Consider the following 230,686-nt stretch of genomic DNA (forward strand, 5'->3'; position numbering starts at 1 on the left):
GGTTGGCATACGCCAGCTCCGCCGTGTCGAGGCCGTAGTGGGCATACTCGCGGGCCAAACTGGCCAGGCTGTCGCCGGCCTTCACCACCACGGCCGCGTTGCGGAAATCGTCTTCCGCGTACTGCACCAGCTGCTTCGCCAGCAAGGCAAAGTAGTCGGTAAACATGAACGTGGCCAGCGTTTGCTGGTCCTCGTTAAGCGCTGTGGCGCCCGTGTCCGGCTGTTCGGCCTCGTTCTCAAACTGCACGGCCAGCTCCCGGAAATACGCCCGAATGCCTTCGAGGTAGGCCTGGTCGGCCAGTAAGGGACCGGTGCCGAAATCCACGCTGTAGTCGTCGGAAACCAGCTTCAGCAGCGGAATCATGGGGAACACCGTGACCAGGCCCTCCTCCGCGGCGCCCGCGCCGGGCGGGGGGCTCAGCACCAGCGGGGCGTAGGTTTTCAGGAAGTACTGCACGTCGGCGTAGCCGAAGGGAGCTTCCGGGGCCCCGCTGGCGCTGGTTTGGGCGAAATAATTGCCGATTTCCTGCAGGTTTTCCAGCGTCACCAGCTGCTGAAGGATGTCGGGGTCGTGGCCGGGCTTTTCGCTGAAGTAGGCTTGGAACACCCACGTCAGCACGCCGCGCGCGAGCTTGGTGAACGACGTTTTGGCGCCGCCCGGGTCGGCCGGGCCCAAGTAGTTTTTCACAAACAGCATGGCCACGCACTGCGGGTGCTTGGTGGTGTAGCCCTCGCTTTCGAGGCCCGCCACGGTGTATTGGGGCACGAAAAACAGGTCGAGCTGTTCGGCGGGCAGGGTGGAGGGCGCCTGCCAGTTCATGATGGGAATTGGCAAGGTGTAGTCGTGCGAAGGCGCGTCGAGGCGCGTGAGCAGCGTGGTCTTGGGCCGCAGCGCGCCAAAGCGGCTGCTGGACTTGCCCCAGAACGGGTTCGGATTGTCCGACCCGATGCGGAACGACTCGCTGATGGTGGTTTTGAAAGAGAAACTGATTTTGATGCTGAAAAACCCGAGGTTGATGCTCACTTCCAGCGCCACCGACACGCCGGCGTAAAACGTGACCAGCAGGGCCTTGGCCGTTTCCACCACCAGCCGCACTCCGATGGTGACGGTGATGTTGAGCGAGGCCGAGATGATGGCAAAATCGATGGAGCCGTACACCGTGCCCACGATGGCCACGTTGCCGGTCACGTAGTAATACAGCTCGTTGGGCTGGGCCGCGGGGCAGGCGCCAGCGGTGAGCAGCGCCGGGTTCACCGACGAATACGGGTTGTAGAACGCCAGCGTGCCTTCCAGAATGCCCTGCACCGTGAGGCTGAGGCCGGCTTTCAGAATGCCCTTGTCGATGCTCTTGCCGATGCCCAGGCGCAGGCCCAGCCCGAAAATGATGACCGGGCTGAACGTGCCGCAGCTGCTCACGGGCACGTGCTGGCCCGATTCGCTCTGCAGCACCCCGAAGTAGAAGCCGCCCGCCCCCGTAAACGGCAGCGCCTGAATGGCAAACGACTGCGAAAAGTCGTTGTCGGCCGGAAAGCCGAGGTCGACCTTGAAGCCACCATCGGTGTAAATCCAGAGCTTGAGTCCGGGCAGCGTGACCGACACGTACCCAAAATCGAGGTTGCGGATGAAATCGGGCAGCACCAGGTTTATCTGGTACACGCCCACCGTGTCGCTCACCTTTTTGTAGAGCACCTCAAACTTGAGGTTTTTGAAGTTGCCGCCCGTCACGCTCAGCAGCAGCCCGTACAGCTGCGGGTCGTAGAACACGATGCTGAGGTCCACCATCTGCACCACCGTGAACTGCGTGCCAATGAGCCAGTTGGTGCCCGCGCTGAATTCGAGCGTGGTGGGCAGCGGCGGCACTTTCTGCCCGTCGGGCTTGAAGGCGGCCCGCAGCTGCGCAATGGCATCGGCCACCGACTTGGTATTGGGGCCGCCCACCGGCAGCACGTGCTGCCCCATGCCCAGAAACTGCAGGTCGAACACCTTGCTGCCCTGGCCCGGCACGGCCGGCGCCTGGCTGGGGTCGGCGGCGTTCCAGGGCTTGGGCAGCGGCGCCGCACCGCCCAAAAACGAGCCCTTGCTGATGCCAAACGACACTTCCTTGGTGGTCAGGCTGTAGGTGAGGGCCACTTCTTGGATGGCCACAAAGCCCAGGTTCACGTCGAGGCCCAGCGTGGCGCTCACCGTCTTGTTGGTGAAGTCAATCTTAAAGCCGAAGCTGCCCAGCTTAATCTGGTTGAGCACGCTCCAGGGGTCGGGCAGGGTGATGTCTTCGCCCGGCCGCACCGCGTTGATGAGGAAGGTGAGCAGCTGGCCCAGCGACAGGTTGGCCGGAATGGTCACCGTCAGCACGTAGGGCGTTTTCAGCTTCATGCTGCCCGTGCCGCCCCACAGCTTGAAGGTGAGCACGCCGTCGTTGGGGTCCTTGGGGTCGCCGAAGGTGTACTCGGCATCAATGTCGAGCCCAAACACATTGGCCCGCCCGCCGATGGCGCCACTGGTCAGGGTCGGGGTTTTGAGCAGCGACAGGCGGGCTTCGTCGATGGAAAAGTTCAGTTCCGGAATTTCCAGCACCTTGCTCAGCACCATGCGGAAGGCAAAGGTTTTCAGGCTGGTTGCGCTGTCGATGCTCACCGTCAGGTTCAGTTCCTGCACCGTCAGGTCCCAGCCCTGGGGCACGCCCAGGCCCAGAAACTCAATGAGGTCGACGATTTTTACGGGCATGTCGGGGGCCACGCCGCCACTCAGCACCCAGGCGTCGTCCGTTTTCTCGGCCGAGAGCAGAAACCACACCGGCCCTATTATCACGCTGCCGTGAATGCTGCCCACGGTGCCTTCCGGCTCCTTATTGATGAACACGGCCGGGTTGGCCAGCCCAATCTTGTCGTCCCAGAGCCACCAGGTAAAGTCTACATCCACGTCCAGCGTCAGCGACTGCAGCTTGGCGGCCTTGGGGTCGAACAGAATGCGGAAGGTGTTGAGCTCGATGACGGCCGTCGGAGAATCGAAATCGGCCGGCAAGGCCAGGGATTTTACGTCGATACCACCCGGCAGCTTCGCCACCGACGACAGCCCCGTGAGCTCGAAGTTGGCGTTGAGCAGGATTTCCCAGTACGGCCCCTGGGGCGCGAGCAGCACGCTGAGGTAGTTCACGCCCGTGTCGTCGAACGCGAACCGGCCCATGATGGCCGGCGACACCACCCGGTCGGTGCTGCCGAAGGGGTTGATGACCACCAATTGCACCGCCACCCGCTCGATGGTGAAGCCGCTGGTAATCTGCCACTGCGTCACGCCCACTTCCACCGTCAGCCAGGTGATGGTTTTCAGCTTGGCGTCGAAAATCAGCCCCAGGCGCAACAGCCCAAAATTGGCCAGCCCCGCCAGCGAGGCGGGCAGCATGCTGGCCAGGTTCATGCCGGCCGGCAGAAACGGAATGTTGCCGATGGAAATGGCCGGCGCCTTATCGGGGTCCGAAGTGAAGTTGAGGTACCACTGGTTGGCCACCGCCGCCCCGTCCACCGGCAACTGGATACTCAGGCGCGTGTTGATGGTGGCAAACAGGCCCGACACCACCAGCTTCAGTTCGGGCTCGTCCACGGCGCTGCCCGTCACCTTGCGCTGAAAGGCAAAGCCCAGCTCCGTTAGCTCAATGTTGAGTGCCGACAGAATGCTCAGCGCGTTTTCCGAGGTGGTGGTGCCCAGGTCGAGCGTGTTGGCGAGGCTGCTGGCGGCCAGGGCCACGCCCCCAAACTCCAGGGCGCCCAGCAGGTCCAGGCCCGTGCCATCGGCCGGCACCAGGCCGTAGTCGGTCAGGTCGCTCAGCTTGAAGCCCGCCAGCGTGGCCGTGAGCGTGGCGCGGTCGGCGTTGCCGGTGGCACCTTCAAACACGAGCTGCGCCGGCTGGCCATCCTGGCTGCCGTAGAGGCCCTGGCCGGTAGCCGTGGTGCCGCTCACGGTGAGCTTGTTGGGGCCATCGAGCACGATGTCGGCGGCGGTCAGGGCCAGGCGCAGCGCGGCCTGGGCCGCGTCGGGGTAGAGGAGGCTAAGCATCGCGCCCAACGCGGCCACTGGCTGGGCGGCCTGAAACGCCACCAGGTCCAGTTCGCCGTTGCTGATGGCGGCCTTCAGGGCGTTGGCAAGTGTGGTATTGGTCATCGGGTGGGCCGGTTGCAACGTGATTAATGGTGACACATGTAGGCGCCTACCTGATGTCCGGTATCAGCATAGCTTTCTTTTTGCACGACTTTGAAATAGCTCGCGTCCTGCACGGTGCGCACCTGGCCCTGGTAGCGAAACCGCAGCGGCACCACAATCATGTAGCTGGAGGGGTCGCCGTTTTCCATGTCGCCGTATTCCAAATCCATGCTCACGTTGGCCCCGGCGGTGTTCTGGCGCGCCGGGGCGCCGAGGCCAAACAGCGCTTCGGCCACGGCCCGGCTGTTGTTGGCCCCGCCGTAGTCGTAGAGGTTGGTGAAGAAGAAGCCCTGGTCGGTGCCCAGCGGAATGGCGTCGGCCGCAAACCGCTGCAGGCAGGGCACCGAGGGGAGTTTCCAGGCGCGGTTAGACCCCGCGCTGGTGACAATGGCCGAGGGGCTGGTGGTGTTCAGAAAGGTGCTGTTGTTGCTGCACTTGCTGCCGTGGTGGCTGGCCTTGATGGCGCAGATGTGGCCCGCCTTGTTTGGCCCGCCGCTCCACGACTGCGAAGTGGGGAACATGTTCTGAAACGCCTGCGCCAGGCCCGTTTCCTGGTCGATGTAGCTGCCGCAGGGCGCGCCGCTGTAGCCGCCAATGTCGCCGCCGGTGTAGTAGCGGAACTTGCCAAACGTGAGCACAAAAGCCAGCGAGAAATTATTCGCATTCAGGCTGCCAAAAGGGAGGCGGCCGGCCGGAGCCGGCGCCACCCCCGTATTGGTGACGTTGAACGCATTGGCCGCAACGCACGTCAATTGAACGGGAAAATCCACGTTATTGTAGCGCAGCGTGGCAATGGTGTAAGTGACCCCTAGCTGCGAAGGGTACAGGTTCGGCGTGCCGCGCGACGTGATGAAGGGCCCGGGCGCATTGGCCATCACGCCTTCCTTCAGGGCCTGCAGGTAAGACAGCGAAGGCGCCTTGGGCGGCGTAATGTTGTTGACGGTGGCCGGGTTAAGGCCTATCGGCGCAAAGCCTGGCTGCGGCGCCACGTTGGTCAGGCTGTAGCCCCCGGCATCCACGTAGCCCGTGGTGCGCAGCTCGCCGTTGCGCATGCCTTCCAGGCCTTCGTAGTGGTCCTTGTGGAAGTGCGACAGGGCCACGGTGTTCATCACGTTGGCCGTTTGCAGGTAGGGCACCACAAAGCGGGAGGCGTCGGAGTTGCCGCCGTCGAGCAGCACCCGGCCCACCACCGCGTTGTTTTCGTTGATGACTTCGATGAGGGTGCAGTCGCCGTTGTTGATGTTTATCTGGTGGATGCAAAGCCGGGGGTAGCTCATGGGTAGCGCGGTAAACAGGTGATAAGCAAAGACAAAGAGCGGTAGCGCCCACGGCTACCCCGTGGGCTTGGCCTTGGCGTAGGCGCCGTACCAGCCCAGGCTGCCGGCGCCCGCGCCGGCGGTGGGGTTGCCCAGCAGCACCAGGTCGGTGTTGCCGCCCGGCGGAAACTTCAGGCTCAGGAACTTCAGGGCGATGTTGCTGAAGGTGAGGGTGTACTGCGCCGGCTTCAGCACGTCGCTCTCGGCCGTGAAGCGGAAGGCGCCGATGCTCAGGTTCAGCACGCTTTGCAGGCCCAACTGTTTTTTGCCGCCGCCCACGCCCGGCAGCTTCAGCAGGGCCGCCGCCGAGGCCCGGCTTGATTTGGGGCTCCAGCCGGCCAGCAATTGGGCCGTGAAGCCGGCATTGGCCGCCAGCGCGCCCATGCTGCCCAGGTTGAGGTTGAACACCAGCCCCTGCCATTTCTTGCCCAGCGGCGCCGCCTGAAACGCCGCGGGCGCGCTCACCGGCAGGTAGCCCAGGTCTTTCACCGGCCGGTCTTCGTCGCCGGCCAGGTAGCCGCTCACCGAGAGGGGGAAGTTCCGGAACAGGCTGCGGGGCCGCAGCTTGCTCAGGCTGATGTCGAACGCCATCTGCTCGGGGGCGAAGCCGAAGGTGCGCTTTTCGGTGCGGTAGCTGTCGCCGTCCTGTATCAGGTCGAACGCCATGTTCACGTTCAGGTTGCTGAAATACAGGCCTTCGCGGTTGCCGGCCTGCGTGGGGTTGTCCGAGCCGAAGGAAAACATGTCGAAGCCCGGCAGCTGATAAAAGTTGAGCCAGCCCCAAAACGTGAAAACCGATGAAATGCGCTCCGTGGTGCTGGCGGCCAGGCCGTTGCCGTCGTAGGCCTGGGCTTTCAGGGTGTTGAACTGGGCCTTGGCAAACTCCACCGAGTGCAGCACTTGGCTGTCGAGCACGAAGGTGTAGCTGTCGTCCTTCAGCGTCACGAACGTGTAGGTGTTGTGTCCTTCGTGGTTTTCATAAAAGCCGTTCAGCAGAATGTTGTAGGGTGCAAACGGGCCCTTGTCGTTGCTCACCTCCTTGTGGGCGCTGTCGCCGAACCACTGATTGGTGGTGAGCTGAATTTTGCTGGTAAAATCCTTGATGCGGGAGTTCTGGAACAGCACTTCCAGCGTGAGCACCGTGAAGTCGTAGCGGTAGGCCGTCTCGTCGTCGGCCTCGGCCGCCTCCACGCGGTTGAACACGCTGAAGATGCCCGGCACGTGCCGGTTGCGGTGCGCGTAGGCGCTGGCCGCGGGCCGGTAGTCCTTGTCGAGGTAGCTGATGAGGGCAAACAGAGAGCTTTTGGGCATCTGGAGCACCCCGTTCAGCGGCTCCACGTAGTTGATTTCAATGCCCAGGTGGTGGGCGTAGAAGTGGCTGAGGTCGATGCCGCCCAGCAGGCCGCGCAGGTCCTCCGGAAACTGCGACAGGCCCACGTCCGTCTTCAGGGCCAGAATGCCGGTCCAGGCCGGGTTGTTCACAATCTGGTTGAAGTAGTCGTAGTAGGAATTGGTCTGCCCCAGAGTGGCCGCTTCGGTCAGGTAGTTGGCCAGCCAGGTTTGTACCCCGGCCACGTCGGTGTTGAAGATGGCGGCATCGGTCCACGCGCTGGTGTCATTCACCAAATCGGTGATTTTGCCGGGCCGGAACTTGAGCAGCAGCACGTTGCTGAAGCTGCCTTGCACCCGCCGCCCCACGTTGAGCTTGAAGGGCCAGCCCGACAGCGTCACCGTATTCAGAAAGGTGCCCAGTTTACCCGGGTCGGGGTTCGAAACGACCAGGAAGAGCTGCGTGTTTTGCAGGGCGTTTTTCAGCGGCGCGGGCAGCGGCGTGCCGGCGGCGCCAAACTGCAGGTTGGCGTCGCCTTCCTCATTTTTGGCCAGCAGCACGGTTTCCCACACCAGGTCGTTCACGGCGGTGAGCAGGCCCTGCGGAGTGGTGGTCACGGCCGGGCTCGCTCCGGGCTCGCGCAGGTCGATGTTGGCTAGGCTGGCAAGCGTTTGCTTGCGCACCGGGTTCAGAATCTGTTCCTCAAACTGCCGTCGGGTTGCCGCGTCCCAGGCCTCAGGCGCCAGGCCCAGCTGGTAGCTCACCATCGGAAAACAGCTCGCCGCCGCGTCGAATGCGCCATCAAAGCGCGCCGACGGCGCATCAAACACGCTGAGCAGGCTCACGTCCGTCGGCGTGCCGCGGCGGGCTGTATCGGCTTGGTTGTAAAGCGCGGCGCCCTGGGGCTGCGAGCAATAAATGGGTGCTTCGGCCGTGGCTGCGGGGCCGGGCCGCACAAAAGCCCATGCCGTGGTGTAAGCCGGCGTGAGCAGGGCGCCGGCTGCGGCCTCCGCCGCCCCATAATCGGCCAGCGAGTGCTGCGTGACCGGAAACACCGGCGCGTATGCCGGCTGCCCGGCCACAAACAACAGCCGGTCGCCGGGCGCCTGCTGGGTGCGCGGCCGAAACCGGATGTACTCCGTTCCCGCCAGCCCGCACAGCAGGTTGTCCACGGCCACTTCGTCGGCGCCGGCCTCGCTGCGCAGGCTCAGCTCAAATTCGCCGTGCGGCACGAGGTAGTAAGCTGCTTCGCCGCCTTCCGCCGAGGGCAGCTGCTGGAATACGAAACGCGGAAAATCAGCCGATTGCACACAAGGCGACAAGTTGACCTGGCGCCCGCCCAGGCTCCGGAACGTCGACGGCAACCCCGTCGCCAGGTCGACGCGCTCAATGGTGTTCGCTCCTTTGGCAGCGGGCACCAGCCGGAAACCTTCTCCGGTGATGGCCATGTAGGTGCGGGCGGCATCCAGGGGCCGCAGCGGGTGCCAGCTTTGGTGCAGCAGCAGCAGGGTGCCGGGCGGCAGGGCCAGCACCGGAAAGCGCTGCGACACCACGTTTTCTCCCTGTGCCAGCTGGTTGGGGGAAGGGTAGAAGTACCGCAGCCCCACGTTCCAGCCCGTGGCCGGGGCTTCTGACAAGTCTGACAGCAGCGTTTGGGCCAGCAGGCAGCCCGAGAGGTCGGTGAGCAGCGGCAAATGCACGTCTTTCGACGGGTCGGGCTTCGGCAGCCCGTCCAGCGGCGGGTAACCGATGATGAAGCCGTCCATGGCCGGGTCGGTGGGCGCGCAGGGCTGGCGCCCGGCCGCACCCAGCACAAAGCCCCCGGTAAAAAACGGCATTCGGTACCGCCCAAACCCGATGCTGGCGTCCTGGGCCAGGGACACGTTGCCGTTCGTATCGGCGCTGGTATTTAGCAGAATGAGCTTGCCTAGCTTCTGTGTCGTGCTGTCCCAGCTCGCCCAGCTGAAGCCAGTGTGCGCCGGTGCTATCCCCGCGAATGCCTGCTCCACCGCCGCCAAAAAAGCCGCGTCGACGGTGGGGGCAGCGTCTGTGAACAGGTAGTAGCCAACCGTCGCGGTCCAGGTGTCGCTCAGCGACAACTGCGCCGCCAGGGTCTTGCCCAGGTCGTAAAAAAACAGCGTGGCCGAACCGGCCGGGGCGCAGTACAGGGCAGAAGTCGGGTACTGGTTGAATGTTATCACGGCTGGCAGAACAGCCCCCGGCAAGAGGCGATGACGAGTGAGAGAAGCCTACATCATCGCCCGGGCCCGCGCCGCACCTGCCACTCGCATCCGAAAACACGGGCTCGGCGCGGCAGAAGGACAAGGCGTCAGGGTAGATGACGGGCAAACTTATCGAATCTTCCAAGCCCAAAACCAAGTAGAAGTACCTGAATTTCATAGCAGGTATTTTTACTTTGTGCAATGGTAAGCATCAAGTTTTTAGATGGTTAACCGAATGGTTGGCTTTGTAGCCGATGTTACTTTTTCATGCAGTGGGCAGTGGGGCCACCCGCTGCCCGCCACGACCACCCAAAGCCTGTAGCTACCGGCTACCTTTGCCGGCCTTTCACCCCGCTAATCAAGGCGGGGCCGTAGAAGCCCCAAGAAGCCGCACCCGGCCGCCCGTACCCGGTGGCAACTGAGCCGGGTACCCCGCTGCTGCTCCCTTCCGAACCGAACCCCGTAAAATGGCCAAAGACGATAAACCTGTCATCATCAACATCAAGAACCGCCGCGCCAGCCACGAATACACCTTCTTGGCCAAGTACGACGCGGGCGTGATGCTGCAAGGCACCGAGATAAAAAGCATCCGCGAAGGCAACGTGAACCTGACCGACGGCTACTGCACCTTCGACCACAAAGGAGACCTTTGGATTCACAGCATTCGCATCGCGCCATATTCCTTAGGTACTTACAACAACCACGACGCCATGCGCGCCCGCAAACTGCTGCTCAACAAGCGCGAGCTGAAGCAGCTGGCCGGCAAGAAAACCGACCAGGGCCTGACCATCATTCCCCTGCGCCTGTTCGTGACGGACCGCGGCTTTGCCAAAATCGAAATTGCCCTCGCCCAGGGCAAAAAGCTATTTGATAAGCGCAACGACCTCAAAGAGAAAGCCCAAAAGCGCGACATGGAACGCATGTAATCAATGGGTGAATGGGTGAATGAGCGAATGAGTGAATGCTTTGCTGCCGTTCTTTGCATTCACCCATTCACCCATTCACCCATTCACCCATTGAATCCCGGCATCTGCGCCTTGAGCGCCGTCCCCGTCCGCGCCGAGCCCAACGACCGGGCCGAACTCGTTACCCAGCTGCTGTTTGGCGAGTGCTACCAGATTTTGGTCACGCAGGGAAGCTGGCTGCAAATCCAGCTGGCAGCCGACGATTATGTGGGCTGGATGGATTTCAAGCAGCACACACCCGTGTCGCCCGAGTACTACGCCGCCTGGTGCGCCCAGGACCACCCCCGCGCCCTCGACGTGGTGCAGGCCGTGAGCGACGCCACCACCAAGATTCCGCTCACGCTGGGCTGCCGGCTGCCGTTTTTCGACGGCATGAACGTGCGCATTGGCGAGCGCAACTATTTCTTCAACGGCACGGCCACCAACCCCACCGCCGCGCCCGACCCAGCCCGCCAAGCCGCCCTGTTGCGCAAAACGGCCCTCATGTACCTGAAAGCGCCCTACGTGTGGGGCGGCAAAAGCGTCTTCGGCCTCGACTGCTCCGGCCTGTGCCAGCAGCTCTACGGCCTGGTGGGCATCCAGCTCCCGCGCGACGCCCGCCAGCAGATTGACCACGGTCGCCAGGTGCACTTCGTGACGCAGGCCCGCCCCGGCGACCTCGCCTTTTTCGACAACGCCGAAGGCCGCATCGTGCACGTGGGCATGGTGCTCGACGAAGGCCAGATTCTGCACGCGCACGGCGAAGTCCGCATCGACCCGCTCGACCACAACGGCATCTTTAACCGCGACCGGCAGAAGTATTCGCACAAGCTGCGCCTCATCAAGCGCCTGCTGCCGGAGTAGGGGAGGAGACTAAAAAAGACCGAAAGGAACGTCATGCCGAGCGTAGCTGAGGCATCTCGCGTGCAGCCGTAATCCATATGTACAGGATTTCCTGCCCCGCGCGAGGTGCCTCGGCTGCGCTCGGCATGACGTTCTCCGTAAGCTTTATGCGGCACTGAACTTAACCCTTTCACGCTTGTTTATCTGCTTGGAAACCGCTAGCTTTCGGCGGGTTATCCGAGCCCCAAGCGTGTATGGACCAAAAAGTGTTAGTGCTGAATGGCGACTATACCGCCATTACCCTGTGCAGCGTACAGAAAGCGTTTGTGCTCCTGTTTCTCGACAAGGCGGAGATGGTGGCCAAGTCGGACCACGGCACCCTGCGCACCATTTCGCAGTCGTTCCCCAAGCCCAGCATCATTCGCTTGCAGCGCTACGTGCGCGTGCCCTACAAAGGCATTGCCCTCAGCCGCCACAACATCTTCAAGCGCGACCATTTTGAGTGCCAGTACTGCGGCTCGACCAAAAACCTGACGCTCGACCACGTGGTGCCGCGCTCCCGCGGCGGCGAATCGTCGTGGACCAACCTGCTCACGGCCTGCGCCCGCTGCAACCACGCCAAAGGCCACCACACGCCCAACGAGGCCGGTTTGACCATCCGGCAGCAGCCCAAAAAGCCCACGCTGGCCGGCTTTCTCAAGCTCTCGGCGGGCACCATCGACCAAACTTGGCACGCGTACCTGAATTAAGTTTGGCCGTATAGGGTTAGGAAAGGGTACCTTTGAGTGTATCCCACCCCTAACCCTGCCTATGGCCCTCCCTCGCTTCGCCGCCACCCGCTCGTTTCATACCGAGCTTAAAACCCGCATAAATCACTATTTCGAGGAATCGGGGCAGCGAATGACCGGGGACTTTAGTCTGCTTTTCAAAGGGGTGCTGCTGGTAAGCCTGATGGTTGGCCTCTACGTGCATTTGGTGTTTTTCACGCCGGCCTGGGGCTGGGCCCTGCTCGAATGCGCGCTGCTGGGCTGCGTCATTGCCGCCATCGGTTTCAACGTGATGCACGACGGCGCCCACGGCAGTTTCTCGCGCTTTCCCTGGGTGAACAAGCTGGCGGCCTACACGCTGGGCGTGCTCGGCGGGAGTCCCTACATGTGGAATTCCAAGCACAACCTCATCCACCACACCTACACCAACATTGAGGGCCACGACGACGACATCAACATCCAACCCTGGATGCGCATGGCCGCCGAGCAGCCCAAGCACGCCCTGCACCGCTACCAGCACTTCTATTTCTGGGCGCTGTACTGCATGCTCTACATCTCCTGGATTTTCGTGATGGATTACCAGAAGTATTTCACCCGTCAAATCGGCGCCATCGGCCTCAAGCCCATGAATGCCGGCGAGCACGTGAGCTTCTGGGCTTCAAAGCGGTGAACCTGGTGCTGTACGTAGGGCTGCCCATTTACCTGGTGGGTTTCCTGCCCTGGCTCACCGGTTTCCTGGTGAGTACGGCCGTGGCCGGTTTCGTGCTGAGCATGGTGTTCCAGCTGGCCCACACCGTGGAGGATGCCGCCTTCCCCGTGCCCTGCGCCATCACGAGCAAGCTCGAAGACGAGTGGGCCATTCACCAGGTGCGCACCACCGCCAACTTTGCCACCGACAACAAGCTGGTGAGCTGGCTGGTAGGCGGCCTCAATTTTCAGATTGAGCACCACCTCTTCCCGAAGATTTCGCACGTGCACTACCCCGCCATCAGCAAGATTGTGCAGCAGGTGTGCGCCGAATTCGACATCACCTACAACAACTACAAGCACACCCGCTCGGCCATTGCTTCCCACGTCGGCTTTCTCCGGCAGATGGGCCGCACAGCTTAGTTCGTGGTTTGGAAAACCAAAAAGCCCCGGCGCGTTAGCGCCGGGGCTTTTTTATTGTCAGCAGGTGGTGACTACCGCCCCACAAACGACAGCAAGTCCGTCGTGAGCTGGTCCTTATCGGTGAAGAATAAGCCGTGCGGCGCACCCTTGTACACCTTCAGCTCGGCCTGCGGAATCATCTTGGCCGTGCGCTCGCCGCTGGCCTCGAAGGGCACCGTGGCGTCGGCGTCGCCGTGAATCACCAGCGTCGGCACTTTGATTTCGGCCAGGTCGGCTCGGAAGTCGGTGCTGGAGAAAGCGACGGCGCAGTCGCGCGTGGCATTCGGTGCCGCCAGCGAGGCCACCGTGAAATTCCAGTCCAGCACGGCCTGGCTCACCGGATGGCTAATCATGCCCACGCCGTAGAAGCTCTTGGCGAACGTTTGCAGGAAATCGAACCGGTCCTTCTTCATGCCGTCCATCATACCATCGAACACCTTTTGGGGCACGCCCTCGGGGTTGTTATCGGTTTTGAGCATGAACGGCGTCACGGCCCCCACAAACGCCACGCGGGCAATGCGGGCGTCGCCGTAAGTGCCGATGTAACGGGCAATTTCGCCGCCGCCCATCGAAAATCCCACCAGCGTTACCTGGTTCAGGTCCAGTTCTTCGAGCAGGGCGTTGAGGTCGGCCGCGAGGGTGTCGTAGTCGTAGCCCGTCCAGGGGCGCGAGGAGCGGCCGAACCCGCGCCGGTCGTAGGCAATGACGCGCATGCCGGCTTTGGCCAGCGCAATGGCCTGGTGCTCCCACATGGTGTGGTCGAGCGGCCAGCCGTGGATGAGCACCACCGGGGCGCCCTGCCCCCAGTCTTCGTAGAAAATATTAACCGGATGCCCGGTCGTGTCGTTGCCTGCTTTGATATAAGCCATGCGTGAAAGAGGTTTTGAGTGCGTTGATACTCTTTCCTTACGGGCGTGGCGTTGTGCGGGGTTTGGCGGCGTAGTGTTAAGATTGTGACAATTGACCATAGTGAACTTCCCCGAACATTAGCTGCTCAGATTAACTTGCAGTCTATGAAGATACTACTCATTGTCGCCGCGCTTCTTTGCAGCACTGCACCGGCCTTTTGCCAAGCCAGTTGGACTTACCACGTTGGCTTTGTGCTGAATGATAAGAATGGTCAACCGTTACGCGATGATGATTTAAAATCAGGGGCGTACAATGTTTTTGTTTGTGGGGGTGGTTCTGATTCAGGCGCTCGCACGCTGGATTATGCTGCTTCACTAGGAATATTCTATGCAACGGGTGGCGCTATAGCAACAGTCGTATCTATAGGTTTAATTAATGGCAGGGATACAACAATTGTCTCGTTGCCTGTTGGTTCCGAGCGTTTCATTTTGACTACTTGGCCCACCACGACCGGCAAATATGTAATCAATCGAACAGGCATTTATGAAGTGGAAATGTCAAAAGCTCGAATGATGTATCCTACTTGGTTGGACGGAAATGATACCGCCCTCTACTCTTTGGCCATTTTAGATTGGGGTAAATACCGTTTTAATCAAGCCGACGCTATTCGATATTCTTGGAAGCAATTTTTTAAACATAGCAAGCCCTTGAAACCGCTTGTTCATTAACAAAACTACTTAACCTACCAAACTAGCAAAACTGTCTGAAAACCCGTACCTTTGCGGCCCCGCCAGGGTGGCGGGCCTTGCCAAATCATCGGCGAGTGCATCAAACCAATTGCGCGGAGGCCCGGGCTTCGGCCGCCGCGTGTAGCAACAGAAGCCCACAAGCTATTATGGCAGAATTAGTTGACGATTTCGATTGGGACAATGTTGGAGCCACCGGCTTCGGCGGTAACTATTCGGCAGACCAGCGTGCTGAGATGGAGAAAATGTACGGCGACACGCTGACGACCGTACAGGAAGAAGAAGTAGTGAAGGGCACCGTGGTAGGCATCACCGACCGCGACGTTATCCTGAACATCGGCTTCAAATCGGACGGCCTGGTGTCCATCACTGAATTCCGCGACCTGCCCGACCTGAAAATCGGTGACGAGGTAGAGGTGTTCATCGAAGACCAGGAAGATGCCAACGGCCAGCTCATCCTGAGCCGCAAGAAAGCAAAAATCAAGCAGGCCTGGAAGGCCATTTACGATGCCCTCGAGCTGGATACCATCCTCGAAGGCGTGGTGAAGCGCCGCACCAAAGGCGGCCTCATCATGGAGCTCGACGGCGTGGAAGCCTTCCTGCCCGGCTCGCAAATCGATGTGAAGCCCATCCGCGACTTCGACATCTACGTGGGCCGTCGCATGGAAGTGAAAGTGGTGAAAATCAACTCCGCTTTCGACAACGTCGTGGTTTCGCACAAAGTACTCATCGAGAAAGACCTCGAGAAGCAGCGTGAGGCCATCCTGAACAACCTTGAGAAAGGTCAGATTCTGGAAGGCAACATCAAGAACATGACCAACTTCGGCGTGTTCATCGACCTCGGCGGTGTCGACGGTCTGCTGCACATCACGGACATCTCGTGGGGCCGCATCGCTCACCCGAGCGAAGTACTGACCCTGGACCAGAAACTGAACATCGTGGTGCTGGACTTCGACGAAGCCAAGAAGCGCATCAGCCTCGGTCTGAAGCAGCTGACGCCCCACCCGTGGGATTCGCTGCCGGCCGACCTGCAGCCGGGTTCGAAAGTATCGGGCCGCATCGTGAACGTGGCCGACTACGGCGCTTTCATGGAAGTGGTACCAGGCGTAGAAGGCCTCATCCACGTGTCGGAAATGAGCTGGAGCCAGCACCTGCGCAACCCGCAGGACTTCATCAAGCAGGGCGACACGGTAGAAGCGCAGATTCTGACGCTCGACCGCGAAGACCGCAAGATGAGCCTCGGCATCAAGCAACTGACCGAAGACCCGTGGACCCGTGGCGACTTCGCCTCGACCTACGCCGTGGGCACCAAGCACAGCGGCACCGTGCGCAACCTGACCAACTTCGGCCTGTTCGTTGAACTGGAAGAGGGTGTGGACGGCCTCGTACACGTGTCGGACCTGAGCTGGACCAAGAAAATCAAGCACCCCTCCGAAATGGTGAAGGTGGGCGACAAGCTCGACGTAGTGGTACTGGAGCTGGACCTGGGCGCCCGTCGCCTGGCCCTGGGCCACAAGCAGCTGGAAGAAAACCCCTGGGATACTTTCCAGACGGTGTTCACCCCCGGCTCGGTGCACAAGGCTACCATCACCGAGAAGTCGGAGCGTGGCGCGGTACTCGAACTGCCGTACGGCATCGAGGGCTTCGCTTACCCCAAGTCTTTGGTGAAAGAGGATGGCTCGAACGCTGAGAACGGCGAGTCGCTCGACTTCCGCGTAACGGAGTTCTCGAAGGACGACCGCCGTATTGTGCTCTCGCACACGGCTGTGTTCAACAAGGAAGCCGCCGCTGAGGACGACAGCCGCAACGCCAAGTTCAAGAAGAAGACCAACACCAAGGCTGGCGACACCCAGGGTGAAGGCAAAATCAGCGACCTGAAGAAGACCGAAGAGAAGTCGACCCTCGGCGACCTTGACGCGCTGAGCGCCCTGCGCGACCAGATGATGGGCAACGAGCGCAAGGCTGGTGAGCAGAAGCTCGCCGCCGCTGCCAAGGCTCCGAAAGCTGCCAAGGCTGAGGAAGCTCCCGCCGCTGAGGCTCCTGCCGCTGAAGAAGGTGGCCTGCTGGCCGGCATCGCCGGTGCTGCTTCGGCTGCCCTCGACACGGTGAAGCACGCCGCTTCGGACGCTGTGGACGCCGTGACGCACTCGGATGCCTTCGCTAAGGCTTCGGAAGTGGCTGGCGACCTGGCCGACAAAGCCAAAGACCTCCTTGCTGGCGACGCCGACAAGAAGGAAGACGAGACCAACGCTTAGTGCTTGATTTCGAGTGACGAAAAAGCCCCGGCCGCAACGCCGGGGCTTTTTTTATGCGTTGGCCTTGCCCACGCCAACCCGGCTGCCTACCTTTGCGCTCCCAAAAGCCCACAACGGTGACGTGACCGAGTGGCTAGGTAGAGGTCTGCAAAACCTCCTACAGCGGTTCGAATCCGCTCGTCACCTCCAATCATTTGTGAAAAAGCCCCGTTTGCCCCCAGGCATCCGGGGCTTTTTCGTTGGGGCTGCCCAAACTTCGAATTTTAGGGCGCCTTGTGCCTACATTACACAGCCAAGCGGCCTTTTGGGCCGTATTCGTGGCAAAACTGTTCTTTTCCCACCCCACCACCTTTATGAAAATTATTGACATTCGTACCATGCGCGGGCCCAGCTACTGGTCCGTGAAGCACACCAAACTCATCGTGATGAAGGTGGATTTGGAGGAGTTTGCGGGCACGTGGTCGAACGCCATTCCGGAGCTGCCGGCTACGTTTATGCAGCTGTTTCCCAAAATCGGGCAGCCGCAGCCGGGGGGCATCAGCGGCCGGCCAACGCCGAAGCACCCGCCGCTGAACGAAGACCAATTGAACGACGGTGAGCCGCTGGGCCACGTCATCCAGCACGTGGCGCTGGAACTGCAGCGCATGGCCGGCATGCCCGTATACTGGGGCAAGAGCTACCCCGCCCGCGATGAGGGCGTGGAGTACGTGGTGTTTGCCTACCAGGAGGAGCGCGCCGGCCGCCGCGCCGCCGAATCGGCCGTGGCCATCGTGGAGGCCCTCTGCAAGCAGGAAGAGGTTAACCTGAAGCCCATCATCGACGAGCTGCACGAAATCCGGGAGGATGAGTTTATCGGGCCCAGCACCTATAGCATTGTAGCCGAAGCCGCTTCGCGCAACATTCCCTACATCGCCCTCAAAAACAGCAACATCATTCAGCTGGGCTACGGCGTGAACCAGAAGCGCATCTGGGCCACCACCACCAGCTATACCTCGCACGCCGGGGTGGAAGTGGCCGGCAATAAGAACCGCACCAAGGCCATGCTCAACGACGCGGGCGTGCCCGTACCGCGCGGCACCACCGTGTATTCGGAAAATGGCCTGCGCGACGCCATCGACGAGTTGGGCTTTCCCATCGTGACCAAGCCGCTCGACGGCAACCACGGCAAGGGCGCCACCATCCGCATCATGAACTGGGAGGATGCCGCCGCCGGCCTCAAGGCCGCGCAGGAATACTCGCGGGCCGTGATTGTGGAGCAGTTTATTGAGGGCTTCGACTTCCGCCTGCTGGTGGTGAACGGCAAGCTGATTGCGGCCGCCAAGCGCACGCCCGCTGCCGTGACTGGCGACGGCGCCAGCACCATTCAGCAACTCATTGATAAGGTGAACGAGGACCCGCGCCGCGGCATCGGCCATGAAAAGGTGCTTACCTCCATCAAAGCCGACAAGCACACGCTCGACATTCTGGCCGGCAAGGATTTGACGTTGGAATCGGTGCTGCCGGCCGGCGAGACGCTGTACCTGAAGAGCACAGCCAACATCAGCACCGGCGGCACGGCATCAGACGTGACCGACCAGATGCACCCCTACAACGTGCTGCTGGCCGAGCGTGTGGCTGGCATCGTGGGCCTCGACATTTGCGGCATCGACCTGATGGCCACCGATATTGCGGTGCCGCTCAACGAGAGCCGCGGCGCCGTGATTGAGGTGAACGCCGCGCCGGGCTTCCGCATGCACATTGCGCCGGCCGACGGCCTGCCCCGCAACGTGGCCGCCCCGGTGGTCGACATGCTGTTTCCACCCGGCAGCACGGCCCGCATTCCCATCATTGCCATCACGGGCACCAACGGCAAAACGACCACCACGCGCCTCATCGCGCACATGGTGGCCAGCAAAGGCTACAAAGTGGGCTTCACGACGACGGACGGCATCTATATTCAGGGCGTGCAGCTGCAAAAGGGCGACTGCACCGGTGGCCAGAGCGCCGAGTTCGTGCTGAAAGACCCCACCGTGAACTACGCCGTGCTCGAAACCGCGCGCGGCGGCATGCTGCGCTCGGGCCTGGGCTTTCATACTTGCGACATTGCGGTGGTGACCAACGTGGCGGCCGACCATCTGGGCCTGCGTGACATCTACACCGTGGAGGAAATGGCGGCCGTGAAGGGCGTGCTGCCCCGCACGGTGCGCAAAAACGGCTGGGCCGTGCTCAACGCCGACGACGACCTGGTGTACGCCATGGCCCGCACCGTGGACTGCCGCGTGGCCCTGTTCAGCATGCGCGACGATAATCCGCGCATTCAGGAGCATGTGGAAGCAGGCGGCGTGGCGGCTGTGTACGAAGAAGGCTACGTCACCATTTACCGCAACAGCTACAAGCTGCGCATCGACCGGGCCGCCGAGTTCCCCATCACCTTTGGCGGGCGTGCGGGCTTCAACATCGAGAACAGCCTGGCCGCCGCGCTGGCCGGCTACCTGGCCGGGTTCGATAAGGACGAAATCAAAACCGCGCTGCGCACCTTCATCCCTTCGGCCACCAAGACGCCGGGCCGGATGAACATTTACAAATTTCCGGACTACGAAGTTATTGTGGACTACGCCCACAACACGGCCGGCATCAGCAAATTTGCCGAGTTCATGGAAGCCACGCCGGCCACGCGCAAAATCGGCGTAGTGTCAGGCCTCGGCGACCGCCGCGACGAAGATACCATCGGCTTTGCGCGCATTGCCGGCCGCATCTTCGACGAAGTGGTGCTCCGGCAGGACCGCGACCTGCGCGGCCAGACCGCCGAGCAAATCAAGGCCATCATGGAGCGTGGCCTGCGCATGGACAAGCCCGACCTGCCCATCACCTACATCGAACACGAGCCCGAAGCCATCGAGCACGTGCTGAGCACCGCGCCCAAAGGAGCCGTCATCACGCTGTTTACCGAGAACATCTCGGCCGTGCTGGCCAAATTGGATGAATTTGAGGCAAAATTTGCATAATTGAATACGTGTGCTATATTTTTCAACTATGAAAAATATAGCACACGTAATTCTGGCGAGTTTGCTGCAATTGCTGGCCTACTCTGCCTTTGCCCAAGCGCCTAATTGGAGCGCTGCCCGTATAGTAGTTGCCTTTCCTAATAGAGCTTCCGCTACATATGACCCAACGGTGTCGGCCACCGCTGCGGATGCATTCGGCAATGTGTACATGGCGGGTCAGTTCGCAGGCACCGTCACTATCGGCTCTACAACAATAACCAGCGTAGGCATAATCGATGCGTTCGTTGCCAAGTTCAACCCTGCTACCAATCAGTTCGTCTGGATTAAAACAGCCGGTGAAGCAGGAGGGACGACATTCCCTTCCGCGCTGGCGGTGAGCGGAACGAATGTATATGTGGCGGGCGATTTTGGTACGACAACCAGTTTTGACGGCATAAACCTAATAAGCGCTGGATACGATGATGTCTTCGTTGCGAAGCTGGTTGATGCAGGTAGCACGGCCAGTTTTGTGTGGGTGCAGCGCGCCGGCGGCACGGGCAGAGACTACGCTAATAGCTTATCTGTGGCAGGAATGGGGGTGTACATTGCTGGCAGTTTCGCCGATAATTCCAACTTCACGGCCAGCTTTGGTTCTTTCACGCTAAATAGTGCCGGACAAAACGACGCGTACGTGGCCAAATTAGTGGATGCGGGTGCTTCGGCTAGCTTTGCTTGGGCAAAGCAAATGGGGGGCGCGAACGGTGACGCCGCCAGTTCAGTATGGGTGAGCGGGACCAATGTTTACGTTGCCGGGTCTTTCAGCAGCATCTCAGTTGGGTTTGGCAGTACAACATTAGTGAATGCCGGAGCAAACGACGTCTTCGTGGCCAAACTCACCGACGCAGGCAATGTCGGTAATTTCCTTTGGGCCCAACGGGCAGGGGACGCAAGTAATGATTACGCATATGCCATGGTTGTGAACGGGACATCTGTTTACGTAGCTGGGTCATTCAGCGGCCTGCAGTCCCGCTTCGGAAGCACGTCTTTGACTGCCCGAGGGGGGCCTAACGTGTTTGTAACGAAGCTCATCGATGCAGGCAGCAGCGGTGCTTTTGCATGGGCTCAGTCTTGTGGAAGCAATTCCTGGGCAGAAGGCTTTGCCCTAGCCGTGAGCGGGGCTAATGTTTACGTGGCGGGCACCTTTGACAGCAACTTTCCCGGTGCCACTTTTGGCAACTCTACGTTGGTTTCGACCAGCACCGATGCTTTCGTGGCGAAGCTCGTCGATGCCGGCAGCACCGGCAGCTTCGTTTGGGGCCAACGTGCGGGTGGAGCAAGTGTTGATAGAGCTAACGCCGTGACCTTGTCCGGACCAAACGTGTACGTTGCCGGCGATTTTGTCAGCAACACCATCAGCTTCGGCTCCATCACCCTGACCAACCCGGTTACTAATTATTACGCCGGATTTTTAGCCTCCCTCACCGACCCCACCCTGACGGCCACCATGGCCGCCATTCCCCGCGAACCGGCCAGCCTCTTCCCCAACCCCGCCCGGCGCACGGCTACGTTGCGCCTGCCCGCCGGCACAGCCCCGGCGCCCCTCACGCTCACCGACGGGGTGGGTCGCACGGTGCGTAGTTTCCCCGCCCCGACCGGCGTTGAGGCCACGCTCGACCTGCGCGGCCTTTCCGCCGGGCTCTACCTGCTGCGCGGCGCCGGCCCCGCCCGGCGCTTGGTCATAGAATAATCGGGCACAAAAAAGCCGCTTCAGCACCTGAAGCGGCTTTTTTGTGCCCGAGCGGCAGCGAATGCTACTTGAGCGTGAAGGTGGTCTTGCCCATCAGCTGGCCGCTTTCGTACAGCTCAACCGTGTGCTGGCCTTTCTTGTATTCGGAACCCTTGGCGTACACAAACTCCAGCTTTTGCTTGGTATTGTCGTACACCACGTCCTGCTTTTGGGTATAGAAAGCCTCCTGGCCGTCGACAGTGAAGGTGCCGCCGCCGGTGCTCAGGTTGTAAAGCGCGGCGCCGTCGGGCTCCAGAATGCGCATGTAGATGGACTTGGTTTCCTTTGGCGACACGTCGTTGCGGGCCAGGTTGAAGGTCACTTTCACCTTCTCCACCTTTTTAGCCTTGAATTCCTCTTTGTCGTCCTCTTTCTCCTTGTTCTTGGAAGTGATGATGGCGACTTTGATGTTTTCGGACTGCAGGCGCGACGCAATGCCTACTTTTTCGCTCAGCTCGCGGTTGCTGCGCACCACGGTGCTGATAGTGTCCGTCAGGCGGTTTTGCTTCTCTTTAAGCGTGGTGGTTTCGGTGTAGAGGGTCTCGTTGTCCTTCTTCAGGTCGGCAATGTCCTGGTCGCGCTTGCGGAGCTGGCTCTCCAGGTTCTGGGCGCGCTGTTTGAACAGGTTTTGCTGGGCAATGGAGAAGCTGCCGGCCCGGAAGGAGCGCAGCTTCAGCAGGTCGGCGTTGACGCTGGCAATCTTGGCCACCAGCGAGTCGTTGCTCAGGCCCAGGGACTGCAGCTCCTGGCTTTGGCGCTCAAAATCTGCCTTCAATGCCTCGTATTGCTTGATTTGCTCCTGCAGCTTGCTGTCTTTGGCCTGTACTTCGGTGGTCAGTTGCTCGTTTTTCTGGCCTTTCTGCTGGTTGAGATAGAACAGGACGCCGTTGATGCCCAGGAGCACGAGCACGAGGGCTGCCCAGAGCAGGACGCGGCTGTTGTTGGAGCGGGGTTCGGGGGTTTCGTTCGGGTCCATGCGGGAATTGTTAAGCGGAAAAAGCGTAAGAAAAGCAAAGCGCCCGCCGCAATGCGGCACGTACCTTTGGGCGTAAAAATAGGGGACTTCCGTGCCCTGGCAAGTTACAAGTATACTTCAACGGTATGGAAACGGTTTTTCCGGCGTTCGACGCCGCCTACTGGCAAGGCCGTTACGATTCGGGCCGCGACGGCTGGGACGCCCACGCCATCACGCCCCCGTTGCGGGCCTATTTCGACCAGCTCGACGTGGCCCGGCAGCCGCGCATTCTCATCCCCGGCGCCGGCCGTGCCTATGAGGCCGAGTACCTGCACCAGCGCGGTTTTCGTCAGGTTTTCGTGGCCGACATTGCCCCCGAAGCCCTGCGCGCCCTGGCCGCCCGCGTGCCCGATTTTCCGGCCGGCCACCTCTTGCTGGCCGATTTCTTCACGCTGCCCAACGACCCGCCTTTCGATTTAATTGTGGAGCAGACGTTTTTCTGTGCCCTCAACCCGGCCCTGCGCCCGGCCTATGCCCGGCAAGTGGCCCACTTGCTGCGGCCCGGCGGCACGCTCATGGGCCTTCTTTTCGACACCGATTTCGGCCCGGTGCAGGAGCCGCCCTTTGGCGGCAGCAAGGAAGAATACCGCCAGTATTTTGCGCCGTACTTTGATTTCCGGCATTTCGAAACGGCCACCAATTCGCTCAAACCCCGGCAGGGGCGCGAGCTGTTTATCTGTTTGAAGAAGAAATAACCTCCCCATGCTCCAAGCCCTCGCCAACACGCTCCCGCATTTCCGCCACACCAATTCCGGCCAGTTTTTCCTCATGGCCGGGCCCTGCGTCATCGAAGGCGAAGACATGGCCCTGCGCATCGCCGAGCGCATCAAGCACATCACCGACAAGCTGCAGATTCCCTTCATTTTCAAAGGCTCGTACCGCAAGGCCAACCGCTCGCGCCTCGATTCCTTCACCGGCATCGGCGACGAAACGGCCCTGCGCATCCTGCAAAAAGTAGGGCGCGAAATCGGCGTGCCGACGGTTACTGACATTCACGAATCGAGCGAAGCGGCGCTGGCGGCCGAGTACGTCGACGTGCTGCAAATCCCGGCCTTCCTGTGCCGGCAGACCGATTTGCTCATCGCCGCCGCCCAAACCGGCAAGGTGGTGAACGTGAAAAAAGGCCAGTTCCTGAGCGGCGAGGCCATGAAATGGGCCGTGGATAAAATCCGCCAGTCGGGCAACCCGCACGTCATCCTCACCGAGCGCGGCAATTCCTTCGGCTATTCCGACTTGGTGGTGGACTTCCGCAACTTGCCGGCCATGCGCGAGTTCGAGGTGCCCGTGGTAATGGACGTGACGCACTCGCTGCAGCGCCCCAACCAGAGCAGCGGCGTGACCGGCGGCCAGCCCGCCCTCATCGAAACCATTGCCAAAGCCGCCATCGCCGTGGGCGCCGACGGCCTATTCATCGAAACCCACCCCACGCCCGCCACGGCCCTCTCCGACGGCGCCAACATGCTGCCGCTCGACCAGCTCGAAGCCCTTCTGGTGAAGCTCACGCGGGTGCGCGACGCCCTGCGGCCGGTGCCCGGCATCGACACGCAAGGATTGCAGGCGTAATCTGGAAAACGCTGCGATGCAGGAGTTTCGGCTGTATAAGTCGCCTGGGAAAGCCCTGAAGCTGCTGGTGGGCTGCGCGGCCTTCGTGGCCATCGGCTGCCTGATGCTGGGCCGGCCCGACGCGCCGCGGTGGGTGGCGTGGGCGAGTATTGGTTTTTTCGGAATTGGGCTGCTCGTCAGTCTGTTTCAACTACTCGACCGGCGGCCACAGATAATTGTCAACGACGTCGGGGTGTTTGACCGGATGATGCACCACGAATTCATCAACTGGGCCCTCATTCAAGACGTGTACCTGGCCGAAGTGAACAAGCAGGCCTTCATTTGCCTCGTGGTTGACGAGGCGTTTGAGCCGTCGCGCCGCCAAGGCAAATTCAAACAGGGCATGGCCAGCCTAAACAAGGGAATGGGTTTTCAGGAACTGAATATTTCCCTGGGCTTCGTCAGCATCGACGCCTTTCGATTCGCCGAGTTCATTCTGGCCATGCGCAGTGCCGAGGCGCCCCAACGAGAGGCGCTGGTCAGAAAGGCCATTGCCAACCTATGACCGGCAATCAGGTGCGCAGCCAGAAATGCTGCTTGGGCTGGTTCTTTCGGAAGAACACCAGCCCGATGTAGAACAAGTCCACCGTCAGCATCACCTCCGGGTGCGCTTTGATGGCTTCCCAGGCCCGCTCCATTTCTTCCGACCAGTGAATGTCGTCGAAGACGAAGACTGAGTGCTCGGTGCGATGGGCCAGGCACTGCTCAAAGTAGCGCAGCGTGGGCTCGTAGCGGTGGTTGCCGTCGAAAAAGGCGAAGTCGATGGGGCGTTTGAGCGCCGCCAGGGCGGGGGCGAGGGTATTGTCGATATTGCCCTCGATGATGTCGATGTTGCGCAGCTGCAATTCCTCGAAGGTTTCGCGGGCCACGGCGGCCACGTTGGCACAGCCCTCGAAGGTGACGACGCGGCTGCGCGAGTCGGCCGAGGCCAAGTAGGCCGTGGTGAGGCCCAGGGAAGTGCCCAGCTCCAGAATGGTAGCCGGCCGGAAGTAATTGACCAGCCGAAACAGCAGCTGCGCTAGGGGCCGGGGCTTGGCCGCCGTGCGGGCGATGTCGGCCACGCGGCGCTGCCGGCCCGCGCCGGTGTGCGAGCCCGCCCCAAAATCGGTGACGCTGATGCTGGCCGGGCTGCCAAGCAGCTGCCGGCGCCGGGCTTCTATGGCATCATACGCCGTATAAACGCCCGTGTGGCGCACCACCGAGGTATAGAGGCCAAACACGAAAGGCGAATGCAGCCCGTGGGCATTGCCCGAACGAAGCCAGAAGCGGAGGTAAGCGAGAAGCTGAAACAAGAAGCGGGCGGACAATGCGAACCGCAAAGGTCGCACTGTCCGCCCGCTCATCGGCAACACGAAAACTTAGTTGAGGCGGTACGGCACCATGAGCGTAAACTCCGGAATCTCCACGTTGAATTCCTGGCCGTTGGCCAGCCGCTCCATGAGGTAGGTGCCGCGCATCTTGCCCACGCCCGATTTCAGGTTGCAGCCGCTCACGTACTGATGGGCCTCGCCGGGCTCCAGCACGGGCTGGCGGCCCACCACGCCTTCGCCCTCCACCTCGCGCACCACGCCGTTGGCGTCGTGAATGTGCCAGTGGCGCCGCAACAGCTTCACGGTGAACTCGCTGTTGTTGCGGATTTCAATTTTATAGGCAAACACGAAGTGTTCCTGGCCGGGGCTGGAATAGTCGGGCAAGTAGTTGGTCGTAACCGAAACGGTGACGCCTTGCGTAGTGGTGGTGGGCATAGGTGTCGGGCTATTAGGTAGCTGCGGGCTTAACAGCAGCCCGCGGAAATTGGTTTTACGCAAAAGCGGCCTTTCAACGCCGCAAACACCCGTTTATTTTCCTCCATATTTCAATGGTAAAGATAGCCGAAAGCTGGCGGCCGGTGTTAGCCGACGAGTTTGAAAAACCCTATTTCCAGCGCTTAATTGCCTTTGTGAAAGGGGAGTACGCCACGGCTACCGTGTACCCGGCCGGCCCCCAGATTTTCCACGCCTTCGACGCCACGCCGTTTGAAAAAGTGAAGGTCGTCATCCTGGGCCAGGACCCCTACCACGGCCGCAATCAGGCGCACGGCCTGTCGTTTTCGGTGCAGGAAGGGCAGCGCACGCCGCCCTCGCTCCAGAATATTTTCAAAGAGCTGCAGGACGACATTCCCGGTACGCCGCCCGCCCCCAACGGCAACCTCGACCGCTGGGCCCAGCAGGGCGTACTGCTGCTCAACGCCACCCTCACCGTGCGGGCCAGCGAGCCGGCCTCGCACCAGAAAAAAGGCTGGGAGGAGTTTACCGACGCGGTGATTCGCAAGGTTTCGCAGGGCAAGGAGCACGTGGTGTTCATCCTGTGGGGCGCCTATGCTGGCAAAAAGTCTGAGCTGATTGACGAGAAGAAGCACCTGGTAATCAAATCGGTGCACCCCTCGCCCTTTGCTGCCGACAAGGGTTTCTTCGGCAGCAAGCCCTTCAGCAAAACCAACGCGTGGCTGAAAAGCAAAGGCCTGGAACCGATAGTGTGGTAAGATAATGGCCGCGCCGGTCATTGCGAGCGTAGCGCGGCCGCCCTTTTCTCGCAGCTACCAGCTTGATGACTGAAACGACGTAGGGGCTTGCCCCCGCCCAGACATTCGCACCGATGCAACGATTCCGTTCTATGACGGGCGGGGGCAAGCCCCGTCCCTAGGTAGTTGCTTATTTAAGAGAAAAGCCCCGACTCTACGCAGAGCCGGGGCTTTTTACATTTGAAGATTAGCCGCTGAGAACAGGACGGATTGCCGCGCTGCGTTCGCCATGACCGGCGCTTAGTGAATGATGTTGAACAGGCGGCTCCAGCGGATTTTGTGCCAGAAGTCGGCGTTGGGGTCGACGGACAGCCAGATGAGAACGGCTTTGCCCACAATGTGGTCTTCGGGCACGAAGCCCCAAAAGCGCGAGTCTTCGGAATTGTGGCGGTTGTCGCCCATCATCATGTAGTAATTCTGCTTCACGGTATAGCTCGTGAGCTGCTTGCCATTCTGGTAAATCATGCCGTCGGCATTGTTCCAGGTAATGCCTTCGTTGTGCTCGTAGCGAGCCACGATTTTGTAGTAAATGGCGGCATTGCCGGGGCTGAGCGTGATGGTCTGGCCTTTTTTGGGCACCGGCAGCGGGCCGTAGTTATCCAGCGTCCACTTGCGCGGGGTGGCGCTGGTGGCGTCGGAGTTGGTGAAATCAGCTTTGTCGGGGAAGAGCGACGGCAGCGGGGGCTCGTACACGTCGAGGCGCTTCACGTAGGGCTGCTTGCGGAAAAAATCGGCCGCGGCTTGCGTGCAGCTGATTTTGTACACGAAGGTGCCGGGCACCTCGCCGCCCATGGCCTGGGGCATGCCGCCGGGCTGGGTGTAGTCCACCACGCCTTGCGAGCGCAGGGCGGCCAGCACCTCGTCGTTGGGGTTGTCCACCTGCATCACGTAGTCGGTTTGCAGGCCGGGCACGGGGGCTTCGGGCTGGCCGTTGAGGTACACCTGGCCGTTTTTGATTTGCAGGGTGTCGCCGGCAATGGCCACGCAACGCTTGATGTAGTTGGTGCGCAGGTCGGCGGGGTACTGGGTTTCGTGGGGCACGTGAAACACCACCACGTCGTTGCGCTTCACTTCCGAGAAGCCCGGCAGCCGGTAGGTAGGCAGCTGAATGAGCTCGGAGTAACTTTTGATGCCCGTGCCCCACACGGTTTGGTGGGTGAGGGGTACCTGCAACGGCGTTTGGGGCGTGATGGGCCCGTAGTGCAGCTTGCTGACGAAGAGGTAGTCGCCCACCAGCAGGGAGTTTTCCATGCTGGGCGAGGGAATGGTGTATGCCTCAAACGTGGCCCAGCGGATGAGCGTGGCCGCTACAATGGCAAAAATCAGCGAATCGGCCCATTCGCGGGTTTTCGTTTTGGGCGGCTTGGGGGCAGCGGTGGGGGTGGTTTTGAGCAATGACATGGGCAAGCTTGGGCTTGGCAGTGAATATCAGGCAAAGAAAGGCAGCAACGGGGCAGATTGCCCCGCCGCCGCCGACAAACGGTGTGGCAACTACAAATCCAGCAGCTCTTTCATTCCGAACACGCCCTGGCGGCCGGGCAGCCACTCGGCCGCCAGCAGAGCACCCAGGGCAAAGCCTTCGCGGCTGTGGGCCTCGTGCTTGAGCTCCAGCGTGTCGACGTCCGACGTGTAGGTGACGATGTGCGTGCCCACCGCCTCGCCGGCGCGCTCGCTGATGACGGCCAGCTCGGCTGGCGCTTCGGCGGGGGCGTTGCGCCAGGTGGTTTTGGCCGGAAAGTGGCGCATGATGCCCTCGGCCGTGGTGAGGGCCGTGCCGCTGGGCTGGTCGATTTTGTGGGTGTGGTGGATTTCGCGCACCGCCACGTCGTAGCCGCCAAACTGGTTCATTTTGGCTGCGATGTACTCGTTGAAGTGGAAAAACAGGTTCACGCCCACGCTGTAGTTGGAGGCGTAGAACAGGCTGCCCTGCACTTCTTCGGTCAGCGCTTTGGCCTCCTCGAAGTGATGCAGCCAGCCCGTGGAGCCGCACACCACCGGCAAGCCTTGGCGCAGGCAGGCCTGCACGTTGGCAAAAGCCGAATCGGGGTGGGTGAACTCAATGGCCACGTCGGCGGTGGCAGGTGTGAAGTCGGTGATGCTGGCCTGGCTGGCGTGGAGGTCCACAATGCCGGCAATTTCGTGGCCGCGTTGCTGAGCCAGCGCGCCAATGGTCTGGCCCATTTTGCCGTAGCCGATAAGGAGAATTTTCATGGTGGTTGTCCGTTGTTGGTTGTCAGCTGTTAGTCTGAACTGTCGGTTGAATAACCCAACAATTGACAACCAACACCCAACAACTAAAAAGCTATTTCACGCGCAGCGCTACTTGCAGGCCGGGCGTGAAGGGCAGGAGTACGCCATGGCCGGGCACCTGCAGCAAGGTGGGCTGCCAATGCACGGCCAGGTCGTCGCTCACGTCAAAATCCTTGAGGTGGGCATCGACCAGCGCGTCCACGATTTGCAGGCCATAAGCCAGGCCGATGTAGAGATAGTAGATGTCGCGGTTGCCGCGGTAGTACACCAGCGCCGATTTAATGCCGTCGGGCCTGGTGTATAGCCGCGCCCGGGGCGAAAGACTTTGGCTGCCTATCAGCTTGGGGTTGGCCGTCACCAGGTCGTAGGCATCGGAAAACTCCGTGAAGCGGCGCTGCCAGAAAATTTCGGCGCCTACCACCGTGCCCAGGGCCCCGTACACCAGCGGCAGCTTCCACCAGCGGCGGTTGTATATCTGGCCTGCGCCGGGCAGGATGGTGGCCAGCAGGGCCGCTTTGCCGGGCCGCGTGAGGCGAATGCCCTTGTAGCCAAAAGCCCGAAACATGTGCTCCGTGCGTTTGGCCGAGTCGGCCGCGGCCTTGCTCCGCTTGGCTTCGGGCGTCACCACGGCCTCACGGCGCTCGGTGGTGTCGGCCAGAATAGCGGCGGGCGTGCGCCCCGTGGGGTCGTTGGGGTTGGCCGGATTGTTCGGGTTAAATACCTGCGCCCAGCCGCTGTGGCTGGCAAGCAACGAGCCGGCCAGAACCAGCAAGGCCGCGAGGTGGTGATGCAACTTCTTCATAGCAACTCCGCTAACGGAAAACGCCCGGGTTTAGCATGTTGGCCAGCGCCTTGCAGTACGAGAACCGGCCTTCCGCCGGGCGTTGGCGGTTTTACGATGGGTGCAGGATGTGCAGGATGCGCTGCATGTCCTCAATCGAGTCGAAGGCGATTTTGATTTCGCCGTTGCCTTTGGGGCCGGGGCGCACCTGCACCCGCGAGCCAAACCGGTCGGTGAGGTGGCGCTCGGTGCGCCGCAGCTCGGCGGCGGGCACCGCGGGTTGGGCGGGGGCAGCATTGGCCGCGCCGTTCTCGCTGGCCGGCGCAGGGCGTCCGAAGCCGTTGCGCACCAGCTCCTCCACGCGGCGCACAGACAGCTCCTCGGCCACAATCTTGCGGTAGAGCTCCACTTGGGCTTTGGGGTCGTCGAGGCCGATGAGGGCGCGGGCGTGGCCCATGCTGATGGCGGCGTCGCGCAGGCCAATCTGCACGTCGGGCGGCAGCTTGAGCAGGCGGAGGTAGTTCGTTACGGTCGAGCGGTTTTTGCCCACCCGGTCGCCCAGCTCTTCCTGGCGCAGGTTGCACTCGCTCAGCAGGCGCTGGTAGCTGAGGGCGATTTCGATGGCATTCAGGTTTTCGCGCTGAATGTTTTCAATCAAGGCCATTTCCAGCATCTGCTGGTCGTCGGCCTTGCGGATGTAGGCGGGAATGGTTTCCAGGCCGGCCAGCTTGGAGGCCTGCAAGCGGCGCTCGCCCGAGATGAGCTGGTAGGAGTTGGTGCCGAGCTGGCGCAGGGTCACGGGCTGGATGATGCCCTGGATTTTGATGCTGTCGGCCAGTTCCTGGAGGGCTTGCTGGTCGAAGTGGGTGCGGGGCTGGTAGGGGTTGGCCTCGATGTGCTCCACCGAGATGAAGCCCACCGAATTGACGGGGTGCGACACCAACCGGTCGCCAGAGCCGGGCCGGTCGCCCTTTTTCTCGTAGCTGCCTTCAATGAGGGCATTGAGGCCGCGGCCCAGGCCGCTTTTGCGTTTCACCGCGGCGGCGGCGGCCAAAGCAGCTTGCAACTTCTCTTCGTTTCTCTCTTGAGCCATAGTACATCGGCCGGGCCCATAAAAGGCACTCGGCAACCGAACGTCAAAAATACGGATAGTTCAGCGAAGGGCAAGCCGGAAGTTTGGGGCGGTTGAGGTTATCAGAACGGTGTTTTAAAGTAGAATGTCATGCTGAGCGCAGCCGAAGCATCTCTACCGCTTCGTTAAGCGCAGATTACCGATTGATTTAAACTAGCGCGGATGAGACAAAGCCCTTTCCATTACTAGCTCTTGTGTTTTGCAAGAAATGCAATAGCCAACTTCTGTACTTCAGGCACTTCATGACCGAGAGCAGCAAGCCTATCCAATGCTTGTTGTGAGATTTTGCAAACTCGCTGCAAATGCTCAGGATGAGCAAACCAATATGCGTCGGGCAGTTTCAGCACGGAATACAATACCTCGCCCGGGAAATGATAATCTGATACCAGCGGAGTTTGCTCAAGCATGCCCAACGCCCGGGGCATCAGGTATTGCGTCCCGATATTTTGGCCAATCATGAAGCGCAAGTCTTCAACGCCAAACTCATCAATTGGCTTTTTACGCAAGCCGTGACTGGTGACAACGACGTGACTAGGATACGTTGGGTCGCCCCAAAAATCGTTTTCTAGCTGTTCTATTGTCTTAGCCACAATTCTCTAAATCCGCTCGTCCTCAGCCGTTTCTTCGGTGGCTTCCACGCTGTTTTTCTCCACAATTTCGCGGGCCAGGTTGAGGTAGCTGATGGAGCCTTTGCTTTCGGCGTCGTGCAGAATGACGGGGATGCCGAAGCTGGGCGACTCGCTCAGCTTCACGTTGCGCGGGATGATGGTGTCGAATGCCAGCTGCTGAAAGTGCATGCGTACTTCTTCCACCACCTGGTTGCTCAGGCGCAGGCGCACGTCGTACATCGTGAGCAGAATGCCTTCGATTTCCAGGTCGGTGTTGAGGCGGCTCTGAATGATTTTGATGGTATTCAGGAGCTTGCCCAGGCCTTCGAGGGCGAAATATTCACACTGCACCGGGATGATGACCGAGTGCGCGGCGGTAAGGGCGTTGACCGTGATGAGGCCCAGCGAGGGCGAGCAGTCGATGATGATGTAGTCGTACTGCTCGGCGAGGGGGCGCAGGGCCTCCTTCATTTTTTCTTCGCGGTTGGGCAGGTTTATCATCTCCACCTCGGCGCCCACCAGGTCGATGTGGGAGGGCATGAGGTCGAGGTGGGGCAGGATGTTGGTGGGCAGGATGATGTCCTGGGCGTTGATGCCGTCCACCATGCATTCGTAGATGCTGTTCTGGATGTCCTTGGGGTCGTAGCCCACGCCGGAAGTGGCGTTGGCCTGGGGGTCGGCGTCGACGAGCAGGGTCCGGTAGTCCAGGGCGGCCAGGGACGCCGCGAGGTTAATGGAGGTGGTGGTTTTGCCCACCCCGCCTTTTTGATTGGCTACCGCAATGATTTTTCCCATTTCTCTTAGTATCTGGTTTTTGGTTTTCGGTTTTTGGTTTTCAGGAATCGGATTTGGGCATTTGCTGAATCAGGAGCAAGCCAAAAACCAAAAACCAAAAACGGCCAACCAAAAACATTCCTGCCGTAGCATTGCACAAAGATACATTCTTTCCCTGTTCGCATGGCCCCTTTTTTGGCTCGTTGGGCTGGCTTTTCGGCTAACTGGTTTGGACTTTCCGCGGGCTTGCTAACGCTGGCCGGCTGCCACGACGCGGCCCGCCCGGCCGCCGACGAGCGCCGCGTGTTCCGCTACAACCAGCCCGAAGCCCTGTCTTCGCTCGACCCCGCTTTTGCCCGCAACCAGGCCAACTGGTGGGCGGTAAACCAACTCTACAGCGGGCTGGTGGAGTTGGATTCGACCCTGCTGCCGGCCCCGGCGCTAGCCCGGCGCTACAGCATCTCGCCTGATGGGCGGCTTTACACCTTCGTCCTCCGCCGCGGCGTGCGCTTTCACGACAGCGACGTTTTCCCCGGCGGCAAAGGCCGCGAAGTGAAAGCTGCCGACTTCGTCTACTCCTTCAAACGCATCCTGGACGCGGCTACGGCCAGCACCGGCGGCTGGATTTTTCGAGGCAAAATTCTGGAGAAGCCCGATGGCTCGCCCAGCGACACGGCCTTTGTGGCGGCGAATGATTCCACGCTACGCATTCACCTCAAGGAGCCGTTTGTGCCGTTTCTGGGCATTCTGACGATGCCGTATGCCTACGTAGTGCCGCACGAAGCCGTGGAAAAGTATGGCAAGGACTTCCGCGAGCACCCGGTGGGCACGGGCCCGTTCCGCTTCAAACTCTGGGACGAAGGCAACATCCTGCTCTACGAGCGCAACCCGAGCTACTGGCGGCGCGACCAGCAGGGCAAGGCGCTGCCGTATCTGGACGCCGTGGCCATCAGCTTTCTGCCCGACCGTAAGACCGAGTTTCTGACCTTCATGCAGGGCAAGCTCGATTTCCTGTCGGGCATCCGGGCCGGTTCGCGCGACCTGATAATGCACCCGGACGGCAGCATTCGGGAAGATTTCAAGGGCAAGTTCACGGTGCAGAAAGTGCCGTATCTGAACACGGAGTACCTCGGCATTCAGCTCGATTCGGCCAACCTGACCGGCGAACAGGCTGTGCAAGGCCGCGCCCTGCGCGACAAGCGCGTGCGCCAGGCGCTGAACTACGCCCTCAATAAGCCCGAAATGCTGAAATACCTGCTCAACGGTGTGGGCGATGCCGGCACTTCGGGGTTCGTGCCCGCGGCGCTGCCCTCATTCTCGGAGAAGGAGGTGCCCGGCTACAGCTACCAGCCGCAAAAGGCCCGGCAGCTGCTGCGTGCCGCGGGCTACGGCCCCCAGCGGCCCCTGCGCCTGCGCCTCAGCACGGTGCTGGAACGCAAGGAGATAGGCGAGTATTTGCAAAAGCAGTGGGCCGACGTGGGCGTGCAAGTGCAGATTGACATCAACCAGTCGGCCGCGCAGCAGGACCTGGTGGACAACGGCCGGGTGGCCTTCTTCGCCAAAAGCTGGCTGGGCGACTACCCCGACGCCGAAAACTACCTGGCCCTGTTCTACAGCCCCAATTTCAGCCCCGCCGGCCCCGACAAAACCCACTTCAAAAACGCGCAGTACGACCAGCTCTACGACGAAGCCCGCCGCACCCAGGACGTGGCCCGGCGCACGGCGCTCTACCAGGCCATGGACCGCATTGTGGTGGAAGAGTCGCCCGTCATCAGTCTCTATTACGACGAAGTGGTGCGCCTCACGCAGAACAACGTGCGCGGCCTCACGCCCAACCCCATGAACACGCTGCTGCTGGAACGAGTACACAAGGACTGATTCCGCATTGCCGCCCCTAACCCGAACTGCCATGAGCTTTTTCCGCCCGTCGATACTATTGTTGCTGCTGGCCCTGCCGCTGCCGGAAGTGGTGCGCGCCCAGGCCGCCAGCGCTGCTTCCGAAGCCGCGCCGCTGGTGATGGGGCAGACGTTTACCATCGCCTCCAAAGCACTGGGGGAAACGCGCCGCATCAACGTGTATTTGCCGGCGGGCTACGCCGAAACACCGGCCATGCGCCTGCCCGTGCTATACATGCCCGATGGCGGCATGCAGGAAGATTTCCTGCACGTAGCTGGCCTGGTGCAGGTGTCGGTGGGCAACGGGACCATGCGGCCATTCATATTGGTGGGCATCGAAAACACCGAGCGGCGCCGCGACCTGACGGGCCCAACCACCAACGAGAAGGATAAGAAAATTGCGCCCCGCGTGGGCGGCTCGGCCGCTTACCGCCGGTTTTTGCGCGAGGAGTTGATGCCGGCCGTGAAGCAGCGCTACCGCACCACGGCCGAAACGGCCATCGTGGGCGAGTCGCTGGCCGGCCTGTTCGTGGTCGAGACGCTGCTCCTGGAGCCGGATTTGTTTGATTCTTATTTAGCCTTCGACCCCAGCCTGTGGTGGAACAACGGCCTGATGGCGAAAGAAGCCAGCAAGCTGCCTTGGTTCAAGGCCAAGGTCAGCCAGCCCAAAGCCGTGTTTCTGGCCACCAGCCGCGACGGCGACCCGGACGTGGTGAGCCAGCTGGCCAAGCTCCTAACCAGCAAACCGGGAGGCAGCATCACCGCCTACGCCGAGGCCATGCCGCAGGAGTCGCACGCCACCATTTACCACCCGGCGGCGCTGAAAGCGTTTCGCACGGTGTTCAAGCCCGCGCCTTCGGAAGGAAAATGAGCCAGCCCACGACTGGGGCGCGCCCTATCTATCAGCCGCGGTGGTCTGCACCAGCGGGTCGAGCTGATGGCCGAAGTAGGTGACGAGCTGCCGCACGTTTTCGGGTTCGCCTTCTTCCACGCGCACCACTTTCAGCTGGCCGTTGGCCTGCTTCACGCCGATGACGGTGCTGGGCAGGTCGGTGGTGTGCTGGGTGTACTGTGCCGCAAACTGGTCGAAATGCGATTCCTTGGCCTGGCGCAGCAGGTCGGTTACGGCCGCGGGAGAGATTTTCAGCTCTTTTTTGCCCACGAACGGCACGCCGTGACGCCCTTCATACAGCACGCGCCCATCGGCAAAAACCTGCATGGTAAAGGCCGGGCAGGTGCCAAAGCAGGGCGTCCGCTCGAAGGTGATGACCGGAGTTTCCTCCGCGGCGGGCTTGGTGGCGGCAACGGGTTTTTGGCTGCTTTTGCCTTTTTTAATTTTCACCTTTTGGGTTTTGGTAGTGGCCTTTTGGGCACAGGCGGGCAGCGTGAGGCCGAACGCAAACAGCAGGAGCAACAGGGCGAAATGGCGCATGGCAGGAGGGGATAAACGGAATTGCCGCGTGAATGTAGGCAAACAAAAAACCGGCAGAACGAAAACCGTGCCCATGGTTTTTGTTCTGCCGGTTTGGGCCCGTCACCCATGCAGGATGACGTGACAAAGATTACGACTTGCGCTTGGCCTGGGCTTCGCGCTCCTGCGCGGCTTTCATGGCTTCGGCAATGCGGCCCTGCAGGCCGCTGGGCTTCTTGTCCTTGTTCTTGATTTTGTTGGCTTCGAGCTGGGCGCGAATCTTGGTGTCATCGACCAAGCCGCGGGTGATGGCTTGCTGGGCGAAGGTGATGACGTTCGACACGAAATAGTACCAGGTGAGGCCGGCCGCAAAGCTGTTCAGCACGAACAGAAAGATGATGGGCATCAGGTAGCTGTACGTCTTCATCGGGCCCTGCATGGCCGTGTTCATCTGGTTGCTCTGCCAGGTCATCACCAGCGTAGAGGCCGTCATGAGCAGCGTGAACATCGACACGTGGTCGCCGTACCACTTCACGTAGAAGGGCAGCTTCACAAACACGTCGTAGCTGCTCAGGTCCTTGGCCCACAAGAAGGTTTGCTGGCGCAGCTCGATGGCGTTGGGGAAGAACTGGAACATGGCGAACAGGATGGGCAGCGTGAGCAGCGTGGGCACGCAGCCGCTCAGCGGGCTCACGCCGAAGGTCTGATACAGCTTCATGGTCTCCTGCTGCACCTTGGTTTGGTCGTCGCCGTACTTGGCTTTCAGCTCGTCGAGCTCAGGCTTCAGCACTTTCATGCGGGCCTGACTTTCGTAGGTTTTGTAGGTCAGGGGCCACGTCACCAGCTTAATGAGCACCACCAGTAGCAGAATGATGATGCCGTAGGAGCTGATGTACTGCTCCAGGAAGTGGAACACGGGCAGCACCACAAAGCGGTTTACCCAGCGGAACAAGCCCCAGCCCAGGTACACGTTGCGGTCAAACTCCGGCGCCACTTCTTTCAACGTGTTGAAGGCGTTCGGGCCGAAGTAGAAGCGGTACTGGCCACGGCCCTGCTCCACCTCAGCCACCGGAATGGTGAGGGTGCTGCTCAGGGTTTTGATGGTGCTGGAATCGGCCAGGTCCACGTTCGAATTGAACGCGCCGCCCGCAAAGGGCTGCTGGTCGGCGATGAGGCCGGCCACGAAGAAGTCGTGCTTGTGCGCCGCCCATTTCACCGGGCCGCTGGCCTTGAACTCCTCGGGCTTCTCGCTGGCTTCGGCCAGGGCGCCCTGGTCGCCGGCGGCCAGGTAGTGGTTGATGGTGGTGTGGTTGCGGTTCTGCTTCAGGTCCTGCTCGGTCTGACGCACCTGGTCCACAAACGAGAAGGTGAGCGGCTCCTGGGCCACGGTGCGCTCCAGGCCCACCAGGCGCAGGTCGTACTTCACTTCAAAGCTGTTGGCGGGCAGCGAGTAGGTCTGCACAATCTGCCCCCCGGCCACGGGCGCCGTGAACGTGAGCACCGAGGCGCCGTTGGCCTGCGAGGGCGTGCCCTGGAAATTCAGGTCCGAAAACTTGATGGTTTTGCCGTCCACGGTGCGGAAGCGGGTGTCCATGCGGGCGCTTTTCGCGTCGAACAGGTCGAGCGGCTGGCCAAAGAAGGTCTTGTACTTCAGCAGGCGCACGGCCGTCACGCGGCCGCCGCGCGTCGAGAGCGTCACGTCGAGGTTGGCGTTGGTCAGGTGCAGGTCCTGGGCCGGGCCGGCGGTGGTGTCGAGGGCCGCTTCCGGGGCCAAAGCGGCCGTGGTGGGAGCAGCGGCAGGAGCCTGCGCGGCGGCAGTAGTGGCCGGCGGCGTCTTGCCAGCGGCTTTCTCGTCCTTCTTCGGGCTGAAGAAGAACAGGTACACGAGGAGCAAGGCCGAAATCAGGAAAAGGCCGGTTGCTGAATTTCTATCCATTAGTAAAAAAGGTTGCGAAGGGGCAAAGGTACCGCTTGCGTTGCGCTTAATGAAGAATAAGGAAGGAGGAATGAAGAATTGAAGACGCCTGTCATTCTGAGCGTAGCGGAGGACCTTATCGCGCTTGGGTAAAAAGAATTACTCCAAACTGTTTCTGACGTGATAAGGTCCTTCGCAGAATGCTCAGGATGACAGGCGCTCGAAAATCTTCACGAAGCCGCAGACGTCCTACCCCTTGCGATGTTGGATGGCCGCCCGCACAAACCGCACAAACAGCGGGTGGGGCTGCTCCACGGTGCTTTTCAGCTCGGGGTGAAACTGGCCGGCCACAAACCACGGGTGGTTGGGCAGCTCAATTACCTCCACCAGGCCCGTTTCGGGGTTGGTGCCGCTGGCTTGCAGGCCAGACTCCTCAAACTGGCTGAGGTACTGGTTGTTGAACTCGTAGCGGTGGCGGTGCCGCTCGCTGATGTGGTTGCGGCCGTAGGCTTTGGCCGCTTTGGAGCCGCGGCGCAGGTCGCAGGCGTAGGCACCCAGGCGCATGGTGCCGCCTTTTTGGGTGATGTTTTTCTGCTCCTCCATCATGGCAATGACGGGGTTGGGCGTGAGGGCGTCCATCTCCGTGGAGTTGGCGTCGAGCAGGCCCAGCACGTGGCGGGCGTATTCCACCACGGCCACCTGCATGCCCAGGCAGATGCCGAAGAACGGAATGTTGTTTTCCCGCACGTAGCGCACGGCGGCAATCTTGCCCTCGAAGCCGCGCTCGCCGAAGCCGGGGGCCACCAGCACGCCGTCGCAGCCGTGCAGCAGGCCGGCAATGTTTTCGGGCGTTACGTGGTCGGATTGGATGCTGCGCACCGTCACCTTGCACTCGTTTTGGGCGCCGGCGTGCACAAAGGCCTCGTTGATGGACTTGTAGGCGTCGGGCAGCTCTACGTACTTGCCCACCAGGGCAATGGTCACCTCCTCGGTCGGGTTTTTCAGCTTGCCGAGGAAGTCTTTCCAGGCTTCCAAATCGGGCTGCTGCGCGCCCCCGGTCAGTTTCAGGCGCTTAATCACCCGCTCGTCCAAGCCTTCCTTGCGCATGAGCAGCGGCACGGAGTAGATGCTGTCGGCATCGAGGCTTTCGATGACCGAGTTGATTTTGACGTTGCAGAACAGCGCGATTTTGCGCCGCATCTCCATCGGAATCGGGTGCTCGGAGCGGCACACCAGGATGTCGGGCTGCAGGCCGGCTTCGCGCAGGTCGCGCACCGAGTGCTGGGTGGGCTTGGTTTTGAGCTCGCCGGCCGCCTTCAGGAAGGGCAGCAGCGTGAGGTGAATGACCAGCGAATCGTTCTCGGGCAGTTCCCAGCGGAGCTGGCGCACGGCCTCCACAAAGGGCAGGCTCTCGATGTCGCCGATGCAGCCGCCGATTTCCGTAATCACCACGTCGAACTGGCCGTTTTGGCCCAGCAGCAGCATGCGCCGCTTGATTTCGTCGGTGATGTGGGGCACCACCTGCACGGTTTTGCCGAGGAAGGCGCCTTCGCGCTCGCGCCGGATGACGTGGTCGTAGATGCGGCCCGTAGTCACGTTGTTGGCCTGCGAGGTGGGCGTGTTCAGGAACCGCTCGTAGTGGCCGAGGTCGAGGTCGGTTTCGGCGCCGTCGTCGGTCACGTAGCACTCACCGTGCTCGTACGGGTTCAGCGTACCGGGGTCGATGTTGATGTAAGGGTCGAACTTCTGGATGGTGACTCGGAACCCGCGGGCCTGCAAAAGCTTGGCCAGCGAGGCGGAAATGATTCCTTTGCCGAGTGAAGAAGTGACGCCGCCGGTAACGAAAATGTATTTCGCCGCCGACGCGCTGGGGGAGGGGTTGGAGCGTTCGGGCATGACGGGAGTCAAAAGTACGGCGCCCAAAGTTGGGATGGCGGAAAAAATGCGCGGCCGGGCCACCAATACTGCCGCGGCCAGCCCGTGACAGCCCGCAAAAATGAGGCGGGTATTTCCGCAAACGATTGCAAAAGTCGCTGGGAATTAGTACATTTATTTATGGCACATTTCATCAATCACCTCGTCCAGAGCTGGGGCCTGAGCCCGGTTCACTACTGGCACCTGCGCCTGCTCACGGCCTTGCTGCTCACGCCGTTGCTGGGCGTGCTCTACGTGGTGCTTTTCGACCGGCCCAAGCGGCCCACGTCGGGACGCCAGCTGTGGCACCGGTAGAAGCGCACCCAGGCATTTCGCCGTCGTACCGGGCCGCGCCCGCTGAAGCGTAGCGCGGCCGGGTGTTTCTTTGGGGCTGGTAAATACATCCCGGCCCCATGCTGCACGAAACCCTGCTCCTCGTTCTCGGCCTGCTGTTCATCGTGTTTCTGCTGGTGATGCTGGCGCAGCGGCTGCGCATTTCCTACCCCATCTTTCTGGTGTTGGGCGGGCTGGCGCTCAGCTTTGTGCCCGGCCTGCCGCGCGTGGCCATTGCGCCCGATTTAATATTCCTGATTTTCCTGCCGCCGCTGCTCTATGAGGCGGCCTGGACCACCTCCTGGAACGACTTTTGGCGTTGGCGCCGGGCCATTGGGCTGCTCGCGTTTGGGCTGGTGGCCTTCACTTCGGCCATTGTGGCCTACGCGGCGCGGGCCGTCATTCCGGGGTTCACGCTGGGGCTGGGCTTTCTGCTCGGGGGCATCATCTCGCCGCCCGATGCGGTGGCGGCCACCTCGGTGCTGCGCGGCATCAAGGTGCCGCGGCGCGTCACGGCCATTCTGGAGGGCGAGAGCCTGATTAACGATGCCAGCAGCCTCATTGTGTTCCGGTTTGCGCTGCTGGCGGTGCTCTCGGGCACGTTTGTGTGGCAGCAAGCGGCCACCAGTTTCCTGCTCACCAGCGGCATGGGGCTGGTGGTGGGACTGAGCGTGGCCTGCGGGTTTTTCCTGATTCATAAGTACCTGCCCACCACGCCCAGCATCAACACGGTGCTCACCTTCATGGCGCCTTATGTGATGTATTTGCTGGCCGAGGAATTTCACTTTTCGGGCGTGCTGGCGGTGGTGAGCGGCGGGCTGCTGCTCTCGCACCTTTCGCACCGGGTGTTCGACGCCAATACGCGCCTGCAGGCCAACAGCGTGTGGGCCAGCGTGAGCTTCGTGCTCAACGGCTTGGTGTTCATTCTCATTGGCCTGCAGCTGCCCATTGCGGTGGAAGGACTGGGCGAATATTCCCTGCAGCAAGGCATTGCCTACGGGCTGCTGATGAGCGGGCTGGTCATCGTCATTCGGCTGCTGTGGATGTACCCGGCGGCGTTCATCCCGCGCTACTTGAGCAAGAGCGTGCGCAACGCCGAGCCCAGCCCGGGCTGGCAGGGCACGCTGGTGCTGGGCTGGGCGGGCATGCGCGGGGTGGTGTCGCTGGCCTCGGCGCTGTCGGTGCCGCTGCTGACCAACGACGGCCTGCCGTTTCCGCAGCGCAACCTCATTCTGTTCATCACTTTCGTGGTCATTCTGGTCACGCTGGTGCTGCAGGGGCTCACGCTGCCGGCCATCATCCGCTTCACCCGGATTGCCGAGCACGACGACCGCATGCCCCTCGAAGAGCAGGAGGCCGGCGTGCGCCTGCACCTGCGCACCGCGGCTGTGAAGCACCTGCAGCGCCAGTACGCCGCCGAATCCGAAGCCAACGAGCTGATTGCGCGCCTGCAGCAGCGCATGCAAACCGAAATCAACCTCACCACCCGCACCCTCAACTCGTTGGAAACCGACCAGGCCGGCCGCGACGCCCTGCGCCAGTACCACCTCGTGCTGCTCGACGTGCTGAACGTGGAGCGCGAGGCCCTGGCCCACCTGCGCCACCACGACAGCTTCGACGACGAGGTGCTGCGCCAGCAAGAGGCCCAACTCGACCTCGACGAGGCCAAGGTGAAGCACATCGAACGGTAAAAACGCTGATTTGCGGCCCGAAAATAGCCGCAGAGCTGTCTGCTGCGTAAGTTGCGGCCACTGCCACGTTTGCTTTTGTTAATGCTCCGGTCTCTTTGTTTTTTGTTGTTGCTCGCCCTGGGTACCTCGCAGCTGACGGCCTGCGCGCAGAATCCCGACACCCGGGTGGCCGTGGTGCCACCCACCGCTGGGCAGCCGTTGCCCTGGCTCGATTCGTTGCTGAACAGTTCGGCCATTCTGCGCCAGCACCAGGTGGGCATGAGCTTGGCCTACGCCGACAGCACGAAGCCGTTTTACGGCTATCAGGAAACCAAATACTTCACCCCGGCCAGCAACATGAAGCTGTTCAGCTTCTACACCGGGCTGCACCTGCTCGGCGACTCGCTGCCCAGCCTGCGCTACTTCAGCCGCCGCGACACGCTGTTTTTCCAGGGCACCGGCGACCCCACGCTGCTGCACGGCGACGTGCCCAGCCGCCGTGCCTACAGCTTCCTGCTGAACCGGCCCGAAAAAATCCTGGCCTATTGCGACATCAAGTGCGTGACGCCCTTCGGCCCCGGCTGGACCTGGGACGACTACGGCTACTACTTCCAGCCCGAGCGGGGGCATTTCCTATCTACGGCCACACCGTGCGCTTCTACGCCGCGGCGCCCGCGCCCATCAGGCCGCGCGCTGGCGTCCGGGCCGCGGCCCCGACCACGTCCCGCGTGCGGGTGCTGCCGCGCTACTTCGCGCCGCTGGTGGGGCCGGCCACGCCCAACCTGCTCACGCCCGGGCTCGACGAGGACACGCACGTACTGCGCGACCCCTTGGAGAACCGGTTCTACGTGCTGCCTTCCACCAAAAAATGGGTCGATGAAACGCCCTTCATCACCAGCCGCGGGCTAATGCTGCGGCTGCTGGGCGACACCCTGCGCCGGGCCACCGCCAATGCCCCGTGGCGCCCCCGGGCGGGCCAGGATTCCATTCGCACGCTGCACGGGCTGCGCGTCGACTCGCTCTACCGCCGCATGTTGCGCGTGAGCGACAACTTCCTGGCCGAGCAGCTGCTGCTGATGTGCAGCACCAAAATCGGCAGCCATGACTCGCTCAGCACCGGCCGCGTCATTCGCTACGCCCGCAAAAACTTCCTCAACGGCCTGCCCGACCCGGTGGTGTGGGTGGACGGCTCTGGCCTGTCGCGGCTCAACCTCGTCACGCCGCGCACCCTCACCGGCCTGCTGCTCCGGCTGCACCAGGAAGTGCCCGAGCGCCGCCTGCTGAGCCTGCTGGCGGCCGGCGGCGGCCAGGGCACCCTGCGCAAGCGCTACCACGACGCCGCCGGCCCCTGGGTATGGGGCAAAACCGGCACCCTCACCAACAACCTGAACATGTGCGGCTACCTGCGCACCAAAAGCGGCTGGCTGGTGGCTTTCAGCTTCATGAACAACAACCACGTGGCCGAAAGCGGCGCCATGCGCAACGAGGTGGAGCGGGTGCTGCGCCAAGTGCGCGACCGGCTGTAGAGGCGACGGAAGCTACCGCGTCACCACCACCTTTTGCGACGCGGTAGTGCCCGCGCCCTCTACCCGAAGAATGTAGACGCCGGGCGCCAGCGACGACAAATCGAACGCACTTTCCACCGACGGGTGCAGCTCGGCGGTGGGCGTGACGGGCTGGCCCATGGCGTTGAAGAGAGTGGCGCGCAGGTCGTTGGCCACGCCGCCTTCGGGCTTCACGGTGAGGGTGCTGCTGGCCGGGTTGGGGTAGGTTTGCAGCTGCACCCCGGCGGCGGCGAAGGTGGCCGTCACCACGTAGGTGGTCACGGGCTCGTTCACCACGGCGTGGCCCGACTGCGGGCCCGTGGCGCCGGCCGGAATCACGCCATAGTAGGTAGGGCCGGGCGTGTAAGGGTAGGCACCGGCGTATTGGCTGTTGATGGTGACGAAGTAGGCATAAGTGCCCTGCGGGTACTCCGGCGTCACGCAGAAGCGGCCGTTGTGGCTATCCAGGTCGCCGCGGCCGGCTACGTATTCGAAGTCTTCGATGTAATAGCCCAGCGGTTTGGCCGCGTTGATGGCCGGGCCGGCCGAGGAGGCTGTCGTGCCATCGGGCAGGGTGGTGCGGGCCGTGATGTTGCGGAAGCGGTAGGACGTGCGCATGCTCCGGATGGCGCCCGTGCCATTGGCATTGGCGTAGCCGTAGGCCCCGTAGATGGGGTAGCCATCAAAGGCGAAGCCGATGATGGGGGAGTGGCGGCTGCTGTCGCGGTCGTTGTAGAGGCAGCGCGGGTTGAGGTGGTGGTGGTACTCGCCGTTGCCGGCCGGGTGGCCCAGGCAGGAATCGAAGCTGGGGCCTTCCACCACGATGGCGTTCTGGTTCCACACGCCCGCGTTGTTGTAGCTCATGGCGTCCTTGGCGTTGAAGATGCTCACGCCGTTGCTCCAGATGCCGGTGTGGCCCAGGGGCGTGGCGGTGGCCGTGCCGGTGTTGGGCGTGGGCGTGCGGGTGATTTTGAACACGAAATTCTGGTTGGTGGCCGTGTTGGGGTTCATGGGCCAGGGGCCGATGGTATAGCTCGGCACGCCGGTGCAGGTGATGTACACGTTGCCGGCGGAGTACTGCACCCGCTGCACGTTGCTCAGGATGCCGCCGAAGCCGGTGGCGCCCGTGGTGTTCACCACCCAGGAGCTGACGATGGGCGTGATTTGGGCCTGAGCCAGCCCGGGAAGTGCCAGCAGGAAAAACAACAGGAAGTAGCAGTGTCGTTGCATAGAAATCGGTGGGGAGTGAGGGCCCGGTTGCCGCCCGCCTTAGTGGCTGAGCGTGCCTAAATGTAGGGCCGGCCCCAGTCGAAAATTCTATATAGTCTGCGAATGGGCCTTTCTGCCCGATGAGCTGCTGGTTTCGGCTGGAAGCGAGGCTCTGGCGGTTTAGTGAGGAAGGTTTTGGGGCTTGTGGAAGCAGTTGGCTGACGAAAAGCGCCACCCGGCGCCGCCACGCTTTCGCTGGGAATTGACCGGGGTTGGACGAGGAATGGCCGAGGTTAAACGATGCGCAAAAAAAGATAGTCGGCACGCCTAACAATTTTGCAACGCCAACCCGAAACAGCCCTGGCCGCCTATTCAACCGCCTTTTTCAACCCAAGACATGTTCGCTTTCACCTTCTCTTCCGCTTTCCTGCCTTCCCTGCGCCGCACCTTGCTGGCCAGCCTTGGCCTGCTGACGCCCGCCTTGGTGTCGGCCCAAACCATTGCGTCGTTTGCGCCCACCACGGCCGCGGCCGGCGCCACGGTCGTCATCACCGGCCTCAACCTCGGCACCACGACGTCGGTGCAGCTCAACGGCCAGAAGATGCGCGTGGTGGGCACGCCCACGGCCACTTCGGTGTCGGTGATTGTGCCGCCGGCTGCCGCCACGGGCCGCATGCGCCTCACCACCACCACCGGCACGGTGCTGAGCGCCAAGCTGGGCATTACCCGCAAGTCGTCGTCGGTGAGCTACGGGCAGCAGAGCACGGCCTTTACCGGCACCACGGCCAGCGGCAACTATTCCACGCCCACGGCCGGCGACCTCGACAACGACGGCCTGGTGGAGTTGCTGGTGGGCCAGGGCGACGGCACCATCATGCTCTACGAGCAGGCCGCGGCCAACTCGTTCACCCTGAACACCGGCGTACTCCTGAAAAACGCCGACGGCACTGCCCTCGACGTGGGCCTCTACGCCAAACCCACCGTGGCCGACCTCGACGGCGACGGCCTGCTGGAGCTGCTGGTGGGCGAAGACACCGGCAACGTGCTGCGCTACGAGCAGCTGGCCACTTCTGGTGCCAACGCCCTGCTGTTCAGCAAAACCACGCTCTTCACCAACCCCTTTGGTACCGCCACCAGCAGCGCGCCCAACGGCGGCTCCTACGCCCGCCCCACCGTGGCCGACCTCGACAACAACGGCCTGCTCGACATTCTGGTGGGCAGCAACGACGGCACGCTGCGCCGCTATGAGCAGGCCCTGCCTAACGGTAGCACCACCGCCGACTTCACCGCCTGGGGCCAGTTGAAGCTGGCCAACGGCACGGTCATCGACGCCGGCGACGTGGACAAGCCCCTGCTCACCGACTACAACGGCGACGGCTACCTCGACATGCTGGTGGGCACCAAGGCCGGCACCGTGATGCTCTACACCCAATCGGGCCTGAACGCGGTGACCTTCAACGCGGGCACCAACCTGACCACCGACGGCACCTCGGCCGGCCTCATCAACCTGGGCGCCACGGGCACCAACCCCAGCAACGTGGGCGGCTACGCGGCCCCGGCCGTGACGGACATGGACGGTGACGGCCTGCTCGACCTTTTCCTGGGCAACGGCAACGGCACCATTTTCCGCTACGAGCAGACGCAGTCGGCCACCACGCCTTCGCTGGTGGCGCCACTGCCCGTGCAGCTCATTTCCTTCGAAGGCGCGGCCGTGCCCGCCGGCAACCGCCTCAACTGGGCCACGGCGCAGGAAATCAACAGCAAGGTGTTTGTGGTAGAGACTTCGACCGATGGCAAAACCTTCGCCACTGTGGCCGAACTGCCCGCCGCTGGCCGCAGCGTTTCGCCCCGGGCCTACGAGTACTTCGACGCTTCGGCGGCAGCCCAGGCCACGGCCGTGCGCTACTACCGCCTGCGCCAGGTCGACCTCGACGGTGCCACCGCTTATTCGCCGGTGGTGGTGCTGCGCCGCTCGGTGGCCAGCGCTCCGGCCACTGCCGACGCCTACCCCAACCCCTTCGTCCAAACCCTGAGCGTGGCCCTGCCCGGCAGCGCCGAGCCCCAGGCCGTGGCCGTGTCGCTCACCACGCTGGCCGGCCGCCCGGTGTATGCCGCCAAGCTCGACCTGAGCGCCACCCCGCAGGCCCTGGCCGCCCTGCCCGAGCTGGCCGCCGGCGTCTACGTGCTGCGCCTCACCACCGCCACGGGCACCCTCACGCAGAAAGTGACGCGGCAGTAAATCTTGATGTAACCCTCCAAACGGCCCCGGTTTCCAGATGTGGAAGCCGGGGCCGTTTGGCGTTTCGGGTGGGTTGATTAGGGCTGGGGCAGCAAGCGGGCCAGGGTGGCGCGCAGCTCCTCGCCGTGCAGGTTGGTGGCTACGATGGTGCCGCTCGGGTCGATGAGAAAGTTCTGGGGCACCGCGCTGACACTGTAGAGCACTGCCGCCGCATTGCCGCGGCGCAGGTCCGAAACCTGGGTCCAGGCCAGGCGGTCGTCGGCAATGGCTTTCTGCCACTGGGCGCGGTATTGTTCCACGTCGATGCTCACGCCCAGAATGTCGAAGTTGCGGGCTTTGAATTGGTGGTAGAGCTTCACCGCGTTCGGGTTTTCGCGGCGGCAGGGCCCGCACCAACTGGCCCAAAAGTCGACCAGCACGTACTTGCCGCGGTAGTCGGCCAGGGTCACGCGTTTGCCATCGGCCGTGGGCTGCTCAAAGTTTGGCGCCTGCGCCCCCACGGCCACCCGCTGCAAGCGCGACAAGGCCAGGGCGTAAAGCGAAGCCTCGGGCAGGCGTTGCACCTCGGGCCCGAGCATGGCAAAAAGCGGGGCCGCCGTGGCGTAGGTCGGGATGGGGCCGGCCAGTTCTTTCACCGCTCCCAGGCTGATTAGGGAGTTGGGGTGAGCCTGCACAAAACCCGTAAGGATGCTCGCCGACTGTTTTTGCAGCGCAGCGTAGCGCGCGTTGTAGGGCCGGCTGAAGGCGGCCGTGGCGCGCGTTTCGGGTGTGGCAAGCCGGTAGGCGGTGTAGAGCGAATCCTGCTGCCGCCTCACTACGTCGAGCGGCCGGGTCAGCTCTCGGTATTCGGTGGAAAGCACCGAGCCGCTGACCTCGGCATGCGCCAGCGAATCGGGCGAAGTAAATACCGTATTGCCTTTTTCGAGGTAGAAAACGATGTTGTCGGCTTGCCCGGTGTAGAGGCGGCGCTGCTGTCCGCGCGGCACCAGCACCAGTCGGGACTTGGTGGGCGCCGCCACGGTGCCCCGCAGCACAAACTCGCCTTTCTTCACCGCCGCCGAGTCGGCAATGGCGTTTCCCGCGAACGTCTCGCAAATCAAAAAGACTTTCGCCGGGCCCTGCACCGTGGGCAGCGTGCCGCGCATCACAAAAGGAGTCGGGGCCTGCGCCTGGGCCAGCCAGAAAATGCCGCATAACGCAGCCGTCAAAATCAACTTTTTCTGCATGGGTAGATGCGTGGTTTTGCCAGTGGAATGGGCCGCAAGCTACTGCCCTGGCAGCAAATTCCGATGGCCACGCATAGTCCTCCAAATTGTCGGCCGGCGGCTCGAAAAACGCCCGCTGAGGGGCATTCAATTTTGGCCGAGTGTCGCCGGTCTGACGTCTTCTATGCTCGTCGTTACCCGCACATCGATAAGCAGACGGCGAGCAGTCGGTACCTACTCCGCCTTGGCGCGGGCATAAGTGGCGGGGTGCGGCACAAGTTCCGAAGCCATGCGACACACCTGCGCTTCGGTGCGCAGCTGCCCTCGCTTCAGTTGGCGCTGCAGCTCTTCGTAAACGGGCTTTTCGATGAGGCCCAGCGCAAATAAGTCGCGCGCCGTGCGGGTACGGGTTTTGCCAAACACGCTCCGCCGCTCGCTCACCCAATGAGTGAGTTCGGGCTCAGACGCCGACAGGGGAGGATAAATGGTCCAGCCCATCTCGCTCGCGGAATCCTCGGCCGGTACGGCGTATTCGATGCGCAGCCGGGCCGGCAGCTGCTGCAGGTACCAGCGCGTGAGGGCGGCGGTGTCGTTGTGGAAGCGTTTCAGCGCGGCGGCGTATTTGCTCACCACGCGCACCCGGGATTTGTTGGTGGGCAAGTCAGCGGCTTTGTCGGCTTCCATCAGCTCGTACAGCATCTCCTGATTGGAGGTCCGGTACTGGAACTCCATCTCAAACGCCTCGCCACAAAACGCGAGGATGGCGGCCGGGCCACTGCCCGCAACCTCGGTTACCTGGTCATTCGCAAGGTCGGTTTCCGTTACCTTCAGCGTGCCGGCCCGTATTCGGCGCAGCAGCTCGTCGCGGCCGGTTGCATTCAGCACGCCTTTCTGGTAAAGCTTTTCGGCGAAAGCGGCGTCGGGTGTCGCGTTGCGCTTGCCGGTCCACCACACGCCGGCTGCCAGCAGCAAGGCCAGTCCCAGAATAAGCAGTGCTTTCATCAGGAAACGGTGCTGAGTAAAGTCTTTCAGTTTGATTGCCAATCGGTTTAATATAGCACCCGGAACTTGATGGTGTGCTCCACCGCGCGCAGGGCCTGAATCACCTCCTGGTCATACTGCCGGTCGATGTCGGTAATCACATAGCCGATATGCTCGTTGGTTTTCAGGTACTGGCCCAGAATGTTGACGTGGTGCTGAGCCAGCACGTTGTTGATGTTGGCCAGCACGCCGGGCACGTTGGCGTGGATGTGGATGAGGCGGTGGGCCTGCTGCGTGGGCAGCTGAATGTTGGGGAAATTGACCGACTGCTGCGTATTGCCCGTGTTGATGTACTGCATGATGCGCTCCGGCACAAACTCGGCGATGTTGCGCTGGGCCTCGGCCGTGCTGCCGCCGATGTGGGGCGTGAGCAGCACGTTGGGCAGGCCGCGCAGTTCGTTTTCGAAGGTTTCGTGGTTGGTTTTGGGCTCGTAGGGAAACACGTCGACGGCCGCGCCGCCGAGGTGGCCGCTGCGCAGGGCGTCGGCCAGGGCCGGCACGTCCACCACGTGGCCGCGGGCATTGTTGAGGAACAGGGCGCCCTTTTTCATCAGCGCAAACTCCTGGGCGCCGATGTAGTTGGTGTTTTCGGGGCGGCCGTCGATGTGCAGCGTCACCACGTCGGCCTGCGCGAGCAGCTCTTCCAGCGTGCGGCACTTCACGGCGTTGCCGAGCTGCAGCTTTTCGGCCACGTCGAAGTACACCACTTTCATGCCCACGGCCTCGGCCACCACGCTCAGTTGCGCCCCGATGTTGCCGTAACCCACGATGCCGAGCGTCTTGCCGCGAATCTCAAACGAGCCGCTGGCCGACTTGTCCCACTCGCCGGCGTGCATTTTAGGGTTCTTTTCAGGAATGCGGCGGGCCAGCACGATGATTTCGCCCAGGGCCAACTCCACCACCGAGCGGGTGTTCGAAAACGGGGCATTGAACACCGCCACGCCCTTTTTCATGGCCCCCACGAGGTCAATCTGGTTGGTGCCGATGCAGAACGCGCCGATGCCGATGAGGCGATTGGCGGCATCGAGCACGCGTTGCGTCACCTGGGTTTTGGAACGGATGCCGAGCAGGCTCACGCCCTCAATGCGTTGAATGAGCTCGTCCTCGTCGAGTCCGCCTTTCACTTCCTCCACCTGGTAGCCTTCCTGGCGGAAAAGCTCGGCGGCGCGGGCGTCCGGATTCTCGAGCAGGAGCACCTTGATGCGGTTTTTGGGGTACGAAAGAGTCATGGGCAGTCTTAGTTGGTACAAAAACTCGTCGAAGGTGGGGAGCACCTCGTCGGCTTGGGCCACCACCGAAGGGCGGCTAACATTCTCGGTATAAGCGTAAAATCGGTGTGCGAGACCGGCTTCCCGAATTTGGTAGTCGGTGTAGCCGTCGCCGAGCACGTACACCGGCCCGTCCAAATCGAGCAGCACCAGTTGGCGGATTTTGCCGCCGTCGCGGCTCAGCACGTTTTGCGGGTCGCAGCCGGTGATGTTGCCGGCGGCATCGAAGGTGAAGGTGTTGGCCAGCACGTGGTCGGGCGCGATGCCGAACTCGGCGACCACCGGCTCAATGAACTCGCGGAAGCCGCTGCTCACCACGTAAATCCGGTCAGCAAACTGCCGGAAGAAGGCCCCGTTGCGCCGGATGCTCTCGCTCACCTTGGTTTGGAGGCGGGCAATGAGCGGCGCCAGGTGGCGCTCGTTGGCGCCCAGCAGCGCCAACCGCTTGCTCAACGACTCCTGGAAGCCGATTTCGCCGGCCATGCCCTGGTCGGTAAGGGCCTTAATCTGGCCAACGACTTTGGCCTGGTCGGGGTGGCCTTGCAGGGCGATGTCGGCCAATTCGTCCAGCCCTTCCACTTGGGTGAAGGTGCTGTCGAAATCGAAAACCAGGTAGGGCAGGGGAGCAGCGGGAGCGGACATGTCCGCAAAGATGGGCGCGGCAGTAGCTTGCAGCCCTATTCTCCGCCGAAGTTTTTATGAAACCAGTGCTGCTCTAGCTGCTGATTTTCCTGTAAGAACCCAGCAGTACCTATGCCAAGCTGACCATTCAGTAGCCAGTCATGCCCCAACGCCTCGTTTTTGTGTACAACGCCGACGCGGGCTTGCTGGCGGGCCTGAAGGACACGTTTCACAAAATCCTATCGCCGAGTACCTACCCGTGCTCGCTGTGCGCCATCACCTACGGCGCTACCAGCATGCTGCCGGAGTGGCGGGAGTTCATTGCGGGCCTGCCCGTGCCGGTTGATTTCCTGCACCGCGACGAGTTCATCGGCGGCTACCCGGCGTGGGCCCGGCACCCGCTGCCGGCCGCGTTTGCCGTGGCCGAATCGGGCGCGCTAACGCCGTTTATCGACGCGGAGGAAATGGACGCGGCCGACCTGAACGGGTTGATGGAACGAGTGCGCCAAGTGCTGGCGTAGCGGCAAGGCGATACCGTTACCTTTGGCAGGAAAACAGACTTTTTCGGGCTTTCCTCAATCAATTCCTCTCATTTATTTATGAAATTCACTTTCCTGCTGGGTGCGGCGCTGCTGGCGGCTGGCACGGCGGCGGCGCAGTTTCAGGCTCCCGTCCCTACCGGCCCGGCCTACGACGCGCGCACGCTGTTCAACCCTTCGTTTATTGAGCAGATGGCCACGCCCACGCGCTCGGCCGGTGGCCAGCCCGGCGCCCAGTACTGGCAAAACGCGGCCGACTACAAAATCAACGCCCGCCTCGACGACAAAACGGCCCGCGTGACGGCCTCCGTCGACATCACCTACACCAACAACAGCCCCGACGCCTTGCCCTTCGTGTGGCTCTACGTGGACCAGAACCTGTACCGGGCCGACTCGCGCGGGGCGGCCACCACGCCCGTGGGCGGCGGCCGGTTTGGCAACTCCGCTCGCGGCTTTCAGGGCGGCGACTCGCTGCAAACCGTGAGCATTGAGCTGCACGGCAAGAAGCTGAAGGCCAACTACCGCGTGCAGGACACCCGCCTGCAAATCATCTTGCCCGAGGCCATGAAGCCCAAGGGCGACAAGCTGAAAATCAGCATCGACTACGGCTTCAACGTGCCCGAATACGGCTCCGACCGCCTGGGTCGCCTCAAAACCAAAAACGGCGAAATCTTCGAAATCGCGCAGTGGTACCCGCGCATGGCCGTGTACGACGACGTGGAGGGCTGGAACACGCTGCCTTACCTCACGGCCGAGTTCTACCTTGAATACGGCAACTTCGACTACACCGTGAACGTGCCGGCCAACTTCCTGGTGGGCGGCTCGGGCGAGCTGGTGAACCCCGCCGAAGTGCTGACCAGCGCCCAGCAAAACCGCCTGGCCAAGGCCGCCGGCTCCGACCAGACGGTCATCGTGCGCTCGGTGGACGAGGTAACGCAGCCCGGCTCGCGCCCCGGCGGCAAGGGCGGGCGCCTGAGCTGGCACTTCCGCTGCCAGCGGGCCCGCGACGTAGCCTGGGCCGCCTCGGCCGCCTTTGTGTGGGATGCGGCCAAGATGAACCTGCCCAGCGGGCGCAAATCGCTGGCCATGTCGCTCTACCCGGTGGAGTCGGCCCAGGACACGGCCTGGAACCGCTCGACGGAGTACGTGAAAAAGAGCATCGAATTCAACTCGAAGCAGTGGTACGAATACACCTACCCCGTGGCCACCAACGTGGCCGGCGTGGTGGGCGGCATGGAGTACCCAGGCATTGTGTTTTGCGGCGCCCGGGCCCGCAAAGCCAGCCTGTGGGGCGTGACAGACCACGAATTCGGCCACAACTGGTTCCCGATGATTGTGGGCTCGAACGAGCGCAAGTACCCGTGGATGGACGAGGGCTTCAACACCTTCATCAACATCCTCTCGTCGCAGGCTTTCAACAACGGCGAGTATGCCAAGCTGCTGAACGACACCACGCGCTTGGTGGGCGGGCTGGTGCGCGGCATCCTCGACCCCGCCACCGACCCGCCCTACACCGTGCCCGACGTGACGCAGTCGCGCAACCTGGGCTTTGCCGCTTACAGCAAGATGGGCTACGGCCTGTTTTTGCTGCGCGAAGAAATCCTGGGCGAGGAGCGGTTCGATTACGCTTTCCGCACCTACATCAAGCGCTGGGCCTTTAAGCACCCGCAGCCGAAGGACTTTTTCCGGACCATGAACGAGGCCAGCGGCGAAGACTTAAGCTGGTTCTGGCGCGAGTGGGTATACAATAACTGGATTCTGGACCAGGCCGTGACCACCGTCAGCTACGTGAACCAGGACCCCGCCCAGGGCGCCCTCATTACCCTCGAAAACCGCGGCCAGGCCGCCATGCCCGTGACGGCCGACGTGACCGAAACCAACGGCAAAACCACCCGCGTGAAGCTGCCCGTCGAAATCTGGCAGCGCGGCGGCACCTGGACCTTCCGCTACAACTCCACCACGCCCCTCGCCCAGGTGCGCCTCAACGCCACCAAGCTGCTGCCCGACGTAAACCCCGGCAACAACGTGTGGCGCGCGCAGGTGCTGCGGTAGGGCAGGTAGGCCCCGAAACGCAAAGCCCCGGCTGCTGCTGAAGCGGCCGGGGCTTTTTGCTGTTTGAACGGGGTGGAGACGCAATATTTTGCGTCTCGGCGTTGAACGGCCGGGACCGCACCGTTCACGCGCAATCGTGCAACGACGAGACGCAAAATATTGCGTCTCTACCGCCGCCCCCATTTTCTGTCATACTGCACGCCGCCAAACAGGTACAGCATCAGCGCGCGCGAGTAGCGCAGAATGAGCGGGGTGAACAGCACCGTAAAGCCGGTAATGATGGCCACGTACACCCAGGTGTCGGGGTTGCCGAGCAGGTAGTAAATCAGCACGCCCAGCACCAGAAACGTGCCCACGTTGAAGGCGAAGGTGATGTACATGGAGCCAAAGTAGAAGCCGGGCTCGGGCTCGAAGCTCTGGCCGCACACCGGGCACTGGACGGGCATTTGGGCAAACTGGGTCACGTTCAGGGCCGACGTGCTGAATAGCTTGCCTTGGTGGCAGCGCGGGCAGCGCAGCTTGGCAAGTGCCAGGGCCGTCGAGTCGATGAGCTCGTAGGAATCGGTGGGTTCGGTCATGGCCGGAGCGGAGGAAGACATGGGGCAACGAAAGCTATACGGGAGAAAGCGGCCTGCGCTCATGGGCGCGGGGCCGGCGCGGCACCCGCCGCATTGGTACCCCAAAATTACCGGGCCATCGGGCGGGCATCGCCGCCCAATTTCAGGCCTTTACAGGACAAATCAACGCTGCTGCCGGAAGGCCTCCGGCGTGGTGCCGGCGTACTTGCGGAAGTAGCGCACGAAGTACGACGCGTCTTCAAACCCCAACTCGTAGGCCACCTGCGCCACGCTCAGCGCCGAGTGGCTGAGCAGCCGCTGCGCCTCCGTGACGACCCGCTCGTGGATGAGGGCGCTGGCCGTTTTGTTGAGTACGCGGCGGCACAGGGCGTTGAGGTGGTTGGCCGAAAGGTGCAGCAGGTCGGCGTAGTCGCTCACGCTGCGCCGGGTGCGGTAGTGCTCGTTGAGCAGGGCGCCAAACTGCCGGATTTGCTGGGCCGGCAGGCCGGCTTCGGCCTCGGCGGCGTGGGCGGGGTAGTGGCGGGCAGCCAGCTCCAGCACCAGATGCAGGTAGCTCCGAAACACCTCGGCTTGGTTGGCGCGGGACTCAAAGTATTCGTCGAACAAGCGCTGAAACAAGGGCTGGATTTCGGTTTCGGCCGGTGGCAGGTAGCGCACCGGCGGGTGCGCGCTGCCGAAAAACGGGTAGGCGTAGAGGCCGGGGCCGGGGTAGCGAAACAGGTAGAAGTCGGCCGAAAAAAACACCACGTAGCCGCGCACCTCCGGCGCCAGCTGCCAGTGGTGCACCTGCCCCGGCGCCAGAAAAAATACGCTGCCCGGCCGCAGCTCATACGTCACCAGGTCGACGGTGTGCGTACCCGTGCCCGCCGTGATGTAGAGCAGCAGGTAGAAATCGTGGGCGTGTGCCACGTTCACGTGCGGAAACCGGACGACGTGCGTTTCCAGCCGGTCGCAGTAGTAAGGCTGCGCCGAAGGCGACTGCGGAAACGAGGCGAGGGCCAGAACCGGCGGGGCGGTGGCTTTCATGGGCGGCGGTTTGGGCGTGAAAATAGCCACCGCGCCGTGGGTCGTACCTTTGGGATACTGCTGGGGTCTGGTTGGCCCTGACTGGCGAATGCCGCACGGCATTGCGTCAACGGGCATCGGCTGCTGGCCTTGGCCGTTGAGTAGAAGCACCTTTCCGCTTCCATCCAGCTTGACCGACGCCCGCCAGCAGCGACTTGTTGCCCCGTTCTCGTGAACCTTTCCTTGTTGAACCGCTCGGCCGTTTGGGCCGGGCTGCTGGGTGTTGGCGCCGTGCTGTCTGGCTTTGGCGCCGCCGAAGGCCCCGCTGGCGCTACTCCGCCAAAAAGCCGCACGTTTGTGCTCACCAGCACCGCCACCGTGCCCGTGCCGCCCGCCGGCACCCAAACCCTCGACCTGTGGCTGCCCGTGCCGCACACCGACGCCAACCAGGACGTGCGCGACCTCAACATTGAGTCGCCGGTGCCTTACAAAATCGAAAAGGGCACCTACGGCAACCAGATGGTGCATTTGCAGCCGGCCACCGTGCCCACCGCGCCGCTGGTGGTGAAGCTCACCGCCCACATTACCCGCCGCGAGCACCTCAACCTGCGCGCCGGCTCGTCCACGGCCAAACCCAGCAAGGAAAAGGCCGACCCCAACATGGCCCGTTGGCTCGGGCCCGACCGCTTGGTGCCGCTCGATGCCAAAATCAAGCAGCAGGCCCAGGAAGTGGTGGCCAAGGCCGGCGCCAAAACCGACCTCGAAAAAGCCCGCGCCATCTACGAGCACGTGGTGAGCACCGTGACCTACGACAAAACCGGCCAGGGCTGGGGCCGCGGCGACATCTACTACGCCTGCGACGCCCGCCGCGGCAACTGCACCGATTTTCACGCCATCGTCATCGGTTACTGCCGCTCGCTGGGCATTCCAGCGCGCTTCAGCATCGGCCTGCCGCTGCCCGCCGACCGCGGCAAGGGCGAAGTGAAAGGCTACCACTGCTGGGCCGAGTTCTACACCGCAGAAACCGGCTGGGTGCCCGTCGACGCCTCCGAAGCCGCCAAGAACCCCGCCAAGCGCAACTACTTCTTCGGGGCCCACGACGAAAACCGCGTCGAATTCACCCGCGGCCGCGACGTGGAGTTGGCCCCCAAGCAGGCCGGCCCGCCGCTCAACTACTTCGTGTACCCCTACGCCGAAGCCGACGGCAAGCCCCTGGACGTGGCCCGCACGTACGAGTTTGCCGACGTAGTGAAGTAACGCGGACTTTTAGTCCGCGGATACCCGGCTGGCACACTCGCGGACTAAAAGTCTGCGCTACGGCGCCAGCACCAGCTTGCCGAAGTTCTCGCCCGAAAACAGCTTCAGCAGCGCGGGCAGAAAGTTTTCGATGCCGTGCTCGACCTGCACTTTGGGCATGTGCAGCTTGCCTTCTTGGAGCCAGCCGGCCATTTCGCGGGCGGCGCTGGCGTAGTTGGCGGCGTTGTCGAACACCACGATGCCCTCCATGCGGGCCCGGTTCACGAGCAGGGCCAGGTAGTTGCTGGGGCCCTTCACGGGCGTGGTGTTGTTGTACTGCGAAATGGCCCCGCAAATGACGATGCGCGCCTTGAAGCGAATTTGCTCCAGCACAAAATCGAGGATTTCGCCGCCCACGTTGTCGAAATACACGTCGATGCCCTGGGGCAGGCCGCGCGCAGGCCGGAGCGTACGTTTTCGGTTTTGTAGTTCACGCAGGCGTCGAAGCCCAGCACGTTCAGGCAGTAGTCGGCCTTGGCCTGGTCGCCCACAATGCCCACCACGCGGCAGCCTTTGAGCTTGGCAATCTGGCCCACCACGCTGCCCACGGCGCCGGCCGCGCCGCTCACCACCACGGTGTCGCCGGGCTGGGGCTGGCCGGTGTCGAGCAGGCCGAAATAGGCCGTGAGGCCGGGCATGCCCAGCGTGGCCAGGTAGGCTTCGAGCGGCGCCAGGCTGGTGTCCACTTTCACCAGGTATTCGGGGCTGCCGGGGTCCGTGGCGCCGGTGCCCACCACGGCGTATTGCTGCACGCCGAGGTTGCCGGTCACGTAGTCGCCCACGGCAAACGCGGGGTTCTTCGACTCCACCACCTGGCCCGCGGTGCCCGCCCGAAACACGTCGCCAACCTCGATGGGCCTAATGTAGGAACGGCCTGCGTTCATCCAGCCGCGCATGGCGGGGTCGAGGGAGATGAAGTCGATTTTGACCAGCACCTGGCCGTCGGCGAGGGCCGGCACTTCCACTTCATCGAGTTCTAAATTGGCCGGCTGCGGCAGCCCGACGGGGCGCGAAGCCAGCTTCACGCGCTTGTTGGTATAGGTCATGAGTTGAGGTAATCAGGATAAGGAGCGGCGGAAAAAAGAACGTCATGCAGAGCGCAGCGAAGCATCTCGCTTGCGGCAGTAACTCAATCGTGGTAACTACTTCAGCACGCGAGATGCTTCGCTGCGCTCTGCATGACGTTCAACTATGCCCATGAAACGGTTACTCCGCCTTCACCGGCTGCGCCTGCTCCAGTGTTTCCAAATCCTCGGCCGTGAGGCGGAGCTCAGTGGCTTCGAGCAGCTCCGTGACCTGGCCCACGCTGGTGGCGCTGGCAATGGGGCGGCCACGCTGGGCGCCTGCATCAGCCAGGCCAGGGCCACCTGGGCCGGCGTGGCCGACTGCCGGTCGGCCACGGAGTCGAGGGCGGTGAGGATGCCCAGGCCCTTTTCGTTGAGGTATTTCTGGCCCACGCCGCCGCCACGGGGGCTTTTCTGCAGGTCGGCTTCGGAGCGGTACTTGCCCGTGAGGAAGCCGGCGGCCAGGCCGTAGTACGGAATGGCGCTGATGCTTTCTTCGAGCAGGAGCGGGACCAGGTTCTTCTCGAAGTCCTCGCGGTCGTAGAGGTTGTAGAGGTTTTGCAGGGTTTCGTAGCGCGGGAAGCCGTGCTGCTGGCTGGCGGCCAGAGACTCGCGCAGGCGCTCGTTGGTGAAGTTGGAGGCGCCGATGGCGCGCACTTTGCCTTCCTTCACCAGTTGGGCGTAGGCTTCCAGGGTTTCCTCCACGGGCGTGGTGGGGTCGTCTTTGTGCGACTGGTAGAGGTCGATGTAGTCGGTGCCCAAGCGCTTGAGTGAGCCTTCCACGGCGCGCAGGATGTAGTCCTTTTTCAGGCCTTTGTGGTCGGCGTTCACTTCCCAGCCCACTTTGGTGGCGATAATGACGTCGTCGCGGCGGCCGCGGCGCTGCAGCCACTTGCCGATGATGGTTTCGGACTCGCCGCCCACGTGGCCCGGCACCCACACCGAGTAGCCGTCGGCGGTGTCGATGGCGTTGCCGCCGTTGGCCACGAAGGCATCGAGCACGGCGAAGGAAGTGGCCTCGTCAATGGTCCAGCCGAAGACGTTGCCGCCCAGCATGAGCGGCGCAATGGACAGGCCGGAGCGGCCCAGTTCACGGGTTTGCATAGCGAAAATGTGGTGTTAGGAATGAGGTGCACTAACCGGAAAGCAGGCCCGAAGGTTGGGTTTTGGGCACCGGGGCCGGCTTTGTGAAATTGAGTAAGTCAGCTGCAAGGGGGCTGCAGAGCCAACCCCTACGCCACGCGCCGGGCCGTGCTGGCGGGCAGCCACCAGCCGCGGCGGCACACCGCGCAGGCGTGGCAGGGGCAGGGCGGCAGCGTTGCCACGGTGCCGCATTCGGTGCAGGCGTAGTCGCCGGGCTGGGCAATGGTTTCCAGCGGGGCGGCCAACTGCTCGGGAATGATGGGCAGGCCGGGGCGCACCTCGTCGTCGGGGTAGAAGTAGGCGCTCACCTGGCCCGTGGCTTCGATGTAAGCCAGCCGCACTTGGCCCAGGTGCTCCACCTGCAGTTGGCGCAGCTCGCCGAATAGCTCCTTGTGGGTCAGGTTCTGGTTGCGCAGGGCGCGGTCCACAATGGCGCCGTCGGCGATGAGGCGGACGGGCTTGCCCTCCAGCCAGTCGCTGAAGCGTGGGAAGTGCTCAGTGAGGCGATTGAAGAGGATGTAGAGCAGCATCACCGCCCCGAACACCACCGCAATGTGCGCCAGGGCCACGTCGTGGTAAAACATGGCGTCGCCCGCCGCCGAACCCAGGGCCAGAATGATGCTCAGCTCGAACAGCGACAGCTGCCGCACCCCGCGCCGCCCCGTGATGCGCAGGGCCGCCAGCGTAAGCAGGTAGGTGAACACGCAGCGAAAGGCGATTTCAAACAGAAAAGCCGGCGGCGCCTCCGTCGACCACAGCAGGCGCTGCCAGTCGAAGGGCGTGATGGTTTCGGCAAGCAAGGACATAGCAGCAGGAAGGGAAAGGCTTACAGCAGCTTACTCACTTCGGGGCGATTTGTTCCCACACCTGGTAGCCGTGGGGCGGCAGCGTGATGGGCAAGCCGGCGTTTCGGGGCCGGGGCGACGGCGGGCCGGAGAACAGCGGCGCGTAGTAGTGGCCGGGCGCAGCGGGCAGGGCCGGCAGGCGAAACGCCTGGGGCTGGCTGCTCAGGTTCACGGCCACCACCACGGCGGCGTCGCCCTTGCGGCGCTCAAAAGCCACGGTGTGGGCCGGGCCGGGCAGCAGCCGGAAGGCAGAAGTCGCGTCGAAATTGCGCAGCGCCGGATGCCGTTTCTTGAGCTGCAGCAGCGTGGTGTAGAAGCCCTGCAGCGGGTAGCCGTTCCACGGAATGGTGTCCTTATCGAAGAAACGCAGGCGCTTTTTCATGGCCGCTTCCTGGCCGTTGTACAGCATCGGAATGCCGGGCCAGAGCATGGCGAGCACGGCTTCGGGCAGGGCGTTGGCCCCGAGGCGCTCGTACTCGCTGCCGTCCCAGGCGTTGATGTCGTGGGTGCTGGTGAAGGTCATCAGGTTCACGCCGGGCGGGTACATCCGGCGCTCGGCGGCCCAGTAGCGGGCCAGCTCGGCGGTGGGTTTCTGGCCGCGGTCCACGCTGTCGAGCAGGCCGTGCAGGCTGAGGGCGTAGGTGGCGTCGAAGGCCTTCTCAAGCAGGCGGGTATTGGGGTCAAACTCTTTGCGCGAAATGAAGGTGGGCGGAAACAGCTCGTCCCACTCGGCCAGCATAAACACCGGTTTCACCTTCTCCAATTCGCGCCGCGTGTCGTTCCAGAAATCCGTCGGCACCAGCCCGGCCACGTCGCAGCGGAAGCCGTCGAGGCCGGCGGTTTTCACCCAATACACCGTGCTTTCGGTCATGTAGCGGCGCAGGGCGGGCTGGCGGTAGTCGAGGTCGATGACGTCCTGCCAGTCGGCCACCGGCGGGCGGAAATTGCCCTTGGCGTCGCGGGTGTACCAGTCGGGGTGCTCGGTGGTGAGGTTGCTGTCCCAAGCCGTGTGGTTGGCCACCCAATCCAGGATGACGCGCAGACCCAGCCGGTGCGCCGTGCCCACAAAATGCTGCAGGTCGGCCAGCGTGCCCAGGTCGGGGTTCACGGCGCGGTAGTCGCGCACGGAGTAGGCGCTGCCCAGCGCGCCCTTGCGGTGGCTCCGGCCAATGGGATTGATGGGCATGAGCCACACAATGCCCACCCCCATGCGTTGCAGGCGCGGCAGGTGCGCCTCGGCCGCCCGAAAGGTGCCTTCTGGGGTGAACTGGCGCACATTTATCTGGTAGATGCTGGCGGTGGTGGCCCAGGCCGGGTGCCGCACGCGGAACGCCGCTGCGTCGGGCACGGCCGCGGCCGGCGGGGCGGCGGCTTGTTGTTCGGTGCCCGCGCCGGGGCCCGACTGGCAGGCCCCGAGCGCAACCAGCAGCCCCGCCAGGGCGCCCCCGGCGCGGAAAGCAATGGGAATTCTCATGCCGCAAAGTAAGCCAAACCGGGAAAGCCCACCAGGCTGCATCTTTGCGGCAGCCGGTTGGCGCTGAGGCCTATGCAAGTCCCGATTTCTTTCATGACGGTGGCGCTGTTTGCCGTCATTGCACAAGCGTGCTTTGCGGCCGGGTTGCTGGCCGCGTCGCCCTTCAATCGGGTGTCGAACCGCTTTCTGGCTTTGCTCATGGCAGCCATTGCGCTGTGGGTGCTCGACGGGTTCTTTCGGGCTTCGGGGCTGTACGGGCAAAATGCCAACCTGTATTTCTCGCCCATCTACTATTCGCTGGCGTTTGGGCCGCTGCTGTATTTCTACGTGCGCAGCCTCGTCAACCACGGCTTTCGCTGGCGGGCCGGCTATTGGCTGCACTTTGGGCCGGTGCTGTTGCAAGCGGCGCTGTATTGGTGGCTGCGCTTCCAGCCCTACGCCGTGCGCAACGACTTTTGGCAGCACGTGCACCGCCCCGTCACCTACCGGCTCGAATTCATCGGCACCTGGGTTTCGCTCATGGTGTACCTGTTCCTGAGCCTGCGCCTGCTGCGGCAGTACAGCCGCTGGCTGGAAGACAACTTCTCCGAAGTGTCGCGCCTGCGCCTGCGCTGGCTGCGCTGGCTGCTGGTGCTGCTGGCCGTGGTGAGCGGGCAGTGGCTGGTGGAGCTGGTGCTGCGCGAGTTTTTCGGCCTGTATTACCGCTACGATTACTCCACCGAGCTGCTGGGCGTGGTGGTGTTTGTGATTGGAATCGTGGGCCTGCGGCAGGCCGATATGCGCGCCGTGCACTTCGCGCCCGAGGAGCAGCCAGGGCAAGTACCTGCCGAAACCGGCCCGGTCGAGCCGCTGCCAGTGGCAGCCGAACCCGCCGAACCAACCGTTGTAGAAGCAGCCGCAACCGGCCCCGCGCAACCCATCCAACCGGCAAGCCCGCCTTCGGCGCCCGGCCCCGACCCGCGCATCATGGAGCGCATTCGCCGGGCGCTGGTCGACGACAAGCTCTACCAGAATCCCACGCTCACCCTGGCCGAGCTTTCGGCGCACACCGGCCTGCCGGCGCGCCTCATCTCCTTCACCGTGAACGCCGGCTTCGGTCGCTCCTTCAACGACCTGGTGAACGGCTACCGCGTGGCCGAAGTGCAGCGCCGCCTGGCCGCGCCCGATGCCCGGCGCTTCACCCTGCTCGGCATCGCCTTCGAGAGCGGCTTTAATTCGAAGACCACCTTCAACCGCATCTTCAAGCAGATGACCGGCCGGGCCCCGCGCGAGTACCAAGCCGAGGCCTGAGGGGTTAGACAGCGGTAAAAGGGCCCACATCCGGTAATGGCACGTCCCATATCCGGTTTCGGGGCGATGGGCGGCGGGGGAGCGGGCCACCTTTGGGTCGTACTTCAAACGTCCCGCTCATGTCCCGTTTCCTGCTGCTGGTCCTCAGCGCGCTGGCCCTGTGCCCTGCTCCGGCTTCAGCCCAAACCGCCCCGCCTTCGGCCTGGACCGACCGCACCCGCGCCCTGCCCGATGAGCTGCGCCGCCTGCCCGTGGCCCTCGCGCTGTGGCACACGCCCAACCCCGTTTACCCCGAGCCCAACCCGGCCGTACCCGGCGGCTACGTCTGGAAACACAGCACCAGCGTGCGCGCCGAAGCCGCCGACCTGGAAATCGTGGCTTGTGGCAGCTACATCTGGTACAGCGCCGCCGGCTGGCAAACCAACCTGCGCGAAACCCCGGCTGAGTTTGCCGAACTGTTCAACTGCCCCGGCGGCAAGCTGAAAAAGGGCGTCACCTACACCTTCGGCCGCAACTACCGCTACGCCGCCAGCGCCGGGCAGCTCTACGGCGGCGATGCGCTGTGGTTCATCATCGCCAAGGACGCGCAAGGGCACCTCTACAAAGGCTACGGGCTCATCGAAACCGAGGCCGACCCGCGCCCTGCGAAATAGCACCGGGGCGGCCCTCGTCTGCTGCCGAAAGTCGACACAACTCACTCTGCATTAACGTTTATCCAACTCGTATTTTCCATGAAAAGCCTGTTCATTCTCGCCGTTTTTCTTTTTCTGGGTGCCGCGCGTCCGGCCAGCACTGCTTATCGCCTCGACCCGGGTACCCTCACCTGGACGGGCCAGGCCGAGGCCGGCAGCTGGGCGCCGCAGGGCACCGTGCGGGTGCGCGAGGGCCGCGTGGTGGCCGATGGCCAAACCGTGCGCGCCGCCCGTGTGGTGATTGACATGACGACCATCGTCCACGAACAAGCCCAGCTAGCCGAGCACCTGCGCGGCGCCGACTTCTTTGACGCGGCCAGGTTTCCCACGGCTGTATTTGAGCTCACGAGCTTTAAGGAGAGCCGGGCCAGCGGCACGCTCACGCTGAAAGGCATCACCAAGCCGGTGGCGTTTCCCGTGACGGTGGAGCCCGCGCCGGGCGGCCTGCGCCTGCGCGGCACGGCCACGCTCGACCGCACCGAGTTTGGAGTGAATTATAACTCCAGCTCCTTCTTCCAAAACCTGGGCAGCTACGCCATTCGCAACGATTTTCAGGTTACGTTCGACCTGCTGGCCCGCTAATTGGCCACCTGCCGCCAAACGGCCGGCCGCGCTGCCCGTACACGCCAGCGCGGCCCATCCACGGGGCTGTTTCAAGCGCCTACCCATGACCAACGCTTCGTATTGGATGCCGGCGAACCGGCGCTGGCGCGGGCACATCCGCTGGGTGCTAATTGGAGCGCTGCTGGCCTGGGCCATCTTTGGCGCCCTGGCGTGGGTCGTGCTCACTGCTGGAGAAGTCAACTTTGATGAGCCGCTGCTCTGGTTCTGGCACCGCCACGCAACGGCCGCGCTCGATGCCCTGGCCGTGTTTCTGACCATTGTGGGTAACACCGGGCCCATGGTGGCGGCCGGGGTGCTGGGCCTGGGCTGGCTGCTCCGGCGCCGCCGCTGGCGCGCGGCGGGCGAGTGGGCGCTCGCGGTGGGCGGCTCCATGCTGCTCACCCAGGTCATCAAGGCGCTGGTGGCGCGGCCCCGGCCCGCGCTGTGGGCCAGCATTCGGCCCGAAACCACGCTCAGCTTTCCCAGTGGGCACGCCATGGACACGGCCGCGCTGGCCACGGCGCTGGGCGTGCTGCTGTGGCAGGCCCGGGCCCGCTGGTGGGTGCAGGGGCTGGCGCCGCTGTTTGCGCTGGCCGTGGGCTGGGCGCGTATGTACTTAGGCGTGCATCATCCCTCCGACGTGCTGGCCGGCTGGAGCAGCGCCGTGGGCTGGGTGCTGCTGGTGCACCTGCTGCTGCGCCGCCAGCCCTCGCCGCGCCCTATCTTGGGGCCATGAAGTCCTTCCTGTTCTTGCTGCTGCTCACGCTGGCCGCCTGTTCCAAAGACACGCCCAAGCCGCCGGCTGTGCCGGCCACGTCCGTCACTTACACCGACGCCACGGGCAAAACCGCTACCCTGACCAGCTACAACGTGTCGCTCGTCACGCCGCCGCCGTCCTCCTCGGGGCAGGAGCGGCGCATTTTGGTGCTGCGCGCCGGCTTGCCCGATGGCTCAATCCTGGAATTGCTGTACTACTACGTGGGCAAGGGATTTCCCAGCAGCACCGGGCCGGTGCTGCTCGATAGTCCCGTGCTGGCCTGCAACTACCCCGCCGGCGGCACCTCCAGCGGCGGACCGTTCTACACCGGCCCCACCACCACGGGCGCACTCACCGTCGACAATCTGATGCCCGGGTTCTGCAGCGGCAGCTTTGCCGGGCCCACGACGATGGGCGGGGCCAGCGTGCGGCTGGTATTTCAACGGCTGCCGTTCTAGCGCCGGCTCTGAGGCAGGATTACGTGGGCGTGGCCGGATTGCGGGCCTCGTACCACACGCAGCGCACGCCGTCTTCCGTGAACTCATTGCCTTTGCGCAAGCCTATTTTGGCCAGAATGCGACGCGAAGCCAGGTTTTCGGCGTCGGCGTAGCCGCAGATTCGGGGCAAATTCATCGCGCCGAAGCCGTGGTCGAGCCAGGCCTGCGCAGCCTCGTAGCCGTAGCCCTGCCCCCAGAACTGCGGCCGGAAACGGTAGCCCAGGTCATGGAAGTCGTGTTGCCCGTTGATGGGGCCGGCCACCAGCTTCAGCCCGGCCCAGCCCATGAATTCGCCGGTTTCGCGCAGCAGCACGGCCCAGCGCCCAATGCCGTTGGCGGCGTATTGGGCCTGAATGAAGCGTATCATGTCCAGGCTTCCGGCCGGGGTGGTGAGCAGCCGACCGCCGATGCCGCCGAGGTAGCGGTGCACGGCCGGGTCAGAATCGAGCGCAAACATGCCGGCCGTGTCGGTGTCGGTGAGCGGGCGCAGGTGCAGGCGGGCGGTGTCGAAGGGCTGCATGGGCTTGGCAGTAGATGAAATGGTTAAGGCGCTGGTGAAATGGTTAAGGCGCTGGTTTGTGCCCGAACCGGGCTTTGAGTAACGCTTCCAGCGCGGCCGGGGCGGCCGGGTTGCTGGGGTGCGGCGCATTTGCATCAATGATAAGGCCGTCGGGGCCGATGAGCCAGCATTGGGGTACGCCCCGTTGCTCCCATAGGTGGCGCAGGGCGGGGTCGGCCAGCCGGCCCAGCACCTGCAACTGGTTGGGCGCTTCGGCCAGGTGGTCGGCGGCCACGGCCCGGCGCCAGGCGGCAGCATTGGTGTCGATGGAAAGGCTGACGAAGACGAGCTGGCTGGCGTGCGGGGCAAACTGCAGTTGCAACGCTCGCAGGGCCGGCGCATCGGCCCGGCAAGGCTTGCACCAGCTGGCCCACACGTCCACGTACACCAACTTGCCCTGCAGGTCGGTCCAGCGCACAGGGCGGCCGTTCGGGTCCGTCATGCCGAAGGTGGGCGCGGGCTGCTGCGGGCGGGTGCCGGCCAGTTCGCCGGCCCGTTGGCGCAGGGCCGCGCGCAGCTCGGGCGTGGCTCCCAGGGCTTCAAAATCGGCCAGCCGGGCGTCGAAGTCGCCCGCGATGCCGTGCCGCAGCAGGTCGTTCAGCACCTGGGCCAGCAGATACTGGCGGGTGGCGCCAGCGGGCAGCACCTGCCGCACCGTGTCGTAGGCCCACGAAAACTGGGGGGCCACAAACGCGGCAAACGGCATCCGCTGGCGCCGCTCGCGCAGCAGGTAGCTGGCGTGGGAGTGCACAAACAGCCGGTAGGCCGGGTGCGCCAGCAGCGAATCCTGGGGCAGCGGCAGCTCGCTCAGGAAGCGGTAATAAGCTTCGGGCATGCGCCGGAGCAGGCGGTTTTGCGGCCACCTGCCGTACTCGTAGCGGTGGGTGGAGGTGAGCAGGGCGTGGCCCCAGTCGTAGCGGATGGCTGCTGCTTCCTGGCGCCGGAGCGGCGGGGGCAACGGGTGGGTGTGGTCGGCGGCGCGTAGCACGGCTTCGGCCCGTTGGCGGTAGTGGTCGGCCAGGGCGCGCACCCGGGCCGGGTTGCGGGGCTCGGGCCGGCCTTCGGGGGCGTTGTAGAAATTATCGGTATGCGCCCGGCGCTGGGCGGCGCGGTAGTAGTTCACGGCCGCGCCGGGCCCGGCAAAACGCAGGGTGTGGGTGAAGCGTCGGGCATCCACCGTCAGCGTGAGGGTGTCGCCGGGCGTCAGCCAGAGGTCGGTGTAGTGCCGCATCCGGTCGGGGCGGCCCAGGCCCCACTGGGCCGCCAGCGGCCGGGGCAGGCTGTCGAGCACCACCTGAAACTCGCCCTGCGGATTTACCCGCACCGGTTCGAACACGGGCGTGAGGTCGAGCAGATTGCGCGGCCGCGCCAGAAACACCACCGAATCGGTGGGGTGCAGCACGCGGCCTCGCAGCACGGCCGGGGCCGCGGGTTGAGCCGCCACCGGCCCGCCGCCCAGCGCCGACAACCCCCAAAACAGCTTTTGCAGAAAATTCATTGGCCTGCTCCGTTCTGCAATCAGCGCGTCACAATCAACCGCTGATGCTGGCCGGCCACTGCGGCCGTGTACACGCCGGGCGCGGCTCCGCGAGCGTCCCAGCGCAACGCGTGCGGGCCGGGCTCATCCGATAGCGTTTCGGTAAAAACCTGATGCCCGAGGCTGTCGAAGATGGTCAGCACGTTGCTGGCAGGGCCGTTGCGTAGGTGGCGCGTGTAGTGCAGCGTAGTGCCGCCCGCCCCGAAGCTGCGGGCATCGGGCGCCTCCAGGGTCAGGGTCTCGGGCGCGGCGTTGGGGGCGGTATCGGTCAGGATTTTCAGGCCGCGCAGGCTTACGGCCACGCCGGCGTTCATCAAGAAGTGTACTTCCAGCTCGTGCTTCACCGGGTCGTAGGAGTAGCCTTCGGCTGGCACGGGCTTCTCATCGAAGAAAATGGCCGTGGGCGGCGCCGCCACCCGCTGCACCAGCAGCCGCAAAAACCGGAACACCGGCTGGCCCGGGTACCCGCCGTTGCTGCTCAAAATCACGTCGGTTTGCTCCGGTGTGCAGAAACCGCGCATGGTCAGCGTCTCGTACTGCCGCCGCGCCAAGGCCCGGGCCGAATGCCCATCATCGTCATACATCGTGAACTCCGACTCTGACGCGCTGGGGTCAGGGTAGTAGCGCAGCAGTAGGGTATCGGGGCGGTAGAACGCGGTGCTGGGCCGGTAGGCCGTCATGGGCAGGAAGGCACCGCCGCGTACCAGCAGGGGCGTGTGGGCCAGCGGGGCGGGCACGCCCACCACGCTATTGCCAGCATAGGTCTGGTTGGAATGGAAATCAATCCAGTTTCCGCTGGGCAGCAGCACGTTGCGCCGCCGCTGGCTGGGGTGGAGCGCCGGGGCTACCAATAGGTCGGGCCCGAGCAGGTATTGGTCATTGACCGTTTCCAATGCTTTGGTGACCGGCGAATCGGATGGGGCACTGGTAACCACATCTGGGTAGAAACGCTCTCTTCTCGGCGTCGTTTCCCAATCCGGAGCCGCCGCTATCTGCGCTAACAATTCGGTTCTGGACGGTGGCGGCACCGGGGTCTTCGGATAGCCATTGTTGAAATTCATGGCCCGCACCAGCGGCAGGCCGCGCGCCGTATTCTGCCAGGCCAGCGTGTAGAGGTAGGGCAGCAACTGATACCGCAGCTGCACGGCGGCGCGCACGCTGCTTTTGTACGGGTCGGGGTAGTAGTAAGGCTCCGGCGGCACGCCCGAGCCGTGGGGCCGCAGGATGGGGCAGAGGCTGGCCATCTGCAGCCAGCGCGTGTACAGTTCCGGGTCGATGCCGCCCACGCAAAAGCCGCCGGCGTCGGAGTGCATATAGCCCACGCCCCCCTGACCCATGCCGAGCATCACCGGAATCTGGGCTTGGAAGCCGCTCCACGAGCGGTTGATGTCGCCCGACCACGGAAACACGCTGTTGCGCTGCATGCCCGCCCAGCCCGAGCGCGCCAGGTTGAACACCCGCTCGTCGGGAAAGTCTTTCGCATAGCCTTCGGTGAAAACGCCGGCCCAGCTTTGGCCGAAGGCGTTGTGCACGGCGCGGGCCGGGCCGGGCGCGTGCCGCATGGCCTCGGGGTGGTTTTCGGGCTCGCCCAGGTCGCTCCACCAGCCGGCGGCGCCTTCCTGGTGCAGCTGTTTGTAGTAGCCCCACAGCCAGTCACGGGTTTTGAGCTTGAAGACGTCAAGCAAGCTGGCCGGCCCGGCCCAGAATGAGCCCACCGTAAACGGCCGGCCCGCCGCCGTGGTGCCCATCAGCCCCTGCGTGCGCACCGTGGAGTCGTTGCGCGAAGTGCGCATCACGTAAGGCTCCGAAATCAGCACGGTCTTCACGCCCTGCTTATTCAGGCGGCTCATCATCCCAGCCGGGTCGGGGAAGCGGCTGCGGTCCCAGGCCAGGTCGCCCTGCCGGGTGGTGCCGCCAAACCAGTACAAGTCCAGGACCAGCGCGTCGAGCGGGAAGTTTTCGCGGCGCATGCGGTCGGCCACGCTCTGCATCTCCGCGTCGGTCTGGTAGCCAAAACGGCTCTGAATAAGCCCAAATGCCCAGCGCGGCGGCAGCGGCTGGCGGCCGGTCAGGGCCGTGTAGCGCTCCAGGATTTCGGTCTGGTTGCGGCCGGTTATCACGAAGTAGGAGAGGGCAGTGAGGTTTTCGCCGCCGTATTCCAGCACGTTTTTATCGGCCTTGCCCAGGTCGAGGTAGCCCGGCGCATGGTTGTCGAAAAACAGCATGTAGCCGCGGCTGCTGAGCACCGTGGGCAGCGCGATGTTCAGGTTGGGCTCGTTGTTCTGGGAGCCGTAGTGGGCCTGGTTGTAGAGCTCCAGGCGGTAGCCGCGCCGGTCCACGGGCAGGGCGCGGGAGCCGGTGCCGTACAGCCGCTCGCCCGGCGCGAGGCGGAAGCGCACGGCCACGCCGCCGGGTTCGGGCGAGGTGGCCGGGGTAGGAGGGGCGGCCTGTTGGCGGAAAGGGGCGGCGGCTTCGCTATAAAGCGTATTGGCGCCATTGCGCCAGGTAATATGCAGCGTGCCCTTATCAACAACGACTGTCCCATGGTTGGTGCGCAGGTTCACAGCGCCGGCCGTAGCCGAGGATGGGTCAGCCAGCAGCATCTTATGCTTGCCAGCCGGGGCATTCACAACCACTCCGTCGGGGCTGAACTCACGCGAATTCTTCGCGACCCCGATGGAAGGCTCCGTTGCCAGGGCCTGGCCGGGCGCGAAGTAGCTGATTTTTATGACCCCGTAGTTCCATTCTTGTATCTGCCGAGTGCTGCCATCTGTGGCGCGAATGGTGAGGACGCCGAGGTCACCATCATACACGTGCGACTTGTACCGCCCGCCCGGCACTGCCCGCGCCGGCACCACGCGCCGCCCAAACGGGTCCGTGGCCGGTGGGCCGCCCCCGGCGCGCTGGGCCTGCGCCGCCGGGCAAAGGGAAAACTGCAGCGCCAGCCACGCCGCCGCAGTAGAAGCCAGGTGTCGTACCTTCATGCGGTCAAATAACGCACAAGCTGGCAAACCCGCCACCATTGACAACCCGTTGTCCCTGCTTTCCAAGGGTTCACGGGGCGGCTGCTTGCCGGCGGGGTGCGTGTTGCAAAATGTTCTGGTCTGCCCACAGAGCTGTTTCTCCGTGATAGGATTCATTCTTTTTGCCTCATGTCGTCCAAGTCCCCTGCTTCCCCGTACGCCGCGGTATTCATTGATTTTGAGAATGTTTATTATTTTCTCAAGAATCATTTCCACGACCCGCCCGACCTCAACGACTACGTTCTCGATATCGTCCGGAGCCTGCGCGAGCAGCTAGCCGCCAAGGGCCTCGACTCGCTCATCAGCTACGCCTACGCCGACTTCGAGCGCCTGGCCACGGCCCCGCAAGGCGCCCTCTACCTCATGGGCGTGAGTACCCGCAACGTGCTGGGCACCGACCACAAAAACGCCGCCGACATGCAGCTCTGCATCGACGCGCTGGAGGTGATGTACACTCGGCCCGACATCGGCACCTTCGTGCTCGTGGCCGGCGACCGGGACTACATCCCCGTGCTGCAGCACCTGCGCCGGCAGGCCCGGCAGGTGCTGGTGGCCGGCTTCCGCGAGTCGGTGTCGGGCGACTTGCTCCAGAACATCGGCTCCGCATCCTTCATTGATGCCCGCGACCTGCTGGGCGCCGAGCGCATCGAGCAACTCGAAAAGCGCCGCACCGACCGCCTGCGCCTCCAGGAGGAAAGCCGCCGCCTGCGCGAGCAAGGCCTGGCGGGCGTGCCCACTGCCGCCGCTCTGGCCGCCCGCGAAACCGCCAAAGGGCCCCAGGTGGGCTCTATTCCCTCGGCCATAGCTCCCCGGCCGGTGGTGCCCGCGGTGCCCCGGCCGGCACCGCGCACCAGCGAGGACGTACCCGACTTTGCGCCGGTGCGGCCCCTGGCGCGCGACATCGAGCGCCGCACGCTGGCCTTCATTCTCAACGAGTTTCAGAAGCTGGAAGCCAAGCAGCAGCGCCGCGTGCCCGAGCTGTGGCTGGGCCCGTTCATGCGCCTGCTCACCGACGAGCTGCCCGAACTGCCCGACTACGAGCGCCGCGACCTGCTCAACCACCTGCGCGATGCCGGCACCATCCGCATCGAGAAGCGGGAGGGCGAGCCGCACCCGTTCTCCGTCATCGTGGTGAACTACAACCACCCCGACGTGCAAGCCCTGCACCCCGGCGGGGACTAGGGGCACTGCGGGGGCGGCCGGGCGCAGCGGAGGCCAAAATGTTGTGGCAGCCGCTGCCAACAAGGTCAGGCGTCGCGGGTTGCTTAGGCATCTTTCACCTGCCTTCCACTCCACGCGCATGAACACTCCCCAGTCGCAAAGCAGCCTCGGCAACAGCCAACTCGACACCACGCTCGGCGCCCTGCGCGGCGGCCTGCCCAACGCCGCCGGCATCGCCGGCGAAAACATCGCCGGCTGGATTAAAGCCCTGCAGGGCAACGCGCCGCTGGCCGACATCGCCGCCGAGCTGCAAAACCTCCATCAGGTGCTGCGCAGCGGCACGGCCGATGCCACCACGCTGGCCCAAAGCCTCGGCACGTTGGGTAAGCTCACCACCAAAGCGGCGGCATCGGCCACGCCCGATGCCCAGGACAAGCTGCGTGAGCTGGGCGAAGTGCTCAGTACCGCCGCCGGTCAGCTGCGCGGCTAGCCCGCGGGCATATCTGCCGATGGGTTGGCTTTTTGGCAGCTTGGCGCCGTACCTTCGTGGTCCCAAGCCAGGGTTTGGCGGCGTGCCGTGCCGGCTGGGTTCATTTTCCATTTCCCTCTTCTTCCCATGAGCTTTATTTCCGAAGTAGAATCCGGCATCAAATCCCTGTTCACCGCCACCGGCAACGGCTTCCAGATGGACCCCAGCGCCGGCTACAGCCACATCGACCACTGGATTCAGCAGCTGCGCTCCATCGACCAGCCCGTGCTGCGCCCCATCGTGGCGGAGCTGGAGACCCTGCGTCGCCACATCGACGGCAACAACCCCGCCGGCATGTCCCAGGCTTTCCAGAACCTCGGCGAGCTCACCGCCCAGGCGGCCCTCACCACCCACAACTTCAGCGGCGAAGGCGACAAAGCCCGCGAACTCAGCCAGAAGCTCATCGCCGCCGCCGGCAACCTGCGCCACCTGGCCAGCACGGCCGTTGCGCGCTAGCACGAGGTAGGGACGTATACATGCGTCCCTACCTCGTTCACCAAACTTAATAAGCACTAAAAAAGCCCACTGGATGATTCCAGTGGGCTTTTTTAGTGCTCAATTGCCTAGTACCCCACGGCGGTGTCGTCGCCGCGCGGGTCGGCGCCGCCCTCCAGGGTGCCGTCGGGCAGCACGTGGATGATGTCGAGGCGGCCCCAGGGCAGGCGGGGATTGGGATGATAGCCGCGGGCGCGCAGGGTGTCCTGGGCGGCGGGCAGCAGGGCACCGGCTTCCACGTCGAGCAGGTCGGGCAGCCACTGGTGGTGCAGGCGCGGCCCGGTCACTACCTGCTGGGCGTTCAAACCGTAGTCGACAATGCCCAAAATGGATTGCAACACGCTGGTGATGATGGTGCTGCCGCCAGGCGAGCCCGTGACGAGGGCCACGCGGCCGTTGTGGGTAAGGATGGTGGGTGTCATGCTGCTGAGCATGCGCTTGCCGGGGGCAATGGCGTTGGCCGTGCCACCCACCAAGCCATAGGAGTTGGGCACGCCGGCTTTGGCCGAGAAGTCGTCCATCTCGTTGTTCAGCAGAAAGCCAGCGCCGGGCACCACCACTTTGCTGCCGTAAGCGCCGTTGAGGGTGGTGGTGCAGCTCACGGCGTTGCCTAGCGCGTCCACAATGCTGTAGTGCGTGGTTTGGTCGCTTTCGTAGCCGGGCAGGCTGGTGCCGGCCGTCACCTCCGCGCTGGCCGAAGCCCGGCCGCGCGAGCGCATGGAACCGGCCCGCTGGTGGTTGTAGTCCACGTCGAGCAGCTTTTGGGTGGGCACTAGGCCAAAGTCCGGGTCGCCGAGGTAGGTGGCGCGGTCGGCGTAGGCGCGGCGTTCGGCCTCGGTGATGTAGTGCACGGCCAGGGGTGTGTGGTAGCCGGCCTGGGCCAGGTCCACGGGCTCCAGCATTTGCAGCATTTGCAGCAGGGCCACGCCGCCAGAGCTGGGCGGCGGCATCGTAATCACGTCGTAGTCGCGGTAGCGGCCGCGCAGGGGCTCGCGCCACTTGGCGCGGTAGCCGTCGAGGTCGGTTTGGCTCACCAGTCCGCCGCCGCGTTTCATCTCGGCCAGCAGCAGGCGGGCGGTTTCGCCGCGGTAGAAGCCGGCGCGGCCCTGGTCGCGGATGCGGGTGAGGGTGCGGGCCAGCTCGGGTAGGCGCAAGGTGTCGCCGGGCTGCCAGTCGCCGCCACCGGGCCGCACGTAGGCCGGCACGTTGCCGGGGTTGTACTTCTGGAATTCAGCCTTGGTGCGGTTGAGGCCGGCGGCTTCCTTGGTGGTGAGCACGAAGCCCCGGGTGGCCAGCGCCACGGCCGGCTGCAGCAGCGTGGGCCACGACAGCTTGCCCAGCTGCTTATGCAGCGTCACCATGCCGGCCACGGTGCCGGGCGTGCCCACGGCCAGCGGGCCGGCGGTGCTCAGGCCGGGCACTACGTTGCCGGCTTTGTCGAGGTACATGTCGCGCGAGGCGGCGGAGGGAGCGGTTTCGCGGAAGTCGAGCGAGCCGGCCGAGCCGTTGCGGTCGCGGTAGAGCAGGAAGCCGCCGCCGCCGATGTTGCCGGCCACGGGCAGCACCACGGCCAGGGCAAACTGTACGGCCACGGCCGCGTCGTAGGCGTTGCCGCCGCGCTGCAGGATTTGGGTACCAATCTTAGAAGCTTCGGGGTGAGCCGAGACCACCATGGCGTAGCGGGCCAGCTTGGGTGCGGCAGCTTTGGGCAACGGCGTGCCCAGCGAGCCCTCGAAGGCGCGCGAAGTAGACGTAACCGGCCGCTCGGCTGAGCAGGCCATCAGCAGGGCCAGGGAAATAGTGAGTACACGTTTCAGCATTGGGCAAAATAACGGGAATAATGCCGCTGGGCAATACAATAGACGATGAACAAGACGCAATTCGCGCCGGCCGTCGTTCTGGGCGCCGCGAAGGAGCTTCTTCAGTCAAAGCGGCTTTTCGGGCGCAGTGAGAAGGCCCTTTGCAGGGCGGCAGCTGGATGAGGAGGGCCGGCGATTTCCCGATTCAATTACAGACGGCGCTACATTTGGGCAAAACCACTTCCACACCATGGCTAAGTCGAAACCCACTGCGCCGGCAGCTTCCCCCGTCGCTGCGGCCGCTACCAAGGCGGCGCCCCGTGCCCGCCGCCCCGCGCCGCTGTCCCTCGTGAAGCAGGATGCCTGGCTGGCGCCCTTCGAGCCCGTGCTGCGCCAGCGCCAGGAGCGCCTGCGGGCCCGCCTGGCCGAAATTGAGCACTACCACGGCTCGCTGCTAAACTACGCCACCGCCCACCAGCAGCTGGGCCTGAACCACGACGCCGGCCGCGGCGGCTGGGTGTACCGCGAGTGGGCGCCCGGCGCCGAGGCCCTGTTCCTGATTGGCGACTTCAACCACTGGGACCGCCAGGCCAACCCGCTGCAAAAGCTGGATTTTGGGGTGTGGGAAGTGTTTTTGCCCGATGCGGAGTACGACCAGCGCCTCGCGCACGGCAGCCGCTTCAAGGTGCATGTGGTGGCCAACGGCCAGGGCAAGGACCGCCTGCCAGCCACCCTGCGCCGCGCCGTGCAGGACGACGAAACCAAGGACTTCGCTGGCCAGGTGTGGCGCCCCGAAACTGAGTTCCGCTGGACCGACCAGAAGTTTCGGCCCGCTACTGCCGCCAAAGAGCCGCTCATTTACGAGGCCCACGTGGGCATGGCCACCGAGGAAGGCCGGGTGGGCACCTATTGCGAATTCGCCGAAAACGTGCTGCCCCGCATCGAAGCCGGCGGCTACAACACCATCCAGCTGATGGCCGTGCAGGAACACCCGTACTACGGCTCCTTCGGCTACCACGTGGCCAATTTGTTTGCGGCCAGCTCGCGCTTCGGCACGCCCGAAGACCTGAAGTTTCTCATCAACGAAGCCCACCGGCGCGGCATTGCCGTGCTGCTCGACGTGGTGCATTCGCACGCCGTGAAAAACGAGGCCGAGGGCCTGGCCGATTTCGACGGCTCCGGCAACCTCTACTTTCACAAAGGCGAGCGCGGCAACCACCCCGGCTGGGACAGCAAGCTGTTCGACTACGGCCGGCCCGAGGTGCAGCAGTTCTTGCTGAGCAACGTGCGCTACTGGCTGGAAGAGTACCACTTCGACGGCTTCCGCTTCGATGGCGTGACGAGCATGCTCTACCATCACCACGGCGAGGGCGTGGCCTTTGTGGGCTACGACAACTACTTCGGCCCGGCTGCCGACGAGGACGCCATTCTCTACCTGCAGCTGGCCACCACGCTGGCCCACGAGTTCAAGAAAGGCAGCCTGCTGGTGGCCGAGGACATGAGCGGCCTGCCCGGCCTGTGCCGGCCCATCAAGGAAGGCGGCGTGGGCTTCGACTACCGCCTGGCCATGGGCATTCCCGACTACTGGATTAAGCTGCTCAAGCACACCCCCGACGAGCACTGGCCCCTGGGCGAGCTGTGGTACACCCTCACCAACCGCCGGGCCGGCGAAAAAACCATTGCCTACGCCGAAAGCCACGACCAAGCTTTGGTGGGCGACAAAACCTTGTCGCACTGGTTGTTCGATGCCGGCATCTACGCCCACATGCACAACATGGACGGCGACCCCGGCGCGGCACGGGCCCTGGCCCTGCACAAAATCATTCGGCTGCTCACGCTGGCGGCCGGCGGCGAGGGCTACCTTACCTTCATCGGCAACGAGTTTGGGCACCCCGAGTGGGTCGACTTCCCGCGCGAGGGCAACGGCTGGAGCTACCAGTTTGCCCGCCGCCAGTGGAGCCTGGGCGACAACCCCGAGCTGAAGTTCTACCAGATGGGCGCCTTCGACAAGGCCCTGATTCACCTGGCCAAAGCCCGCCACCTGCTGGCTGCCGGCCCGGCCACGCTGCTCAAGCACGACGAGGAAAACCAGGTGCTGGCTTTTGAGCGCGACGGCCTGGTGTTCATTGTGAACCTGCACGTGGAGCGCAGCCTCACCGACTACCGCTTCTGGGTGACGCAGGAGGGCAAATACCGCGTGGTGCTCTCGACAGACAATAGCCGCTTCGGCGGTTTCAATCGGGCTGATGAGGCCTTTGAGTACGAGACGTACGAGCACCAGCTCAGCCTGTACCTGCCCAGCCGGGTGGCGCTGGTGCTGGCGCGGGAGTAGGGCTTAGGCCTTTGCGTGCCTTCTTGCCTTCGCCAGCTGCGTTCCAGCGGCAGGATGTGTTGCGGAGTAAGAAGGTAGTTAACAGAATGCGGTTGAAACGGCGTATTCGCGTCTCATCGTTAAACTGCTTGCGCCTGCTGGGCGCAAACGAAGCCTGACGGAACCCGGACAGCACGGCCGCCACAGCTGGCCCGCGGCCGGGACCGCCCCGCCTTTCCCCTCTTTCCACCCGCGCATGTTTGTTTTTCGATTGCTAACCCTGAGCTGGCTGCTGGCTGCCGGTGCGGCCGCTGCCCAAACCGTTCCGCAGGAGTGGGAGCGGCCCGAGGTGGTGGACCAGCACAAGGAGAAGGCCCACGCCAGCTTCATGGTGTATGAGCGACCCGCCGACGTGGCCGCCAACGACTACGCCCGCTCGCCCTGGTACCAGTCGCTGAACGGCGCCTGGAAGTTCAGCTACGTGGCCCGGCCCGACCTGCGCCCGGCCGGCTTTGAGCGGCCCGGCTACGACGACGCGGCCTGGTCCACCCTGGCCGTGCCCTCCAATTGGGAGCTGCAGGGCTTCGGGCTGCCCATCTACACCAACCTCGTGTACCCGTTTCCGCGCAACGCCCCGTTCATCGACGGGCGCGACAACCCCGTGGGCAGCTACCGGCGCCGCTTCACGGTGCCGGCCGCCTGGGCGGGCCGCGAGGTGCTGCTCACCTTCGGCTCCATCTCGGGCTACGCCGTGGTGTATGTGAACGGGCAGCGCGTGGGCATGAGCAAAGTGGCCAAGTCGCCGGCCGAGTTCGACATCACGAAGTACCTGCAACCCGGCGAAAACACCCTGGCCGTGCAGGTAACGCGCTGGCATGACGGCAGCTACCTCGAAGACCAGGACTTCTGGCGCGTGTCGGGCCTCGACCGCGACGTGTACCTCTACAGCCTGCCGCAGCACACCATCTGGGACTTTTTCGCCCACGCCGACCTCGACCCCAGCTACCGAAACGGCCGGTTCAGCGTCGACGTCACGCTGCGCAACTTCGCCGCCGCGGCCCCGGCGCCGGCCCGCCTCACCGTGGAAGTGCTGGACGCCAATGGCAAAACCGTGCTGCGCCAGCAGCAGCCCGTGCCCAGCGGGGTAGGCAACGCGGGCACCGCCGCCACCCAAACCGTGCAACTGGCCGGCACCGTGAAGAACGTGCGCCCCTGGAGCGCCGAAATCCCCACGCTCTACCAGTGCCGCCTCACCCTGGCCGACGCCCAGGGCAAGCCGCTGGCCATCACGGGCTGCCGCATCGGCTTCCGCAAAGTCGAAATCAAGAATGCCCAGCTGCTGCTCAACGGCGTGCCGCTGGAAGTGCACGGCGTGAACCGCCACGAGTGGGAGCCCACCACCGGCCGCGCCGTGACCGAGGCCGGCATGCGCCGCGACCTGCAGCTGATGAAGCAGTTCAACATCAACGCGGTGCGCACCAGCCACTACCCCAACGACGAGCGGTGGTACCGCCTCTGCGATGAGCTGGGCTTTTACCTGGTGGACGAGGCCAACATCGAAACCCACGGCTATGGCGCCGAGCTGCAGGGCCGCTTCGACAAAAGCAAGCACCCGGCCTACCGCCCCGAGTGGGCACCTGCGCACCGCGACCGCATCGACCGGTTGGTGGAGCGCGACAAAAACCACCCCTCGGTCATCATCTGGAGCATGGGCAACGAGTGCGGCAACGGCCCGGTCTTCCACGACGCCTACACTTGGCTGAAGCAGCGCGACCCCAGCCGGCCGGTGTCGTTTGAGCAGGCCGGCGAAGACGTGGACACCGACATCGTGGCGCCCATGTACCCCGGCATGGGCTCGATGAAAAAATACGCCGACGCCACCGACAAAACGCGCCCCTACATCATGTGCGAGTACTCGCACGCCATGGGCAACAGCAACGGCAACTTTCAGGAATACTGGGACTTGATTCGGAGCAAGCCGCACCTGCAGGGCGGTTTCATCTGGGATTGGGTCGACCAGGGCCTGCGCGCCGAGCACTACGGCTTGCCCTACTTTGCCTACGGCGGCGACCTGGGCGGCTACAACCGCCAAAACGACGAAAACTTCTGCGCCAACGGCCTCGTGGCCGCCGACCGCACGCCCCACCCCGGCCTGTGGGAGGTGAAAAAAGTGTACCAGGACATCCGGTTCAGCGCCGCCCAGCCGGCCACGGGCCGTATTACGGTCTTCAACGGTTTCGCCTTCCGCCCCCTCGACAACTACGACTTCCGGTGGGAACTGCTGAAAAACGGCGCCGTGGCCAAAACCGGCACCTTCGGCTTGAAGCTGGCGGCTGGCCGGCAGCAGGAAATGAAGCTGCCGCTGCCCGCCCTGGCCGCCGCGCCGGGCACCGAGTACGTGCTCAACGTGGTGGCGCTCACCAAAAGCGCCGCCCCGCTGGTGCCGGCCGGCCACGAGGTGGCCCGCGAGCAGTTTCGCCTCACGCCCGAGGCCGCCTATTTCGAGCACCCGGCGGATACTGCCGGTGAGCTGCAAATCAAGCGTGAAGGCAACAAGCTAACCTTCAGTGCTGGTGGCGTTAGCGGCGAATTCGACACGGCGCTGGGCCGGCTGAGTAACTACCGCCGCGGCGAAACTCTGGTCATTGCCCAATACCCGGAGCCGTATTTCTGGCGCGCGCCCACCGACAACGACTTCGGTTCCGGCATGCCTCAGCGGCTGGGCGTGTGGCGCACGGCGCACGCGGCCCGCAAGGTGCAGCGCGTGACGGTGGGCGAGCAGTCGGCCGCCGGCCTGCCCATCCAGGTCGACTATCTGCTCACCGACATTGCCGTGTACTACTCTGTGGCCTACCTCATCAGGCCCGACGGCGCGGTGCAAGTCACGGCCGGCATCGACCTGACCGGGCGCGACCTACCCGAGCTGCCCCGCTTCGGCATGCGCCTGGAGCTGCTTGGCCAGTACCAGGCGCTGGCCTACTACGGCCGCGGCCCCTGGGAAAACTACCAGGACCGCAACACAGCCAGCTTTCTGGGCGTGTACCGCGACTCAGTGGCCCGCCAGTACGCCAACACCTACATCCGCCCCCAGGAGGGCGGCTACCACACCGACACCCGCTGGCTCACGCTCACCAACGCCGCCGGCCAGGGCCTGCGCATTGAGGGCGCCCAGCCGCTGAGTTTCAGTGCCCTCGACGTGCGCGCCGAGGAGCTGGACCCCGGCCTCAGCAAAAAGCAGCAGCACACCACCGACGTGAAGCGCCACGACCGGGTGTTCCTGAGCGTGGACCTGAAACAGCGCGGCGTGGGCGGCGACAACAGCTGGGGCGCCCAGCCCCACGACGCCTACCGCCTGCTCGACAAGCAGTACCGCTACACATACACCCTGCGCCTGATTGACGAAAAAGCGCCGTAGCGCGGCCGTGCCCGGCCTGTGGCGGTGGTAGAAGCGCAGTTTTTTGCGTACTATCGTGGATATGAAACACTTCTTTCTCCTGCTCAGCGGTTGGGCGCTGGTTGCCGGCTGCGGCGCCGACTCAGTGCAGAACCTGCCAACGCCCGCGACGGGGGACGACAAGAGCACCATTCATTACATCGTCAACGGGCGCACCATCACTCAGGAAGCCCGGTTGAGCTACCAGCCCGCCACCCCGCCGACCCGAAATTTTGATGTGCTCAACATCGAGGCGGGGGACACGGCCCGGAGTTCGGGCGGCCCGTACGTGCAGGTGGTCTTCCTCAAGGGCGCGGGCCGGCCGGAGAGCGAATACGGCGTGGTGGCCATTCGTTATTTCGACCCAACCACCAGCCTCACGTGGGGCATTGGCCCGCGGGGCACCCTGGGCCGGTGGAACGGCGGCTGGCGCGGCTCCTTTTCCGGCGTGGCGGACGACCGGCTCGGGCCTGCCCGGGCACTCATCGAAGGGGAGTTCATCAACGTGCGCTGAGGCGCCGCGCGCCCAGCAAGCAGTGGCCGCCGTGCTGCGCGGCGGCCCGCAAGGTCAGGACGCGTCCATACACGGGCGCCGGCAGTTGGCGAGTGGAGCGTATGGGCACAGCGGTTACCAGCTGTTTCGAAGGGCTATTTGCCCAGCTCCAGCACCACGGCGGTTTTGGCGGGCAGCTGCAGCGTGGCGAGGCTGCTCAGGCTCTCGCCCGTCAGCACGTTGCGGGCTTTGCTAAAGCCGGCCATGCGCTCCGAGAAGCGGGCCGTGGGCAGACTGGCGGGCTTGTCGGTGGTATTCGAGGCTACCATCACGGTACCGGTGGCGTCGTAGCGGAAGTACACGTAAAGGCCGTTTTCGGGCAGGTACTGCATCAGCTGGCCGGTGTGCAGCACCTTATGGTCGCGGCGGTAGGTGGCCAGCTTGCGCACGAAGTCGAAGGCTTCGTTTTCGCGGGCCGAGCGGCCGGCGGCGGTGAACTTGTCTTCCTTGTCGCCGGGCCAGCCGCCGGGGAAATCCTTGCGCACCTCGGCATCGGTGGGGTCCTTGAAATTTTTCATCAGGATTTCGGTGCCGTAGTACAGGCTCGGGATGCCGCGGGTGGTGAGCAGCCAGGTCAGGCCCAGCTTGTACTTGTCAAGGTCGTCGCCGATTTCGGACAGGAAGCGGTTATGGTCGTGGTTGTCGAGGAAGGTCACGAGGCGGGTCGGGTCCTGGTACACCACGTCCTGGGCCAGGGCCTGGTACACGCGCTGGGCACCACCGTCCCAGCCGGAAACAGCCGGCGTGCCGGTGTCCTTCAGTGCGCCCAGCAGGGCCCCTTCGAGCACGAAGTCGAGTGCGCCGGGCTGGTTCGACTTGAAGGGAAAGTCAATCTTGCTGCGGGTGTAGTAGGCCTGGTCGATGGCATTCGTCACCGCCGACTCGCCAAAAATGTGAATGCGCGGGTACTCGGCCAGCAGCGCCGCGTTGCAGCGGTTCATAAACGGCTGGTCGTTATACAAATAGGTGTCGACCCGCCAGGCATCGATGCCGAAGTTCTCGACGCACCAGATGGCGTTTTCAATCAGGTAGTTGGCCACGTAGGGGTTCTGCTGATTGAGGTCCGGCAGGAAGGGCACAAACCAGCCGTCGAGCGTGATTTTGCGGTCAATCCGGGCCGCGTGCGGGTCGGTGATGGGCGTGTAGCGGTAGGTGGTGTTGGTGTAGCTGGGCCACTGGTGCAGCCAGCTTTTCATGGGCAGGTCCTGCAGTATCCAGTGGGTGTTGCCCACGTGGTTGTACACGGCGTCCTGCACCACTTTCAGGCCGGCGGCGTGGGCCTGCTGCACGTAGCTTTTGTAGGCCGCGTTGCCGCCCAGGCGCCGGTCCACGTTGTATTGGTCCGTGAAGCCGTAGCCGTGGTAGGAGGCGCGCATGGTGCCAGCCTCGTTGGTGAGCGGCTGGTTGTTTTCGAGCACTGGCGTAAACCACACGGCCGTCACGCCCAGGTCTTTGAGGTAGGGGATGCGCTGGGCCGCGCCCTGCAGGTCGCCGCCGTGGCGGAAGAAGGGGTTGGCGCGGTCGTGGTTGGGGTCGCGCAGGTCGGCGAACTTGTCGTTGGCCGGGTCGCCGTTGGCAAACCGGTCGGGCATGGCCAGGTAGATGAAGTCGGCGGCCGTTACGCCCTGGGCTTTAGGAGCGTTGTCGCGGGCTTTCAGCACCCAGGTCTGCGTCACGGTCTGGCTGCCTTTTTTGCCCACCAGCCGCACCGTGCCAGGCTTGGCCGCGGGCGAGATGCTGAGGTCGAGAAAGGCGTAATTGGGATTCTCGACGGTGTTGGTTTTCACCAGCTTCACCCCGGGGTAGCTCACGGTGTAGGCGAGGGTGCCCGCGCCGGGCCCGTGCACCAGCAGCTGCACGTTGGGGTTTTTCATGCCCACCCACCAGTTGGTGGGGTTCACGCGGTCGATGCTGGCGTTCTGGGCGTTGGCCAGCAGCGGGAGCAGCAACAGGAGCAGCAGGTGGCTTTTTTTCATGGGGGTTGGCTGGTGGGAAACCAAGCAGTGCGAGAAGAACCAATAATCAGAACGTCATGTCGAGCGCAGCCGAGACATCTCGCGTGCAATAGTAAATCCTGCCGATTGGATTACTTCCCCACGCGAGATGCCTCGGCTGCGCTCGGCATGACGTTTTATGCAAAAGCTGAGACTGCTACCCGCGCTTGCGGCCCTGCGTGAGCATGGCCACGGCCTCGCCAAGGCGCTTGGTGCGGGTTTCGGGCTTTTTGGCGCCTTCCAGCCAGCGCACGTACTCGCGCTGGTGGGTGTAGGCCAGCTTGTTGAAGTAGGCGGCGGCTTTGTGGTTGGCGGCCAGTTCGGCGGCCAGGTCGGCTGGGGCTTCCATCTTGCGCTCGGCCGTGTCGCGCGCCAGCGTCACGCGCACCGTGTCGCCCACGGTTTTGTCGATGGCTTTGCGGATTTGCTTGAGCAGGAGCAGGGCGTGGTGGCCGTCGCCGAGGGGCACGGCGCTGCCCTGGTAGGGGTAGCCGTCGAAGGTAGCCTGCACGGGAATGCGGCCGCGCGTGCCGTACACTTCCTGCACCGAAAAGGGCAGCACCACAAACACGCCGGCGTGGTCTTCGCCGGCTTCCAATACGGCTTCAAATTCGTGTTCGGGCTGCATGCAGGGTCTTTGTTGAAGTGGCTATAATGAGGTCAGGCCACAAAGGAAACCAATTCGAGCCAAGCCGGCCGCCGGCCCTAGCCGGCTGCCACCTCGCGCAGCACGGCCCGCACGGCCTCCTCATCATGAGCCGCCACCACGCGCACGTCGGCTACATCGGGTCCGTATTGCTGCAGGAGCTGGCGGCGCACCGCCTCGCTGGGCACCAGCACCAGGCGCGCCCGGCGCAGGGCCATGCGCTCCACTTCCAGCAGCCAGCCACCCTCGGCCGAGGCCAGGTCGCTGGTCAGGCCGGCCGCGTACAGCACCAGCGGCAGCCGCGAGCGGTTGCGGATTTCCAGCGCCGCCAGCCAGGCCGGCCAGTTGGGGGCGTATATCACCTCGAAATCGGTGCGGCCGTGCACCAGCTGCGCCGCTTGCCGGGCGTACTGAATCATGCGAAAATTCAGGCCGTCGAGCGCGGGCACGCGCGGCGCCGGCTCGGCCGGCTGCTCCGGCGCGGGCACAGCACCCGTTTCCGTCTCCATAGCTGCGCCGCTCAGTGCCGGCGCATCAGGAGTGAGGTTGTCTTCCGGGGCATTCAGCGCCTGCGCTTCGGCCGCGCCAATTTCTTCGGTGGGCTCGTCGAAAGCTTCGGAGAAGAGCGAAGCCGCCGGGGCTTCATTGTCCATTTCGGCATTATCGGCCGGGTTCTCTTCGGTCGATGACGCTGCTTCGGCTTCCGGGGCGGCGGGCCCGGCCAGCGGGCTGAAGCCGGCGGGCCAGCTCAGGGCTGCCTGGGCCAGGTCGGCCGCTTCGCGCACGCTGGAAGCGGGCACGAGCGGCGCCACCGGCACCACTACCGCCGAGGACGCTGGCGCCGCAGATTCGGCGCTGGCGCCGAGGTAGGGGGCCGCCGGCGCAACCCAGCGGACGCGCTGCGGCGCATGGGCACCAGTGGGCCACTGGCTGCGCGCCGATGCTGCCGCAGGTGTAGCAACGGTGCTGGGGGCCGGCAGCGCGGCCTGGGTTTCAGCCGGAGTGGTGGCGGGCGGCAGCTCTGCCAGGCCAATCAGGAGCGAGGCGATGGCGCCTGCAGTTTCCGTGGCCGCCGTATCCACGCGCCGGATGCCGGGCGTTGCCGGAGCTGCGGCACTTTCGGCGGTGCTGTCAGTATCAGCTTCAGAAGTGTCTTCGGCGTCTTGGAATGCAGCCGTTTCATGGGCTGCGAAGGCGTTTTCAGCAGTAGAAGGGGCGGTGGGGGCGTTGCCTGACGTGGTAGATGCGTCGGGCGCTGCTTCGGCTGGCAAGTGGGGGTAGAGGGCCAGCACGGGCTGCTGGGCGGCGAGGTGGTAGACCAGCGGCAGGGTGGGGGCAGGGCCGCCCCGCCGAGCACGGCCACCAGCGGGTCGGCATCGTCCCAGGCCAGCAGCAGAACGGAGAAATCGGACGGGGTCATGGGCAGCAAAAAGGGGCAAAACGGGCCGGCGCAGGCCGGGAAGTGGGCGCGGTGCGCTATCAGTCGTCAATGCTACGCAAGCCAACCCACATATCGGCGAAAAATCTGCGCCGGCCGAAAATTTCGGCCGCAGCCAGCCCGGAAAAAGTAACTTGCGTACTTAACCCTCGCTCAACCGGCTCGGCCGGTGTTTTCGCGCCCGGCTCGGCCGCGGCGCTTGCTTTTGCCCCGAACTAACATTTATGGATACCTCGATTCAGGAAAATAACTACATGGTGAACGACCTGGCGGCCAAAAGCCACCAGGAACATTACCCCGGCGAAGTCATTCGCTTCGACCAACTCGACGACCACCGCTTCCTTTTCAACTGCCAGAACGGCGTGCGCCTGCTGCTGCACGTGCTGAGCGACAAAATCCTGCGCTTCCGCTACCTCACCGACGGCCCCCTCAACCCCGATTTCTCCTACGCCGTGCCCGCCGATGCCACCACGCGCATGGCCCCGGCCCTGGTGGAATTCCGCGAAAAGCCCGACCACTACCGCCTCACCACGGCCCGCCTCATCTGCATCATTCAGAAGGAAACGCTGAAAACCCGCGTGCTGGACCGCTCGGGCACCGTGCTGAGCGACGACGAAAAAGGCTTCCACTGGGAGTACGACTACGACACCGGCAACGACATCGTGAAGATGAGCAAGCAGGTGCCGCCCGGCGTGCACTACTACGGCCTCGGCGACAAGCCCGACAACATGAACCTGCGCGGCAAGCGCTTCACCAACTGGGGCTCCGATACCTACGGCTACGTGAAGGGCTCTGACCCGCTCTACAAGAACATCCCGTTCTACCACGTGCTGCACCAGAAAATTGCCCACGGCATTTTCTTCGATAACACCTTCAAAGCCAGCTTCGACTTCGCCGCCGAGCGCGCCGACGTGACCAGCTTCTGGGCCCAGGGCGGCGAGCTGAACTACTACTTCATCTACGGCCCCACGCTGCTGGAGGTGACGCAAGAGTACACCCTGCTCACCTGCCCGCCCGAGCTGCCGCCGCTCTGGACGCTGGGCTACCACCAGTGCAAGTGGAGCTATTTCCCGGAGAGCAACGTGAAGGAAATCACGAGCGGCCTGCGCGACCGCAAAATTCCCTGCGACGCCATCTACCTCGACATCGACTACATGGAGGGCTACCGCTGCTTCACCTGGAGCAAGCAGCACTTCCCCGAGCCCAAACGCTTGGTGCAGGAGCTGGCCGAGGACGGCTTCAAAATGGTGGTCATCATCGACCCCGGCATCAAGATTGACCCGGAGTATTCGGTGTACCAGGAAGGCATTGCCAACGACTTCTTCTGCCGCCGCGCCGACGGTCCCCTGATGAAGGGCTCGGTGTGGCCCGGCCTCTGCAACTTCCCCGATTTCACGGCGCCGCGGGTGCGCGAGTGGTGGGCGGGTTTGTTTAAGGAGCTCATCCAAGACATTGGTGTGAAGGGCGTGTGGAACGACATGAACGAGCCGGCCGTATTCGAGAAAGGCACTTTCCCGCCCGACGTCCGCTTCGAGTACGACGGCCACCACGCCTCGCACCAGAAGGCCCACAACATCTACGGCATGCAGATGGCCCGCGCCACCAACGACGGCGTGAAGCAGTTCTGCTACCCCAACCGGCCCTTCACCATCACGCGCAGCACCTACTCGGGCGGCCAGCGCTACTCTTCCGGCTGGACCGGCGACAACATTGCCAGCTGGGACCACCTCTGGCTGGCCAACATCCAGTGCCAGCGCCTGAGCATCTCGGGCTTCAGCTTCATTGGCTCCGACATCGGCGGCTTCGTCGACTCGCCTACGCCCGAACTCTACGCCCGTTGGATTGCGCTGGGGGCCTTCCATCCGTTCTTCCGCACCCACAGCTCCGGCGACCACGGCGACCAGGAGCCCTGGAGCTTCGGCGAGGAGGTGACCGACCTGGCCCGCCACTTCATCGAGCTGCGCTACCGCCTGCTGCCCTACATGTACACCACGTTCTGGCAGTACGCCACGGCGGGCACGCCCATGCTGCGCCCGCTCACCTTCCTCGACCAGAACGACACCGAAACCTACCTGCGCATGGCCGAATTCGGCCTCGGCGACAACCTGCTGGTGTGCCCCATCACCCAGCCCGGCGCCGAGGGCCGCTGGATGTACCTGCCCCGCGGCGACTGGTTCTACTACTGGACCGACGCCCCCACGGCCGGCGGCGCCGAAGTCTGGGCCACCGCCGACCTCACCCGCATCCCGCTCTTCGTGAAGGCCGGCGCCGTACTGCCCATGCAGCCCGTGCTGCAATACGTGGGCGAGAAGGTGATTGAGGAGCTCACCCTGCATGTGTACTACAAAAACGGCACCGCCGAAAGCGTGCACTACGACGACGGCGGCGAGGGCTACGGCTACACTGAAGGCCAGCGCACCGTGCGCCGCTTCACCGTCACGGGCTCGCCGCAGGAATTGGTGCTCACCCAGGCCATCGAGGGCGACTACGCGCCCAGCTACGCCACCTACCGCGTGGTGCTGCACGGCGTGCCCGGCGCTTTGGAGGCCACGGCCGATGGCCAAGTAGCTGGAGTGGCGGAAGTAACTTTGGAAACGGGCTTGGTGTTGCCCAGCCTCGTGGTGCCGGTGGGCTTTGGCGAGGTGCGGATGAGCGTGGCGGGAGCGGTGGGAGAAGGAAAAGTATAAAACTGAAACCACAATTGCGGTGCTATTAATGAAAACGAGCTTTTGTTTCCTAGCAAACACCGCCTGCATTATTACCTCAATCTTGCTCGTCAGTTGCACCGGCAGCAATGACGATTTTTTTGAAAAGATGTCTCAGAGAATGAAGCCCGTGCGTACGATGACCGAAGGTTATCGGGTGCTGGATTTGAATAGTCTGACTGACTTTGAATGGGATACTGTTTATTTCTTTAAAGGGGGTTCTTTAGCAGATATGGATATTAAGGATATAAACATGACCATAGGATTCGAATGGAATGGGCCACCTATCGGTTCCGAAGTTCGAAGACTGTTGTTCGTTCGTGGTCGGGAGGTAGTGTCTTACACTGATTTTATGCCTGATGGCGGCGGTGTTGGCCAGCCAATGCCTATTTGGATGTTTGGCTGTAAAGGGGACAAGGGCTCGGGCATAAGCCGAAAAGATGCACGCTTCGCTGTTTTCCGTAACTGCGCTGCTAGTGGAGATTTTCAAATGGTCCCACTAAAATGCGTAGAGGATTCTCGCATTGTTATCGAACAAGGATGTACCGAGAAAACGCTCGAACTATTGAAACATCCATTTCTGTACGATTCAACAGGTAGAATAATACCTGTTATGGAAGATTCAACGGGTATGCTCGTACCTATAAAAAACTGAACCCCATGCTGGCGCACCTCTGCGACGCGCTGCCGACTGGCGTTGAGCCTGCGGCTCGTGTACCGCGCAGTGCCAGCCTGATGTGCAACACCCGAGCCTCGCCGGCCCAGCCGCCGAAGTGGCGGCAGTGACCTGGGAAACGGGCCGGGCGCGGGAGAGGAATCGCCACGCAGGCAGCGGGCGGGTGTCGGTGGTAGCTAGTTTGCTCCTACAAATGGCTTGAATGCATGTACAATTAAGTTATTCGTACATACAAACGGCTTGAATGGAGGTGCAAATAGCCTGTTTGCTTACCCATTCAGGCCTTCTGTACATGCGTTTGGGCTTTGGTCGCGGCCCGCTGGTACATGGGCGGAGCCATCATGCCCATCGTCCGCCTACTGCTGGGCGTCGGTGGGGGCCTACCGGGCAGAAACTGAAATATTCACCAGAACCCCGGTCCGGTGCCGACTGGGTCCGAGCCTGCGGCTCGGGTTGGGGGATATGGTACCTGCGGGCACGGCTTTTCTTTCGAATGGAGGGCCTGCCAGGGTGGCCCGGCAACGATGCCGGCAACGTTTGCATAAATATACTCAGGTGTTTGGGCCTGTTATGCAGGGGTTTCGGATGCGCATCTGATAGGTTTGTGTAAGCCACTCCCTCGGTGGTTCACCCTTTTCCCACCCAAACAGCCTCCGGCTATGAAGAAACTGCTTACCATATTCTTGTTGCTGCTGACGCCGGCCCTGCTGCGCGCCCAGGCCCCTGTCCTGGTCGAATCGAGCGGCTGGCTGGAAACGGCCTACGTGCGCTGGCAGCCCGTGGCCAACGCGCAGAGCTACAACGTGTACTACACCGGCGGCGGCCTCGTCAACCAGAAGCTCGACGACCAGCTGATTCGCAACTACGGCACCTTTTACCGGGCCGACGCCCTGGGCCTGCAGCCGGGCGCCTACACGCTCAAGGTGGTGCCGGTGGTGGGCGGGGTAGAGGGCACGGCCACCACCACGCCTTCGCTCACGGTGCTGGCCCAGGACCGCACCGGCTTTGCCTTCAGCAACGGCCGGGTGCCGGGCGCCTACAACGCCAACGGCACGGTGAAAGCCAACGCCGTCGTCCTCTACATCACCCAGAATAGCAAAAACACGGTGTCGCTGAACGTGACCGGGGCCACCACCAACCCCTGCGTGGGCCTGCAAACCATCCTCGACGGCTTCAAGAAAGGCCGCGACGCGCGCCCGCTGCTGGTGCGCCTGGTGGGCAACATCACCGACCTGAGCTACATGCTCAACGGCGACCTTGTTATCGAGAACAACAACTTCGCCTCCGGCTACATCACCCTCGAAGGCGTGGGCAACGACGCCGTGGCCAACGGCTGGGGCATCCGCATCAAAGGCGCTTCCAACGTGGAAATCCGCAACATCGGCACCATGAACTGCGACAGCGATGAGGGCGACAACATCGGCCTGCAGCAGGACAACGACTACATCTGGGTGCACAACTCTGATTTCTTCTACGGCCACGCCGGCAGTGCTGCCGACCAGGTGAAGGGCGACGGCGCCCTCGACTGCAAAAAATCGACCTACGTCACCTTCTCCTACAACCACTTCTGGGATTCGGGCAAGAGCAACCTGCTTGGCCTGAGCGAAGGCACCACGCAGGGCCTCTACATCACCTACCACCACAACTGGTACGACCATTCGGACTCGCGCCACCCCCGCGTGCGGTTCTACTCGGCGCACGTCTACAACAACTACTACGACGGCAACGCCAAGTACGGCGCCGGCTCCACGGAAGGCTCCTCGGTGTTTATGGAGGGCAACTACTTCCGCAACTGCAAGTACCCGATGCTGACCTCCATGCAGGGCACCGATGTGTACAACCCCGCCACCGGGCGCAACGACTACACCAACATGCCCATTTTCTCGAACGAGGACGGCGGCACCATCAAAGCCTTCGACAACTTCATGAGCGGGCAGACGCGCTTCGTGCCCTACGGCGCCACCGGCTTTCCCAATTCCACCGTCGACTTTGATGCCTACGTGGTGAGCGCCCGGACCCAGACCGTGCCGGGCACCGTGCTGTCGGCCTACGGCCGCAATGCCTACAACAACTTCGACACCAACCCGGCCGTGATGTACACTTACACGCCCGATGCCCCGGCGGCGGCCATGAGCAACGTGACGCTGTATGCGGGCCGCGTGAAGGGCGGCGATTTTCAGTGGACGTTCAACAACGCCGTTGACGACGCTTCTTCAGCGGTGAATGTGCCCTTGCAGATGGCGCTGGTGAGCTACGCCACCGGCCTGGTTGCGGTGCAGGGCGACGCCCCCGGCCCGGGCCCCGGTCCTGGCCCGGGAACCGGCACCTCCGGCATGGAGCACAACTTCACGGCGGCGGGCACCACCAGCACGTTCTACACCATCACCGGCAACCTTTCCACCTCGCAGGGCACGGTGGTGTACAACGGCCTGAACCTGACGCAGTGCCTGAAGATTGAGTCCGTGACGAACATTGCCTTCACCACCACCGCTGCCGCCACGCTGACGCTGGTATTCAACACCGGCTTTAGCGGCAACATTAAGGTCGACGGGGTCACCCAAACCATCAGCGGGGGGCTGCTGACGATGCCTCTCCCCGTGGGCCCGCACCAGATTATCAAGGGCACCACCGCCAACCTGTACTTCATGAGCACGGTGTACAACGGGACGCTGGCCGCCCGCAGCCAGGCCGGGGCGCTGGCCGTCAACGTGTACCCCAACCCGGCGGAAAACGAAGTGCTGGTGAACTGGAAGAGCAACCGGGCGTTTTCGCTCCTGAGCGCCACGGGCAGCCTGGTGAAAACGGGCATGACCAACCAGCCGGTGGACCTGTCCGACGTCAAGCCCGGGCTGTACCTGGTGCAGATTCGCGACGAAGACGGCTACCTGCGCACCGGCCGCTTGCTGAAACAATAAGGCTTCGGCCTCCGGCACACCACCTGGCAAAGGGCGCCCCATCGGGCGCCCTTTGTTGCGTTGAAGAAAGCCGGGTTGGGCGCTTCGAAGTCCCGCGTGCGCTACTTTGGGGCGGTTATTCGCTTTTTGTCTTTTGCCCATGCCCGGCACCGCCATCCAGTCCATCAGCCTCTACAAGCTGCTCGTGCCGCTGAAAGAGCCCTTTGTTATCTCGCTGGGCCCGCTCACGGCGGTGCAAAACGTGGTGGTCGTCATTCGCACCCGGGGCGGCCTCGTGGGCTACGGCGAGTGCAGCCCCTTCCTCACCATCAACGGCGAGAGCGTGGACACCTGCTTCGTGGTGGGCCAGTACTTCGCGCCGGCCCTGCAAGGCCGCGACGCGCTGGACCTGGCCGGCAACGTGGCCGAGCTGGACCGCATCATCTACGGCAACAGCAGCATCAAGAGCGCCTTCGACATTGCCCTGCACGACATCGCGGCCCGGCACGCCGGCCTGCCGCTGTATGAGTTTCTGGGCGGCCGCCTTGGCAAGCCGCTGCACACCGACATGACCGTGAGCCTGGGTGCGCCTGAGAAAATGCAGGCCGACGCCGTGCGCTTTCAGCAGGAAGGCTTTCCGGCCATCAAGGTGAAGCTGGGCGGGGCGCCGGACGAGGACGTGGCCCGCATTCGCGCCATTCGGGCGGGCATTGGCATGGCGCACCCGCTGCGCATCGATGCCAACCAGGGCTGGCAAACCGCCGACCGCGCCATTGCCGTGCTGCAGGCCCTGGGCGAGTTCAACATCGAGCACTGCGAAGAGCCCATCCTGCGCCAGCACTTCATGGAGCTGAGCCGGGTGCGGGCCGCCTCGCCCATCCCCATCATGGCCGACGAAAGCTGCGGCGACGAGCACGACGCGGCCCGCCTCATCGGGCTGCAGGCCTGCCAGATGCTCAACATCAAGCTGGGCAAGTCGTCGGGCTTTCACCGGGCCCAAAAGATTGCCAGGTTGGGCGAAGCCGCCGGCCTCACGCTGCAGGTGGGCGGCTTCCTCGAATCGCGCCTGGGCATGACGGCCGCCGCCCACCTGGCCCTGAGCAACCCCGCCATTCAGCACTGCGATTTCGACACCCCGCTCATGTTCACCGCCGACCCCGTGGAAGGCGGCTTCCGCTACGGGCCGGGCGGGCGCATCGACATGCCCGCCGGCCCCGGCCTGGGCGCCACCATTGCCGAGGCGTGGCTGCGCCGGGCCGAACAAGTTCATTTCTGAGGCGCGGCCGTCAGCGCACCAGCTTGTGCGTGAGCAGCCCGTAGGGGGTATCGAGCCGTACGGAGTAGATGCCCGCCGGCAGCCCGCTCAGGTCGAGGGTGCGCTCGGGGGCGCCGGGCCAGGGCGCGAGGGCTTCGCGGCGCACGAGGCGCCCCGTGCCGTCGAACACGCTGAGCGGGGCCGCCAGCAGGGCCGCGTCGGGGCTGCTGAGGCGGTAGCGGCCGTCGGGGCTGGGGTTGGGCGCGATGCTGAGTTGGGCGGCCAGGGCGGCGTCGCGGGTGGCGGTGGCCGTGCCGGTAAAGGAAATGTCGTCGATGCGCAGCACCGAGCCCGCCGTCACGGTGCGCGCTTGGCCGGAGTAAAATACCATGAACACGGAGTCGGGGGCCAGGCCCGAGGAATATTGCAGGGGCACCGTGGCCAGGGTGTAGCTGCTGGCCAGCGTCTGAAAATCGTAGGCGCCGCCCGCTACCACCGTCGTGGTGCCGTTCAGGCGGCGGGTGAGCAGCACCACCATCGCAGCCGAGTCGGCCACGGCCCGGCTGCCCTGCAGTTGGTAGTAGAACTGCAGGTTGCGCGGCCGCGCCGTGAACGGCACCCCGCCCGGCAGGCCCGCACTCGTGCGCAGGGTGCTGCCCAGAATCAGCAGGCCCGGGAAAGTCGCCCCGCCCGGCAGGCTCACGGTCTGGAGCTGGGCGGCGTAGGGCGCGCTGTAGGCCGTCGGGGTTTTCGTGACGGCCCCCGTGCTGAAGAGCCCGCCCAGCAGGTCGTCGGTGGTGAGCCAGCCGGTGGGCGTTTCTACCCCGTTGCGCGTGGCCCAGGTGCTGAAATTGCCGTTGGGAACGGTTTGGGCCAGGGCCGGAGTGGCCAGGGCCAGCCCGATGCCGGCCAGCACGGCGCGCAGTGCGATAAGTAACGTTTTCATCGTGATGGTGGTGGAAAGAAGGTGGGTGAGGAAGCTGGCGGCCGGCCCGAAGCAGGTAGGAAGCCGGCCCGCGCCCCGCATAGCTAATATAGTAAAATATAATTTTATGATTTAAAAAAGTGGTTTTTGCCCGCTGCCGCGCGGCTATCTTTACGCCATGGCGTTTTGGCAGCAACTCGTGCGGGGCCTATGGCTGGGCGGAAGCTTGTTGGCGAGCGCCGGGCCGGTGGCCGCACAGCTTCGTCCCAACCCGTTGCGGCAGGTGCTGCGGCGCGATACCGCGGGGCTCGGCCGGGTGCTGGCCCATCCTGGTGCCTACCGGCTGCAAATTCTCTACACGCAAATCCGGCGCGACGCCGACGGGACGCCGCATTTCCGTCGCTACGGCTACCGGGTGCAGCCCCGTCAGTACTTCTACCCCGCCAGCACCGTGAAGCTGGCCGCGGCTGCCCTGGCCCTGGAAAAGCTGCGTCGGCTGGCTGCTGAACATCCCGGCCTCGGCCCCGAAACCGTGATGCTGACGGATTCGGCCTTTGCCGGCCAGACGCGGGTGCGGCGCGACAGCAGCAGCGCCAACGGCCGCCCCACGCTGGCCAACTACGTGCGCAAGGCTTTGCTGGTGAGCGACAACGACGCGTTCAATCGGCTGTATGAGTTTGTGGGGCCCGCCGAGCTGAACGCCGGGCTGGCCCGGCTGGGGCTGCGCCACAGCCGCCTGCTGCACCGCCTTTCGGTGGGAGACAAGGAGCCCGGCAGCCGCCACACCAACCCCGTGGCATTTTACGTCGATACGGCCGCAACGCAGTTGCTCTACCGGCAGCCGGCCGGCTTTTACGAGGGCGCTTGGCCAGCCCTGCATCTGCGGGGCGAAGGCATCGGGCAGGGCTACGTGCAGGGCGCGCAAGTGGTGCCCGGCCCCATGGATTTCAGCCAGAAGAATGCCTTTTCGCTACCCGACCTGCAGCGCCTGCTGCAACTCGTGTTATTCCCGGAAAGCGTGCCGCCGGCGCAGCGCCTGCGCCTCGCGCCCGCCGACTATGCGCTGTTGCGCCAGGCCCTTTCGCAACTGCCCCGCGAAAGTGTTTCTCCGCGCTACGACCCGGCGCATTTCCCCGACACCTACGCCAAATTTTTGCTGGGCGGGGGCGGCATTGCGCCGCTGCCGCCGGGCGTGCGGGTCTCTAATAAAATCGGGCAGGCCTACGGCTTTCTCATCGACAACGCCTACGTGCAGGACGAGGCCCACGGCGTCGAATTTCTGCTCAGCGCGGTGCTCTACGTGAATGCCGACGGCATTGTGAACGACGACAAATACGAGTACGATACCATCGGCTTTCCCTTTCTGCGCGACCTGGGCCGGCGCGTATACGAGGCAGAGTTGCGCCGAAAGCGGTAGAGACGCAACAGCTTGCGTCTCGTCACTGAACAACTGGCGGCGGCATCATACCCAACGGTGCGATTCCGGGCGCTCAACACCGAGACGCGAATACGCGTCGCTACAAAAAGCGCGCTTGCAGCTCGGGCGTGGGCAGCAGGCAGCTTTCCTGCCGGCCAAACCAGCGGTAGCGGTTGCGGGCCACGAAGCGGTAGAGGGCGTCGCGGAAGGCACGGGGCAGCAACTCGCCCACGGCAGCCAGGCGCCAGAAGCCGCCCAGGCCCCGGGCAATGCGCAGCACCGCGTCGGAGTGCGAGTACAAGCGCCCCTGGGAAAGCAGCAGCACCGATTCCGGGTCGGCGGCCGCGCTGGCTTTTATGCCCTGCGATGCCAGCAGCGCCTGGCCGGCCGGGCTTTGCAGGGCGGCGAAGCGGTAGCGGCCGGCCGGGTCGTGGCGAATGATGAACTGCACGAAGCCGTGGCAGAGGTTGCACACGCCGTCGAAGAAAATGGTGTCGGGCACGGCGGGAGAGGACATGGGCAGGAGAGGGGGGCGCCTGCAATAACACGCCAGTGGGCCGGAGGTTGGAGCGAGTAGCCGGCGGCCGGGGCATCTCCGTATTTCTTCCTGCAAAAAATACGGATTTATTCATCGGTTGCGGCGCCGAGTCTGGTCGTATAGCCACCCGTCTTCCTGCCCTTTACGGTAGGCGAAAGGGCGCGGCATGCCGTATGACCGCCTGTTCGCCTTGTCGATTTTCTTCCCGGCACCCGCCGGCTCACACTTACACCATGGATGAAGCCCCCGCTGGCTTTTGGGGCGTACTCAAGCGCCCATTTGTGCTCGATTTGCGGGCGTTGGCGCTGTTGCGCATGGCCACGGCCGCGGTAGTGCTGGTCGATTTGGCCATCCGCAGCACCGACCTCGAAGCCCACTACGCTAACATGGGCGTGCTGCCCGTGTCTGCCCTCATGGACCACGCCTGGACGCCCTACCAGTTTTCGTTGCACGCCGCCACCGGCCTCTGGCAGCTCGAAGCGGTGCTGTTTCTGGGGGCGGCCGTGGTGGCCGGGGCGCTGCTGCTGGGCTACCACACGCGCCTGGCCACGGTGGCGTCGTGGCTGCTGCTGGTGTCGTTGCAAAACCGCAACACGCTCATCGGCCAGGGCGGCGACGACCTGCTGCGCATGCTGCTGTTCTGGGGCATGTTCCTGCCCTGGGGCCACGTGTGGTCGCGCGATGCGCGCGGCCGGCCCGCCCCGAGCGCCTCGATTATTTCAGCGCCGCCACGGTGGCCTACGTGGTGCAGCTGGCGCTGCTGTACTGGTGCACGGCCCTGCTCAAAAGTGGTGGTGAATGGACACACGACGGCACCGCGCTCTACTACGCCTTCAGCCTCGACCAGCTGCTGCTGCCCGGCGGCCGGCTGCTCTACCCGTACCCCGAACTGCTGCGTTTCCTGACGTTTGGGGCCTATTTTACCGAGCTACTGCTGCCGTTTGCGCTGTTCATTCCGGTGGGGGTGCGCTGGTGGCGGCTGCTGGTGGTAGTGGTGTTGTTTTTCTTTCACCTCACCATCAGCGTCACGCTGTTCGTGGGGCTGTTTTTCCTCATAAACTGGGCGTCCATCGTGGGCCTGCTGCCGCCCAGCGCGCTCGACTGGCTGGCGCGCCGCCTGGGGCCGGTGCTGGGCCGTATGGGGCCGCGTGTGCAGCGCTGGCGGCACTGGCTGCCCGCCTGGCAGGCGCCCTGGCGCCTGCGCCTCGAACGCGCCGCGCCGCCCACCGCGGCTGGCCTGCGCCTGGCCCGCAGCGCCCGCGACAGCTTTGTGGCGCTGGTGCTCACCTACGTTTGCCTCTGGAACCTCGACGACGTGGCCGTGCTGCGGCCCGCGGGCGGCATTTTTCCGGACAAGCTGCGCTGGTTTGGCTACCTGTTTCGCGTCGACCAGCACTGGGGCATGTTTGCGCCCACCGTGTTCAAGGACGACGGCTGGTACATTTTCGAAGGCACCACCGCCCGCGGCCAGGTGCTGGACCTCAACCGCGCCGGGGCTCCCGTGAACTATGCCAAGCCGGCCGCCGTGGTGGCGCTTTTCAAAAACGACCGGTGGCGCAAGTATTCCGAAAACTACCTCTTCGTCGACAACGCTTGGATGCGACCCTACTACTGCAACTACCTGCTGCGCATCTGGCACGAAAACCCGGCCCATGCGCCGCTGCGCCACCTCTCCATTGTGTACATGAAAGAAGTGTCGCTGCCCGATTATAAAGTGGCCAAACCCGTGCGGGAGGTGCTGTGTGACTGCGAGCTGGCCACGCAGCCAGCAGCCCCGGTGACGCTGCGCAACTAATAAATACGTATTTACCGGGGCAGATTACGGGTAAATCCCGTCGCCAATGCCCGTATAGGCTTAGAGCCAACCGGCACCTTTCCTTCCTTTCCACATTTCCTTTGCCCAGGCGCCCGGGCCTCAGGCCCACTGCTTGAGGTATTGAAACACTTCCGGGTGCGTGAGCAGGCCGCCGTGGTGCTGCTGGCTGAACACGGCCGTGCGCACGCTGGCGCCTTCGGGCAGGGCCGCCTCATCGCCGAAGGTGGCGTGGCCGCGGGCGCTGCCCTGACCCACCAGCCCGTCGCCGAAGTACTCGCGCAGGGCCGAGGGCCGCGTGGAGCGCAGCCACGCGCCCATGAGAATGTGGTAGCGCACGCCGGGCAGCGGCGGCACGGGCGTGCGCGGCGGCGTCAGGTCGTTGGCGTGGGCGTCCTGCCAGTCCTCATCCACCAGAATGGAGTAGCGCAGGTCCTTGATGCCGTTGCTGCGCTGGTTGAGGGCCTTGCTCAGGAAGCGCGTGGGAAACAGGTTGATGCGCTCCAGCAGCCGGGCTGTGAGGTGCGAATTCTGTTCCAGCCAGGAGCCGTCGTTGGGCGTGCCAATCAAAAACACGGAGCGCAGATGCGCCAGCCAGGGCTCCGGCTCCATGATGGCGTGGTCGCTGATTTTGGTGGCGTTGGTTTCGGCGTGCAGGACTTCGCCGTAGCTTTTCAGGCGGCCCACGCCGCTGCCGTAGTGCCCCGCCGAGCGAATGATGAGCCCGCCCATGCTGTGGCCCACCAGCACCAGCTCGCCCACGGCGTCGGGGTAGGTGGCCACCAGCTCGGTGAGCAGGCGGCTGAGCTCGCGGCCGTTTTCGGAGAGGTGCAGGCCGGAGTTGAAGCGCACGTAGAGGGTGCGGCAGTGGGTTTCCTCGGCCAGGCGCGGGCCGAAGCGCCGGCTGCCGGGCGGGTCCTGGAAACCGGTTTGCCAGATGAGCTCGTCGCCCATCAGGCCGTGCACAAACACCACGGTTTTCTGCTGGGGCTCGCTCAGGCGCAGGTCGGCCACCGACACGTCCTCGCCGCCCCGCCGAAAGCTCATGCGGATGGCGCGGCGGTCGAAGCGGGCGGCCAGCTGGTCGCCGAGGGCGCCGTTGAGCACTGGCAGGAAAAAATGCTGGTGCGCCCGGCCCGAGCGAATGAGGTAGCCGGCGCCCTGCACGGGCAGCAGGGCGGCGCGCCCCACCGCCCCGAGGGCCCGGCGGAAGCGGGAAGGCTGGTTGGCATCGGAAGCGGCCATGGCGAAAAAGCGGAACAAGGGGCGGCACGCGCCGTGCCCGAAAGTAACGCCCGCCGCGGCTTTGGGTTGGCCTTCCGCCCGAAATCCCCGTACTTTGTGTGTCCAATCCCAAGACCTACTTCATGAAGCTTTCTTCTCGTCCTGCCCTGGCCTTGCTGCTGGGCACCGCTTTGGCCGCCACGCTTTCGTCCTGCGACTACCGCTGGAGCCCCGGCGAAAACCCGCAATTCAAACACGGTTTCACCAAAGCTCCCGGCTGGCACAATTGGGACGTGAACCGCGACAGCATCAATTACAAGCAGGAAGCCCCGGCCGCCGCCGGCGTGGGCTCGGCCACCGCCATTGCCAACGGCACGGTGCAGGACCAGCTCAACTCGGCCCCCGCTGGCAAGAGCGCCGCCTCGCCGCAGTCGGCCAGCGGCACCCTGGCCCCGGCCGATAAGTCGACGAACGGCAACGGCAACACCAACGACCAGCAGCAGCCCAAGTAATTTTTTTAGCTCGGCTTTGAGGGCCCGCTACCGTCTCGGTAGCGGGCTTTTTGCGTTTTGCCGAAGCGCCACGGTACGGGGCACCGGCCCAGGGCGAAGGTGAAAAATCTCAACCCCCGCGTGGGCGGCAGCCGTAGTAGCTGCGGGGCCGGCTTCGCGCTCTTGGGCCTCGTTTTCACCACTTCACCTTTCATTTTCCGCCTATGCTTTCCCACGATGCTACCCGGGCCAGCACGCCCGCCTTTACCGCCGCAGTGCCCGCCCGCGCCGATGCCAGCGGCGTGACCTCGGCGCCGCCCCCCTTGGTGCAGCCCTGGCTGAAAATCCTGGCCGTGGCGGCCCTTGCCATTGCCGGGGTGGCCCTGGCCACGGCCGGCAAAGGGAAAAAGAAGCGCAAAAAGGGCAAGAACGGCCGCGCGAAGAAGTCGGATTCGCCCAGCAAAACCACCCAGCGCACAGCCGATGGCTCGTACCGGGCCTGGTACCGCGACCACCCGGCTGGCGCTACGTCCGAGCCCGGCCACGGCGGCTCCAACGTGCAAGCGCGCGCCGACCAGCGCTACTCCGATTCCTGGAGCCGCAAGATTGAGACGCAATACCCGTAGCAGACGCTAGGAAGTGTTAACAGTAGGTATTAATTTGGGGTATGGATTATTTGCTCACAGACGCGCAGTGGGCCCGCATCGCGCCGCTGCTGCCGGGTCGGGAAGGCACGAAAGGTGGCCGGGGCCAGGACAACCGCCGTTTTGTAGAAGCGGTGCTGTGGTTGTTGCGCAACGGCTGCCGCTGGCGTGCCTTGCCGGCCGCGTGGGGCAACTGGCACACAACATACACGCGCTTCCAGCGCTGGACCGCCTCGGGCGTGTGGGCCCGGGTGCTGGCCGCCGTGCAAGAGGACGACGCGCTGCACACGCTGCTGGTCGACTCGACCACCGTGCGGGTGCACCAACACGCGAGCGGGGCACGCAAAAAAACGGGCCGCAAGCCCTGGGGCGTAGCCGCGGCGGATTGACCACCAAGCTGCACGCGGTGGCCGACGCTGGGGGCCGGTTCGTGCGCGGCAGCCTGACAGCCGGCCAGCGCCACGACGCCCCGCAAGCGCTGCCGCTGCTCGACGGGCTGGCCCCGGCCTACCTCGTGGCCGACCGGGGCTACGATTCCGACCCGCTCGTGGCCACCCTGGCTGCCCGCGGCACCTGTGCCGTGATTCCGCCCCGGTGCAAGCGCCGCTACCCGCGGGGCTACGACGCGGCGCGTTACGCCCAACGTCACCCCATTGAGCGCCTTTTCAGCCGCCTCAAGCAGTTTCGCCGCGTGGCCACCCGGTATGACAAACTCGATGCGCATTTTTTGGCCTTTATTCACCTCGCTGCAACCGTCCTGTGGCTACGCGACTGTTAACACTTCCTAATAACGGAGAAGGCCTGTTTCCTTAAAGGAAGCAGGCCTTCTCCGTTATCCATAATTTTCAACCCGGCAGCCAGGCTCGCAGACCTGATTATTCAGGTTTCGGGAATTTCCCAGGGCGGGCGTAGCCGAAGCGCACGGGCGGCTGCACGGCGTGGTAGCCATCGAGGCCGGAAATACAGGCCGTGGCCAGGGCTGCCAAATCCAGCGTGCCGTCGTCGCGCAGGCCTGCGTCCTGCAGATACACGTGCTCCACGGCGCCCACCAGCAGCACGGTGCCGTTGCTGATGGCGTGCTCCTCGAGCAGCCGCAGGCCGATGCTCAGCGGGCTTTCGGCCACGTAGGGCGCCGGGAAGTCGTCGCGAAAAGCGGCCGTGAAGCCGCATTCGTCGAACTCCGAAACCGTGCCGGGGAAGTTGGCGGAGGTGTAGTGGGCGGGCGCGGCCAGGGCCACGGGCACGTGGTTGAGCGTGAAGCAACCGTTGGCTTTGAGGTTGGCGTAAGTGTGGCGGGGCACGGTGGTGGGGCGCGTCACGATGCCCAGCAAGGCCGGGTCGGAGCCCAGGTGCAGGACCGAGCTGAACACGGCCAGGTTGGTGGCGCCGTCGGGGGCGGCGGTGCCCACCAGGTTGGCGGGCTTGTAGCCGGGCAGACCGTTGACGAGGTTGAGGCGGTAAATCTTTTCGAAAGCCTGGATGTCGGCGGCGGTGAGGTGGCGCATGAGGGGCGTGAAGCTGGCTAATGGCGCAGCGAGGCAATGACCAGCTTATTCCCCTAATTGTTCAGCCCGTTTTCAATGTACTGCCGGGGCCGTCGTGCGGTCGAGGCACAAGCGGTTGTACTGGCTGTGCAAAATCAGCGCAAACAGGAACAGGCCGTACACCAGCTGCGTGCCCACGGTGGCCCACTGCTCCAGCAGGCTGCTGCCGAACACCAGGGCCGTCATCAGCAGCATGGCCGCCGCCAGGGCCGGTCGGGTAAACAGCCCGATAATCAGCAGCAAGCCAATGGCGCCTTCCGCAAACGGCAGCACGGCCGCGAAGGGCCGCACCAGCAGTTCGGGCAGCAGCGAATTGGCAAACTGCTTCACCATGCCCGCCTGAAACGCGGCCAGCTTGGGCAGCCGCACCAGAAAATGGGTCAGAAAGGCCACGCCCATCAGCAGGCGGCCCAGCACGAAGGCCAGCTCGGAATTGGTCAGGTTCATAAAGGGCAGCAAGTGAAGAAAAGAGGGTGGGGAGCCTAACGGATTCTGCCCCTTTCCGGCTCATTGGTGGTGCAGAAAGTCCCGTACCGCCTTAAAATACGCTTCCGGCACCTCGCGGTAGGCCGTGTGCGAAGCATTTTCCAGCACCACCAGCCGCGCGTGCGGCGTGCGCTGCTGGAAGTAGGCCGTGGAAGTGGGCGTGGCTTCGTCGTAGCGCCCGCAGAGGTAAAGCACCGGCAGCGTCAGGTTTTTGAGCGAAGCCACCCGGGAATAGTTCTTCATGTTGCCGGTGGAGGTGGTTTCGTTTTTGCCCCACATGGTTTCGTAGGCCTGCTTGCCGCCGCCTTTTTGCCAGGTCAGCACTTTTGGTCTGTTGCGGTACACGTGCAGGCTGTAGTAATAGTCCACCGCCTGCTGGTACTTGCGCTGGCTGGCCGAGTCCGGGGCATTTTCGAGCTTGAAAGCTGCGCGCTGCGCCGGCGGCAGTTCGGCCACGTAGCGCTGGGCATCGGCAATCCAGCGCCGGGTGTCCAACCACGGGCTCGACTCGATGAGGCTGACCACCTGCGGCGGCTTTTTCGTGAGCACATACTCCGTGGCCAGCGTGGTGCCCCAGGAGTGGCCCAACAGATGTAGTTTGGGGTAGCCCAGGGCGCGCACCACGGCGTCTACTTCCTCCACGTAGCGCGGCAGCGTCCAGAGGCTGGGATTGTCGGGCCGGTCCGATTTGCCACAGCCGAGCTGGTCGTACAATATCACCGGCCGCTCGTCGGCCAGGGCTGTGAAGTTGCCAAAGGCGCCACTGCCCGAGCCCGGCCCGCCGTGCAGCACCAGCAGGGGCACGCCCGGCTTGTCGGCGCCCAAAATCTGATACCACACCTTGCCGCCCGGCACCGGAATGTAGCCTTCCTTGGTGGTCGATTGGGCCCGTAGCGTCAGGGCCAGCAGCCAGAAGGCCAGCACAGCCAGCAGGTGGCGGTCAAATCCGGATTTTGCCATGGTGCTACCGCGTTGTTATCGTTCCAGCTTGAAGCCCGGTTCCCGTGCGGGCGGCACCGTGCGGTTGGCTACGGCCCAGCCGGTGAGGTACATCCACTGCGTCATGCGGGTGAGCTTGGGGTAATCGATGCGGCTGGGCTCGTCGCGCGGGGTGTGGTAGTCCACGTGCAGCACCGAGGTGTACATCACGGCCGGAATGCCCAGCCGGGCGTAGGGCAGGTGGTCGGAGCGGAAGTACCAGCCTTCGGGGTGGGTGGCCTTGTCCCACTCGGTGTCGAGCTTGAACTTGGGGCCCGCCTGGTTGGCCGCCAGGGCGGTTTTCACCAAGTCGGAGGAGTTGAGGTGGGGCGGGATGAAGCCCAGCAGGGCCGCGCTGTCGGGCGCGTTGCGGCCCATCATCTCGGCATTGAGCACGGCCACGATGGACGACTGCGGCACCGTGGGCGTGGCGGCGTAGTAGGTAGAGCCGATGAGGCCGCGCTCCTCAGCGCCGTGGTACACGAACAAGGCCGAGCGGCGGCCGGGCTGCTGCTTGAAGGCCCGCATGATGGCCAGCAGGGCCGCGCATCCGGTGGCGTTATCGTCGGCGCCGTTGTAAATGGAGTCGCCGGCAATGGGGGCGCGCACGCCGTCGTGGTCCTGGTGGGTGCTGAACAACACGTGCTCCTTTTTCAGCTGCGCATCGGTGCCGGGCACTTTGGCCACGATGTTTACCGAGGGGTACTGGAAGCTTTCCACTTTCAAGTCGGCCGTGAGCTGCTGGCCGGCCTGCTGCGCCCAGCTGGCGGCGCTGGCGGGCAGCCATATCACCGGCGGCGTGCTCACCACGCGGGTGCTGGCCGCGCCGGGCAGGCTGTAGCGGCCCCGCTCGTAAATGTGGCTCCAATGGTCATACAGGGCCTGTGACGGCGCATCCGAAATGAACACCACCGCCACCGCGCCGGCCTTCACCAACTCGCCGGCCTGCCCGGCAAACTTGCCAAACACGTAGCGCCGGTAGCTGATGCCGTCGGTGGGCGCCCCCGAAATCTGCACGGCCACGGCCTTGCCCTTCACGTCGACTTTGGCCAGTTCGGCAGCCGAGCCCGTGCCCACGTACACCAGCGGCGCGTTCACGGATGCGTTGGTGGGGGCCGTCACTGCCCCGTCTTCGTTCAGCTTGATTTGGTGGGTGCCGATGCGCAGCGTGCTAGACTTGCTGAGGCGCGTCCGCTGCATATTGAACCACTGGAAGTAGGTGCCGTCGTCGCCGGCCGGCTGCAGGCCAATGGCTCGAATCTGGTCGGCCAGCCACACGGAGGCCTTCAACTCGTCGAGCGTGCCGCCCTCGCGGCCCCGGAAACGGTCGCCGGCCAGCGCATACAGGTCGCGCTTGATGTCGGCCTCGCGGATGGCACTTTCGGCATTGGCGGGCTTGGCGGCTGGTTTGGCAGCCGGATTTTTCTGAGCAACAGCAGTCTGTGGCGCAGCAAGGCTGAGCAAGCCGGCACCCAGCGCAACGAAAAATGGTGAGAATCGATTCATTGAACTAATAGAGCGGTGGTTGTAAGTCAATTCGAAAGGAAAAGGAATAGGTCTGAGGGTTATTTCAACTTTCGGATTTTGCCAGTAAGCACCATGCCCAAGAGTGTAGCCTGATACGCATACACGTTGCCTTCGACGCCGGTAATGCGCACGTGGAGAGTTTTCCCCTGCAGTTGAGGGCCAATGCTACTAGTAGACGAGCGTTGCGTAAGGTCGTAGCCATCTGCGTTCCACCGAACGCCATACACGATGCGAAGGTCTTTGGCGGCGTGAACCTCGATTTGAGTGGTGTCGGAGCGCTCCACTGTTACGGACTTCAGGCTCGATTCAAGGTATTGGAAGCGGCCCGTTCGAAACTTGGCGATGGCGGCGACATCAGGGGCGGTGTAAGGAGCGTCATTTATGTCCAGTGAGGCAATGAATCGGGCTTGTTGAGCAGCGTGCGCGGTGCTGGATGAATCGTTGGTCAGGCTCTGCAGCAAGTACACGCTTTGCCGAACCCGAAGGGCCCAGAGCTGGCCTTGCGTCGTCCCGTCACCAGTGGGCGCGTTCAACCGAAACCCAACGTTTAAGCCTTCAAATTTGCCAACCTTAAACCTGGTCTGGTTTACGCGAGTGGCTTGCATCGAGGTCAGTGCTCCCTGCGTGATGGTGGTGAAAAACCGGTCCTGGCCCAGCTCCGCTAACCCCGCCAAGGCTTCCCTTGGGATTTGGAGCCGCACGATGATGAAAGCGCCCGTGGCGGCAGGCGCAAAGTAGCCTTGCGCCGGATAAGTTCCTTCTGGGGGCAGCGACAACACGTGCGCAGGCGAGGGCAGTTGCACGGCCAAGTGCTCATCGACCTGAAATGGAACCCAGGGTAGAGGTTCAGTAACCACCGGCGCAAGCAAAGACGCCTCGCTTGGTCGCTTTTGGGCTTCTGAAAGCGTCGGGAGCGCCACGCCTAAGCATGCGGTAAGCACACCAGTCATCATGTTGTAGAAAAAGCTCATGCCTAGATTAAGTGCTGACGCAGCAATTTAAGAGAATCACCCTGGCCTCTACCTACTGAAAGCCGGTGCCGCTGCCCCGTCTGGCGCCAAATACCGGTCGAGCCAGTCCACCCACAGCCGGTTCCATTCGGCGCTGCGCACGGGGTCGCCGGGCACGTGGGCGGCGATGGGGAAGGCCACGAAGCGCACTGGCACGCCGTTGTCTTGCAGGGCGTGATAAAACTTGTAGGCATTGGCAATGGGCACCCGGAAGTCGTGCACGTTGTGCAGAATGAGCGTGGGCGTGTGCCAGCGCCCGGCCCGCGACAGCGGCGACTGCGCCCGGTAGCGCTCCAGGTTCTCCGCGCTCAGCCAGGGCGAGGGACCGTAGTGCCCGGCGTTGGCCACGTTGTTGTCGCTCAGGTTGTAGCTGTCCAGCAGGTCTACCACGGCCGAGGCGGCCACGGCGCAGCGCCAGCGGCGCGACTCGCCCATGAGCCAGGCCGTCATAAAGCCACCGTAGGACGCCCCACTCAGGGCAATGCGGCTGGTGTCGACCCACCCACGCTTTTCGAGCATGGCAATACCGCTTAGCACATCACGCCCCGGCCCGGCGCCGGCATCCTCCCGAATGGCCCGCTGGAAGGCATAGCCCCGGTTGTCGCTGCCCCGGTAGTTGGGTTGAAACACCACGTAGCCGCGCGCCGCCACGGCCTGCCCCAGCCCATAAAACGCCAGCCGCGAGGCGTTGGACGGCCCGCCGTGCATCATCAGCACCAGCGGATATTTGCGGGCGGGGTCGAAATCGGGCGGGTAGGTCAGGATGCCGTCGGGGCGCAGATTATCGGAGGTCCACTCCACGGCTTCCATGCGGCCCAGGGCCAGGGCCGCGGTTTCGTGGTTGAAATCGGTGAGGCGGCGCGGGCTGGCCGCGGGCGAGGCCAGGTAGTACAGCTCGGCCGGGCGGCCGGGCTCGTTGGCCGTCAGGGCCAGGGCGTTGCGGCGGCCCACGGCCATTTCCACCCAATAGCTGCCGTTGGGCGATACCGCGCCGAGGTTTAGCCGGTGGCTCTTGCCGTCCAGTCCCAGCTGCCAAATGGCCACGGTGGCCGCGTCGTTGCCGCCCACCAGCAGGCTTTTGCTGTCGGGGCTCCACAGGGCGCGCTGCAGGTTGCGGTCAAGGGAGCGGCTGAGGTGCCGCACCGGGCCACCCGCGGCGGGCACCACGTCAAATTCCAGCGACTCGAAATACGGCGCCTCGCGCGGCGTCTGGTAGCTAATCCAGCGGCCGTCGGGCGAGTAAGCCGGCAGGTCGACGCGGTGCGGGGAGCCGGGCAGCTCCCGGGCCGCACCCGTGGCCACGTCCAGCGTGTAGACTCTGGTTTCCTGGTCGCCGGTTTGGGCACTGAGGCGCAGCACGCACACCAGCGTGCGGCCGTCGGGCGCCCAGGCGAAGGGGGCCGAAGAATCGTCGGGCAGGCTCAAAGGGCCGTTCGTCAGGCGGCGGGCGGGCGCATCACCGGACGCATTCACCAGCCAGATGTGGTCGGGGGCGGGCGGGGCGGTGAGGGTGGCACTGCCGTTGCCCACTTCGAAACTGTCGTTGCCCCGGGCGACTTCGGCCGCGTTGGTAGGCGCGTCGGCCGCGGAGTAGGCGAGGGCCTGGCCGTCGGGGCGCCAGCTGTAGAGCTGCACGTTTTCCACGGCCGTGGTCAGCTGCCGCACCTCGCCCGAAGCCAGCGTCAGCACAAAAAGCTGGGTGTGCGCGTTTTTGCCCGCGCCGGTACGGGCCAGAAAAGCCACCCGGTCGCCGGTGGGCGACCAGCGCGGCTGCTTCACGGTGGGGCGGCCGGCCACCAGCACGCGCTGCCGGCCGGTGGCCACGTCTACCAGCACCACTTCGGCCTCGTTGCGATTGGTGGCGAGGTTGGGGCGCGACACGACGATGAGAATCTGCCGGCCGTCGGGCGAAAGCTGCGGGTCGCCCACGTTCACCAGCCTGCCGATGTCGGCCAGCGCAAAGCGGCGTTGGGCATGGGCCGCCGGGGCGCCAGCGCTCCACCACAACAAGCTCAGAAGCCACCAGCAATTCAGCAACCGACGTTTCATGGCCGGAAGTAACAACTCAACCCGCCAATTGCGGCTCGGCGGCGGGGGCCACGTAAGTCTTTTGGGGCAGCCGCGCCGCCACTAAGGCAAACAGTGTCACATTCACAGCCATGAGGCCCACCGTAAACCAATAAAAATTGGCGCCGTGCAGGCCGGCCAGCCACCCGCCCCGCGCAATGCTGCCATTGAGCAGGCTCAGGCCAAGGTTGGCGGTCGCAATGGTGAGCACCCACAGGGCGGTGGTGAGGCTTTTGAAAGCTTTGAGCGCGTGGGTGTACGCGTATTCCAGGCCCGTGATGGCCACCATGATGACGCCGCCCACCAGCACGCAATAGGCCAGTATCTGCCACCACGCCGAGGGGTGAGCGCCGGCATCGACGCGCAGCTGCACCACGCCGATGATGACCACGGCCAGCGCCGCAATGACCATGCCCGCGCCCATGCGCCGCAGCGGCGTCACGCGCACGCCGCGCCGCTGCAGGGCCGGGTAGAGGCCGTAGGTCAGCAGGGGGTTCAGCCCAATGCCAAACACGATGCCCGAGAGCTGAATCTGCTCGGCCAGCGGCCGGAAGCCCGGCCACAGCTCCCGGTTGAGGTGCGTGGCCTGTAGCACCCATTCCGAGGAGCTTTGCTCGTTCAGCATCCAGAGCACCGGCACGAAAATGAACACGGCCCCAATGCGGCGCAGGGCCGCCCGGCCCTCGCCAGGGCCCAGCGTTTGGCGCAGGCCGGCGCGCAGGCCAGTGGGCGGCACGCGCACGTAGCGCCGGCGGCCCAGCCAGAAAGTGAAGGCGGCCGTCGCCATCAGCAAACCCGGCACGCCAAAGGCCACCGCCGGGCCGTAGTGGGCATAGAGCAGCGGCGTGACCACCGTGGCCAGGGCCGCGCCCACGTCGATGGACATCTGAAACCAGCCAAAAGCCTTGGGCAGCAGCCCGGCGTTGGCCTGGGTGAACTGGTCGCCGAGGTTGGCCGACACGCTCGACTTGATGCCGCCCATGCCCACGGCCACCACCAGCAGCCCCAGCCGGAAGCCACTCAGGTCGTCGTGAAAAGCGGCCAGCAATGCGTGCCCGCCGCAGTACAGAATCGACAGATAGAGAATGACGCGGTACTTGCCCAGCACCCAGTCGGCCAGCAGCGCGCCCACCACCGGCAGGGCGTAGCCCAGCGCCGCAAAGGAATGTACCAAAGCGTTGGCCTGCGCCTCGGCCCCGGGCGTGAGCGTGGCCTGCTGCGTGGGGTTGAAAAACTGCGCCACCAGAAACGTGGGCAGGATGGTGAGCATGCCGTAGTAGCTGAACCGTTCGGCCACCTCGCTGCCGATGATAAACGGCAGGGCGCGCGGGAAACGAGCCGGCCCAGCCGCAGCATCAGCAGCAGGGACTTGCGGGGCGGCAGCAGCGGCGGAAGGCGTCATACTTAAATGGCAGAAAAAAAGAACGTCATGCCGAGCGTAGCCGAGGCATCTCGCGTGCAATAGTAAACCCAATCGGTTGATTTACTACCACAAGCAAGATGCCTCGGCTACGCTCGGCATGACGTTCTTCTGCTCCCTAATTCTTGCTTCCGCCTACTGCACGGCGTTGCGCGGGTCTGCCTTGGGCTGCATCTGGTAATCGTGCGGGGCCGCGGCGCCGGCCAGGTTCTGCACGAAATAGTCCCAGCGGCGACGCGTCATGTAGGGCGAGTAGGCGCCGTAGCCGTGTTGGGCGTTGGGGAACACCACCAGGTCGTAGCTCTTGTTGGCCTTGGTGAGGGCTTCGATAACGAGGAAAGTGTTGTAGGGCGGCACGTTGTCGTCCATCAGGCCGTGGGCCAGCATCAGCTTGCCTTTCAGGTTCTTGGCGAAGGTGGCGTTGGCCTGGTTGTCGTAGTTGGTGGTGCCGTCGGCGTTGGTTTTGAGCAGGCCGAGGTAGCGCTCGGCCCAGTCGTCTTCGTAGTTGCGGTTTTCGTGGTTGCCCGATTCCGAAATGCCCACCTTGAAGAAATCGGGGTAGCGAAACATGGCCGCCGCCGTGGCGTAGCCGCCCCCCGAGTGCCCCCAGATGCCGGCGCGGTCGAGGTCGATGTAGGCGTACTTCTGGGCCAGCTGCTTCATGCCGCCTACCTGGTCGGAGAGCGTGTTTTCGGCCATGTTGCCGTAGCAATTGTCGTGGTAGCTCTTGCTGCGCAAGGGGTTGCAGCTGCCCTCAATCACCACCACCACGAAGCCCAGCTCGGCCAGCGCCTGGTTGTCGTTGCGGGCCGATACGAACGACCAGCTACCCACACCGCCGCCCTGCGGCCCGGGGTAGATGTAGTTGATAATCGGGTACTTTTTGCTCTGGTCGAGATTGGTGGGCGTGAACATCAGGCCGTACAGGTCGGTCTGCCCGTCAGCGGCTTTCACCGTGATGGGCGTGGGGGCCTTCCAGCCAGTGGCGGTGAGGCGCGAAATGTCGGTTTTCTCCAGCGTCGAGAGGAGCTTGCCGTTGGCGTCGCGCAGTACGGTCACGCCCGGCTTGTCGGGCTGCGAGTAGGTATCCACGAAGTAGCGGCCCGAGGGCGCCATCATCACCTGGTGGTTGCCGGCTTCGGGCGTGAGCAGGGTAAGGTTTTTCCCGTCGAGCCCCACGCGGTAGAGGTGGGTGAAGTAAGGGTTGCCGGGCTCGCGGCCATCGGCCAGAAAGTAGGCTTGGCGCTTCTGCTCGTCCACTTTCAGCAGCTGCGTCACCACGAAGTTGCCCTTGGTAATCTGCTTCTTGACTTTGCCGCTGCCGGCGTCATACAGGTACAAGTGGCCCCAGTTGTCGCGCTCCGAATACCAGATAATCTCCTTGCTCTTGGGCAGGTAGCGCCAGTTTATTGCGCCCTGGCCCGACTCGTACTGCGTGGCTACGGTTTCCTGAAATACGTCGCGCACCGCGCCGGTGGCGGCATCGGCTACGCGCACTTTTTCCTCCTTATGGTCGCGCGAGGTCGACACAAACGCCAGCTCGCGGCCGTCGGCGCTCCAGTCCACGTCATCAAAGGTGCCGCTGCTCGAAATGTCGTCCGAGAGCGTGCCGCGGTGGGCGTCGGGCGCCATCTGGAAGCGCACCACTTTGGCAGGGTTGACTTCGATGACCACGCGCTCAATCATGGCAATGTCCTTGTCGCCGGGCAGCGGGTATTTCCAGCTTTTCAGCGTCGGATGGCCCACGTTGGTGGTCACGAGGTACATGTCGCCCACGTTGCGCTGGTCCTGCCGGAAGGTGGCGATTTTGCGCGAATCGGGCGACCAGCGCAGGATGGGCTTGTCGCTGTGCGTCCAGCCGGCGTTGTCGGTGGCATAGCCGTAGTCCTTGGCGCCGTCCGTCGTGAGCTGGGTGAGCTGGTTGGTTTTGGTGTCGCGCACCCACAGGTTGTAGTCCTTGATGAAGGCGGCCAGCTTGCCATCGGGCGACACTTCTTCGTTGGCCGTGTTGGCAGCGGCCGGGGCGGTAGCTGCGGGCGTTTCGGGGTTGATTTTACCGCTCACCACGTCGTATTTCCAGCTTTTGCCGGCGGCGGCGAAGGAAATGGCCTTGGCATCGGGCGAGAAGCTGATGCTGCGGAAGGGCAGGCGGCCGCCCTCGTAGGTTTTGCCGCTGGCCGCCGACAGCGCCGCCGCCAGCTTGGCCTGGTCGAAGGCGGCGGTGCGGGTTTTGCGGGCCGGGTCCACGAGGACGAACTCGCTGCCCTGGGCCGTGAGGGTGCGGTACCAGAACCGACCGTCGGGCAGCCAGTTGGGCTGGCCGGCGCTGTGGTCGATGAGGGCCTGGGTGTTGTAGCTCATGGCGCGCTCGGCGCGGGCGTAGTCGTCGGCCGTGAGCACCGGCCGCTGCTGGGCCGAAGCGGCCGAGGTAAAAAAAGCGGCCGCGAACAGGGCCGGTACAAGCTTGTGCATAGAATGGAGCAAAAGTGCGGGAATTCGGAACAATTGGGACCCGAAAGGTAGCGCCGTTTGGCGGGCCTAGCGCTGGCGCACGGCCCAGGCGTCCATGCGGCGTTCCAGCACCGAGAGGGGCATGCTGCCGCCGCTCAGAATCTCGTCGTGAAACGCGCGCTCATCGAACCGCTCGCCGAGCTGCTTCTGGTAGCGGGCGCGCAGCTCCTGCAGCTTCAGGGCGCCTATTTTATAGGTCAGGGCCTGGGCGGGCAGGGCCAGGTAGCGCTCCACTTCGGCCGTGGCCTCCTGCTCCGAGATGGGCTCGTTGGCCATCAGGTAGTCCACGGCCTGTTCCGGACTCAAGCCCTTGGCGTGCAGGCCCACGTCGACCACCAGGCGCAGGGCGCGGTGCATCTCGTCGCCCAGCGCCCCAATGCGTTGGTAAGGGTCTTTGAACAGGCCCAGCTCCGGCCCCAGGCTCTCGCAATACAGCGCCCAGCCCTCGCTGAACGCGGGGTAGGAGGCAAAGCGGCGAAACTTGGGCAGGCTGGTGTTTTCCTGCTGCAAGGAAATTTGGTAGTGGTGCCCGGGAATGGCTTCGTGCAAAAACAGCGACTCCATGCCCGAGGTGGTGGCAAACTTGGTGGCGTCGGGGATGGGCACGTAGAAAATGCCCGGCCGCGAGCCGTCGGGCGTGCCCCGGTTGTACTCGGCCGACGCCGTGGCGGCCCGAAAAGCTTCGGTCTGCCGAATCTCAAACGGTGACTTGGGCACCCGGCCAAAGGCCCGGGCCAAATTGGGCGAGAGGCGCGCCTGAATACCGCGAAAGGCATTCAGTACCTCGTCGGGGGTTTGGTAGGGGCTGAAGCGCGGGTTGGTGTTCAGGTAAGTAAAAAACGCTGGCAGCGTGCCCCGGAAGCCCACGCGCCGCTTCAGTAGCTCCATCTCGGCCCGAATGCGCTTCACCTCGGCCAGGCCGGTTTGGTAGATGGCGTCGGGCGTGCGGTCGGTGGTGGTCATCAGGTGCACCTGGTAGCGGTATAGCTCGGCCCCGCCGGGCACGTCGCTCAGGCCGGCGCTGGTGCGGGCCTGGGGCAGATACTCGGTTTGCAGAAAGTCGGCCAGCTTGCGATAGGTGGGCACCAGCTCCGTTTGGATGGCCTCGCGGTACGCCGCCGTTAGTCGCGCCTTGTCGGCGGCCGAAAAGTCGGCCGGAAACCGCGTCACCGGGGCATAGAATACGCTTTTGGTTGCGTCCGTGGTCACGTAGACTTGCAGCTGAGGTACCGTGCGCAGCACCAGCACGCGGGGCAGCACCACGGCCGCCTTCATGCCCAGCCGGAAGTTGACGATGGCCGAGTCAGCCCAGGCCGGAAACCGGCCCACCCGCGCCAGCCAGTTGTCGTAGTCGCGCACGGTGCGAAAAGGCTGCGCCCCGGTGCCGCCGCCCAGCTGCCCCAGCATGCTGGGCACGCTGTTGAACTGGGCAAACGGTAGCATCCATAGGTTCAGGCGCAAGCCCTCAAGGCGGGTGCGCATGTCGTACTGAAAGATGTCGTAGCTGAGCTTGTCTTCGGCCGAAAGGCGGGCCCGGTCAATGTTGAGCAGGTCGTTGAGGTAGCGGCGGTACAGCCGCTGCTGCTGCTGCCGGAAGGCCTGGGTCTGGTCGTTGGGCAGGCGGTCGTTGTAGCGGTTGTCGCCCTGGGCCATGGCCAGCAGCGGAAACAGCCGGGCCCGGTCTTCCCAATAGGCATTGAAGAGGTTGGCCAGCAGCACCCCGGCGGGGTTGGCGGCACGGCCGGCCGCAGGCGTCTGGGCCGCCACGGGGCGCGCCCACAGCAGCCAGGCCCCCAGCAATACAAACGCCAACTTGCCCATCACCGCGCGAATAAGCCGGCAATGTACGCTTTATTGCGTCGGAATGCCATCAGAAGGCCGTTTTTACCTGCTGAGCCCCGGCTTCCCAAGGCTTTTCGGGGCCGGGCCAAACAAAAAAGCGACCCGCCGAAGCCGGCGAGTCGCTCTCGAAAGGGGGAGGCGAAGCTTACTTCACGCGCGCCGCCCACGCATCCATTTTGGTTTCGAGCACGGCCAGCGGCATCGAGCCGTCCTTCAGCAGCTCGTCGTGGAAGGCGCTGAGACTGAATTTGCTGCCCAATTGCTTTTCGTATTTGGCGCGCAGTTCCCGAATTTTCAACTGGCCAATTTTGTAGCCCAGCGCCTGGCCGGGAATGGCCATGTAACGCTCAATGGCCGAAGTGGCTTCGTCGCGGGTAGTGCTCAGGTTGGCCAGCAGGTACTCAATGGCCTGCTCGCGCGTCATCTGGCGGGAGTGCAGGCCGGTGTCCACCACCAGGCGCACGGCGCGCAGCATCTCGTCGCCGAGAGCTCCCATGCGCTGGTAGGGGTCTTTGAACAGGCCCAGCTCCGGCCCCAGGCTCTCGCAATACAGCGCCCAGCCCTCTACGTAGGCATTCTGGCCGCCAAAGCGGCGGAACTTGGGCAGGCTGGTGTTTTCCTGCTGCAAAGAAATCTGGTAGTGGTGCCCGGGAATGGCCTCGTGCAAAAACAGCGACTCCATGCCCGACGTGGTGGCAAACTTGGTGGCGTCGGGAATGGGCACGTAGAAGATGCCCGGCCGCGAGCCGTCCGGCGAGCCCTGGTTGTACTCGGCCGACGCCGACGCTTCGCGGAACTTCTCGGTTTCGCGGATTTCAAACGGCGTTTTGGGTGTGCGCCCGAACATCTTCTGCAGATTGGGCAACATGCGCTGGTGAATGTTTTCAAACGCCGCCAGCACTTCTTCCGGCCTTTTGAAGGGTCGGAATTTAGGGTCTTCGTTGAGGTACTTGAAAAACGCCTGCAAGTCGCCCTTAAAGCCCACTTCGGCCTTGATGGCCTCCATCTGCTTGCGGATGCGGGCCACTTCGCTCAGCCCGGTCTGGTAGATTTCGGCCGGTGTCTTGTCGGTCGTCGTCTCGTACTTCACGTCGTAGGCGTAGATTTCCTTGCCGCCGGGCACGGCGTCGATGCCGCTGGTGGCGCGGGCCTTGGGCAGGTACTCCGTCTGGAGGAAAGCGCCCAGCTTCTGGTAGGCCGGCACCAGCTCCGTGAGGATGGCCTTTTTGTAGGCCTCGGTCAGACGGGTTTTGTCCGCGTCCGAAAAGTCCTTGGGCAGCCGTTCGATGGGGCCGTAGTACAGGCTCTTGGTCGGGTCGGTCACCACGATGTCGGGCGCCTGCAGCTGCGGTATCATGCGCTGCACCAGCACCCGGGGCAGCACCACGCCGGTGCGCATGCCCACCCGGAAGTTGGCAATGGCCGAATCGGTCCAGGCTGTGAAGCCGTGCACGCGGCCCAGCCAGTTGTCGTAGTCCTTCACCGTCTTAAACGGCTGAATGCCCTGCCCCGAGCCAAACTGCCCCAGCGTGATGGGCAGGCCGTAGAACTGGTTGGCTGGCAGCATCCACGCGTTCAGCTTCAGGCTGGCCAGCCCGTGGTTCATCTCGTAGGCAAAAATGTCGTAGCTGATTTTGTCGTTGTCGCTCAGCTTATCGCGGTCAAATTGCTGCAGCTTCGTCAGGTAGCCTTGGTAAAAGGCGCGCAGCGTGTCGCGGTAGGCGCGGGTCTGGTTGTTGGGCAGCTGGTCGTTGAAGCGGTTGTCGCCATAGGCCGTGGCCGAGAGCGGGTCGAGGCGCGACTGCTGCTCCCAGTAGGCGTTGAACAGCCCGTTCAAGCCCGTGGTCGAGTCGGCGGCCGAGCCGGCGTTTTCGGTGCCGCTGCTGGCGGTTTCGCTGGTTTTGGTTTGGTTGCAAGCCGAGGCTAGCGCGGCGGCCATGAGGCCGGCAAGGGCAATTTTTTTCATGAATGCAGGAAAAAGTTGTCGCAAGCTACGATGCCCGGCCATTCCCCGCACACCACCGGCTACTGCGCCGCCGAACCCGGCGCGCGGGCCGCCAGCCGGGCCAGCACCACCCGTCCCAAATCGGTGGCAATGCGGTCGCGGCGCCGGTCTTCGAGGCGGCGCGGCATGCCGATGACGAGGGTGCGTTCCGGCAGCTGCACGTAGAGGTCGCCGCGGTAGTCGTCGTAGTAAGCCTCGCGCCCCAGGCCCGTCATCCGCACCATGCTGCGGCGGCTATACTTGTTGCCGGCCTGGGCAATGGCAAAGGCCGAGGCGGGCCGCAACGACACCAGCACCACCGCCTCGGGGCTGTTGGGGCTGGCCGCATCCACAAACCGGCAGGCATCGCCCTGGGCCTGCTGCTGCACGTCTTGGCCCGTCAGCTCGCTCACCTCACGGGCCGTGAGCAGACCGCAGGCTTCGGTGGGCAGCGTGGCCGTGGTGTCGAGCTGCACGGCCGTGGAGCGGCCCGAGCCGCCGCTGGATTGTTCGAGGGGCGCGCCGCCGCTGCAGGCACTGAGCGCGAGGCCCAGCGCAGCCAGCGCCAGCACGCCCACGCCACGTAGCTTGGTCAAAAAAACAGTCATTGGCACGAAGCGGAAGCAGGAAAATCGACTGCCTCCCGACCCTTTACTACGGCTGCGCTCCGAAAAGGGCAACCGTTTGGCGTTTAATCCCCTTGGCACCACTACGCAAAAAGCCCCTGCACCACGTGGTACAGGGGCTTTTGCACTAGTGGTACTGCCTTACTGGCGCGCGAAGCGCTGCACCGTGCGGCCACCTTCGGTCACGAGCTCCAGCAGGTACATGCCGGCCGGCAGGGCCTGCACGCTCACGCCCGCGGCGCCGGTGGTTTCGCCCGTCATCAGCGTTTTACCCATCTCGTTCAGCACGCGGAAGCGCACCGTGCCGTCCAGGCCGTTCAGGTATACTTTGTCGCTGCTGGGGTTGGGGTACAACTCCACGGCCGCAACGGCGCTCCAGCGAGCCGACACTACGGACGAGTACGACTCCTTGCCGTCGGCGTCTACCTGGCGCAGGCGGTAGTAGTTGAGGCCGGCCAGGGGAGCGCGGTCCAGCGTGGTGTAGGTGTGCGTGGTGGTGCTGGTGCCCAGCGCCTGCACTTTCTCGATGGCGCGGAAGGTTTCGCTGTCGGTGCTGCGCTGCACTTCAAAGTAAGCGCTGTTTTTCTCCATTGCCGTGGCCCAGTCCAGGGCAATGCCGTTGCCCTTGGTGCTGGCGGCAAAGCGGGTCAGCTGCACGGGCAGCGGGTTGGTGCCGGGGAAGCCCACCGAAGCCACGGTGCTGGCCAGCGAGAAGTTGCTGTTGGTGCCGAACGTAATGAAGCTGGCCGACGTGAGCGAGCCATTGCTGGCGCTGCCGCTGTTGGCGCTGCGTCCGATGCTGCTCCACGGACCGGTGGGGGCGTCGCTTTTGGCCATCACAAAGCTGGCGAGAGCGGGGTCGGTCACGAAGTCATCCGCCGCAAAGCTCAGCGTGACGGTGCCCGAAAAGCTGCCCAGCGCCACGTCGGGGGCCAGGCGCACGTAGCGCTTAAACGACACGTGGTCCAAGGGCGCCGACACGACTTGAGCCGGTGCCGTGTCCATGATTTCGCCAATGTAGTTCACCGTGCTGCTGCTGTTCTGCGTGTTGACGTTGAGCGTGAAAGGACGATAAATGTTGTTTTTGCCCACCGGATACAGCAGGCTGAGGGGCGCACCGGCCACCACGGTAGCTGGCGCCTGGCGGGCCAGGTAGCCGCTCACGTGGCTGGCGTTGCTGCCCCCGGTCACGGTGGCGCCGCTGGCCAGGGTAAGCAGGGTGCCCGCGGCGCGGTCGGTGTAAATCAAGCCCGCCGTCAGCACCAGGCCGCGCCGCACGGTGAAGGCCCGGCCCACGGTTAAGCCCGCCGTGTTGTTGATTTCGAACAGGGTGTTGTTGCCAAAGGCCATCGAGGCCGAGCCCTGGATGGCCTGAGCTGAGGTGCCGGCGAAGGTCACCGTGCTGGCGGCACCCTGCGAAAAGCTGAGTGCCCCGTCGTTGCTCACATTGGCGCCAAATTTCACGTTGCTGGCGGCCCCGTTAAAAGTAAGAGCGCCCGAACTCGTGACAATCACCGCGTCGTTGAGCAGTACGTTGCCCGAAACAGTCGGCGTGTAGGATACGTTGCTGGTCAGCAGGGCGCTGCCCAGCACGGTTAGTTCGCTGGCCGTGGCCGGAACGAAATTCAGGACGCCGCCAAATGCCTTGAGGTCGCCGCCAATGAAGACGCCGCCCGTGGCGCCGGTTCCCGTCACGTTCAGGTTGGCGGTGCCCGAGGTGGCGGTGAGGTCGTTGGCAATGGTCAGGCGCTGGCTGCCCGCTACCGTGGTCGTCACGGTGCCGGCAAATTCCAGGTTGCCGTAGGTTTGGCCCACGTCCGAGAACGTGCCGCTGTAATAAATGTACTTGGTGCCCGATGCAAAGGTGGTGACCGCCGTGGTGCCCGTGCCGAAGGGGGCAATGCCGCTGCGCTGTTTGAAGTTGGCGCCGTTGACGTACCGCACCGAGCCAGCCGGCACCACGTCGGAAAAGTCAGCAAGTTGGGAGCCACTGGAACCTACTACCGTGTTGGCACCCGTTGTACCGAAGGGGTTTCCCGTCAGGTTGGCAACGGTGGTGGTGGAGCCGCTGCCCGAAAACGTCAAGCCTGCTGCATCGGTGGCCAGCAGGCGCGACACGTTGCCGCAGTCAAACGCGATATTGCCCGTCACCAGGCCTTTCTTGCCCGTGCCGATTTTGATGTGCAGGAAACGGTTGGCGGTTTGGCCCGACGCCGCGAACGTGATGCTGGAGCCGCCCTCCACAAAAAAGTCGTCGGCGTTCGGCGACGCCGTGCCCCCGGCCACGTTGATGATGCTGCCGTCGTTGCCGTTGGTGGGGCCGGCAATCACGATGTTGGCTCCGTTCACGACGCGCATCCGTCCAATCGTTTCGCTGAACGCAGCGTTACCTCCGTTGCCGTAGGTCACGATGAGGGGACTCGGAAAGTTGGCGTTGATGGTGCCATCAAATACCAGCACGTCGTTGGTGGCTGGGTTGGTGCGGGTCGAGCCGCCGCCGCCAGTCTGGGTGTTCCAGTTGCCAGCATCGTTCCATCTGTTGCTGGCCGAGCCCCTCCAGTAGTAGGTGGTTTGGGCTGACGCGCCGAGCGACCCGCCAAGCAGAGTCACAACTATCAGCAGCGCTTTCTTTAAAGCGGCACTCCCGTTCCACGCAGCAGAAGCCCTCAAAAAGATGAAAGTAAAGTTTGTCATAAATAGGAAAAATAGGGTTTTAATCCCTTTAAGCAGGATTTTGCGGTGGCAATGTATGAACAAAACTTGTCACTTTATGGCCTTTTTTTATTAAATAACGTAGCGTCTTAAAAAAAGCCCCTTGTTGATAATGTAGCACCATTTTGTAGCACAAATATTTTTAAAATTTAATGTTTGGAAAGCTGCATTAGCTCGGCCTTGGTAGAAAAAATGAGCCCCTTTTGCCTGAATGCCCTTTTTCAGGTTTTTGTACTAAGCAATGATTGGAGCGGATGACTGCGCCACAGCGAAGTCCGACGCCAATGGGCGATGAGCAAGGGAGCGAGTACTTGGCCCGGGGCCAGGAAGTACTTTCGTAATTCCAATTCACATGCTTCTTCCCGGTTTCCCATTGCGTCTTCCCACCCTTATTCCGTTCCTGCTGTTGTTGGCGTGCCCGCTGCTGGGCCAAGCTCAAGCGCGCTCCGGCGCTGCCAAGCCCCGACAAGCCGCCCGGCCGCAGCCCAAGGCCGCCAAAACCAAAGCTGCGCTCGCTAAAAAAACCAAAGGCAAGCCTGCGGCCGCGCCCGGCGCTAAAAGCCCCGCTTTCACCCGCTACCTGCACTCGCCGTGGGTCGATAGCCTGATGCGGGCCCTCACGCCCGACCAGCGTGCGGCCCAACTCTTCATGGTGGCCGCCTACTCCAACCGTCGCCGCATCGACGAAGACTCCATTTCCACTCTTATCAGGCAGTACGGCATCGGGGGGCTGATATTCTTTCAGGGCGGCCCGGGCCGGCAGGCGCGCCTGCTCAACCGCTACCAGAGCCAGAGCCGCGTGCCGCTGCTGGTGGCCATGGACGGCGAATGGGGCGTGGGCATGCGCCTCGACAGCGTGGTGAAATTCCCGTACCAGATGAGCCTGGGCGGCGAAACCGATACCACGCTGCTGTATGACATGGGCCGCGAGGTGGCGCAGCAGTTCAAGCGGCTGGGCATGCACGTCAACTTCGCGCCGGTGGTCGACGTGAATAACAACCCCGCCAACCCCGTCATCGGCTTTCGGAGCTGGGGCGAAAACCCGGCCGCCGTGGCCCGCGACGGCCGCCAATACATGCGCGGCATGCAGGACGCCGGCATTCTGGCCGTGGCCAAGCACTTTCCTGGCCACGGCGACGTGGACGCCGATTCGCACCTGGCCCTGCCCACGGTGCGCGTCGACCGGCGCCGACTCGACTCGCTGGAACTGCCGCCCTTCCGCAGCCTCATGGCCGGCGGGCTGGGCGGCGTGATGGTGGCCCACCTCAACGTGCCGGCCCTGGACACGGTGCCGGGCCCCAGCACGTTGTCGCGGCCCATCATCAACGACCTGCTGCGCGATGAGATGGGCTTTAAAGGCCTGGTTTTCACCGATGCCATGAACATGCGCGGCGTCATCAGCATGTTTGAGCCGGGCGAGGCCGACGTACGCGCCCTCATTGCCGGCAACGACATTCTGGAGTTCAGCAAGAACATTCCGTTGGCCCTGCGCATGGTGCGCGCCGCCGTGGACAGCGGCCGCCTCACCCAGCAGGAAATCGACGTGCACTGCCGCCGCGTGCTGGCCCTCAAGCAGTGGGCCGGCCTGAACCACTACCGGCCCATCGATACCCGCAACCTCTACCAAGACCTCAACGCGCCGCACGCGCAGTACCTCAGCCACCGCCTTACCGAGCTGAGCATCACGCTGCTGCGCAACCAGAAGAACCTGCTGCCCCTGCAGCGCCTCGACACGTTGCGCATTGCCACGCTGGTGCTGGGCGGCTCTCCGCGCGATACCACGGAGTTTCAGCGGGCCGTGGCCGACTATGCTCCCGCGGCGCATTTCCACGCCTCGGCCACGCCCACGCTGGACGAAATGATAAAGCTGCGCGCCGCCCTCAAATCCTACAACGTGGTGCTGGTGGGCCTGCAAAGCCTGGGCCGCCTGCCGGCCACCAGCTTCGGCATCACGCCCGAAACCAACCTGCTGCTGCGCGAGCTGGTGGACCAGAAGCAAACGCTGGTGCTCAGCGTGTTTGGCTCGGCCTATGCCGTGGCCAAGGTGCGCGACCTGGACCGCGCCGCGGCCGTCATCATGGCCTATCAGGAGAGCGATAATGCCCAGAGCTTGGCCGCGCAGGCTATTTTTGGCGGCATCGGGGCCGCCGGCAAGCTGCCCGTGACGGTGAGCGACCGGTACCCGCGTGGCTTCGGGCTGCGCACGGCCGCGGGCTTCCGCCTGCGCTACGCTAACCCCGAGGACGAAAACATGGACCCGCGCCTCGAAGCCCGCGTCGACAGCCTGGTGGGCCGGGCCCTGGCGGCGCAGGCGTTTCCGGGCGCGCAGGTGCTCATTGCCCGCCGGGGCACCGTGGTGCTACGCAAAAGCTATGGTAACCAGACGTATGCGGGCTTCGGTGATGCAGTAGTTGAGGCTAAAAAGAAAAAGAAAGACGAGCCCGCGACGGCTAAAGCGGTGAGCGTGCCGCGCCCCGTGCGCAACGACGACCTCTACGACCTGGCCTCAATGACCAAGCTCATGGCCGCCACGCCGGCGCTGATGAAGCTGCAGGGCGCGGGCAAATTCAGCCCCGACAGCACCATGGGCAACTACTTTGGCTTCCTGCGCGGCACCAATAAGGCCGACCTGAAGATGCGTGACGTGCTGGCCCACCAGGCCAGCCTCAAAGCCTGGATTCCGTTTTGGCAGGAATTGCGGAAGAAAAACGGCGAAATGCGCCGCCGCTATTTCCGGCCGGATTCGTCGGCGCGGTTTCCGCTGCCAGCGGCGCAGGGTTTGTGGGCGCGCAAGAATTTGCCAGCCCGAATCTATAAGGAGATAGGGGAGTCGCCGCTGAACGAGAAACCCGGCTACGTGTATTCGGACCTGTCCTTCATCTTGTACCCGGAGCTGGTGAAGGCCCGGACGGGGCAGACGTTTGACGCCTTTCTGCAGAAAGAAATATACCGTCCGCTGGGCGCCACTACGTTGGGTTTCCGGCCTACCAACCGCTTCCCGCTGGCTCGCATCGTGCCCACGGAGGTGGATTCGGCCTTCCGGCGCCAGCTGCTGCACGGCACCGTGCACGACGAAGGCGCGGCCCTGCTGGGCGGCCTTTCGGGCCACGCCGGCCTGTTCGGCGATGCCAACGACGTGGCCAAGCTCGCCCAGACCTACGCCTGGGGCGGGCGCTACGGCGGCCAGCAGGTGTTCGGCAGAGACGTCATGACCGAGTGGACCCGCTGCCAGTTCTGCCCCGACAACCGCCGCGCCCTGGCCTTTGACCGCCCGGCGGCCAACCCCACGGTGAACTCGGCCAAAAGCGCTTCGCAGCGCAGCTACGGGCACACCGGCTTCACGGGCACCTACTTCTGGGTCGAGCCCGAGAAAGACCTGGTGGTCATCCTGCTCACCAACCGCGTGCACCCCACGCGCCGCAACAACAAGCTGACTGAACTGAGCGTGCGCTCCTCGCTGCTGCAGCTGGCCATCGAGGCGGTGCAGAAGTAGGAGCGGGGAGTGGCAAGTTAAAAGCCCGACTGTTACCTTACGGGCATCTTCCCATTCCCACCCCGCTTCCTATGCTAGGACTGATGATGGCCCAGCCACTGCGCGTGGCCACAATTATCGAGCACGCCGCCAAGTGGCACGCCGATACCGAAATCGTGTCGCGCCTGCCCGAAGGGGGCATCCACCGCTATACCTACGCCGCGGCCAACGCCCGTAGCAAGCAGCTGGCCAATGCCCTGCTCAGGCTGGGCATCGAGAACGGCGACCGGGTGGGCACCCTGGCCTGGAACACGCACCGCCATTTCGAGCTCTACTACGGCGTGGCCGGCATCGGGGCGGTGTGCCACACCATCAATCCGCGGCTGTTTCCGGAGCAGCTCGTCTACATCATCAATCACGCCGAAGACCGGCTGCTGTTCTTCGACCTCACCTTTCTGCCCCTGGTGGCGCGGCTGGCGTCCGTGTGTCCGACGGTGGAAAAGTGGGTGCTGATGGCCGGCCCCGAGCACCTGCCGGCCCATTCCGAGCTGCCCGGCCTGTGCAGCTACGAAGACCTGCTGGCCGCCGAGACGGCCGACTACGAGTGGCCCAGCTTCGACGAAAACACGGCCTGCTCGCTGTGCTACACCTCCGGCACCACCGACCAGCCCAAGGGCGTGCTCTATTCACACCGCTCCACGCTGCTGCACGCGCTGGGCATCTCGCTGCCCGATGCGCTGGGCTGCTCGGCCCTCGACGTGATAATGCCCGTGGTGCCCATGTTCCATGTCAACGCCTGGGGCTTGCCCTACGCGGCCCCGCTCAACGGCGCCAAGCTGGTGCTGCCCGGCGCCGGCATGGACAGCGCCAGCCTGTTTGAGCTGATGGAAAATGAGAGCGTCACCTTCTCGGCCGGCGTGCCCACCATCTGGCTGGCCCTGCTGCAGTTCATGCGCGAAGGGCAGCGGCAGTTCAGCACTCTGCGGCGCACGGTGGTGGGCGGCTCGTCGTGCCCGCCGGCCTTGATGAAAGCGTTTGAAAACGAGCTGCACGTCACCATCACCCACGCCTGGGGCATGACTGAAACCAGCCCCTTGGGCACCGCCAGCCGCCTGCAGGCCCAGCAGCAGACGCTGAGCGACGAAGAAAAAGACGCCCTGCTGGCCACCCAGGGCCGGGCCGTGTTCGGCGTCGACATGAAGATAGTGGGCGACGACGGCCAGGAGCTGCCGCACGACGGCGTGGCCTTCGGCGACCTGCTGGTGCGGGGGCCTTGGGTAGTGCGCGACTACTTCCGCAGCCACACGCCCGGCGAGCTCACCGCCGACGGCTGGTTCCGCACCGGCGACGTGGCCACCATCGACCCCGACGGCTTCATGCACATCACCGACCGCTCGAAAGACGTCATCAAGTCGGGCGGCGAGTGGATTTCCAGCATCGACCTCGAAAACCTGGCCGTGGCCCACCCCGCCGTGGCCGAAGCTGCCGTCATCGGGGTGCCCAGCGCCAAGTGGAGCGAGCGTCCGCTGCTGGTAGTAGTCCGTCGGCCCGGCATGGATGTTTCAGCGCAGGAACTGCTTGATTTTTTTAAAGGCAAAGTGGCCAGGTTCTGCGAGCCCGACGCCGTGGAATTTGTGGACCAGCTGCCGCACACCGCCACCGGCAAAATTCTCAAAACGCAGCTGCGCAAGGACTTCGCTGAGTACTCGGTGGAGTAGTACCACCAAGCTGTGCTTGGTAGCGGCATCGCCCCGGCCACCGGAACCAAGCGCGGCTTTGTGGTACCTTGCCGCATGGAGCTGACCTATTACCAGCGTTTTCTGCCGCATATACTAGGTGCGGGGGAGTCCTACTTCATCACGTTTCGCCTAGCAGGCTCGCTGCCCCGCGAGGTGGTGCTGCGGTTGATGGAAGAACGTGAGCTTCTACGCAAAAGCGCGGCAGCGTCGCCTGCCACTCAGCCGCGTGAGGGCTTTTTCAGCACTTTCGATGGCGTGCTTGACCGGTCCGACCACGGGCCGTGCTACCTGTGCGGCGCAGCCGAGTCGGCCATCGTAAAAGCTGCCTTGCATTACGCCGACGGGCCCGGCTATGAGCTGCTGGCTTACTGCGTGATGCCCAACCATGTGCATTTGGTAGTGCACCTGCCGCTGGAAATCGTTACCCCGCTGGCCCGGACGCTACAACGGCTTAAAAGCCACACCGCCCGCCACCTCAACCGGCTGCGAAAGGACAACGGCAGGGTCTGGCAGCGCGAAAGCTACGACCACCGCATTCGTAATGCGCGGGAGCTGGCGGCCACCATTGCCTACACCCTCAACAATCCGGTGAAGGCCGGCTTGGCCGCCGACTGGCAGCAGTGGCCCCATAGCTACTGGCGCGAGGAGTAAGGGTACCACCAAGCTGTGCATGGTGTCGTTAGGGAGGTTTGCTCGCGGTACCAAGCACAGCTTGGTGGTACTACTTCCCCAATTCCTCGGCCCGGTCTCGCGCCGCTTTGGCCCCGGCCACCAGCCCTTCGCGCACCTGGCCCGCGCCAAAGGCTTTAAGCGCGGCTTCCGTGGTGCCGCCCTTGGAAGCCACTCTGGCAATCCACTCCTCGCAGCTCAGGCCCGATTGCGAGTATAGCTCCACCGCGCCGCGGAAGGTCTGGCTCACCAGCAACTCGGCTTCGGCGGGGGCGAAGCCCATCTGGGCGGCCGCGTCCATGAGGGCGCTCATGCAGTAGTACACGTAGGCCGGGCCGCTGCCCGAAATGGCCGTGCTGGCGTCGATGGCGGCTTCGGTTTCCACGTAGACCGTCTTGCCGGTGGTGCTGAGCAGGTTCTGCACCTGCACCAGTTCGGCGCGGGTCACCTCGTCGGTGCTGGTGAAAGCCGTCATGCCCATGCCGATTTGGGCCGGGAGGTTGGGCATGGCCCGAATGATTTTAGGCGTGCCCAGAGCCTCGCGCAGGGTGGCAATGCGCACGCCCGCCATGATGCTGAGCACCACTTGCTGCGGCTGCACCAGCCCGCGCAGCACCTCAAACAGGGCCGGCGAATCCTGTGGCTTCACGGCCAAAATGAGCAGGTCGGCGCCCGGTACGCACTCGGCCGGTGTTCCCCATACCGTTCCCAACTCGTGGGCCGCCAGCGCCGCCACCCGCTCGGGCGAGCGGGCCAGCAGCCGCAAGTCGAGCCGCGAGGTGATGTGGGCACGCACGAAACTGCGGGCGTACGTCAGGCCCATGTTGCCGCCGCCGATGATGAGAATTTTCATGAGATGTATTGCATAGACTACTACAAGAACGTCATGCAGAGCGCAGCGAAGCATCTCGCTTGGGACAAGTACTCATTTACTCAAGCAGGCGAGATGCTTCGCTGCGCTCTGCATGACGTTCTGTTTCATCCCGCCCAAACTCACACCTTCAGCACCACGCCCTTCTTGTACATCCAGCTCAGAATGAAATACCAGATGATAATCAGCGTAATGGCCCCGGCGGCCGAAGCCATGCGCGGGTCGTTGAAGTGCGGGGCAATACCCCACTCGTAAAGCCATTCCTTCACGCCGCCGGTTTTGCCGTTCGGCAGCGGCAGCGTGAACAGCCCGAACGTGCGCGAAAGCAGCGCCGACAGGCAGAATACCAGGATGGCGTTGACGCCGTAGACCACGGCCGGGCGCGTCCAGGCGCGGTGGCCCTGCACGTCGCAAATCCAGTAGAGGGCCGCCAGGCTGGCCATGGCCAGGCCGCCGGTGTAGAGCACGTAGGAGCTGCTCCACAGGGCTTTGTTGATGGGGAACCACGGCGCCCAAATCAACCCCAGCAGGATGATGGCGCCGCTGGCCACGAATATCCAGGCCACTTTGGTGGCGGGCTCCTGGTCTTTGCGGCGCAGCCACTGGGCCGTGAGCGCGCCCAGCAGGCCGGTGGCCAGGGCGGGCAGCGTGCCCAGCAGGCCCTCGGGGTCCCAGGTTTTGCTTTGTTTCCAGAGGTGGGGCTCGGTGAACACCAGCCGGTCGAGCCAGGCGCCGAGGTTGGTGCTGGGCTCCAGGTTGGCCGGGCCGAAGCCGGGCACGGGCACCAGCTGCATCAGCACCGCGTAGCCGATGAGAAAGCCAACGACGAGCCAGGCCTGCGTGCGCCAGCTGGTTTTCAGAAAAATGAAGCTGCAGCCCAAAAACACCAGCGCAATGCGCTGCAGCACCCCCATAATGCGCACTACCGGGAAATTGAATTTGGGATACAGCGACAGCAGCAGGCCCAGGCCAAACAACACCGCCGCGCGGCGCAACACCCGCCACAGCACCGAGCCTTGCGGCCCGCCCTGGCGCTTCACCCCGTCGAGGGCGTACACCAGGCTCACGCCCACGATGAACAGGAAAAACGGGAAAATGAGGTCCGTCGGCGTACAGCCGTTCCACTCGGCGTGCTCCAGCGGCGGGTAGATGTGGCCCCAGTCGCCGGGGTTGTTTACCAAAATCATGGCCATCACGGTCAGGCCGCGGAAGACGTCGAGGCTGATGAGGCGACCCGGCTGCGAGGCTTCGGCCAGGGGCAGCGTGCCGGTGGTGTCGAGGGCGGCTTGGGTGGTGGAGTTCATGGGTGGAAGGTCAGAAATAGACTCTTTGAGAAACTAAAAGAACGTCATGCTGAGCTTGTCGAAGCATCTCTACCGCGAAGAGTAACTAATTACTTGCGCGGTAGAGATGCTTCGACAAGCTCAGCATGACGGGCTGTGTTTGTGCTGGCCCTGATGTTCTGTACCGGTACCATCACCCCGGAAACGAAACCTTGCCCATACCTACCGCGGGCACCCGCTGCCGGCCCGCGCCAATGGCCACGGGCTGGCCGGCCACGGCCTCATTGGCCAGCACGGCAAACAAAATAGCTTCCTTGGCGTCGCCCGACACGCCTAGCACGTCGGTGCTGGCGAAGCGGGCGGCGGGCAAATAACGCCGCAATGCTGCCAGCAGGGCGGGGTTGTGGGCCCCGCCACCACTGGCATACACTGCTGTCGGCGCGGGCCGCTCGGCAAAGGCGGCTTGCACGGCCCGCGCCACGCCCACAGCGCTGAGCTCGGCCAGCGTGGCCAGGGTGTCTTCCAAACCCAGCGTTTCGGTGGCGCTGCGGCGTTGGGCTTCAGACAGGTAAGTGGTGCTGAATAGCTCGGGGCCGGTGGTTTTAGGCAGCGGGGCGCTGAAAAACGGGTGGTCGAGCAGAGCCGTGAGCAGGCTTTCGTGCACGCGGCCGGCCAGGGCCAGGCGGCCGTCTTCGTCGTAAGCCATTTCGGGGCGGTGGGCGCGCACGGTGGCGTCGAGCAAGGTGTTGCCCGGGCCGGTGTCGGTGCTGAAGGCGGTGGTGGCGTCGCCGCCGACGCGGGGCAGGTAGGTAAAATTGGCAATGCCGCCGAGGTTGAGCAGCAGCCGTTCCTCGTCGGCACTGCTCAATAGCAGAAAGTCGCCATAGGCCGCCAGTGGGGCGCCCTCGCCGCCGGCCGCTACGTGCTTCTGCCGAAAGTCGCTGAGGGTGATGATGCCAGTGCCCACGGCCACGTGGTCGCCGTCGCTGAGCTGCAGGGTTGCGTTCAGGTCGAAATCGGGGTGCTGATGCTGGTGGCGCGGGGCGTGGTAGATGGTCTGGCCGTGGCTGGCGATGAGGTCGATTTCGGTGGCGGCAATCTGCCATTCGCGCAGGCAGTCCAGAATGGCAGCGGCATGCAGCTGGCCCAGCCAGGGGTTCAGCAGCGTGAGAAACTCCAGGCTCACCTGCTCGCGGGCAAACACTTTGCGGATGCGGACCTTGGTGTCATCGGAATAGGGTACCGTCTGAAAACGCTCCAATTCCAGCTGGGTGCCGGGGCCGTGGCCCGTCAGGCGGCACAGCGCCACGTCCAGCCCATCGAGCGAGGTGCCCGACATCAGGCCGATGATGCGGCGGCTGGGTTGCGCGGCGAGTTGGCAAAGGCGGGCGAGGTGGGAGTTCATTTTCTCGAGAAAGCGCGAGGCGCTGCGGAAGGTAGGAAAAGCAAAAGAACGTCATGCTGAGCGCAGCCGAAGCATCTCGCATGCGGCAGTAATCCTAACGATTGGTTTACGACCACACGCGAGATGCTTCGCTGCGCTCTGCATGACGTTCTAGCAGACGCCCCTCCGCCGCCCCTAAATCAGCGGGTCAGTCGGGGTCTGCGAGTTGTTTTCGCGCTCCACGCGGGGGTAGGGGTAGAAGTTGCGGTTGCGCTCGGCGCCGGCCGCGCCCGGGCCGGGGCGCCCAAACCGCCGGCTGTCTTCGAGCCGGAAGCCTTGGAAGGCCAGTTCGATGCTGCGGTTGCGCAGAATGTCCGTCAGCACGTCGGCCTGGGTGGCGGGGCCGGAGTAGGCCGGCAGGCCCGCCCCCGGCAGCGTGAGCAGCAGGCCCGTGCTGGTGCTGGTGGCCGCCGCCGTGCTGGTGCGCACCCGGTTCAGCTCGGTGATGGCGTTGGGTACGTCGCTCTTGCGGGCGTAAGCTTCGGCCCGAATCAGAATCATTTCATTGGGCAGGTACACCGGAATGGGGGCGCTGTTGGCGGTGAAGAAGCCCGTGCCCAGGTTCTGGGTGGGCAGCGGGGCCGGGCTGATGCGCAGCAGCGCGGGCAGGCGCCGGTCGCCCGACTCGGGGGCCAGCGCGCCGGTCAGGCCCAGGCTGGTGTTGAAGGGCTCGAACACGTTGCGGTTGCCGAAGGCCACTTCAAACAGCGGGTTGCGGGTGTTGTCGTCGAAGTTGAACACCGACCGTTTGGTAAGGTCCACGCGGCCGGCGGCGGCCAAGGCCTTGTCGTAGTCGCCGGCCTGCAGGCTGTAGCGCGCAATCAGGGCCTGAATGGTGTTGGGCAGGTCGATGCCGGGCACAATCTTGGCGTTGAAGTCGGCCGACACCGGCGCAGCGGCCAGCTGCGTGGCCGCCGTTTCGAGCTGCGCCACGGCATTTTGCAGCAGCTGCACGCGGGGCACAAAAGCTGCATTTTCCTGCACCGTGAGCGGCGCGCTCTCGAAAAACTGCGCCAGCGTGCCCAGCGCCAGCGCCCGGAAAATGCTGGCGTAGGCCACAATGCCGCTGCGGGTGCCTGCTTCGGTGGCGTTGCCGGCGTTGGCCAGCACCAGGTCGGCGTTGGCTTTCACCAGGTTGGCTTGCGTCCAGAGGTTGCGAATGACGATGTTGCTGTTCGTGACGTTGCCAGCGCCTAAGCTCACGTTGTATTCTTCAATGTTGCCCACGTTCAGAATGGTGAGTTCCTTGGTGCTGAGGCCGCCGGCCGCCACCGCGTTATACAGCACACTGAGCGCGCCGCCGGTGGTATAGCGGGCCTGCAGGCCGTTGCAGAGCGTGATGAGGCCGTCGGACGACGTCACGACCTGCTGTTCGCTGGCCGCGCTGGGGTTCAGGTATTCTTTGTTGCAGCTGCCGAGCGACAACGCCAGCAGGGCCGCGAGGATGGTATATTTTTTCATGGCGATGACGGAGCTAGAACGTGGCCGAAAGCTTAATCTGGTAAGTGCGCGGGATGGGCACGTTGCCGAAGTCGATGGCGCGCAACAGGTCGTTCGACCCGCCCGCGCTGGTTTCGGGGTCGAAGCCGTTGTAGTTGTCCCATGAATACAGGTTGCGGCCCACCAGCGAAAGGTTCAGGCTGCTGATGAGGCGCGTGAAGGTGGGCAGCGCGTAGCTCAGCGCCGCCTCGCGCAGCTTCACGTACGAGCCGTCATCGACGCGGAATTCCTGAGTGTTGTAGATGGCGAAGATGTAGCCGCGTGGCAGCTCGCCCCGCAACTCCTTCTCGGCCAAATCGCCCAGGCCCACGCCCTGGCGGGTGCGCTTGTCGGCGTTGAACACGCTGTTGCCTTGCACCGCATCAAACAGCACGTGCAGCGACAGCTTCTTGTAGCTGAAGTTGCTGCTCAGCGAGCCCGTCCATTTCGGGTTGGGGTCGCCGATGATGACGTTGGCAATGGCCGTGCCGGGCCCGTAGCTCGGCTGGCCGTCGGCCGTGCGCGAGGGCACAAAGCCTACCGCGCCCACGGCCTGTCCGGTGGTGCGCTCGTCCTGCGGGAAGCCCTGCGGCGTGAGCAGCAGGTTGCCGTTGGCGTCGCGGGCGTAGCCCGAACCGTAGAACACGCCCGCCGGCTGCCCGGCCAGTAGGTACACCGGCGCACCGGCCGCGTTGTCGATGGAAATGGCCTGGGTGTTGCCGTTCGAGCCGGGCAGGTCCAGCACCTTGTTGCGGTTGCGGTTATAGAGCGCCGTCACGTCCCAGGTGAAGTTTTCGGTTTTCACCGGCACCACCGTCAACTGCAGTTCCACGCCGCGGTTTTCCATGCGGCCCACGTTGTTGAAGATGGTGGCCCCGCCCGACGACGGCGCCAGGTTGCGCGAGAGCAGCAGGTCGGTGATTTCCTGATAATAGTACGTGGCGCCCAGGCTGATGCGGTCCTTGAGGAAGCCGAAGTCGGCGCCCACCTCCACCTCGGAGTTGCGCTCGGGTTTCACGTCGGGGTTAGCCAGCTGCGTGCTGGGCGTGAGGGTATTGCGGCCCAGGAAGCCCACCGGATTGAAGGCGTAGAAGCGGCCGTAGGTGGGCAGAATAACCAGGTTGCCCGACTCGCCGTAGCTGGCCCGCAGCTTCAGCGTGTTGAATACCTGGCCGTAGGTGGAATTCTGCCAGAAGCTCATGTCCGACACCACCAGCGAGCCGCTGATTTTCGGGTACACCTGGTTGGTTTGCGAGGGCGAGAACTTGCTGGCCCGGTCGCGGCGCACGGCCGCCGTGATGAAAGCCAGGTTGCGGTAGCCCAACGTGGCCTGCCCATAGTAGCCGCTCAGCGAATACCGGTCGAGGTTGTACTGCGAGGTCACGGTGGTGTTCGAGGCCCCGCTCACCGTGGTGATGAACGGTGCCAGGTTCTGGCCCTGCGTGGCCGTCAGGTCCTGCTGGCTAAACTGGTAGTTATAGCCGGCGCGCAAACTCAGTTTCAGCGTTTCGCTGAAGTCGTACTCGTAGCCCGCGTTGATGTCGGAGTTGAGCTGCACGGCCACATTGTTGGCGTTGGACGCGTAGCCGAAGGGGTAGCGGGCGGCGGGCAGGCCGGCCGTGGCCTGGTAGGGGTAGGGCCGGATGTAGCCCTGACCCGCCTGCGAAAAGGCATCCACCCCAAACACGTAATCGAGCGAAAAGCCTTTGAATGGCGTCAGGTTAACCTGCACGTCGCTGATGGTGCGGTTCACGCCCTGCGTAAACTTCATGTCCTCGATGGTCGAGAGCGGGTTCACGCGGGTGGGCTCCACGGCCAGCAGGTTGCCGTTGGCGTCGCGTTGCGTGATGTCGTAGATGTTGTTGGTGATGTTGACCGAGTTAATCGGGCTGTAGAACACGTTGCCGTTGGCTTTCTCGTTCGAGAAGCTGTTGATGTAGCTCAAGCCAGCCGAAATTTTGGCCCAGTTGGTGAGGCGCTGCTCCACCCGCGCCCGCAGGTTGTAGCGCGTGAAGTCGGTGCCCTTGATGATGCCCTGGTTTTTGAGGTAGCCTAGCGACACGTAGTACTGCGTGCGCTCCGAGCCGCCCGAAAACGACACGCCGTCGTCGGTGCCGTAGCCGGTCCGGAAAATCTGGTCGAAGTAGTTGTAGCGCGGCACGTCCACCAGGTTGCTGGCCAGCGGCGTGGCCACGTTGGCCCGCGTGATGCTGGTGGTGGTGGTGCCGGGGTTGGCCGCAATGTTGGCTGGCGTGATGCCCCCGATGGTGTAGAGCCGCAGCCCCGCGTAGCCAAACTGCTTGCCGTAGGTGTTCACCGACACCGATTTGCGCAGCTCGTTGACGGTGAAGCTGGTGAAGGCCGATACCTTCACCCCGCCGGCCGCCCCGCGCTTGGTGGTGATGATGACTACTCCGTTGGCGGCCCGCGAGCCGTAGATGGCCGCCGCCGCCGAGCCGTTCACCACGTTGATGCTGGCAATGTCGTTGGGGTTGAGGTCGGCCAGGCGGTTCTGGCCCGCATTGGCCACCCCGATGTCGTTGGCCAGCGCCAGCTGCGACACGTTGGTGCTGGCGTTGCTGATAATCACGCCGTCAATCACATACAGCGGGTCCGACGACCCCGCCAGCGTGTGAATGCCCCGCAGGCGCACCGACATCGAACCCGCCGGGTCGCCCGAGTTTTGGGTAATCTGGGCGCCGGGCACCTTGCCCTGCAGCGAGTTCAGCACCGCGCCCGAGCCGCTCTGTGTCAGCTCCGAGCCTTTGATGGTGCTGATGGCGTTGCCCAACTCGCGGCGGTTCACGGTCACCGTCGAGCCGACTACTACGACTTCGTCCAGCTTCTGCTGGGCTTCGGCCAGGGCCACGTCGGTGGTCACGGTTTCGTCGGTGCCCAGCCGCAGCGGGCGCGTTTCCGACTTGTAGCCAATCAGCGAAATGGTGAGGGTGTAGTTGCCGGGCGCTACGGTGGCGCTCACCGAATATGCCCCGTCGGCGTCCGACGACGCGCCGAAGGTGGTGCCGTTCAGCAGCACCGTGGCCCCGGGCAGGCCCAGGCCGGCGGCGTCGGTCACGCGGCCGCGCAGGGTGTAGCGCTGGCCGGCGGTTTGGGCCAGCACTGGCACGGCCAGCAGCAGGCACAGCAGCAGCCCGCCCAAATGCCGGGCCAGCTGGTCTCGATATAAGTGGTACATAAGCAGAAGAGTTTGGTGGGAAAAAGGTGAGAAAGCAAGCTTCTTAACATCAAGGTATAGAAATAATTCGCTTAATATTCAACTTCTGCTATGAATGGGTTCGGAGGGGGGGTAAAAGTGAGGTGTAGGAAAGTATGAGAAAATTCAGCAGCCCGTCATGCTGAGCGCAGTCGAAGCATCTCTACCGCAGCGGTATTTCCATCGAAAGAATTAGCTGCGCGGTAGAGATGCTTCGACTGCGGCTGCGCCTCCGCTCAGCATGACCGTTGTACATGGCATTTTTGCCTCAAAAAGCCCAGCGCACGAAGGCCTCAATGCCTTCGTATTCGGGCAGGCCGAGCTCGTCGTAAATCTTGGCCGTGGTGCGGTTGCGGGCCTCACTGCGCTGCCAGAACTCGCGCTGGTCGGCGCCGGGGAACAGCGGCCGGTCCTTCTGGCTCTGGTGCTTGAAGATGGCGCGGCGCTTGCGCGTGAGCTCGGAAGGGGAGAGGGGCACGGCCATCTCAATCTGGTCGATGTCCCATTCCTGCCAGGCCCCGCGGTAGAGCCACACCCAGCAGTCGTCGAGCCACTGCGTGCCCGACTCCTTCAGTCGGTAAATCGACTCAAAAATGGCGGCCAGGCACACGCGGTGCGTGCCGTGCGGGTCGCTCAGGTCGCCGGCCGCGTAAATCTGATGGGGCTGAATGCGGTTCAGCAGCTCCATGGTGAGGCGGATGTCCTCGTCGCCGAGCGGCTTTTTGCGCACGCGGCCGGTTTCGTAGAAAGGCAGGTCGAGGAAGTGGGCGTTGGCGTCGGGCACGCCGGCCAGGCGGCAGGCACTCTTGGCCTCGCCGCGCCGGATAAGGCCCTTTATCTGCTGCACCTCGTCGCTGTCGACCTGGCCGGGCTGCTTGTTTTTGAGGAATTCCGCCACGCGGTGGTAGAGGTTGTCGGCCGGCTCGTCGCCGGGCAGGCGGAAGGCGTGGTCGTAATCGGCCACAAATTCGGCGAAGCGAATGGCCTCGTCGTCGAACACGGCAATATTGCCCGAGGTCTGGTAGGCCACGTGCACCTCGTGGCCCTGGTCCACGAGCCGCAGCAGGGTGCCGCCCATCGAAATCACGTCGTCGTCGGGGTGCGGCGAGAAGATGAGCACGCGCTTGGGAAACGGCGCGGCGCGCTCGGGGCGGTGGGTGTCGTCGGCGTCGGGCTTGCCGCCGGGCCAGCCGGTGATGGTGTGCTGCAGCTCGTTGAAGACGCGAATGTTGATGTCGTAGGCCGGGCCCGACTGCGCCAGCAGTTCCGAGAGGCCGTTTTCGTTGTAGTCTTCCTCGGTGAGTTTCAGAATGGGCTTGCTCACGCTGCGGGCCAGCCAGGTGATGGCCTTGCGCACCAGGGCCGCGTCGTGCCAGTCGCAGGGCAGGCCCAGCAGCCAGGGCGTTTTGCGGGGCGTGAGCTCGGCGCCGGCGGCCTCGTCCAGCACCACCTGCACGGCCGGGTGGCGCTGCAGGTAAGTGGCCGGCACCGTATCGGTCACCTCGCCTTCCACCATGCGCTTCACCACGGCGGCTTTGCCCTCGCCCCAGGCCAGCAGCACAATGTGGCGGGCTTCGAGAATGGTACCCACGCCCATGGTGAGGGCCCGGCGCGGCACGTTTTCCTCACCGTAGAAGTCGGAGGCCGCGTCGGTGCGCGTCACGTGGTCGAGGGTAATCATGCGGGTGCGGGAGGCCGGCCCCGAGCCGGGCTCGTTGAAGCCGATGTGGCCGGTGCGCCCGATGCCCAGCAGCTGCAAATCGATGCCGCCGGCCTCGCGTATCTGCTCCTCGTAGCGCTGGCAGAAGGCCGGCACCTGCTCCGGCGGCACGGTCCCATCGGGAATGTGCACGTTCTCGGGCCGGATGTCGACGTGGTCGAACAGGTACTCGCGCATGAAGCGCACGTAGCTCTGCAGCGAGCCGGGCGCCATGGGGTAGTACTCGTCGAGGTTGAAGCTGATGACGTTCTGGAAGCTCAGGCCGTCTTCGCGGTGCAGGCGCACCAGTTCCTCGTACACCCGCGTGGGCGACGAGCCGGTGGCCAAGCCCAGCACGCAGGGGCGGCCCTCGGCGGCGCGGCGGCGAATGAGGTCGGCGATTTGTTGGGCTACGGCGGCGGAGGCTTGCTCCGAATCGGCGTAGAGGCTAACGGGGAGGTGCGCACCGGCGGTGGCGGGCAGCGTTGCGAGGGGGGAGGCCATAAGGAAACGGGGGCTGGGGTGGGAGGGGCCGGTAAGTTGGTGAATGCCCGGCACGAATCAAAACTTCACAAATAGCAAATAGATAATTTCTAATAATGAGGATAAAAATTTCGGGACGGACGAAGGCAGCGCCGTGCGCTATTTGTTGGGAACGATTGCGGGAAAATTGCCCAATTGTTTCGCACATTTGACCCTTTCCTTTCCGTTTTGAGCGCCTCTGCCTGCCTGTATGAGCTACAAGGCCCTGTATTGTAATTGCATAGCTATTTTGCCGACCTTGGGGCCGGAACCTAACGGCGCGCCGTGCCCGGGTTCCGGCCTTTTTTATTGATTCCCTTTTTCCCACCAATTCATTCTTCCTCATGAAAAAAAAATACTGGCTATTCCTGCTATTGCTGGGCGTGCTGCTGGCGCCGCCCAGCTGGGCCCAGACGGCGACCCGCACCGTGTCGGGCATCGTCACGTCCAGCACTGACCAAAGCCCGCTGCCGGGCGTCACGGTGCTGGTGAAGGGCACCACCACGGGCAGCACCACCGGCTCCGACGGCCGCTACTCGGTGCAGGCCGCGCCGGGCGCCACGCTCGTGTTCAGCTTCATCGGCTACGCCTCGCAGGAGCGTGCCGTGCCCGCCGATGGCGCCGTGGACGTGGGCCTCAAGGAAAGCACCACCGGCCTCGACGAGGTGGTGGTGACGTCGTACGGCATTCCGCAGGCCAAGCGCGAGCTGGTGACGGCCGTGCAGGAAGTGAAAAGCAAAGACATCATCGACTCGCGCCAGACCAACGTGGTGAACGCCCTGCAGGGCAAGGTGGCGGGCGTAAATATCACCTCCTCGGGCGGCGCGCCGGGCGAGGGCGCCAGCATCATCATCCGGGGCGGCACCTCGCTCGACGGCGACAACCAGCCGCTGTTCGTCATCGACGGGATGATTATGGACAACGGCTCCTTTCAGGAAAGCACGGCGCCGGGCGGCGGCTCGGCCTTCAACGGCCTGCTGGGCCGCTCGGTGGGCTCCTCCAACCGCGCCGGCGACCTCAACCCCGAAGACATCGAAAGCATCACGGTGCTGAAAGGCCCAGCCGCCGCGGCCCTCTACGGCCTGCGCGCGGCGGGCGGCGCCGTGGTCATCACCACCAAGAAAGGCAAGGCCGGCACCACCACCCTCAGCTACCGCACCCAGTACTCGGTGGACGAGGTGAGCCGTCTGCCCAAAATGCAGGGTCTGTACAAGCGCGGCAGCAGCGGCCTGGCCGACCCCTCCACCCGCATCTCGTTCGGCCCGCGCTTCGCGCCCGGCGAGGAAGTGTACGACAACGTGGGCAACTTCTTCCGCAAGGGCAACGCCTTCCAGAACTTCCTGAACCTGTCGGGCGGCTCGGAAAAGGCCAGCTTCTTCGTGTCGGCCTCGAACTTGCAGCAGCAGGGCGTGACGCCGGGCAGCAAGTACGACAAAAGCACCGTGCGCCTATCGGGCACGGCCCAGCTCACGGAGCGCTTCAAAGTGAGCGGCTCGGCGCAATACCTGACCTCGGGCGGCGAGCGGCCCATTCAGGGCCCGGGTCTGTTTGGCTCGTCGGGCGGCTTCCTGCTGAGCCTGCTGAACTGGCCGCGCGATGACGATGCCCGCAACTACCTGAACCCCGACGGCACCCGCCGCCGCCTGCTGGCCCCCGGCAATGGCACCGACGCCGACGCCGACAACCCCTACTGGACGGTGAACAACAACCCCCAGACCGACCGCACCAACCGCTTCATCGGCAACGTGCAGCTGAGCTACAAAGTGGCCCCCTGGCTGACCCTGAGCCACAACATCGGCACCGACTTGTATACCTCGCGCGTGACGTCGGTGCGCGCCGTGGGCACCTCGCAGGTGGGCAACCAGAACGGCGGCATTGCCGAAACCGTGGACCAGTTCCGCCTCACCACCGCCACCACGCTGGCCAGCTTCAACCACGACTTTGGCCAGAACGTGGGCACCACGCTGGTGCTGGGCAACACGCTGGAAGAAAACATGGACCAGGCCGTGGACTACATCGGCCTGATTTTCCAGAACCCCAACTTCGTGGGCCTGAATAACACGGTGAACCGCAACGCCCTGCAGCGCGACTCGAAGCGCCACCTCATCGGCAACTTCGCCCGCTTGAACGTGTCGCTGTTCAACCAGCTGTTCCTCGAACTGCAGGGCCGCTACGACCAGTCCTCCACGCTGCCGCGGCCCGATGAGAACAAGATTTACGGCAAGGGCTTCCTCTACGGCTCGGCCGGCCTGGGCTACGAGTTCACCAAGGCCCTGGGCCTGGACCAGAGCAACATCCTGAACTACGGCAAAATCCGCGGCTCGGTGGCCGAGGTGGGCAAAGACACCCAGCCCTACCGCATCCAGTCGGCCCTGACGCAGAACACCTACATCGGCGGCGGCTTCCGCAACGACTTCTTCGGCTCGAACCCCAACCTGCGCCCCGAGCGCACCCGCACCTACGAGGCCGGCATCAACGTGCAGTTCTTCAAGAACCGCCTGGGCCTGGACTTCAACTATTACTACTCGCGCACCAAGGACCAGATTATTGCGCCCCGCGTGAGCCAGGCCGCCGGTTTCATCCTGCAGTACATCAACGGCGGCATCGTGACCAACGAAGGCCAGGAAATCTCGCTCACCGGCACGCCCATCAAGGGCAAAGACTTCAGCTGGGACATCATTGCCAACTTCTACCACAACACCAACCGCGTGGAGGAATTGCCCTTTCCGCTCACGGTGGTGTTCCAGTCCGACGCCTTCATCACGGACGTGCACGAGGGCGGCGCCTTCCCCGGCCGCCCCATTTCGGGCCTCGGCGCCACCGACTTCAACCGCGTGACCGACCCCAGCAGCGAGTTCTACGGCCAGATGATTATTAACTCGACCACCGGCTACCCCTCGGTGAACCCGCTGCTGCAATACGCCGGCAACCGCGCCCCGCGCTTCACCACCCAGCTGACGAACACCTTCACCTACAAGGGCTTGTCTCTGACCTCGCTGATGGACTTCCGCGTGGGCGGCGTGGTGATTAACGGCAACGACTGGTACCAGACCCGCGTGGGCACCTCCCTGCGCACCGAAGACCGGTACAAGCAGGTGGTGTTCGACGGCGTGATTCGCAACGCCGACGGCAGCTACTCGAAAAACACGCGCCCCGTGGAGCTGACCCAGACCTACTACACCAGCATTCTGGGCGCGGCGGGCACTGCCTTCGTGGAAGACGGCTCGTGGGCCCGCCTGCGCTACGTGACGCTGAGCTACGCCCTGCCGGCCACGCTGCTCTCGCGCACCGGCTTCATCAAGGGCGCCGAACTGAGCGTGACGGGCCGCAACCTGGTGCTGTTCACGAAGTACACCGGCGCCGACCCCGAAACCTCGGCCGCTGGTGCCGGCGTGCGCGGCGGCGGCTCCAACGGCTTCGATTACGGCAACACGCCGGGCACTCGCGGCGTGGATATGGCGTTGCGCGTTAACTTCTAAACGACGGCTTCAGCTGTCTTTCCCGCTTTACTTTTATGAACCTGAACCGCTATATAATGGGCCTCGGGCTGCTGCTTGGCGGCAGTGCCCTCACCGCGTGCGAGAAGTTTCTCGACGTGAACAACAACCCGAACAACCCCGTCGTCTCGACGCCGAACTTCCTGCTGCCGGGCATCATTTCCAACGGCATCCAGGTGCAGATGTTTTCGGCCTTGCGCACGCCCTACCTCTCGCAATACGTGGTGAGCCGCACCGTCAACAGCGGCGGCAACGACCAGTATTTCCTGACCAACGCCCAAAGCACCAACACCTTCAACTACTCCTACTTCCAGGCCGGCGGCAACATCCCGGTGATGCAGAAGGCGGCCCAGGAAGAAGGCTCGGTGTACTACGTGGGCGCGGGCAAAATCATGCAGGCCATGATTCTGGCCCACGCCACCGACATGCTCGGCGACATTCCCTACTCCGAAGCCTACCAGGGCGGCGCCAACTTCACGCCCAAGTACGACTCGCAGGAGTCCATTTACGGCGTCATCAACCAGCTCTGCGACGAGGGCGCGGTGGAAATGTCCAAGCCCGCCAGCGCCAATTTCCGCCCCCTCTACACCACGGCGCCCAGCGAAAGCGGCGACATCCTGTATAAGGGCGACCCCGGCAAATGGGTGCGCCTAGCCTATGCCCTGAAGGCTCGCCAGGCCCAGCACCTTACCAAAAAGAGCACCTACAACCCCACGGCCGTGCTGGCCCTGTGCGACAAGGCGTTCACGTCGTCGGCCGACGATGCCCAAATCAACTTCCAGGTGGCCGTGGCGCCGCTCTCGAACACCACCAACATTTTCGGGGTGACGCGCGGCAACTTCGGCTCGGCCACCTTCTCCTCCAACGTGGTGAAGTACCTCAACGGCACCACCTTCCCCGGCGTGGTCGACCCGCGCTTTGGCGTGCTGGTGCCCACCACCAGCACCGGCGCCGACCCCGGCCGCGGCACCACCACCAACCTCACGCCCGGCTCCACGCTCACCGACTTCTACGGCGGCTGGTACGCCCGCGACCTGGGCTACTTCGAGGCCATTACCTACCACGAGGTGAAGTTCATTGAGGCCGAGGCCGCCTTCCGGGCCAACAACCTGCCCCGCGCCCTGGCCGCGCTGCGCGAAGGCATTCGGGCGCACATGAAGAAGGTGAGCACGGGCGGCACGTTTACGCCCCCCACGGTCACGTTCCCGCTCATTTCCGACGCTCAGATTAACGCCTACCTGGCCAGCGCCGCCGTGCCCCAGAACGAGGCCCAGCTCACGCTGCGCTCCATCATGGAGCAGAAATACATCGCCATGTTCCTGAACCCGGACGCGTGGTCGGACCTGCGCCGCCTGGATTTTGACCGCACCATCTACGTCAACTTCCTGTACCCCTTCTACAACGGCACCAGCACGGGCCCGCTGCAGGGCAAGTACCCCCGCCGCCTGCTGCCCGGCGCCACCGAAGTGACCGTGAACCCGAACGCCGTGGCCGGCCTCTACGCCGAATCGGGCACGGCCCTCGGCAACGACAACGAGTACGTGACCAAGCCCCTGTGGTTTGACCGCCCGTAAGCAGGCTAATTGCTTCGTTGCGCCGGGTCTGTCATCCTGAGCGCAGCGAAGGACCTTCTCACGCTAGCACTGATTACTGCAAATCGCTCTTCGGTGATAAGGTCCTTCGCTGCGCTCAGGATGACAAGAGCGGTACTCTCCCCATCCCCCAGATTTTAACTCTTCGTTATATGAAGCATTTCTCTTTCCGCACCCTGCTGCTGGTGCTGCCGCTGCTGGGCCTGTTGGTCGGCGGCTGTAAAAAGGCCGAGCTCGACGACTATTACACCACGGATTCCGAGCCGGGCTTTGCGGGCCTGGGCCTGCCCCGCGTGGCCCTGGCCACCCGCTACGCGCCCACCGAAGCCGTGCCGCTCTACGTGTCGTACGCCGAAGCCGATAAGCTGCGCGACGTGACCGTGTTCCAGGTCATTGGCAAAATCGACTCCACCGTGACCGGCACCTTCCCGGCCAACGGCACCTACAACACCACCGGCGGCCTGCAGGTGATGCCCGTGCCCTACACCGTGCCCACCACCGCCCCTAACGGCACGCTGGTGCGCGTGGACGTGACGCTCAACTTCCAGAACGGCGCCAAGCGCCTGCGCCGCTTCACCTACACGGTGGCCGCGCCCGCCACGCTGGAGTTTGCCACCACCCCGCCGGTGCCTACCTACCGCAACGGCCTCGCGGGCACCGCTCAGAGCGAGGGCGACATCGTCGGCTATTCCCTCATCCTCAACAAGGGTGGCCTTGGCGCCGTGCCGGTACCGCCGGCCACGGGCCTGCTCTTCAAGGGCATCGACAGCCTGACCACCTTCTACCGCATCGGCACGCAGCCGCGGGTGCGGGCCGGCGTGGTGCGCAACCCCACCACCGGCGCGGCCAACACCCGCACCGTGGACGCCACCATTCCGCGCAACAGCAACGGCCAGCCCGTCACCTTCATTTTCGAAGCCTACGCCGCCGTGCAGACGCTCACCATCACAGCGCCCGCCATCAACGTGACGGCGCCCACCCCGCTGGCCACCCTGCGCACCGGCCGCATTGCCGGCGGCCCCAGCGTGACGCTCGATTCGCTGGCCTTCAACCTCCGCACCGGCACCATTGAGCCCGCCGCCAACCCGCCCGCGGCCAAGGACCTGTTCCTGAGCGGCACCGGCAACAACGTCACCCTATCGGCCGCCAACAACACCCGCTTCTACCGCGCCACGCCGGCCCAGGTAGCGGCTGGCTTCTACACCTCGCCCAACGCAAACCTCGTGGCCACCACCCTCTTCCAGAACACCACCGTGGCCGACGTGGGCACCGTGGCCGCCAACGACGTGTTTGCCGTGCGCGTGCGCGGCGCCGAGGTGATGCTGCTCCGCATTCTGAGCGTGAAAGCCGGCTCGGCCGGGGCCGCCGCCCGGGTCCGGTTCGAGTACCGGTCGCTGTAGCGACGTAAGCTGATTCCAGAAAAAGAGGCCTTCCCCACCCGGGAAGGCCTCTTCTGTTTTATACACATCGGCGCACTTCCATCATACGCCTATTCAAGGCTTGCTTGGACTACGTAACTTACCGGATAAAGCAGATTCTCCAGCAGCTTTCCAACTGATGATACAGCCACTCCTCAAATGTTTAGTTGGCCTTTCCCTTATCAAAGGGCTGGATGGTTGCGTGGCCCCGGAACAATCACCGCCATTTGTCTATCCCCAAAACCGAACCGTATCGACCCCGCAGGGAATACCGTGCGACTCGGCCACCAATTATTTTCCGACGGAGGCCGCCTTAAATCCCAAGCGCGTTAAGCCGCGTGATAAGAACCCGGAAGTGCTGGACGAACGCAGTTTAGATTGCCAGTTCAATTTTGAATTTGCGTCGCAATGCTTGTATGCGTTCAAGGCGCCGGTGCTTTCCAATTATTTTCTGGGCAATTCTATTTACAGGTTTGTCTGGCTACGTTCGTTTCATCGGCCTGCTCTGCTCACGTTGCGCTGCACTGCGACCGGTGGTACCCTGCAAACACAATTTCTAAACAAGGAGCCCGGGATGACGGTGCCGGGCATAGTTGACCCCGACGAACCTGGAATTTCCAGCGTTGAACACCAGCGGCGGGTGAAATACAAGCAAAGAGTGCTAGCTGACTCCGAATACCAGGCAAGCATTGCGTTTGCAAAGTTACCAGTAGTGGTAGAGGACGAAAGCACAACCTCAGTTAGTCCAATGCAAGTGCAGCGCTTTCAACAGATGCTGGCACAAGCGAACTTCTCAAAAATGCCCAGCTGTGAGCCAAAACTAGAGTTCGACGGCGCTTATTGGCTGTTGGAAGCGCACGAGCCCGGTAGCTATTCCGTCGTCGGTCGCCAAAGCCCTGATAAAGAATATAGCTCCCGCTTTCGTCGCTGCTGCGATTTTTTGTTAGACCTCAGCGCCGCCAAAATGGAGGAGCGGTACTAATCCTTCCCCCCGAACAGCCGCCCGAAGAAGCCCTTTTTCTTAGCCGGCTTTTCCTTGATTTTGACTTTGGTGAACGGCGCCGCTTTCTCCGGGCTCTCGGCGGTAGGCAGGGGGATGGAGGGCTGCGCCGGGCGGGCGGCCACGGGCGGCGAAGTGGGCGCGCCGGGCCGGGTAGTTCCGCCGGGCGCTTGGCCCACGGCCAGCTCGGGCCCGGTCTGGCCGGTGCTCACCACGCGCATGGGGCGGCTTTCGTTGTGCAGGCGGTCCACGGCGGTCACGTAGTAGGCGTAGGCCTGGCCGGGCACGGCGGTGGTGTCCACGTAGGTGGCGGGGTAGCCGGGCGCGGGGCGCGGCAGGGCCAGGATGCGGCTGGGGTCGTTGGGGGTGCTGCGCTCGTTGGCCCCGAAGCGGTAGAGCACGTAGTAGGTGGCCGCGTCGCCGTCGGGGGCGGGCGGGCCGCTTTGCCAGCTCAGCGTCACCTGCGGGCCGAGGCGGCGCAGGGTGAGATTGGCCACGGGCAGGGGCGGCAGGTCGTCTTTCCAAGGCATGGAAGGCACCAGGGCGGGGTAGCGAAACAGGTCCTGGGTGAGCGAGTCGGTGGTGTGCAGCGGGTTGCGCAGCACCGATTTGGCCGAGAAGAACACGCTGCCCACGGCCTCGCCGTCGGTGGCGCGGTTGAGGCGGATTTGGCGGGGCAACTCGCGCGGGTTGCGCCAGGTGGTGTCGGAGCGGGTGCTTTCCAGCATGCGGTAGGTGCCGTGGCCGATGTAGAGGTGGCGGTCGAAGTGGTTTTCGGCCCACCAGTTTACCAGCACGGGGTAGGGGCAGAGGCGGAAGTTGGAGCTCCAGTACAGCTGCGGCACGATGTAGTCTATCCAGCCCTTCTCCAGCCACAGGCGCGTGTCGGCATATAGATTGGAATAGGAAGGCTGGCCGGCCCGCGTGTCGGAGCCCTGCGGAAAATCCTTCGACTTGTTCATCCACACGCCGAAGGGCGAGATGCCGAATTTCACCCAGCGCTTCGCCACCTGAATGCTGTCGTGCAGGTCGCGGATGAGGATGTTCACGTTTTCGCGGCGCCAGTCGCCCAGCGTGGCCAGGCCGGTGGGGTTGAAGTCGCGGAAGGCGGCTTCGTCGTGAAACACCTTGCCCGGGTCGGGGTAGGGGTAGAAGTAGTCGTCGAAGTGCACGGCGTCGATGTCGTAGCGCCGCACCACGTCCAGAATCACGCGAGTAATGTGGGCCCGCACCGCCGGCAAGCCGGGATTATACAGCAGCTGCCCGCCGTAGCGCAGAAACCAGTCCGGGTGCTGCCGGTAGGGGTGGTTGGGAGCCAGGCGGCGCGTCACCGAATCCATGGTGGCGCGGTAGGGGTTGAACCAAGCGTGGAATTCCATACCGCGCCGGTGCGCCTCCACGATGAGAAAGGGCAGAGGGTCCTGGCCGTCGGCGGGGGCTTTGCCCTGCGTACCGGTCAGCCACTTGCTCCAGGGCTCGAGGTTGGATTGATAGAAGGCATCCGACGCGGGCCGGATTTGCACAAACACCGCGTTGATGCCGGCGCGCTGGCCAGCGTCGAGCAGGCGGCGGTATTCGCGGCGGTACTGCTCCGGCGACTCGCCCCGCTGGTTGGGCCAGTCGATGTTTTCGACGGTGGCCACCCACATGCCGCGCAGCTCGCGCTTGGGCGGCGGAATGGTATCGGCCGCGGTATGGGCCTGGGCTCGGGACGCGGCCCCGCTCAGCAATAGTGTCAGGAAAAGGAAGCGGCCAGCGGCAAGGAAACGAAGCATCAACAGAAATTCAGCAACACGGGAAGGAGCTGCAAATTACGCCACGGCGAAGCGAAGGACTTAACAAAACGTCATGCAGAGCGCCAGCGAAGCATCTCGCATGTGGTAGTAACTCGCCGAGGGATTTACTATTGCACGCGAGATGCTTCGCTGGCGCTCTGCATGACGTTCAACCGAACAAAATGACCCTACGAACCCGTCAGTTCGGTATCGGTCTGGGGCTGGTCGGGGGTATCAGGTCCGCCTTCCAGGCCGTTGGTCTGGCTGGCGTCGCCGTAGTCGCCGCGGATGCCGGCGCCGTCGCCCATGTTCTGCTGGGTGCTGGTGGGCGTGGCGCCGGGCTGGCCGGAAGCGGGCGACTGTGCCGAGTCGGGGGCGGAATCCGGGGTGGCATTCACGGTGGCCTCCTGCTCCGATTCCTGGTCGGGCGTGGCGGGAGTGGGCGCGAAGTCGGGGCGCGGGTCGGTGGGGTTCTGCGTGGGGTCGGGCATTGGAAGGAAAAAGGAAGGTGAAAGAATGCGCGGCGGCCCGCAGGCGCCACAGCTGCGTTTACGGCGGCCGGACGCCACGGTTGGGCGCGGCGGTTTGCCCGGCGTTCACCATCTTAGGGCCAGTTATTCATCTTCAGCCCCGACCCTGCCGCCGTGTCCGACGCCGCTACCGATTTCTACCACCAAAAAACCGAAGCCGAGCTTCGGTTTCTCATCGAGCACCCCGAGTATTACCAGCCCGATTTGATTGAGTCGGCCCGGCGCGAGCTGCGCCGACGGGGCCTGTTGCAGCTGGAAATGCCCGCGCTGGAACCACAGAACCTGGAAGCGCCCGCCAGTGTGGCCCGCGCCGGCCGCGGCGTCAATTTTCTCAACCTAGCCCTGGCCGCGCTGGTGCTGGGCCTGGGGTATTACTATTACGCCAAGCAGCAGCGCGGCGGGGGCGTGCAGGCCGTAGCGGCCTCGGCCAAACCCAAGCCGGTGCCCCGGCTCACGGAGGTGCCCACCTCGGCCATTCCGACCTACGACGTGGCCGGCGTGGTGCGCCGGCAACTGGCCACGGTGCCGGCCCGCGAAAAAACCAACGAAGAGCACCTGCGCCAGTTCCGGGAGCTGAGCAAGCGCTTTTGGGCGGCCGAGACGCAAACCGAATACCTCACCGGCCAGGCCCACGCGGGCAAAGCCGGGCCCATGTTTGCCGAACAAACCCTGGTGGCCCGCCAAAGCTGGAGCGAGTGGAACCGCGCCGCCGTGTATCACTTCAAGTTCGGCCCCGTGATGGCCAACCAGATGGACCGCATGCGCGAGGCCGCCAGCAGCCAGCAGCACATTCTGGAGCAGTTCCCCGACCTGCTGCCCAACAAACGCTTCCTCAAAGACCGGGAGCTGGTGGCCCGCGAAGCCGACGTGCAAGACTGGCTGAAAGACGTGCTGCCGACTTCGCCCGTCACCGGCAAGCCCTACAAGGCCACCGTGCTGACGGCCAAATTTTAGGTATTGGGCGGGCGTCTGTCATCCTGAGCGCCGCGAAGGACCTTATCACGTCAGGGGTAGTAATTATTGCAAATTATTCTTTGGTGAGAAGGTCCTTCGCGGTGCTCAGGATGACAGGCACCCTTCCCTAGCTTCCAACCAACTGGCAAAGTGGCCGGTTTGCCAAGGTGGCGCGCTCCTTGCCGCGTCCTGCGCCACATGGAAGCACCCGCCCCCGAGCCCCAGCCCGGCTCCACCGCTGCCCTCGCCGCCCAGCTCTTCGCCCAAAAGCCCGAAGCCGAGCTCCTGTACCTGGCCCAAAATGCCGCCCGCTACCCGCCGGCCGTGGGCGCCGCCGCCGTGGCCGAGCTCAAGCGCCGCGGCCTGCTGCCCGAAGCCGCTGCCCCCGCCCCGCCGCCCCGGCCGAGGAGCCCGAAACCTGGGGCCAGCTGCTGGGCCAGCTGCTGCGGGGCCTGCTCATTCCGTCGCGGCGCTTCCTGGCCACGCCGCTGCTGCTCGACGCCACGCTGCTCATTTTCGGGCTGATGGTGCTTAGCGGCGTGTCGGCCTCGGCGCCTACGGCGCACCAGCTGGTGGTGTGGGGCTCCAACGTGTCGGGGCTCACGCTGCACGGGCAGCCGTGGCGCCTGCTCACCTACCAGTTTGTGCACGCCGGCCTATCGCACTTGCTCCTGAACATGTTCTCGCTCTGGCTGCTGGGCCTGCTGGTGGAAGACCGGGTGGGCCCCTGGCGCCTGCTGCTGGTGTACCTGGCCAGCGGCGTGGGCGGCGGTCTGGCCAGCCTGTGGTGGCACGCCGATGGCATCAACTCGGTGGGGGCCAGCGGGGCCATTTTCGGCCTCTACGGCCTGCTGCTGGTGCTGCTCATTGGTAAGAAGCTGGTGCTCGACAAGTCCGACCGCCGCGCCATGCTGGGCCTGGTGCTGTACCTGGTGCTGAGTAACTTGATTTCGGGCGTCACGGGCAACATCGACAACGCCGCGCACTTGGGCGGGCTGTTTACGGGCCTGCTGGTGGCCGGCCCCCTGGCGCTGATTGGGTTGAAAAAGCCCGCCTGATTGCGCTGTAGAGACGCAATATTTTGCGTCTCGTCGTTGAACGGCCGGAACTGCGCCGTTTGCATCATCAAGCCGTTATCGTTCAGACGCTAACCGTTCAACGCCGAGACGCGAAGTGTCGTGACCCTAGCTTACGGTGGGCGGGTTTGGGTAAGGATTGGGCGCGCCGCCGGCCAGCTGGCTCACCATGTCGTCGAGGATGGACTTGCTGTAGCCGATGCGCATGGCGTATTCCTGGCACAGGCCGTACTCGCGGGCATCGAGCTGTCCGTCCTGTAGCATCATTTGCACCAGGGTTTGCAGCTCCAGGGTGCGTTGCAGGCCATCGGTTGGCACAATGAAGCTGAGCACGCCCAGGTTATCAGCAATGGGCATCACCTCTTCGGGCTTCAGGCCCAGTCTGTCGCCAATTTGCAACAGGAAGTCCCCTTCCTCGGTGGTCAATTGGCCATCGGCGGCGGCTACCAGTACCAGGTTCTGAAAAAACGCCAGCTTCTTTTGCGGCGTGTTCAGCACGTATTCGAGCGAATGGGTTTCGGGCATTTCGGTGGGGTTTTGTATAGGGAAGTTGCTCCGCCGGGGGCGGCCTCTTTCAACGGGGCGCTGCTGGGAAGGTTCGGGGCCCGAAAGCGCATTCCGAACCGCCTGCGGTCAAACTTTTTGTGCGCCCTGGCTTTTGTGTTGCCACTCCCTGCCATTCTCAACACCTCATTCATGCAAGCCCTCCAACTCGACGCCATCAACCAGCCCGCCGCCGTGCGCGACGTGCCCACGCCCACGCCCGGCCCCGGCGAAATCCTCGTGAAGCTCCACGCCGCCGCCCTCAACCACCGCGACGTCTGGATTCAGAAAGGCCAGTACGGCGGCATCAAGCTGCCCTGCACCTTGGGCGCCGATGGCGCCGGCGAAGTAGCCGCTCACGGCGCCGATGTGCCGGCTGAGGCGCCGGCCGTGGGCAGCCGCGTCCTCATCTACCCGGGCCTGCGTTGGGGCATCAACCCCAAGGCTCAGGCCAAAGATTTCGTGGTGCTGGGCATGCCCGACCCCGGCACCTTCGCCGAATACATCACGCTGCCCGCCGAATATATCCGGCCGCTGCCGGCCCACCTCAGCTTCGAGCAGGGCGCGGCGCTGCCGCTGGGCGGCCTCACGGCTTATCGGGCCGCCTTCAGCCGCGCCCAGGTGCAGGCCGGCGAGCGGGTGCTGGTGACGGGCGTGGGCGGCGGCGTGGCGCTGCTGGCGGCGCAGTTTTGCGCCGCCCGCGGAGCCGAAGTCTGGGTCACGTCCAGCTCCGACGACAAGCTGGCCCGCGCGCAAGCCCTGGGTGTGAAAGGCGGCATCAAATACACCGACGACAATTGGGTGAAAACGCTGGTGCAGCAGGCCGGTGGCCCGTTCGATGTCATCATCGACAGCGCCGCCGGGCCAGCCTTCAACGCCCTGCTCGATGCTGCCGCGCCGGGCGGGCGCATCGTGTTCTACGGCGGCACGCTGGGCGCCATTCCGGACCTGCCGCCGGCCAAAATATTCTGGAAGCAGCTCAGCGTGCTGGGCTCCACCATGGGCTCGCCGCAGGACTTCGAGGATATGCTGGCGCTGGTGACGGAAAAGCAGCTCGTGCCGGTGGTGGATGAGGTGTTCCCGCTGGCCGAGGGTGAGGCAGCGTTGCGCCGCATGGATGCCGGCGCCCAGTTCGGCAAAATCGTGCTGAAGATGGGGTGAGCAGGCGCCCGGCAGGTCGTGTGTAAGGCCTCGTAATTAGCAGCAGAAATCGGCCTTTACGGGAATGAAAACGGCGGTTTTTGGGTTAATCTATTACGCTGATATTCCGCTAAAAACCAGCCCGTTTCCACGTATGAAATCTGCCGCCGAATACCTCAAAGGTCATGTGTTTGAAGCCCGCCGCCCGCGCCGCGAGCTGCAGCCCGTGGTGGCGCACGCCGACGCCGTGCAAGCCATTGAGCACGCCCTGGCTGACGCCGAGAAATACCGCTACCTGCTGATGCGCGCCCTGCGCCACACCGAAGACGCTCAGCCCACGGCGGCGCCCGTCCGCTTGGCCGACATCCGCCCGGCCTTCCCGACCACGGAAACGCCGGTGCTGCCTATGTACCCGGCACTGGCTGCTTAAATCTTATGTGACTAATGGCAAAAAAGCCGCTTTCGTCAGGAAGCGGCTTTTTTATGCCTGCTCGTTTCGGCCTTGCTGCACGCGCCGCGCCAGCTCGGCGGCCAACTCAGCGGCCTGTTGCCGGATTTCGGGCACGGCCGTCGATTCAAAATAGGCCGGGCGGCGGCTGGGGCCCAGCGTGAAGAGGGTGCCGGACACCACGCCGTCGGGCCCGCGCAGGGCACCGTGCGCGTCGGTGAGCATGCCCAGGCCCAGCGGGTCGGCGGCGAGCTGGCCGGCATCGCGCAGGCTCATCACCAGCGGGTCGGCGATGCGGCCGTAGTCGAGCAGGGGGCCGGCGCAGCACACCACGTGCCGGGCCGTGAGCCAGGAGCCGGCCGCGCCGTGGGGCCGCACGCGCACTTTCAGGAGGTCATCGGCGGGAAGTATTTCGCGCACCGTGCCCACTTGCAGGCGCACCAGCCCAGCCGCAGTGAGGTCGGCCAGCGCCTGAGCGTTTTGGGGTGGGCTGCGGTGCCGCGTCACGGCCCACAGTCCCGCTAAGTGGCGCAGAAAGCGGCGCTGTTCCACCAGCGGCCACGCACCCCAGATGCGCCCCAAATCCGGCCGCAGCGAATCGAGCACCGGCCGCCAGTCAATGCCCTGCGCCGCCGCGGCCCGCAAGTGTTGCTTAAACACGCGCAGCGCGCCCGCCACGGTGGTTTCCGGGGCCAGTTCATCGTAAAATCCGGGATACGGGGGCGCCACGGGGCCGTGGGCGCTGGGCCAGCGGCCGTGCCGGGCCACCACGGTCACGGGGGCGCGGTGGCCGTCCTGGTGCAGGGCCAGTAGCACATCCACGGCTGTCAGCCCCGAGCCAATGAGTAGCACGTCGTCGTCGGGGTCGATGCGGCGCAGGTTGCCCACGGCCCACGGGTCGGCGTGGTAGCCGGGGTGGTGCAGGTAGCGGTGGTCGGGTCCGGCGGGCGGGGGCGGCGGAAAGTTGCCCAGGGCCAGCACCACGTAGTCGCTCTCGATTTCGGTGCCGTTGGCCAGCAGCACCGTGCGGCGGTGGCGGCCCAATAGCGGCGCCGCAAGGGCCCGGGTGTTGTGCCACAGCACGCGCGGTGCGGTGGCCGTGGGTGCCAGGGCCGCGCTCAATTCCTGGTGCAGGTAGCGGCCGAAAGCGGCGCGGGGCGCGAAGTCCGGCACGCCCGCGGCGCTTTCGGGCTGGGTGTTCAGCCAGTCGGCAAAATGGGTGGGAGCATCGGGATAGAGGCTCAGCGCGCCGGGACGCACATTCAGCAGGTACTCGGGCCGGCGGGCGCTATAGGCCAAGCCGGGACCGGGAATCTCGCGGGGCTCAATCAGGTGAATCTCGGCCTGCTGCAAGCCGGGCTGCTGCCGCAGCTGCAGCGCCAGCGCCGTGCCCGCAAAGCCGCCGCCCACGATGGTCATGACGGGACGAGAGGAGTGGGGCACGGGCGGGAATGGATGAAGGAGAAGAATAATGGAAGAACGTCATGCTGAGCGCAGCCGAAGCATGACGTTCTTCTGCTTACATATACCGGCCCGGCACCAGGTAGTTCTGCACGTAGTCCTGAATGCCGTCTTCCAGTCGGGTAAACGGCTGGTCGTAGCCGATGCTTTTGAGCTTGCTCATGTCGGCCTCGGTGAAGTACTGGTACTTGTCGCGAATGTCCTCGGGCGTGTCTTTGAACTGGATATCGGCCGTGCGGCCCAGCGCCTGGAAGGTGTTGAGGGCCAGGTCGAGAAAGGTGCGGGCCTGGCCGCTGCCCAGGTTGTAGATGCCCGAATGCTTGCGGTTATTCAACAGGAAAAAGCATACTTCCACCACGTCCTTCACGTACACGAAGTCGCGCATCTGGCCGCCGTCGGTGTAGTCGGGGTGGTGCGACTTAAAGAGCATCATCGAGCCCGTTTGCTGAATCTGGTGGAAGGCGTGGAATATCACCGAGGCCATGCGGCCCTTGTGAAATTCGTTGGGCCCGTACACGTTGAAGAACTTCAGGCCGGCCCAGAAGTAGGGCTTTTCGGATTGGGCCAGGGCCCAATTGTCGAAGTCGTTTTTGGAGTCGCCGTAGGGGTTGAGCGGGCGGTAGAGCGGAAACAGCGCCTCGTCGGTGTCGGTGTAGCCCAGGGTGCCGTCGCCGTAGGTGGCGGCCGAAGAGGCGTACACCAGCGGCAGGTTGTACTTCACGCAGGCCTGCCACATCTGCTTGGAGTAGTTCAGGTTGAGCACGTCGAACACGGCCGGGTCCATCTCGGTGGTGTCGGTGCGGGCGCCGAGGTGGAAGATGAACTCCACCTGCTCGTGGTGGGCGTCGAGCCATTCGAAGAAGGTTTCGCGGTCCACGTACTCGCGCAGCTTCTTGCCCTGGATGTTGGGCAGCTTCTTTTCAACCGAGAAATTATCCACCGCCACCACGTCGTTGAAATTGGCGGCGTTAAGGCGGGCGACTAGGCAGCTGGCAATAAAGCCGGCCGCGCCGGTAACTACTATCATAAGGTTCGGGCTTGGGAACGGGGCAAAGGTAAACCGATGCGCCGGGTAGCGCCGCTACCTTTGCCGCATGCGCTTCCTGCTATTGCTTTTACCGCTGGCCTGGCTGGCGAGTTGCCAGTCTGAGTCGAAACCCGCCGGACCCGTCGCGGTTCGCGACGGCCTGGGCCGCGCCCTCACGCTGCCCGCGCACCCGCGGCGCGTGCTGGCCCTGGCCCCCAGCATGACCGAAATGCTCTACGCCGTGGCCGATACCGCCACTGTCGTGGCCCGCTGCCCGCAGGACAATTACCCCGCCGCCGTGCTGCAAAAGCCCGTCGTCAACAACTACCCACTGGACCTGGAGCGCCTCGTCACGCTCCGGCCCGAGGTAGTGTTCACCGTCGAAGGCATCACCTCGGTGGATGACGCCAAGCGACTGCAGGAGCTGGGCATTCCGGTTTACTACATGCGTTTTCGCAAGGTCGAAGACGTGTTCAAAGGCTTGGAAGAACTGGGCCGCCTGCTGGGCCGCCCGGCGCAGGGCCACCGCGTGGCCGACTCGCTGCGGCAGGAATTGAAAAGGGTAGTGGCGGTAACGCCTGGTTCTACTTCCCGACCCAAAGTGCTGGCCATTACGTGGCAGGACCCCATCTACTGCTATGGCCAAAACACCTTGTTCACCGACGAAATCCGCTTGGCCGGGGGGCAAAACGCCGTGACGGAAACCTTCCCGCAGCCCTATCCGGCCCTCACCCGCGAGTACATTCTCAAGCTCAACCCCGATGTGCTGCTCGGCGGCCGCTTCTGGCAGTTGGATAGCACCTTTTTCGGGCGCTACCCGGAACTGCGCCGCATGGAGGCCTACCGCACCCGCCGCGTGTTCCCCATCACCGGCAACCTGATGGAGCGCCCGGGGCCGCGCGTCGTGCAGTCGGTGCGGGAGCTGCAAACGCTGCTCCAGACGCCGCCGGCGCTTTCGTCCATCCAAGGCCCCCGCTGATGCCTGCTCGTCGCCCGGTTTTGTGGTTGATGGGAGGTTTGCTCCTCGTACTGGCGCTGGTAGTGCTGGGCCTGCGCGTGGGCAGCTACGCCACGTCCTACGAGTTCATCCTGAACACTTTTCGCCACTACGACCCCACCGACCCTGCCCAGCTCGTGCTAGTGCAGTTGCGGCTGCCGCGGCTGCTGCTGGCCCTGCTGGCCGGCGCCAGCCTGGCCGTGAGCGGCTACCTGCTCCAAACCCTCGTCACCAACCCCCTGGCCGACCCTTACCTGTTGGGCACGGCGTCCGGGGCCTCGCTAGGGGCCATTGCCAGCTACGTGCTGGTGCCTTCGCTCACGCTGGCGGGCGTGTATATGCCGCCGGTAGCGGCGCTGGCGGGCGCGCTGGGGGCCACGCTGCTGGTGGTGGCGCTGGGCACGCGGCGGGGGCGCATTTTGCCGGCGCCGCTGCTGCTGGCGGGCGTGGCGGTAGGGGCGCTGGCGGCCGCGCTGGGCAGCCTGCTCACGTTCATGGCCTCGCCCGAGGGCAGCCTGCGCAGCGTGGTGTTCTGGGCATTTGGCAGCTTCGAGCGGGCCGGCTGGAGCGTGCTGCCCTATCCGACGGTGGCGCTGGGCATCAGCCTGTTCGTGCTGGCTTTTTTGCAGAAAGACCTGAACCTGCTGCTGCTGGGGGAGGAGCGGGCGGCCGCGCTGGGCCTGCCGGTGGCGCAGCGGCGCTGGCTGCTGGTGGGGCTGGCGGCCGGCCTCACGGGGGGCGTGGTGGCGCTGTGCGGGCCGGTGGGCTTTGTGGGGCTGCTGGTGCCGCACCTCACGCGGGGCCTGCTGGGCGCCACGGGGCGCTACAACCTGCTGTTTTGCGCGGTGCTGGGCGGGGGCTTTCTGCTGGCCTGCGACCTGCTGGCGCGGCTGCTCTACCCGCCGGCCGGGTTGCCCGTGGGGCTGGTCACGGCCCTGTTCGGGGTACCCTTCTTCGTATATTTGCTGCGGAAAACTACTTAGTTGTCAGTTGTTAGTTGTCAGTTGTTGGGCGCGAAAAGGCTCCCGTTAAGACTAGCAACCGGCAACTAACAACTGACAATTAGAATGATATACATCAGCCGCCAGGAACATTTCAACGCCGCCCACAAGCTGCACAACCCCAAGTGGAGCGACGAGCGCAACCGCGAAGTGTTCGGCCCCTGCGCCAATACCAACTGGCACGGCCACAACTACGACCTCATCGTGACGGTGAAGGGCGACCCCGACCCCGAAACCGGCTTCGTGGTCGATTTGAAGGCCCTGTCCGACCTGCTGCGCACGCACATCACCGACCAGGTCGACCACAAAAACCTCAACCTCGACGTGCCTTTCATGGCCGGCCAGATGGCCAGCACCGAAAACCTGGCCATCGCCTTCTGGCAAATCATCGAGCGCGAGCTGCCCGCCATCACCCAGGCGCGCCTGCACTGCATTAAACTCTACGAAACGCCGCGCAACTTCGTGGAGTATTACGGCGGCTAGAGGTCAGTGAACAGTTATCGGTTGACAGTTAGCAGTTGTCGGGAGTCGCTTGGCTTCGGGCAGAAAATAACAAGAACGATAACGGCAAGATGCTCACTGACAATTACTAACTGACAACTGTTTTAATGAAATACTACCTAATAGCCGGCGAACGTTCGGGCGATTTTCACGCCGCCCACCTCATGCGCGAGCTGCGCCTACAAGATGCGGAAGCGAAATTCCGCTTTTGGGGCGGCGACATGATGGAAGCCGAAGGCGGTGAGTTGGTGCGCCACTACAAAGAGCTGGCCATCATGGGGTTTCTGGAGGCCGCCACCAGCATCCTCAAGTTTCGCGGCTACCTCAAGCAGTGCCAGCAGGACATTCTGGCCTTTAAGCCCGACGTGCTGATTCTGGTCGATTACGCCGGCTTCAACCTGCGCATGGCCAAGTTTGCCAAGGAGCAAGGCATCAAGGTGTTCTACTACATCTCGCCCAAAATCTGGGCCTGGAACCAAGGCCGCGTCGAGAAGGTGAAGGCCTACGTGGACAAGATGTTTGCCATCCTGCCCTTCGAGCGGGAGTTCTACGCCAAGTTCGGCTACGAAATCGACTACACCGGCAACCCCACCGCCGACGCCGTGGCCGAATTCCAGCCCTCCACCGATTTCTACGAGCGCAACCGCCTCGACCGGGAGCGGCCCATCATTGCGGTGCTGCCAGGCTCGCGCAAGCAGGAAATTGAGGAGATGCTGCACGAGATGATTGCCATCCTGCCGGGCTTTCAGGAGTACCAGTTTGTGGTGGCCGGCGTCACCAACCTCGACCCTAACTACTACAAGCACTTCCACCGCAACGGCATCCGCTTCGTGTTCGACCAAACCTTCGACCTGCTGGCCCACGCCAAAGCGGCGCTGGTCACGAGCGGCACGGCCACCCTGGAAACCGCGCTGTTTGGTGTGCCCCAAATTGTGTGCTACCGCACCAGCCTGCTGAGCTACACCATCGGCAAGATGGTGATTAAGGTGCCCTACATTTCGCTGGTCAACCTCATTGCCGGGCGCGAAGTGGTGAAGGAGCTGATTCAGGGCGACTTCACGGCCCGCAACCTGCTCGACGAGCTGCGCACCCTGCTCACCGATGCCGACTACCAAGCCCGCATCCGGGCTGGCTACGCCGACATACGGGAGAAGCTGGGCCAGCAGCAGGCCGCCCGCAAAACGGCCGAGCTGATGGTGAAATACCTCAAAGCCGCCTAGCGCCGCGGCCCGTCAGGGCTGCCGTTTGAGCGGGTCAATCAGACGCCGCGCCCCGGAGCTTGCTTCGAGGCGCGGCGTTTTTTGTGGGCGAAAGCTGCGGCCCGAAAAGCGGCCGACGCAAAGCCGTGATTAGTCGATTATGGCCCTGCTACCATCCTTCGCGGGTTATATTTGCTGTCTCCACCCAATTAGTTGATTTAGAATGATGCGACGTTACCAGCCCCGGCCGGCCACCCCGCAGTCATCCGCTCGTTCGTCGGCCCGCCAGGGCGTGGCGCGCGTGGGCCGGCTGCTGCTCGCACTGTTGGGCTTATCGGCGGCCGCCCAGGCCCAGCAGCTCGACTCGCCGTTTTTCCGGGCCGATGCCGAAGCCAAGGCGGCCGCAGCCGCTTCGCCGCTGTCGGCGGCCTTATTTCATGCCCAGCCGCTGACGCTGGACGTGGCCGGTCTGCGCGCCGCCCTGGCCACCGCCCCCCCGGAAGCCCAGGCCGGCGCCGCGCCGCTGGTGCTGGCGTTGCCCTTGCCCAACGGCAGCCTGGGCCGCTTTGCCCTGCGCAACGCCCCCGTGATGGCGCCCGCCCTGGCCGCGCGCTTCCCCGACATTACCACTTACGCCGGCGTGGGCCTCGACGACCCGGCCGCTACCGTGCGCCTCGACCTGACGCCCGCCGGCTTCCACGCCCAGGTGCTCACCGGCAACGGCAACAGCTTCTACATCGACCCCGTGAGCCGGACCGATGCCCGGCACTACCTCGGTTTTTATAAAAAGGACATGAACCGCGCCGCGGCCGGCTCGGCGCTGGTGTGCGCCTTCGACCCCAAAAAGGACGGCACCAAGGCCAAAGCGGCCCGTGCGGTGCCCTCCATAGCCCAGCGCACGGCCAGTGTGCTGTCGAGCGGCCCGCAACTGCGCACCTACCGCCTGGCCCTGGCCTGCACCCCGGAGTATGCCGCGACCAAAGGCAACACCATGGCCGGCGTGATGGCCGGCGAAGTGACTACCGTGAACCGCGTGGTGGGCGTGTACGAGAAAGAGCTGGCCGTGCGCATGGTGCTCATTGCCAATAATAACCAGCTGATTTTTCTGACTGGCGGCACCGCGCCGCCCGTGCCCTACACCAACAACAACGGTGACCTGATGCTGGACCAGAACAAGACCAACATCAACACCATCATCGGGGTGAACAACTACGACATTGGCCACGTGGTGAGCACCGGCGGCGGCGGCGTGGCCTACTTGGGCGTGGTGTGCGACAACGCCGACAAGGCGCGCGGCGTGACCGGCTCGATTAGCCCCGTGGGCGATGCCTTCGACATCGACTACGTGGCCCACGAGATGGGCCACCAGTTTGGCGGCAACCACACCTTCAACAACGACAACGCGGGCAGCTGCGACGGCAACCGCAACGCCAGCACGGCCTACGAGCCGGGCTCGGGCTCGACCATCATGGCCTACGCGGGCATTTGCGGCCCCTCGAACAACCTGCAGCCGAACTCGGACGCCATCTTCCACACGGCCAACTACCAAGAAATGCGTGCCTTCATCGACGGCACCACCTGCAGCGTGAACGCGGCCACCGGCAACACCGCGCCCGTGGTGACGACCGTGCCCGCCAGCGGCAAAGTGCTGCCCATTGGCACGCCCTTTAAACTCACGGCCGGCGCCACCGATGCCGAGAATGACGCCCTGACCTACATGTGGGAGGAACTGGACCTGGGCCCGTCGGGCTCGCCCAACGCCGCCCAGGTGCCCGGCCAGACCATTCCGCTGTTCCGTTCCTTCACGCCCAGCACGGCCCCCACGCGCTACTTCCCGCGCCTGCCCAGCCTGCTGAATAACACCACGGTGCTCGGCGAGCGCCTGCCCACCGTGACGCGCCCCCTCAACTTCCGCGTGACGGTGCGCGACCAGCACAGCGGCCCGGTGGGCGTCATCGGTGGCGTGAACTATAGCAGCACCGTGAGCCTGAGCAGCAGCGCCGCGGCCGGTCCCTTCGTGGTGCAATACCCCAACACGGCCGTGACCTGGACCGGCGGCGCCGCCCAAACCGTGACCTGGGACGTGGCCGGTACCAACCTGGCCCCGGTGAGTTGCGCCACGGTCAACATTCGCATCAGCCTCGACGGCGGCCTGACCTACCCCACCGTGCTGGCCCAGAACGTGCCCAACAACGGCTCGGCCGTGGTGGTGGCGCCCAGCCCGACTACGACGCAGTCGCAGGCCCGCCTCATGGTGGAAGCGGCCGACAACTACTTCTTCGACATCTCGGATGCGAATTTCACCATCTCGCCGCCGGCGGTGGGGCCCACCATCACCAGCTTCACGCCCACGGGCGGTTTGGCGGGCACGGTGGTCACGGTGCTTGGGTCTAACTTCACGGGCGCCACGGCCGTGGCCTTCAACGGCACGTCGGCAGCCAGCTTCACGGTAGTGTCGGCCACGCAGCTCACGGCCACGGTGGCCGCCGGTACCACCACGGGCACCATCACCGTGACGGCACCCACGGGCACGGGCACGTCGGCCACGCCGTTTGTGGTGGGCGCGCCGCCCACCATCACCAGCTTCACGCCTGCTTCGGGCACCATTGGCACGCCGGTGGTCATCACGGGTACTAACTTCACGGGTGCCACGCAGGTGCGCTTCAACACCGCCGCGGCCGTGGCGTTCACCGTGAATTCGGCTACTCAGATTACGGCTACGGTGCCCACGGGCGCTACTACGGGCCCCATCGCCGTGACCACGCCGGTGAGCACCGCCGTGTCGGCCAACCCGTTCACGGTCATTCTGCCGCCCACCATCACGTCGTTCTCGCCGCCGGCAGGACAGCCGGGCACGGTGGTGGTGGTCACGGGCACCGGCTTCACGGGTACTACTCAGGTCACGTTCAACGGCACCGTGGCGCCGGTATTTACCGTGAACTCGGCCACCCAGATTACGGTGACGGTGCCCACGGGTGCCACCACCGGCCCCGTGGCCGTGACGGCCACGGGCGGCACGGCCACGTCTTCGTTCAACTTCAACGTGCAGCCTGTCAACGACGCCTGCGCCAACGCCATTGCCATCAGCTGCGGCCAGACCGTGACGGGCACCACCGTGAACGCCAGCGACGCGGGCGACCCCACCGGTACCTGCGTCGCGGACATTGACGCGGGCGGGGTGTTCTACACCATTGTTGGCACGGGCACCAACATCACCGTTTCGACCTGCAACGCCGGCACCGACTTCGATACCAAGCTGTTCGTGTACTCGGGAGCCTGCGGCGCCTACGTATGCGAAGGCGGCAACGACGACGGCCCTAGCTGCAACCTCAACGGGGGCGTGTCGTCGGAAGTGACCTTTACGGCGTTGGCCGGCACCACGTACCGCATTTTCGTAACCGGCTTCAACGGCGACGAAGGCACGTTTGTGCTGCGCGCCACCTGCGCTTCGCCCCCGCCCACCATCGCGCAGCTCTCACCGGCCAGCGGCCCGGTGGGTACCACCGTCACCATCACCGGCACCGATTTCACGGGCGCCACGGCGGTGCGTTTCAACGGTTTGCGGGCTACTTACACGGTGAACAGCGCCACCAGCATCACGGCCACGGTGCCCACCGGCGCCACCACGGGCGACGTGTTTGTGGCCACGCCCAACGGCGCGAGCAACGGCAGCCTCTTCACCGTAACCGCCATTTCGGCCACGGCCAACGCCGCCAAGAGCGAGTTCAGCGTATGGCCCAACCCCATTGCGGCCAAAGGCACCCTGCACCTCACGCTGGCTTTGCCCGCCAAGTCGGCCAGCCTGGCGCTGCGCAACGTGTTGGGCCAGCTGGTGAGCACCCGCACCTTCAGCGGCAGCACCGCCGAACTGTCGACGGCCGGCCTGGCCGCCGGCACCTACCTGCTCACCGTGCAAACTGAGGGCCGCGCGCCCAGCGTGCAGCGCGTGGTGGTGGAGTAGGAGAGGCAGTTAAAAGTAAAAAGGCCCGTCTGGTAATCCAGACGGGCCTTTTTACTTTTAACCGAAACCTACGCCGCGCGCATGTGGCGCAGCGTCGACTTCTCGAACTTGCTGCGGCAGTAGCTCAGGTTGATTTGCAGCTTGTCGGCGCCTTCTTCGGAGGGCATCTCGAACATGGCGTCGGTCATGATGCTCTCGCAGATGGAGCGCAGGCCGCGCGCGCCGAGGCGGTACTCGTCGGCCTTCTCCACGATGTATTCGAGGGCGTCTTCGGTGAAGCTGAGCTCGATGTTCTCCATGCCGAAGAGGCGCTTGTACTGGCGCACGAGCGAGTTCTTGGGCTCGGTCAGAATCATGCGCAGCGTGCTGCGGTCCAGGGGGTTGAGGTGGGTAAGCACGGGCAGGCGGCCGATGAGCTCGGGGATGAGGCCGAAGCTCTTGATGTCCTGGGCCGATACGTAGCGCAAGAAGTTCTCGGTGTCGACCTGCTCTTCGAGGTTGGTTTTGGCGAAGCCGAGCGGCTTGGTGTTCAGGCGGCTCTTGATGATGCGGTCGAGGCCCGAGAAGGCGCCGCCGCAGATGAAGAGGATGTTCTCGGTGTTCACCGAAATCATCTTTTGCTCGGGGTGCTTGCGGCCGCCCTGCGGGGGCACGTTGATGTTGGTGCCTTCGAGGAGCTTGAGCAGGGCCTGCTGCACGCCTTCGCCGCTCACGTCGCGCGTGATGCTGGGGTTGTCGCTCTTGCGGGCAATTTTGTCGATTTCGTCGATGTACACGATGCCGCGTTCGGCCGCTTCCAGGTTGTAATCAGCGGCTTGCAGCAGGCGGGTGAGGATGCTTTCCACGTCTTCGCCCACGTAGCCGGCCTCCGTCAGCACGGTGGCGTCGGCGATGCAGAAGGGCACTTGCAGAATCTTGGCCAGCATGCGGGCCAGGAAGGTTTTGCCGGTGCCGGTTTCGCCCACCATGATGATGTTCGACTTCTCAATCTGCACCTCGTCCTCGGAGGGCTTCTGCATCAGGCGTTTGTAGTGGTTGTACACGGCCACGCTCATCACGCGCTTGGCTTCGTCCTGGCCCACCACGTACTGGTCGAGGTGGTCCTTGATGGCCTTGGGCTTGATGAGGTTGAACTTGGGCTGCTTGCTGGCATCCTGGGCCTTGGCCTCTTCGTCGAGAATGTGCTGGGCCTGGCCCACGCATTTCTCGCAGATGTGGGCGTTGATGCCCGAAATCATGACGGCGACTTCGCGCTTGCTCTTATTGCAAAAGGAACAGGATATTTCGGCCACGGAAAGAGGTATAGAGAGGAGTGGAGGGCAAGTTTTTGGACAAGCGGGCTCAAAGGTACGACATGCCCAACGCCTTCGATGAGAAAAATGGTGCCTTTGCGCAAAGACTAAGATAGTGCGCTCTGCAGATATTTTGTAGTTTTAGAGCCTGAGGCATCAGCGCAAGCAGGTTGCGTTGCAGGCAATTATCAGGTGGTCGAACCCTGGTTCGCTATGTTGAGCAGACGATTAAGGACGCCTTTTTTTCGCCAAAGGTGGCACGGCTTGCTACCCATTCTACGGTTGGGCTTAGCGCTGCTGGGCGCCTGCCTGCTCGCCCGTCCGCCGGCCGCCCAGGCCCAGACGCTGCCCTCGCGCCGCTTTGGTTTGAGCGAAGGCCTGCCCGAAACCAGCGTGAGCGACCTGGCCCAGGACGGTCAGGGCCGCCTCTGGCTGGTGTCGGAAGTGGGCGCCGCCTGGTACGACGGCCACGAGTTTCATTCCCTCACCACCCGCTCGGGCCTGCCCAACACCCGCGTCACGACCCTTGCCGCCGACCCCGGCCCCGGCGCCAACATGTGGCTGGGCATGCGCGACGGCTCCATTTGCTACTACAACTCGGCCACGGGCCGGGCCCGGCGCATCACGCCGCGCCGCACGCAGGCCCGTTTCGCCCAGGTGCTCACCCTGCTGCCGCAGGGCACCGGCACCAGCCGCCGCCTCTGGGTGGGCACGGCTGGGGGCGCGCTCTACTGCCTGCGCTGGCCCGATGCGCCCATGCCCGGCGACAGTCTGGCCATGCCCGTGGCCCAGCCGGTGCAGGCCCGCGCCGGCTCCGGCGACAAGCCCAAAGCCGTGAATGCCCTGCTGCCGGCCCCAGACGGGGGCCTGTGGGTGGGTTCCGACGAAGGCCTGCGCCTGCTCGACGCGGCCACCGGCCGCCCGCGCCCGCTGCCGGCCGGCCTGCCCGAAGAGCTCCGCTCCGGCCCCGTGGTGGGCCTGAGTGCCGCCCCCGATGGCCGCCTGTGGTGCAGCACACCCGCGGCGGGCCTGTTTGTGCTCGACCCGCCGGCTCTGGGCGGGCGCGTGCGGCGCTACACTGCCGCCCAAGGCCTGTGCTCCGACCGCGTGCTGCGCGTGGTGGCCGAGCCCGGCCGCGCGGGGCGCGTGTGGGCCCTCACCGGCAACGGCCTGTGCTACCTGCCCACGCCCACGGCCCCAGTGGTTCGCTGCCTGCCCGGTACCGGCCTCATCTCGCACAGCTACCGCCGCGGCGACCTGCTGCTCGACCGCGAAGGCAACGTGTGGTCTACTTCGGCCAACGGCCTGACCCAGTATCTGCCCGATGCGCGGTTTGCCTTGTTTGATACGACTGATGGCTTGCCGGGCACCAAAGTATACGCCCTGGCGCCGGCCCAGGACGCGCCCGGAAGCTACTGGGTGGGCACCAACGACGGCCTGGCCTTATTCAGCCCGGGGGCCGCGGGCGGCGCGCGCTGCCAGGCGCTGCCCCGCCGCGAGCCCGACCTGCACAACATAGTGCGGGCGGTGCTGCCCCGCGCCAACGGCGACGTGTGGGTGGGCACCATCCAGGGTGGTTCGGCGGTGTGGGAGGCTGGCAAGCGCCGCTGGCGCTTGCTCAGCCCGGAGATTCCCGCCCTGGCCGAAACCACGGTGGCCAGCATGGCGGAAGACACCCACGGCCGCATCTGGCTGGCCACCGAAACCAACGGCCTCGTTATCTACGACCCCGCCACGGCCCGCATCGAGCAATACGTGGGCCCGCCGCTGGCCGGGGCCCGCCGCCTGATGAAGGTGCTGCGCAGCCGCACCGGCACCATGTGGCTGGGCACCGAAAACGCGGGCCTGCTGCAGGCCGAAGAAACGCCGCGGCCCGGCGGTGCCCCCGGCCTGCGTTTCCGGATGGTGGCACCCCGGCCGGCCGGGGCCGAGCCGCTGTCCATCTTCTCCATCAGCGAAGACCAGCGGGGAGCGTTGTGGATGAGCAGCTTCGGCGAAGGCATTTTCACCTACGACCCGGCCCGCCCGGCCCGCGGCCTGCGCCCGGTGCCGCTGAGCGAAGAGCCCGGCGCGCACCTCGACAATCCGTATTTTGTGCAGTGCGATGCCCGCGGCGACGTGTGGCTGGGCACCACCCGCGGCCTGCTGCGCTACGAGCCGGGCTCCGGCCGCCAAACTTTTTTTGGCTGCGAAGAAGGCTTCATGGGCCAGGAAACCGGCATCAACGCCGTGCTGGCCGAGCCCAACGGCACGCTCTGGGCCGGTACCGTGGCGGGCCTGATGCGCTACACACCCACCGGCGCCCGCCCCAACCGCGTGGCACCTTACCCGCGCCTCACGGGCCTGCGCCTGTTCCGGCGCGACACGGTTCTGCGGCCCGGTGCCAGCCTCCCATATTTTCTCAATCACCTCACCTTCGACTACAGCGCCAACAGCCTCACCAACCCCGGCCGGGTGCGCTACCAGTACCGCCTGCGGGGCTTCGACGACGACTGGACCCGCCCCCTGGCCACGCGCTCGGCCGCCTATACCAACCTGCCGCCCGGCGACTACCGCTTCGAGCTGCGCGCCGCCAACGAGGCCGGCGTGTGGAGCCCCGTGCCGGCCTCGTACTCGTTCAGCATTCGGCCGCCGTGGTGGCGCACGTGGTGGGCCTATGCGCTGTATGCGCTGGGCTTCGGCCTGACCATCTACTGGGTGCGGGACTACACCCGCCGCCGCGAGCGGGAGCGGGCCGACCGCCAGCTCGAGCGCCAGGCCCTAGAGCACCTGCAGGAAATGGACCGGGTGAAAAACGATTTCTTTACCGACATCAGCCACGAGTTCCGCACGCCGCTCACCCTCATTCTGGGCCCCGCCGAAACCCTGGCCGCCGACGCGCCCGACCCCACCACCCGCCACATGGGCGGCCTGGTGCTGCGCAACGCCCGCAAGCTGCTGGCCCTCATTAACCAGGTGCTGGACTTGAGCAAACTCGAAGCCGGCGCCCTGCGCCTGCAGCCCACGCCGGGCGATGCGGCCGCCACCGTGCGGCACCTGGTGGCCTCGTTTGCCTCATTGGCCGAGAGCCGGCGCATTGCCCTGCGTTGCGACGCGCCGGCCACGGCCGTACCGCTGGTGTTTGATGCCGCCAAGCTGGAGGAAGTCGTTACCAATCTGCTGGCCAATGCGTTGCGGTTTACGCCCACGGGCGGCACCGTCACCGTCAGCGTGGCCGAGCTGCCGGCCACGGCCGCCGCGCCCACGGGCCGCGTCACGATTGCCGTGCGCGACACCGGCCCCGGCATTGCTGCCGCCGACCTGCCGTTCCTGTTCGACCGATACTACCAAGCCCACAGCGTGCCCGGCAAGCCGCGCACTGGCACGGGCATCGGGCTGGCGCTGGTGCGCGAGCTCACGGTGCTGCACGGCGGCACAGTGGCCGTGACCAGCGAACCGGGGGCGGGCGCTACGTTCACGCTGGAGCTGCCGCGCGGGCTGCGCTCGGTTGCCGAAACACCACCGCCCGCTGCCGCCCCCGCCCCCGCGACGCCGGCAGCTGGAGCCGAGGACGCCGCAAGCCCGGCCGAATTGGCGCTGCCCCATGCGCCGCTGGTGCTCATCATCGAAGACAACGAGGAGGTGCGCCGCTTTGTGCAAGACACGCTGGCCCTGGAGGGCTACCGCCTGCTGCTGGCCGACGACGGCACCGCCGGCCTGGACCTGGCCCGCGCCGAAGTGCCCGACGTGGTGGTGAGCGACGTGATGATGCCCGGCCTGGACGGCTACCAGGTGTGCGCCGCCCTCAAAACCGACCCGGCCACCAGCCACATTCCGGTGGTGCTGCTCACCGCCAGGTCGGGCCCGGCCGACAAGCTCGAAGGCCTCGAAACCGGCGCCGACAGCTTCTTAGCCAAGCCCTTCAACCCGCGCGAGCTGCGGGCACAGGTGCGCAACCTGCTGGTGCTGGGCCAGCGCGTGCGGGCCCGCTTTGCCCCGGAGCTCGCCCCACAGGCCCTGGCCGACGACGAGCCGGCCAGCCGCCTGGCCGCCCACGCCGAGGCCGTGGCCGGCCTGCCATCCCTCGACCAGGACTTCTTGCGGCGCGTCAACGAGTCGGTGCTGGCACACCTGGCCGACGAAACATTCGGCGTCGACGAGCTCGGGGCCGACATTGGCATGAGCCGCACCCAGGTGCACCGCAAGCTGAAGGCCCTCACCGGGCAGTCGCCGGGCGAATGCATTCGGAGCACGCGCCTCTACCGGGCGCTGGCCCTGCTGCAGGCCCAGGTGGGCACGGTGGCCGAAGTGGCGTACCAGGTGGGGTTTGGGAGCCCGGCGGCATTTTCCACGGCGTTTTCGCGGCAGTTTGGCTACCCGCCCAGCGCCACGGTGCGGCACCACAAAGCCGGCCGTAGCGAAGCCTGAACCTGGCGGCGCGTCTGGCCAGAGTGCAACCCCCTGCCGGACCAGGCGGGCATCGGCTACGCAGGTGTGCGGAATAAAGTGACAGTGCGCCGGGCGCCTTGCTACAAAGGACAATGCATTTGCAACCGATGCGAAAGCCGCGCAACAAGCAAAAACGCATTGGCAACGGGTGCGAAACGCAAAATCGGAGGCAGGCCGTTGTTTTGGCTATCTGCCTTCACAGGATTTCCTGCTGGCTTTGCTCCATAAAAAATGCTACCGCAACCACGTCCTGCCCGCCTCTTTCCGCGGGTTGTGCTGCGGGTGCCAACAGTTGTTCCATTCAGTCTGCCGCCCTCTTCGTCCACGTCATCTTCGCCAGTTGGATAGTATGGTCACGAACCTGCCCGCGCGCCGCCTGGAGCCCGCCGATTTGAGCTGGGCCACGGCCTTTCTGGAATCGGCCTGCTCCGAACACCCCGTGCTGAACTACTGCTGCACCGGCCCCGATGCCCACGGCCAGCGCCTCTGGCTGCTGGAACAGGTGCTGCGTTTTGGCCTGCGCTACGGCCGCGTGTACACCAACGCCGAGGGCAATGCGCTGGCCGTCTGGATTGGGCCCGAGCACCCGGCGGCCACGCTGCGGCGCTTCCTGCGCACCGCCCTGCTGCCCGCCGCGCTCTGGCGCCTCGAATGGGCCGGCTTTCAGCGGCTGCGGCATTTTCTGGTCGCTACCACTTGGCTGCGACGCCACAGCCTCACGGCCAACCAGCACCACTACCTGCTGGCGCTGGCCGTGCGTCCTGCCGACCGCGGCCAGGGCCTGGGCCGACGCCTGCTGCGCGTGACGCTGGCCGCCATGCACGCTGCCCGCATGCCCTGCTACCTCGACACGCAGCAGCCCGCGTTGCTGGCATTCTTCCGGCGGCTGGGGTTTCGCATGCTGGGCGAATGCACTACCGGCCAAGCCCCCGACGCCCCCATCAACTGGGGCCTGGTGCGCGAAGGCCACGCCTGAACGCTCACTCGCTCCGCACATCTCACACCACCGCTACCATACACACCTGAAATATTCCCAACGCTATTTTCACCACGCACTCATGGAACCGCAAGTACCTCATCTGCAATTGGTTTTTTTGTCATCCACCGTTACGTCAGCCTGGTCCATCGGCTGGGCCTTCACCGCCACCACGGCCCCGGAGCCGCGCCCTGCCGCCAACGTCATTCCCGCTCGCCTGCGGCTGGCTGTAATCGCGGCGTAGCTATCAGTTACCGTCCGGCCCACCAGTTCATCGCCACATAACTGCCTTATAACTGCCTTCGCAACAGCCGCCTGCCTTGCGGGAGAAAAGGGTATATATGTTGGGGATTGTATATTACGGACGAGTCTGCCCACTTTGTGGCAACGCTGAAGTTGCCTCGGTGCGCTGGCTCAACCGGTGAACCCCCGGATGCTTCCATGTTCTCACTGCCCGGTTCTGCGGCCCACTACCGGCCGGGGCGGGGCTTATGTCCTTCCATGTTGCCATTGCTACCCGCTGCATGTCGAATGCCCTGGTGGAGCGGTTTGATAAGTCTGCTCGTGTGGGTGGCGGCACCGGTCGCGGCCCAAACCTTGGCGGTGCGCCCATACACCACTGCCAACGGGTTGGTGCAGTCCAGCGTGTATTGCCTGGGCCAAGACCCGGAAGGCCGCCTCTGGATAGGCACCCAGGGCGGCGTGTGCGTGTTCGACGGCAAGGAATTTCGCAACTACGGCGGGCGCGAGGGCCTGCCCGACTCGCACGTGCAAGCCGTGGCCGTGGCCCCCGACGGCCGCACCGTGTGGCTGGGTCAGAAATACGCCGGCCTGGCGGCCCTGGGGCCCACCGGCCGCATCCGGCCGGTGCCGTTGCCGGGCCTGCGTGTGCCCGGCCGCATTGCGGCGCTTTGGGCCAGCCAGACCGAAGTATGGCTGGGTTCCAACGCCCAAGGCGTGTGGCGCTTGCGCTTTTCTTCAGGCCGGGCCGACACCGTGGTGCAGCACTGGAGCGCCGGCCGCGGCCTGCCCACCGACACCGTGGAGTGGCTGGGGCCGGGGCTGCATGGGCGGCAGTGGGCCACCACGCCCAAAGGCGTGGTGCTGTTCGACCGCCGCACGGGCCAGCCGCTGCCTGCCGCGCAGGCGGCCCTGCCCGCCGATTTGCGCCAGCACGCCTACGGCTGCCACCGCGTCAGCGACTCGGTGGCCTGGGTGGGCTCGGCGCGCGGGTTGTTGCGGGTGAGCGCGACGCCCGGTGGGGATTGGCACCTGCGCCGCTACGGGCCGGAGTCGGGCCTGGCCGTGGGGCCGGCGCTGCGCGTGGTGCAGGACCCCGCCGGCCGGGTGTGGGTGAATACCGTGGCCGGCCTGTACCGGGGTGTGTTTCGGGGAAATGTACTTCGCTTTCAACTGATTCTGCCGCGCGCCACCTTCGACGATGACCGTGCCTGCGACGTGCTGGTGGACCGCGAAGGCAGCCTCTGGGCCGCCACCGATGCCGGCGTCAACCAGTACTTGACCGACGAGCGGTTTGCGCAATTCACCACCGTAGATGGCCTGCCCGCCAACCCTGTAACTGCCCTGGCGCAAGCTCGAAGCGGGGAGCTATGGGTGGGAACCCAGTGTGACATTGGCCGGATGCCTTTGGCAACCACTGGCCCGCAACTGCCCGCCCGCCCGCTGGTAGTGCCCGCCCGCACGCGCCGCGGCCACTACGTGCTCAGCCTGCTGCCCGATAGCCGCGGCGGCATGTGGGTGGGCACGCTGGGCGAAGGCGCCCGCCGCTACGACCTGCAAACCGGCCGCTGGGAAACCTACGACGGCAACGTGGAAGGCCTGGCCGGCCAGTACGTGGCCAGCATGGCCGAAGACCGCCGCGGCCGCGTGTGGCTGGTGACGCACCGCCGCGGCGTGACGGTGTACGACCCGACCGACCGCTCGTTTCGCACCTTTCGCAACGGGCAGCGCGGGCTGATGAGCAACAATTTCTGGCAGGTATATCGCGACCGGGCCGGCCGCCTCTGGCTGGCCTCCGACGACGCCGGCCTCGTCAGCGTCGACACCGACCACGACACGTTTCGGCGGGTGGACGGGCAGGCCGGGCGCCTCACCGTGGGCTCCATTAGCGAAGACTGGCGCGGCCACCTGTGGCTGGGCCCGGTGGGCGCGCCGCTGATGCGCTACGAACCCGCTACTGGCCGCCTGCACACCTACGGCCTGCACCTGGGCCTGCAGTCCATCAACCCGTATTTCGTGCAATGCGACAGCGTCGGCCGCGTGTGGGTGGGCACCCATTTAGGCATCGACGTCTTCGACCCTGCCCGAAAAACCGTGCGTTCCTACGCGCCGGCCGACGGCTTTTTGGGCGGCGAAACCGATGAAAATGCCGTGCTTCTCACCGCGGGCGGGCAGGTCTGGATGGGCACCGTGGGCGGCCTCATGCTCTACGACCCCCGCCACGTGCCCCGGCCCGCTATGCTGCCCCGCCCGCGCCTCACCAACCTGCGGGTGAACCTGCGCGATACGGCGTTGCAGGCCGGCCTCACCCTGCCGTATCAGCTGAACGGCCTGAGCTTTGATTTTCGGGGCGTGAGCCTGGCGCGGCCGGGCAGCGTGCGCTACCAGTACCGCCTGCGGGGGCTGGGTGAGGCCTGGGCCGGGCCTGGTCAAGGCACCTCGGCCACGTTTGCCAACCTGCCGCCAGGGCCCTACACGTTTGAGGTGCGAGCCACCAACGGCGAGGGCGGCTGGAGCCGGCCGGCCGCGTTTGCTTTCACCATTGAGGCGCCGTGGTGGCGCCGCTGGTGGGCGTGGGGCCTCTACGCCAGCGCACTGGTGCTGGCCCTGTATGCGGTGCGGCGCCGCACCCGGTGGCAGGAGCGGGAGCGGGCCGAGCGCCGCCTGGAGCGCCAGGCCCTGAGCCACCTGCAGGAAATGGACCGGGTGAAAACCGATTTCTTCACCAACATCAGCCACGAGCTGCGCACGCCGCTTACCCTCATTCTGGGCCCGGCCGAGCTGCTGGCCGACGAGGCCCCCGACGCCGTGAGCCGGCAGCGCGGCGGGCTGGTGCTGAGCCAGGCGCGCAAGCTGCTGTCGCTCATCAACCAGCTGCTGGATTTGAGCAAGCTCGATTCGGGAGCCCTGCGCTTGCACCCCGCCAGCGGCGACGTGGGCCAGCTGGTTCGGCACACGCTGGCCGGTTTCGAGGACCTGGCGGCCCGCCAGGGCGTGGTGCTGCGGCTGGAAGCGCCGGCTGGCCCGGTGCCGCTGGTGTTCGATGCCGAAAAGCTTGATGAAGTCCTTACTAATTTGTTGGCCAATGCCTTGCGTTTCACGCCCGCGGGCGGGACCGTTACGCTGCGCCTGAGCCAGAGCGTGCCCACCGTGGCGGCCCCCGCCGGGACGGTGGAGCTGGCCGTGCTCGATACCGGCCCCGGCATCGGCCCGGAGCACCTGCCGCATTTGTTCGACCGTTTCTACCAGGCAAGTTCCGATGGCCGGACCCAGACCGACACGGGTACCCCGCGGCAGGGCACGGGCATTGGCCTCGCGCTGGTGCGCGAGCTGGTGGCCCTGCACGGCGGCACGGTGGAAGTAAGCAGTACCCCCGGCCGGGGCGCTTGCTTTGTGGTGCGCCTGCCCAAGGGCATGCTCACGGCAGACGCATCGGAGGCGGCCAGCGGCGGAGCGATGACCAGCGCCCCGGTTGCCCCCGCCTACTCCGCGCCGCCCAGTGTTTTGTCTCCGGCGCCGCTGTCCATCCCCGATGACCCGTTGAATGAGCGGGAAGTGGTGCTGCTGATAGAGGACAGCGCGGAGGTGCGGAGCTTCATCGCCGAGGCCCTGGCGGCCGACGGCTACCGGCTGCTGCTGGCCGAAGACGGAGAGGCCGGCCTGGCGCAGGCGCGGGCGGAAGTGCCCGACCTGGTGGTGAGCGACGTGATGATGCCCGGCCTGGGCGGCCACCAGGTATGCGCCGCCCTCAAGGCCGACCCGGCCACCAGCCACATCCCCGTCGTGTTGCTCACCGCCCGGTCTTCGGCCGACGACCGGCTGCTCGGGCTCGAAACCGGGGCCAATGCCTACATGCCGAAGCCGTTTCGGCCGCGCGAGCTGCGCGCCCAGGTGCGCAGCTTGCTACAACTCAGCCAGCAATCCCGGGCCCGCTTTGCCGAACTAGCCGCAGCCGTCCCGGCCGTGAATACGCCCGCCGACGCGCCGGGGGTACTCACGGCTCCGCTGCCCAATCAGCTGGCGGTGCACGCAGCGGCTGTGTCGGGCCTGCCCTCGCTCGACCAGGCCTTTTTGGCAAAATTTGATGCGGCTGTGCTGGCCCATCTAGGTGATGAGTTTTACGGAGTAGACCAGCTGGGGCAGGAGCTGGGCCTGAGCCGCACCCAGCTGCACCGCAAGCTGAAAGCCCTGACCGGCCATGCGCCCGGCGAATACCTGCGCAACACGCGCCTGCTACGGGCGCTGGCGCTGCTGCAGGCCCGGGCTGGCACCGTGGCCGAGGTGGCGTACCAGGTGGGCTACGGCAGTCCGGCCCATTTTAGCACCGCTTTCTCGCGGCAGTTCGGCTTCGCACCCAGCACAGTAGGGAAGGAGCAGGCCTGAAAACAGCGGCTATTCTAGCCAGTTGTTTCATCGGAGGCGGGCCTGCAAAAAGCAGCACTTGGGCAAGAGTGCCGTCCAAAAAAGTGTGGGAAAAAGACAGCAAAAGGGCGGGGGTGCGCAAAAACCAATGTAGTCGCAACGAAACCCAACGCCCTGCTACGTCTTCGCACGCATTTGAAACGCCCGCGGAAACCAGCGGGCAGCTCGTAATTATTCCTTTGCTGGCATCAGCGCCGCTCCGATGAGGCCGCGCTGAAGCTTATGCACCAGCCTCTTCTCATTCGTTCGCATGCTGCCTCCTCGGCCATCCCCCGGCGCCTGGAGGCCGCTGATGTGGCTTGGGCCACGGCACTCCTGCTGCGGGCCACTGCTGCGCACCCGGCCCTGCGCTACGTGTGCGACGGTACCTCAGAAGTCCGCCAGCAATGGCTTCTGAAACAATTGCTGCTGCTGGTGCTGCGCCACGGCGCGGCGTATACCAACGCGCCCGGCACGGCCTTAGCCTTGTGGCTCGGTCCCGCGCAGGCCACCGTGCGCACCACCCCGTGGTGGCTGCTGCCGGCTACCATCTGGCACCTGGGCTGGGCCGGCCACCGGCGCCTGGGCCGCCTGCTGAGCACCATTGCGTGGCTGCGCCGCCACGGCGTGGCCGGGCCGCACCATTTGCTGCTGGGCGTGGCCGTGCTGCCCGAGGCGCAGGGCCGGGGCGAAGGGCGACGGCTGCTGACTTCTACGCTGGCGCTGCGGCAAACGCCGCTGCCCTGCTATTTCAGCACGCAGGTGCCGGCGCAGCTGGCTTTCTACCAAGGCATGGGCTTTGAGCTGGCCGGGCACTGCCCCGTGGGCGACGGCCCCGATGGGCCCCTGAGCAACTGGGGCCTGTTGCGGCCGCCCACAGTCTATCCCGCTCTCTGATTTTCCATCGATACCTCCACTTCTTTTTCAGCAATATGAAGAATATATACTTTCTGAATCGCAGCCGCGGAATCCTGCCGCGCGTGGTGCTGGCCTGCGTGATGGCACTGCTTTTTCCAGTCTTGGTCCACGCCCAAAGCGTGGGCATTGGCGCGGGCACGGTGACGCCACCGGCTTCGGCCGCGCTGGAAGTGCGGGCTACCAATAAAGGCGTGCTGTTTCCGCAGGTGAGCCTGACCAGCCTGACCGATGCCACCACCATCCCAAACCCTGTCACGGCCCTGCTGGTGTTCAACACCAACGCCGCTCTGGCCGACGGCACCGGCTTCTACTACAACGCCGGCACCGCCGCGGCGCCCGCCTGGACCAAGCTCAACACCGGCGCCGCCCCGGCCACCAGCGGCTGGAACCTGACCGGCAACGCCGCCACCGACTCCAGCCGCAACTACGTCGGCACCACCGACGTGAAGCCCGTTCGCTTCGGCATCAACGGCCAGGAGCAGGCCCGCCTGCACGTAAACGGCGCTTTCTGGCTGGGCGGAGCGCCCGTCGGTTCGCCGACTTTCCCCGACAACAACCTGCTCCTCGGCTACCAGGCCGGCAAAACCCTGCCGCCCGGCGCTTACAACAACCAGTACGTGGGCTACCAGGCGGGGCTGAAGGCCACGGGTATTTACAACCAGTTCACCGGTTTTCAGGCGGGCTACAACACCACCACCGGGGCCGAAAACTACTTCAGCGGCATGCGCGCCGGCTTTGCCAACACCACAGGCCAGCAGAATTTCTTTGAGGGCCGCTCGGCGGGCACCGCCAACACTACCGGCAGCCAGAACCATTTTGCCGGCTTTCAGGCGGGCCTCACCAACACCACGGCCTCGGGCAACCACTTTGAGGGCTACCGGGCCGGCCAGGCCAATACCACCGGCGACGAAAACCACTTCAGCGGCTACAACGCCGGGCGCAGCACCACCACCGGCTACCGCAACCTGATGGTGGGCTTCCGGGCGGGCTACGCCAACACCACCGGCCGGGGCAACATTTTCCTGGGCGCCAACGCCGGCCGCCGCAACACCACCGGCGAAAGCAACGTGGCCATCGGGCACGGCGCGCTGGCTGCCGGCACGGCGCCCTACGCCAACGTGGCCATCGGCGACTCGGCCGCCAACAAGCTCACCACGGGTTCCAGCAACGTGTTCGTCGGCGACGTGGCCGGCCAGAACGCTACCACCGCCGACGGCACCGTGGCCGTGGGCCGCTTTGCGGGCAGCGACCTCACCACCGGCGACGACAACGTGTTCGTCGGCCAGCAGGCCGGCGCCCGCACCGTGACGGGCTCCGACAACACCTTCCTGGGCTATTTCGCCGGCGAAAACACCACTTCCAGCAACAACACCTTCGTGGGCGCCAACGCCGGCGTCGACAACACCGTGGGCACGGGCAACGTGTTCATGGGCTTTTTTGCGGGCCACGACAACGTGGACGGCAACGCCAACACCTTTCTGGGCTACGAATCGGGCCTGAATTCTGAATCCAGCTCCGACAACACCTACCTGGGCTACCAGGCCGGCCGCAGCACCCCGGTGGGCGTGCGCAACACCTTTGTGGGCAGCGGCAGCGGCCAGGGCGGCGGGGCCGGCGGCAACTCGCAGGACAACACCGCCCTGGGCTACCGCGCCGGCCGGGCCCTCGATTTTGCCTTCAGCAACACCTTCGTGGGCAGCGAAGCCGGCGTGGTGACCAACACCGGCGGCTACAACGCCTTTTTGGGCTCGAAAGCGGGCTGGAAAAACACCACTGGTGGGGCCAATACCTTTATCGGCTCCGGCGCCGGGCTGTTCAACACCACCGGCGGGCGCAACGTGCACGTGGGCAGCACCGCCGGCCGCAACGGCACCACCGCCGAAGACAACACGATGGTGGGCAACAACGCCGGCTACTCCACCACGGCCAACGACAACACCTTCGTGGGCAGCACCGCCGGCCTGAACAACGTGACGGGCACGGCCAACGTGTACGTAGGCTCGCAAGCCGGGCGTGGCGCGTCGGGCCAGTTCAACGCCGTGCTTGGCTTCGACGCGGGCTCGGGCTCGCTCTCGAACGGCAGTGCCGGCAGCACGGCGGCCAGCAGCGTGGTGCTGGTGGGCTACCAGGCCGGCCAGCGCAACTCGGCCAACGGCCTGACCGCGCTGGGCTACCAGGCGGGCCAGATAAACAGCGGGGCCAACAACACCTTCGTGGGCTACGACGCGGGCGGCACCACCACCAGCGGCACCGACAACACCTTCGTGGGCTCTGGCAGCGGGGGCAGCAACTTCACCGGCAGCCGCATCACGGCCCTGGGCAGCGGCGCAGGCACGGCGCCGGGCCAGCCCGGTCTCACCAATTCCACCTTCATCGGCTACGGCGCCCAGTCGCCCTACAGCAACGTCATGGTGTTCGGCAACGACGATGTGGAGCACTGGATATTCGGCCGCCAAACGCCCGGCCCCGGCGTGCTTGTGGTGGGCGCCGGCGGCACCCAGCCCACCGCCGGCAACGGCGCCTACCTCAGCAACGGCGGTGCCTGGACCAACGCTTCCGACGTGAACCTCAAAGACCACATCGAGCCCACCGACGGGGCCCAGGTGCTGGGCTTGCTGCGCCAGCTGCCCATCACGCGCTGGCAGTACAAGCACACCAACGGCGAAACCCACCTCGGCCCCATGGCCCAGGATTTCTACCGCCTTTTTCACCTCGGCGTCAACGACACCAGCATCAGCTCCATCGACCCCGCCGGCGTGGCCCTCGTGGGCGTGCAGGAGCTGGCCAAGCAAAACGACGCCCTCCAGGCCGAAAACGCCCGGCTCCGCCAGCAGCTGCAGGCGCTCCAATCGGGCCAGGCCGCGCTCGGCGCGCGCCTTACCGCCTTGGAGCAAACGGCTCGCTTCGCCGCGCCCGTTCCGGCTGCGCAAGCAAGCCGCTGAGGTGCCATGTGCCACCGAATACTGCTTCAGCATCAATAGATTACGGTAGATAAGTAGTAGTGCCGGCGCTTGTCAAGGCTCTAATGGCTTCCATCCCAACTTCTCATGAAACACCTTTCTCAGTTCATTCTTTTGCTGCCTTTTTTGCTTGGGGCCGCCTCGGTGCGTGCACAGGTAGGGGTGGGCACGGCCACGCCCGACGTCAAGTCGGCGCTCGACATCCGGGCCACGGACAAAGGCCTGCTCATCCCGCGCCTGACGGCAGCCCAGCGCACGGCCATCACGAGCCCGCCCCAGGGCCTGATGGTGTACCAGACCGATGGCACGGCCTCAGGCGGCACCCAGACCGGCTTTTGGTACTACGCCGGGGCCCCGGCACAATGGGTCTATCTGAGCCCCGGCGACAACTTAGGTAACCACACCGCCACCCAAACCCTCAACCTGCAGGGCAACGCCCTCACCGGTACCGGCAGCAACCTGGGCAGCACCGTGGGCCTGGGCGTGCGGGCCGATGGCGGCCTCAACCTAGGACAGAACACGAACGGCAACTTGTTCATCGGCTACCAGGCGGGGCAGGCCACTACCAGCGGCTACCATAACCAGTTTAGTGGTTACCAGAGCGGCACGGCCACCACCACGGGCAGCGAAAACCTCTTTAGCGGCTACCGGAGCGGTGCCAGCAACGTGGGCGGCAGCAACAACCTGTTCAGCGGCTCTTTCAGCGGCTACAATAACCTAAGCGGCTACAACAACCTATATAATGGCTACAACAGTGGCTACACCAGCCAAGCCGGCCACGACAATGTGTACCTGGGCCACACCAGCGGGCAGCTCAGCACGGGCAATTACAACACGCTGGTGGGCAGCCTGAGCGGCGGCTTCGATACGGGCAGCACCCAACTCACGGCCCTGGGCTTCAACAGCGGCCCGGCCAACGGCAGCGGCACCCTCACCAATGCCACCGCCCTGGGGGCCAATGCCCGGCTCACCCAAAACAACACCTTGGTGCTAGGCAACAACGCCGACGTGGGCATCGGCACCAGCGCCCCCACTCAGAAATTGGAAGTGGTGGGCAACGTGAAGCTCACGGGCACGGCTGGCACCAACGGGCTCATTTTTCCTGACGGCACCATTCAAACCACTGCCGCCACGAGCGGCAGCGGTGGCCTCACGCTGCCATACAGCGGCACGGCCAGCGCCACGGGCAGCGTGTTTCAAATCACCAACTCCGGCGGGGGCATCGGCGTGCGCGGGGCCTCGGCCAGCGGGCAGGGCGTGGTAGGCCGCGTCAACGGCACCGGCGCGGGCCAGGGCGTGGTGGGCGTGAAGGGCACGAACGTGCCCAACGTGGACGACGCCGGGGTGGTGGGCCTGAGCGACGCCGACTACGGCGTGTACGCCTACAGCTTCCAGAACACGGGCGTGGCCGGCACCACCGACGGCAGCGCTGCTGGCGTGGCCGGGGTGTTGGGCCGAGCCACCGGCGCCGGCATCGGCGTCAGCGGCACCAGCAGCAGCGGGAGCGGGGTCGAGGCGTTCAGCACCAGTGGCTACGGGGTGAAGGCCACCTCGGGCAGCACGGCGGCCGTGTACGGCTCGGCCAGCAACAACGCCAGCAACAACGGGGCCGTGGTGGGCACCAACACCAACGCCGGCAACGCGGCCGTGGGCGTGCTGGGCCTGACCCAAAACGGCTGGGGCGTGCGCGGCGTGGCCTCGGGTAGCAACGGCTACGGTGTGGAAGGCACGGGCACGGCTGGCTACGGCGTGCGCGGCCTCTCCAACACCGGCAGCGGGGTGTACGGGCAGACGGACGCCGCCAGCTCCGCGAGCGTGGCGGGGGTACTGGGACGGAGCACCAGCACCACCGGCACCGGCGTGCTGGGCACCACCACCAGCGGCTACGGCGTGCGCGGCGAAGCCAGCGGCCCCACCGGCCGGGCCGGGTACTTCGCCCAAACCAATGCGTCCAGCACAACGCCCGTTGTCGAAATTGCGCAGACCGGCAGCGGCCCGGCCCTGAGCGTGACCGGCGGCGCCATTCGCACCGCCGAAGTGAACGCGCCGGCCACGGGTGGCGCCAACCTGCTGCCGTTGGCCTACGGAGTCATCGCGTCCGATGGCACCATCCTCAATGGGTCGGGCAATTTCACGATTGTTCCGCGCACCGCTGGCAGCGGGCAATACCTCATTGAAATCACAACGCCGGCCAACCTCAACCTCGACAATGCCATTTGCCAGGGTACCGGCAACTACGGCAATAGTTCCAATCCCGTTATCGTGCAGGCCAGAGGCTATTCCGGGGGCCTGGTTGAGGTTTCTACTGCTCGTGTTAACCTCTTTGTCGGAGGGAGTTCGGGGGGGTATTTCTACACCGACTACAGCTTCTCCTTCGTGATATATCGCCCTTAACTGAGCATGAGAAGTTTCGGCCCCTTCGCCCTCAACCTTGCACTGGGCGGGCGCACTGCTAGCCTGGACATGACGAAATCGGCTCTCAATTACGCTTCGTCCCCATGCCCTGGCCGCCGCGCGGCGATGGCTACGACGGCCCCCGGCCTGCGCCAGAAGTTCTGGCCAGCAGCCAGCACACCTTTTCACCTCAACCCCCACCATCGGCCATGAAAAAGAAATTACGCCTACAAACAGCCGCTTTCCTGCTGCTGTGCGCCTTGGCCGCCCCGGCCCGGGCGCAGCTCACCATAGCTGGTGGCACTCTCACGGTGAGTCCTTCCACCGAGCTCACCGTGACCGGCAACGTGGGCATCTCCGCCGCCGGCACCCTCGACAACCAAGGCACCGTGCGCCTCACCGGCGACCTGGGCAACGCCGGCGCCATTGGCACGGGCACCGGCCTGTGGCAGCTCAACGGCACCGCGCTGCAGACCATATCCTCATCGGGCACCGGCAGCCTAGGCACCCTGGAAGTGGCCAACCCCGTCGGCGCCACGTTGGGCACGGCCCTGAGTGCCGGCGCGCTCAACCTCAGCGGTGGTTCGCTGCAGTTGGCGGGCTTCGATTTTGCGGTGGTGGGTGCCATCACCAACGCCAGCGGCACCCGCTTCGTGGTCACCAACGGCGCGGGACAATTGCGCCGCCCGGTAGGCACCACGGCCGTGCCGTTTCCAGTGGGCCCGGCTGGCGGCAGCTACCGGCCGGTGGCCCTCACGCGTAGCAGCGGCACGGGCAACTACGCGTCCGGAGTAGGGGCGGGGGCTCTTAGCGCCGGCACCAGCGGTGCACCCCTCACCACCGACGTCGTGGCCCTGCGCTGGAACGTGGCCCCACCCGATGCCGTGCCTTTCACGATGCGCGTGGAATGGCTGGCCGCCGATGAGCTGCCCAGCTTCCAGCGCAGCCAATCGGCCCTGGGCCGCTGGAACGGTAGCGCCTACATAGTTGCTGAAGCTTATAGCCCCGCCAACACCCCCAGCCCTTACAGCCGCACAGTGGCCGGCCTCACGCTGCCCGGGCCATATATCGTGGGCGACCAGCAGTCGCCGCTGCCCGTCGAGCTCACCCGCTTTGAGGTCCGCCGCCCGGCCGGCCAGCCGCGTGCCGAGCTAACCTGGGCCACGGCTTCGGAAAAAAACAACCTCGGCTTTGAAGTGCAGCGGCAGGACGAAGGCCAGACTGCTTTCCGGCGCGTGGGATTCGTGTCGGGCCAGGGCACGGCCACCACGCCGCACGAGTACGCTTTTACCGACCCCAACGACTTTCAGGGGCTGAGCTACTATCGGCTCAAGCAGGTCGACCAGGATGGTACGGCCACTTACACAGCGGTGCGCAGCATTACCGGCTTACCCGCCGGTACGCCCTTCAGCCTCAGCGTGTATCCCAACCCGGCGCACGCCATGGCCACCCTTGAGGCCAGTGGCCCCGTGCCCGCCGGCCTGCAGCTACGCCTTTACAGCGCCGACGGCCGCCTGGTGTGGGCCGCTGCCTGGGACAAGCCGCAGGCCACGGCCCCGCTGCCGGTGGCCGGCCTGGCCACGGGCGTGTACTGGCTGCGCTACGAGTCGCCGGCCGGCACCAGCGGTACCATTCGCCTTCAGGTAGAGCCGTAGCTCCCAGCTTCCGATGCATCCATCTTTTTTTCTGTCATCCCATGAAAGCACTTTTCCGCTTTTTGCTGCTGGCCGTTTGCGCCACCACGCTAGCCCCCGCCGCTCAGGCCCAAACCCGCAAGCCCGCTGCCAAACCGGCGGTCAAACCAGCGACTAAGCCTGCAGCCAAACCCGCTCCCAAACCAGCGACAAAACCCGCTACTGTCGCTCCCGTTCGGACCGCCGCGCCGGCCCCGGCTCCGGCACCCGTTGCGCCACCGCCCAGCCCCGCAACCTCAGAATCGACCATAACAGGCCCGTTTCAGGTAGGCACCAACATGGTGAACGTCGGCATCGGCCTCGGCAACCGCTACAACTATGGCACGGGCTACTTCGGCGGCAGCTCCTCCGTGACGCCGGCCCTGAGCGTGTCTTATGAGCGGGGCATTCTGGAAGTGGGCCCCGGCGTAGTGGGCGTGGGCGGCTTCGTTGGCTACCAGGGCGCCACCTACGACTTCGGCGGGAATGACCGGTGGAAGTTCACCGACATCATCGTGACGCTGCGCGGTACCTTCCACTACCCGGTGGCGGAGCAGTTTGACGCCTACGGCGGGGTGAACCTGGGCATGCGCCACGCCAGCGCGTCTTTCGAAGGCAGCAGCATTTACGGCTCATTGGGTTCGGCGAGTGCCAATGAAGTGGCGGCCGGCTTGTTCGTGGGCGGCCGTTACTTCTTCACGCCCAGCATCGGGGCTTTTGCCGAGCTAGGCTACGACCAAACCTACCTCAAAATAGGAGTCGCGGCCAAGTTCTGAGCAGCCAGCCCCCGAACGTCGCGGGGCTCGGTCCATTTCACCAACTAATTGCGCCGGCTGCTACCAGCAAAGCTTGGCCTCCCAATTGTCAGCATGAAACACATTTTCGCTATTGCCGTTGCGCTGGGGGCCTTGTGGCCGCTGGCCGCCCGCGCCCAGGTAGGGGTAGGCACGGCCACGCCCGATGCCAAGTCGGCGCTCGACATCCGGGCCACGGACAAGGGCCTGCTCATCCCGCGCCTGACGGCGGCCCAGCGCGCGGCCATCACCAGCCCGCCGCAGGGCCTGATGGTGTACCAGACCGACGGCTCGGCCTCGGGCGGGGCTCAAACCGGCTTTTGGTATTACGTCGGCACCGGCGGCTGGGTCTACCTCGACGCCGCTTCCGGCACCCTCACGCTGCCCTATTCCGGCACGGCCAACACCAGCAGCCCCGTCCTAAGCATAACCAATACCGGCACCGGCGGCGGGCTAGTAGGCACCGCCACCAGCGGCGCGGGCATCACGGCTGCTTCCACCAGCGGCCCGGCCCTGGCAGCCAGCAAAAACGTGGGCCAAACCGGCCGGCTGATTTCCTTAGTTAGCCCGCTGAATACCAACGACTCAACCGCCGCCTATATCTATTCCGGAGGCGAGCGACCAACGCTGCGGGCGGTGAACACGGCTCTTTCGCCACAAGCCGCCATCCGGGGCGTGAAACAGGTGGCCGCCGCCGATGGCGCCGGCGTCGAAGGCCTGGTCACCAGCGGCGCCAGCGGCAATGCCGCCGGCGTGCGGGGCCTCGACAACAGCGGCAGCGGCGGCACGGCCGGCGTGCTGGGCCGCACGGCGGGCGGCTACGGCGTCCTGGGCCTGGCCACCGCCAGCGGCGGCTACGGCGTGACGGGCACCGCCACCGACGCCTACGGAGTGAGCGGCGGCAGCACCAGCGGCGACGGCGTGCACGGCGCCAGCACCAGCGGGGCTGGCGTATCCGGCACTAGTAGCAGCGACGCTGGGGTGAAGGGTACCTCGACCAGTGCGGCTGGGGTGCAGGGCACCAGCAGCGCCAACAGCACCGCCACCGGTGGCGTGGTGGGCACCAACAACGCGGGCGGCAGCGCCGTGGGCGTGCTGGGCACCACCACCACCGGCTACGGCGTGCGGGGCACGGCCTCGGCCAGCGGCGGCTACGGCGTGAGCGGCGTGGCCACCGATAGTTATGGCGTGCGCGGGGTGAGTACCAGCGGTGCCGGAGTGCAGGGCACCAGCACCAGCGGCAGCGGCGTGGTGGGCACTACGGGAGCGGGCAACTCGGGCGGGCTGGCCGGGGTGGTGGGCACCAATTCCAACAGCTCGGGCATCGGGGTGCTGGGCCAGACCGCCAGCGGCTACGGCGTGCGGGGCGAAGCCACCGGCACCAGCGGCTACGGCGTGACGGGCGTGGCCAGCAACACTAACGGCATCGGCGTGCTGGGTTCGGCCACGGGCGGGGCTTCGGGCGTCACGGGCCAAGCCACCGGCACGGGCCGGGCCGGCTACTTCGTTCAGAACAACAGCAGCTACACCGGCAACGCTGTGGACGTTGCGCACAGCGGCAGTGGCTACGGCCTGCATGTAAGCTCGCCCAACCAAACGGCATATTTTGAGAACACCAGCATCACCGGCACCGGCAATGCGGTGGTTGTGCAAAGCCGCAACAACGGTTATGCCATGAACGTGCGCGACGGGGGCGTGCTGCTGACCAGCCCGGGCAACGGCAGCCAGATTGAAGGGGTCTTGTTTCCGAGTCAGCTCTATCTGGGTTACACGAACGCAACGCAAAGCCAACCAGGTACCTTCATCACCTACGACGGTGCCCGGTTCCGCGCCGACAATGCCAGCCAGATTGGCCCAGGGCAGTTGGGAAAAACCGCCATATTCGCCGAGCAAACCCAATCTACTGCCACCAACTTCGCCGGCATCTTTTTCGGCAACCTCTTCGTGAGCGGCACCCTTTCCGTGAGCGGGGCCAAAGCGTTTCAAATCGACCACCCGCTCGACCCCGAAAACAAGTTCCTCTTCCATTCCTGCGTCGAAAGCCCGGACATGATGAACATCTACAACGGCAACGCCAAGCTCGACGCCCAGGGCCGCGCCACCGTAGAACTGCCCAGCTATTTTGAAGCGTTGAATCAGGATTTTCGCTACCAACTCACGTCCGTCGGCGCACCCGGCCCCAACCTCTACGTGGCCGAGCGAGTGCACGGCAACCAGTTCCGCATTGCCGGCGGCACGCCCGGCGCCGAAGTCAGTTGGCAGGTCACCGGCATCCGACACGATGCCAATGCCAACCAACACCGCTTGGTGCCCGAAGTTGCCAAGAGCCCCGAGCAGCGCGGCCACTACCTCACTCCCGAAGCCTTTGGCCTGCCTGCCAGCCGTGGCATGAGCGCCGCCAGCGGCAATACTTCGCTAGCAGGACTGGCCACCCCCGGCATGCATTGTGAGAAAACGGGTCCCCGCGTCGGATTTTAATTTTTGACAACACTTTTGGCATCATAACCCACGAAAAAGCCTCTGCTGGGACAGCAGAGGCTTTTCACTTTTAGCATAAGTACCAGCGCGAAGCCTACGCTTTCTTCTTCTCCAGCACCTCGTCAATCAGGCCGTACTCTTTGGCCTCGTCGGCCCGCATCCAGTAGTCGCGGTCCGAGTTGTCATGGATTTCCTGATAGGTTTTGCCGGTGTGCTGCGCCAGAATGTCATACAGTTCTTTCTTCAGCTTCAGGATTTCACGCGCCGTGATTTCGATGTCCGACGATTGGCCTTGCGCGCCGCCCGAAGGCTGGTGAATCATCACGCGGGCGTGGGGGAGGGCCGACCGTTTGTTGGCCGCACCGCCCGCCAGTAGCACCGCGCCCATCGAAGCGGCCAAGCCCGTGCAGATGGTGGCCACGTCGGGGTTCACGTACTGCATGGTGTCGTAGATGCCGAGGCCGGCGTACACCGAGCCACCGGGCGAGTTGATGTAGAGCAGAATGTCTTTCTTGGCATCAGCCGACTCCAGAAACAGCATCTGCGCCGTCAGGATATTGGCGATGTAGTCGTCCACGGCGGTGCCCAGGAACACAATGCGGTCCATGATGAGGCGCGAAAACACGTCGATTTCGGCAAAGCGCGTGGGGCGCTCCTCAATCACCGAGCGGGTCATGCCGGTGGGCAGGATGAGGCCGCCGCGCGTCTGGCCCTCTACGTGTTGGATGTACTGGTCCACACCCAGGCCGCTGAGGCCCTGGTGCTTCACCGCAAACTTGCGAAACTCTTGTTTATTCAGCATTTGAAGGAAATGAGGCGCCCGCCGAAGCTGGCACGGGTGAGGTTAGAAAGACGAGCGAAGTAAAGGAATGTTGTCGGAAACCCAACAAAAAAGCCCCTACGTCACCGTAAGGGCTTTTTGAAAAAGCGGGCCGCGCAGGGATTAGCTGTGCAGGGTCCGGAATTCTTCGGCCGTTACGGGCTTGTCCGTAACAACAACTTTGCCGCGCAGGTTTTCGAGCACTTTCTCTGCCAGAATGGCCTCGTACTCGTTCACGAAGTTCTTGCCGTTCTCCTGCTTCAGGTACTGGTCGGCGTAGCTGCGCATCGACTCGCGCATCTCGTCGGGCATGTTCGGCATGTTGAACTGGCCCATGATTTTGTCGAGGGTGCGGTTCACGATTTCGTCGTTGCTCACTTTCAGGCCGGCTTCTTCCACCACCTTGTTGCGAATCATGCTCCACTTCAGCTCCTTCTCGTAGTCGGTGTAGTGCTGCTCCACCAGCTCGGGCGTCAGTTTGCCCTCGTTGGCGCGCACCAGCCACTTCTTGAAGAACTCCGTGGGGATTTTGATGTCCACGGTGTTCACCAGCTGCTCCACGATGCTGTTGTTCAGCGCACCTTCGGCCTCGCGGTCGTAGTTCGACTGAATGGTTTCGCGCACTTTGGCGTCGAACTCTTCCTGGCTCGAAACAGCCTCGGGGCCGAACACCTTATCGAACAGCTCCTGGTTGAACTCCGGAGCCGCCGTGCGGTTCACCTTCTCCACGTTGAACACGTAGTCGCCGGTGGCCTCCGTGGCCTCGGCCTTGCTCAGGCCCGAGAAGTTCGAAATCGAAGCCGCGTCGTTGTTGAAAGCCTTTTGCAGGTCGAACGTAATCACGTCGCCGCCCTTTTTGCCCACAAACTGCTCCTGCTGGTCAGCCGCCACTTTGTTGATGGGCAGCAGCACGGTGCGGCCTTCGCCTTCTTCGTCGGCCTTCTTCAGCTTGCCGAAGAGGTAATCGCCGGCCTCCGAAGCCTCGGGGTTGGTGGTTTCGCCGTACTGACGAGCAATTTGCTCGTTGGTCTGGGCCAGGGTGTCGTCGTCGATGGTCACCTTGTGCAGCTCGGCCGTCAGGCTTTCGGGCAGGGTGAAGTCGGGCAGCAGGCCCAGCTCAAACTGGAAATCGAAGTCTTTGTCGGTGTCGAAATCCACGTTGCTGGCCACGGGCAGGGGCTCGCCCAGCAGCTTGATGTTGTTCTCCTTAATATAGGAGTCCACGGCCTTGCCCAGCATTTTGTTGATTTCCTCAGCCAGAATGCCTTTGCCGTACATTTTGCGCACCATGCCCACGGGCACCATGCCCGGGCGGAAACCCTTCACCTGGGCGCGCTTGGTGTACTCCTTGATTTGCTTGTCGACGGTGGGCGCGTAGTCGGCTTCGGTCAGGTGCACGGTCAGCAGCCCGGTCAGCTGCTCGTCGTTCTTGTCGAGGGTAATGTTCAAAACAGGGGAGCCGGCTTCCGCTGGCCAGGTTGAGTGGTTGAAAAAAAAGCCTCCAGCCTATGCGACTGAAGGCCGTATCAGAAAAAAGTGCGGATAGAGGGACTCGAACCCACACGCCTTGCGGCACCAGATCCTAAGTCTGGCACGTCTACCAATTTCGCCATATCCGCATATGGTGCCGCACGCCGATTGCTACGGGCCCGCAAAGGTACTCGGGAAAATCCTTGCGCGCAAAGTGCGGGTATAAGTAGGCTGCGGTGCCTTGTGAAGCCACCTTTTCTACGCGGCCGTTGTTACTTTACCCATTATGCCTCCCGTTATCTCTCCCGAAGCTGAGCGTCAGGAAATCCTGCGTCACTACCGCCGCTTGCTGCGCACGGCCAAACCGTACCTGAAGGACGGCGACCCCAAGCTGATTAAAAAAGCATTTAATCAGAGCCTTGAGGCGCACAAGGAAATGCGCCGGAAGTCGGGCGAGCCCTACATTCTGCACCCACTGGCAGTGGCCCAGATTGCGGTAGAGGAAATTGGGCTGGGCACCACGAGCATTGTGGCGGCGCTGCTGCACGACGTGGTGGAGGACACGCCCACCGAAATTTCGGACATTGAGCGCGAGTTCGGCCCCAAGGTGGCCCGCATCATTGACGGGCTGACCAAGATTTCGGGCGTTTTTGAGTACGGTACCAGCGAGCAGGCCGAAAACTTCCGCAAAATGCTGCTCACGCTGAGCGAGGACGTGCGCGTGATTCTCATCAAAATTGCTGACCGCCTGCACAACATGCGGACGCTGGACTCGATGCCGCGGCACAAGCAGCTGAAAATTGCCTCGGAAACGCTCTACCTGTATGCGCCGCTGGCCCACCGGCTGGGGCTCTACACGATAAAGAGTGAGCTGGAGGATTTGTACCTGAAGTTCACGGATACGGAGACGTACAACGACATCAAGTCGAAGGTGCGGCAAAGCCAGGCGGCGCGTAACCGCTTCATCAAGGAGTTTGTGCAGCCGATTGATGATGAGCTGAAGGCGCAGGGCTTCGACTACGAGATAAAAGGCCGGCCGAAGAGCATTTATTCCATCCTGAAAAAGATGAAGAAGCAGAACATCACCTTTGATGAGGTGTATGACCTGTTTGCCATTCGCGTGATTCTGGATGTGCCGCCGGAGCAGGAGAAAGCGGCCTGCTGGCAGGTGTATAGCATCGTAACGGACTTTTACCAGCCCAACCCCGACCGCCTGCGCGACTGGGTGAGCACGCCTAAAGCCAACGGCTACGAGAGCCTGCACACCACCGTGATGAGCCGGGCCGGGCAGTGGGTGGAGGTGCAAATCCGTTCGCGTCGCATGGACGACATCGCCGAAAAAGGATACGCCGCGCACTGGAAATACAAGGATACCGGCAGCATTCAGCCCGAAAGCTCCCTGGAAGGCTGGGTGAACAAGGTGCGCGAGATGCTGGAATCGAATAATTCGAGCGCGCTGGAGTTCATGGATGAGTTCCGCCAGAACCTGTTCGTGAAGGAAGTGTACGCCTTCACGCCCAAAGGCAAGCTGGTTATTCTGCCGGACAAAGCCACGGCACTGGATTTTGCCTTCGACATCCATTCCCAAATCGGCCTGCACTGCCTCGGCGCCAAGGTGAACCAAAAGTTGGAACCGCTGAGCTATCAGTTGCACAACGGCGACCAGGTCGAAATTCTGACCTCGCACAAGCAGCGTCCCACGCCGGAGTGGCTCAACTACGTCATCACGACCAAGGCCCGCTCCAAAATCAAAGATTTCCTGCGCGACGACAAGCGCGCCAAGGCCGAAGACGGCCGCTTCCTGCTCGAAAAGCGGATGGAAATCATCGGCGTGCCTTTCACGCAGGAAAATTTCAACCGGTTGCTGGCCTATTTTAACGTGGCCACGGCGCAGGAATTTTACTACCGCCTCGCCATCGGCCAGGTCGATGGCCGCACCATTCGCGAGTCGCTGTTTAGCTCCGATAAGCCGGTGCCTTCCGTACTCGAACCCAAAACCTTTGACCACGAGGTGCAGAAAATTCGCGGCGTGCGCCCCGATATGCTGGTGGTGGGCGAGCACACCGACAAGTTCAACTATAGCATCGCGCGCTGCTGCAATCCTATTCCCGGCGACGACGTGTTCGGCTTCGAAACCGACCAGGGCCTCATCATCCACCGCACCAGCTGCCCGCGCGCTGTGGATTTGATGTCGAACTACGGCAACCGCATTGTGCGCGCCAAGTGGACCGACCAGTTGGAACTGGCCTTCCTGGCTGGCATCCGCCTCAAAGGCTCCGACCGCGTAGGCCTCGTCAACGACGTGACGCGCATCATCAGCACCAGTCTCAAGGTCAACATGCGCTCCATCACCATCAACGCCGACGATGGCATTTTTGATGGCCAGATTATGGTGTTCGTCAACGACACCGACCACCTCAACAAGCTCATTCAGCGCCTGCGCAAGGTGAATGGCGTGCTGCAGGTTGAGCGGTTCGATTCGCAGCAGGCATGAGGCCGGCCGTTTCCATCGTTTGCCACGGCACCGACGTCAACGAGCGCACCCAATGCGCCCATTGGCATTCCGAGCGCGATATCATCGGCATCCGGTTTAAGTGCTGCGATACGTTCTACGCCTGCTTCGACTGTCATCAGGAGGCCGCTGGCCACGCCCCTGTGGTATGGCCCGCCGCCGAGTTCGACGCCGAAGCCATTTATTGCGGCAACTGCAACAGCACCCTCAGCATCGAGTGCTACTTGAGCTGTGGCAACACCTGCCCGCACTGCCAGGCCGCCTTCAACCCCGGTTGTGCCCGGCACTACCCGCTTTATTTTGAGCAGGTCGAACCTAAAACGCCTTCTGGCGCTTAACAAGCGTACGTTTTTCTGCTCGTCAACCACACCCTATATATAGTGCGCACTCCCGAAACAGTTTCGCCCCTCGCTCACGCACCCGAAAACCGGGCCGGCGAAGGGCAGGGGCCCGGTGGCTCTTCCGAAACCGGCTACGCCGCCAAGCACACGCCCAGCGCCGCTTCCGAAGCCACCCTCAACACCGACAAGCTGGAAGAAGTCCGCAAGCTCTTCACCGCCCACCTCGAAAACAAAGGCCTTCGCAAAACCGGCGAGCGCTATGCCATTCTCGAAGAAATCTACGCCCGCTCCGGCCACTTCGACGTCGACGAACTTTACGCCGGCATGAAGGAGCGCGGCCTGCAGGTGAGCCGGGCCACGGTCTATAATACCCTCGATTTGCTCGTCGAGCAGGGCCTCGTCAGCAAGCACCAGTTCGGCCGCAACCTCGCCCAGTACGAGAAGAGCTACGGCTACCGCCAGCACGACCACGTCATCTGCACCGAATGTCATAAAGTGGTGGAATTCTGCGACCCGCGCATCCACGGCATCCAGACCATGGTCGGCGAGCTCCTGAACTTCCATATCTTGCACCATTCTTTAAATCTTTACGGCATCTGCGGCGACTGTCGTGCCCAGGCCGCCGCCCGTTCTTCCGCATCCGCTCCATCCGCATGACCACCACCAGCTCCGTTCAAAACGGCATCCTTTTCGTTCGCCTCACCGGCGACCTCATCGGCAGCCCCGATACCGACCAGCTCCTGCAGTCCGTCAACACGCACCTCGGCGACGACCTCAACCAGTGCGCCGTCGACCTCTCCGAAATCCGCTACATCAACAGCACCGGCATCGGTGTCCTCGTTTCGCTTCTCACCAAGTTCCGCAGCCGCGGCGGCGAGATGGTCCTCATCAACCCCGCCGACCATCCCAAGAAAATGCTGGCCATCACGAAGCTGAACAACATCTTCACCGTTTCGCCCGATGAAGCCACCGCCCGCCAACAGCTAACCCCGGCCGCCAATTAGGCGGCCGTTTTTTTGCCTTTTCGGCCCGTACTCGTCGGTCCTCCTGAGTAAAGCGAAGGACCTTATTACGAAAGAACAAGGCAGTAATTTCAACCCATAACACCAACACCTTAATAACGACCCTCCGCAAAGCCATCCACCTCGTCAGGCTGCCCTCTCCACCGGAGAGGGGCCGGGGGGAGGCCCAACGTGACGGCGACCCCAAACCACCATGCCAGTAGACGTATTAGTAGGCCTCCAATGGGGCGATGAAGGCAAAGGCAAAATCGTAGACGTATTAGCCCCCACCTACGACGCCGTCGCCCGCTTTCAGGGCGGCCCCAACGCCGGCCACACCCTCTATTTCGATGGCGTCAAGCACGTCCTGCACCAAGTGCCCAGCGGCATTTTCCACCCGCATATCCTCAACATCGTCGGCAACGGCGTCGTCCTCGACCCCATCGTTTTCCGCCAGGAGCTCCAAAAACTCACCGATAGGGGAGTAGACTGGTCCCAAAACCTCTACATCTCCAAAAAAGCCCAGCTCATCCTGCCGTCACACCGCGCCCTCGACCGCATCAGCGAAGAAGCCCGCGGCAACACCAAAATCGGCAGCACCCTCAAAGGCATCGGCCCCACCTACTCCGATAAAATCGGCCGCGTCGGCCTCCGCGTCAGTCACATCCTGCTGCTCGATTTCCAGCAACGCTACCAGGAAGCTGTTGCCCAGCACGCCGCCATCGCCGCCCACCACGGCAAGCAGCTCGAAATCGAGTCTCTCGAAGCCGACTTCTTCTCCGCCGTCGAATTCCTGCGCACCCTCCAGCTCACCGACACCGAATACCTCCTCAACGACCTCCTCACCCAAGGCAAGCGCATCCTCGCCGAAGGTGCCCAGGGCTCCTTATTAGATATCGACTTCGGTTCCTATCCCTACGTTACCTCCTCCAGCACCATCGCCGCCGGCGCCTGCACCGGTCTCGGTATTGCCCCCCGCCATATTGATAAGGTGTACGGCATTACCAAAGCATACTGTACCCGCGTCGGCAGCGGCCCCTTTCCCACCGAGCTCCACGACGAAGTGGGTGAGCAAATCCGCCAAGCCGGCCGCGAGTTCGGTTCCACCACCGGCCGTCCCCGCCGTACCGGCTGGATAGACCTGCCCGCCCTCCGCTATGCCATCATGCTCAACGGCGTCACCGAGCTGCACCTTATGAAAGCCGACGTACTCGACGGCTTCGCCGAAATCCAGGCCTGCACCCACTACCGCACCGCCACCGGCGCCAGCACCCCCCAACTCCCCGACCCCGGCGAGCTCACCACCGTCACACCCGAGTACCTCACCCTCCCCGGCTGGAACACCGACCTTACCCAAACCACCGACGCCGCCCAACTCCCCGCCAACCTGATTACGTACCTCGAATTCCTAGAACGTGAGCTCCAGGTCCCCATCAGCATCGTTAGCGTGGGCCCAGACAGGGTTAGCACCCTCCACCGCTAATTTCTCCGCAACTGGCAACATCCCCCGATTACATCAGCCCCGCAACTATCCCCAGCCTTAAACTGGGGATAGTTGCGGGGCTTTTACATACCAATACGCCCCACACTCATTAATATAACCTTACCCAAACCCATCAAATGATGCTGTATTCCCCGAAATACAGGATTTTCGCGCAATAGGGTAGGGGCAAAGTATCCCGTTTCGCTACATCTTCTGCTAACAGTATCTTTCTCCAATAGCAGCTACATATCCCGCTAAGGAAGACATGTTGCTCAGCAACGCAAATGCACAATGCTGGATTGCGCAGCCTTAGCCACTCCATAACGCAGGCTGTTGAGCAATGAAATTGATTTTTTTAGCCGCATCAATCAGCTACTTACAACCCTGAACCAACTATTTCGTTAAAGGCCGCTTGCCGCCCCCAAAAGTCCTCCTACCTTTGCAGTCCCGAAACGTCAAACGGACCAACGGAAAAGCCCAAAGCACTCGCTCAGGCACAAAATTGAAAGGTCCGGAACTCCCGTGGAAACTAGGTTGTCTAACCTCGGTAGCTAGCTGCAAGCATCGAGATTTATTTCTCAGATAGCTTGCACCAGCGAAAAACTCCACCGTACCTTTGCAACCCGCTTCAACCGGAAGCAGCCAGAACTTGAAAATCGGAACGAGAAGAATTTAAAAAATTTTCGCCGAAAGATTTGAAAATCGGAAAAAATCTCTACCTTTGCACTCCCAAAACAAGTAGAGGCAATCAAAAGCGAGGCTTAACTAGCTGGCTTACAAACAAACAAGCCGTTTTAATCGAAAGCAGCTGATTTGAAAACCGAATCGAAAAACATAAAATTTTCGAAAAGAAGCTTTCAAATCAAAAAATAGTTTATACCTTTGCAATCCCAAAACGAACAGAGGTTGACAACGACAATCGCGGGCTAATACACCAGCCCACACTGATGCTTCAAATGGAAGCATCACACGTTCTTTGAATGACGGAAACAGACAAAATAGTAAGTGTTCCACTTGCTGTTTCTTCCTCGGAAGAAGCACAGTGAAACAAACCAAGCGAAGCGAATTTGACCATAACGTCAATATGTGAGCAAGGTCAGCACTCGACATCAGCCATGGTTCGCCATGGTGTAGAGAAATTTTACAATGGAGAGTTTGATCTTGGCTCAGGATGAACGCTAGCGGCAGGCCTAATACATGCAAGTCGAACGGTCGTAGCGATACGATAGTGGCGCACGGGTGCGTAACGCGTAACCAACCTGCCCTGAACTGGGGGATAGCCCGCCGAAAGGCGGATTAATACCGCATGACACGAGGTGGCGGCATCGTCTCTTCGTTAAAGATTTATTGGTTCAGGATGGGGTTGCGTGCCATTAGCTAGTTGGGGGGGTAACGGCCCACCAAGGCGACGATGGCTAGGGGAGCTGAGAGGCTGGTCCCCCACACGGGCACTGAGATACGGGCCCGACTCCTACGGGAGGCAGCAGTAGGGAATATTGGGCAATGGGCGAGAGCCTGACCCAGCCATGCCGCGTGCAGGACGAAGGCTTTCTGAGTCGTAAACTGCTTTTGCCAGGGAAGAATAAGGGGGATGCGTCCTCCGACGACGGTACCTGGTGAATAAGCACCGGCTAACTCCGTGCCAGCAGCCGCGGTAATACGGAGGGTGCAAGCGTTGTCCGGATTTATTGGGTTTAAAGGGTGCGTAGGCGGTTCTTTAAGTCCGGGGTGAAAGCCCGTTGCTCAACAACGGAACTGCCCTGGAAACTGGCGAACTTGAGTACAGACGAGGGCGGCGGAATGGATGCTGTAGCGGTGAAATGCATAGATAGCATCCAGAACCCCGATTGCGAAGGCAGCTGCCTAGACTGTAACTGACGCTGAGGCACGAAAGCGTGGGGAGCGAACAGGATTAGATACCCTGGTAGTCCACGCCGTAAACGATGGATACTCGCTGCCGGCGATACAATGTCGGTGGCTTAGCGAAAGCGTTAAGTATCCCACCTGGGGAGTACGCCCGCAAGGGTGAAACTCAAAAGAATTGACGGGGGCCCGCACAAGTGGTGGAGCATGTGGTTTAATTCGATGATACGCGAGGAACCTTACCTAGGCTAGAATGCGCGTGACCGCCTCAGAGATGAGGCTTTCCTTCGGGACACAAAGCAAGGTGCTGCATGGCCGTCGTCAGCTCGTGCCGTGAGGTGTTGGGTTAAGTCCCGCAACGAGCGCAACCCCTATGGTTAGTTGCCAGCACGTAATGGTGGGGACTCTAGCCAGACTGCCTGCGCAAGCAGTGAGGAAGGCGGGGACGACGTCAGGTCATCATGGCCCTTACGCCTAGGGCTACACACGTGCTACAATGGACGGTACAGCGGGTTGCCAACCAGCGATGGTGCGCCAATCCCGAAAAGCCGTTCTCAGTTCGGATCGGAGTCTGCAACTCGACTCCGTGAAGCTGGAATCACTAGTAATCGCGTATCAGCAATGACGCGGTGAATACGTTCCCGGGCCTTGTACACACCGCCCGTCAAGCCATGAAAGTCTGGTAGACCTGAAGCCGGTGCTCCGCAACGAAGCCGGTTAGGGTAGAACAGGTAATTAGGGCTAAGTCGTAACAAGGTAGCCGTACCGGAAGGTGCGGCTGGATCACCTCCTTTCTGGAGCGGCCTTGCTCACGACGTTATAAGTATAAAGTATATTAGCTTGGTTATACTCTTTGTTTGTTTCCTCATTCAAATAATTTTTGAATACGGATTCTACGTTTGCCTTCGGGTATCGTCGAAACCCGGGCTTGTAGCTCAGGTGGTTAGAGCGCTACACTGATAATGTAGAGGTCCGTGGTTCGAGTCCACGCAGGCCCACTAGTACTAGCGGGATTGCTGCTGGATACGAAACTCGGGGGATTAGCTCAGCTGGCTAGAGCACCTGCCTTGCACGCAGGGGGTCAACGGTTCGAATCCGTTATTCTCCACTAATACCTTATATCAATTGGATATAAAAAGAATAGAGTATTTAACGAAAATACAGTGAACGACTGTTTTTCACAAATGTCACTAAGCACAAGAGTGACGCACGTTCTTTGACGTAAGGGGTAACAAAAACGAACCGTGCCGCGCTTGGCCCCCTGGTGGGGCGTTCAACAAGCGTTGGGCACGAAAGCGAAGTAAGCAAGAGCACACGGGGGATGCCTAGGGTCTCAGAGGCGACGAAGGACGCGATAAGCTGCGATAAGGCTGGGGGAGGGGCACATACCCGGTAATCCCAGCATTTCCGAATGGGGCAACCCCGCGCATGGAAGATGCGTGAACCGACTCGCTTGACGAGCGGTGGCAAACGCCGGGAACTGAAACATCTAAGTACCGGCAGGAAAAGAAAATAACAATGATTCCCCAAGTAGTGGCGAGCGAACGGGGAGGAGCCCAAACCGGGTTGGTTACGGCCAGTCCGGGGTTGTAGGGCCGCGACATCTGATTGCATCGAGGTAGCTGAACTGCTTGGGAAAGCAGGCCATAGACGGTGAGAGCCCGGTAAGCGACACTTCTGATGCACGGTAGCGGTACCCTGAGTAGGGCGGGGCCGGAGAAACCCCGTCTGAAGCGAGCGGCACCATCCGCTAAGGCTACATACTCCTGAGACACCGATAGTGAACTAGTACCGTGAGGGAAAGGTGAAAAGAACCGGGAATACCGGAGTGAAAAGAACCTGAAACCGTGTGCTTACAAGCAGTTAGAGGGCTTTTGTGGCCTGATAGCGTGCCTTTTGCATAATGAGCCTACGAGTTACTCCTCCCCGGCAAGGTTAAGGACTTCAAGGTCCGGAGCCGCAGCGAAAGCGAGTCTGAACAGGGCGCGCAGTCGGGGGGGGTAGACGCGAAACTTTGTGAGCTACCCTTGAGCAGGTTGAAGGTGCCGTAACAGGCACTGGAGGACCGAACCAGTTTCCGTTGAAAAGGATTTGGATGACTTGAGGGTAGGGGTGAAAGGCCAATCAAACTGAGAAATAGCTCGTACTCCCCGAAATGTATTGAGGTACAGCGTCGGCGTGGAGGTCAGTGGAGGTAGAGCTACCAATAGGACTAGGGGGTGTCAGAGCCTACCGAATCCTGATGAACTCCGAATGCCACTGGCTATAGCCGGCAGTGAGGCCTGGGGTGCTAAGGTCCCCGGCCGAGAGGGAAAGAACCCAGACCAACAGCTAAGGTCCCTAAATCTAGGTTAAGTTGAACAAAGGAGGTCCAGTTGCTTTGACAGCCAGGAGGTTGGCTTGGAAGCAGCCATTCCTTTAAAGAGTGCGTAACAGCTCACTGGTCGAGCGACCGGGCATCGATAATACGCGGGCATCAAACCTAGTACCGAAGCTTTGGATGTAGTCTGCAAGATGACTACGTGGTAGGGGAGCATTCTCCTTGCGGTGAAGCCGCGTCGTCAGGCGCGGTGGAGCGTGGAGAAAAGCATATGTAGGCATGAGTAACGATAATGCGGGTGCGAAACCCGCACGCCGATAGACTAAGGTTTCCAGCTCAACGCTAATCGGAGCTGGGTTAGTCGGGACCTAAGGGGCAGCCGAACGGTGAACTCGATGGACAGCAGGTTAATATTCCTGTACTGATGATAGCAAGTGATGCAGTGACGCAGAAGTGAAAGCACCGCGGGCGGACGGAAGTGCCCGTTGAAGGCCGTAGGTATTGGGAGAGTAGTTAAGTACGCTCACCTAGCCGAAAGCTGATAGTACCGCACGAGTTTCGACTCACGCGGATAGTGTGCCTAATCCGACTGCCAAGAAAACCTGCTAAGCGTTTTAATGCTATTATCACCCGTACCGCAAACCGACACAGGTAGTCAAGGAGAGCATCCTGAGGCGCTCGAGTGAATCACGGCCAAGGAACTCGGCAAAATGGACCTGTAACTTCGGGAGAAGGGTCGCTTCCTCTTGGCAACAAGAGAAGCCGCAGTGAAAAGGCCCAGGCGACTGTTTAACAAAAACACATGGCTTTGCTAACGCGCAAGCGGACGTATAAGGCCTGACACCTGCCCGGTGCCGGAAGGTTAAGAGGGGACGTTAGCCGCAAGGCGAAGCGTTGAATCGAAGCCCCGGTAAACGGCGGCCGTAACTATAACGGTCCTAAGGTAGCGAAATTCCTTGTCGGGTAAGTTCCGACCTGCACGAATGGTGTAACGATCTGGGCGCTGTCTCAGCCGTGAGCTCGGTGAAATTGTAGTCTCGGTGAAGATGCCGAGTACCCGCCACGGGACGGAAAGACCCCGTGCACCTTTACTATAGGTTGCCATTGGTGGTGGGTTCAGTATGTGTAGCATAGGCGGGAGGCGCTGAGCCGGGGACGCTAGTTCTCGGGGAGCCGACGTTGAAATACCGCCCTTACTGTGCCTGCTGCCTAATCCCGGAATCCCGGGAGACAGTGGCTGCTGGGTAGTTTGACTGGGGTGGTCGCCTCCAAAAGAGTATCGGAGGCTTTCAAAGGTCCGCTCAGTCCGCTTGGTAACCGGACGCAGAGCGCAATAGCAGAAGCGGGCTTGACTGTGAGGCCGACTAGCCGAGCAGGGTCGAAAGACGGATATAGTGATCCGGTGGTTCCGCATGGAAGGGCCATCGCTCAAAGGATAAAAGGTACGCCGGGGATAACAGGCTGATCTCCCCCAAGAGCTCATATCGACGGGGAGGTTTGGCACCTCGATGTCGGCTCGTCACGTCCTGGGGCTGGAGAAGGTCCCAAGGGTTCGGCTGTTCGCCGATTAAAGTGGCACGCGAGCTGGGTTCAGAACGTCGTGAGACAGTTCGGTCCCTATCTGTGGTGGGCGTTGGAAATTTGACAGGACCTGTCCTTAGTACGAGAGGACCGGGATGGACCAGCCGCTGGTGCGCCGGTTGTACCGCCAGGTGCAGCGCCGGGTAGCTACGCTGGGACGAGATAAGCGCTGAAAGCATCTAAGTGCGAAACTCCCCTGGAGATGAGATTTCCCAATTGAAGGCCCGTCGGAGATGACGACGTGGATAGGCGGCAGGTGAACAACTGGAAACAGAACAGCTGAGCCGTACTAAGTGGCCGAGGGCTTCGCTCATATTTCGTCAAGCCGCGGGCGCCGCGGTTCGTTTTTGTCCCCTTGCGTCGAGTTATTGAGGGTTGCGTCCCGCGCGAGCGGGAACCAGAACACGCGCAACCCCCGCCAGCAATGGTGGCTTTAGCCCGGGTGTTCACCTCTTCCCATTCCGAACAGAGCCGTTAAGCCCCGGTGCGCCTATGGTACTGCCTTCACCGGTGGGAGAGTCGGTCGCCGCCAACCTTTTTACCGCCCGTCCCCGGGCCGCTTTCGCCAGCGGCCCGGGGACGTCGCGTTTCCGGCCACCCCCAGCCGCCGCCCCGCCTCCGCCGGCCCGTGCGAAACGCCCCCGCCCGCCCGGCACGCCGCCGCCCTGAATGGCTCGGCAGTGGCCGCCTCCGTCCCCGGCAACAACGACTTTATTGTCAAAACTGAAATAAATTCGGCTCAAGAGTCATTTAGGGATTTCTCATGCAACAAGTTGGCTTGGATAGGGTACATTGGTGAAGTTTTCACTGTTCTGCCCATGCTGATTGTACGAGTATAAGTTATGTCGTTATTATATCCGGGATTTTTGTTTGGACTTGGGGCTGTTGTTATTCCAATCATCATTCATTTACTACAACTACGAAAACCACAACGAGTACTTTTTACCAATAATGCAATTATTCGTGATGTTGAACTGATAACAGTGCGACATCGTCGTGTTCAGCAACTAGTAATTCTTCTAGCTAGGATATTGGCTATAATTGCTTTGGTAATTGCGTTCTGTCAGCCTATTATCCCGACAAAAAACGGCCGAGTTGGGATTGCTAGTCAGTCAGTTGATGTATGGGCCGATAATTCGTTTAGCATGCAGGCGCCGAGAGCTACTGGTGAGCGGTTATTTGATGCTGCTGTAGACCAGGCTAAGGTGTTGGGCCAGTCGTTGGGAAGGTCAGAAAAGATTCATTTTGGCCAAGCGGGAAGCAGTGCTTTGGCAAAAGATGCTTTTTTGCAAAAGCTCGCAGAATTGCGGCTGGGAGGAAAGCCAGTGAGGCGAAATGTTGAGGGTAACTCTGGAGAAGCAGTTTATATCTTTTCGGATTTTCAACGGAACCAGTTTACTGCCAGTAATATAGAGTCTTTAGCGGGCGTCAGACAAACGTTGTTGATACCCATGGTAGCAAAGCCAACCGGCAATGCCTATGTTGACAGCTTATGGGTGGAAGATGCTTTTGTTCGAACGCGGGCCAATGTGGGATTGCACATCAAGGTTAGAAATGGGGGAAGTGCCGTGGTAAGTGATTGCCCGGTGAAAGTATACCTTGGAGCGAAGCAGGTAGCTGCTTTTCGGGTGACGGTTGAGCCTGAAGTTTCGGTAGAAACGGTGGTGCAGGTTCAATTGGTGGATGAAGGAAACGCATTGGGGCGAGTGGTGATGGACGACCAGCCTGTATCCTTTGATAATACGTTCTATTTTACGCTACAGCCAGCAACGTCTATTCGCATAGTTGAGATTGGAGAAGAGCCCGCGACTCAGCAAGCGTATGCCAACGAGCCCCTGTTTGCTTACGCATTCGCGAAAGCGGGCCAAATTGATTTTGGTGTCTTGAAGAAGGCCAACCTAGTAATTGTGCGCGAGCTAGCAGGGGTTGATGCTGGTTTGCGCGAAGAATTGGGGCAGGTGGTGAAGCGTGGGGGAAGTGTGGTAGTCGTGCCTCCGTCGGGGGAGCAGGCCGGAGTTCTTACCAGGCTCTGTTTAAGGAATTGGGGATTGGACAAGCGCAGTGGGAGAACGCTGCAGAAGTGCCTGAACTGCGAGAAGTGGCTATGCCCAGCGGCCAGGAGCCGTTTTTTCGCAATGTGTTTGGAGCGCAGTCGCGCGCGGTGACCATGCCGCGTGTGGCGCCGGTATTGCGGTGGGCGCGGACGGGCACCGACATTCTCCAGATGCGGGACGGGGAGAGTTACTTAGCTGAATTTGCAGCAGGCAAGGGAAAAGTATATGTGTTTTCGGCGCCGCTGGCGCGGCCTTACTCAGATTTTACGGAGCACGCGTTGTTTGTTCCGGTTATGTACCGGCTGGCGATGCTGAGCTACCGCAACGAGCACCTGCCTGCTTACAGGCTGACGCAGCCGATAGTAAATCTGCAATTGCCGGAGCAGCTTGCCACGGCGAAGGGCTCGGCTGAAGACGAGGCCAGCATTCGGTTGGTGAAGGACAGCCTCGTGCTCATTCCCACTCAGCGCCGGCAGGGCAGCCAAGTGCGGGTGGAATTGCCGGCGGGCATGGACGCGCCGGGGTTTTACCAGGTGCAGCGAGCCGGAAAGGTGCTGACGACTTTGGCCTTAAACGCCGACAAAGCAGAATCCGAACTCGCGGCGTACTCGGCGGATGAGCTTCGCCGATTGATTGGGCCTAACCACCCGAACATTCGGGTGGTGGAGAGTGCCGCTGATGCTGCGGGCCTGCGGGCGTTGCAAGCCGAGCAAACCGGCACCCCGCTGTGGCGGTACTGGGTGCTGCTGGCGCTGCTGGCGTTGCTGGCGGAGGTGCTGTTGGTGCGATTTGGGCGGCGCGGAAACGGTGTGCCGGTTCGGACGCCGGTGGCGGCTTAGGGATACGTGCTGGGTGGCAAGGGCGCGACGAACCTACGCGCGCACGTAACTTGCCGCTTCAATTCACTGGTAACTTATGGCTGTTTCCTCTTCTGACTCTGCTCCGCGCTACGTTCCCGATTCGCGCCGGCTGGTCATTGGGCTGGCGCTTCGCTTTGGCATTGGGGTGGGCTTGGTGTGCGTGCTGTGGATGGTGGGGCTGCAACTTGCTGGCAACAATGGCTTTGGGCCAAAGCAATTGATGGCTCAGCTGCTGGTGCCGATGGCGGCCGTGGCTAGCCAATGGGTGCTGCGCCGCTCCGTGAAACCTAACAAGCCTGGGTTGGGGCGCTCCCTGGGAGTGGGCGTGCTGACGGTTTTGCTGGCGGCGGCGGTGTCGGCGGTAGGGGTATTGGCGCTGGCTGCGGGGGCCGGACCGACGGCCGTGGCCCAGCACCGTGCCGAGGTGAAAGAAATTGTGCAGGCCCAGCAACGGCTGGCGGACAAGGGGACGGTGACGGCCACGCAGCGTGCGCAGCAGCTGCAGAAAGTGGAGGCGCTGACCGTGGGCGACATGGCCAGCAGCAATTTTCTGCAGGTATTGGTGCTGGGATTGGTGCTGGCGGTGCCAGCGGGGATATTTCTACGAGAATAATTTTTTATACCTTTCGCCCCACATTTTACCTGCGCCCATGGAAACTAATGCTACTCCTGTAACCACCACTTCTGTAGCCCTGCACTACGGCTTGCTATTAGCCGCGAGCGGCATATTAGTCGATTTTCTTGTTCGAATTGCCAATTTTAGCTTTTTGACCTATGGCATAGTGGCTGGGCTTACAGCACTAATTGTGACGATAGTCTGGATTGTACTTGCTCATTCTGCCTTCAAAAAAGCGAACAATGGGTTGATGACATTCAAGCAAGGGTTAATTATTGCTATGATAATGGTTTTGCTTTCCGCAATTATAGCAAGCCTTTTTAATTTCCTCTATCTGAATTACATCGATGAAGATTTTGTCGAGAGAATGAAAGCTGGCATGACTGAGTTCATGGAGAAAAATAATGTTCCAGAAGACCAAATAGCCAAAAGCACGGCCAAGTTTGATGAGATGAACGTGGGTATAGTTCAGTCACTGCTAAACGGACTGAAAAACGGCGTAATAGGCGGACTTGTCTTGGGCGCATTGATTACCGCATTTACCAAACGCAGCCACCCCGAGTTTGAATAAATCAGCCACTGCTGCCTTTCCGGTGGAGATATCCATCGTGATTCCTTTGCTCAACGAAGCAGAGTCTCTGCCGGAGCTGACCCGATGGATTGCCCAGGTGCTTCGCCCACGCGGGCTCACCTATGAGGTGATTTTGATTGACGACGGGTCGACGGATACCTCCTGGGAGGTCATTGAGTCCCTGGCGGCCGATGATGCGGCGCTACGAGGCATTCGTTTCAACCGGAATTATGGCAAGTCGGCGGCGCTGAACGTGGGATTTGAGGCGGCACGGGGCCGGGTGGTGTGCACCATGGACGCCGACCTGCAGGACTCGCCCGAAGAACTGCCCGAACTGTACCGCATGATTGTGGAAGACAAGTTCGACCTCGTGAGCGGATGGAAGCAAAAGCGGTATGACCCGCTGTCGAAAACCATTCCGACCAAGCTGTTCAACGGCGCCACGCGGCTGATGTCGGGCATTCAGCTGCACGATTTTAACTGCGGGCTGAAGTCGTATGACTCGCGCGTGGTGAAGAGCATTGAGGTGTACGGCGAAATGCACCGCTACATTCCGGTGATTGCCAAGTGGAACGGCTTCCGCAAGATTGGCGAGAAGGTGGTGCAGCATCAGGAGCGCAAGTACGGCTACACCAAATTCGGCCTGGAGCGGTTCATCTTCGGGTTTCTGGACCTGCTGAGCATCACGTTTGTGGGGCGCTTCCGGCGGGCGCCGATGCACTTCTTTGGCACGCTCGGCACGCTCTCGTTTATGCTCGGGCTGTTGATAACCCTGTGGCTGACGGGCGAGAAGGTGTGGCTTTCGCTGCACAACCTGAAAGCGCGGCAGGTGACGGAGCAGCCCCTGTTTTTCCTGGCGCTCACGGCGGTGGTGGTGGGCGTGGTGCTGTTTGTGGCGGGCTTTCTGGGCGAGATGATACAGCTCAACGGCCCGCGCCGGAACGACTACCTGGTGCGCGAAACGGTGAACTGATTTTTCTCTTACCCAATAGTCTATGCGCGTCGTCATCATCGGCCCGGCTTACCCGTTGCGCGGCGGGTTGGCCACCTACAACGAGCGGCTGGCGCGGGCTTTTCGCGAAGCGGGCGACGAGGTGCGGCTGGTAACGTTTTCCCTGCAATACCCCAATTTTCTGTTTCCGGGCCAGACCCAGTTCAGCACCGAGCCGGGGCCGGCCGATTTGAACATTGAAGTCAGCCTGAACTCGGTAAACCCGCTGTCGTGGCTGGCGGTGGGGCGTCGGCTGCGACGTGAGCGGCCCGATGTGGTGATTTTCCGGTTCTGGCTGCCGTTTATGGGGCCGGCGCTGGGCACGGTGGCGCGGCTGGTGCGCGGCAACGGCCACACCCGCGTGGTGGCCATTACCGACAACGTCATTCCGCACGAGAAGCGGCCGGGCGACGGGCCGCTGACGCGCTACTTCCTGAGCGCCTGCGACGGGTTCGTGACCATGAGCCGCAGCGTGCTCGACGACCTGCGCGGGCTGGGCTTCGGTACCAAACCGGCCCTGTACCGGCCGCATCCGCTCTACGACAACTTCGGGCCGATTAAGCTCAAAGCGGACGCGTTGGCCGCGTTGAACCTGGCCGACACGGCGGGCTATTTATTGTTCTTCGGCTTTATTCGGGCCTACAAAGGGCTCGATATTCTGCTCGAAGCCTGGGCTGATGCCCGCGTGGCGGCGCTGCCCATCAAGCTGATTATTGCCGGCGAGTTTTACGAAGATGCCGCGCCATACGAGGCGCTCATTCGGCAGCATCAACTGGAAAGCCGGATTGTGCGAGCCACCGATTTCATCCCAAATGAAAAGGTGGTGGACTATTTCTGCGCGGCCGATTTGGTGTTACAGCCCTACAAAAACGCCACGCAAAGCGGCGTGTCGCAGATTGCCTATCATTTCGAACGGCCCATGCTGGTAACGGATGTGGGCGGGCTGGCCGAGCTGATTCCGGACGGCGTGGTGGGGTACGTGGTGCCGCCCACTCCGGCCGCCATTGCCGATGCTATTGTGGATTTTTATACCAACCGGCGCGAGGCGACCTTCACGGCCGGCGTGCGCGAGCAGAAAAAGCAATTCTCGTGGCCGGTGATGGTGGCGGCGCTGAAGGAAGTGGCCGGCAAGTTGACCTAATTCGCCCCAAAACCTCGCCCATGAGCGCCGCCACTACCGCCGAAGCATTCGAAGCATTCGAAGCATTCATTGCCGCCCTGCCCGCCGAGCGGCAGGAACCGGCGCGGCAGTTGTGGGAATTGGTGCGCGCGACTGTGCCAGCAGGCTACACCGAACACATTGGGCGGAAATACCTGGAGTTCCGGGCCGGCAAGGAAATGTGCCTGGCCCTGGCCAACCAGAAAAATTACCTTAGCCTGCATCTACTACCCGTGTACATGATGCCGGGCTTGCGCGAGCGGTTGCTGGCCGCCGCCCCGAAGCTGAAGATGGGCAAGGGGTGCCTTAACTTCAAACGCCTTGAGGAGCTGCCGCTGCCGGCACTGTCTGAGGTAATTGCCGCCACGCCGATGGCCGACTTTCTGGCGCACATGCAGGCGGTGCGAACCGCTAACCGCGTAAAAAATTAAGCAACCGGCGCTGCGAGCGGCACACTTTTCTGCACGGCATGCAGCACCTTGGCGGCCGGCAAATCCTCCATGCAGCTGGTGCCCAGGCGGCAGGTGCCGCGGTAGAAACACACGCAGTCCTTGTTGGGCTGCACGAGCTGGCCACGGCCGTAGAGGTCGAATTCGTGCGGGTTGAAGATGTTGTTCATCAGGATGGTGGGCTTGCGCAGCGCGATGCTGATGTGCATGCCCATGGTCACCTGCGTCACGATGCCGTCCATTTGGTGCATCAGGTTGATGAACTGGGGGAGGGGGAAGGTGCCCAGATAGGCCGCGCCCGTAGCGGCGTGCAGCTCGCGGTTGCGGGCGTCTTCTGCCTCGCCGCCCAACAGCACGGGCGTGTAGCCGGCCGCCTGCAGGCCGTGGATGAGCTCAATCCACTTTTCGGTGCTCCAGAGGCGGGTGGTCCACCGGTCGCCGCAGCCGGTGTTGAGGCCGATGCGGGGGCGGGCGGTGGGCAGGGCGGCCCAGTTGTAGCCTTTGTCCTCGTGGGTGTCGAACACGTATTCTTCGCCGCGGAAATCGAAGCCGCAGAGCTCAAAGATTTCCTGCACGTAGGGCTTGGTGTTGGCCAGGCTGGTTTGGTCGAATACGCCGGTGAGGAATTTGTGCTCGGCCAGCGCGTTCACGGGCCAGGCCACGCCGTCGTAGGGGCGCAGGGCGTAGCCGTACTTTTCCTTGGCTTCGATGCTGTTCAGCAGCGCGCAGGCCTCTTTTTCCTTGTCGAGATTGATAACAACGTCGAACTGCCGACCCTGCAGCTGCAGCGCGCTGGCGAAATCGAACTTCAGAATCTCCTCAATCTCGCCCTGGGGCAGAATGGCCGGCGTGTGCGTGAGCCAGGTGATGTAGCACCCCGGCCGCTCCTGGCGCAGGCGGCGCAACAGCGGCGTGGTCCGGATGACGTCGCCAATGGCCCCGAGCTTGATGATGAGCACGCGGCTGGTCACGGGCGCATACACGGGGCAGCCTTCGCACACGTAGCCGTCGGTTTTGTTGGGGCGGCAGGGCAGGTCGCCGCGGAAATGGCGGCAGTCGGGGTTGACCAGGGTGTGGTGCAGCAGGTGAGGCACGGCGGCAAGAGGCAGGAGATGAAAGGGCAAAAGTAGCCCGGCCGTGCTTACAAGCCCACGCTGAACTTGCCGTTCGAGACCGATTTGGACGCGCCCGTGTTTAGGTTGATGCCCGTGAAGGTGAACGTGCCGGTTACTTCGGTGGCCGATAGCGCCGTGACCACAATGGTGCCTGCCCCCGTCACTGTGCCCGTGCCCGTGGAGCCCGCAAAGTACACGCCCACGGTGCCGCCTGCGCTGGCGGTGTAGGCGGCCGTCGCGCTCGAGTTAGGCCCGAACGTATAGGTGCCCACGGCGTTGGGGAACTCCAGCGAAAGAAAGGTGGCACTGCCCGGGACGCTACCGGCAACCGAAAGCGTATTCGAAAACTTTTGCGACTGCAGGGTAGTGGTTTTCAGGGCAGCGCCGTCGGCGGTCCAGCTCATTTCGCGGGTGGGCGCGGCCACGGGGTCATCTTTCTTGGAAGAAGAACAGGCGGCCAGGGAGGTAAGCGCCAGTAGAATGGCCGTGCGGCCGGAAAATAAAGGCAGGGGTAAGGTTGTCAGCATCGGGAAAGGAATAAAGAATGGAGAGGTAAAGCCGCGCAAAAAGCGCTAGTGCCCCACGTAGCTGTGCGGCGTCACGTTGCGCAGCTCAGCCTTCACGCTCTCACTTACATTAAGCCCTTCAATAAACTCCCCAATGCTCTGGGCCGAAATGGCCTCGCCGGTGCGGGTGAGGGCCTTGAGGGCGTTGTAGGGGTCGGGGTAGGCCTCGCGGCGCAGGATGGTCTGGATGCCTTCGGCCACCACGGCCCAGTTAGCTTCGAGGTCGCGGTGCAGGGCCGTTTCGTCGAGTGCCAGCTTGCCCAGGCCGCGCTGCAGGGCGCCCAGCGCGATAAGAATGTGGCCCAGCGGCACGCCCAGGTTGCGCAGCACCGTCGAGTCGGTAAGGTCGCGCTGCAGGCGGGAAATGGGCAGCTTGGCGGCGAAATGTTCGAGTAGCGCATTGGCCACGCCCAGGTTGCCCTCGGCGTTTTCGAAGTCGATGGGATTCACCTTGTGAGGCATGGCCGATGAGCCTACTTCGCCGGCCTTGATGGTTTGCTTGAAATAGCCCAGCGAGATGTACTGCCACACGTCGCGGGCCAGGTCCGTCAGAATGGTGTTGAGGCGCTTGAGGGCGTCGCAGTGGGCGGCCAGGTGGTCGTAGTGCTCAATCTGGGTGGTGGGGAAGGAGCGGGAGAGGCCGAGCCGGTCGTTTACGAACGTGGTAGCGAAGGCGTGCCAGTCGGTGCCGGGGTAAGCCACCGCGTGGGCGTTGAAGTTGCCAGTAGCGCCGCCAAACTTGGCCCCGAACGGCACTTGGGCCAGCAGGGCCACCTGCGCGTCGAGCCGGGCCACAAACACGGCAATTTCCTTGCCCAGGCGGGTGGGTGAGGCGGGCTGGCCGTGGGTGCGGGCCAGCATGGGCACGGCGTCCCACTCCTGGGCGCGGGCGGCCAGAGCGTTGCGCACCTGGGCGTAGGCCGGCAAAAGCACGCCCATCAGCGCATCGCGAAAGCTGAGCGGGATGGCCGTGTTGTTGATGTCCTGCGACGTGAGGCCAAAGTGAATGAACTCCACAAAAGCGCCCAGGTCGAGCCGGGCAAACTCGTCGCGCAGCCAGTATTCCACGGCCTTCACGTCGTGGTTGGTCACGGCCTCGTGGGCTTTCACGGCCTCGGCATCGGCTTCGCTGAATTCTTCGTAGAGGCGGCGCAGCCCCGGAAATGCGTCGGCCGATACGGCTTGCAGCTGGGGCAGCGGCAGCTCGGCCAGGGCGATGAAGTACTCGACTTCGACCAGCACGCGGTAGCGGATGAGGGCCATTTCGGAGAAGCGCGTGGCCAGGGGAGCCGTGGCGCGGGCGTAGCGCCCGTCGAGGGGCGAGAGGGCGGTGAGGGGGCTGGGCATGGTGCAAAAGTACGGGCCAGGAGGGCGGTACGGCACCACCATTGCCAGGAAAGCGCCGTGAGTGCGGCCATTGGCCAGGCAGGCAAGTGGCGAAGCAATTGAACGATACGCCGACGGTTTGCATTTCATCCTTTCGGCCCGATTATTCGACCCGTTGCCGGCCGGCAAACGGGGGCAGGCCGAACTGCCGTTGCAGTAGCGGCGGCGCCTTGCGGCTTCGTGCGTAGAAGGGGCGTCCGTTCCGGTGCCGCAGCCGTATTCCAGCTACGCCTGCGTTTTTCTTACCTTTGGTGCTGGCTAAGCCGCCCACTTTATTGATTTCCGTGCGCATTTCCCCTTCCACCAAACGACTTTTATTCGGCATTTTAGGCGGCCTGGCGTTGCTGCTGCTGCTGGCATTTGCCGTGTTTCAGTGGAAGCGCCAGCAGCTGCTGGACTACGCCCTGAAAGAGGTGAAAGCCAAGGTTGAGCGCAAATACCCCGTCATTCTCACGCTGGGGCCGGCCAGGTTTGCGGGCTTCAAAACCGTTGAGATTGCGGGCTTGGGCCTGGTGCCCACCGCCAACCCCACCGATACCCTGCTCACCGCCCGCCGCCTGCAGGCCAGCCTGAGCGTGCGCTCGCTCTTCGCCGGGCGCCCCGTGTTCAGCGACCTGCAAATCATCACGGCCCGCCTCACGCCCCACAAAACGGCCACGGCCGACAACTACGGCTTTCTGATAAAAAAGCAGAAGCCCAGCGCCACCCCGCGCGACACCACGAAAGGCACCAACTACGGCCTGCTGCTGAACCAAGCGCTGGAAACGGTGTTCGACAACGTGCCCGGCGAGGCCAATTTCAAGGACTTCACGGTGAGCTACGCCAGCCTGCGCCACACGGCGTTGCTGCGCATGCCGGAGCTCAAAATTCAGGATGGCGACATCAGCGGCAGCCTCACGGCTACCATCGACTCGGTGGCCAACCAGCTGGGCATCAGCGGGCACATTGAGCCCGGCGACTATGCGCTGAATGCCAAAGTATACGGGGTGGGTGGCTCGGTGCAGCTGCCCTACGTGCCCCGCCGCTTCGGGGCGCTGGTGAGCTTCGACACGGTGCAGGTGCGCCTGGACAGCAAGGATTTTGATGACGATGACACCGGCGGCACGCTCACGGTGCGCGGCTCGCTGGCGGCCCGCAATTTCAGCCTCTACCACCCCAAGCTGGCGGCCAACGAGATTGAAGTGAAGCGCGGCGGCCTCGAATTCGTGGCCAAGCTGGGCCGCGGCACCGCCGCCCTGGAAAAGGGCAGCCAGATTACGGTGAACAAAATCGTGCTCTACCCCGAAATCAGCGTGCGCCTGAAGCCCAGCCGGGCCGTGAGCATCAACGTGACTTCGGCCGAAACGGAGGCCAACGACTTCTTTGCCTCGCTGCCCACCGGCATCTTCGACGAGGTGCGCGGCACCCAGGGTACCGGCACGCTCACCTACCACATGAGCGGCAGCCTCGACATGGCCCAGGTCGATAGCCTGAAGTTCGATTCCAGCCTCAAGGGCAAGAATTTCAAGCTCACCAGCTTCGGCGAAGAAGACCTCAACAAGCTGAACACGCCCTTCGTGCAGACGGTGTACAACGACAAGGGCGACTCGGTGCGCACCTTTGTGGTGGGCCCGGCCAACCCCGACTTTGTGTCCTACAACGAGGTGTCGCCCTACCTCATTCACGCCATCACTACCGCCGAAGACCCGCGCTTTTTCACGCACAAGGGCTTTATGGAGCAGGCGTTTGTGAAGTCAGCCATTCAGAACATCAAGGAGCACCGCTTTGCCCGGGGCGGCAGCACGCTCAGCATGCAGCTGGTGAAAAACGTGTTCCTGACCCGCCAGAAAACCGTGGCCCGCAAAATCGAGGAAGCCCTTATCGTGTGGTTGCTCGAAAACACGCGCCTTGCCAGCAAACAGCGCATGTTTGAGGTGTACCTCAACATCATTGAGTGGGGCCCGAGCAAGTACCGCTGGCCCAGCGGCAAGCGTGGCGTATATGGCGTGAAGGACGCGGCCCTGTTCTACTACGGCAAGCGCCCCAGCGAGCTGAACCTGGCCGAAAGCCTGTACCTGGCCAGCATCATTCCCAAGCCCAAGTACGCGCGCTACTCCTTCGACGCCTACGGCGACCTGCGCCGCAGCACCCGCTACTTCTTCCGCCTCATTGCCGACATCATGGCCACGCGCGGCCTCATCACGAGCAACGACCGCGAAAACCTGCCCTATGGCCTGAGCCTCAACGGGCCGGCGCGGCAGTACATGCACTTCTCGCCGCGGCCCGACACCACGCGTGCTACCGTGGCCGCCGATTCGAGCCAGTTTGAGCCCCTCAACCTGATTGACCTGCTCAACACCGGCGCCGCCGCGCCCGATGCCGGCGTGAACTCCAATGCCGCCGACCCGGACGTGCCCAAACCGCCCAAATAATCGTTTGCTGAATATTGAAAAAGGGGATGCGCCACCGTAGCGCATCCCCTTTTTGTTTGCCGGGCTCCGTTCGAAGCTGCTCGATGGGGGTACCGCGTCTGCGTTGCAGCGGTGTTATTCTTCGCGTTTGGGCCACAGCACCGACGCCAACGTGCTCAGCAGCAGCAGGCCGCCCACCACGCCCAGCGCGTAGGGCATGGGAATGGGCAGCACGTTTTCGAGCACGATTTTAGACCCGATAAACACCAGAATCAGCGCCAGGCCGTAGTGCAGGTAATGGAATAGCCGCATGAGGCTGGCCAGAGCGAAGTACATGGCCCGCAGCCCCAGCAGGGCAAACACGTTGGAAGTGAACACCACAAACGTGTCGCGCGTGATGGCTAGAATGGCGGGAATGGAGTCGGCGGCAAACACCACGTCGGTGGTTTCAACCATCACCAGCACCACAAATAGGGGCGTGGCGAAGCGCAGGCCTTCTTTCCGAACGAAGAACCTGCCGCCTTCCAGCTGCCGCGTGATGGGCAGGTGCCGGCTCAGAAAGCGCACCACCGGGTTGTTTTCGGGGTCGATTTCGGCCGACTCGCCGGCCACGCCCATCTTGATGCCGGTGTAGACCAGGAAGGCCCCCAGCAAATACACCAAAAAGTGAAACTTGGCCAGCAGCGCCCCGCCCACCAGAATAAACACGGCGCGCAAAATCAGGGCACCCAGCACGCCCCAAAACAGGATGCGGTGCTGATATTGCGCCGGCACCTTGAAGTAGTTGAAGATGAGCAGAAAGACAAACAGATTGTCGACGCTCAACGCCTTTTCCACCAAGTAGCCCGTCAGCCATTGCAGGCCGGCCTGATGGCCCATGGTGCGGTACACCAGCACGTTAAATCCCAACGACAACGTGACCCAAAATACGCTCCAGCCCAAGGCTTCGCGCAGCTTGATTTCGTGGGCCTTGCGGTTGAATACCAGCAGGTCGAGCAGCAGCAGCCCGACGACGAATGCCATGAAAGCCAGCCAAAACAAGGGAGTGTTTTCCATGCGTTGGCACAAGATACGCCGGGGGCCGGCTGCGTTTAGGCCTTGCCTACCGGCTTCAGCGGGTGTACCCAGCTGCTCACCTTCATTTGCAGCACGCCGAAAAAGGCTTCTTCCACAATGCCTTTCGACATTTTGGACGTGCCGCGGGTGCGGTCGGTGAAAATGATGGGCACCTCCTTGATGCGAAAGCCCAGCTGGTAAGCCAGCCATTTCATCTCAATCTGGAAAGCGTAGCCCACAAAATGGATTTTTTCCAGCTCGATGGCGCGTAGCACCCGCGCCGTATAGCACTTGAAGCCAGCCGTAGCGTCGCGGATGGGCATGCCCGTGACGAGGCGCACGTACCACGAGGCGAAGTACGACATCAGCACCCGCGACATGGGCCAGTTCACCACATTCACGCCCTGGATGTAGCGCGAGCCGATGGCCACGTCGTAGCCTTCCTGCGCGCAGGCGTCGTAGAGGCGCACCAGGTCGTCGGGGTTGTGCGAGAAGTCGGCGTCCATCTCGAAAATGTACTCATAGTGCCGGGCCAGCGCCCACCGGAAGCCGTGAATGTAGGCCGTGCCCAGGCCCTGCTTGCCGCTACGCTCTTCCAGAAACAATCGACCGGGAAAAACCGCCTGTAGTCCGCGCACAATGGCGGCCGTGCCGTCGGGCGAGCCGTCGTCGATAATCAGCACGTCAAAAGCCCGCGGCAGCGACATCACCTTGCGGATAATCAGCTCCGCATTTTCGCGCTCGTTGTAGGTGGGGATTAGGACGAGGCCTTCGCTCATGGGGTCAAAGATAGGGTTTCGCAGTACGAAGCTGCACGGAAGCGCGGGGCCCTGAGCCGCTTTTTTGCCAGAGCCCGTCGTCAGGCAACTGGCCGTGCCTTCTCGGACAGATAAGCAAGAGGTTATTGCTCAGCGGCCAGCGCCTCGGCGGTGCGGCGGGCGTGGCGCACGCAGTCGGGCACGCCCACCCCGGCGCGCCAGTTGGCCACGGCCACAATGCGCTGGCTTTCCAGCTCGGCCGCGGCCGCGTGCGCCCCCACTATGCGCTGGTCGAACTGCGGAATGCTGCGCGGCCAGCTGTAGCGGAACTGCCAGCGCGGCGCCCCCTTGATGCCGTATAGCTTGCTCAGCTCGGCGTGCACCGCGGCTTTCTGGGCTTCCTCGGGCTGCCGGGCCGCTTCCTCGTACTGGGCGCCGCCCACGAAGGTGGTGAACAGCACCTGCCCGGCCGGCACGCGGTTGGGGTAGATGCTGCTGGTCCAGATGGAGCCGGCCGCGTAGGTGCCCTCCACCTTGGGGTTCAGCGCCCCGAAGCCGTTGAGCGGGTGCGCCACGGCGGCCCGGTCATAGGCCGAGTACACGGCGCTCATGGGCGGGTAGTGCACGGCCGCCAGCGCCGCCGCGGCCTTCGGAAACAAGGACTGCAGCAGCGGCGCCACCGCATAGGTGGGCAGGGCCAAAGCCAGGTGCGAGTAGCCGGGCGCCGCTTCAAGGCCCTGCGGGCCTTTTAGCTCCAACTGATAGGTGCCGTCGGAGGCCCGCGAAATGGCCGTCACGGCCGTGCCGGGTTGGTGGTTGGTGAGATGCGCCGCTAGTGCATCGGTAATGGTTTGGAGGCCATTCTTGAGCGTGATGATGCGGCGGCGGCCGGCGCCTTTGCTCGTTTTTGCAAAGCCGCGCAGCACCGAGCCGAATTGCTGCTCCAGCGCCGCCAACTGCGGAAACGTCTTATTGATGAGCAGCTTCTCGGGGTCGCCGGCGTAGATGCCGGCCATGAACGGGTTCACGGCATAGTCCACGATTTCGGGCCCGAAGCGGCGGCGGAAAAAGTGGGCCACGGTTTCCTGCGGGTCAATGGGTGCGGCGGGCTTGCGGAATTCCTGCAGCAGTTGCCACTTCGCTTTCAGGCTGAAAAAGCCGTTGGTGAGCAGGCTGGGGGGCGAAGACGGCAGCACTTGGTAGCGGCCGTTGCGCAGCACGTAGCGGTTTTGGCTCACAGCGGCGGCATCCTGAATCTGGTCGGTCAGGCCGAGGTCGGCCAGCAGCTCTTCCAGCTCGGCGCTCAGCTGCAGCGAGTTGGGGCCCACTTCCAGCAGGTAGCCTTCGGGTGTGGGCAGGCTGTGCAGGTTGCCGCCGGGCCGGGCGTCGGCCTCGAACAGGTCGTAGGCTACGCCGCTTTTTTGCAGGTACCAAGCCAGGGTGAGGCCGCTGATGCCGCCGCCGATGATGCCGATTTTCATAAAGTCGTAGCGCAAATGAGCCTGCAAAGTTCGCCCGTAGCTTTGCTGCAATGACAACAAAAAACAAAGCCGTTTTCCTTGACCGCGACGGCGTGCTGAACGAAGAAATCGGCACCTACGTGTGGCAGCCGGAAAATTTCGTCATCTGCCCCGGCGTGCCCGAAAGCCTGGCCCGTCTCAAAGCCGCCGGCTATTATTTAATCGTAGTCACCAACCAGGCCGGCATCGCCAAAGGCCTCTACACTGCCGCCGAAGTGCGCGCCTGCCACGCCAAGCTGCAAGCTGCCTGCGGCGGCCTCCTCGACGCTCTCTACTTCGCCGACGCCCACCCCAGCGTGAGCGAGTCCATCCTGCGCAAGCCCAACTCCGGCATGCTGGAAAAAGCCATTGCCCGCTTCAATTTAGACCCTGCCAAGTGCTGGATAGTGGGCGACAGGCTGCGCGACATGGAAGCCGGGACCGCCGTGGGCGTGCGCGGCATTCTGGTGGGAGAGGAGGAAGTTGAATTCCTGCCCTGCGTGGCTGATTTGCGGGCGGCCACGGATATTATTCTGGCGGTGTAGAGACGCATATTTGCGTCTCTACACCGTGCAGAAAAAAGGCCGACCTCCCACGCGGGAAGCCGGCCTTTTTTCTGCAAAATCACTAAACCTACTGGCGCTCTACCTTCTGAGCGGCGCTGGCCGTGATGGGCGAGGAAACGCGGTTGGCTTCCTTGGTGCTGCTGTAGGCGGGGCACTTCTGGCGGTTGCAGGCGCCCAACGTGAGAGCGGCAGCACCAGCGGCGAGCAATACGAACTTTTTCATAATGTATAGAAAACGGGTGAGGGATGGCGAGGCTAGGCTTCAAAGATAAGCAGCTAACGCCATTTTCAACGAAAAATTCCTGACGCCGAAATTGAATTATTCGTATCCGAGGATGCGCATCATGCTGCCGGCTTCCTGCTGGGGCGCAAACACGGTATCGGTGAGCGTGCCGTCTTCGGCGCGGTCGAGGATGACGTGTTGCGGGGCCGGAATGAGGCAGTGCTTGATGCCGCCGTAGCCGCTGAGGCTCTCCTGGTAGGCACCGGTGTGAAAGAAGCCCACATAGAGCGGCTGCTCATCGGCCGGCTTGCGCTCGGGCAGAAACACCTGGTAGATGTGCTTCTCGGCGTTGTAGTAGTCCTGCGAGTCGCAGGTGAGGCCGCCGAGCTGGCAGCGTTTGTACGACTTCTGCCAACCATTGACGGCCAGCATGATGAAGCGCTGGTTGAGGGCCCAGGTGTCGGGCAGGTTGGTGATGAACGAGCCGTCAATCATGTACCAGAGCTCCTTGTCGTTCTGCAGCTTCTCATCCAGAATGCTGTAGATGATGGCGCCGCTTTCGCCCACCGTGAAGATGCCGAACTCGGTGAAAATATTGGGCTCGGGCACGCCTTCCTCCTTGCAGATGCGCTGGATGGTGCGCAGAATCTCGGCCACCATGTAGGGGTAGTCGTACTCGGGCTGGATGCTGGTTTGGATGGGGAAGCCGCCGCCGATGTCGATGGTGGTGAGCGTGGGGCACACCTTGCGCAACTCGCAGTACTTGTGCACGAAGCGGCTCAGCTCCGACCAGTAATAGGACGTGTCCTTGATGCCGGTGTTGATGAAGTAGTGCAGCATCGTCAGCGTGAAGCGCGGGTCGTCCTTGATGCGCTGCTCGTAGAGCGGAATCACATCGGCGTAGCGCACGCCCAGGCGCGAGGTGTAGAACTGGAAGCGCGGCTCCTCGTCGGAAGCCAGGCGCATGCCCAGGTTCACCTTCTCGTTCACGTGGTCGTGGTAGTAGTCGATTTCGTTGGGCGAATCGATGATGGGCATGCAGTTCACAAACCCGTCGTTAATCAGGTCGGCGATTTCCTTCTTGTAGGCCTCGGGCTTGAAGCCGTTGCAGATGATGTGCTTCTGCTTGTCGACCTTGCCCTGGGCGTGCAGGTTGCGGATGATGCTGATGTCGAACCACGACGAGGTTTCGAGGTGGATGTCGTTTTTCAGGGCCTCCTCCAGCACGAAGCGGAAGTGCGACGACTTGGTGCAGTAGGCGTAAGAGTAGGAACCCGTGTAGCCGGTTTTCTCGATGCCCTCGGCAAACCATTTCTTGGCCCGCTGAATCTGGGAGCTGATTTTGGGCAAATACGTCAGGCGCAGCGGGGTGCCGTATTTTTCCACGAGGCCCATCAGGTCGATGCCGTGAAATTGCAGCTCGTGGTCCTGCACGGTAAAGTCGGCCGTAGGAAAGTCGAAAGTCTGAGAGATGAGGTCGTGGTACGTATCCATGCGGTTTTGAAAACGGCGAAAAAGCCCGACCTTTGCGGCGGGCAGTACAAAAGTACCGCCGGGTCAGGATAACGGCCGGGAACCGCACGATGTTCTCCCGTTATCCCGCCTCGCATCGTGACGATGGAATATTAGCGACTTGGCTACGGCAGAATCCTCTGCCGCAAGGCAGCGCTCGAAGTGTTTCAGTTAACAGTTAGCAGTTAGCAGTGAACAGTTGGCAGTTGGCTCATTAAGAGCATAACTATTAACTGATAACTGTTCACTGCTAACTGATAACCGAACCCTTGGAACGATGCCGCCAACCTGCTTACCCAAAATCCCACCCTCCGATGAAACGCATCAAACTTCTGGAAGTACGCTCCGAGCTCGGGGCCGGCACGCGCGGCGCCAGCATGGGCATCGACGCCCTGCGCGTAGCCTGCCTCAACAAAGGCTCCGACTATTTCCGCCGGTTCAATTCCGTGGTGCTGCCCGACCTGAACCACGTGCTGTTCGACAAAAACCATTTTCCCTTTGCCAAGCACATCGACAGCATTTACACGGTGCAAAAGGGCATTGCCAACGCCGTGGAGCAGACGCTGCGCTTCGGCGAGTTCCCGCTGGTGCTGGCCGGCGACCACAGCTCGGCCAACGCCACCATTGCCGGCATCAAGGCGGCGTACCCGCACAAAACGCTGGGCGTCATCTGGATTGATGCCCACGCCGACATTCATTCGCCCTACACCACGCCCAGCGGCAACGTGCACGGCATGCCCCTAGCCGCCGCGCTCGGCGTCGACAACCTCAAGTACCAGCGCAACACCCCCGAACCCGAAACCCTCTTCTTCTGGCGCCGCCTCCAAAACCTGGCCGAACCCGGCCCCAAGCTCAAACCCGAGCACTTGGTGTACGTGGTGGTGCGCGACACCGAGCAGGAAGAGGATGCCCTCATCGAAGAGCTGGGCATTAAGTGGATAAAGCTGCCTGAAATCAAGGCCAAAGGCTCGCGCCGCTTGTCCCGCGAGATTTACGAGCACCTGCGCTTCTGCGACATGGTCTACATTTCCTTCGACGTCGACAGCCTGGATTCTAGTTTCAGCATCGGCACGGGCACGCCCGTAGAAGACGGCCTCTACCTCTCCGAAGCCGAAAACCTGTGCCAAGACCTGCTGGAAAACGACCGGGTGGTGTGCTTCGAAATGGTCGAAATCAACCCCACGCTCGACAACGGCAACAGCATGGCCAAAAACGCCTTCAATATTCTGGAAAAAGCCACCGAAGCCATTGAGCGCCGGCTGCGGATGGAGGAAGTGGTGAGCCGGTAGCAACGCCAGCGCAAGCTTCGGTTTGGTATTCAACCGTTGGGACGGAGCAGCGCGGTAAGAAGCCGAACCGTGCTTCCTCTTTTTTTGGAGAAGAGGACAGGGGGTGGGGTTCTCGTGAGAACGTACCTTTGCCCCGTGCAACAGTTAGAATCCTCCCTCAAAACCGCCCTGCAAACCGCCGCTCAGGCCGTTTTTGGCGTTGAAATCCCCGCCGCCAGCCTCACGCTCCAGCCCACGCGCAAGGAGTTTGCCGGCAGCTTCACCCTTGTCACGTTCCCGCTCACCAAAGCGTTGGGCAAAGGCCCCGAGCAAATCGGCCAGGCCCTGGGCGAGTGGTTGAAAACCAACGAGCCCCGCGTGCGCGGCTACAACGTGGTGAAAGGCTTCCTCAACCTCGAAATTGCCGATGCCGAGTGGCTGGCCCTGTTCGGGCAATTGCGGGCGCAGCCCGCGGGTGCCCCGCTGGCCATTGATGGGCCGCGCAACGTGGTGGTCGAATACTCCTCGCCCAACACCAACAAGCCCCTGCACTTGGGCCACCTGCGCAACAACTTCCTGGGCTACTCGGTGGCCGAGATTCTCAAAGCCACCGGCGCCACCGTCACCAAGGCCAACCTAGTGAACGACCGCGGCATTCACATTTGCAAGTCGATGATTGCCTACCAGCACTTCGGCCAGGGCGAAACTCCCGCCGAAGCGGGCATGAAGGGCGACCACCTCGCCGGCAAGTACTACGTGCTGTTTGAGAAGCATTACCGCGAAGAAATCAAGCAGCTCGAAGCCGAAGGCGTGGCCACCGACATCGCCAAAAAGCAAGCCCCCCTCATGACCGAGGCCCAGCAGATGCTGCAAGCCTGGGAGGCCGGCGACCCCGAAGTGAAAGCCCTCTGGAGCAAGATGAACGGCTGGGTGTACGAAGGCTTCGATGCCACTTACAAGAACATTGGCGTCGATTTCGACCAGTACTACTACGAGTCCGAAACCTATCTGCTGGGCAAGGAGCGGGTGGAAGAGGGCCTTGGAAAAGGCGTGTTCTTTAAAAAGGAAAACGGCTCGGTGTGGGTCGATTTGCAGGCCGAGGGCTTGGATGAAAAGCTCCTGCTCCGCGCCGACGGCACCAGCGTCTACATCACCCAGGACCTGGGCACGGCCGAGCTCAAGTACCAGGATTTTGGCTACGACAGCAGCATCTACGTCATCGCCGACGAGCAGAACTACCACATGCAGGTGCTGCAGGCCACGCTCAAAAAGCTGGGCAAGCCCTACGCAGACGCCATTCACCACCTCAGCTACGGCATGGTGGACCTGCCCTCCGGCAAGATGAAATCGCGCGAAGGCACCGTGGTGGACGCCGACGAGCTGGTACGCGACGTGGTGGCCGCCGCCAAAGCCGCCACCCTCGAAAAAGGCAAAACCGAAGGCCTCAGCGATGCCGAATTGGAGGAGCTTTATCACATGCTGGGCCTCGGTGCGCTGAAATACTACCTGCTGAAAGTAGACCCCAAGAAGCGCATGCTCTTCAACCCCGAAGAGTCGGTGAGCCTGGAAGGCCACACGGGGCCGTTCATCCAGTACTCGCACGCCCGCATTGCCGCCATTCGCCGCAAAGCAGCCGAGCTGGGCATTGATGAACAGACTGATTGGAGCCAGCTCGCCGACCTCGAACCCACTGAGCAGGAGTTGATTCAGGAGCTGGCTCGCTATGCCTCGGTAGCGGCGGAGGCGGCGCGCAACCTTTCGCCCGCCGTCGTCGCGCAATATGCCTACGACCTCGCAAAGGCTTACAACCGCTTCTACGCCGAGGTGTCGATTTTTCAGGAAACCGATGCAGCCAAGCGGAGCCTGCGGGTGGCGCTGTCGTCCCGCGTAGGTGAGCAGATTAAGGCTTCGATGGGCCTGCTGGGCATCCAAGTGCCCGAGCGGATGTAGAGACGCAATATTTTGCGTCTCGTCGTTGAACGGCCGCAACTGCGCAATACAGCGCCAACTAAACAACATCAGCAACGACGAGACGCAAAATATTGCGTCTCTACCTTGTTCTATCTCATGAAATCCATTGCCGTTTATTGCGGTTCCAGCGCCGGAACCAACCCCAATTTTATTACCCAAGCGCAAGCCTTGGCCAAAGCCATGGTGGCCCAAAATCTGACGCTGGTGTACGGCGGCGGCCGCGTGGGTTTGATGGGCACCATCGCCGATGCCGTGCTGGCGGAGGGCGGTCAGGTCGTCGGCGTTATCCCTGATTTTCTGGATGCCAAGGAGTTGGCGCACAAAGGCTGCACCGAGCTGCACGTGGTGAAATCCATGCACGAGCGCAAGCTGATGATGGCCGACCGCGCCGACGGCTTCATCGCCATGCCCGGTGGCTACGGCACCCTCGAAGAGCTGTTCGAGGTCCTGACCTGGGGCCAGCTTGGCCTGCATCGGAAGCCCGTGGCCCTGCTGAACGTGGACGGCTACTACGACCTGCTCCTGCAGGCCCTCGACCGCATGGCCGCCGACCAGCTGCTGCGCGCCGAAAACCGCGCCCAACTGTTGCAATCGGCCAATCCGGAAGAATTGCTGGCTCAGATGACGGCCTACCAGCCAGTGCAGCTGGAGAAGTGGCTGACCCCGCCCACCACGTGAGCTGGCGCGGCCCGGTACTTCCAAGGCCGGGCTTGGATTGACGCACATCCAGCGTTTGCACTACGGGCGGAAACCCTATTGACCCTCGGCCGGTTACGCAGGCAATTGTTACAACGCTTACCTTCAATCCATGAAAAATTCCCTGTTCCTCACGTTTGCCGTGGCCGCTTCGGCCCTGGCCTTCACCGCCGCCAAGCCGGCCAACCCTTCTGCTATGTCGCCCGCTACTGAGACCGCCAAACCAGCCCCTTCCGTGTACGATTTCACGGTGAAATCCATCGACGGCAAAGACGTGAAGCTGAGCCAGTACAAAGGCAAAAAGCTACTCATCGTGAATACCGCCTCGAAGTGCGGCTTCACCCCGCAGTACAAGGAGTTGGAAGAGCTGTCGAAAAAGTACGCGGGCAAAGTGGTTGTGCTGGGCTTTCCCTCCAACAGCTTCAACCAGGAGCTGGCCTCGAATGCCGAAGTGGCTTCGTTCTGCGAGAAAAACTACGGCGTGACCTTCCCGCTCTTCGAAACCATTCCCGTGAAAGGCGACGAAGCCGCCCCGCTATACAAATACCTGGCGGACAAGACCAAGAACGGCGCCGTTTCCGACGCGCCGAACTGGAACTTCTGCAAGTACCTGGTGAATGAGAAAGGCCAGGTGGTGAAGTTCTACAACTCCAAAGTGACGCCCCTGAGCCCCGAGTTGGTGGCTGATATCACGAAGTAGTCATTGCCTGAATTGGTTGGGACGTCATGCTGAGCGCAGCCGAAGCATCTCTACCGCACGCCTGAAGTTAGTGGCGCGGTAAAGATGTTTCGACTGCGCTCAGCGTGACGTTCTTTTGTTTTCTGTTTCTCGTTAGCTTTCCCCGTTGCCCATGTCCCCCTGGATTTCCGCCTTCCGCCCCCGCACGCTGCCGCTGGCCCTGGCCAGCATCCTCACGGGCGGCTTTCTTGCCAAAGCCAACGGCCAGTTCAACGGCTTGGTGGTGGCGCTGGCGGCCCTCACCACCGTCCTGCTCCAAATCCTGAGCAACCTGGCCAACGACTACGGCGACTCGCAAAACGGCGCCGACAGCGTGCACCGCCAGGGCCCGCAGCGCGCCGTGCAAAGCGGCGCCATCACCCCCGCGCAGATGAAGCGCGGCATGTGGATTTGCGGGCTGCTGGCGCTGGGCAGCGGGCTGGCGCTGCTGTGGGTGGCGCTGGGTGCGGCCGGGCTGGGATTGTTCCTGGGATTTTTGGCGCTGGGGCTGGCGGCCATCTGGGCGGCGGTGAACTACACGGCGGGCGCGAACCCCTACGGCTACGCGGGGTTCGGCGACATCTCGGTGTTTCTGTTTTTCGGCATCGTGGGCGTGTGCGGCACGTACTTTTTGCAAACCCGTAGCTTGCCGCTGCCGGTGCTGCTGCCCGCTGCCGCGTTGGGCTGCTTCGCCACGGCCGTGCTGAACGTGAACAATATCCGCGACATCAACTCCGACGTGCTGGCCGGCAAAATCACCATTCCGGTGCGGCTGGGCGCGGTGCATGCCCGGCGCTACCACTGGCTGCTGCTGCTGCTGGGCCTCGGATGCGCCACGGTGTTTGTGGCGCTCACCTACCACTCGCCCTGGCAGTGGCTGTATGCGCTGGCCGTGCCGCTGTTCGCCTTCAACGCCATTCAGGTGTGGCAGCGGCAGGAGTCGATGCAGATTGACCCGCTGCTCAAGCAAATGGCCCTAAGCACGCTGGTGTTCACGGTGCTGTTTGGGGTGGGGCAGGTGCTGGGGTAGGTACAGCAGCAGTGGAGCCATGTACGTACTTTTATGCTCATGAACAACGTTGTTCCTATACTCGCATTGCTGTGGGTAGTCGGAATTGGCCAACTGCCTGGTCAAGGCATACTTCCGAAGTATGGTACTCCGGCACCTGCTGTTCTCGCATCTGAAAAACTCCTAAACCTGCCGGTACCGGCCGTGCGCGGACGGACGTTGACTGGGCGTATGGTAGACGCTGCTTACTTCAAAGGCCGCGTCACATTACTCAATTTCATGTATCTCGGCTGTCAGCCTTGCATGGCCGAGCTGCCACTGTTGAAGCGAGTGAGCCAGCAATACGCTGGCAGGGTACAGGTGCTGAGCGTGGTACCGCATCCGGCCGCACGTTTGCGCCGCTTTAATGGAACGGGAAACGCTGCCGAAGCCAGGTTGCGCAAATCTTTAGGTGTCGGCCCGATTACGCATGAATTGCTACCTGAATGCGGCGAGATTCAGGCTGGTGCGCTCACCACTTTTGGGCCGGAGTGTGAAGACATAGCTCACCGGTTTTTGGTTGATGGTTACCCGTGCAGCTTCCTCATCGACCGCCGAGGGGTTATTCGCTACGTTTTTAATGGATTTCCCACCGCACCGCCTTATCTCGCCAAGCAGGAGCAAACGATAACAGCCGCCATTAATAAACTGGTAGCGGAAAAATAGGACATAATAGAATAGGCAGTGGTATAGTCGCGTCAATAAAAAAGCAGCTTCGCGAGGCTGCTTTTTTATTGACTCACTGTGTTTTTACTCAGTTGGAGCGAGTGGAGCGGCAGGTACTTCACCAGCGGTTGAAGAACCTGCCGGCTTGGGCCCGCGCTTGCGGTTGCGCCCACCCCGGCTGCGGCGACGCTCCCCTTCGGCGCGGGGCTCGCGGGCTTCGCCTTCGGGCCGGGGTTCACGGGGCGGCCGTGCCTCGCCCTCGGGCCGCGGGGCGCGGGGCTCCCGTGGTTCACGGGGCGGGCGGATTTCGCCTTCGGGACGCGGGGCACGGTCGGGGCGGGGGCCCCGGTCGCGGCGCTCTTCGCCTTCGGGGCGGGGCGGGCGCTGGTAGGGCACGGCGGGCGCCTGGCCGGCATCCAGCGCGGCCAAGGCGTTTTTGGCGGCGGCGAGACGCTCCAGGTGCTTGGGGTCTTTGGGGTCTGGGGCGTCGCGGCGGGGCTTGCCGCCGTCGCGGCCACCATCCCGGCCGCCACCTTCGCGGCGCGGGCCCCGGTCACCTTCGGCGCGGGGGCCACGGTCGCGGCCGCCGCCACCGCCGTGGCCGCCACGGGCCGGACGGCCGCCGATTTTGCCTCCCAGGCCGGCAAAGCGCTTGGGGTCAAACTCGGGCGCTTCGCCCAGGCCCAACTGCTCGGTGATTTTCTGTTTCTCGATGTCGCGCTCGATGAGCTTTTCAATTTTCACCACCCGGTCCTGGTCCTGGTCCGAGATGAAGGTAATGGCCGTGCCTTTGGTGGCCGCTCTGGCGGTACGACCAATCCGGTGCACGTAGTCCTCGGCCGCGCGGGGGATGTCGTAGTTCACCACGTGGCTGAGCGAGTCGATGTCGATGCCGCGGCTGAGCACGTCGGTGGCCACCAGAATGGGGAACTGCTTGTTTTTGAAGGCGCGCATGATTTCCTCCCGCTCTTCCTGAGTGCGGTCGGAGCTGATGCCGCGGGCTTCCACGCCCAGTTTATTTACGGCGCGCACGATGCCGCCCACGGCCGCTTTCTGACTGGTGAAGAGCACCATGCTCTGCACGTCCTGCGTCTTAATGATGTGCTCGAGCAGGTAGATTTTCTGGCGGTCGTAAGCCATGTAAAACTGCTGGTCGATGCCGGCAGCGGGCTTCGACACGGCCAGCCGGATTTCATCCGGGTTCTTCAGAATCTGCTGCGAGAAGTCGCGGATTTTGCTGGGCATGGTGGCCGAGAACAGCAGTGTCTGGCGCTCTTTGGGCAGCTGGCGCACGATGTTCAGGATGTCATCCGAAAAGCCCATGTCCATCATCTTGTCGGCCTCGTCCAGCACCAGGTACTTGATTTGGTCGAACTTCACGTAGCCCATTTGCAGGTGGGCAATGAGGCGGCCGGGCGTGGCGATGATGATGTCGGCGCCGGAGGTGAGGGCGCGCTTCTGCTGCTCCCAGTTCTCCGATTTGCCGCCGCCGTAGATGGCGATAGAGCTGGCTTCCACGTAGTAGCCGAAGCCCATCACCTGCTCGTCAATCTGGGTGGCCAGCTCGCGGGTGGGCACCAGAATGAGCGTGGTGGTATGGCCGTGCTTGGCGTGCGAAATCTTATCGAGCAGCGGCAGCAGGTAGGCGGCGGTTTTGCCGGTGCCGGTTTGGGCGCAGGCAATCAGGTCTTTGCCTTCGATGATTTTGGGAATGGCCTGCTCCTGAATGGGGGTGGCCTGCTGGTAGTTCATGGCGTCGACGCCGGCCAGCAGGTCGTCGTGCAGCTTGAATTCGTGAAACGTCAAGGTTCAGCTAATAAGAGTTGTAAATGACTGACCTTGATGCCTTGGCCAGCAAACCGCTTGATTTGAGGTAAAGATACGGCGGGCCGGGCGGAGGTTTGTGAGGAAGAGGGTAGGGTGCGGGGCTTGCCCCCGCCCGCCGCTGAACGACTGGCTTTCGATTCGTTCAACGGCGGGCGGGGGCAAGCCCCGCACCCTACATTTACGCCATGCCTACGCTCGACCGTTTCTCTACCCAGGCCGCCGACTACGCCCGCTACCGCATTGCCTACCCCGCCGAGCTTTATGACTGGCTGCTGCCCCAGGTGCCGGCCCGCGAGCGCGCCTGGGACTGCGCCACCGGCAACGGCCAGGTAGCCGCCGTGCTGGCCAATTCCTTCGTGCGCGTCGACGCCACCGACCTCAGCGAAAACCAGTTGGCCCAAGCTCCGCCGCTGCCCAACGTCCATTACCAGCGCGCTACCGCCGAGCATACGCCCTTCCCCGACCAGCGCTTCGACCTCATCACTGTGGCCCAGGCCGTGCATTGGTTCGACAGCGATGCTTACCACCGGGAGGTGCGCCGCGTGGCCCGGCACGGCGCGGTGCTGGCCGAGTGGGGCTACCAGCTTTGCCGCCTCGAAACCCCCGAGCTCAACCGCGTGCTCGACGAGTTTCACGACGTGACCTCGGCCCCGTACTGGGACGCCAACCGCCGCCACATCGAAGACGAATACGCTAACCTGTCGTTTCCATTTGCTGATGTGCAGCATGCCCGTTTCGCTGTCGTAAAAAACTGGACGGCAGATGATATGCTGAACTACCTGCGTACGTGGTCGGCCACGGCCAACTACGCCCGGCAGCACGACCGGGCCGACATGGTAGCCCTGGTGGCCGACGAGCTGACGCAGCTGTGGGGGCCGCAGGCGCGCCCGGCCACTTTTCCGGTTTTCGCCCGCGCCGGGCGGGTAGAATAATTGGCCCAACGCCGCGTTAGCCCGCCAAACCAAGCGTTTCTATGACCATTCTGGCTACTCAACTGCGGGCCGTGGGCCTGTTTTATCGCAGCGTGGCGCCGTTTATGCTGGGCATTTCGGGGCTGATTCTGTTGGCCGTGCTGCTGCCGGCCCTGCTCGAAGGCTGGAGCGCCGGGCTGCTGCCGGCGCTGCTACTCATTAAGCTGGCCACGGCGCCGGTGGTGTGGTACCTATCAGAGCAGCTGCGGCCCGACCAGTACTGGTTTTATTTCAACCTGAACGTGTCGCGTCGGCGGCTGTGGGGCGCCGTGGTGGTGGCCGATGGCCTCGTGTTCTTGGGCGGCGCGCTGCTCTTGCGGGGCGCGCTGTCATGAGCAGGCACCAGAGCAAGTTGGCTGGCCCGCAGGTGCTGGAAGCCGATGGCATTCGCATTGCATTCGGCGGGCGGCAGGTGCTGGGCAGTATCTACCTGCAGGTGCAGACCGGGCAGATTGTGGGCCTGCTGGGGCGCAACGGCAGCGGCAAGTCGGTGCTGCTCCAAACCATTTTCGGGGCGCGGGCCGTGGCCGATGCCTCGGTGCGGGTGAACGGCCGGCGCGTGGTGCCGGCCTTCCGCGAGCCCGGCCTGCTCAACTACCTGCCCCAGGAGCCGTTGCTGCCGCCGTCGCTGCCACTGGCCCGGGCGGCGGCGCTGCTGGGAGTCGACATCGAAGCGGCCACGGCGCGTTTTCCGGAGCTGCGGCCGCAGTTTCGGCAGAGTATTGGCGAGCTGTCGGGCGGGGCCGGACGGCTGGTGCAGGCGCTGTTGCTGCTGCACGCCAACACCGCGTTTTCGCTGTTTGATGAACCCTTTTCGGGCGTAATGCCGGTGCATGTCGAAACGCTGGCCGAAGAAATGCTGCGGGCGAAGACGCGCAAAGGCCTGCTCATCACCGACCACCGCTACGCCGAAGTGCTGCCCCTCTGCGACATGGTGTACCTGCTGCACCAGGGCCGCCTGCTGAAGCTGGAGGGCGACGTGCGCGAGCAATTGCGCGACTATGGCTACCTCGCGGCCTGACTTACCTTGCGGGCGCGGCGTTTGGCTTGCCCGTGTTATGCCCATGAATAGTTCTTCTCAATCGTCTCCCTTTGCCCACCTGCGCGTGCTGGAGCTGGCCTCGGTGCTGGCAGGGCCGCAGGTAGGGCAGTTTTTTGCCGAACTGGGGGCCGAAGTGCTCAAAATTGAGAGTCCCGCCGGCGACGTCACCCGCACCTGGAAAACCAGTGCCGAAACCGCTGCTTCCGCCACCGCAGAATCCACCGTCTCAGCATATTTCGCGGCGTCGAACTGGGGCAAACAGTCATTGGTGCTGGACCTGACCACTGCTGCCGGGCAAGCCGCCCTGCACGCGCTGGCCGAGGGCGCCGACATCGTACTGGCCAGTTACAAACCAGGCGACGCCGAAAAGCTGCATGCCGGCTACGCCACCTTATCGGCCCGCAACCCCCGCCTGATTTACGGCCACCTCACCGGCTACGGACCCCACAACCAGCGCACCGGCTATGATGCCGTGCTGCAGGCCGAGGCCGGATTCATGCACCTCAACGCCGGTGGCCCGGGCCAACCACCCCAAAAAATGCCCGTGGCCATGGTCGACCTGCTGGCCGCGCACCAGCTAAAGGAAGGCCTGCTGGTGGCCTTGTGGCGGCGCGAGCGCACCGGCCAGGGCGCGCTGGTGCAGGTCGACCTGCTGAGCAGCGCGCTGGCCTCGCTGGCCAACCAAGCGGCCACCTACCTCGTCACCGGCCACGACCCGCAGCCGCTGGGCTCGGGCCACCCCAGCATTGTGCCCTACGGCACCGTGTACCGCGCCGTCAACGGCCGCCAGTTGGTGCTGGCTGTGGGTTCCGACGGGCAGTTTCGGCAGCTGTGCGCGGCATTGGAGAAGCCCAACTGGGCCGAAGAGACCCGTTTCCAAACCAACGCGGCCCGGGTGCAGCACCGCGCCGAGTTGGAAGCGCTGCTTACCGAACGCATCGGGAAGGTGGATGGCGACGCGCTGCTGGCCGAGCTGGAGCGCCGCGGCGTGCCTGCCGGCGCCGTGCGCTCGGTGGGGGAGGCCCTGGCGCATCCCTCGGCGGCAGCCATGCTGCTGCCGGCGTCCGGGCCCGGCCCGGCTGGCTTGCGCACGGTGGCTTTTCGGGGTTCGGAGTGGTCGGCCGTGGCCGCGCTCAGCCCGCCGCCCGCACTGGCTGCGCCGCCGCCGGCCGAGCCCGGCTTGTAACTATGGCCCGGCGTAATTGCGTACCTCATCGGGACCTTGCGGGCACGGCCCGCCGCCGCTGCGTGTCTTCCTATTGTCTTTTCCTATCCTTCGCGCCGCCGTTTTCCGGGCGTAATTCCTTACACATGGCCAAGTCAACCACCAAACGGGGCACCGAGCCCGAACTGTTCGCCCCCGCCGAAACCGCCGCTGCGCCGGCGCCCGAGCAGCCAGCCCCGGCCAAAAAGAAAGCCAAAGCCGCCAAGGCCGCCAAGCCCGCCGCAGCCCCCGCGCGCGTGCCGTCCGAAGCCGGGCACAGCGGCGCCACGGCCACCAACAACCAGCCCACCGCCGAAGCCGGCTCGCCCACCGAGGCGCCCGCCGACCGCCTCGACCAGATTTTTGAGGGCCTCAAGCAAAAGTCCGTGGCCAAGCAGGCCATTTACCGCAACACCCAGGCGGCGTTCGATTGCCTGCGGCTGGTGTCGCAGGAGCTGGTTGTGGAGCTCAGTCGCAAGCTCACGCCGCTCGATTCGAGCGTAATTATTGAGTACCGCTCCATCAACGACATGGAGTTTCACATCAAGTTTTCAGGCGATTTGCTGGTGTTCGTGATGCACTCCAACGTTGTGACCTTCCCCGACGACTACGGACCCATGCCCAGCGCCTACGTCAACGCCGATTTTCGGCGGCGCTTCTTCGGCCACATCATGGCCTACAATTTCATGGCCGACAGCATCAAATACCAACGCCTGAATGACCCCGGCTACCTGGTGGGTCGCTTGCTGGTCAACATCGAGAATCACTACTACCTCGAAGGCGTGCAGCAGCTGGAATTGCCCGATAATGATATGTCAGACAACGTCATCGCGCCCGAAGCCATGCGCCTCTTCGTGGAAAGCGCCATGATTGCGGCCGTCAACAACGACCTTATTGCCCCGCTGCTGCCCGAAATTCAGAAAATCAGCGTGAAGCAGAAAGTGGAAAACCAGCAGGTGAGCCGCGGCAGCAAGGTCGGCTTCAGCTTCTCGCACCAGCAGCCCTTTGAGGTTTAACGTTTAACCCCGCCGGTCATTGCGACCGCAGCGAAGCAACGACTGGCGAGTTACTTCCCGTAGCCTACTTTCTGTCGCACTTTGGCCAGCACGCCTGCGCCGTATTCCTGGGCGCGCTTCGCGCCGATGGCCAGCGCTGCGTCGAGCTCGGGCAGGTTGTTCATGTAGAAGTCGAACCGCTCGCGCTCCACGGCAAAACGGCGTAAAATTAGCTCGTACAGCTCCTTTTTGGCATGGCCGTAGCCGTAGCCGCCGGCCAGGTAGTTGGCGCGCATCGTCTCAATCTCGGTCGGCGTGGCCAGCAGCGCATACAGCTTGAATGTCACGTCCGTGTCGGGGTTTTTGGGCGCTTCGAGCGGGGTGCTGTCCGAAATAATGGTTTTGATGGCCTTCAGCAGGTCTTTTTCGGGCAAGAAGATGTCGATGATGTTGCCGTAGCTCTTGCTCATCTTGGCCCCGTCGGTGCCGGGGATGGTCATGAGCTGCTCGTCGACGCGGGCCTGGGGCAGCACCAGCGTCTCGCCGTAGCGGTTGTTGAAGGCGCTAGCAATGTCACGGGCAATTTCCAGGTGCTGAATCTGGTCTTTGCCCACGGGCACCACCTCGGCGTCGTAGAGCAGAATGTCGGCTGCCATCAGCACCGGGTAGGTGAAGAGGCCGGCGTTTACGTCCGAGAGCTTGTCGCTCTTATCCTTGAAGCTGTGCGCATTGGCCAGCATGGGGTAGGGCGTGAAGCAGCTCAGGTACCAGGTCAGCTCCGTCACCTGCGGCACGTCGGACTGCCGGTAGAACAGGTTTTTTTCGGTGTCGAAGCCGCAGGCCAGCCACGCGGCGGCCACGGCGTAGGTGTTGGCGCGCAGCAGCTCGGGGTCGCGCACGGTGGTGAGCGAGTGTAGGTCGGCGATGAAGTAGAGCGAGTCGTTGGCCGGGTTTTTCGACAGCTCGATGGCGGGCAGGATGGCGCCTAGCAGGTTGCCCAAGTGGGGGCGGCCCGTGCTTTGGATGCCGGTAAGGATGCGGGACATTACGTTGGAACGATGAGCTAATGGCAGGAGCCGCTAGCTGATGAATGAGAAGATGAGCGCGAGCGTGCGCGGCCGGCAAATGGCCGTGAGCGGGCAAAATTACACGCTTACGTTCTCAACGGCTTCTTCCTGCAGCTCGGCCGTTTCTTCCGGGCCCAGGTAGCGGTCAATCAGGAAATGGGCCAGGTAGAGCACCGGGGTGAGCAGAATGGCCGCCGCGAATTTGTACCAGTAGTTGGTGTTGGCCACCGAAATCACTTGGTTGAAGCTCCAGTTGCCGAACAGGTAAAACGCCACGTAGAGCACCACAAACGAATCGACGAGCTGCGACACCAGCGTGGAGCCCGTGGCCCGCAGCCACACGAAGCGCCCGCCCGTAGCCTTGCGGATGGCCGCGAAAATGGTGGCATCGAGCACCTGCCCCACCGCAAACGCCACAATGGAGCCGGTGATGATGCCCAGCCCCTGCCGGAAAATGCTCTGGTAGGCAAAGTCGATGTTGAACGGCCGGCCCAGGTTGTCGGTTTTGTTCACGTCGAGCCAGAAGGCGGCCGGCGGTAGCTTGGTGGTGAGGTAGATAACGCCGAAGGCAAACAGGATGAGGGCCATGGTGAGGTAGCTCACCCGCAGCACCCCGGCCTTGCCAAAATACTCGTTGATGATGTCGGTGGTTACGAACACCACCGGCCAGATGAGCACGCCCGCCGTGAGGTTGTCGTCGCGGCCCATCAGCGGCAGCAGCGAGAATATCTTCACCCCAATGATTTCGGCCAGCAGCGCATTCACGATGAAAATGCCGCTCAGCACGAGGTACAACTGCTGCTTTTTGTGCGCGAAGGGAGTCATAGCTTTTTGGTTGGCAATTGTCATCCTGAGCTTGCGAAGGACCTTATCACGGCTGAACGGTTCGCAGTAGCCAATTCCAACGTGGAAAGGTCCTTCGCAAGCTCAGGATGACAAACGGCATTAAATACTCACCAGCAGCCCTTCGGTGGCCAGCTCGGCGGTGGGAAATACGGCCCGGGCCTCGTGCAGCAGCGGCTCGAGCGCCTTGTAGCGGCTGGAGAAGTGCCCCAGCAGCAGGCGCTTGGCCTGCGCGTCGAGGGCCAGTTGGGCGGCCTGGCGGGCGGTGCTGTGGTGGGTTTGGGCGGCGCGCTCGCGCAGGTCTTCCAGAAACGTGGCCTCGTGGTAGAGCAGGTCGACCCCCTGAATGAGGGCCGCCAGCGCGGGCGTGTACAGCGTGTCGGAGAAGAAGGCGTAGCGGCGCGGCACGGGCGGCGGGCCGGCCACGTCGGCGTGGCGCAGGCCGGGCTGGGTGCCGTCGGCTTCGAGGTCGAGGCCCTGGGCCAGGCGCGCCAACTGCTCGGGGCGCAGGCCGGCGGGCAGCTTTTCCTTCAGGAGGTTGGCCCGTCGGGGCTTTTCCGAGAACAGGTAGCCGCTGCACGGAATGCGGTGGCGCATGGGCAGCGAAGCCACGCTGATGACGTCGTCCTCGTACACCACGGCGTGGGCCTCCGTGTCGATGGGCGTAAACTCCATGGCGAAGGCCAGGTGCATGTTCGAGACGCGGGCCTGGGTGATGAGCACCTCGTCGAGGCCGGGCGGGCCAACGATGCGCAGCGGCTGGGTGCGCCCCTGCAGGTGCATGGTGCCCAGCAGCCCAAACAGCCCAAAGTAATGGTCGCCGTGCAGGTGCGAGACGAAAACGGCCCGCAGGTGGTGGGGACGCACGCGGTGTTCCAGCATCTGCCATTGCGTGCCCTCGCCGCAGTCGATGAGGTAGGACGCCGCGCCCACCGTGAGCACCTGCGCCGTGGGGTGGCGGCCCGCCACGGGCGTGGCCGAGGCCGAGCCCAATATCTTCAGCTCGAAAGTCATGCGTTCAGAAAAAGCCGCAAGCCATAAGCTGCAAGCCGCAAGCTAGTGTCCTGGCTAGAAGCAGAACAGCAGCTTGCGGCTTGCAGCTTATGGCTTGCGGCTAAAAAGCTACTCCTTATCGGTCAGGTCGCGCTCGATGGCGTGCAGAAACACGCGGTCGATGCCTTCTTCTACGGTCGGCAGGATGTGCAGCACCGACTCCAGCTTGCTGATGGTGATGAGCTTCAGCACGTGGTCTTGCAGGCCGGTGAGCACCAGCAGGCCGCCCGTGGAGTTGCACAGCCGGTTGGCAATCAGAATGGAGCTAAGGCCCGACGAATCCGTGTACTTCACGTTCGTGAGGTCCAGGATTAAGTTGTTGATGCCTTCGGCGTTCAGCTTCACAAACTCCGATTTGAGGTCGGGCGCAACGGTGGTGTCGAGCTTCTTCTCCTCAATGGTGATGATGGTGTAGCTTTCTTTTTTATCAATCGTGTACTTCATACAGCGTAAGCAAGGAGAGTAAGGGAACGGCGAAGGTAAATAAAAAACCCAAAATTTTGGGTGAAGCCGGCTAATGTTTTGCGCCGGAGCGCAGCCCGGCGGCGGGTGGTCCCGCAAAGGTGAGCGAGGCCCAGGTAGATTGCCAATCGGCGCGGTCGCGCAGCCGGGTAGGAGCAGCCGTCATGTCCACGGCCGCCAGCAGGTAGGGGCCGGGTCCGGATAGTCGTAACAAGATTCGACCGTTTTGGTTGGCGCGGGTGGTGAAATGAGTGGTGGGCAGCCCGCCCGGCTGGCGCTGCCACACCTGCACGGCCGCCCCAAATGCCGGCCGGCCGTTGCGTAGTACCCGCACCGTGAGCGACTTATCAGTGGCTACGCGATAGGGGTTTTGCTCGGGCACCAGTTCCAGGGGCAGGCCGTAGACGTGCCGCCAGGCCGTGTCGGCAGGGGCAGGAGCGGGGTCGCCCACCTGCACCAAAGCTTTGGCGCAGCGGCGGTAGGTTTCGCGGCCGGGCAGGGCCATCTGGTCGTTTTCCTGGCGCAGCTTCAGGGCATAGTCCAGGCCTTCTTCGCGCAGGTAGGCCGTGAATTCGTTCGCCGGCAATTCGATGAAGGAATTGGTGGAGCGCATCAGCAGCACGTGCGTGCCGGGCTGCGCAAAGGCGAAGCCGGTGCGGAAAGTGTCGGTTTCGGCGGCGTTTTTGGGGGTGAGGTCGGTGGTGTCGGCCGGGGCGGGGCCGTAGCGCACGAGGCGTAGCACTTTGGTGGCTTTGGTGGTCCAGGGCTTGCCCACAAAGTCGGCCCCGATGAGGGGCCGAATGCTGACCGTGGCGCCGGGCGAGAGGCGGAAGCGCGGGGCTTCAAGCCAGAACTCGTGGGCGAGGGCGGCCGTGGCAAACAAAGCCAGTACGACGGTGAATCGATACTTCATGTGCTGAGTAAACGCCGGCGTTTCTTACTGCCGTTCCAGCGCCAGCGCGTAGGCCCGGTCGTAGTGCACGCGCAGGTTTTTCCAGTCGAAAAGCTCTGCTGAGCTTTCCACGGCGTTGCGTTGCATGATGCGCTCGCGGCGGTTGAGCAGCACGAAGTCCCACATCATGTTGGTGAGCTCCTCGGCCGACTCGTCGAAGGACTTTTCCTGGCGGTGCACTACGAAAATGCCTTTCTGCTCCGGCTCGGGGATGGTTTCGAGCACGTAGTCGCCGAAGCCCGACAGGTCGGAGGTGATGGCGGGCACGCCGCGGGCCACGCACTCGAGCGGGGTGTAGCCCCAGGGCTCGTAGTAGCTCGGGAACACGCCCAAGTGGCAGCCGCGCACAAACTGCCCGTACTCCATGCCCAGCAGCGGCGAGGCTGGCGACACAAAGTCGGGGTGGTACACCATTTTCACCCGGTCGTGCTTGTGGTTGAGCAGGTTGGCCCGGCGCATAAAGTTCAGGATGTCGTCGTCCTGGTCGTTCACCAGGTTGTGGGTGATGACGGGCGGCAGGGTGTTGGTCTTCCAGGTTTGGAGGGTGCGGCGGTAGCGCAGGCGCCAGTAGTCGTCCACCATGGAGCTGAGCTCGGGCAGTTTGTGGTCCTGGCTGGCGGCGGCGGCGTAGAACAGGCGCTCGCCCACTTGCCGCTCAATGGCCTGGCAGGTTTCGTGCACTTCGTCGAGCAGGGCGCGGCGCTCCAGTACCTGCGGGTTGATGCTGGTGTAAGGGCGCTTCGTGATGAAAAACATCACCACCTGGCCTTCCAGGCCGCTTTGCTGCAGGCGGTAGTTGAGGCGGGCCAGGGCTTCAAGGGTCAGGTCGAAGCCTTTGTTGTGGTACTCGTAGCGGCCCGAGGTGAAGAAATACAGCGTCTTGTCCAGGTCGAAGGCGTAGGACTGGAAAAAGTGCGCCATCACGAACTCGTGAATCTTGGCCTTGTACTGCTGGTGCAGGTTCTGGAACTCGTGCAGGGCCACGAAGCGCTCGATGTTGAGGCCGTTGGGCAGCACCGCGTCCGGAATCCGGTCCAGCAAATAGATGCACTCGCGCACCGTCAGCTCGCTCACGGTGGTGAAGACGTGGCTGCCGTGGGCGGCGGCGCGCTCCATCTTCACGGCCGGCTCGATGTTGAAGTGCTTGGCCTCGTTTTCCCAGTTCACCCACATGAGGTGGTCGTAGAAATCGGGGTCGTTCATGGCTAGGTAGCGGCCCAGCAGCGTGGCGTGGGTGGTGAAGAGCAAATGCGCGGGCACGTGCAGGCGGCGCAGCTCCGGAATGGCCACGCCGGTCATCCACTCGTGGAAGTGGCCCAGCAGGCGCTGCGCGGGCTTCACCTGCGCCGCCACGTGCTGAAAGAAAATGGTGGTGAGGTGCCCGAAGGCAATGACCTGGTGCAGCAAGTCATCGGTATCCGGCGAGGGAATGCCGTGGCGCTGCCACAGCTCCGATTTTAATTCGCCCAGCTTAGGGTAAGCCTGAAACGGGTTGATGAGCACCACCCGGGGCCGGCCCGTCACCAGCCAGGTGCCGTAGCTCACGTCGTAGCCCTGGGCGCGCATGGTGCGCACGGCCGCCCCAAACGGGTCGGAGGCGGTGTGCACGGTGAGGTCGTCGAAGGGCTCGAACTCGCCTTGGGCCATGTTGGGGAAGTAGGGGCCCAGCAGGCAGTAGCGGCTGCCCCAGGCGGGCATGGTGGCCGGCACCTTGGAGCGAATAACGGTGTAGATGCCGCCCACCTGGTTGCAGACCTCCCAGGCTACCTCGACGAGGAGCGAATCGGGAAACAGGGCTTCGGGGGCGTTGGAGGTGGTTTGCATGGGGGCGGGCACGGAAGGGCAGGGACAAAGAACGCGGCGAAAGGTAAGCCGGCTAGCGCCGTAGATGCCACTGCGGGCCGCCTTTTTTACGGCCGTCCGCTCGCCGGGCCGTCGGGGCCGGGCCAAAACTTCAACTCGTCGCGCCTGTTAGGGCCCTTGCAATACCCCATTTGTTCCCTTGTCCAAAGTATTATGGCCGACTCCACCAACGTTCTTGCCCTCGAAACCCCCATTTTGCCGGTGCTGGCCCAGCGCCGCAGCCCCCGCGCCTACAGCAGCCAGCCCGTGCCGCCCGAGGCCCTGGCCCAGGTGTTTGCGGCCGCTTCGTCGGCAGCGTCCTGCTTCGGCGAGCAGCCCTGGCGCTACCTTGTGGGTTCGCAAAGCACCAGCCCCGAGGCCTTTGCAAAGATTCTGGCCAGCATGGGCGAGTTCAACCAGGCGTGGGCCAAAAACGCGCCGGTGCTGGGCGTGAGCATTGCCAAACTCACATTCTCGCACGACGGCAACTCCAACGCCTGGGCCCGGCACGACGTGGGCCAGGCCACGGCCACCCTCGCCATTCAGGCCACCGAACTGGGCCTGCAGGTGCACCAGATGGCCGGCTACTCGCCCGACAAGCTGCGGGAGTCCTTTGCTATTCCGGCCGATTACGAGCCGGTGGCAGTGTTCACCCTCGGCTACCCCGGCGACCCCGGCAGCCTGGCCGATGGCCTGCGCGAAAAAGAGCTGGCCCCGCGCGCCCGCAAGCCGCTGGCCGAATTTCTGTTTGAAGGCGCCTGGCCCGGCCTGGCCGATGAGCGCTACGACTAGGCGCCGGTGTAAGTCGGCTTTAAGAATCCCTCACGCAAACCGCCTGTCTTGCAGCTCCAAGGGAGCCACCGGACAGGCGGTTTGCT

At 63.5% G+C, this 230,686-nt stretch carries 172 protein-coding genes, 4 tRNA genes, 3 rRNA genes and 2 pseudogenes (1 of these 181 only partly in view); 102 read left to right on the forward strand and 79 right to left on the reverse strand.

What is annotated here, in order from left to right; all coding sequences use genetic code 11:
- The 3 genes in view from MUN81_RS07360 to MUN81_RS07370 are tightly spaced (at most 54 nt apart) and all read right to left on the reverse strand, a layout consistent with a single transcriptional unit that may run on beyond the window.
- On the reverse strand, positions 1 to 4,156 hold the beginning of the coding sequence (locus MUN81_RS07360) for a LysM peptidoglycan-binding domain-containing protein (protein ID WP_245116402.1). The gene continues 5,009 nt to the left of window position 1, outside the view; the window shows 4,156 of its 9,165 coding nt (coding positions 1–4,156); its start codon is at positions 4,154 to 4,156; its stop codon lies beyond the left edge, outside the window.
- Between the two features lie 23 nt (positions 4,157 to 4,179).
- Entirely contained in the window at positions 4,180 to 5,472 is a 1,293-nt protein-coding gene (locus MUN81_RS07365) for a hypothetical protein (protein WP_245116404.1), read from the reverse strand.
- Positions 5,473 to 5,526: 54 nt separating this feature from the next.
- Positions 5,527 to 9,042, reverse strand: coding sequence for a hypothetical protein (locus tag MUN81_RS07370; protein ID WP_245116405.1), 3,516 nt, complete (start codon positions 9,040 to 9,042; stop codon positions 5,527 to 5,529).
- A 488-nt stretch (positions 9,043 to 9,530) separates the two neighbouring features.
- On the opposite strand from MUN81_RS07370, the gene smpB reads away from it, so the two are divergent.
- The 5 genes and pseudogenes from smpB to MUN81_RS07390 all read left to right on the forward strand — a co-directional run bounded on the left by smpB (position 9,531) and on the right by MUN81_RS07390 (position 12,727).
- Positions 9,531 to 9,989: an SsrA-binding protein SmpB gene (gene smpB / locus MUN81_RS07375; RefSeq protein WP_245116407.1), complete on the forward strand. Its 459-nt coding sequence runs from the start codon at positions 9,531 to 9,533 to the stop codon at positions 9,987 to 9,989.
- A 90-nt stretch (positions 9,990 to 10,079) separates the two neighbouring features.
- On the forward strand, positions 10,080 to 10,871 hold the full coding sequence (locus MUN81_RS07380; protein WP_245116408.1) for a C40 family peptidase: 792 nt from the start codon (positions 10,080 to 10,082) through the stop codon (positions 10,869 to 10,871).
- Positions 10,872 to 11,104: 233 nt separating this feature from the next.
- The gene (locus MUN81_RS07385) at positions 11,105 to 11,599 is read left to right on the forward strand and encodes an HNH endonuclease (protein ID WP_190927401.1); all 495 of its coding nucleotides are present in this window, start codon (positions 11,105 to 11,107) and stop codon (positions 11,597 to 11,599) included.
- Between the two features lie 310 nt (positions 11,600 to 11,909).
- A pseudogene (locus MUN81_RS22800) lies at positions 11,910 to 11,987 on the forward strand (hypothetical protein); the annotation flags it as partial.
- Positions 11,988 to 12,082: 95 nt separating this feature from the next.
- On the forward strand, positions 12,083 to 12,727 hold the full coding sequence (locus tag MUN81_RS07390; RefSeq protein ID WP_348533174.1) for a fatty acid desaturase: 645 nt from the start codon (positions 12,083 to 12,085) through the stop codon (positions 12,725 to 12,727).
- A gap of 71 nt (positions 12,728 to 12,798) precedes the next feature.
- On the opposite strand, the gene MUN81_RS07395 is transcribed toward MUN81_RS07390, so the two are convergent.
- Positions 12,799 to 13,635 (reverse strand): alpha/beta hydrolase, encoded by an 837-nt coding sequence (locus MUN81_RS07395; RefSeq protein ID WP_245116410.1) that lies wholly within the window; start codon positions 13,633 to 13,635, stop codon positions 12,799 to 12,801.
- 144 nt (positions 13,636 to 13,779) lie between these two features.
- Here MUN81_RS07395 and MUN81_RS07400 point away from each other — a divergent pair, with 144 nt between their 5' ends.
- The 5 genes from MUN81_RS07400 to MUN81_RS07420 all read left to right on the forward strand — a co-directional run bounded on the left by MUN81_RS07400 (position 13,780) and on the right by MUN81_RS07420 (position 21,326).
- Positions 13,780 to 14,343 carry a hypothetical protein gene (locus MUN81_RS07400; RefSeq protein WP_245116412.1) on the forward strand — a complete coding sequence of 188 codons (564 nt, stop codon included), beginning with the start codon at positions 13,780 to 13,782 and terminating at the stop codon, positions 14,341 to 14,343.
- Between the two features lie 167 nt (positions 14,344 to 14,510).
- Positions 14,511 to 16,616 (forward strand): 30S ribosomal protein S1, encoded by a 2,106-nt coding sequence (rpsA, locus tag MUN81_RS07405; protein ID WP_245116414.1) that lies wholly within the window; start codon positions 14,511 to 14,513, stop codon positions 16,614 to 16,616.
- A gap of 115 nt (positions 16,617 to 16,731) precedes the next feature.
- Positions 16,732 to 16,805, forward strand: a tRNA-Cys gene (locus MUN81_RS07410).
- Positions 16,806 to 16,969: 164 nt separating this feature from the next.
- Positions 16,970 to 19,600: a cyanophycin synthetase gene (gene cphA / locus MUN81_RS07415; protein ID WP_245116416.1), complete on the forward strand. Its 2,631-nt coding sequence runs from the start codon at positions 16,970 to 16,972 to the stop codon at positions 19,598 to 19,600.
- A 28-nt stretch (positions 19,601 to 19,628) separates the two neighbouring features.
- Complete coding sequence (locus MUN81_RS07420) at positions 19,629 to 21,326, forward strand: T9SS type A sorting domain-containing protein (RefSeq protein ID WP_245116418.1); 1,698 nt, start codon at positions 19,629 to 19,631, stop codon at positions 21,324 to 21,326.
- A 64-nt stretch (positions 21,327 to 21,390) separates the two neighbouring features.
- Here the strand turns inward: MUN81_RS07420 and MUN81_RS07425 are convergent, their stop codons facing one another.
- A complete protein-coding gene (locus tag MUN81_RS07425) occupies positions 21,391 to 22,341 on the reverse strand; it encodes a hypothetical protein (protein WP_245116420.1) in 951 nt (316 codons plus the stop codon).
- A gap of 125 nt (positions 22,342 to 22,466) precedes the next feature.
- On the opposite strand from MUN81_RS07425, the gene MUN81_RS07430 reads away from it, so the two are divergent.
- Genes MUN81_RS07430 through MUN81_RS07440 form a run of 3 tightly spaced genes read left to right on the forward strand, consistent with a single transcriptional unit; the run spans position 22,467 to position 24,487 of the window.
- Positions 22,467 to 23,075 (forward strand): methyltransferase domain-containing protein, encoded by a 609-nt coding sequence (locus MUN81_RS07430; protein ID WP_245116421.1) that lies wholly within the window; start codon positions 22,467 to 22,469, stop codon positions 23,073 to 23,075.
- 7 nt (positions 23,076 to 23,082) lie between these two features.
- On the forward strand, positions 23,083 to 23,943 hold the full coding sequence (gene kdsA, locus MUN81_RS07435; RefSeq protein WP_245116423.1) for a 3-deoxy-8-phosphooctulonate synthase: 861 nt from the start codon (positions 23,083 to 23,085) through the stop codon (positions 23,941 to 23,943).
- A 16-nt stretch (positions 23,944 to 23,959) separates the two neighbouring features.
- The gene (locus MUN81_RS07440) at positions 23,960 to 24,487 is read left to right on the forward strand and encodes an STM3941 family protein (protein WP_245116425.1); all 528 of its coding nucleotides are present in this window, start codon (positions 23,960 to 23,962) and stop codon (positions 24,485 to 24,487) included.
- Between the two features lie 7 nt (positions 24,488 to 24,494).
- Here the strand turns inward: MUN81_RS07440 and MUN81_RS07445 are convergent, their stop codons facing one another.
- On the reverse strand, positions 24,495 to 25,274 hold the full coding sequence (locus MUN81_RS07445) for a class I SAM-dependent methyltransferase (RefSeq protein WP_245116427.1): 780 nt from the start codon (positions 25,272 to 25,274) through the stop codon (positions 24,495 to 24,497).
- A 66-nt stretch (positions 25,275 to 25,340) separates the two neighbouring features.
- On the reverse strand, positions 25,341 to 25,727 hold the full coding sequence (apaG, locus tag MUN81_RS07450; protein WP_190927375.1) for a Co2+/Mg2+ efflux protein ApaG: 387 nt from the start codon (positions 25,725 to 25,727) through the stop codon (positions 25,341 to 25,343).
- A gap of 113 nt (positions 25,728 to 25,840) precedes the next feature.
- On the opposite strand from apaG, the gene MUN81_RS07455 reads away from it, so the two are divergent.
- Positions 25,841 to 26,503 (forward strand): uracil-DNA glycosylase, encoded by a 663-nt coding sequence (locus tag MUN81_RS07455; protein ID WP_245116428.1) that lies wholly within the window; start codon positions 25,841 to 25,843, stop codon positions 26,501 to 26,503.
- A 279-nt stretch (positions 26,504 to 26,782) separates the two neighbouring features.
- On the opposite strand, the gene lepB is transcribed toward MUN81_RS07455, so the two are convergent.
- The 6 genes from lepB to MUN81_RS07485 all read right to left on the reverse strand — a co-directional run bounded on the left by lepB (position 26,783) and on the right by MUN81_RS07485 (position 32,108).
- Positions 26,783 to 27,943, reverse strand: a complete 1,161-nt coding sequence (lepB, locus tag MUN81_RS07460; protein WP_245116430.1) for a signal peptidase I — start codon at positions 27,941 to 27,943, stop codon at positions 26,783 to 26,785.
- 90 nt (positions 27,944 to 28,033) lie between these two features.
- A complete protein-coding gene (dapB, locus tag MUN81_RS07465) occupies positions 28,034 to 28,753 on the reverse strand; it encodes a 4-hydroxy-tetrahydrodipicolinate reductase (protein ID WP_245116432.1) in 720 nt (239 codons plus the stop codon).
- A gap of 91 nt (positions 28,754 to 28,844) precedes the next feature.
- Positions 28,845 to 29,594, reverse strand: a complete 750-nt coding sequence (locus MUN81_RS07470) for a DUF5683 domain-containing protein (protein WP_245116441.1) — start codon at positions 29,592 to 29,594, stop codon at positions 28,845 to 28,847.
- A gap of 91 nt (positions 29,595 to 29,685) precedes the next feature.
- Positions 29,686 to 30,666 (reverse strand): ParB/RepB/Spo0J family partition protein, encoded by a 981-nt coding sequence (locus MUN81_RS07475; protein WP_245116443.1) that lies wholly within the window; start codon positions 30,664 to 30,666, stop codon positions 29,686 to 29,688.
- A gap of 224 nt (positions 30,667 to 30,890) precedes the next feature.
- Positions 30,891 to 31,295, reverse strand: coding sequence for a contact-dependent growth inhibition system immunity protein (locus tag MUN81_RS07480; protein WP_245116445.1), 405 nt, complete (start codon positions 31,293 to 31,295; stop codon positions 30,891 to 30,893).
- Between the two features lie 6 nt (positions 31,296 to 31,301).
- Positions 31,302 to 32,108 carry an AAA family ATPase gene (locus tag MUN81_RS07485; protein ID WP_190927367.1) on the reverse strand — a complete coding sequence of 269 codons (807 nt, stop codon included), beginning with the start codon at positions 32,106 to 32,108 and terminating at the stop codon, positions 31,302 to 31,304.
- 162 nt (positions 32,109 to 32,270) lie between these two features.
- Here MUN81_RS07485 and MUN81_RS07490 point away from each other — a divergent pair, with 162 nt between their 5' ends.
- Both MUN81_RS07490 and MUN81_RS07495 read left to right on the forward strand, forming a co-directional pair.
- Positions 32,271 to 33,965, forward strand: coding sequence for an ABC transporter substrate-binding protein (locus MUN81_RS07490; RefSeq protein ID WP_245116447.1), 1,695 nt, complete (start codon positions 32,271 to 32,273; stop codon positions 33,963 to 33,965).
- A gap of 31 nt (positions 33,966 to 33,996) precedes the next feature.
- Positions 33,997 to 34,854 (forward strand): alpha/beta hydrolase-fold protein, encoded by an 858-nt coding sequence (locus MUN81_RS07495; protein ID WP_245116449.1) that lies wholly within the window; start codon positions 33,997 to 33,999, stop codon positions 34,852 to 34,854.
- 24 nt (positions 34,855 to 34,878) lie between these two features.
- Here MUN81_RS07495 and MUN81_RS07500 read toward each other — a convergent pair whose 3' ends face one another.
- The 3 genes from MUN81_RS07500 to MUN81_RS07510 all read right to left on the reverse strand — a co-directional run bounded on the left by MUN81_RS07500 (position 34,879) and on the right by MUN81_RS07510 (position 39,205).
- Positions 34,879 to 35,415, reverse strand: a complete 537-nt coding sequence (locus MUN81_RS07500; protein WP_245116451.1) for a DUF6438 domain-containing protein — start codon at positions 35,413 to 35,415, stop codon at positions 34,879 to 34,881.
- 130 nt (positions 35,416 to 35,545) lie between these two features.
- Positions 35,546 to 37,330 (reverse strand): membrane protein insertase YidC, encoded by a 1,785-nt coding sequence (yidC, locus tag MUN81_RS07505; RefSeq protein ID WP_245116453.1) that lies wholly within the window; start codon positions 37,328 to 37,330, stop codon positions 35,546 to 35,548.
- Between the two features lie 228 nt (positions 37,331 to 37,558).
- A complete protein-coding gene (locus MUN81_RS07510) occupies positions 37,559 to 39,205 on the reverse strand; it encodes a CTP synthase (protein ID WP_245116455.1) in 1,647 nt (548 codons plus the stop codon).
- Positions 39,206 to 39,364: 159 nt separating this feature from the next.
- Here MUN81_RS07510 and MUN81_RS07515 point away from each other — a divergent pair, with 159 nt between their 5' ends.
- From MUN81_RS07515 to MUN81_RS07530, 4 genes are all read left to right on the forward strand, one after another.
- The gene (locus tag MUN81_RS07515) at positions 39,365 to 39,538 is read left to right on the forward strand and encodes a hypothetical protein (RefSeq protein WP_245116457.1); all 174 of its coding nucleotides are present in this window, start codon (positions 39,365 to 39,367) and stop codon (positions 39,536 to 39,538) included.
- A gap of 98 nt (positions 39,539 to 39,636) precedes the next feature.
- Positions 39,637 to 41,247: a Na+/H+ antiporter gene (locus tag MUN81_RS07520; RefSeq protein WP_245116459.1), complete on the forward strand. Its 1,611-nt coding sequence runs from the start codon at positions 39,637 to 39,639 to the stop codon at positions 41,245 to 41,247.
- 102 nt (positions 41,248 to 41,349) lie between these two features.
- A complete protein-coding gene (locus MUN81_RS07525) occupies positions 41,350 to 42,135 on the forward strand; it encodes a D-alanyl-D-alanine carboxypeptidase (RefSeq protein ID WP_245116461.1) in 786 nt (261 codons plus the stop codon).
- A gap of 122 nt (positions 42,136 to 42,257) precedes the next feature.
- Positions 42,258 to 42,752, forward strand: coding sequence for a D-alanyl-D-alanine carboxypeptidase (locus MUN81_RS07530; protein ID WP_280638275.1), 495 nt, complete (start codon positions 42,258 to 42,260; stop codon positions 42,750 to 42,752).
- 12 nt (positions 42,753 to 42,764) lie between these two features.
- Here the strand turns inward: MUN81_RS07530 and MUN81_RS07535 are convergent, their stop codons facing one another.
- Positions 42,765 to 44,000 (reverse strand): YHYH protein, encoded by a 1,236-nt coding sequence (locus tag MUN81_RS07535; RefSeq protein ID WP_245116463.1) that lies wholly within the window; start codon positions 43,998 to 44,000, stop codon positions 42,765 to 42,767.
- Between the two features lie 376 nt (positions 44,001 to 44,376).
- Here MUN81_RS07535 and MUN81_RS07540 point away from each other — a divergent pair, with 376 nt between their 5' ends.
- On the forward strand, positions 44,377 to 46,218 hold the full coding sequence (locus MUN81_RS07540) for a T9SS type A sorting domain-containing protein (RefSeq protein ID WP_245116465.1): 1,842 nt from the start codon (positions 44,377 to 44,379) through the stop codon (positions 46,216 to 46,218).
- A 77-nt stretch (positions 46,219 to 46,295) separates the two neighbouring features.
- Here the strand turns inward: MUN81_RS07540 and MUN81_RS07545 are convergent, their stop codons facing one another.
- The 3 genes from MUN81_RS07545 to serA all read right to left on the reverse strand — a co-directional run bounded on the left by MUN81_RS07545 (position 46,296) and on the right by serA (position 50,374).
- On the reverse strand, positions 46,296 to 47,444 hold the full coding sequence (locus MUN81_RS07545; protein ID WP_245116467.1) for a TlpA disulfide reductase family protein: 1,149 nt from the start codon (positions 47,442 to 47,444) through the stop codon (positions 46,296 to 46,298).
- 213 nt (positions 47,445 to 47,657) lie between these two features.
- Positions 47,658 to 48,425, reverse strand: coding sequence for a hypothetical protein (locus MUN81_RS07550; RefSeq protein WP_245116469.1), 768 nt, complete (start codon positions 48,423 to 48,425; stop codon positions 47,658 to 47,660).
- Between the two features lie 47 nt (positions 48,426 to 48,472).
- A complete protein-coding gene (serA, locus tag MUN81_RS07555; RefSeq protein WP_245116470.1) occupies positions 48,473 to 50,374 on the reverse strand; it encodes a phosphoglycerate dehydrogenase in 1,902 nt (633 codons plus the stop codon).
- 140 nt (positions 50,375 to 50,514) lie between these two features.
- Between serA and MUN81_RS07560 the strand changes: the two genes are divergently transcribed.
- Both MUN81_RS07560 and MUN81_RS07565 read left to right on the forward strand, forming a co-directional pair.
- Positions 50,515 to 50,874 carry a hypothetical protein gene (locus tag MUN81_RS07560; RefSeq protein ID WP_245116472.1) on the forward strand — a complete coding sequence of 120 codons (360 nt, stop codon included), beginning with the start codon at positions 50,515 to 50,517 and terminating at the stop codon, positions 50,872 to 50,874.
- Between the two features lie 78 nt (positions 50,875 to 50,952).
- Positions 50,953 to 52,944: a M1 family metallopeptidase gene (locus MUN81_RS07565; RefSeq protein ID WP_245116474.1), complete on the forward strand. Its 1,992-nt coding sequence runs from the start codon at positions 50,953 to 50,955 to the stop codon at positions 52,942 to 52,944.
- A 167-nt stretch (positions 52,945 to 53,111) separates the two neighbouring features.
- Here the strand turns inward: MUN81_RS07565 and MUN81_RS07570 are convergent, their stop codons facing one another.
- Positions 53,112 to 53,543: a DUF983 domain-containing protein gene (locus MUN81_RS07570; protein WP_245116476.1), complete on the reverse strand. Its 432-nt coding sequence runs from the start codon at positions 53,541 to 53,543 to the stop codon at positions 53,112 to 53,114.
- Positions 53,544 to 53,684: 141 nt separating this feature from the next.
- Positions 53,685 to 54,548: an AraC family transcriptional regulator gene (locus MUN81_RS07575; protein ID WP_245116478.1), complete on the reverse strand. Its 864-nt coding sequence runs from the start codon at positions 54,546 to 54,548 to the stop codon at positions 53,685 to 53,687.
- 210 nt (positions 54,549 to 54,758) lie between these two features.
- On the opposite strand from MUN81_RS07575, the gene MUN81_RS07580 reads away from it, so the two are divergent.
- Positions 54,759 to 55,784 carry a transglutaminase domain-containing protein gene (locus tag MUN81_RS07580; protein ID WP_245116486.1) on the forward strand — a complete coding sequence of 342 codons (1,026 nt, stop codon included), beginning with the start codon at positions 54,759 to 54,761 and terminating at the stop codon, positions 55,782 to 55,784.
- A gap of 57 nt (positions 55,785 to 55,841) precedes the next feature.
- Here MUN81_RS07580 and MUN81_RS07585 read toward each other — a convergent pair whose 3' ends face one another.
- The 5 genes from MUN81_RS07585 to MUN81_RS07605 all read right to left on the reverse strand — a co-directional run bounded on the left by MUN81_RS07585 (position 55,842) and on the right by MUN81_RS07605 (position 60,349).
- Positions 55,842 to 56,195 (reverse strand): hypothetical protein, encoded by a 354-nt coding sequence (locus tag MUN81_RS07585; protein WP_348533167.1) that lies wholly within the window; start codon positions 56,193 to 56,195, stop codon positions 55,842 to 55,844.
- Complete coding sequence (locus tag MUN81_RS07590; RefSeq protein ID WP_245116488.1) at positions 56,078 to 56,869, reverse strand: NADP-dependent oxidoreductase; 792 nt, start codon at positions 56,867 to 56,869, stop codon at positions 56,078 to 56,080. Before MUN81_RS07590 ends, MUN81_RS07585 begins: the two co-directional genes overlap by 118 nt.
- Before the next feature lie 171 nt (positions 56,870 to 57,040).
- The gene (locus tag MUN81_RS07595; RefSeq protein ID WP_245116490.1) at positions 57,041 to 57,991 is read right to left on the reverse strand and encodes an aldo/keto reductase; all 951 of its coding nucleotides are present in this window, start codon (positions 57,989 to 57,991) and stop codon (positions 57,041 to 57,043) included.
- Between the two features lie 128 nt (positions 57,992 to 58,119).
- Complete coding sequence (locus MUN81_RS07600) at positions 58,120 to 58,836, reverse strand: DUF421 domain-containing protein (protein WP_245116492.1); 717 nt, start codon at positions 58,834 to 58,836, stop codon at positions 58,120 to 58,122.
- 34 nt (positions 58,837 to 58,870) lie between these two features.
- Entirely contained in the window at positions 58,871 to 60,349 is a 1,479-nt protein-coding gene (locus tag MUN81_RS07605) for an alpha-amylase family glycosyl hydrolase (protein WP_245116494.1), read from the reverse strand.
- A gap of 72 nt (positions 60,350 to 60,421) precedes the next feature.
- Here MUN81_RS07605 and MUN81_RS07610 point away from each other — a divergent pair, with 72 nt between their 5' ends.
- The 5 genes from MUN81_RS07610 (at position 60,422) to MUN81_RS07630 (ending at position 64,149) form a co-directional block, all read left to right on the forward strand.
- Entirely contained in the window at positions 60,422 to 61,639 is a 1,218-nt protein-coding gene (locus MUN81_RS07610; RefSeq protein WP_245116496.1) for a helix-turn-helix domain-containing protein, read from the forward strand.
- 119 nt (positions 61,640 to 61,758) lie between these two features.
- Positions 61,759 to 62,292, forward strand: a complete 534-nt coding sequence (locus tag MUN81_RS07615) for a hypothetical protein (protein ID WP_245116497.1) — start codon at positions 61,759 to 61,761, stop codon at positions 62,290 to 62,292.
- 78 nt (positions 62,293 to 62,370) lie between these two features.
- Positions 62,371 to 62,913, forward strand: coding sequence for a YceI family protein (locus tag MUN81_RS07620; RefSeq protein WP_245116499.1), 543 nt, complete (start codon positions 62,371 to 62,373; stop codon positions 62,911 to 62,913).
- 85 nt (positions 62,914 to 62,998) lie between these two features.
- Positions 62,999 to 63,670, forward strand: a complete 672-nt coding sequence (locus MUN81_RS07625) for a phosphatase PAP2 family protein (RefSeq protein WP_245116501.1) — start codon at positions 62,999 to 63,001, stop codon at positions 63,668 to 63,670.
- Positions 63,667 to 64,149 (forward strand): hypothetical protein, encoded by a 483-nt coding sequence (locus MUN81_RS07630; RefSeq protein ID WP_245116503.1) that lies wholly within the window; start codon positions 63,667 to 63,669, stop codon positions 64,147 to 64,149. Before MUN81_RS07625 ends, MUN81_RS07630 begins: the two co-directional genes overlap by 4 nt.
- Before the next feature lie 19 nt (positions 64,150 to 64,168).
- Here the strand turns inward: MUN81_RS07630 and MUN81_RS07635 are convergent, their stop codons facing one another.
- The 3 genes from MUN81_RS07635 to MUN81_RS07645 are packed head-to-tail and all read right to left on the reverse strand — an operon-like array spanning position 64,169 to position 69,268.
- Positions 64,169 to 64,708: a GNAT family N-acetyltransferase gene (locus tag MUN81_RS07635; protein ID WP_245116505.1), complete on the reverse strand. Its 540-nt coding sequence runs from the start codon at positions 64,706 to 64,708 to the stop codon at positions 64,169 to 64,171.
- Positions 64,709 to 64,751: 43 nt separating this feature from the next.
- Complete coding sequence (locus MUN81_RS07640; protein ID WP_245116507.1) at positions 64,752 to 66,245, reverse strand: TlpA disulfide reductase family protein; 1,494 nt, start codon at positions 66,243 to 66,245, stop codon at positions 64,752 to 64,754.
- Between the two features lie 20 nt (positions 66,246 to 66,265).
- Entirely contained in the window at positions 66,266 to 69,268 is a 3,003-nt protein-coding gene (locus MUN81_RS07645; protein WP_245116509.1) for a TIM-barrel domain-containing protein, read from the reverse strand.
- A 168-nt stretch (positions 69,269 to 69,436) separates the two neighbouring features.
- Here MUN81_RS07645 and MUN81_RS07650 point away from each other — a divergent pair, with 168 nt between their 5' ends.
- From MUN81_RS07650 to MUN81_RS07660, 3 genes are all read left to right on the forward strand, one after another.
- A complete protein-coding gene (locus tag MUN81_RS07650; RefSeq protein WP_245116511.1) occupies positions 69,437 to 70,489 on the forward strand; it encodes an NYN domain-containing protein in 1,053 nt (350 codons plus the stop codon).
- Positions 70,490 to 70,607: 118 nt separating this feature from the next.
- The gene (locus MUN81_RS07655) at positions 70,608 to 70,958 is read left to right on the forward strand and encodes a hypothetical protein (protein ID WP_245116513.1); all 351 of its coding nucleotides are present in this window, start codon (positions 70,608 to 70,610) and stop codon (positions 70,956 to 70,958) included.
- Positions 70,959 to 71,084: 126 nt separating this feature from the next.
- Positions 71,085 to 71,453: a hypothetical protein gene (locus tag MUN81_RS07660; RefSeq protein WP_190927322.1), complete on the forward strand. Its 369-nt coding sequence runs from the start codon at positions 71,085 to 71,087 to the stop codon at positions 71,451 to 71,453.
- Between the two features lie 107 nt (positions 71,454 to 71,560).
- Here the strand turns inward: MUN81_RS07660 and ggt are convergent, their stop codons facing one another.
- Complete coding sequence (gene ggt, locus MUN81_RS07665; protein WP_245116515.1) at positions 71,561 to 73,312, reverse strand: gamma-glutamyltransferase; 1,752 nt, start codon at positions 73,310 to 73,312, stop codon at positions 71,561 to 71,563.
- A gap of 229 nt (positions 73,313 to 73,541) precedes the next feature.
- Between ggt and MUN81_RS07670 the strand changes: the two genes are divergently transcribed.
- From MUN81_RS07670 to MUN81_RS07680, 3 genes are all read left to right on the forward strand, one after another.
- Entirely contained in the window at positions 73,542 to 75,623 is a 2,082-nt protein-coding gene (locus tag MUN81_RS07670; protein WP_245116517.1) for an alpha amylase C-terminal domain-containing protein, read from the forward strand.
- 235 nt (positions 75,624 to 75,858) lie between these two features.
- Positions 75,859 to 79,017, forward strand: coding sequence for a glycoside hydrolase family 2 TIM barrel-domain containing protein (locus tag MUN81_RS07675; protein WP_245116519.1), 3,159 nt, complete (start codon positions 75,859 to 75,861; stop codon positions 79,015 to 79,017).
- A gap of 61 nt (positions 79,018 to 79,078) precedes the next feature.
- On the forward strand, positions 79,079 to 79,549 hold the full coding sequence (locus tag MUN81_RS07680; protein ID WP_245116521.1) for a hypothetical protein: 471 nt from the start codon (positions 79,079 to 79,081) through the stop codon (positions 79,547 to 79,549).
- 134 nt (positions 79,550 to 79,683) lie between these two features.
- Here MUN81_RS07680 and MUN81_RS07685 read toward each other — a convergent pair whose 3' ends face one another.
- The 3 genes from MUN81_RS07685 to MUN81_RS07695 form a co-directional block, all read right to left on the reverse strand.
- Positions 79,684 to 81,564, reverse strand: a complete 1,881-nt coding sequence (locus tag MUN81_RS07685) for a glycoside hydrolase family 13 protein (protein WP_245116529.1) — start codon at positions 81,562 to 81,564, stop codon at positions 79,684 to 79,686.
- A gap of 175 nt (positions 81,565 to 81,739) precedes the next feature.
- Positions 81,740 to 82,210 carry a YdeI/OmpD-associated family protein gene (locus MUN81_RS07690; protein WP_245116531.1) on the reverse strand — a complete coding sequence of 157 codons (471 nt, stop codon included), beginning with the start codon at positions 82,208 to 82,210 and terminating at the stop codon, positions 81,740 to 81,742.
- Between the two features lie 77 nt (positions 82,211 to 82,287).
- Positions 82,288 to 83,499 (reverse strand): glycosyltransferase family 4 protein, encoded by a 1,212-nt coding sequence (locus MUN81_RS07695; RefSeq protein WP_245116533.1) that lies wholly within the window; start codon positions 83,497 to 83,499, stop codon positions 82,288 to 82,290.
- A 391-nt stretch (positions 83,500 to 83,890) separates the two neighbouring features.
- Here MUN81_RS07695 and MUN81_RS07700 point away from each other — a divergent pair, with 391 nt between their 5' ends.
- The 4 genes from MUN81_RS07700 to MUN81_RS07715 all read left to right on the forward strand — a co-directional run bounded on the left by MUN81_RS07700 (position 83,891) and on the right by MUN81_RS07715 (position 91,217).
- The gene (locus tag MUN81_RS07700) at positions 83,891 to 86,353 is read left to right on the forward strand and encodes a glycoside hydrolase family 31 protein (protein ID WP_245116535.1); all 2,463 of its coding nucleotides are present in this window, start codon (positions 83,891 to 83,893) and stop codon (positions 86,351 to 86,353) included.
- Positions 86,354 to 86,381: 28 nt separating this feature from the next.
- Positions 86,382 to 87,026: a hypothetical protein gene (locus MUN81_RS07705; protein WP_245116537.1), complete on the forward strand. Its 645-nt coding sequence runs from the start codon at positions 86,382 to 86,384 to the stop codon at positions 87,024 to 87,026.
- Between the two features lie 680 nt (positions 87,027 to 87,706).
- Positions 87,707 to 89,962, forward strand: a complete 2,256-nt coding sequence (locus tag MUN81_RS07710; RefSeq protein ID WP_245116539.1) for a T9SS type A sorting domain-containing protein — start codon at positions 87,707 to 87,709, stop codon at positions 89,960 to 89,962.
- Positions 89,963 to 90,101: 139 nt separating this feature from the next.
- Positions 90,102 to 91,217, forward strand: a complete 1,116-nt coding sequence (locus MUN81_RS07715; RefSeq protein WP_245116541.1) for a dipeptide epimerase — start codon at positions 90,102 to 90,104, stop codon at positions 91,215 to 91,217.
- 10 nt (positions 91,218 to 91,227) lie between these two features.
- Here MUN81_RS07715 and MUN81_RS22680 read toward each other — a convergent pair whose 3' ends face one another.
- Complete coding sequence (locus MUN81_RS22680; protein ID WP_280638268.1) at positions 91,228 to 92,142, reverse strand: T9SS type A sorting domain-containing protein; 915 nt, start codon at positions 92,140 to 92,142, stop codon at positions 91,228 to 91,230.
- Between the two features lie 157 nt (positions 92,143 to 92,299).
- Here MUN81_RS22680 and MUN81_RS07725 point away from each other — a divergent pair, with 157 nt between their 5' ends.
- Positions 92,300 to 93,538, forward strand: coding sequence for a serine hydrolase (locus tag MUN81_RS07725; RefSeq protein WP_245116543.1), 1,239 nt, complete (start codon positions 92,300 to 92,302; stop codon positions 93,536 to 93,538).
- Between the two features lie 100 nt (positions 93,539 to 93,638).
- On the opposite strand, the gene MUN81_RS07730 is transcribed toward MUN81_RS07725, so the two are convergent.
- Positions 93,639 to 94,055, reverse strand: a complete 417-nt coding sequence (locus MUN81_RS07730) for a thiol-disulfide oxidoreductase DCC family protein (RefSeq protein WP_245116545.1) — start codon at positions 94,053 to 94,055, stop codon at positions 93,639 to 93,641.
- 691 nt (positions 94,056 to 94,746) lie between these two features.
- Here MUN81_RS07730 and MUN81_RS07735 point away from each other — a divergent pair.
- Positions 94,747 to 95,871, forward strand: a complete 1,125-nt coding sequence (locus MUN81_RS07735; RefSeq protein ID WP_245116547.1) for a hypothetical protein — start codon at positions 94,747 to 94,749, stop codon at positions 95,869 to 95,871.
- 120 nt (positions 95,872 to 95,991) lie between these two features.
- Here the strand turns inward: MUN81_RS07735 and MUN81_RS07740 are convergent, their stop codons facing one another.
- Positions 95,992 to 97,134, reverse strand: coding sequence for an alpha/beta fold hydrolase (locus tag MUN81_RS07740; RefSeq protein WP_245116549.1), 1,143 nt, complete (start codon positions 97,132 to 97,134; stop codon positions 95,992 to 95,994).
- Positions 97,135 to 97,256: 122 nt separating this feature from the next.
- On the opposite strand from MUN81_RS07740, the gene MUN81_RS07745 reads away from it, so the two are divergent.
- The 3 genes and pseudogenes from MUN81_RS07745 to MUN81_RS07755 all read left to right on the forward strand — a co-directional run bounded on the left by MUN81_RS07745 (position 97,257) and on the right by MUN81_RS07755 (position 99,026).
- The gene (locus tag MUN81_RS07745) at positions 97,257 to 97,625 is read left to right on the forward strand and encodes a hypothetical protein (protein WP_245116551.1); all 369 of its coding nucleotides are present in this window, start codon (positions 97,257 to 97,259) and stop codon (positions 97,623 to 97,625) included.
- 203 nt (positions 97,626 to 97,828) lie between these two features.
- The gene (locus MUN81_RS07750; RefSeq protein ID WP_245116553.1) at positions 97,829 to 98,230 is read left to right on the forward strand and encodes a hypothetical protein; all 402 of its coding nucleotides are present in this window, start codon (positions 97,829 to 97,831) and stop codon (positions 98,228 to 98,230) included.
- Positions 98,231 to 98,271: 41 nt separating this feature from the next.
- Positions 98,272 to 99,026: pseudogene (locus MUN81_RS07755) on the forward strand (IS5 family transposase).
- A 97-nt stretch (positions 99,027 to 99,123) separates the two neighbouring features.
- Here MUN81_RS07755 and MUN81_RS07760 read toward each other — a convergent pair.
- From MUN81_RS07760 to MUN81_RS07815, 12 genes are all read right to left on the reverse strand, one after another.
- Positions 99,124 to 99,753 carry a flavin reductase gene (locus MUN81_RS07760; protein WP_245116555.1) on the reverse strand — a complete coding sequence of 210 codons (630 nt, stop codon included), beginning with the start codon at positions 99,751 to 99,753 and terminating at the stop codon, positions 99,124 to 99,126.
- 72 nt (positions 99,754 to 99,825) lie between these two features.
- Positions 99,826 to 100,239 carry a MauE/DoxX family redox-associated membrane protein gene (locus MUN81_RS07765; protein WP_245116557.1) on the reverse strand — a complete coding sequence of 138 codons (414 nt, stop codon included), beginning with the start codon at positions 100,237 to 100,239 and terminating at the stop codon, positions 99,826 to 99,828.
- A gap of 60 nt (positions 100,240 to 100,299) precedes the next feature.
- Positions 100,300 to 101,238, reverse strand: coding sequence for a proline iminopeptidase-family hydrolase (locus MUN81_RS07770; RefSeq protein WP_245116559.1), 939 nt, complete (start codon positions 101,236 to 101,238; stop codon positions 100,300 to 100,302).
- A 15-nt stretch (positions 101,239 to 101,253) separates the two neighbouring features.
- Positions 101,254 to 102,762 carry a M28 family peptidase gene (locus MUN81_RS07775; RefSeq protein ID WP_245116562.1) on the reverse strand — a complete coding sequence of 503 codons (1,509 nt, stop codon included), beginning with the start codon at positions 102,760 to 102,762 and terminating at the stop codon, positions 101,254 to 101,256.
- Positions 102,763 to 102,821: 59 nt separating this feature from the next.
- Positions 102,822 to 103,754, reverse strand: a complete 933-nt coding sequence (locus MUN81_RS07780; RefSeq protein ID WP_245116564.1) for a hypothetical protein — start codon at positions 103,752 to 103,754, stop codon at positions 102,822 to 102,824.
- A 48-nt stretch (positions 103,755 to 103,802) separates the two neighbouring features.
- On the reverse strand, positions 103,803 to 105,842 hold the full coding sequence (locus MUN81_RS07785; protein ID WP_245116566.1) for a S9 family peptidase: 2,040 nt from the start codon (positions 105,840 to 105,842) through the stop codon (positions 103,803 to 103,805).
- Positions 105,843 to 105,858: 16 nt separating this feature from the next.
- Positions 105,859 to 107,262 carry an MFS transporter gene (locus MUN81_RS07790; RefSeq protein WP_245116568.1) on the reverse strand — a complete coding sequence of 468 codons (1,404 nt, stop codon included), beginning with the start codon at positions 107,260 to 107,262 and terminating at the stop codon, positions 105,859 to 105,861.
- Between the two features lie 153 nt (positions 107,263 to 107,415).
- A complete protein-coding gene (locus MUN81_RS07795; protein ID WP_245116570.1) occupies positions 107,416 to 109,752 on the reverse strand; it encodes a S9 family peptidase in 2,337 nt (778 codons plus the stop codon).
- Positions 109,753 to 109,818: 66 nt separating this feature from the next.
- Positions 109,819 to 111,612, reverse strand: coding sequence for a DUF885 domain-containing protein (locus MUN81_RS07800; protein WP_245116572.1), 1,794 nt, complete (start codon positions 111,610 to 111,612; stop codon positions 109,819 to 109,821).
- Between the two features lie 166 nt (positions 111,613 to 111,778).
- Positions 111,779 to 113,599, reverse strand: a complete 1,821-nt coding sequence (locus tag MUN81_RS07805) for a DUF885 domain-containing protein (protein WP_245116575.1) — start codon at positions 113,597 to 113,599, stop codon at positions 111,779 to 111,781.
- 59 nt (positions 113,600 to 113,658) lie between these two features.
- Entirely contained in the window at positions 113,659 to 114,225 is a 567-nt protein-coding gene (locus MUN81_RS07810) for a hypothetical protein (RefSeq protein WP_245116577.1), read from the reverse strand.
- 159 nt (positions 114,226 to 114,384) lie between these two features.
- On the reverse strand, positions 114,385 to 116,853 hold the full coding sequence (locus tag MUN81_RS07815) for a T9SS type A sorting domain-containing protein (RefSeq protein ID WP_245116579.1): 2,469 nt from the start codon (positions 116,851 to 116,853) through the stop codon (positions 114,385 to 114,387).
- Between the two features lie 475 nt (positions 116,854 to 117,328).
- Between MUN81_RS07815 and MUN81_RS07820 the strand changes: the two genes are divergently transcribed.
- The 3 genes from MUN81_RS07820 to MUN81_RS07830 all read left to right on the forward strand — a co-directional run bounded on the left by MUN81_RS07820 (position 117,329) and on the right by MUN81_RS07830 (position 122,817).
- Positions 117,329 to 120,448 (forward strand): glycoside hydrolase family 3 N-terminal domain-containing protein, encoded by a 3,120-nt coding sequence (locus tag MUN81_RS07820; protein WP_245116581.1) that lies wholly within the window; start codon positions 117,329 to 117,331, stop codon positions 120,446 to 120,448.
- Positions 120,449 to 120,519: 71 nt separating this feature from the next.
- The gene (locus MUN81_RS07825; protein WP_245116583.1) at positions 120,520 to 122,145 is read left to right on the forward strand and encodes a 3-(methylthio)propionyl-CoA ligase; all 1,626 of its coding nucleotides are present in this window, start codon (positions 120,520 to 120,522) and stop codon (positions 122,143 to 122,145) included.
- A gap of 75 nt (positions 122,146 to 122,220) precedes the next feature.
- A complete protein-coding gene (locus tag MUN81_RS07830) occupies positions 122,221 to 122,817 on the forward strand; it encodes a transposase (RefSeq protein WP_245116585.1) in 597 nt (198 codons plus the stop codon).
- 70 nt (positions 122,818 to 122,887) lie between these two features.
- Here MUN81_RS07830 and proC read toward each other — a convergent pair whose 3' ends face one another.
- From proC to nagB, 6 genes are all read right to left on the reverse strand, one after another.
- On the reverse strand, positions 122,888 to 123,688 hold the full coding sequence (gene proC / locus MUN81_RS07835) for a pyrroline-5-carboxylate reductase (RefSeq protein WP_245116587.1): 801 nt from the start codon (positions 123,686 to 123,688) through the stop codon (positions 122,888 to 122,890).
- Between the two features lie 140 nt (positions 123,689 to 123,828).
- Positions 123,829 to 125,010, reverse strand: coding sequence for a heparan-alpha-glucosaminide N-acetyltransferase domain-containing protein (locus MUN81_RS07840; protein ID WP_245116589.1), 1,182 nt, complete (start codon positions 125,008 to 125,010; stop codon positions 123,829 to 123,831).
- A 172-nt stretch (positions 125,011 to 125,182) separates the two neighbouring features.
- On the reverse strand, positions 125,183 to 126,394 hold the full coding sequence (locus MUN81_RS07845; RefSeq protein ID WP_245116591.1) for an anhydro-N-acetylmuramic acid kinase: 1,212 nt from the start codon (positions 126,392 to 126,394) through the stop codon (positions 125,183 to 125,185).
- Between the two features lie 174 nt (positions 126,395 to 126,568).
- Positions 126,569 to 127,894, reverse strand: coding sequence for a RagB/SusD family nutrient uptake outer membrane protein (locus tag MUN81_RS07850; RefSeq protein WP_245116593.1), 1,326 nt, complete (start codon positions 127,892 to 127,894; stop codon positions 126,569 to 126,571).
- A 13-nt stretch (positions 127,895 to 127,907) separates the two neighbouring features.
- Complete coding sequence (locus MUN81_RS07855; RefSeq protein ID WP_245116595.1) at positions 127,908 to 131,108, reverse strand: SusC/RagA family TonB-linked outer membrane protein; 3,201 nt, start codon at positions 131,106 to 131,108, stop codon at positions 127,908 to 127,910.
- A gap of 286 nt (positions 131,109 to 131,394) precedes the next feature.
- Positions 131,395 to 133,329 carry a glucosamine-6-phosphate deaminase gene (gene nagB / locus MUN81_RS07860; RefSeq protein WP_245116598.1) on the reverse strand — a complete coding sequence of 645 codons (1,935 nt, stop codon included), beginning with the start codon at positions 133,327 to 133,329 and terminating at the stop codon, positions 131,395 to 131,397.
- 362 nt (positions 133,330 to 133,691) lie between these two features.
- On the opposite strand from nagB, the gene MUN81_RS07865 reads away from it, so the two are divergent.
- The 4 genes from MUN81_RS07865 to MUN81_RS07880 all read left to right on the forward strand — a co-directional run bounded on the left by MUN81_RS07865 (position 133,692) and on the right by MUN81_RS07880 (position 140,836).
- On the forward strand, positions 133,692 to 136,826 hold the full coding sequence (locus MUN81_RS07865; protein ID WP_245116600.1) for a SusC/RagA family TonB-linked outer membrane protein: 3,135 nt from the start codon (positions 133,692 to 133,694) through the stop codon (positions 136,824 to 136,826).
- A gap of 35 nt (positions 136,827 to 136,861) precedes the next feature.
- Entirely contained in the window at positions 136,862 to 138,418 is a 1,557-nt protein-coding gene (locus tag MUN81_RS07870) for a SusD/RagB family nutrient-binding outer membrane lipoprotein (protein WP_245116602.1), read from the forward strand.
- Between the two features lie 170 nt (positions 138,419 to 138,588).
- Positions 138,589 to 139,836: a hypothetical protein gene (locus MUN81_RS07875; RefSeq protein ID WP_245116605.1), complete on the forward strand. Its 1,248-nt coding sequence runs from the start codon at positions 138,589 to 138,591 to the stop codon at positions 139,834 to 139,836.
- 157 nt (positions 139,837 to 139,993) lie between these two features.
- On the forward strand, positions 139,994 to 140,836 hold the full coding sequence (locus tag MUN81_RS07880) for a hypothetical protein (protein WP_245116607.1): 843 nt from the start codon (positions 139,994 to 139,996) through the stop codon (positions 140,834 to 140,836).
- Here MUN81_RS07880 and MUN81_RS07885 read toward each other — a convergent pair.
- Positions 140,833 to 142,629, reverse strand: coding sequence for a family 10 glycosylhydrolase (locus MUN81_RS07885; RefSeq protein ID WP_245116610.1), 1,797 nt, complete (start codon positions 142,627 to 142,629; stop codon positions 140,833 to 140,835). The two genes, MUN81_RS07880 and MUN81_RS07885, sit on opposite strands and share 4 nt — an antisense overlap.
- A 188-nt stretch (positions 142,630 to 142,817) precedes the next feature.
- Entirely contained in the window at positions 142,818 to 143,120 is a 303-nt protein-coding gene (locus MUN81_RS07890) for a hypothetical protein (RefSeq protein ID WP_245116612.1), read from the reverse strand.
- Between the two features lie 153 nt (positions 143,121 to 143,273).
- On the opposite strand from MUN81_RS07890, the gene MUN81_RS07895 reads away from it, so the two are divergent.
- From MUN81_RS07895 to MUN81_RS07905, 3 genes are all read left to right on the forward strand, one after another.
- A complete protein-coding gene (locus MUN81_RS07895; protein ID WP_245116614.1) occupies positions 143,274 to 144,113 on the forward strand; it encodes a hypothetical protein in 840 nt (279 codons plus the stop codon).
- 198 nt (positions 144,114 to 144,311) lie between these two features.
- Positions 144,312 to 144,638: a hypothetical protein gene (locus MUN81_RS07900; protein WP_245116616.1), complete on the forward strand. Its 327-nt coding sequence runs from the start codon at positions 144,312 to 144,314 to the stop codon at positions 144,636 to 144,638.
- Positions 144,638 to 145,171: a rhomboid family intramembrane serine protease gene (locus MUN81_RS07905; protein ID WP_245116618.1), complete on the forward strand. Its 534-nt coding sequence runs from the start codon at positions 144,638 to 144,640 to the stop codon at positions 145,169 to 145,171. Before MUN81_RS07900 ends, MUN81_RS07905 begins: the two co-directional genes overlap by 1 nt.
- A gap of 126 nt (positions 145,172 to 145,297) precedes the next feature.
- On the opposite strand, the gene MUN81_RS07910 is transcribed toward MUN81_RS07905, so the two are convergent.
- A complete protein-coding gene (locus MUN81_RS07910) occupies positions 145,298 to 145,714 on the reverse strand; it encodes a TerB family tellurite resistance protein (protein ID WP_245116619.1) in 417 nt (138 codons plus the stop codon).
- A 171-nt stretch (positions 145,715 to 145,885) separates the two neighbouring features.
- Between MUN81_RS07910 and MUN81_RS07915 the strand changes: the two genes are divergently transcribed.
- The gene (locus MUN81_RS07915; protein ID WP_245116621.1) at positions 145,886 to 146,893 is read left to right on the forward strand and encodes a zinc-binding dehydrogenase; all 1,008 of its coding nucleotides are present in this window, start codon (positions 145,886 to 145,888) and stop codon (positions 146,891 to 146,893) included.
- A 133-nt stretch (positions 146,894 to 147,026) separates the two neighbouring features.
- Positions 147,027 to 147,302 carry a hypothetical protein gene (locus MUN81_RS07920; RefSeq protein WP_245116623.1) on the forward strand — a complete coding sequence of 92 codons (276 nt, stop codon included), beginning with the start codon at positions 147,027 to 147,029 and terminating at the stop codon, positions 147,300 to 147,302.
- 51 nt (positions 147,303 to 147,353) lie between these two features.
- Here the strand turns inward: MUN81_RS07920 and MUN81_RS07925 are convergent, their stop codons facing one another.
- Together MUN81_RS07925 and rfaD are read right to left on the reverse strand one after the other, a co-directional pair.
- Positions 147,354 to 148,763 (reverse strand): FAD/NAD(P)-binding protein, encoded by a 1,410-nt coding sequence (locus MUN81_RS07925; protein ID WP_245116625.1) that lies wholly within the window; start codon positions 148,761 to 148,763, stop codon positions 147,354 to 147,356.
- 76 nt (positions 148,764 to 148,839) lie between these two features.
- On the reverse strand, positions 148,840 to 149,808 hold the full coding sequence (gene rfaD / locus MUN81_RS07930) for an ADP-glyceromanno-heptose 6-epimerase (protein ID WP_245116627.1): 969 nt from the start codon (positions 149,806 to 149,808) through the stop codon (positions 148,840 to 148,842).
- 67 nt (positions 149,809 to 149,875) lie between these two features.
- Between rfaD and MUN81_RS07935 the strand changes: the two genes are divergently transcribed.
- The 5 genes from MUN81_RS07935 (at position 149,876) to MUN81_RS07955 (ending at position 157,467) form a co-directional block, all read left to right on the forward strand.
- Entirely contained in the window at positions 149,876 to 150,787 is a 912-nt protein-coding gene (locus tag MUN81_RS07935; protein WP_245116629.1) for a helical backbone metal receptor, read from the forward strand.
- Positions 150,788 to 150,816: 29 nt separating this feature from the next.
- Positions 150,817 to 151,788 (forward strand): iron ABC transporter permease, encoded by a 972-nt coding sequence (locus MUN81_RS07940; protein WP_245117371.1) that lies wholly within the window; start codon positions 150,817 to 150,819, stop codon positions 151,786 to 151,788.
- A gap of 84 nt (positions 151,789 to 151,872) precedes the next feature.
- Positions 151,873 to 152,289: a 6-carboxytetrahydropterin synthase gene (locus MUN81_RS07945; RefSeq protein WP_245116631.1), complete on the forward strand. Its 417-nt coding sequence runs from the start codon at positions 151,873 to 151,875 to the stop codon at positions 152,287 to 152,289.
- 125 nt (positions 152,290 to 152,414) lie between these two features.
- Positions 152,415 to 153,527 carry a lipid-A-disaccharide synthase gene (gene lpxB / locus MUN81_RS07950; protein ID WP_245116633.1) on the forward strand — a complete coding sequence of 371 codons (1,113 nt, stop codon included), beginning with the start codon at positions 152,415 to 152,417 and terminating at the stop codon, positions 153,525 to 153,527.
- A gap of 202 nt (positions 153,528 to 153,729) precedes the next feature.
- Entirely contained in the window at positions 153,730 to 157,467 is a 3,738-nt protein-coding gene (locus tag MUN81_RS07955) for a reprolysin-like metallopeptidase (RefSeq protein ID WP_245116634.1), read from the forward strand.
- Positions 157,468 to 157,535: 68 nt separating this feature from the next.
- On the opposite strand, the gene clpX is transcribed toward MUN81_RS07955, so the two are convergent.
- Positions 157,536 to 158,759, reverse strand: a complete 1,224-nt coding sequence (gene clpX, locus MUN81_RS07960) for an ATP-dependent Clp protease ATP-binding subunit ClpX (protein ID WP_245116636.1) — start codon at positions 158,757 to 158,759, stop codon at positions 157,536 to 157,538.
- 264 nt (positions 158,760 to 159,023) lie between these two features.
- Here clpX and MUN81_RS22685 point away from each other — a divergent pair, with 264 nt between their 5' ends.
- From MUN81_RS22685 to MUN81_RS08015, 10 genes are all read left to right on the forward strand, one after another.
- Entirely contained in the window at positions 159,024 to 163,166 is a 4,143-nt protein-coding gene (locus MUN81_RS22685; protein WP_280638269.1) for an ATP-binding protein, read from the forward strand.
- A gap of 370 nt (positions 163,167 to 163,536) precedes the next feature.
- Positions 163,537 to 164,163: a GNAT family N-acetyltransferase gene (locus MUN81_RS07980; protein ID WP_245116638.1), complete on the forward strand. Its 627-nt coding sequence runs from the start codon at positions 163,537 to 163,539 to the stop codon at positions 164,161 to 164,163.
- A 118-nt stretch (positions 164,164 to 164,281) separates the two neighbouring features.
- On the forward strand, positions 164,282 to 164,407 hold the full coding sequence (locus MUN81_RS22690; protein ID WP_280638270.1) for a hypothetical protein: 126 nt from the start codon (positions 164,282 to 164,284) through the stop codon (positions 164,405 to 164,407).
- Positions 164,408 to 164,712: 305 nt separating this feature from the next.
- Entirely contained in the window at positions 164,713 to 168,786 is a 4,074-nt protein-coding gene (locus MUN81_RS07985; protein ID WP_245116640.1) for a two-component regulator propeller domain-containing protein, read from the forward strand.
- 261 nt (positions 168,787 to 169,047) lie between these two features.
- Positions 169,048 to 169,701 (forward strand): GNAT family N-acetyltransferase, encoded by a 654-nt coding sequence (locus tag MUN81_RS07990; protein ID WP_245116641.1) that lies wholly within the window; start codon positions 169,048 to 169,050, stop codon positions 169,699 to 169,701.
- A 35-nt stretch (positions 169,702 to 169,736) separates the two neighbouring features.
- Positions 169,737 to 172,664 (forward strand): tail fiber domain-containing protein, encoded by a 2,928-nt coding sequence (locus MUN81_RS07995; RefSeq protein ID WP_245116643.1) that lies wholly within the window; start codon positions 169,737 to 169,739, stop codon positions 172,662 to 172,664.
- A 105-nt stretch (positions 172,665 to 172,769) separates the two neighbouring features.
- Positions 172,770 to 175,076 carry a hypothetical protein gene (locus tag MUN81_RS08000; RefSeq protein WP_245116644.1) on the forward strand — a complete coding sequence of 769 codons (2,307 nt, stop codon included), beginning with the start codon at positions 172,770 to 172,772 and terminating at the stop codon, positions 175,074 to 175,076.
- Positions 175,077 to 175,285: 209 nt separating this feature from the next.
- Complete coding sequence (locus MUN81_RS08005) at positions 175,286 to 176,731, forward strand: T9SS type A sorting domain-containing protein (RefSeq protein ID WP_245116646.1); 1,446 nt, start codon at positions 175,286 to 175,288, stop codon at positions 176,729 to 176,731.
- Between the two features lie 41 nt (positions 176,732 to 176,772).
- Positions 176,773 to 177,525, forward strand: a complete 753-nt coding sequence (locus MUN81_RS08010; protein WP_245116648.1) for a hypothetical protein — start codon at positions 176,773 to 176,775, stop codon at positions 177,523 to 177,525.
- A gap of 93 nt (positions 177,526 to 177,618) precedes the next feature.
- Positions 177,619 to 180,021 (forward strand): hypothetical protein, encoded by a 2,403-nt coding sequence (locus MUN81_RS08015; protein ID WP_245116650.1) that lies wholly within the window; start codon positions 177,619 to 177,621, stop codon positions 180,019 to 180,021.
- A gap of 94 nt (positions 180,022 to 180,115) precedes the next feature.
- On the opposite strand, the gene MUN81_RS08020 is transcribed toward MUN81_RS08015, so the two are convergent.
- The 3 genes from MUN81_RS08020 to MUN81_RS08030 all read right to left on the reverse strand — a co-directional run bounded on the left by MUN81_RS08020 (position 180,116) and on the right by MUN81_RS08030 (position 182,460).
- Positions 180,116 to 180,823: an ATP-dependent Clp protease proteolytic subunit gene (locus MUN81_RS08020; protein ID WP_190927204.1), complete on the reverse strand. Its 708-nt coding sequence runs from the start codon at positions 180,821 to 180,823 to the stop codon at positions 180,116 to 180,118.
- A gap of 141 nt (positions 180,824 to 180,964) precedes the next feature.
- Positions 180,965 to 182,290 carry a trigger factor gene (tig, locus tag MUN81_RS08025; protein ID WP_245116651.1) on the reverse strand — a complete coding sequence of 442 codons (1,326 nt, stop codon included), beginning with the start codon at positions 182,288 to 182,290 and terminating at the stop codon, positions 180,965 to 180,967.
- Between the two features lie 88 nt (positions 182,291 to 182,378).
- A tRNA-Leu gene (locus tag MUN81_RS08030) sits at positions 182,379 to 182,460 on the reverse strand.
- 137 nt (positions 182,461 to 182,597) lie between these two features.
- Between MUN81_RS08030 and MUN81_RS08035 the strand changes: the two genes are divergently transcribed.
- The 17 genes from MUN81_RS08035 to MUN81_RS08115 all read left to right on the forward strand — a co-directional run bounded on the left by MUN81_RS08035 (position 182,598) and on the right by MUN81_RS08115 (position 200,094).
- Positions 182,598 to 184,805 carry a RelA/SpoT family protein gene (locus MUN81_RS08035; protein WP_245116653.1) on the forward strand — a complete coding sequence of 736 codons (2,208 nt, stop codon included), beginning with the start codon at positions 182,598 to 182,600 and terminating at the stop codon, positions 184,803 to 184,805.
- Positions 184,802 to 185,161, forward strand: coding sequence for a CHY zinc finger protein (locus MUN81_RS08040; protein WP_245116655.1), 360 nt, complete (start codon positions 184,802 to 184,804; stop codon positions 185,159 to 185,161). The genes MUN81_RS08035 and MUN81_RS08040 overlap by 4 nt, the downstream gene beginning before the upstream one ends.
- A gap of 192 nt (positions 185,162 to 185,353) precedes the next feature.
- A complete protein-coding gene (locus MUN81_RS08045) occupies positions 185,354 to 185,821 on the forward strand; it encodes a transcriptional repressor (RefSeq protein ID WP_245117373.1) in 468 nt (155 codons plus the stop codon).
- Entirely contained in the window at positions 185,818 to 186,168 is a 351-nt protein-coding gene (locus MUN81_RS08050; protein WP_245116657.1) for an STAS domain-containing protein, read from the forward strand. The genes MUN81_RS08045 and MUN81_RS08050 overlap by 4 nt, the downstream gene beginning before the upstream one ends.
- A 211-nt stretch (positions 186,169 to 186,379) precedes the next feature.
- A complete protein-coding gene (locus MUN81_RS08055) occupies positions 186,380 to 187,648 on the forward strand; it encodes an adenylosuccinate synthase (RefSeq protein WP_245116659.1) in 1,269 nt (422 codons plus the stop codon).
- 1,143 nt (positions 187,649 to 188,791) lie between these two features.
- A 16S ribosomal RNA gene (locus tag MUN81_RS08060) occupies positions 188,792 to 190,305 on the forward strand.
- A 130-nt stretch (positions 190,306 to 190,435) separates the two neighbouring features.
- Positions 190,436 to 190,509 (forward strand) — tRNA-Ile (locus tag MUN81_RS08065).
- 36 nt (positions 190,510 to 190,545) lie between these two features.
- A tRNA-Ala gene (locus tag MUN81_RS08070) sits at positions 190,546 to 190,619 on the forward strand.
- A gap of 186 nt (positions 190,620 to 190,805) precedes the next feature.
- Positions 190,806 to 193,725 (forward strand): 23S ribosomal RNA (locus tag MUN81_RS08075).
- 110 nt (positions 193,726 to 193,835) lie between these two features.
- Positions 193,836 to 193,947: ribosomal RNA gene (gene rrf / locus MUN81_RS08080) — 5S ribosomal RNA — on the forward strand.
- The 16S, 23S and 5S rRNA genes sit together here with 2 tRNA genes alongside, the layout of an rRNA operon.
- A 307-nt stretch (positions 193,948 to 194,254) precedes the next feature.
- A complete protein-coding gene (locus MUN81_RS08085) occupies positions 194,255 to 195,577 on the forward strand; it encodes a BatA domain-containing protein (RefSeq protein ID WP_245116661.1) in 1,323 nt (440 codons plus the stop codon).
- Positions 195,517 to 196,305 carry a hypothetical protein gene (locus MUN81_RS08090; RefSeq protein WP_245116663.1) on the forward strand — a complete coding sequence of 263 codons (789 nt, stop codon included), beginning with the start codon at positions 195,517 to 195,519 and terminating at the stop codon, positions 196,303 to 196,305. The genes MUN81_RS08085 and MUN81_RS08090 overlap by 61 nt, the downstream gene beginning before the upstream one ends.
- Positions 196,306 to 196,381: 76 nt before the next feature.
- Entirely contained in the window at positions 196,382 to 196,939 is a 558-nt protein-coding gene (locus MUN81_RS08095; protein ID WP_245116665.1) for a DUF4199 domain-containing protein, read from the forward strand.
- A 37-nt stretch (positions 196,940 to 196,976) separates the two neighbouring features.
- Positions 196,977 to 197,513: a DUF4199 domain-containing protein gene (locus MUN81_RS08100; RefSeq protein WP_245116667.1), complete on the forward strand. Its 537-nt coding sequence runs from the start codon at positions 196,977 to 196,979 to the stop codon at positions 197,511 to 197,513.
- A 22-nt stretch (positions 197,514 to 197,535) separates the two neighbouring features.
- Positions 197,536 to 198,486, forward strand: coding sequence for a glycosyltransferase family 2 protein (locus MUN81_RS08105; protein WP_245116669.1), 951 nt, complete (start codon positions 197,536 to 197,538; stop codon positions 198,484 to 198,486).
- 22 nt (positions 198,487 to 198,508) lie between these two features.
- Positions 198,509 to 199,645, forward strand: coding sequence for a glycosyltransferase (locus MUN81_RS08110; RefSeq protein ID WP_245116671.1), 1,137 nt, complete (start codon positions 198,509 to 198,511; stop codon positions 199,643 to 199,645).
- 20 nt (positions 199,646 to 199,665) lie between these two features.
- The gene (locus tag MUN81_RS08115) at positions 199,666 to 200,094 is read left to right on the forward strand and encodes a DUF1801 domain-containing protein (RefSeq protein WP_245116673.1); all 429 of its coding nucleotides are present in this window, start codon (positions 199,666 to 199,668) and stop codon (positions 200,092 to 200,094) included.
- On the opposite strand, the gene MUN81_RS08120 is transcribed toward MUN81_RS08115, so the two are convergent.
- Genes MUN81_RS08120 through purB form a run of 3 tightly spaced genes read right to left on the reverse strand, consistent with a single transcriptional unit; the run spans position 200,091 to position 203,140 of the window.
- Positions 200,091 to 201,206, reverse strand: a complete 1,116-nt coding sequence (locus MUN81_RS08120) for a glycosyltransferase family 9 protein (RefSeq protein WP_245116675.1) — start codon at positions 201,204 to 201,206, stop codon at positions 200,091 to 200,093. The two genes, MUN81_RS08115 and MUN81_RS08120, sit on opposite strands and share 4 nt — an antisense overlap.
- 47 nt (positions 201,207 to 201,253) lie before the next feature.
- On the reverse strand, positions 201,254 to 201,754 hold the full coding sequence (locus MUN81_RS08125; protein WP_245116677.1) for a DUF6252 family protein: 501 nt from the start codon (positions 201,752 to 201,754) through the stop codon (positions 201,254 to 201,256).
- Positions 201,755 to 201,799: 45 nt separating this feature from the next.
- Positions 201,800 to 203,140 (reverse strand): adenylosuccinate lyase, encoded by a 1,341-nt coding sequence (gene purB / locus MUN81_RS08130; protein ID WP_245116679.1) that lies wholly within the window; start codon positions 203,138 to 203,140, stop codon positions 201,800 to 201,802.
- A gap of 323 nt (positions 203,141 to 203,463) precedes the next feature.
- Between purB and MUN81_RS08135 the strand changes: the two genes are divergently transcribed.
- Positions 203,464 to 205,590, forward strand: coding sequence for a biosynthetic peptidoglycan transglycosylase (locus MUN81_RS08135; RefSeq protein ID WP_245116681.1), 2,127 nt, complete (start codon positions 203,464 to 203,466; stop codon positions 205,588 to 205,590).
- Between the two features lie 114 nt (positions 205,591 to 205,704).
- Here MUN81_RS08135 and MUN81_RS08140 read toward each other — a convergent pair whose 3' ends face one another.
- The 3 genes from MUN81_RS08140 to hemG form a co-directional block, all read right to left on the reverse strand.
- The gene (locus MUN81_RS08140; protein WP_245116688.1) at positions 205,705 to 206,625 is read right to left on the reverse strand and encodes a TerC family protein; all 921 of its coding nucleotides are present in this window, start codon (positions 206,623 to 206,625) and stop codon (positions 205,705 to 205,707) included.
- Positions 206,626 to 206,660: 35 nt separating this feature from the next.
- Positions 206,661 to 207,404, reverse strand: a complete 744-nt coding sequence (locus MUN81_RS08145) for a polyprenol monophosphomannose synthase (RefSeq protein ID WP_245116690.1) — start codon at positions 207,402 to 207,404, stop codon at positions 206,661 to 206,663.
- Between the two features lie 122 nt (positions 207,405 to 207,526).
- On the reverse strand, positions 207,527 to 208,864 hold the full coding sequence (gene hemG / locus MUN81_RS08150; protein ID WP_245116692.1) for a protoporphyrinogen oxidase: 1,338 nt from the start codon (positions 208,862 to 208,864) through the stop codon (positions 207,527 to 207,529).
- A 50-nt stretch (positions 208,865 to 208,914) separates the two neighbouring features.
- On the opposite strand from hemG, the gene MUN81_RS08155 reads away from it, so the two are divergent.
- Positions 208,915 to 209,427, forward strand: coding sequence for an HAD family hydrolase (locus MUN81_RS08155; protein ID WP_245116694.1), 513 nt, complete (start codon positions 208,915 to 208,917; stop codon positions 209,425 to 209,427).
- Positions 209,428 to 209,515: 88 nt separating this feature from the next.
- Here the strand turns inward: MUN81_RS08155 and MUN81_RS08160 are convergent, their stop codons facing one another.
- Together MUN81_RS08160 and MUN81_RS08165 are read right to left on the reverse strand one after the other, a co-directional pair.
- The gene (locus tag MUN81_RS08160) at positions 209,516 to 209,671 is read right to left on the reverse strand and encodes a hypothetical protein (RefSeq protein WP_245116696.1); all 156 of its coding nucleotides are present in this window, start codon (positions 209,669 to 209,671) and stop codon (positions 209,516 to 209,518) included.
- Between the two features lie 96 nt (positions 209,672 to 209,767).
- On the reverse strand, positions 209,768 to 211,165 hold the full coding sequence (locus tag MUN81_RS08165) for an arginine decarboxylase (protein ID WP_245116698.1): 1,398 nt from the start codon (positions 211,163 to 211,165) through the stop codon (positions 209,768 to 209,770).
- A 332-nt stretch (positions 211,166 to 211,497) separates the two neighbouring features.
- Between MUN81_RS08165 and MUN81_RS08170 the strand changes: the two genes are divergently transcribed.
- From MUN81_RS08170 to MUN81_RS08195, 6 genes are all read left to right on the forward strand, one after another.
- Entirely contained in the window at positions 211,498 to 212,472 is a 975-nt protein-coding gene (locus tag MUN81_RS08170; protein WP_245116700.1) for an arginase, read from the forward strand.
- Positions 212,473 to 212,607: 135 nt separating this feature from the next.
- Positions 212,608 to 214,401, forward strand: a complete 1,794-nt coding sequence (gene argS, locus MUN81_RS08175; RefSeq protein WP_245116702.1) for an arginine--tRNA ligase — start codon at positions 212,608 to 212,610, stop codon at positions 214,399 to 214,401.
- Positions 214,402 to 214,518: 117 nt separating this feature from the next.
- Complete coding sequence (locus MUN81_RS08180; RefSeq protein ID WP_245116704.1) at positions 214,519 to 215,100, forward strand: TIGR00730 family Rossman fold protein; 582 nt, start codon at positions 214,519 to 214,521, stop codon at positions 215,098 to 215,100.
- Positions 215,101 to 215,230: 130 nt separating this feature from the next.
- Positions 215,231 to 215,818 (forward strand): glutathione peroxidase, encoded by a 588-nt coding sequence (locus MUN81_RS08185; RefSeq protein WP_245116706.1) that lies wholly within the window; start codon positions 215,231 to 215,233, stop codon positions 215,816 to 215,818.
- Positions 215,819 to 215,969: 151 nt separating this feature from the next.
- Complete coding sequence (locus MUN81_RS08190; RefSeq protein ID WP_245116708.1) at positions 215,970 to 216,866, forward strand: 1,4-dihydroxy-2-naphthoate polyprenyltransferase; 897 nt, start codon at positions 215,970 to 215,972, stop codon at positions 216,864 to 216,866.
- A 39-nt stretch (positions 216,867 to 216,905) separates the two neighbouring features.
- Entirely contained in the window at positions 216,906 to 217,550 is a 645-nt protein-coding gene (locus tag MUN81_RS08195; RefSeq protein WP_245116710.1) for a TlpA disulfide reductase family protein, read from the forward strand.
- 84 nt (positions 217,551 to 217,634) lie between these two features.
- On the opposite strand, the gene MUN81_RS08200 is transcribed toward MUN81_RS08195, so the two are convergent.
- The gene (locus MUN81_RS08200; RefSeq protein ID WP_348533168.1) at positions 217,635 to 219,356 is read right to left on the reverse strand and encodes a DEAD/DEAH box helicase; all 1,722 of its coding nucleotides are present in this window, start codon (positions 219,354 to 219,356) and stop codon (positions 217,635 to 217,637) included.
- A 206-nt stretch (positions 219,357 to 219,562) separates the two neighbouring features.
- Here MUN81_RS08200 and MUN81_RS08205 point away from each other — a divergent pair, with 206 nt between their 5' ends.
- The 5 genes from MUN81_RS08205 (at position 219,563) to MUN81_RS08225 (ending at position 223,610) form a co-directional block, all read left to right on the forward strand.
- A complete protein-coding gene (locus tag MUN81_RS08205) occupies positions 219,563 to 220,309 on the forward strand; it encodes a class I SAM-dependent methyltransferase (protein ID WP_245116712.1) in 747 nt (248 codons plus the stop codon).
- A gap of 41 nt (positions 220,310 to 220,350) precedes the next feature.
- On the forward strand, positions 220,351 to 220,683 hold the full coding sequence (locus tag MUN81_RS08210) for a hypothetical protein (protein ID WP_245116714.1): 333 nt from the start codon (positions 220,351 to 220,353) through the stop codon (positions 220,681 to 220,683).
- A complete protein-coding gene (locus tag MUN81_RS08215; protein WP_245116716.1) occupies positions 220,680 to 221,369 on the forward strand; it encodes an ATP-binding cassette domain-containing protein in 690 nt (229 codons plus the stop codon). Before MUN81_RS08210 ends, MUN81_RS08215 begins: the two co-directional genes overlap by 4 nt.
- A gap of 43 nt (positions 221,370 to 221,412) precedes the next feature.
- On the forward strand, positions 221,413 to 222,576 hold the full coding sequence (locus tag MUN81_RS08220; protein WP_245116718.1) for a CaiB/BaiF CoA-transferase family protein: 1,164 nt from the start codon (positions 221,413 to 221,415) through the stop codon (positions 222,574 to 222,576).
- Between the two features lie 125 nt (positions 222,577 to 222,701).
- Positions 222,702 to 223,610: a hypothetical protein gene (locus MUN81_RS08225; protein WP_245116720.1), complete on the forward strand. Its 909-nt coding sequence runs from the start codon at positions 222,702 to 222,704 to the stop codon at positions 223,608 to 223,610.
- Between the two features lie 50 nt (positions 223,611 to 223,660).
- Here MUN81_RS08225 and trpS read toward each other — a convergent pair whose 3' ends face one another.
- The 6 genes from trpS to MUN81_RS08255 all read right to left on the reverse strand — a co-directional run bounded on the left by trpS (position 223,661) and on the right by MUN81_RS08255 (position 229,790).
- A complete protein-coding gene (trpS, locus tag MUN81_RS08230; RefSeq protein ID WP_245116722.1) occupies positions 223,661 to 224,635 on the reverse strand; it encodes a tryptophan--tRNA ligase in 975 nt (324 codons plus the stop codon).
- A 99-nt stretch (positions 224,636 to 224,734) separates the two neighbouring features.
- Complete coding sequence (locus MUN81_RS08235) at positions 224,735 to 225,481, reverse strand: queuosine precursor transporter (RefSeq protein ID WP_245116724.1); 747 nt, start codon at positions 225,479 to 225,481, stop codon at positions 224,735 to 224,737.
- A 120-nt stretch (positions 225,482 to 225,601) separates the two neighbouring features.
- A complete protein-coding gene (locus MUN81_RS08240) occupies positions 225,602 to 226,513 on the reverse strand; it encodes a ribonuclease Z (RefSeq protein WP_245116726.1) in 912 nt (303 codons plus the stop codon).
- Positions 226,514 to 226,621: 108 nt separating this feature from the next.
- Positions 226,622 to 226,996 (reverse strand): STAS domain-containing protein, encoded by a 375-nt coding sequence (locus MUN81_RS08245; protein WP_046246220.1) that lies wholly within the window; start codon positions 226,994 to 226,996, stop codon positions 226,622 to 226,624.
- A 70-nt stretch (positions 226,997 to 227,066) separates the two neighbouring features.
- A complete protein-coding gene (locus MUN81_RS08250; RefSeq protein WP_245116728.1) occupies positions 227,067 to 227,927 on the reverse strand; it encodes a DUF4198 domain-containing protein in 861 nt (286 codons plus the stop codon).
- Between the two features lie 24 nt (positions 227,928 to 227,951).
- The gene (locus MUN81_RS08255) at positions 227,952 to 229,790 is read right to left on the reverse strand and encodes a glycosyltransferase (protein ID WP_245116730.1); all 1,839 of its coding nucleotides are present in this window, start codon (positions 229,788 to 229,790) and stop codon (positions 227,952 to 227,954) included.
- 192 nt (positions 229,791 to 229,982) lie between these two features.
- Here MUN81_RS08255 and MUN81_RS08260 point away from each other — a divergent pair, with 192 nt between their 5' ends.
- Complete coding sequence (locus tag MUN81_RS08260) at positions 229,983 to 230,600, forward strand: nitroreductase family protein (RefSeq protein ID WP_245116732.1); 618 nt, start codon at positions 229,983 to 229,985, stop codon at positions 230,598 to 230,600.
- The last annotated feature ends 86 nt before the right edge of the window (positions 230,601 to 230,686 follow it).

It is taken from the genome of Hymenobacter sp. 5317J-9 (genome assembly GCF_022921075.1).
Lineage (GTDB): Bacteria > Bacteroidota > Bacteroidia > Cytophagales > Hymenobacteraceae > Hymenobacter.

What these genes read in the sequence shown, in the direction of transcription:
- kdsA (WP_245116423.1), top strand. Translation starts at nt 23,083, where the DNA reads ATGCTCCAAGCCCTCGCCAACACGCTCCCGCATTTCCGCCACACCAAT.
- MUN81_RS07520 (WP_245116459.1), top strand. Translation starts at nt 39,637, where the DNA reads ATGCTGCACGAAACCCTGCTCCTCGTTCTCGGCCTGCTGTTCATCGTG.
- proC (WP_245116587.1), bottom strand. Translation starts at nt 123,688, where the DNA reads ATGAAAATTCTCATCATCGGCGGCGGCAACATGGGCCTGACGTACGCC.
- MUN81_RS07655 (WP_245116513.1), top strand. Translation starts at nt 70,608, where the DNA reads ATGAACACTCCCCAGTCGCAAAGCAGCCTCGGCAACAGCCAACTCGAC.
- MUN81_RS07680 (WP_245116521.1), top strand. Translation starts at nt 79,079, where the DNA reads ATGAAACACTTCTTTCTCCTGCTCAGCGGTTGGGCGCTGGTTGCCGGC.
- MUN81_RS08250 (WP_245116728.1), bottom strand. Translation starts at nt 227,927, where the DNA reads ATGAAGTATCGATTCACCGTCGTACTGGCTTTGTTTGCCACGGCCGCC.
- MUN81_RS07890 (WP_245116612.1), bottom strand. Translation starts at nt 143,120, where the DNA reads ATGCCCGACCCCACGCAGAACCCCACCGACCCGCGCCCCGACTTCGCG.
- MUN81_RS07915 (WP_245116621.1), top strand. Translation starts at nt 145,886, where the DNA reads ATGCAAGCCCTCCAACTCGACGCCATCAACCAGCCCGCCGCCGTGCGC.
- hemG (WP_245116692.1), bottom strand. Translation starts at nt 208,864, where the DNA reads ATGAAAATCGGCATCATCGGCGGCGGCATCAGCGGCCTCACCCTGGCT.
- MUN81_RS07760 (WP_245116555.1), bottom strand. Translation starts at nt 99,753, where the DNA reads ATGCGCCACCTCACCGCCGCCGACATCCAGGCTTTCGAAAAGATTTAC.
- MUN81_RS08085 (WP_245116661.1), top strand. Translation starts at nt 194,255, where the DNA reads ATGTCGTTATTATATCCGGGATTTTTGTTTGGACTTGGGGCTGTTGTT.
- MUN81_RS07935 (WP_245116629.1), top strand. Translation starts at nt 149,876, where the DNA reads ATGCGCTTCCTGCTATTGCTTTTACCGCTGGCCTGGCTGGCGAGTTGC.
- MUN81_RS08100 (WP_245116667.1), top strand. Translation starts at nt 196,977, where the DNA reads ATGGAAACTAATGCTACTCCTGTAACCACCACTTCTGTAGCCCTGCAC.
- MUN81_RS07490 (WP_245116447.1), top strand. Translation starts at nt 32,271, where the DNA reads ATGGCCCCTTTTTTGGCTCGTTGGGCTGGCTTTTCGGCTAACTGGTTT.
- MUN81_RS08255 (WP_245116730.1), bottom strand. Translation starts at nt 229,790, where the DNA reads ATGCAAACCACCTCCAACGCCCCCGAAGCCCTGTTTCCCGATTCGCTC.
- MUN81_RS07510 (WP_245116455.1), bottom strand. Translation starts at nt 39,205, where the DNA reads ATGCCCGAACGCTCCAACCCCTCCCCCAGCGCGTCGGCGGCGAAATAC.
- MUN81_RS07995 (WP_245116643.1), top strand. Translation starts at nt 169,737, where the DNA reads ATGAAGAATATATACTTTCTGAATCGCAGCCGCGGAATCCTGCCGCGC.
- MUN81_RS07485 (WP_190927367.1), bottom strand. Translation starts at nt 32,108, where the DNA reads ATGGGAAAAATCATTGCGGTAGCCAATCAAAAAGGCGGGGTGGGCAAA.
- MUN81_RS07455 (WP_245116428.1), top strand. Translation starts at nt 25,841, where the DNA reads ATGGTAAAGATAGCCGAAAGCTGGCGGCCGGTGTTAGCCGACGAGTTT.
- MUN81_RS07800 (WP_245116572.1), bottom strand. Translation starts at nt 111,612, where the DNA reads ATGGGCAAGTTGGCGTTTGTATTGCTGGGGGCCTGGCTGCTGTGGGCG.
- MUN81_RS07745 (WP_245116551.1), top strand. Translation starts at nt 97,257, where the DNA reads ATGAAGCTTTCTTCTCGTCCTGCCCTGGCCTTGCTGCTGGGCACCGCT.
- serA (WP_245116470.1), bottom strand. Translation starts at nt 50,374, where the DNA reads ATGTCCGCTCCCGCTGCTCCCCTGCCCTACCTGGTTTTCGATTTCGAC.
- MUN81_RS07625 (WP_245116501.1), top strand. Translation starts at nt 62,999, where the DNA reads ATGACCAACGCTTCGTATTGGATGCCGGCGAACCGGCGCTGGCGCGGG.
- cphA (WP_245116416.1), top strand. Translation starts at nt 16,970, where the DNA reads ATGAAAATTATTGACATTCGTACCATGCGCGGGCCCAGCTACTGGTCC.
- MUN81_RS08245 (WP_046246220.1), bottom strand. Translation starts at nt 226,996, where the DNA reads ATGAAGTACACGATTGATAAAAAAGAAAGCTACACCATCATCACCATT.
- MUN81_RS07610 (WP_245116496.1), top strand. Translation starts at nt 60,422, where the DNA reads ATGCAAGTCCCGATTTCTTTCATGACGGTGGCGCTGTTTGCCGTCATT.
- MUN81_RS07845 (WP_245116591.1), bottom strand. Translation starts at nt 126,394, where the DNA reads ATGAACTCCCACCTCGCCCGCCTTTGCCAACTCGCCGCGCAACCCAGC.
- MUN81_RS08000 (WP_245116644.1), top strand. Translation starts at nt 172,770, where the DNA reads ATGAAACACCTTTCTCAGTTCATTCTTTTGCTGCCTTTTTTGCTTGGG.
- MUN81_RS07595 (WP_245116490.1), bottom strand. Translation starts at nt 57,991, where the DNA reads ATGCAAACCCGTGAACTGGGCCGCTCCGGCCTGTCCATTGCGCCGCTC.
- rfaD (WP_245116627.1), bottom strand. Translation starts at nt 149,808, where the DNA reads ATGATAGTAGTTACCGGCGCGGCCGGCTTTATTGCCAGCTGCCTAGTC.
- MUN81_RS07515 (WP_245116457.1), top strand. Translation starts at nt 39,365, where the DNA reads ATGGCACATTTCATCAATCACCTCGTCCAGAGCTGGGGCCTGAGCCCG.
- MUN81_RS08180 (WP_245116704.1), top strand. Translation starts at nt 214,519, where the DNA reads ATGAAATCCATTGCCGTTTATTGCGGTTCCAGCGCCGGAACCAACCCC.
- MUN81_RS08220 (WP_245116718.1), top strand. Translation starts at nt 221,413, where the DNA reads ATGAATAGTTCTTCTCAATCGTCTCCCTTTGCCCACCTGCGCGTGCTG.
- MUN81_RS07955 (WP_245116634.1), top strand. Translation starts at nt 153,730, where the DNA reads ATGATGCGACGTTACCAGCCCCGGCCGGCCACCCCGCAGTCATCCGCT.
- lepB (WP_245116430.1), bottom strand. Translation starts at nt 27,943, where the DNA reads ATGTCATTGCTCAAAACCACCCCCACCGCTGCCCCCAAGCCGCCCAAA.
- MUN81_RS07670 (WP_245116517.1), top strand. Translation starts at nt 73,542, where the DNA reads ATGGCTAAGTCGAAACCCACTGCGCCGGCAGCTTCCCCCGTCGCTGCG.
- ggt (WP_245116515.1), bottom strand. Translation starts at nt 73,312, where the DNA reads ATGCTGAAACGTGTACTCACTATTTCCCTGGCCCTGCTGATGGCCTGC.
- MUN81_RS07855 (WP_245116595.1), bottom strand. Translation starts at nt 131,108, where the DNA reads ATGTACCACTTATATCGAGACCAGCTGGCCCGGCATTTGGGCGGGCTG.
- MUN81_RS08040 (WP_245116655.1), top strand. Translation starts at nt 184,802, where the DNA reads ATGAGGCCGGCCGTTTCCATCGTTTGCCACGGCACCGACGTCAACGAG.
- dapB (WP_245116432.1), bottom strand. Translation starts at nt 28,753, where the DNA reads ATGAAAATTCTCCTTATCGGCTACGGCAAAATGGGCCAGACCATTGGC.
- MUN81_RS07880 (WP_245116607.1), top strand. Translation starts at nt 139,994, where the DNA reads ATGATACAGCCACTCCTCAAATGTTTAGTTGGCCTTTCCCTTATCAAA.
- MUN81_RS07660 (WP_190927322.1), top strand. Translation starts at nt 71,085, where the DNA reads ATGAGCTTTATTTCCGAAGTAGAATCCGGCATCAAATCCCTGTTCACC.
- MUN81_RS07615 (WP_245116497.1), top strand. Translation starts at nt 61,759, where the DNA reads ATGTCCCGTTTCCTGCTGCTGGTCCTCAGCGCGCTGGCCCTGTGCCCT.
- MUN81_RS07400 (WP_245116412.1), top strand. Translation starts at nt 13,780, where the DNA reads ATGAAGATACTACTCATTGTCGCCGCGCTTCTTTGCAGCACTGCACCG.
- MUN81_RS07635 (WP_245116505.1), bottom strand. Translation starts at nt 64,708, where the DNA reads ATGCAGCCCTTCGACACCGCCCGCCTGCACCTGCGCCCGCTCACCGAC.
- MUN81_RS07700 (WP_245116535.1), top strand. Translation starts at nt 83,891, where the DNA reads ATGGATACCTCGATTCAGGAAAATAACTACATGGTGAACGACCTGGCG.
- MUN81_RS07500 (WP_245116451.1), bottom strand. Translation starts at nt 35,415, where the DNA reads ATGCGCCATTTCGCCCTGTTGCTCCTGCTGTTTGCGTTCGGCCTCACG.
- MUN81_RS07440 (WP_245116425.1), top strand. Translation starts at nt 23,960, where the DNA reads ATGCAGGAGTTTCGGCTGTATAAGTCGCCTGGGAAAGCCCTGAAGCTG.
- trpS (WP_245116722.1), bottom strand. Translation starts at nt 224,635, where the DNA reads ATGTCCCGCATCCTTACCGGCATCCAAAGCACGGGCCGCCCCCACTTG.
- MUN81_RS07900 (WP_245116616.1), top strand. Translation starts at nt 144,312, where the DNA reads ATGGAAGCACCCGCCCCCGAGCCCCAGCCCGGCTCCACCGCTGCCCTC.
- MUN81_RS07850 (WP_245116593.1), bottom strand. Translation starts at nt 127,894, where the DNA reads ATGAAAAAATATACCATCCTCGCGGCCCTGCTGGCGTTGTCGCTCGGC.
- MUN81_RS08195 (WP_245116710.1), top strand. Translation starts at nt 216,906, where the DNA reads ATGAACAACGTTGTTCCTATACTCGCATTGCTGTGGGTAGTCGGAATT.
- MUN81_RS08145 (WP_245116690.1), bottom strand. Translation starts at nt 207,404, where the DNA reads ATGAGCGAAGGCCTCGTCCTAATCCCCACCTACAACGAGCGCGAAAAT.
- MUN81_RS07795 (WP_245116570.1), bottom strand. Translation starts at nt 109,752, where the DNA reads ATGCACAAGCTTGTACCGGCCCTGTTCGCGGCCGCTTTTTTTACCTCG.
- MUN81_RS07640 (WP_245116507.1), bottom strand. Translation starts at nt 66,245, where the DNA reads ATGAATTTTCTGCAAAAGCTGTTTTGGGGGTTGTCGGCGCTGGGCGGC.
- MUN81_RS07430 (WP_245116421.1), top strand. Translation starts at nt 22,467, where the DNA reads ATGGAAACGGTTTTTCCGGCGTTCGACGCCGCCTACTGGCAAGGCCGT.
- MUN81_RS07565 (WP_245116474.1), top strand. Translation starts at nt 50,953, where the DNA reads ATGAAATTCACTTTCCTGCTGGGTGCGGCGCTGCTGGCGGCTGGCACG.
- MUN81_RS07590 (WP_245116488.1), bottom strand. Translation starts at nt 56,869, where the DNA reads ATGACCTATACCAACAAGCGCGTGAAGCTGGCTTCGCGCCCCGTCGGG.
- MUN81_RS08215 (WP_245116716.1), top strand. Translation starts at nt 220,680, where the DNA reads ATGAGCAGGCACCAGAGCAAGTTGGCTGGCCCGCAGGTGCTGGAAGCC.
- MUN81_RS07570 (WP_245116476.1), bottom strand. Translation starts at nt 53,543, where the DNA reads ATGTCTTCCTCCGCTCCGGCCATGACCGAACCCACCGATTCCTACGAG.
- MUN81_RS07740 (WP_245116549.1), bottom strand. Translation starts at nt 97,134, where the DNA reads ATGGCCGCTTCCGATGCCAACCAGCCTTCCCGCTTCCGCCGGGCCCTC.
- MUN81_RS07560 (WP_245116472.1), top strand. Translation starts at nt 50,515, where the DNA reads ATGCCCCAACGCCTCGTTTTTGTGTACAACGCCGACGCGGGCTTGCTG.
- MUN81_RS07770 (WP_245116559.1), bottom strand. Translation starts at nt 101,238, where the DNA reads ATGGCAAAATCCGGATTTGACCGCCACCTGCTGGCTGTGCTGGCCTTC.
- MUN81_RS07750 (WP_245116553.1), top strand. Translation starts at nt 97,829, where the DNA reads ATGCTTTCCCACGATGCTACCCGGGCCAGCACGCCCGCCTTTACCGCC.
- MUN81_RS07715 (WP_245116541.1), top strand. Translation starts at nt 90,102, where the DNA reads ATGCCCGGCACCGCCATCCAGTCCATCAGCCTCTACAAGCTGCTCGTG.
- MUN81_RS07535 (WP_245116463.1), bottom strand. Translation starts at nt 44,000, where the DNA reads ATGCAACGACACTGCTACTTCCTGTTGTTTTTCCTGCTGGCACTTCCC.
- MUN81_RS07395 (WP_245116410.1), bottom strand. Translation starts at nt 13,635, where the DNA reads ATGGCTTATATCAAAGCAGGCAACGACACGACCGGGCATCCGGTTAAT.
- MUN81_RS07620 (WP_245116499.1), top strand. Translation starts at nt 62,371, where the DNA reads ATGAAAAGCCTGTTCATTCTCGCCGTTTTTCTTTTTCTGGGTGCCGCG.
- MUN81_RS08235 (WP_245116724.1), bottom strand. Translation starts at nt 225,481, where the DNA reads ATGACTCCCTTCGCGCACAAAAAGCAGCAGTTGTACCTCGTGCTGAGC.
- MUN81_RS08095 (WP_245116665.1), top strand. Translation starts at nt 196,382, where the DNA reads ATGGCTGTTTCCTCTTCTGACTCTGCTCCGCGCTACGTTCCCGATTCG.
- MUN81_RS22680 (WP_280638268.1), bottom strand. Translation starts at nt 92,142, where the DNA reads ATGAAAACGTTACTTATCGCACTGCGCGCCGTGCTGGCCGGCATCGGG.
- yidC (WP_245116453.1), bottom strand. Translation starts at nt 37,330, where the DNA reads ATGGATAGAAATTCAGCAACCGGCCTTTTCCTGATTTCGGCCTTGCTC.
- MUN81_RS07990 (WP_245116641.1), top strand. Translation starts at nt 169,048, where the DNA reads ATGCACCAGCCTCTTCTCATTCGTTCGCATGCTGCCTCCTCGGCCATC.
- MUN81_RS07980 (WP_245116638.1), top strand. Translation starts at nt 163,537, where the DNA reads ATGGTCACGAACCTGCCCGCGCGCCGCCTGGAGCCCGCCGATTTGAGC.
- MUN81_RS08125 (WP_245116677.1), bottom strand. Translation starts at nt 201,754, where the DNA reads ATGCTGACAACCTTACCCCTGCCTTTATTTTCCGGCCGCACGGCCATT.
- MUN81_RS07475 (WP_245116443.1), bottom strand. Translation starts at nt 30,666, where the DNA reads ATGGCTCAAGAGAGAAACGAAGAGAAGTTGCAAGCTGCTTTGGCCGCC.
- MUN81_RS07905 (WP_245116618.1), top strand. Translation starts at nt 144,638, where the DNA reads ATGGTGCTTAGCGGCGTGTCGGCCTCGGCGCCTACGGCGCACCAGCTG.
- MUN81_RS08260 (WP_245116732.1), top strand. Translation starts at nt 229,983, where the DNA reads ATGGCCGACTCCACCAACGTTCTTGCCCTCGAAACCCCCATTTTGCCG.
- MUN81_RS07805 (WP_245116575.1), bottom strand. Translation starts at nt 113,599, where the DNA reads ATGAAAAAAATTGCCCTTGCCGGCCTCATGGCCGCCGCGCTAGCCTCG.
- MUN81_RS08015 (WP_245116650.1), top strand. Translation starts at nt 177,619, where the DNA reads ATGAAACACATTTTCGCTATTGCCGTTGCGCTGGGGGCCTTGTGGCCG.
- MUN81_RS08010 (WP_245116648.1), top strand. Translation starts at nt 176,773, where the DNA reads ATGAAAGCACTTTTCCGCTTTTTGCTGCTGGCCGTTTGCGCCACCACG.
- MUN81_RS07600 (WP_245116492.1), bottom strand. Translation starts at nt 58,836, where the DNA reads ATGTCCTTGCTTGCCGAAACCATCACGCCCTTCGACTGGCAGCGCCTG.
- MUN81_RS07495 (WP_245116449.1), top strand. Translation starts at nt 33,997, where the DNA reads ATGAGCTTTTTCCGCCCGTCGATACTATTGTTGCTGCTGGCCCTGCCG.
- MUN81_RS08035 (WP_245116653.1), top strand. Translation starts at nt 182,598, where the DNA reads ATGCCTCCCGTTATCTCTCCCGAAGCTGAGCGTCAGGAAATCCTGCGT.
- MUN81_RS07650 (WP_245116511.1), top strand. Translation starts at nt 69,437, where the DNA reads ATGTCGTCCAAGTCCCCTGCTTCCCCGTACGCCGCGGTATTCATTGAT.
- MUN81_RS08165 (WP_245116698.1), bottom strand. Translation starts at nt 211,165, where the DNA reads ATGGATACGTACCACGACCTCATCTCTCAGACTTTCGACTTTCCTACG.
- MUN81_RS08055 (WP_245116659.1), top strand. Translation starts at nt 186,380, where the DNA reads ATGCCAGTAGACGTATTAGTAGGCCTCCAATGGGGCGATGAAGGCAAA.
- MUN81_RS07940 (WP_245117371.1), top strand. Translation starts at nt 150,817, where the DNA reads ATGGGAGGTTTGCTCCTCGTACTGGCGCTGGTAGTGCTGGGCCTGCGC.
- MUN81_RS08140 (WP_245116688.1), bottom strand. Translation starts at nt 206,625, where the DNA reads ATGGAAAACACTCCCTTGTTTTGGCTGGCTTTCATGGCATTCGTCGTC.
- lpxB (WP_245116633.1), top strand. Translation starts at nt 152,415, where the DNA reads ATGAAATACTACCTAATAGCCGGCGAACGTTCGGGCGATTTTCACGCC.
- MUN81_RS07790 (WP_245116568.1), bottom strand. Translation starts at nt 107,262, where the DNA reads ATGACGCCTTCCGCCGCTGCTGCCGCCCCGCAAGTCCCTGCTGCTGAT.
- nagB (WP_245116598.1), bottom strand. Translation starts at nt 133,329, where the DNA reads ATGGCCTCCCCCCTCGCAACGCTGCCCGCCACCGCCGGTGCGCACCTC.
- MUN81_RS07865 (WP_245116600.1), top strand. Translation starts at nt 133,692, where the DNA reads ATGAAAAAAAAATACTGGCTATTCCTGCTATTGCTGGGCGTGCTGCTG.
- MUN81_RS08050 (WP_245116657.1), top strand. Translation starts at nt 185,818, where the DNA reads ATGACCACCACCAGCTCCGTTCAAAACGGCATCCTTTTCGTTCGCCTC.
- rpsA (WP_245116414.1), top strand. Translation starts at nt 14,511, where the DNA reads ATGGCAGAATTAGTTGACGATTTCGATTGGGACAATGTTGGAGCCACC.
- MUN81_RS07420 (WP_245116418.1), top strand. Translation starts at nt 19,629, where the DNA reads ATGAAAAATATAGCACACGTAATTCTGGCGAGTTTGCTGCAATTGCTG.
- MUN81_RS07825 (WP_245116583.1), top strand. Translation starts at nt 120,520, where the DNA reads ATGCTAGGACTGATGATGGCCCAGCCACTGCGCGTGGCCACAATTATC.
- MUN81_RS07730 (WP_245116545.1), bottom strand. Translation starts at nt 94,055, where the DNA reads ATGTCCTCTCCCGCCGTGCCCGACACCATTTTCTTCGACGGCGTGTGC.
- MUN81_RS07945 (WP_245116631.1), top strand. Translation starts at nt 151,873, where the DNA reads ATGATATACATCAGCCGCCAGGAACATTTCAACGCCGCCCACAAGCTG.
- MUN81_RS08020 (WP_190927204.1), bottom strand. Translation starts at nt 180,823, where the DNA reads ATGCTGAATAAACAAGAGTTTCGCAAGTTTGCGGTGAAGCACCAGGGC.
- MUN81_RS07810 (WP_245116577.1), bottom strand. Translation starts at nt 114,225, where the DNA reads ATGACTGTTTTTTTGACCAAGCTACGTGGCGTGGGCGTGCTGGCGCTG.
- MUN81_RS07785 (WP_245116566.1), bottom strand. Translation starts at nt 105,842, where the DNA reads ATGAAACGTCGGTTGCTGAATTGCTGGTGGCTTCTGAGCTTGTTGTGG.
- MUN81_RS08190 (WP_245116708.1), top strand. Translation starts at nt 215,970, where the DNA reads ATGTCCCCCTGGATTTCCGCCTTCCGCCCCCGCACGCTGCCGCTGGCC.
- MUN81_RS07710 (WP_245116539.1), top strand. Translation starts at nt 87,707, where the DNA reads ATGAAGAAACTGCTTACCATATTCTTGTTGCTGCTGACGCCGGCCCTG.
- MUN81_RS07675 (WP_245116519.1), top strand. Translation starts at nt 75,859, where the DNA reads ATGTTTGTTTTTCGATTGCTAACCCTGAGCTGGCTGCTGGCTGCCGGT.
- MUN81_RS07685 (WP_245116529.1), bottom strand. Translation starts at nt 81,564, where the DNA reads ATGAAAAAAAGCCACCTGCTGCTCCTGTTGCTGCTCCCGCTGCTGGCC.
- MUN81_RS07365 (WP_245116404.1), bottom strand. Translation starts at nt 5,472, where the DNA reads ATGAGCTACCCCCGGCTTTGCATCCACCAGATAAACATCAACAACGGC.
- MUN81_RS07830 (WP_245116585.1), top strand. Translation starts at nt 122,221, where the DNA reads ATGGAGCTGACCTATTACCAGCGTTTTCTGCCGCATATACTAGGTGCG.
- MUN81_RS08155 (WP_245116694.1), top strand. Translation starts at nt 208,915, where the DNA reads ATGACAACAAAAAACAAAGCCGTTTTCCTTGACCGCGACGGCGTGCTG.
- apaG (WP_190927375.1), bottom strand. Translation starts at nt 25,727, where the DNA reads ATGCCCACCACCACTACGCAAGGCGTCACCGTTTCGGTTACGACCAAC.
- MUN81_RS07645 (WP_245116509.1), bottom strand. Translation starts at nt 69,268, where the DNA reads ATGAAGGTACGACACCTGGCTTCTACTGCGGCGGCGTGGCTGGCGCTG.
- MUN81_RS07910 (WP_245116619.1), bottom strand. Translation starts at nt 145,714, where the DNA reads ATGCCCGAAACCCATTCGCTCGAATACGTGCTGAACACGCCGCAAAAG.
- purB (WP_245116679.1), bottom strand. Translation starts at nt 203,140, where the DNA reads ATGCCCAGCCCCCTCACCGCCCTCTCGCCCCTCGACGGGCGCTACGCC.
- MUN81_RS07530 (WP_280638275.1), top strand. Translation starts at nt 42,258, where the DNA reads ATGTTGCGCGTGAGCGACAACTTCCTGGCCGAGCAGCTGCTGCTGATG.
- MUN81_RS07540 (WP_245116465.1), top strand. Translation starts at nt 44,377, where the DNA reads ATGTTCGCTTTCACCTTCTCTTCCGCTTTCCTGCCTTCCCTGCGCCGC.
- MUN81_RS07705 (WP_245116537.1), top strand. Translation starts at nt 86,382, where the DNA reads ATGAAAACGAGCTTTTGTTTCCTAGCAAACACCGCCTGCATTATTACC.
- MUN81_RS07545 (WP_245116467.1), bottom strand. Translation starts at nt 47,444, where the DNA reads ATGCAGAAAAAGTTGATTTTGACGGCTGCGTTATGCGGCATTTTCTGG.
- MUN81_RS07630 (WP_245116503.1), top strand. Translation starts at nt 63,667, where the DNA reads ATGAAGTCCTTCCTGTTCTTGCTGCTGCTCACGCTGGCCGCCTGTTCC.
- MUN81_RS07870 (WP_245116602.1), top strand. Translation starts at nt 136,862, where the DNA reads ATGAACCTGAACCGCTATATAATGGGCCTCGGGCTGCTGCTTGGCGGC.
- MUN81_RS07690 (WP_245116531.1), bottom strand. Translation starts at nt 82,210, where the DNA reads ATGCAGCCCGAACACGAATTTGAAGCCGTATTGGAAGCCGGCGAAGAC.
- MUN81_RS07885 (WP_245116610.1), bottom strand. Translation starts at nt 142,629, where the DNA reads ATGCTTCGTTTCCTTGCCGCTGGCCGCTTCCTTTTCCTGACACTATTG.
- MUN81_RS07575 (WP_245116478.1), bottom strand. Translation starts at nt 54,548, where the DNA reads ATGAAAGCCACCGCCCCGCCGGTTCTGGCCCTCGCCTCGTTTCCGCAG.
- MUN81_RS08110 (WP_245116671.1), top strand. Translation starts at nt 198,509, where the DNA reads ATGCGCGTCGTCATCATCGGCCCGGCTTACCCGTTGCGCGGCGGGTTG.
- MUN81_RS07550 (WP_245116469.1), bottom strand. Translation starts at nt 48,425, where the DNA reads ATGAAAGCACTGCTTATTCTGGGACTGGCCTTGCTGCTGGCAGCCGGC.
- MUN81_RS07775 (WP_245116562.1), bottom strand. Translation starts at nt 102,762, where the DNA reads ATGAATCGATTCTCACCATTTTTCGTTGCGCTGGGTGCCGGCTTGCTC.
- MUN81_RS08005 (WP_245116646.1), top strand. Translation starts at nt 175,286, where the DNA reads ATGAAAAAGAAATTACGCCTACAAACAGCCGCTTTCCTGCTGCTGTGC.
- MUN81_RS08225 (WP_245116720.1), top strand. Translation starts at nt 222,702, where the DNA reads ATGGCCAAGTCAACCACCAAACGGGGCACCGAGCCCGAACTGTTCGCC.
- MUN81_RS08170 (WP_245116700.1), top strand. Translation starts at nt 211,498, where the DNA reads ATGAAACGCATCAAACTTCTGGAAGTACGCTCCGAGCTCGGGGCCGGC.
- MUN81_RS07605 (WP_245116494.1), bottom strand. Translation starts at nt 60,349, where the DNA reads ATGAGAATTCCCATTGCTTTCCGCGCCGGGGGCGCCCTGGCGGGGCTG.
- MUN81_RS07725 (WP_245116543.1), top strand. Translation starts at nt 92,300, where the DNA reads ATGGCGTTTTGGCAGCAACTCGTGCGGGGCCTATGGCTGGGCGGAAGC.
- MUN81_RS08160 (WP_245116696.1), bottom strand. Translation starts at nt 209,671, where the DNA reads ATGAAAAAGTTCGTATTGCTCGCCGCTGGTGCTGCCGCTCTCACGTTG.
- MUN81_RS07765 (WP_245116557.1), bottom strand. Translation starts at nt 100,239, where the DNA reads ATGAACCTGACCAATTCCGAGCTGGCCTTCGTGCTGGGCCGCCTGCTG.
- MUN81_RS08205 (WP_245116712.1), top strand. Translation starts at nt 219,563, where the DNA reads ATGCCTACGCTCGACCGTTTCTCTACCCAGGCCGCCGACTACGCCCGC.
- MUN81_RS08210 (WP_245116714.1), top strand. Translation starts at nt 220,351, where the DNA reads ATGACCATTCTGGCTACTCAACTGCGGGCCGTGGGCCTGTTTTATCGC.
- MUN81_RS08090 (WP_245116663.1), top strand. Translation starts at nt 195,517, where the DNA reads ATGCCCAGCGGCCAGGAGCCGTTTTTTCGCAATGTGTTTGGAGCGCAG.
- smpB (WP_245116407.1), top strand. Translation starts at nt 9,531, where the DNA reads ATGGCCAAAGACGATAAACCTGTCATCATCAACATCAAGAACCGCCGC.
- MUN81_RS07780 (WP_245116564.1), bottom strand. Translation starts at nt 103,754, where the DNA reads ATGAGCTTTTTCTACAACATGATGACTGGTGTGCTTACCGCATGCTTA.
- MUN81_RS08185 (WP_245116706.1), top strand. Translation starts at nt 215,231, where the DNA reads ATGAAAAATTCCCTGTTCCTCACGTTTGCCGTGGCCGCTTCGGCCCTG.
- MUN81_RS08115 (WP_245116673.1), top strand. Translation starts at nt 199,666, where the DNA reads ATGAGCGCCGCCACTACCGCCGAAGCATTCGAAGCATTCGAAGCATTC.
- MUN81_RS07470 (WP_245116441.1), bottom strand. Translation starts at nt 29,594, where the DNA reads ATGAAGAAGTTGCATCACCACCTCGCGGCCTTGCTGGTTCTGGCCGGC.
- MUN81_RS07385 (WP_190927401.1), top strand. Translation starts at nt 11,105, where the DNA reads ATGGACCAAAAAGTGTTAGTGCTGAATGGCGACTATACCGCCATTACC.
- MUN81_RS07425 (WP_245116420.1), bottom strand. Translation starts at nt 22,341, where the DNA reads ATGGACCCGAACGAAACCCCCGAACCCCGCTCCAACAACAGCCGCGTC.
- MUN81_RS08240 (WP_245116726.1), bottom strand. Translation starts at nt 226,513, where the DNA reads ATGACTTTCGAGCTGAAGATATTGGGCTCGGCCTCGGCCACGCCCGTG.
- MUN81_RS07875 (WP_245116605.1), top strand. Translation starts at nt 138,589, where the DNA reads ATGAAGCATTTCTCTTTCCGCACCCTGCTGCTGGTGCTGCCGCTGCTG.
- MUN81_RS07840 (WP_245116589.1), bottom strand. Translation starts at nt 125,010, where the DNA reads ATGAACTCCACCACCCAAGCCGCCCTCGACACCACCGGCACGCTGCCC.
- MUN81_RS07920 (WP_245116623.1), top strand. Translation starts at nt 147,027, where the DNA reads ATGAAATCTGCCGCCGAATACCTCAAAGGTCATGTGTTTGAAGCCCGC.